The sequence below is a fragment of the Saccharothrix sp. AJ9571 genome (genome assembly GCF_021725495.1).
Lineage (GTDB): Bacteria > Actinomycetota > Actinomycetes > Mycobacteriales > Pseudonocardiaceae > Amycolatopsis > Amycolatopsis magusensis.
The window spans coordinates 7,608,148-7,838,833 of the sequence record NZ_CP091382.1; the positions used below are offsets into that span (position 1 = coordinate 7,608,148).

The 230,686-nt window shown below is 71.7% G+C and carries 182 protein-coding genes and 6 pseudogenes (1 of these 188 cut by a window edge); 77 read left to right on the plus strand and 111 right to left on the minus strand.

Going from position 1 to position 230,686, the window contains the following annotated elements:
* Nucleotides 1-64: 64 nt before the first annotated feature.
* Nucleotides 65-955, plus strand: a complete 891-nt coding sequence (locus L3Q67_RS34340; protein WP_499185564.1) for a helix-turn-helix domain-containing protein — start codon at nt 65-67, stop codon at nt 953-955.
* On the opposite strand, the gene L3Q67_RS34345 is transcribed toward L3Q67_RS34340, so the two are convergent.
* Complete coding sequence (locus tag L3Q67_RS34345) at nt 885-1,508, minus strand: DUF6000 family protein (protein WP_499185565.1); 624 nt, start codon at nt 1,506-1,508, stop codon at nt 885-887. The two genes, L3Q67_RS34340 and L3Q67_RS34345, sit on opposite strands and share 71 nt — an antisense overlap.
* A gap of 24 nt (nt 1,509-1,532) precedes the next feature.
* Entirely contained in the window at nt 1,533-4,760 is a 3,228-nt protein-coding gene (locus tag L3Q67_RS34350; protein ID WP_499185566.1) for an alpha-L-rhamnosidase, read from the minus strand.
* Nucleotides 4,761-4,900: 140 nt separating this feature from the next.
* Here L3Q67_RS34350 and L3Q67_RS34355 point away from each other — a divergent pair, with 140 nt between their 5' ends.
* Complete coding sequence (locus L3Q67_RS34355; RefSeq protein WP_499185567.1) at nt 4,901-5,455, plus strand: GNAT family N-acetyltransferase; 555 nt, start codon at nt 4,901-4,903, stop codon at nt 5,453-5,455.
* A 4-nt stretch (nt 5,456-5,459) separates the two neighbouring features.
* Here the strand turns inward: L3Q67_RS34355 and L3Q67_RS34360 are convergent, their stop codons facing one another.
* A complete protein-coding gene (locus tag L3Q67_RS34360) occupies nt 5,460-6,074 on the minus strand; it encodes a TetR/AcrR family transcriptional regulator (protein WP_499185568.1) in 615 nt (204 codons plus the stop codon).
* A 65-nt stretch (nt 6,075-6,139) separates the two neighbouring features.
* On the opposite strand from L3Q67_RS34360, the gene L3Q67_RS34365 reads away from it, so the two are divergent.
* Nucleotides 6,140-6,898, plus strand: a complete 759-nt coding sequence (locus tag L3Q67_RS34365) for an SDR family NAD(P)-dependent oxidoreductase (protein WP_499185569.1) — start codon at nt 6,140-6,142, stop codon at nt 6,896-6,898.
* Here the strand turns inward: L3Q67_RS34365 and L3Q67_RS34370 are convergent.
* Nucleotides 6,887-7,348 carry a DUF4383 domain-containing protein gene (locus L3Q67_RS34370; protein ID WP_499185570.1) on the minus strand — a complete coding sequence of 154 codons (462 nt, stop codon included), beginning with the start codon at nt 7,346-7,348 and terminating at the stop codon, nt 6,887-6,889. The two genes, L3Q67_RS34365 and L3Q67_RS34370, sit on opposite strands and share 12 nt — an antisense overlap.
* 53 nt (nt 7,349-7,401) lie before the next feature.
* On the opposite strand from L3Q67_RS34370, the gene L3Q67_RS34375 reads away from it, so the two are divergent.
* Genes L3Q67_RS34375 through L3Q67_RS34385 form a run of 3 tightly spaced genes read left to right on the plus strand, consistent with a single transcriptional unit; the run spans nt 7,402 to nt 9,949 of the window.
* On the plus strand, nt 7,402-8,238 hold the full coding sequence (locus L3Q67_RS34375) for an exonuclease/endonuclease/phosphatase family protein (RefSeq protein ID WP_499185571.1): 837 nt from the start codon (nt 7,402-7,404) through the stop codon (nt 8,236-8,238).
* An 11-nt stretch (nt 8,239-8,249) separates the two neighbouring features.
* Nucleotides 8,250-9,146 carry a LysR family transcriptional regulator gene (locus L3Q67_RS34380; RefSeq protein ID WP_499185572.1) on the plus strand — a complete coding sequence of 299 codons (897 nt, stop codon included), beginning with the start codon at nt 8,250-8,252 and terminating at the stop codon, nt 9,144-9,146.
* 32 nt (nt 9,147-9,178) lie between these two features.
* Nucleotides 9,179-9,949, plus strand: a complete 771-nt coding sequence (locus L3Q67_RS34385; RefSeq protein WP_499185573.1) for a DUF899 domain-containing protein — start codon at nt 9,179-9,181, stop codon at nt 9,947-9,949.
* Between the two features lie 67 nt (nt 9,950-10,016).
* Here the strand turns inward: L3Q67_RS34385 and L3Q67_RS34390 are convergent, their stop codons facing one another.
* The 11 genes from L3Q67_RS34390 to L3Q67_RS34440 form a co-directional block, all read right to left on the minus strand.
* Nucleotides 10,017-10,943 carry a helix-turn-helix transcriptional regulator gene (locus L3Q67_RS34390; RefSeq protein ID WP_499185574.1) on the minus strand — a complete coding sequence of 309 codons (927 nt, stop codon included), beginning with the start codon at nt 10,941-10,943 and terminating at the stop codon, nt 10,017-10,019.
* An 18-nt stretch (nt 10,944-10,961) separates the two neighbouring features.
* Nucleotides 10,962-11,255: a DUF1905 domain-containing protein gene (locus L3Q67_RS34395; protein ID WP_499185575.1), complete on the minus strand. Its 294-nt coding sequence runs from the start codon at nt 11,253-11,255 to the stop codon at nt 10,962-10,964.
* Between the two features lie 49 nt (nt 11,256-11,304).
* On the minus strand, nt 11,305-13,158 hold the full coding sequence (locus L3Q67_RS34400; RefSeq protein WP_499185576.1) for a metallophosphoesterase family protein: 1,854 nt from the start codon (nt 13,156-13,158) through the stop codon (nt 11,305-11,307).
* Nucleotides 13,159-13,297: 139 nt separating this feature from the next.
* On the minus strand, nt 13,298-13,675 hold the full coding sequence (locus tag L3Q67_RS34405) for a hypothetical protein (RefSeq protein WP_499185577.1): 378 nt from the start codon (nt 13,673-13,675) through the stop codon (nt 13,298-13,300).
* Entirely contained in the window at nt 13,672-14,835 is a 1,164-nt protein-coding gene (locus tag L3Q67_RS34410) for an AbeC-like domain-containing protein (protein WP_499185578.1), read from the minus strand. Before L3Q67_RS34410 ends, L3Q67_RS34405 begins: the two co-directional genes overlap by 4 nt.
* A gap of 63 nt (nt 14,836-14,898) precedes the next feature.
* Nucleotides 14,899-15,357: a hypothetical protein gene (locus L3Q67_RS34415; RefSeq protein ID WP_499185579.1), complete on the minus strand. Its 459-nt coding sequence runs from the start codon at nt 15,355-15,357 to the stop codon at nt 14,899-14,901.
* A gap of 659 nt (nt 15,358-16,016) precedes the next feature.
* Nucleotides 16,017-16,451, minus strand: a complete 435-nt coding sequence (locus tag L3Q67_RS34420; protein WP_499185580.1) for a MarR family winged helix-turn-helix transcriptional regulator — start codon at nt 16,449-16,451, stop codon at nt 16,017-16,019.
* 47 nt (nt 16,452-16,498) lie between these two features.
* On the minus strand, nt 16,499-17,989 hold the full coding sequence (locus L3Q67_RS34425) for an acyl-CoA synthetase (RefSeq protein ID WP_499185581.1): 1,491 nt from the start codon (nt 17,987-17,989) through the stop codon (nt 16,499-16,501).
* Nucleotides 17,989-18,849: a p-hydroxycinnamoyl CoA hydratase/lyase gene (locus L3Q67_RS34430; protein WP_209667210.1), complete on the minus strand. Its 861-nt coding sequence runs from the start codon at nt 18,847-18,849 to the stop codon at nt 17,989-17,991. The genes L3Q67_RS34425 and L3Q67_RS34430 overlap by 1 nt, the downstream gene beginning before the upstream one ends.
* A gap of 30 nt (nt 18,850-18,879) precedes the next feature.
* Complete coding sequence (locus L3Q67_RS34435; RefSeq protein ID WP_499185582.1) at nt 18,880-20,334, minus strand: benzaldehyde dehydrogenase; 1,455 nt, start codon at nt 20,332-20,334, stop codon at nt 18,880-18,882.
* A 136-nt stretch (nt 20,335-20,470) separates the two neighbouring features.
* Nucleotides 20,471-21,448, minus strand: a complete 978-nt coding sequence (locus tag L3Q67_RS34440) for a PaaX family transcriptional regulator (RefSeq protein WP_499185583.1) — start codon at nt 21,446-21,448, stop codon at nt 20,471-20,473.
* Between the two features lie 201 nt (nt 21,449-21,649).
* Between L3Q67_RS34440 and L3Q67_RS34445 the strand changes: the two genes are divergently transcribed.
* The 10 genes from L3Q67_RS34445 (at nt 21,650) to L3Q67_RS34490 (ending at nt 32,218) form a co-directional block, all read left to right on the plus strand.
* Nucleotides 21,650-22,555, plus strand: coding sequence for a type 2 periplasmic-binding domain-containing protein (locus tag L3Q67_RS34445; RefSeq protein WP_499185584.1), 906 nt, complete (start codon nt 21,650-21,652; stop codon nt 22,553-22,555).
* Nucleotides 22,552-23,418, plus strand: coding sequence for an amino acid ABC transporter permease (locus L3Q67_RS34450; RefSeq protein ID WP_499185585.1), 867 nt, complete (start codon nt 22,552-22,554; stop codon nt 23,416-23,418). Before L3Q67_RS34445 ends, L3Q67_RS34450 begins: the two co-directional genes overlap by 4 nt.
* Nucleotides 23,415-24,191, plus strand: a complete 777-nt coding sequence (locus L3Q67_RS34455; protein WP_499185586.1) for an amino acid ABC transporter ATP-binding protein — start codon at nt 23,415-23,417, stop codon at nt 24,189-24,191. The genes L3Q67_RS34450 and L3Q67_RS34455 overlap by 4 nt, the downstream gene beginning before the upstream one ends.
* Nucleotides 24,188-25,345, plus strand: coding sequence for a CapA family protein (locus L3Q67_RS34460; RefSeq protein ID WP_499185587.1), 1,158 nt, complete (start codon nt 24,188-24,190; stop codon nt 25,343-25,345). Before L3Q67_RS34455 ends, L3Q67_RS34460 begins: the two co-directional genes overlap by 4 nt.
* Nucleotides 25,342-26,580, plus strand: a complete 1,239-nt coding sequence (locus L3Q67_RS34465; protein WP_499185588.1) for a CaiB/BaiF CoA transferase family protein — start codon at nt 25,342-25,344, stop codon at nt 26,578-26,580. The genes L3Q67_RS34460 and L3Q67_RS34465 overlap by 4 nt, the downstream gene beginning before the upstream one ends.
* Before the next feature lie 104 nt (nt 26,581-26,684).
* Complete coding sequence (locus tag L3Q67_RS34470; protein ID WP_499185589.1) at nt 26,685-27,740, plus strand: 2-hydroxyacyl-CoA dehydratase family protein; 1,056 nt, start codon at nt 26,685-26,687, stop codon at nt 27,738-27,740.
* Nucleotides 27,737-28,978 carry a 2-hydroxyacyl-CoA dehydratase family protein gene (locus tag L3Q67_RS34475; protein WP_499185590.1) on the plus strand — a complete coding sequence of 414 codons (1,242 nt, stop codon included), beginning with the start codon at nt 27,737-27,739 and terminating at the stop codon, nt 28,976-28,978. The genes L3Q67_RS34470 and L3Q67_RS34475 overlap by 4 nt, the downstream gene beginning before the upstream one ends.
* Nucleotides 28,971-29,483, plus strand: coding sequence for an MFS transporter (locus tag L3Q67_RS34480; protein ID WP_499185591.1), 513 nt, complete (start codon nt 28,971-28,973; stop codon nt 29,481-29,483). Before L3Q67_RS34475 ends, L3Q67_RS34480 begins: the two co-directional genes overlap by 8 nt.
* The gene (locus tag L3Q67_RS34485; RefSeq protein WP_499185592.1) at nt 29,480-30,472 is read left to right on the plus strand and encodes an MFS transporter; all 993 of its coding nucleotides are present in this window, start codon (nt 29,480-29,482) and stop codon (nt 30,470-30,472) included. Before L3Q67_RS34480 ends, L3Q67_RS34485 begins: the two co-directional genes overlap by 4 nt.
* Before the next feature lie 24 nt (nt 30,473-30,496).
* Nucleotides 30,497-32,218 (plus strand): CocE/NonD family hydrolase, encoded by a 1,722-nt coding sequence (locus L3Q67_RS34490; protein WP_499185593.1) that lies wholly within the window; start codon nt 30,497-30,499, stop codon nt 32,216-32,218.
* Between the two features lie 162 nt (nt 32,219-32,380).
* On the opposite strand, the gene L3Q67_RS34495 is transcribed toward L3Q67_RS34490, so the two are convergent.
* Nucleotides 32,381-32,893: a flavin reductase family protein gene (locus L3Q67_RS34495; RefSeq protein ID WP_499185594.1), complete on the minus strand. Its 513-nt coding sequence runs from the start codon at nt 32,891-32,893 to the stop codon at nt 32,381-32,383.
* A 163-nt stretch (nt 32,894-33,056) separates the two neighbouring features.
* Nucleotides 33,057-33,356 carry a DUF1540 domain-containing protein gene (locus L3Q67_RS34500; protein WP_499185595.1) on the minus strand — a complete coding sequence of 100 codons (300 nt, stop codon included), beginning with the start codon at nt 33,354-33,356 and terminating at the stop codon, nt 33,057-33,059.
* A 328-nt stretch (nt 33,357-33,684) separates the two neighbouring features.
* On the opposite strand from L3Q67_RS34500, the gene L3Q67_RS34505 reads away from it, so the two are divergent.
* Nucleotides 33,685-34,560, plus strand: coding sequence for an LLM class flavin-dependent oxidoreductase (locus L3Q67_RS34505; protein ID WP_499185596.1), 876 nt, complete (start codon nt 33,685-33,687; stop codon nt 34,558-34,560).
* Here the strand turns inward: L3Q67_RS34505 and sbnB are convergent.
* The 10 genes from sbnB to L3Q67_RS34555 form a co-directional block, all read right to left on the minus strand.
* On the minus strand, nt 34,542-35,561 hold the full coding sequence (gene sbnB, locus L3Q67_RS34510; protein ID WP_499185597.1) for a 2,3-diaminopropionate biosynthesis protein SbnB: 1,020 nt from the start codon (nt 35,559-35,561) through the stop codon (nt 34,542-34,544). The genes L3Q67_RS34505 and sbnB overlap by 19 nt on opposite strands.
* A gap of 14 nt (nt 35,562-35,575) precedes the next feature.
* On the minus strand, nt 35,576-36,643 hold the full coding sequence (locus L3Q67_RS34515) for a beta-ketoacyl-[acyl-carrier-protein] synthase family protein (protein WP_499185598.1): 1,068 nt from the start codon (nt 36,641-36,643) through the stop codon (nt 35,576-35,578).
* The gene (locus tag L3Q67_RS34520) at nt 36,640-37,881 is read right to left on the minus strand and encodes a beta-ketoacyl-[acyl-carrier-protein] synthase family protein (RefSeq protein ID WP_499185599.1); all 1,242 of its coding nucleotides are present in this window, start codon (nt 37,879-37,881) and stop codon (nt 36,640-36,642) included. Before L3Q67_RS34520 ends, L3Q67_RS34515 begins: the two co-directional genes overlap by 4 nt.
* A gap of 21 nt (nt 37,882-37,902) precedes the next feature.
* Entirely contained in the window at nt 37,903-38,640 is a 738-nt protein-coding gene (gene fabG / locus L3Q67_RS34525; protein ID WP_499185600.1) for a Rossmann-fold NAD(P)-binding domain-containing protein, read from the minus strand.
* Complete coding sequence (locus L3Q67_RS34530) at nt 38,640-39,656, minus strand: beta-ketoacyl-[acyl-carrier-protein] synthase family protein (protein WP_499185601.1); 1,017 nt, start codon at nt 39,654-39,656, stop codon at nt 38,640-38,642. Before L3Q67_RS34530 ends, fabG begins: the two co-directional genes overlap by 1 nt.
* A complete protein-coding gene (locus tag L3Q67_RS34535) occupies nt 39,653-40,882 on the minus strand; it encodes a beta-ketoacyl-[acyl-carrier-protein] synthase family protein (RefSeq protein WP_499185602.1) in 1,230 nt (409 codons plus the stop codon). The genes L3Q67_RS34530 and L3Q67_RS34535 overlap by 4 nt, the downstream gene beginning before the upstream one ends.
* Nucleotides 40,882-41,193, minus strand: a complete 312-nt coding sequence (locus tag L3Q67_RS34540; RefSeq protein ID WP_499185603.1) for an acyl carrier protein — start codon at nt 41,191-41,193, stop codon at nt 40,882-40,884. The genes L3Q67_RS34535 and L3Q67_RS34540 overlap by 1 nt, the downstream gene beginning before the upstream one ends.
* The gene (gene sbnA, locus L3Q67_RS34545; RefSeq protein ID WP_499185604.1) at nt 41,190-42,143 is read right to left on the minus strand and encodes a PALP domain-containing protein; all 954 of its coding nucleotides are present in this window, start codon (nt 42,141-42,143) and stop codon (nt 41,190-41,192) included. The genes L3Q67_RS34540 and sbnA overlap by 4 nt, the downstream gene beginning before the upstream one ends.
* 112 nt (nt 42,144-42,255) lie before the next feature.
* Entirely contained in the window at nt 42,256-44,943 is a 2,688-nt protein-coding gene (locus L3Q67_RS34550; protein ID WP_499185605.1) for an ATP-binding protein, read from the minus strand.
* 402 nt (nt 44,944-45,345) lie between these two features.
* Complete coding sequence (locus L3Q67_RS34555; RefSeq protein WP_499185606.1) at nt 45,346-46,731, minus strand: condensation domain-containing protein; 1,386 nt, start codon at nt 46,729-46,731, stop codon at nt 45,346-45,348.
* A 96-nt stretch (nt 46,732-46,827) separates the two neighbouring features.
* Between L3Q67_RS34555 and L3Q67_RS34560 the strand changes: the two genes are divergently transcribed.
* Nucleotides 46,828-47,448, plus strand: coding sequence for a response regulator transcription factor (locus tag L3Q67_RS34560; RefSeq protein WP_499185607.1), 621 nt, complete (start codon nt 46,828-46,830; stop codon nt 47,446-47,448).
* A 4-nt stretch (nt 47,449-47,452) separates the two neighbouring features.
* On the opposite strand, the gene L3Q67_RS34565 is transcribed toward L3Q67_RS34560, so the two are convergent.
* Nucleotides 47,453-48,853 (minus strand): LLM class flavin-dependent oxidoreductase, encoded by a 1,401-nt coding sequence (locus L3Q67_RS34565; RefSeq protein ID WP_499185608.1) that lies wholly within the window; start codon nt 48,851-48,853, stop codon nt 47,453-47,455.
* Here L3Q67_RS34565 and L3Q67_RS34570 point away from each other — a divergent pair.
* Together L3Q67_RS34570 and L3Q67_RS34575 are read left to right on the plus strand one after the other, a co-directional pair.
* Nucleotides 48,792-49,067: an acyl carrier protein gene (locus tag L3Q67_RS34570; RefSeq protein WP_499185609.1), complete on the plus strand. Its 276-nt coding sequence runs from the start codon at nt 48,792-48,794 to the stop codon at nt 49,065-49,067. The two genes, L3Q67_RS34565 and L3Q67_RS34570, sit on opposite strands and share 62 nt — an antisense overlap.
* A gap of 10 nt (nt 49,068-49,077) precedes the next feature.
* Complete coding sequence (locus tag L3Q67_RS34575) at nt 49,078-50,085, plus strand: ketoacyl-ACP synthase III family protein (protein ID WP_499185610.1); 1,008 nt, start codon at nt 49,078-49,080, stop codon at nt 50,083-50,085.
* Between the two features lie 270 nt (nt 50,086-50,355).
* Here L3Q67_RS34575 and L3Q67_RS34580 read toward each other — a convergent pair whose 3' ends face one another.
* From L3Q67_RS34580 to L3Q67_RS34640, 13 genes are all read right to left on the minus strand, one after another.
* Complete coding sequence (locus L3Q67_RS34580; RefSeq protein ID WP_499185611.1) at nt 50,356-52,131, minus strand: AMP-binding protein; 1,776 nt, start codon at nt 52,129-52,131, stop codon at nt 50,356-50,358.
* Nucleotides 52,128-53,747 carry an HAL/PAL/TAL family ammonia-lyase gene (locus L3Q67_RS34585; RefSeq protein ID WP_499185612.1) on the minus strand — a complete coding sequence of 540 codons (1,620 nt, stop codon included), beginning with the start codon at nt 53,745-53,747 and terminating at the stop codon, nt 52,128-52,130. The genes L3Q67_RS34580 and L3Q67_RS34585 overlap by 4 nt, the downstream gene beginning before the upstream one ends.
* A gap of 274 nt (nt 53,748-54,021) precedes the next feature.
* Entirely contained in the window at nt 54,022-54,918 is an 897-nt protein-coding gene (locus L3Q67_RS34590; protein ID WP_499185613.1) for a PucR family transcriptional regulator, read from the minus strand.
* Nucleotides 54,919-55,212: 294 nt separating this feature from the next.
* Nucleotides 55,213-58,044 carry an ATP-binding protein gene (locus tag L3Q67_RS34595; protein ID WP_499185614.1) on the minus strand — a complete coding sequence of 944 codons (2,832 nt, stop codon included), beginning with the start codon at nt 58,042-58,044 and terminating at the stop codon, nt 55,213-55,215.
* Nucleotides 58,041-60,344, minus strand: a complete 2,304-nt coding sequence (locus tag L3Q67_RS34600) for an ATP-binding protein (protein ID WP_499185615.1) — start codon at nt 60,342-60,344, stop codon at nt 58,041-58,043. Before L3Q67_RS34600 ends, L3Q67_RS34595 begins: the two co-directional genes overlap by 4 nt.
* On the minus strand, nt 60,341-63,103 hold the full coding sequence (locus L3Q67_RS34605) for a LuxR family transcriptional regulator (protein ID WP_499185616.1): 2,763 nt from the start codon (nt 63,101-63,103) through the stop codon (nt 60,341-60,343). Before L3Q67_RS34605 ends, L3Q67_RS34600 begins: the two co-directional genes overlap by 4 nt.
* Nucleotides 63,104-63,230: 127 nt before the next feature.
* Complete coding sequence (locus L3Q67_RS34610; RefSeq protein WP_499185617.1) at nt 63,231-63,851, minus strand: MMPL family transporter; 621 nt, start codon at nt 63,849-63,851, stop codon at nt 63,231-63,233.
* A gap of 259 nt (nt 63,852-64,110) precedes the next feature.
* Nucleotides 64,111-65,331 carry an MFS transporter gene (locus tag L3Q67_RS34615; protein WP_499185618.1) on the minus strand — a complete coding sequence of 407 codons (1,221 nt, stop codon included), beginning with the start codon at nt 65,329-65,331 and terminating at the stop codon, nt 64,111-64,113.
* Nucleotides 65,328-66,293 (minus strand): ornithine carbamoyltransferase, encoded by a 966-nt coding sequence (locus L3Q67_RS34620; RefSeq protein WP_499185619.1) that lies wholly within the window; start codon nt 66,291-66,293, stop codon nt 65,328-65,330. The genes L3Q67_RS34615 and L3Q67_RS34620 overlap by 4 nt, the downstream gene beginning before the upstream one ends.
* On the minus strand, nt 66,290-73,471 hold the full coding sequence (locus tag L3Q67_RS34625) for a non-ribosomal peptide synthetase (protein ID WP_499185620.1): 7,182 nt from the start codon (nt 73,469-73,471) through the stop codon (nt 66,290-66,292). Before L3Q67_RS34625 ends, L3Q67_RS34620 begins: the two co-directional genes overlap by 4 nt.
* On the minus strand, nt 73,468-78,354 hold the full coding sequence (locus L3Q67_RS34630) for a non-ribosomal peptide synthetase (RefSeq protein WP_499185621.1): 4,887 nt from the start codon (nt 78,352-78,354) through the stop codon (nt 73,468-73,470). Before L3Q67_RS34630 ends, L3Q67_RS34625 begins: the two co-directional genes overlap by 4 nt.
* A complete protein-coding gene (locus L3Q67_RS34635; RefSeq protein WP_209667247.1) occupies nt 78,351-78,560 on the minus strand; it encodes an MbtH family protein in 210 nt (69 codons plus the stop codon). Before L3Q67_RS34635 ends, L3Q67_RS34630 begins: the two co-directional genes overlap by 4 nt.
* Nucleotides 78,557-79,981, minus strand: a complete 1,425-nt coding sequence (locus L3Q67_RS34640; protein ID WP_499185622.1) for a condensation domain-containing protein — start codon at nt 79,979-79,981, stop codon at nt 78,557-78,559. Before L3Q67_RS34640 ends, L3Q67_RS34635 begins: the two co-directional genes overlap by 4 nt.
* A 346-nt stretch (nt 79,982-80,327) precedes the next feature.
* On the opposite strand from L3Q67_RS34640, the gene L3Q67_RS34645 reads away from it, so the two are divergent.
* Nucleotides 80,328-81,314 (plus strand): Fe(II)-2OG oxygenase family protein, encoded by a 987-nt coding sequence (locus tag L3Q67_RS34645; RefSeq protein ID WP_499185623.1) that lies wholly within the window; start codon nt 80,328-80,330, stop codon nt 81,312-81,314.
* A 65-nt stretch (nt 81,315-81,379) separates the two neighbouring features.
* On the opposite strand, the gene L3Q67_RS34650 is transcribed toward L3Q67_RS34645, so the two are convergent.
* From L3Q67_RS34650 to L3Q67_RS34690, 9 genes are read right to left on the minus strand one after another with little or no spacing between them, the layout of a single operon-like run.
* The gene (locus L3Q67_RS34650) at nt 81,380-82,429 is read right to left on the minus strand and encodes a branched-chain amino acid transaminase (protein WP_499185624.1); all 1,050 of its coding nucleotides are present in this window, start codon (nt 82,427-82,429) and stop codon (nt 81,380-81,382) included.
* Between the two features lie 31 nt (nt 82,430-82,460).
* Entirely contained in the window at nt 82,461-82,838 is a 378-nt protein-coding gene (locus tag L3Q67_RS34655; RefSeq protein WP_499185625.1) for a nuclear transport factor 2 family protein, read from the minus strand.
* On the minus strand, nt 82,831-101,190 hold the full coding sequence (locus L3Q67_RS34660; RefSeq protein WP_499185626.1) for a non-ribosomal peptide synthase/polyketide synthase: 18,360 nt from the start codon (nt 101,188-101,190) through the stop codon (nt 82,831-82,833). Before L3Q67_RS34660 ends, L3Q67_RS34655 begins: the two co-directional genes overlap by 8 nt.
* A 55-nt stretch (nt 101,191-101,245) precedes the next feature.
* On the minus strand, nt 101,246-101,449 hold the full coding sequence (locus L3Q67_RS34665; RefSeq protein ID WP_499185627.1) for an MbtH family protein: 204 nt from the start codon (nt 101,447-101,449) through the stop codon (nt 101,246-101,248).
* Between the two features lie 5 nt (nt 101,450-101,454).
* A complete protein-coding gene (locus L3Q67_RS34670) occupies nt 101,455-102,762 on the minus strand; it encodes an MFS transporter (protein WP_499185628.1) in 1,308 nt (435 codons plus the stop codon).
* Nucleotides 102,759-104,024, minus strand: coding sequence for a beta/alpha barrel domain-containing protein (locus tag L3Q67_RS34675; protein WP_499185629.1), 1,266 nt, complete (start codon nt 104,022-104,024; stop codon nt 102,759-102,761). The genes L3Q67_RS34670 and L3Q67_RS34675 overlap by 4 nt, the downstream gene beginning before the upstream one ends.
* Complete coding sequence (locus tag L3Q67_RS34680; protein ID WP_499185630.1) at nt 104,021-105,046, minus strand: asparagine synthetase A; 1,026 nt, start codon at nt 105,044-105,046, stop codon at nt 104,021-104,023. Before L3Q67_RS34680 ends, L3Q67_RS34675 begins: the two co-directional genes overlap by 4 nt.
* Complete coding sequence (locus tag L3Q67_RS34685) at nt 105,043-106,338, minus strand: methylaspartate mutase (RefSeq protein WP_499185631.1); 1,296 nt, start codon at nt 106,336-106,338, stop codon at nt 105,043-105,045. Before L3Q67_RS34685 ends, L3Q67_RS34680 begins: the two co-directional genes overlap by 4 nt.
* Nucleotides 106,332-106,820 carry a cobalamin B12-binding domain-containing protein gene (locus L3Q67_RS34690; protein WP_499185632.1) on the minus strand — a complete coding sequence of 163 codons (489 nt, stop codon included), beginning with the start codon at nt 106,818-106,820 and terminating at the stop codon, nt 106,332-106,334. The genes L3Q67_RS34685 and L3Q67_RS34690 overlap by 7 nt, the downstream gene beginning before the upstream one ends.
* Before the next feature lie 323 nt (nt 106,821-107,143).
* Here L3Q67_RS34690 and L3Q67_RS34695 point away from each other — a divergent pair, with 323 nt between their 5' ends.
* Nucleotides 107,144-109,048, plus strand: a complete 1,905-nt coding sequence (locus tag L3Q67_RS34695; protein ID WP_499185633.1) for an AfsR/SARP family transcriptional regulator — start codon at nt 107,144-107,146, stop codon at nt 109,046-109,048.
* 289 nt (nt 109,049-109,337) lie between these two features.
* Here the strand turns inward: L3Q67_RS34695 and L3Q67_RS34700 are convergent.
* Both L3Q67_RS34700 and L3Q67_RS34705 read right to left on the minus strand, forming a co-directional pair.
* Nucleotides 109,338-109,583 (minus strand): annotated as a pseudogene (locus L3Q67_RS34700) (methyltransferase domain-containing protein); the annotation flags it as partial.
* A gap of 57 nt (nt 109,584-109,640) precedes the next feature.
* Nucleotides 109,641-110,012: a hypothetical protein gene (locus L3Q67_RS34705; RefSeq protein WP_499185634.1), complete on the minus strand. Its 372-nt coding sequence runs from the start codon at nt 110,010-110,012 to the stop codon at nt 109,641-109,643.
* A 344-nt stretch (nt 110,013-110,356) separates the two neighbouring features.
* Here L3Q67_RS34705 and L3Q67_RS34710 point away from each other — a divergent pair, with 344 nt between their 5' ends.
* Nucleotides 110,357-111,328, plus strand: coding sequence for a LysR family transcriptional regulator (locus tag L3Q67_RS34710; protein WP_499185635.1), 972 nt, complete (start codon nt 110,357-110,359; stop codon nt 111,326-111,328).
* A gap of 62 nt (nt 111,329-111,390) precedes the next feature.
* Here L3Q67_RS34710 and L3Q67_RS34715 read toward each other — a convergent pair whose 3' ends face one another.
* From L3Q67_RS34715 to L3Q67_RS34775, 13 genes are all read right to left on the minus strand, one after another.
* The gene (locus L3Q67_RS34715; protein ID WP_499185636.1) at nt 111,391-112,572 is read right to left on the minus strand and encodes a hypothetical protein; all 1,182 of its coding nucleotides are present in this window, start codon (nt 112,570-112,572) and stop codon (nt 111,391-111,393) included.
* 17 nt (nt 112,573-112,589) lie between these two features.
* Nucleotides 112,590-113,828 carry an MFS transporter gene (locus tag L3Q67_RS34720; RefSeq protein ID WP_499185637.1) on the minus strand — a complete coding sequence of 413 codons (1,239 nt, stop codon included), beginning with the start codon at nt 113,826-113,828 and terminating at the stop codon, nt 112,590-112,592.
* 30 nt (nt 113,829-113,858) lie between these two features.
* Nucleotides 113,859-115,097, minus strand: a complete 1,239-nt coding sequence (locus L3Q67_RS34725) for a TfuA-like protein (protein WP_499185638.1) — start codon at nt 115,095-115,097, stop codon at nt 113,859-113,861.
* Complete coding sequence (locus L3Q67_RS34730) at nt 115,094-116,266, minus strand: YcaO-like family protein (RefSeq protein ID WP_499185639.1); 1,173 nt, start codon at nt 116,264-116,266, stop codon at nt 115,094-115,096. Before L3Q67_RS34730 ends, L3Q67_RS34725 begins: the two co-directional genes overlap by 4 nt.
* A 156-nt stretch (nt 116,267-116,422) precedes the next feature.
* Nucleotides 116,423-117,505: a Gfo/Idh/MocA family protein gene (locus L3Q67_RS34735; protein WP_499185640.1), complete on the minus strand. Its 1,083-nt coding sequence runs from the start codon at nt 117,503-117,505 to the stop codon at nt 116,423-116,425.
* Nucleotides 117,502-118,488 carry an aldo-keto reductase family protein gene (locus tag L3Q67_RS34740; protein ID WP_499185641.1) on the minus strand — a complete coding sequence of 329 codons (987 nt, stop codon included), beginning with the start codon at nt 118,486-118,488 and terminating at the stop codon, nt 117,502-117,504. The genes L3Q67_RS34735 and L3Q67_RS34740 overlap by 4 nt, the downstream gene beginning before the upstream one ends.
* A complete protein-coding gene (locus tag L3Q67_RS34745; RefSeq protein WP_499185642.1) occupies nt 118,485-119,282 on the minus strand; it encodes an SDR family NAD(P)-dependent oxidoreductase in 798 nt (265 codons plus the stop codon). Before L3Q67_RS34745 ends, L3Q67_RS34740 begins: the two co-directional genes overlap by 4 nt.
* Nucleotides 119,279-119,968 (minus strand): RraA family protein, encoded by a 690-nt coding sequence (locus L3Q67_RS34750; RefSeq protein ID WP_499185643.1) that lies wholly within the window; start codon nt 119,966-119,968, stop codon nt 119,279-119,281. The genes L3Q67_RS34745 and L3Q67_RS34750 overlap by 4 nt, the downstream gene beginning before the upstream one ends.
* Before the next feature lie 33 nt (nt 119,969-120,001).
* Nucleotides 120,002-121,444: an aldehyde dehydrogenase family protein gene (locus tag L3Q67_RS34755; protein ID WP_499185644.1), complete on the minus strand. Its 1,443-nt coding sequence runs from the start codon at nt 121,442-121,444 to the stop codon at nt 120,002-120,004.
* 16 nt (nt 121,445-121,460) lie between these two features.
* A complete protein-coding gene (locus L3Q67_RS34760; RefSeq protein WP_499185645.1) occupies nt 121,461-122,291 on the minus strand; it encodes a phytanoyl-CoA dioxygenase family protein in 831 nt (276 codons plus the stop codon).
* Between the two features lie 26 nt (nt 122,292-122,317).
* A complete protein-coding gene (locus L3Q67_RS34765) occupies nt 122,318-123,199 on the minus strand; it encodes a hypothetical protein (RefSeq protein WP_499185646.1) in 882 nt (293 codons plus the stop codon).
* Nucleotides 123,192-124,490: an ATP-grasp domain-containing protein gene (locus L3Q67_RS34770; RefSeq protein WP_499185647.1), complete on the minus strand. Its 1,299-nt coding sequence runs from the start codon at nt 124,488-124,490 to the stop codon at nt 123,192-123,194. Before L3Q67_RS34770 ends, L3Q67_RS34765 begins: the two co-directional genes overlap by 8 nt.
* The gene (locus L3Q67_RS34775) at nt 124,487-125,755 is read right to left on the minus strand and encodes a DUF4147 domain-containing protein (protein ID WP_499185648.1); all 1,269 of its coding nucleotides are present in this window, start codon (nt 125,753-125,755) and stop codon (nt 124,487-124,489) included. The genes L3Q67_RS34770 and L3Q67_RS34775 overlap by 4 nt, the downstream gene beginning before the upstream one ends.
* A 239-nt stretch (nt 125,756-125,994) precedes the next feature.
* On the opposite strand from L3Q67_RS34775, the gene L3Q67_RS34780 reads away from it, so the two are divergent.
* From L3Q67_RS34780 to L3Q67_RS34795, 4 genes are all read left to right on the plus strand, one after another.
* Nucleotides 125,995-126,987 (plus strand): SGNH/GDSL hydrolase family protein, encoded by a 993-nt coding sequence (locus L3Q67_RS34780; protein WP_499185649.1) that lies wholly within the window; start codon nt 125,995-125,997, stop codon nt 126,985-126,987.
* A 110-nt stretch (nt 126,988-127,097) separates the two neighbouring features.
* Complete coding sequence (locus L3Q67_RS34785; protein ID WP_499185650.1) at nt 127,098-129,164, plus strand: iron-containing redox enzyme family protein; 2,067 nt, start codon at nt 127,098-127,100, stop codon at nt 129,162-129,164.
* Complete coding sequence (locus L3Q67_RS34790) at nt 129,157-130,956, plus strand: carbamoyltransferase family protein (protein ID WP_499185651.1); 1,800 nt, start codon at nt 129,157-129,159, stop codon at nt 130,954-130,956. The genes L3Q67_RS34785 and L3Q67_RS34790 overlap by 8 nt, the downstream gene beginning before the upstream one ends.
* A gap of 15 nt (nt 130,957-130,971) precedes the next feature.
* The gene (locus L3Q67_RS34795; protein WP_499185652.1) at nt 130,972-131,178 is read left to right on the plus strand and encodes a hypothetical protein; all 207 of its coding nucleotides are present in this window, start codon (nt 130,972-130,974) and stop codon (nt 131,176-131,178) included.
* On the opposite strand, the gene L3Q67_RS34800 is transcribed toward L3Q67_RS34795, so the two are convergent.
* Nucleotides 131,107-131,553: a DUF6640 family protein gene (locus L3Q67_RS34800; RefSeq protein ID WP_499185653.1), complete on the minus strand. Its 447-nt coding sequence runs from the start codon at nt 131,551-131,553 to the stop codon at nt 131,107-131,109. The genes L3Q67_RS34795 and L3Q67_RS34800 overlap by 72 nt on opposite strands.
* 32 nt (nt 131,554-131,585) lie before the next feature.
* Nucleotides 131,586-132,689 carry a flavin-dependent monooxygenase gene (locus tag L3Q67_RS34805; protein WP_499185654.1) on the minus strand — a complete coding sequence of 368 codons (1,104 nt, stop codon included), beginning with the start codon at nt 132,687-132,689 and terminating at the stop codon, nt 131,586-131,588.
* A 126-nt stretch (nt 132,690-132,815) separates the two neighbouring features.
* Here L3Q67_RS34805 and L3Q67_RS34810 point away from each other — a divergent pair, with 126 nt between their 5' ends.
* Nucleotides 132,816-133,532 (plus strand): TetR/AcrR family transcriptional regulator, encoded by a 717-nt coding sequence (locus L3Q67_RS34810; protein WP_499185655.1) that lies wholly within the window; start codon nt 132,816-132,818, stop codon nt 133,530-133,532.
* 169 nt (nt 133,533-133,701) lie between these two features.
* Here L3Q67_RS34810 and L3Q67_RS34815 read toward each other — a convergent pair whose 3' ends face one another.
* The 9 genes from L3Q67_RS34815 to L3Q67_RS34855 form a co-directional block, all read right to left on the minus strand.
* The gene (locus L3Q67_RS34815; RefSeq protein ID WP_499185656.1) at nt 133,702-135,069 is read right to left on the minus strand and encodes an MFS transporter; all 1,368 of its coding nucleotides are present in this window, start codon (nt 135,067-135,069) and stop codon (nt 133,702-133,704) included.
* A gap of 101 nt (nt 135,070-135,170) precedes the next feature.
* The gene (locus tag L3Q67_RS34820; protein WP_499185657.1) at nt 135,171-136,274 is read right to left on the minus strand and encodes an amidohydrolase family protein; all 1,104 of its coding nucleotides are present in this window, start codon (nt 136,272-136,274) and stop codon (nt 135,171-135,173) included.
* 440 nt (nt 136,275-136,714) lie between these two features.
* A complete protein-coding gene (locus tag L3Q67_RS34825; RefSeq protein ID WP_499185658.1) occupies nt 136,715-137,068 on the minus strand; it encodes an SRPBCC family protein in 354 nt (117 codons plus the stop codon).
* Nucleotides 137,069-137,131: 63 nt separating this feature from the next.
* Nucleotides 137,132-138,472 (minus strand): MFS transporter, encoded by a 1,341-nt coding sequence (locus L3Q67_RS34830; protein ID WP_499185659.1) that lies wholly within the window; start codon nt 138,470-138,472, stop codon nt 137,132-137,134.
* A gap of 25 nt (nt 138,473-138,497) precedes the next feature.
* Nucleotides 138,498-139,715, minus strand: coding sequence for a cytochrome P450 family protein (locus L3Q67_RS34835; protein ID WP_499185660.1), 1,218 nt, complete (start codon nt 139,713-139,715; stop codon nt 138,498-138,500).
* A 45-nt stretch (nt 139,716-139,760) separates the two neighbouring features.
* Complete coding sequence (locus L3Q67_RS34840) at nt 139,761-140,741, minus strand: PDR/VanB family oxidoreductase (protein WP_499185661.1); 981 nt, start codon at nt 140,739-140,741, stop codon at nt 139,761-139,763.
* 64 nt (nt 140,742-140,805) lie between these two features.
* The gene (locus L3Q67_RS34845) at nt 140,806-141,564 is read right to left on the minus strand and encodes an IclR family transcriptional regulator (RefSeq protein WP_499185662.1); all 759 of its coding nucleotides are present in this window, start codon (nt 141,562-141,564) and stop codon (nt 140,806-140,808) included.
* 60 nt (nt 141,565-141,624) lie between these two features.
* The gene (locus L3Q67_RS34850) at nt 141,625-142,257 is read right to left on the minus strand and encodes an MBL fold metallo-hydrolase (RefSeq protein ID WP_499185663.1); all 633 of its coding nucleotides are present in this window, start codon (nt 142,255-142,257) and stop codon (nt 141,625-141,627) included.
* Nucleotides 142,254-143,339 (minus strand): S-(hydroxymethyl)mycothiol dehydrogenase, encoded by a 1,086-nt coding sequence (locus L3Q67_RS34855; protein ID WP_499185664.1) that lies wholly within the window; start codon nt 143,337-143,339, stop codon nt 142,254-142,256. The genes L3Q67_RS34850 and L3Q67_RS34855 overlap by 4 nt, the downstream gene beginning before the upstream one ends.
* Before the next feature lie 136 nt (nt 143,340-143,475).
* On the opposite strand from L3Q67_RS34855, the gene L3Q67_RS34860 reads away from it, so the two are divergent.
* The 4 genes from L3Q67_RS34860 to L3Q67_RS34875 all read left to right on the plus strand — a co-directional run bounded on the left by L3Q67_RS34860 (nt 143,476) and on the right by L3Q67_RS34875 (nt 147,446).
* Nucleotides 143,476-144,756, plus strand: a complete 1,281-nt coding sequence (locus L3Q67_RS34860; RefSeq protein ID WP_499185665.1) for a helix-turn-helix transcriptional regulator — start codon at nt 143,476-143,478, stop codon at nt 144,754-144,756.
* A 250-nt stretch (nt 144,757-145,006) separates the two neighbouring features.
* Nucleotides 145,007-146,578: a phospholipid carrier-dependent glycosyltransferase gene (locus L3Q67_RS34865; protein WP_499185666.1), complete on the plus strand. Its 1,572-nt coding sequence runs from the start codon at nt 145,007-145,009 to the stop codon at nt 146,576-146,578.
* Between the two features lie 44 nt (nt 146,579-146,622).
* Nucleotides 146,623-146,877 (plus strand): hypothetical protein, encoded by a 255-nt coding sequence (locus L3Q67_RS34870; protein ID WP_499185667.1) that lies wholly within the window; start codon nt 146,623-146,625, stop codon nt 146,875-146,877.
* Between the two features lie 2 nt (nt 146,878-146,879).
* Nucleotides 146,880-147,446, plus strand: coding sequence for a hypothetical protein (locus L3Q67_RS34875; RefSeq protein ID WP_499185668.1), 567 nt, complete (start codon nt 146,880-146,882; stop codon nt 147,444-147,446).
* A 47-nt stretch (nt 147,447-147,493) separates the two neighbouring features.
* Here the strand turns inward: L3Q67_RS34875 and L3Q67_RS34880 are convergent, their stop codons facing one another.
* The 5 genes from L3Q67_RS34880 to L3Q67_RS34900 form a co-directional block, all read right to left on the minus strand.
* The gene (locus L3Q67_RS34880) at nt 147,494-147,715 is read right to left on the minus strand and encodes a hypothetical protein (protein WP_499185669.1); all 222 of its coding nucleotides are present in this window, start codon (nt 147,713-147,715) and stop codon (nt 147,494-147,496) included.
* Nucleotides 147,716-147,783: 68 nt separating this feature from the next.
* A complete protein-coding gene (locus L3Q67_RS34885; RefSeq protein ID WP_499185670.1) occupies nt 147,784-148,179 on the minus strand; it encodes a hypothetical protein in 396 nt (131 codons plus the stop codon).
* Nucleotides 148,176-148,616 carry a hypothetical protein gene (locus tag L3Q67_RS34890; RefSeq protein WP_499185671.1) on the minus strand — a complete coding sequence of 147 codons (441 nt, stop codon included), beginning with the start codon at nt 148,614-148,616 and terminating at the stop codon, nt 148,176-148,178. The genes L3Q67_RS34885 and L3Q67_RS34890 overlap by 4 nt, the downstream gene beginning before the upstream one ends.
* Nucleotides 148,616-149,113: an RDD family protein gene (locus L3Q67_RS34895; protein ID WP_499185672.1), complete on the minus strand. Its 498-nt coding sequence runs from the start codon at nt 149,111-149,113 to the stop codon at nt 148,616-148,618. Before L3Q67_RS34895 ends, L3Q67_RS34890 begins: the two co-directional genes overlap by 1 nt.
* 102 nt (nt 149,114-149,215) lie before the next feature.
* A complete protein-coding gene (locus L3Q67_RS34900) occupies nt 149,216-150,343 on the minus strand; it encodes a BTAD domain-containing putative transcriptional regulator (RefSeq protein ID WP_499185673.1) in 1,128 nt (375 codons plus the stop codon).
* A gap of 60 nt (nt 150,344-150,403) precedes the next feature.
* Here L3Q67_RS34900 and L3Q67_RS34905 point away from each other — a divergent pair, with 60 nt between their 5' ends.
* On the plus strand, nt 150,404-151,414 hold the full coding sequence (locus L3Q67_RS34905; RefSeq protein ID WP_499185674.1) for a hypothetical protein: 1,011 nt from the start codon (nt 150,404-150,406) through the stop codon (nt 151,412-151,414).
* Nucleotides 151,414-152,652 (plus strand): hypothetical protein, encoded by a 1,239-nt coding sequence (locus L3Q67_RS34910; protein ID WP_499185675.1) that lies wholly within the window; start codon nt 151,414-151,416, stop codon nt 152,650-152,652. The genes L3Q67_RS34905 and L3Q67_RS34910 overlap by 1 nt, the downstream gene beginning before the upstream one ends.
* A gap of 4 nt (nt 152,653-152,656) precedes the next feature.
* Here the strand turns inward: L3Q67_RS34910 and L3Q67_RS34915 are convergent, their stop codons facing one another.
* A complete protein-coding gene (locus L3Q67_RS34915) occupies nt 152,657-154,039 on the minus strand; it encodes a serine/threonine-protein kinase (RefSeq protein ID WP_499185676.1) in 1,383 nt (460 codons plus the stop codon).
* 134 nt (nt 154,040-154,173) lie between these two features.
* Between L3Q67_RS34915 and L3Q67_RS34920 the strand changes: the two genes are divergently transcribed.
* Nucleotides 154,174-155,223 carry a glucose 1-dehydrogenase gene (locus L3Q67_RS34920; protein ID WP_499185677.1) on the plus strand — a complete coding sequence of 350 codons (1,050 nt, stop codon included), beginning with the start codon at nt 154,174-154,176 and terminating at the stop codon, nt 155,221-155,223.
* Between the two features lie 4 nt (nt 155,224-155,227).
* Here the strand turns inward: L3Q67_RS34920 and L3Q67_RS34925 are convergent, their stop codons facing one another.
* Both L3Q67_RS34925 and L3Q67_RS34930 read right to left on the minus strand, forming a co-directional pair.
* Nucleotides 155,228-156,178: an LLM class oxidoreductase gene (locus tag L3Q67_RS34925; RefSeq protein ID WP_499185678.1), complete on the minus strand. Its 951-nt coding sequence runs from the start codon at nt 156,176-156,178 to the stop codon at nt 155,228-155,230.
* A 159-nt stretch (nt 156,179-156,337) separates the two neighbouring features.
* Entirely contained in the window at nt 156,338-156,700 is a 363-nt protein-coding gene (locus L3Q67_RS34930; protein ID WP_499185679.1) for a DUF6223 family protein, read from the minus strand.
* Between the two features lie 188 nt (nt 156,701-156,888).
* Here L3Q67_RS34930 and L3Q67_RS34935 point away from each other — a divergent pair, with 188 nt between their 5' ends.
* From L3Q67_RS34935 to L3Q67_RS34955, 5 genes are all read left to right on the plus strand, one after another.
* Nucleotides 156,889-158,004 (plus strand): sensor histidine kinase, encoded by a 1,116-nt coding sequence (locus L3Q67_RS34935; protein ID WP_499185680.1) that lies wholly within the window; start codon nt 156,889-156,891, stop codon nt 158,002-158,004.
* Nucleotides 158,001-158,663 (plus strand): transcriptional regulator, encoded by a 663-nt coding sequence (locus tag L3Q67_RS34940; RefSeq protein ID WP_499185681.1) that lies wholly within the window; start codon nt 158,001-158,003, stop codon nt 158,661-158,663. The genes L3Q67_RS34935 and L3Q67_RS34940 overlap by 4 nt, the downstream gene beginning before the upstream one ends.
* 177 nt (nt 158,664-158,840) lie before the next feature.
* On the plus strand, nt 158,841-160,247 hold the full coding sequence (locus L3Q67_RS34945) for a BNR repeat-containing protein (protein ID WP_499185682.1): 1,407 nt from the start codon (nt 158,841-158,843) through the stop codon (nt 160,245-160,247).
* Nucleotides 160,248-160,297: 50 nt separating this feature from the next.
* Entirely contained in the window at nt 160,298-161,026 is a 729-nt protein-coding gene (locus tag L3Q67_RS34950; RefSeq protein ID WP_499185683.1) for a phosphotransferase family protein, read from the plus strand.
* A 134-nt stretch (nt 161,027-161,160) separates the two neighbouring features.
* Nucleotides 161,161-162,009 carry an SDR family NAD(P)-dependent oxidoreductase gene (locus L3Q67_RS34955; protein WP_499185684.1) on the plus strand — a complete coding sequence of 283 codons (849 nt, stop codon included), beginning with the start codon at nt 161,161-161,163 and terminating at the stop codon, nt 162,007-162,009.
* Between the two features lie 24 nt (nt 162,010-162,033).
* Here the strand turns inward: L3Q67_RS34955 and L3Q67_RS34960 are convergent, their stop codons facing one another.
* Entirely contained in the window at nt 162,034-162,525 is a 492-nt protein-coding gene (locus tag L3Q67_RS34960; protein ID WP_499185685.1) for a GNAT family protein, read from the minus strand.
* Nucleotides 162,525-163,073 (minus strand): dihydrofolate reductase family protein, encoded by a 549-nt coding sequence (locus tag L3Q67_RS34965; RefSeq protein WP_499185686.1) that lies wholly within the window; start codon nt 163,071-163,073, stop codon nt 162,525-162,527. The genes L3Q67_RS34960 and L3Q67_RS34965 overlap by 1 nt, the downstream gene beginning before the upstream one ends.
* Before the next feature lie 106 nt (nt 163,074-163,179).
* Here L3Q67_RS34965 and L3Q67_RS34970 point away from each other — a divergent pair, with 106 nt between their 5' ends.
* The gene (locus L3Q67_RS34970; RefSeq protein ID WP_499185687.1) at nt 163,180-165,825 is read left to right on the plus strand and encodes an ATP-binding protein; all 2,646 of its coding nucleotides are present in this window, start codon (nt 163,180-163,182) and stop codon (nt 165,823-165,825) included.
* Here L3Q67_RS34970 and L3Q67_RS34975 read toward each other — a convergent pair.
* Together L3Q67_RS34975 and L3Q67_RS34980 are read right to left on the minus strand one after the other, a co-directional pair.
* On the minus strand, nt 165,819-167,132 hold the full coding sequence (locus tag L3Q67_RS34975; protein WP_499185688.1) for a HAMP domain-containing sensor histidine kinase: 1,314 nt from the start codon (nt 167,130-167,132) through the stop codon (nt 165,819-165,821). The genes L3Q67_RS34970 and L3Q67_RS34975 overlap by 7 nt on opposite strands.
* On the minus strand, nt 167,129-167,815 hold the full coding sequence (locus L3Q67_RS34980) for a response regulator transcription factor (RefSeq protein ID WP_499185689.1): 687 nt from the start codon (nt 167,813-167,815) through the stop codon (nt 167,129-167,131). Before L3Q67_RS34980 ends, L3Q67_RS34975 begins: the two co-directional genes overlap by 4 nt.
* Before the next feature lie 169 nt (nt 167,816-167,984).
* On the opposite strand from L3Q67_RS34980, the gene L3Q67_RS34985 reads away from it, so the two are divergent.
* Nucleotides 167,985-169,433, plus strand: coding sequence for an MFS transporter (locus L3Q67_RS34985; RefSeq protein WP_499185690.1), 1,449 nt, complete (start codon nt 167,985-167,987; stop codon nt 169,431-169,433).
* Between the two features lie 2 nt (nt 169,434-169,435).
* Here the strand turns inward: L3Q67_RS34985 and L3Q67_RS34990 are convergent, their stop codons facing one another.
* Nucleotides 169,436-169,858 (minus strand): MarR family winged helix-turn-helix transcriptional regulator, encoded by a 423-nt coding sequence (locus L3Q67_RS34990; protein WP_499185691.1) that lies wholly within the window; start codon nt 169,856-169,858, stop codon nt 169,436-169,438.
* Between the two features lie 121 nt (nt 169,859-169,979).
* Here L3Q67_RS34990 and L3Q67_RS34995 point away from each other — a divergent pair, with 121 nt between their 5' ends.
* Genes L3Q67_RS34995 through L3Q67_RS35005 form a run of 3 tightly spaced genes read left to right on the plus strand, consistent with a single transcriptional unit; the run spans nt 169,980 to nt 172,542 of the window.
* Entirely contained in the window at nt 169,980-170,900 is a 921-nt protein-coding gene (locus tag L3Q67_RS34995; RefSeq protein WP_499185692.1) for a helix-turn-helix transcriptional regulator, read from the plus strand.
* Nucleotides 170,897-171,742, plus strand: a complete 846-nt coding sequence (locus L3Q67_RS35000; protein ID WP_499185693.1) for a Rossmann-fold NAD(P)-binding domain-containing protein — start codon at nt 170,897-170,899, stop codon at nt 171,740-171,742. Before L3Q67_RS34995 ends, L3Q67_RS35000 begins: the two co-directional genes overlap by 4 nt.
* Before the next feature lie 23 nt (nt 171,743-171,765).
* Nucleotides 171,766-172,542 carry an SDR family oxidoreductase gene (locus L3Q67_RS35005; RefSeq protein WP_499185694.1) on the plus strand — a complete coding sequence of 259 codons (777 nt, stop codon included), beginning with the start codon at nt 171,766-171,768 and terminating at the stop codon, nt 172,540-172,542.
* Nucleotides 172,543-172,979: 437 nt separating this feature from the next.
* On the opposite strand, the gene L3Q67_RS35010 is transcribed toward L3Q67_RS35005, so the two are convergent.
* From L3Q67_RS35010 to L3Q67_RS35020, 3 genes are all read right to left on the minus strand, one after another.
* Complete coding sequence (locus L3Q67_RS35010; protein WP_499185695.1) at nt 172,980-173,336, minus strand: beta/gamma crystallin domain-containing protein; 357 nt, start codon at nt 173,334-173,336, stop codon at nt 172,980-172,982.
* A 103-nt stretch (nt 173,337-173,439) separates the two neighbouring features.
* Nucleotides 173,440-174,084 carry a sulfotransferase family protein gene (locus L3Q67_RS35015; protein WP_499185696.1) on the minus strand — a complete coding sequence of 215 codons (645 nt, stop codon included), beginning with the start codon at nt 174,082-174,084 and terminating at the stop codon, nt 173,440-173,442.
* Between the two features lie 83 nt (nt 174,085-174,167).
* Nucleotides 174,168-175,958, minus strand: a complete 1,791-nt coding sequence (locus tag L3Q67_RS35020; protein WP_499185697.1) for a helix-turn-helix domain-containing protein — start codon at nt 175,956-175,958, stop codon at nt 174,168-174,170.
* A 137-nt stretch (nt 175,959-176,095) separates the two neighbouring features.
* On the opposite strand from L3Q67_RS35020, the gene L3Q67_RS35025 reads away from it, so the two are divergent.
* The 4 genes from L3Q67_RS35025 to L3Q67_RS35040 all read left to right on the plus strand — a co-directional run bounded on the left by L3Q67_RS35025 (nt 176,096) and on the right by L3Q67_RS35040 (nt 181,990).
* Nucleotides 176,096-177,484 carry an MFS transporter gene (locus tag L3Q67_RS35025; RefSeq protein WP_499185698.1) on the plus strand — a complete coding sequence of 463 codons (1,389 nt, stop codon included), beginning with the start codon at nt 176,096-176,098 and terminating at the stop codon, nt 177,482-177,484.
* 21 nt (nt 177,485-177,505) lie between these two features.
* Nucleotides 177,506-179,143, plus strand: coding sequence for an alpha/beta hydrolase family protein (locus tag L3Q67_RS35030; RefSeq protein ID WP_499185699.1), 1,638 nt, complete (start codon nt 177,506-177,508; stop codon nt 179,141-179,143).
* Nucleotides 179,144-179,187: 44 nt separating this feature from the next.
* Entirely contained in the window at nt 179,188-180,822 is a 1,635-nt protein-coding gene (locus tag L3Q67_RS35035; RefSeq protein ID WP_499185700.1) for a long-chain fatty acid--CoA ligase, read from the plus strand.
* Nucleotides 180,823-180,976: 154 nt separating this feature from the next.
* A complete protein-coding gene (locus L3Q67_RS35040) occupies nt 180,977-181,990 on the plus strand; it encodes an alpha/beta fold hydrolase (protein WP_499185701.1) in 1,014 nt (337 codons plus the stop codon).
* Nucleotides 181,991-182,098: 108 nt separating this feature from the next.
* Here the strand turns inward: L3Q67_RS35040 and L3Q67_RS35045 are convergent, their stop codons facing one another.
* Entirely contained in the window at nt 182,099-183,262 is a 1,164-nt protein-coding gene (locus L3Q67_RS35045) for a TetR/AcrR family transcriptional regulator (protein ID WP_499185702.1), read from the minus strand.
* A 190-nt stretch (nt 183,263-183,452) separates the two neighbouring features.
* Here L3Q67_RS35045 and L3Q67_RS35050 point away from each other — a divergent pair, with 190 nt between their 5' ends.
* Both L3Q67_RS35050 and L3Q67_RS35055 read left to right on the plus strand, forming a co-directional pair.
* The gene (locus L3Q67_RS35050) at nt 183,453-185,015 is read left to right on the plus strand and encodes a long-chain-fatty-acid--CoA ligase (RefSeq protein ID WP_499185703.1); all 1,563 of its coding nucleotides are present in this window, start codon (nt 183,453-183,455) and stop codon (nt 185,013-185,015) included.
* Nucleotides 185,016-185,214: 199 nt separating this feature from the next.
* Complete coding sequence (locus L3Q67_RS35055) at nt 185,215-186,414, plus strand: oxygenase MpaB family protein (protein WP_499185704.1); 1,200 nt, start codon at nt 185,215-185,217, stop codon at nt 186,412-186,414.
* Between the two features lie 40 nt (nt 186,415-186,454).
* Here L3Q67_RS35055 and L3Q67_RS35060 read toward each other — a convergent pair whose 3' ends face one another.
* Nucleotides 186,455-187,099: a TetR/AcrR family transcriptional regulator gene (locus tag L3Q67_RS35060; protein ID WP_499185705.1), complete on the minus strand. Its 645-nt coding sequence runs from the start codon at nt 187,097-187,099 to the stop codon at nt 186,455-186,457.
* Between the two features lie 144 nt (nt 187,100-187,243).
* Between L3Q67_RS35060 and L3Q67_RS35065 the strand changes: the two genes are divergently transcribed.
* The 3 genes from L3Q67_RS35065 to L3Q67_RS35075 all read left to right on the plus strand — a co-directional run bounded on the left by L3Q67_RS35065 (nt 187,244) and on the right by L3Q67_RS35075 (nt 188,954).
* On the plus strand, nt 187,244-188,023 hold the full coding sequence (locus L3Q67_RS35065) for a Rossmann-fold NAD(P)-binding domain-containing protein (protein WP_499185706.1): 780 nt from the start codon (nt 187,244-187,246) through the stop codon (nt 188,021-188,023).
* Complete coding sequence (locus L3Q67_RS35070) at nt 188,020-188,481, plus strand: PNPOx family protein (protein WP_499185707.1); 462 nt, start codon at nt 188,020-188,022, stop codon at nt 188,479-188,481. Before L3Q67_RS35065 ends, L3Q67_RS35070 begins: the two co-directional genes overlap by 4 nt.
* Before the next feature lie 176 nt (nt 188,482-188,657).
* Nucleotides 188,658-188,954, plus strand: a complete 297-nt coding sequence (locus L3Q67_RS35075) for a hypothetical protein (RefSeq protein ID WP_499185708.1) — start codon at nt 188,658-188,660, stop codon at nt 188,952-188,954.
* Nucleotides 188,955-188,963: 9 nt separating this feature from the next.
* Here the strand turns inward: L3Q67_RS35075 and L3Q67_RS35080 are convergent, their stop codons facing one another.
* Complete coding sequence (locus tag L3Q67_RS35080; protein ID WP_499185709.1) at nt 188,964-189,707, minus strand: AraC family transcriptional regulator; 744 nt, start codon at nt 189,705-189,707, stop codon at nt 188,964-188,966.
* A gap of 54 nt (nt 189,708-189,761) precedes the next feature.
* Between L3Q67_RS35080 and L3Q67_RS35085 the strand changes: the two genes are divergently transcribed.
* Nucleotides 189,762-190,910: an MFS transporter gene (locus L3Q67_RS35085; protein WP_499185710.1), complete on the plus strand. Its 1,149-nt coding sequence runs from the start codon at nt 189,762-189,764 to the stop codon at nt 190,908-190,910.
* 101 nt (nt 190,911-191,011) lie between these two features.
* On the opposite strand, the pseudogene L3Q67_RS35090 reads toward L3Q67_RS35085, so the two are convergent.
* Nucleotides 191,012-191,842 (minus strand): annotated as a pseudogene (locus L3Q67_RS35090) (transposase family protein).
* An 83-nt stretch (nt 191,843-191,925) separates the two neighbouring features.
* Between L3Q67_RS35090 and L3Q67_RS35095 the strand changes: the two are divergent.
* Nucleotides 191,926-192,999, plus strand: a complete 1,074-nt coding sequence (locus tag L3Q67_RS35095) for a glycoside hydrolase family 113 protein (RefSeq protein WP_499185711.1) — start codon at nt 191,926-191,928, stop codon at nt 192,997-192,999.
* A gap of 124 nt (nt 193,000-193,123) precedes the next feature.
* Here L3Q67_RS35095 and L3Q67_RS35100 read toward each other — a convergent pair whose 3' ends face one another.
* Both L3Q67_RS35100 and L3Q67_RS35105 read right to left on the minus strand, forming a co-directional pair.
* Nucleotides 193,124-193,687: a dihydrofolate reductase family protein gene (locus tag L3Q67_RS35100; protein ID WP_499185712.1), complete on the minus strand. Its 564-nt coding sequence runs from the start codon at nt 193,685-193,687 to the stop codon at nt 193,124-193,126.
* A gap of 84 nt (nt 193,688-193,771) precedes the next feature.
* Nucleotides 193,772-194,452 carry a TetR/AcrR family transcriptional regulator gene (locus tag L3Q67_RS35105; protein ID WP_499185713.1) on the minus strand — a complete coding sequence of 227 codons (681 nt, stop codon included), beginning with the start codon at nt 194,450-194,452 and terminating at the stop codon, nt 193,772-193,774.
* A gap of 67 nt (nt 194,453-194,519) precedes the next feature.
* Here L3Q67_RS35105 and L3Q67_RS35110 point away from each other — a divergent pair, with 67 nt between their 5' ends.
* Entirely contained in the window at nt 194,520-195,629 is a 1,110-nt protein-coding gene (locus tag L3Q67_RS35110) for an FAD-dependent oxidoreductase (protein WP_499185714.1), read from the plus strand.
* A gap of 10 nt (nt 195,630-195,639) precedes the next feature.
* On the opposite strand, the gene L3Q67_RS35115 is transcribed toward L3Q67_RS35110, so the two are convergent.
* From L3Q67_RS35115 to L3Q67_RS35130, 4 genes are all read right to left on the minus strand, one after another.
* Nucleotides 195,640-196,077, minus strand: coding sequence for a type II 3-dehydroquinate dehydratase (locus L3Q67_RS35115; protein WP_499185715.1), 438 nt, complete (start codon nt 196,075-196,077; stop codon nt 195,640-195,642).
* Complete coding sequence (locus L3Q67_RS35120) at nt 196,031-196,861, minus strand: citryl-CoA lyase (RefSeq protein WP_499185716.1); 831 nt, start codon at nt 196,859-196,861, stop codon at nt 196,031-196,033. Before L3Q67_RS35120 ends, L3Q67_RS35115 begins: the two co-directional genes overlap by 47 nt.
* Entirely contained in the window at nt 196,858-198,039 is a 1,182-nt protein-coding gene (locus L3Q67_RS35125; RefSeq protein WP_499185717.1) for a CaiB/BaiF CoA transferase family protein, read from the minus strand. The genes L3Q67_RS35120 and L3Q67_RS35125 overlap by 4 nt, the downstream gene beginning before the upstream one ends.
* Nucleotides 198,040-198,100: 61 nt before the next feature.
* The gene (locus L3Q67_RS35130; RefSeq protein ID WP_499185718.1) at nt 198,101-198,916 is read right to left on the minus strand and encodes an IclR family transcriptional regulator; all 816 of its coding nucleotides are present in this window, start codon (nt 198,914-198,916) and stop codon (nt 198,101-198,103) included.
* A 148-nt stretch (nt 198,917-199,064) separates the two neighbouring features.
* On the opposite strand from L3Q67_RS35130, the gene L3Q67_RS35135 reads away from it, so the two are divergent.
* The 6 genes from L3Q67_RS35135 to L3Q67_RS35160 all read left to right on the plus strand — a co-directional run bounded on the left by L3Q67_RS35135 (nt 199,065) and on the right by L3Q67_RS35160 (nt 206,862).
* Nucleotides 199,065-200,543: an aldehyde dehydrogenase family protein gene (locus L3Q67_RS35135; RefSeq protein WP_499185719.1), complete on the plus strand. Its 1,479-nt coding sequence runs from the start codon at nt 199,065-199,067 to the stop codon at nt 200,541-200,543.
* Nucleotides 200,540-202,273: a thiamine pyrophosphate-binding protein gene (locus tag L3Q67_RS35140; RefSeq protein ID WP_499185720.1), complete on the plus strand. Its 1,734-nt coding sequence runs from the start codon at nt 200,540-200,542 to the stop codon at nt 202,271-202,273. The genes L3Q67_RS35135 and L3Q67_RS35140 overlap by 4 nt, the downstream gene beginning before the upstream one ends.
* A 69-nt stretch (nt 202,274-202,342) precedes the next feature.
* The gene (locus L3Q67_RS35145) at nt 202,343-203,479 is read left to right on the plus strand and encodes a type 1 periplasmic-binding domain-containing protein (RefSeq protein ID WP_499185721.1); all 1,137 of its coding nucleotides are present in this window, start codon (nt 202,343-202,345) and stop codon (nt 203,477-203,479) included.
* Nucleotides 203,480-203,483: 4 nt separating this feature from the next.
* On the plus strand, nt 203,484-204,353 hold the full coding sequence (locus L3Q67_RS35150) for a branched-chain amino acid ABC transporter permease (RefSeq protein ID WP_499185722.1): 870 nt from the start codon (nt 203,484-203,486) through the stop codon (nt 204,351-204,353).
* Entirely contained in the window at nt 204,350-206,152 is a 1,803-nt protein-coding gene (locus L3Q67_RS35155) for a branched-chain amino acid ABC transporter ATP-binding protein/permease (protein ID WP_499185723.1), read from the plus strand. Before L3Q67_RS35150 ends, L3Q67_RS35155 begins: the two co-directional genes overlap by 4 nt.
* Nucleotides 206,149-206,862, plus strand: a complete 714-nt coding sequence (locus tag L3Q67_RS35160; RefSeq protein ID WP_499185724.1) for an ABC transporter ATP-binding protein — start codon at nt 206,149-206,151, stop codon at nt 206,860-206,862. Before L3Q67_RS35155 ends, L3Q67_RS35160 begins: the two co-directional genes overlap by 4 nt.
* A 242-nt stretch (nt 206,863-207,104) precedes the next feature.
* Here L3Q67_RS35160 and L3Q67_RS35165 read toward each other — a convergent pair whose 3' ends face one another.
* A complete protein-coding gene (locus tag L3Q67_RS35165; RefSeq protein WP_499185725.1) occupies nt 207,105-208,073 on the minus strand; it encodes a ThuA domain-containing protein in 969 nt (322 codons plus the stop codon).
* Between the two features lie 155 nt (nt 208,074-208,228).
* Here L3Q67_RS35165 and L3Q67_RS35170 point away from each other — a divergent pair, with 155 nt between their 5' ends.
* From L3Q67_RS35170 to L3Q67_RS35225, 12 genes and pseudogenes are all read left to right on the plus strand, one after another.
* Nucleotides 208,229-210,340, plus strand: a complete 2,112-nt coding sequence (locus L3Q67_RS35170; protein WP_499185726.1) for an outer membrane protein assembly factor BamB family protein — start codon at nt 208,229-208,231, stop codon at nt 210,338-210,340.
* A gap of 94 nt (nt 210,341-210,434) precedes the next feature.
* Nucleotides 210,435-212,300: pseudogene (locus tag L3Q67_RS35175) on the plus strand (bifunctional sugar phosphate isomerase/epimerase/4-hydroxyphenylpyruvate dioxygenase family protein); the annotation flags it as partial.
* A gap of 168 nt (nt 212,301-212,468) precedes the next feature.
* A pseudogene (locus L3Q67_RS35180) lies at nt 212,469-213,173 on the plus strand (sugar phosphate isomerase/epimerase family protein); the annotation flags it as partial.
* A gap of 108 nt (nt 213,174-213,281) precedes the next feature.
* The gene (locus L3Q67_RS35185) at nt 213,282-214,055 is read left to right on the plus strand and encodes an ABC transporter ATP-binding protein (RefSeq protein WP_499185727.1); all 774 of its coding nucleotides are present in this window, start codon (nt 213,282-213,284) and stop codon (nt 214,053-214,055) included.
* Between the two features lie 10 nt (nt 214,056-214,065).
* Nucleotides 214,066-214,827: an ABC transporter permease gene (locus tag L3Q67_RS35190; protein ID WP_499185728.1), complete on the plus strand. Its 762-nt coding sequence runs from the start codon at nt 214,066-214,068 to the stop codon at nt 214,825-214,827.
* Between the two features lie 40 nt (nt 214,828-214,867).
* Nucleotides 214,868-215,542 carry a serine hydrolase domain-containing protein gene (locus tag L3Q67_RS35195; RefSeq protein ID WP_499185729.1) on the plus strand — a complete coding sequence of 225 codons (675 nt, stop codon included), beginning with the start codon at nt 214,868-214,870 and terminating at the stop codon, nt 215,540-215,542.
* Nucleotides 215,530-215,856 (plus strand): PadR family transcriptional regulator, encoded by a 327-nt coding sequence (locus L3Q67_RS35200; protein WP_499185730.1) that lies wholly within the window; start codon nt 215,530-215,532, stop codon nt 215,854-215,856. Before L3Q67_RS35195 ends, L3Q67_RS35200 begins: the two co-directional genes overlap by 13 nt.
* The gene (locus tag L3Q67_RS35205) at nt 215,853-216,209 is read left to right on the plus strand and encodes a DUF1048 domain-containing protein (RefSeq protein WP_499185731.1); all 357 of its coding nucleotides are present in this window, start codon (nt 215,853-215,855) and stop codon (nt 216,207-216,209) included. Before L3Q67_RS35200 ends, L3Q67_RS35205 begins: the two co-directional genes overlap by 4 nt.
* Before the next feature lies 1 nt (nt 216,210).
* The gene (locus L3Q67_RS35210) at nt 216,211-216,522 is read left to right on the plus strand and encodes a DUF1048 domain-containing protein (RefSeq protein ID WP_499185732.1); all 312 of its coding nucleotides are present in this window, start codon (nt 216,211-216,213) and stop codon (nt 216,520-216,522) included.
* A gap of 206 nt (nt 216,523-216,728) precedes the next feature.
* A pseudogene (locus L3Q67_RS35215) lies at nt 216,729-217,792 on the plus strand (IS630 family transposase).
* Nucleotides 217,793-217,813: 21 nt separating this feature from the next.
* Nucleotides 217,814-218,293, plus strand: coding sequence for a fumarylacetoacetate hydrolase family protein (locus L3Q67_RS35220; protein ID WP_499185733.1), 480 nt, complete (start codon nt 217,814-217,816; stop codon nt 218,291-218,293).
* 102 nt (nt 218,294-218,395) lie between these two features.
* A pseudogene (locus L3Q67_RS35225) lies at nt 218,396-219,116 on the plus strand (fumarylacetoacetate hydrolase family protein).
* A 28-nt stretch (nt 219,117-219,144) separates the two neighbouring features.
* Here the strand turns inward: L3Q67_RS35225 and L3Q67_RS35230 are convergent.
* Nucleotides 219,145-219,765: a TetR/AcrR family transcriptional regulator gene (locus L3Q67_RS35230; protein ID WP_499185734.1), complete on the minus strand. Its 621-nt coding sequence runs from the start codon at nt 219,763-219,765 to the stop codon at nt 219,145-219,147.
* A gap of 67 nt (nt 219,766-219,832) precedes the next feature.
* On the opposite strand from L3Q67_RS35230, the gene L3Q67_RS35235 reads away from it, so the two are divergent.
* Nucleotides 219,833-221,992, plus strand: a complete 2,160-nt coding sequence (locus tag L3Q67_RS35235; RefSeq protein WP_499185735.1) for a 2Fe-2S iron-sulfur cluster-binding protein — start codon at nt 219,833-219,835, stop codon at nt 221,990-221,992.
* A gap of 22 nt (nt 221,993-222,014) precedes the next feature.
* Here L3Q67_RS35235 and L3Q67_RS35240 read toward each other — a convergent pair whose 3' ends face one another.
* Genes L3Q67_RS35240 through L3Q67_RS35250 form a run of 3 tightly spaced genes read right to left on the minus strand, consistent with a single transcriptional unit; the run spans nt 222,015 to nt 224,595 of the window.
* Nucleotides 222,015-222,200: a hypothetical protein gene (locus L3Q67_RS35240; RefSeq protein ID WP_499185736.1), complete on the minus strand. Its 186-nt coding sequence runs from the start codon at nt 222,198-222,200 to the stop codon at nt 222,015-222,017.
* Between the two features lie 32 nt (nt 222,201-222,232).
* Nucleotides 222,233-223,243 carry a hemolysin family protein gene (locus L3Q67_RS35245; RefSeq protein WP_499185737.1) on the minus strand — a complete coding sequence of 337 codons (1,011 nt, stop codon included), beginning with the start codon at nt 223,241-223,243 and terminating at the stop codon, nt 222,233-222,235.
* A complete protein-coding gene (locus L3Q67_RS35250) occupies nt 223,240-224,595 on the minus strand; it encodes a hemolysin family protein (RefSeq protein WP_499191716.1) in 1,356 nt (451 codons plus the stop codon). Before L3Q67_RS35250 ends, L3Q67_RS35245 begins: the two co-directional genes overlap by 4 nt.
* Nucleotides 224,596-224,983: 388 nt before the next feature.
* On the opposite strand from L3Q67_RS35250, the gene L3Q67_RS35255 reads away from it, so the two are divergent.
* Nucleotides 224,984-225,193: an AMP-binding enzyme gene (locus L3Q67_RS35255; RefSeq protein WP_499185738.1), complete on the plus strand. Its 210-nt coding sequence runs from the start codon at nt 224,984-224,986 to the stop codon at nt 225,191-225,193.
* Between the two features lie 319 nt (nt 225,194-225,512).
* Here L3Q67_RS35255 and L3Q67_RS35260 read toward each other — a convergent pair whose 3' ends face one another.
* The 4 genes from L3Q67_RS35260 to L3Q67_RS35275 form a co-directional block, all read right to left on the minus strand.
* The gene (locus tag L3Q67_RS35260) at nt 225,513-226,136 is read right to left on the minus strand and encodes a DUF1345 domain-containing protein (protein WP_499185739.1); all 624 of its coding nucleotides are present in this window, start codon (nt 226,134-226,136) and stop codon (nt 225,513-225,515) included.
* 204 nt (nt 226,137-226,340) lie between these two features.
* Nucleotides 226,341-227,147, minus strand: a complete 807-nt coding sequence (locus tag L3Q67_RS35265) for an alpha/beta fold hydrolase (RefSeq protein WP_499185740.1) — start codon at nt 227,145-227,147, stop codon at nt 226,341-226,343.
* A 9-nt stretch (nt 227,148-227,156) separates the two neighbouring features.
* Nucleotides 227,157-228,029, minus strand: a complete 873-nt coding sequence (locus L3Q67_RS35270; protein WP_499185741.1) for an alpha/beta fold hydrolase — start codon at nt 228,027-228,029, stop codon at nt 227,157-227,159.
* Nucleotides 228,030-228,068: 39 nt separating this feature from the next.
* On the minus strand, nt 228,069-230,686 hold the 3' portion of the coding sequence (locus L3Q67_RS35275; protein WP_499185742.1) for an ATP-binding protein. 133 nt of this gene lie beyond the right edge of the window; the window shows 2,618 of its 2,751 coding nt (coding positions 134-2,751); the start codon falls outside the window, past its right edge; its stop codon occupies nt 228,069-228,071.

Genomic DNA, 230,686 nt, shown 5'->3' on the forward strand with positions numbered 1-230,686 from the left:
CCGTGCCGTGGGTAGACCCAGCAGGTACACCCACGACACGCGCTCGCCGCCTAGGGTCGGTGTCATGGAGAGCCTCGGAGGATTCCTGAAGGGTCGCCGCGGCCGGGTCACCCCGGCCGAGATCGGCCTGCGCACCTACGGGACCGCCCGCCGGGTCCCCGGGCTCCGCCGCGAAGAACTCGCCCAGCTCGCGGGTGTGAGCGCCGGGTACTACACCCGCCTCGAACAGGGTCAGGCCGAAACCGCGTCCGCGCAGGTGCTCGACGCGCTCGCCCGGGTGCTGCAGCTCGATCCGGTCGAGACCGTCCACCTGCACAACCTCGCGCGCCGATCATCGAATCCCGGCCTCAGCGAACCGTCACCGGAGGTGCTGCACCCGCGTGTTCTCGCGCTCCTGGAAGGTCTCGCGGACGCGATGCCGGCGCTCGTGCTCGGGCGGCGTGGCGATGTTCTCGCGTGGAACCGCACCGGTCACGCGCTCTTCGCCGGGCACCTCCCCTTCGACGCGCCCGAGGACCCCGCGCGCCGGCCGTCCATCCCGCGCCTGTTCTTCCTCGACCCGCTCCTGCGCGACCTGCACCACAACTGGGCCGAACTCGCCCGCATCCACGTCGCCTACCTGCGGCTCACCGCGGGCCGCTTCCCCACGGACGCGCGCCTGGCGGCGTTGATCGGCGAACTCACCATGCGCAGCGACGAGTTCGCGACGCTGTGGGCGACCGGGGACGTCGCCGACTGCACGGTCGGCGCCATGGACCTGCGCCACCCCACCGTCGGCGCGGTCGACGTCACCTACCAGGTCTGGCTCCAGCCCGACAGCCCCGGGCACCGGCTCGAGATCTACACCCCGAACGACCCGGCCTCCGCCGACGCGCTGCGGCTCCTCACCCACCAGAGCCATCAGGGCTCTGCGTCGTCCGCTCGGCCTCGTCGATCAGCGACCACGCGAGGGTGATCAGTTCCCGCGACTGTTCCTTCTCGGCGTGGTTGGCCGCCGCCCACGGGTGCCACAGGCCGCCCGGCCAGGTGAACTGGTCCGCGTACCGCGTCCCCAGCCCGGCATCGACGCGCCGCAGGGCGAGCAGCGCCCACTCCTGGTCGTACCGCGACTTCAGCTGCCGCAGGTAGCGGTCCAGGTAGGTGGCCAGGATCGCCGCGTCCGCGGTGGCGCCGAGCCGGGCCAGCGCGTAGCAGTAACCCTGCCCGGCGTGGACGAGCTTGCTCTCCAGCAGCAGCTCGCCGATCCGCTTGCGGAACACCTCACGGCGGCCCACCCCGACCAGCCAGGCCGCGGTGAGCATCGGCCGCCAGTTCCCCTCTTCGAGCATCAGGCCCAGCTCTTCGTCGGTGACGCGCGCGGCGTCCTCGATCAACTGCCGGACGAACCCGTCCCGCCGTGTCCCCAGCCCGATGAAGTTGCCGTGCAGCAACTGGCTGTACCGCGGGCGCTCACCGTCACCGATCACGTACCGGTCGCTGAGCTGCCTGATGTCCTCCACCCCGGTCATGCCACCGAGTCTGACACGACCGGATCAGCCGGTGGTGGCGATCCGGGGAGCCTGGAACTCGTAGTGCCCCGAGCCCACCGTCACCGTCAGCACCCCGTCGGCGTAGGAGGACGCCAGACCGGCTTCACCCCCGGTGACCGCCGACGCCGACGCGGCCGGGATCTCCACTTCCGCGGTCGTGTTCACCGGCACGTCGACCGACAGCCGGAAACCGGCGGAATCGTTGCTCCAGGACGACTTCACCGGCCCGTAGGCCGAATCGAACGAACCGGCGCCACTGGTCAGCCCGCCACCGGGCCGCGGCGCGATCCGCGACCTGTGATACCCGGGCTCGAGCGCCGAAATGCCGCCGATGTGCTGGTACATCCACTGCCCCACAGCTCCGTAGGCGTAGTGGTTGAACGAGTTCATCGCGGGATCGCCGAAGCTGCCGTCCGGGTTGATCGAGTTCCAGCGCTCCCACATGGTGGTGGCGCCCATCTTCACTTCGTAGCCCCACGACGGGTACTCCTGCCGCATCAGCAGGTCGTACGCCCGGTCGAACCGGCCGCTCCCGCTCAGCGCGGGCAGCAACCACGGCGTACCGAGGAAGCCGGTGGTGAGCGAACCACCGCGGGAGTCGATCTTCTCGACGAACCGGTCCGCGACCTTCGCCCGCAGCTCCGCCGGAACCAGGTTCATACCCAGTGCCAGCGCGTACGCCGTCTGGCTGCCACCGGAGACCAACCCGTCGCCGTTGACGAAGGCCTGGGTGAACGCCGCGCGGATTTCGCCGGACAGGGCGGCGTAGGCGTCCGCGTCGGCCTGCTCCCCCAGCGCCCGCGCCATTTCCGAGAGCATGCGCGCGTTCTCGGCGAAGTACGCCGTGCCGAGCACCCCGCTCGGCGTCGGATCGTCGAGGTTGAGCCAGTCCTCGAACCGGCCGCGCCCGTCGTCGATCAGGTCCGGGCCCGCTCCCCCGCGCACGAACTCGAAGAACCGCTTCATCGACGGGTAGTGCTCGCGCACGGTGGCCGTGTCGCCGAACGCCTGGAACAACGCGTACGGCACGGTGATGCCCGCGTCGCTCCAGCCGACGCCACCGGGACCGGCATTGACCGGATCCGGGGCCACGCACGAGTAGTCGCCGTTCTCGCGCTGGGTGGCGCGCAGATCGCCGAGCCACTTGCGCAGGAACGCGCGGGTGTCCTGGTTGTACGAGGCGGTCGGCGCGAACACGTTGATGTCGCCGGTCCACCCGAGGCGCTCGTCGCGGGCCGGGGTGTCGGTCGGCACGGACAGGAAGTTGCCGCGCTGGCCCCAGGTGATGTTGCTCTGCAACTGGTTCAGCATCGGGTCCGAGGTGCTCAGGCTGCCGGTGTTCCGCAGGTCCGAACCCCAGACCACGCCCTCGACCTCGTCCACCGCCGGCGGGGTGACGCCGGTGATCTCGACGTAGCGGAACCCGTGCTGGGTGAACGTCGGCCGGTAGCCGGCCGGACCGTCGGCGGCGAAGACGTACCGGTCGGTGGCCGCGGCACCACGCAGGTTCTCGGTGTACAGCGTGCCGTCGGGGTTGAGCACCTCACCGTGCCGGATGGTCGCGGTCTGCCCGGCGGTGCCGGTCAACCGTAGCTGGGTCACGCCGACCAGGTTTTGCCCGAGGTCGTAGACGAAGACGCCCGGTTTCGGCTCGGTACGGGCGATCGCCGGTTTCCGCTCGGTCTCGCGCACGGGTTCGTCGGGCTGGGGCACCACGCGGGCGGTGGCCGATTCGGCGGTGTCCGGCGCGGTCCACGCCGACTCGTCGTGGCCGGGATCGTTCCAGCCGGGCCGCGCCAGCCGCGCGTCGTAGGTCTCCCCCGTCTGCAGATCGCCGAGCACGAACGGGCCGGGCGCGGTACGCCACGAGGTGTCCGTGCGGACCCAGTCGTGGCTGCCGTCGGTGTAGTCGATACGCAGTTGCGCCACCACCGCGGGGTTCGAGCCGTAGACGCCCGGCGGGTGGTTGCCGACGCGGCCGGCGTACCAGCCCGGCGCCAGCGCGATGCCGAAGGCGTTGGCGCCCTCGCGTACCTGGGCGGTGACGTCGTAGGTCTGGTGCTGGACACGCGTGCGGTAGTCGGTCCAGCCGGGCGCCAGCTCGTGGTCGCCGACCTTGACCCCGTTGAGGCTCAGCTCGTACACCCCCAGCGCGGCGCCGTACGCCCGCGCCTGCTTCACCTCCTTACCCGCCGGAACGACGAACTCCCTGCGGTACAAGGGAAGGCTGGGCCGGTGGGTGTAGAGCACCTCAGCCGTGGTCGACAGCTCGAGCCCTTCCGGGCCGACGGTGCCGCCGGAGAACGGGTTCCGGCCGTCGGCGAAGTCGACCTCGGTGAGCGTCGTGCCATCGGCGCCGGTGACGGTGGCACGGTGGATGACCGCCTTTTCTTGTCCTTCACTGGCGTTCACCACGCGGTAGCCGAAGGTGCCCGCGGCGAAGTCGGTCACCGCCCGCTGGTCCACCCGGGTGCCGTTGACCGAGGTGGTGACGGTCTCGCCGGTGGCCGCGACCGTGAAGCGCGTGCGCCCGGTGAGCAACTGCTCCTGGGCCACCGCAGCGGAGATGTCGACGATGGCGAGCAGCTTGTAGGTGCCGTCGATCCGGTTGTGCACCCGGAGTTTCGGCAAACCCGTGCCGTCGGCGACGCTGAGCTGCCACAGGTAGCCGTTCTGCCCGTCCGGCGCGCGGAAGAACATCCCGGCGGCCAGTGCTTTCAGGCTCAGTTCGGTGTCCACGGTGTAGTCGGCCCAGCCGAGTGCCTCGTCGTGATCGGTGAGCCAGGCCGCGCCGCCCCAGTCCGCTTCGCCGAACAGGCCGGTTTCGAACCACGCGGGCTCACTCCACCGGCTCTCCCCGCCCCCACCGTCCCAGACCCGCACCTGCCAGAAGTACCGGGTCTGCGACCGCAGCGCCGGGCCTTCGTAGGCGATGTCGAACTGACGCGCGGAAGCGACCCGGCCACTCGTCCAGACCCCGCCCGATTCGGGCGTCTCCCCCACGCGTAGTTCGTAGGCGCTTTGCACGACATTCTGTTCGTCCGAAAAGGACGCCCAGCCGAAGTGCGGTGCCTCCCCGCCGATGCCGAGCGGGCTGATCCGATCGTTCACGGTCAGCGCGCCGACCTGAATACCGTCACCGGCGGCGGCCGGAAGGGGGATGAGCGAGCCGGTCAGCACCACCACCGCCGCGAGCACCGCGCGCACGCCTTTGCCACGAACCGGACTCATCGCACTACCTGCCTTCCGAACGGGGAACGCGGGGCTTTGAAACGATTCACTCCGGCATCCGACGCTATGTGAGCCAGATCACGACAGTCAATACTCGTGGTGCGGCCGGTTCCGGACAGGTGCGGTGGAACGGTCGGGGCATGTACTCGATTCCGCTGGGGGACGCCGAGCTCGGCCCGCTCGAGCCGTGGCACGCTGAAGAGTTCCTCGCCAACATCGACCGCGGCCGGGAGTTCATCGGCCGGTACGTCGGCCTGCCGGACCTGGTCACGGATCTGGCATCCAGCCGCGCCTACCTCCAGTCGTACGCGGACAAGGCCGCGAACGACACCGGCAGGCTCTACGGCATCCGCCGCGGCGGCACGCTCGTCGGCGGTGTGCTCTTCCGGACGATGGACCTCACGCAGGGCATCGCCGAAGCCGGATGCTGGCTCGAGCCCTCGGCGGTGGGCAAGGGGCTGGTGACCAAGGCGGCGCGGGTGCTCATCGACTGGGCCATCGAGCAGCGCGGCATCCACCGCGTCGAATGGCGGGCCGCGTCGGAGAACGAAGCCAGCATCGCGGTCGCCCGCCGGCTCGGCATGCGGCGCGACGGCGTGCTCCGGGAGTACACCCTGCACCGCGGCGAGCGCTTCGACCTCGAAGTCTGGTCTGTGCTGGCGCCGGAATGGTGGACTCAAAGCGCGGCTGAATAGGTCGTTATACACCTGACTCGGTGTCGAAGGCCCGCATCGCGGTCTGCAGCGCCTCCCGGACCACCACGGCGAGATCGCTCCAGTCGGCCCGCCCACCTTCGGCGTAGTGCTCGACGGCCGCGCGAACCGCGCCGTTCACCATCGCGGCCAGCACGCGGGGCCGCAGATCCCCGGGGGGCCTGCCGATCGAGCGCGCGATCGTCTCGGCGAACACCAGCTCCGCGTCGTTGTGCGCGCGCAGCCAGACCGCCCGCAACCCCGCCTCTTCCTGGGCCAGTCGCACGAGCGAGACCATCGTGGGCACCTCGGCGACCGTCGCGCGCGCCGCCTCGTCGAAGGCCGCCGCGATGTCCTCCCCCGGCCGCCACTCGCTCAGCACCCCGGCCAGCAGGTCGATCCCGGCGGTCAGCAGCGGCTGGACGCTGTCCTCCTTGCCGGTGGCGTAGCGCCAGAACGTGCGCACCGAGATACCCGCGTCCGCCGCGACGTCCTCGACCGAAGTGGCCGCGACCCCGCGCGTGGTGAACAACCGCACCGCCGCACGCGCGATCTCCAGGCGCGTCTCCGCCTTGCGCCGCTCGGTGAGCGGCGGCCGCCCCAGCGTGCTCCGGTCCACCACGGGCCCAGCCTACTATCTGGCACACTGTGCCTTAAATGTCACGACGCGCCAGAAAGTAGGTCTCCATGAGCGGACTCGAGCACAGCAGCGTGATCGTCACCGGCGCGGCGGCGGGAATCGGCCGTGCGGCCGCGCTCCGCTTCGCCGCGGAAGGCGCCAGGGTGGTGGTCGCCGACCTCAACACCGAAGGCGCCGAAGCGGTGGTCGCGGAGATCACCGGCTCGGGCGGCACCGCCGTAGCTGCCGTGGGCGACCTGAGCGACCAGGCCGTGGTGGACCGGGTCACCGCGACCGCCGTGGAGTCGTTCGGCGGCATCGACGTGCTGGTGAACAACGCGGGGATCATGGACGCGATGACCGCGGCCGCCGATGTCACCGACGAGGAGTGGGAGCGGGTGCTGCGGATCAACCTGACCGCGCCGTTCCTGCTGAGCCGGGCGGTCCTCCCCCACCTGCTGGAGCGCGGGAAGGGCGCCATCGTCAACACCGCGTCGGAGGCGGCGCTGCGCGGCAGCGCCGCCGGTACCGCCTACACCGTGTCGAAGCACGGCATCGTCGGGCTCACCAAGTCGCTGGCGATCATGTACCGCGACTCCGGCATCCGCACGAACGCCATCGCCCCCGGCGCGACCATGACCGCCATCGCCACCCAGCTGCCCCGCGAAGGCCACGGCCCGTCCGCGCTCGGCCCCTATCTGGGCAACTTCGGCCGGATCTCCGACCCCGCCGAGCAGGCCGAGGTGATCTTCTTCCTCGCCTCCGACGCCGCGAGCAACCTGAACGGCGTGATCCTGCCGGTGGACAACGGGTGGTCAGCGGTCTGAGTCGGCGTCGACCGGGTCGCGCGGGTATTCGCCCTTGGCCCGTTCGAGCACCGTGCCGAGCACGCCGAACGCGATCATCCCCACGCCGAGGCCGAGGTGCAGCCAGTTGTCGGCGTTGTTGAGCGGGATGAAGTTCGCCGGGCTCTCGTCGTCCAGCGCCACCCCGTAGATCCACAGCACCACGTACAGGCCACCGCCGATCATCAGGAACGCGCGAGCCGGGCCGGGCGCGAAGAACGCGGCGATGCCGAGCACGCCGAAGAGCAGGTGCACCAGATTGTGCAGCACCGAGACCTGGAACGCGCCGAACAGCTCCGCTTCGGAGTGCGGGCCGGCGAAGTGGAGGTCACCGCCGGTGATGCCGGGGAGGAACCCCAGCAGTCCCACCACCAGGAAGACGATGCCGACGAGCAGGGCGAGAACCTGGATCGGGCGACGTGAAGTACGCATTTTCGATTGCCTCCAGTTCGGTCCACCCCGCTGTACCCGATACGTTCGCCTTCATGCGGGTAATGACGTTCAACGCGCTGACGCCCGAACTCGCGGACTGGCCGCGCCGCCGCGACGTCATCGCCGAGGGCATCCGCGCGCTGGCACCCGACCTGATCACGCTGCAGGAAGTGGACGACGACATCGTCGAACTGCTCGGGCCGGGATGGCACTTCGCCTGGCATTCCGGCCGGGACGACGGCGTCGGCGCGGTCGCCGCGAGCCGGTGGCCGCTGGGCGCGGTGCACGAACTGGACCAGCGACCGGCGGGCCGGGAAGTCCGCTCCGCCTGGTGCGCCACGGTCGCCGCCGAGGTGCTGGCGCCATCACCGTTCTGGCTGGTGCACCACAAACCGAGCTGGCCCTACGGTTACGAAGCCGAGCGCGAGCGGCAGGCGGTGGCCGCGGCGCGGTTCGTCGAGCGGCTGGCGCCCGACCCGGCCACCACCGTCGTGCTCGCCGGTGACTTCGACGCCGAACCGGACTCCGCGAGCGTCCGCTTCTGGACCGGCAGGCAATCGCTCGACGGCATGAGCACCTGTTATGCCGACGCCTGGCGCGCCCAGCATCCGGACGACGCCGGGCACACCTTCTCCCCGGACAACGTCCTCGTGCGCGACGGGGACATGCCTGCCGAGGCGGGCCGGCGCATCGACTACGTGATGCTGCGCGCCGGGATCCACGGCCCGCCGCTGGCCGTCGCGGACTGCCGCCGCGTATTCACCGAGCCGGTCGGCGGCGTGCAGGCGAGCGACCACTACGGCGTCTTCGCCGAGTTCACCGCCGTACCGCACCGCCCGGGTGACCTGACCGCGTTGAGAAGTCACAAAGCTGGTTCCCCGCAGAGCTAGAATCCTCGCTCATGGAGCTGAGGCAGCTGGAGTACTTCGTCGCGGTCGCCGAGGAGCGGAACTTCACGCGTGCGGCCGAGCGGGTGCACATCAGCCAGTCCGGGGTCAGCGCCCAGATCCGCCAGCTCGAACGGGAGCTGGGCGCCGAGTTGTTCGACCGGTCCGCCCGCACGGCCACGCTCACCGTCGCCGGCAAGGCCGCGCTCGAACACGCCCGTACCGCGCTCGCCGCGGCCGGTTCCCTCAGCCAGGCGGTCGGCGAGGTCACCGACCTGATCCGCGGCAGGCTGACGATCGGCATGGTGATCGGCTGCACCGTCACTCCCCTGTTCGACGCGCTCGCCGCTTTCCACCGCGCCCACCCCGGCGTCGAACTCTCGCTACTGGAGGACAACTCCGACCGGCTCGTCGACGGGGTCCGTGACGGCACCCTCGATCTCGCGCTCGTCGGTACCGCGGTCGCCACCCCGGCCGGGCTCGACGCGCTCACCATCGTCAGCGACCGGCTGGTCGCGGTCGTCCCGGAAGACCACCCGCTCGCGCAGGCCCCGCGAGTCGGGCTGCGGGAACTGGTCGAGCACCCGCTCATCTGCATGCCACCCGGCACCGGTCTGCGCACGGTCTTCGACCGGGCCTGCGCGGCCCAGGACCTCCACCCCGCCATCGGCCTGCAGGCCAGCGCCGCCGACGCGATCGCCGATCTCGCCGCGCGCGGGCTCGGGGTCGCCGTGCTGAGCGAGTCGATGGCCGCGGGCTACCGCGACCGCCTGACCGCCCGCCTCCTCGACGACGTCGACGTCCCGGCGCTGCTGGCGCTGGTCTGGAAGGGCACGAGCAGCCCCGCCCTCCGCGAACTGCTCCGGCACAGCAGGCAGGCGTTCTCCTTCAGCGATGTCGAAACGGCGTGAGTGCGTTCGTTGAGTTCGTGAAGGAGGTCATCATGACAAACGCACCTGGCCGCCCGCCCGTGGTCGATCGGTTCACCTGGCAGACCGCCCGAGACGAGCTGTTGCTCCGCGAAAAGGCCCATACCCGCGAGGGTGACGCCATCGCCGCGGCTCGGCGCCGCCTGCCGATGGTGGAGTTCGACGGAACGGTCGAAATCGTCGGACCCGCCGGGCCGGTCCCGTTCCTGGACCTGTTCCAAGGCCGCGACGAACTCGTGGTCTACAAACACATGTGGCACGACGGTGTACCGCACCACGGGCAGTGCCCCGGCTGCACCACCACCGCCTGGCACGCGAGGGACGCGGTCTACCTCAACGCACGCGGCGTCTCGTTCGCCATCCTGACCACGGGCCCGTGGGACGAAGTGGCGCCCTTCGTCGAATTCATGGGCTACACCGAGCCCTGGTATTCGGTGCGCGGCCTGGACGAGCCGGTCGGCGGCGACATGGGGTACATCACCTGCTTCCTGCGTGACGGCGACCGCGTGTTCCTCACCTACTCCACGACGGCCCGCGGCAACGAGCCGGCCAACGGCTCCCTGGGTCTGCTGGACATGACGCCCTACGGCCGCGGCGAAGCGTGGGAGGACAAGCCCGGCGGCTGGCCGGAGGGCCGTGCGTCGTGCTGGTTCTGGAGTTCGGACGCGGACGGGAACGCCACCTGGGGCGCGACCGGCCGTCCCGTTCCACAATGGACCCGCCCCGGCGCGACGCGGGTGGAATCCCCCGTGCGGCACTTCGGACACCCGGTCAAGGCGGATTGAAAAGTCGGTGGCCGTGCTCCGTAGCGGCCAGGTGCGCTAACGCATCAAAGCGACGCTGAATAGGTCGTTATACACTTGACGTGGCCTGCGCGGCCCGTGCCGCGAGCAGGCGGGTTTGCTCGATCAACTCGGGCGGCCCCTCCACCTCGTACGGCACCCCGACCGCGGCGACGGCCACCGCCAGCCACGCCCAGTCGTCGGTGCCGGTGACGTAACGGCAGGCCCCGTCGTCGAGCGGGGTGAGCGCTCCGGCTTCGGCGCGGAGGTGTTCGGCGACCGTCTCGACCGGGGCCTCGAAGCGGATCGCCGCTCCCCCGGTGCCGCCGGCGAACATCGTCACGCCGTCGGCCGGCAGCTCGCGCGGGCGGAAGGTGGTGCCCGGCACCGCCACCGCCGAGATCCGGTCGAGCCGGAACGTGCGCCAGGCCGAGCGGTCGCGGTCGTGGCCCAGCAGGTACCAGCGGCGGCCGAGCAGCACCTGGCGGTACGGCTCGACGCGGCGCCGCGAACGGGCACCGTCGCGGTCGACGTACTCGAACTCCACGTGCTGGTGCGCGGTCGCGGCGGTGGCCAGGGCCGCGACCACGGCCGAATCGGCTCCCGCCACCGGTCGCGTGCCTTCGGTCGCCGCGGAGATCGCCTCGGTCCGGTGGCGGAGGCGCCGCGGCAACGCCTGTTCCAGCTTGCGAAGCGCGCTCCCGGCTCCCGGATCGCCGGTGGCCAGCGCGGCGAACCGCAGGCCGACCACCGCGGCCACCGCCTCGTCGTCGGTGAACATCAGCGGGGGCAGCGCGCGCCCGGCCACCAGCCGGTAGCTCCCGCCCGGCCCCCGCTCCGACCGCACCGGATACCCGAGTTCCCGCAACCGGTCGAGGTCCCGCCGCAGCGTGCGCGGGGACGCGCCGAGGCGCTCGGCGAGTTCGGCACCCGGCCAGTCGCGGCCGCTCTGCAGCAGCGACAGCAGTTCCAGCATGCGTTCACCCGGCCCGGACATGCCGAGCAGGATAGTGAGTCACCCGCGGCGGAGGACGCGTTCGGTGAGCGTGACGGTGACCTCCTCCCCCGCCTGCTTGCCGATCGCCTTGCGGACCTCCGCGCGGACGGGCAGCTTGTGCCGCCCGTCGCCGAGGGGCATGAAGGCGCTCTCGAAGGGGTGCCCGTCGATGGTGCCGCGGACCTTGACCAGGCCCCGCGTGCCGAAGTGGGCCGCGGAGCCCGGCCAGACCAGGTACGTGTGCCCGCCCTTCGCGGGGCTCTTCTCCAGGGTCGCGGTGAAGCGCTGGTCCAGCTCGCTGGTTTGGTTCATCATGCTGGTTGTACGCGGCCCGCTTCCCGATTTCGACACCGGACGCGGATCAATTTCGCAGGAATTGTTCCGGCCGCAGCGCCCGCGCCACCACGCGCGTGTCCCCCACCCAGCCGTAGAAGCCGTGCCCGTAGGACAGCGCGAACTGCGTCGCGCCGATGACGAACGGCTTGCCGAGCGTGGCGATGCCGCGTGACTCCGCCGAAGCGTTGCGGGCGATCGGCGAGCCGTCGACGTACACCGTGGTGCGGCGGGCGTCGTTCACCACCGCCACGTGCGTCCACCGGCCGGTCGGCAGCGCGTGGCTCCACGAGGTCGGGTCCGCGTCGGTGTGCTTCGGGTAGACCACGAACTGCAGGAACCGCTCGCCCGAAAGGTTCAGGCTGCACGTCGGTTCCTCGGGTGACCACCCGCTCTTCTTGCCCGCGTCCCCGGCGCGGCCTTCCCAGCTGAGGATGCCCATGAACGCGTGGTCGCCGGTGAACGGCTCGGGCAGCTTGATGAAGGTCTCGATGGTGTAGCCGTCCAGGAACGGCATGCCGTTGATCGGCGCGCCCGGCCCGGTTCGCAGCACCGCCCCGCGGTTCGGCGACTTCCCGCCGTCGAAGCGGAGGCTGGCGTGCGCGGGCTGCCCGTCGTGGTGTTCGGCGGACCAGGTGAGCACCTCGGGCGCGCTGCCGTGCAACCGCTCGGCACGCAGGTCGTTGCCCTGCCCGGTGAGGTCGCGCGCGACGGTGCCCGGTGCCACCGGCGAGCCGTCCGGCCCCGGCGAGGTACCCGCCGCGTCGAAGCGCCAGTACGCGACCGTGCCGGGCACCAGCACCGCCGACGGCGGGCGCGGCGGCGGCACCACCGGCGGCGCGAACGCGGCGAACCGCCGGTCGAAGTCGATCTCGACGCTGAACCGCTCGACGTCACCGCTCAGCTCGACGTGCTCGGCCTGCAACGCGCTGCGCTGCTCCGGCCGCTGACCCAGCAGCCACGGCGAGAAGGTCTCGACGTCGATCACGTTGCGCGCCAGGTCGAACCGGTAGTACCGCAGCATCCCGGCGCCGCCGTAGTACCGGTCCTGGTAGTTCGTGATGTGCACGTGGACGGGGTTGCCCGCGTCGTTGGTCAGCGTGGTGCGCCCGCACGGCCAGTAGTGCCCGTTCAGCGTCAGGAAGATCTGGTCGTTGCCGCGGATCAGGCGGTTCCACAGCAGGTCGCCGTAACCCGACAGCGCCGCGCGGCCCTGCTCGTCGGCCGAGGCGATTTCGTGCGTGGTCAGGATCGCGGGCAGCGTGGGGTGCTGATCCAGGACGCCCTGCGCCCACGCGATGCCGCGCTCGGAGATCCGCCAGTCGAGCGCGAGCACCAGCCACTGCCTGCCGCCGCCGGTGAGCACGTGGAAGCTGTGGTAGCCGTCCGGCGACGAGCCGCCGTAGGTGGGCATCCGGCGGAACCGGTCCGGGCCGAAGGTGCGCAGGTACGGGGTGGCGCCGCGCTGGTCGTCCCCGGAGACGTCGTGGTTCCCGGCGAGCACGCTGTAGGGCAGGCGCCCGTCGATCGTGCGGAAGACCTCGTCGGCGGACCGCATCTCCGCCTCCGTGCCGTGCTCGGTGACGTCGCCGAGGTGGGCCATGAAGACGATGTTGTCCTCGCGGCGCTTGCGCAGGAGGAACATCAGCGTCTCGCGCACCGGGCCGGGGTCGGAGCCGCCTTCGTCGAACAGGTACTGCGTGTCCGGCAGCACGGCGAGGGTGAATCGCGGGTCCTGCGGGTCCACCGGCCCGGCCGGTTCCGCCGCCTGCGCGACGCCACCGGGCCACAACGCCGACGAAACCGCTACAGCGGCGGGTGCGCCGACCGCGGCGCGCAACAGCGAGCGGCGCCCAAGGTGACGCGGGGTGGTCTCGTCCACGGTTCCTCCAAGATCGGGTTCGCCGGGACAGCGTTCACCCGTTCGCTGGACTCTTCGTGACGCAGAGTCAAACCACCGACGAACAACCGTGACACGAATGGCTCTCGCAACGAGACCGCGCGAAGCACCGTCACGAGCCTCAGCCGAAGAGCTTCTCGATGTGGCCCGAGATGGCGACCACCAGCGGCGCGAACTGCACAGCGCCGACGAGCAGCGACCGGACCTTCTCCCACCGGCTCTTCGCCACCGCGGCGTTCACCTCGGCCGCGGCTCCCCGGTCACGCAACGCACGGACGTCATCGGTCAGGTCCATGAGACTGTCCTCGACCACCTCTCGTCCGCGCAGGCCGGCCTGGCCGACCCCGACCCGCAGCTGTTCGAGCAAGGCGATCAGTTGATCCGGGACCACCTGGGGGTCACCGCCGACCGCGATCACCCCGTCGATGCGGCCCGCCTGGACGATCGGAGCGGTGCTGTCCCCGCCGATGTCGATCCGGTTGTGGAAGCGCTCGCTCATCGGTTCGCCCCGTTCTTCGATTCCCCGGGCTTTTCGCTGCCGCGCGCCCAGATCGAGCCGTCGTTGCGCCCGCTCTGCACGATCGGCGCGTGGTTCGGCCCGTGGATGTTCACGCCGTTGTTGACCACCACGGACGCCTGCTGCTCGAACGTGGCCGCGGAGTAGCCCGCCGCCCGCAGCATCCGGCTGATCGTCGGCAGGATCCGGCTGTCCAGGATCTTGTCGTAGCGCTCCACGTCGAGGAGCTGGAAGTACTCGGAAAGAGAACCTGCGGCCAGCTCCCGCAGGCTCTTCGACGCACCGTAGCGCTCGGGGTCCAGTACCCCCGCCTCCCGCTTGGGCCGCGGGATCCACGAACAGAGGTTCCAGACGCGCGCGGGCATGGTTGCGGGCAACTTGAGCCAGTCCAGCAGCGCCTGTCTCACCGGGACGAAGGAGCCGGCTCGCATCTGGTCCACCGAGCGGTACTCGGGGCGGAGCGGGGTCAGCACGCACGGCGTCCACTCGAGGTACAGCGTGCTGTCGCAGACCGCGACGTGCAGGTAGAAGGTGAGCACCAGGTCGCGGTCCCAGGTCTCGACCTGGGCGCACAGGTAGTACCGAGCCCACTCCCGTGGCGCCAGCCGCACGCGGTCCAGCTCTTCCCGGTCCAGGAAGCTGTTCGGCGGCGCGTCCGGATCCGGCAGGTAGGGCACCGCCTGCGAGGTGTGGAAGTGGTCGACGAGTTCGGCGGCGGGCACGAAGACCGTTTCGCCGACCCGCAGCTCCCGGAACCGGTTGTCCGGGGACAGTTCCGAGCTTCCGCGGAGCTCCTCGATCGCCCGGCGGATCCCGTCGTACACCGACGCCGTGCTGAGCGGATCGGCACCGTCGCGCTCCTCCTCGGGCAGGCGCTCCAGGGGGATCGCCATCGACCACGGATCCCGCAGCGCTCCTGAACCGACGAACGGGTGATACCCCCGATAGACCACCAGTGGCGCGGCGTCGCCACCAGGCGCCTGCTGGTGGTACCGCCGCATCTGGCCGTCGTAGAAGCCGCCGAACAACTCCGCCCCTGGCGCGCGCCCGGTGTCCCGCGCGCCGCGGCTGAACTTCGCAACGAGCAGGTGCCAGGTCGACCACCGCTGGGCGACCAGTACGCCCAGCCCGGCCAAGGCCATCAGCAGGCCGACGAGGATCTGGACCGTGTCGTCGTCCGCGGCCCGGCTGGTGGATCTCGAAGCCTAAGGCCCGTCGAAAAGTGCCGTCATCAACTCGGTTTCGAGGACGAACGGGACCAAGGCGACGGCCAGCACCCCGACCACCACCCGCGGGGAGATCTTCGGTCCGTCCTGGGCGGCGCGGCGCACGAAGTCGACCGCGGCCACCACCAGCGCGAGCACGATCCACCCGATGAGCAGTACGGTCCCCCAGCTCACCACCAAGAAGATCAGCATCGCCAGGCAGGCGAGCCCGTCGAAGAGCTTGCTCCTGGCCCGTGCTTGCACGGCCTCGCCGAGCACCCTGGCGGCGTCGACCCCCGGCGACGGCGGCACCGCACGCGTCGGCTCGACGAGGTACTCCTTGAGCGCGGCGTTGGCGTACCCGGGGTCGAGGTGGGCCGCGGCGCAGAGGTACCTCGTGGTGTCGTCCGGCGCGGTCCACTGCGGAGCCGGTGGCGCGTATGTCCCGTGGTGGGTCATTATTTCCCTTTCTCGCCGATCACCCATCGACCGCCTCGTGCCCGCGCACATTGGTGCGAATCGATCCGTACAACTGACAATCGGGCCTTTTCGCGATCTTCCGTTCGTAATCCCCGGGGTAGGAGTAGATGTCGCTGGAATCTTTTCCCCGCCCGTTGCCACGGTCGGCGCGCTCGTGCTCGTCGGCACTGGAGTCGTTGCGGTGCTTGAATTCTGCCTTGGTGCCGCAGCGGATCAGACCGGTTCTTCGAACTCCCGTGACGCTGCCGGCTCGTGCATGGTGGGTCGAATACCGGCGGAGGAGCGTTACAAGTGCACGAAGACAGCACGCGGAAAACACCCAGTCGGGAAATGTCCACAGCCGAGCTCGCCGCCAGCCTGCTACTCGCGGTGGTCGTCGTGCGGTATCGGCGGGAACACTGGCGCACACAGGCAGGGCGTCTGCGTCCCACCGTGTGGCGCCAGGGCGTCTGATCACCACTCACCCGGCGGGCGCGGGTGCCGCATCGACTGCACGAGTGTGGAGTTCGGCTGCACGAACGTGGAGTTCGGCTGCCTGAACGTGGAGTTCGGCTGCACGAACGTGGAGTTCGGCTGCACGAACGTGGAGTTCGGCTGCCTGAACGTGGGGGTCGGCTGCGCGAGTGTTCTGGTGGGGGTTACGGCTCGGCGACGTGGTCGCTCAGGGCGGTGTAGCCGAGTTCCAGGCTTTGGCGGAACAGCGGGTGCTGCACGGCGGGGATCGCGGTGAGCAGGTCCTGTTCGATCGACTCGACGAGCGGGTCGCAGTCGTCCAGGAGGGCTTCCCCGGCGGGGGTGAGGCCGATCAGCAGCACCCGCCGGTTGGCCGGGTCGCGGGTGCGTTCGATGTGCCCGCGTTCCTCCAGCCAGCGCACCATCTCGTTCATCGTCTGCGGGGTGACGAACGAGCGGCGCGCCAGCTGCGCCGACGACAGTCCCCGCCGCCGGCGCAGGGCGGTCAGCGCGGTGAACTGCAGCGTGGTCAGCCCCTTCGGGCGCAGTGCCTCGTCCATCCGCGCGCGGATCGCCAGCTCCAGCCGCTTGACCAGGTAGAGGGTGAGCGGTTCCGCCATGGGTTGATCGTGCCCGGGCACCTCCGCCACCCGATCAGGTACCCGGGTCACGCGTACCCCGCCCGCAGTTCGGCCTTGCGGATCTTGCCGGAGCCGGTGCGCGGCAGCTCGTCGCGGAACTCGATGTACTTGGGCACCTTGTACCCGGCGAGCCGCTCGCGGAAGTGCGCGCGCAGCTCGTCAGCGGTCAGCCGCGCTTCCGGCCGCAGCACGACCACCGCGCGCGGCACCTCGCCCCACTTCGGGTCCGGGGCGCCGATCACCGCGCACAGCTCCACGTCCGGGTGGTCGCAGGCCGCGGCCTCCACCTCGGCGGGGTAGATGTTCTCCCCACCCGAGATGATCATGTCCTTGAGCCGGTCGACCACGGTGAAGTAGCCATCACCGTCCACTGTGGCCACATCACCGGAGTGCAGCCAGCCACCGGCCAGCGCCTGGTCGGTGTCCGCCGGGCGGTTCCAGTAGCCGAGCATGACGTTCGGCCCGCGCACCACGATCTCCCCGCGCCCACCGGGCGCCACCGGCTCACCGGCCGGGTCGACCACGCGCACGTCGGTGAAGAACGACGGCACCCCGGCGGACCCGGCTTTGGTGCGCACGGCCTCCGGATCGAGGATCAGCACCCCCGGCGCCGCTTCGGTCATGCCGTAGCCCTGCACGAAGGTGAGCCCGCGGTCCAGGTAGCGCCGGATGGTCGCGGGCGGCACCGGCGCGCCACCGCACAGCAGGGTCCGCACGCTGGACAGGTCGGCCGACGCCCAGCCCGGTTGCGCGGCCATCGCGTCGTACATCGCGGGCACGCCGAACAGCAGCGTGACCCGGTGCCGCTCGATCGCCGCCAGTGCCGCGGCCGGGTCGAACGCCTCCATCAGCACCGCGGTCCCGCCCTTGAGCAGGGTCGGCAGGCAGGTCATGCCCAGTGCGGCGGTGTGGAACAGCGGCGCGGCGATCAACGCCACCTCACCACCGGACAGATCGGACTCGACCAGCACGTTGACGCAGTTCCAGGTGAGGTTGCCGTGCGAGAGCACCGCGCCCTTCGGCTGTCCCGTGCTGCCGGAGGTGTACATGATCAGGCACGGATCGCCCAGCCCCACCGGTTCGTCCGCCGGGGCGGCTGCGCCGCGGGCGAACTCCTCGTAGGCCGCGCCGCCGACGACGAGGCGTTCCCGCAATGCCGGGGTGGCCGCGTCCACCAGCGGACCCGCCGTCTCCGTGTGCACCAGCACGGACACCCCGGCGTCGCCGAGCACGTACGCCAGTTCCGGCGCCGCCAGCCTGCTGTTGACCGGGACGAAGACCGCACCCAGTGATGCGGTGGCGAACAGGGTCTCGAGGTAGGCGGGGTGGTTCGGGCCGAGGTAGGCGACCCGGTCACCCCGCCGCACGCCGAGCGAGCGGAACCCCTGTGCCAGCGCGGCCGTCCGGGCGGCGAGCGCGGCGTAGGACAGCGACCGCTCGTCGTGCACCAGCGCGATCCGGTCCGGCGTCATCCGCGCCCGCCGCACCGGCCACGAGCCGAGGCCTTCGTCGCGCATCAGTCGTTCCGGTAGGCCGAAAGACCGGGCCGGTAGGCCTTTTCGTCGAGGAACTGGGTCATGCCCTTCTGGCGGCCGTGTTCCGGGTCGAGGAACTGCGACTGCTCCAGCTTGGCGTAGAGGTAGTCCTCGGCCTGCTCCCACGGCATGTCCTGGGCGATCTTGTAGCCCACCTTCGCCGCCCGCAGCACCACCGGGTTCATCGCGGCCAGCTTCGCCGCCAGTTCACGGGTGCGCTCGCGCAGCAGCTCGGCCGGCACCGCTTCGTTGACCAGCCGCATTTCCGCGGCCCGGCGGCCGTCGAACGGCTCGCCGGTCATGATGAAGTACAGCGCGTCCCGCTGGCTGACCGTCGCGGCCAGCGCCCGGCTGACCACCCCGCCCGGCGGGATGCCCCAGTTCACTTCGGACAGTCCATATTGGGCGTCCTCGGCGGAAATCGCCAGGTCGCAGGCGACGAGCGGGGTGAACGCGCCGCCGAAGCACCAGCCGTTGACCATCGCGATGGTCGGCTTCGACCAGGTGGACAGCCGCTTCCACTGCCATTCGGCACTGGCCCGGCGGACGCGGATCTGCACCGCCGGGTCACCCGACTCGTCCACCTCGCGGAAGTACTCGCGCAGGTCCATGCCCGCGGAGAAGGCTTCGCCCGCGCCGGTGAGCACCAGCACGCGGCAGCGCGGGTCACCTTCGAGCGCGTCGAGCGTGCGCACCATTTCGTCGTTGAGCGCCGGGTTCATCGCGTTGCGCTTCTCCGGGCGGTTGAGCGTGACCCAGGCGATGCCCTCGTCGAACTCGACGAGCACGTTCCGCCCCCAGGGCGTTTCGGCGGAGTCGCGGTCGGTGGCGGGTGCGGACATTGGTTTTCGGTCCTCTCTGGGAAAGCGTGCTCAGAACGGGTAGCGCGCGGATTCGGCGCGCACGGTGACCCACTGGGTTTCGGTGAAGGCGTCGACGTTCGCGCGGGCTCCCCCGACACGGCCGACACCGGAGGCGCCGACCCCGCCGAACGGCGCGGCCGGGTCGTCGTTCACCGTCTGGTCGTTGATGTGCACCAGCCCGCTGGGGATGCGGTCGGCCAGTGCCAGCCCGGCGGCCGGGTCGGCGGTGAGGATGCCCAGGCTCAGCCCGTATTCGGAGTCGGCGGCGAACTCCGCGGCTTCGTCGAGCGTGTCGAAGGGACGGACGCAGGCGACCGGGCCGAACACCTCTTCGGCGTAGGCCGGGATCGACGGGCCGCAGTCGGCGAGCACGGTCGGGCGGAAGAACGGCCCGTCCGCGGTGCCGCCCTGCACCAGCCGCGCCCCGGCGGCGACACTGCGGTCGACCAGGTCGCGCACCCGCGTCAGCTGGCCTTCGTCGATGATCGGGCCGAGGACGACCTCCTCGGTGAACGGATCACCGACGGGCAGCTGTTCGGCCTTCTTGCCGAGCAGTTCGACATAGCGGTCGTAGAGCGAGCGGTGCACCAGGTGCCTGCCCACGGCCATGCAGATCTGGCCCTGGTGCAGGAAACTGCCGAACGCGCCGCAGGACGCGGCCGCCTCCAGGTCGGCGTCCTCCAGCACCACCAGCGCGCTGTTGCCACCGAGTTCGAGGTGCGCGCGCTTGAGCAGTTCACCGGCACGGGCCCCGATGGCGCGCCCGGCGCGGGTCGACCCGGTGAACGAGAGGACCGGCACGCGCGGGTGCTCGACCAGCGCCTCCCCGGCCTCGGCGTCGCCGGGCAGGACCTGGAGGACCCCGGCGGGCAGCCCGGCCTCCTCGAAGATCCGCGCGATGACCACGCCACCGCAGACCGCGGTGCGCGGATCGGGCTTGACGATCACCGCGTTGCCGAGGGCGAGCGCCGGGGCGACCGAACGCATCGAGAGCAGCAGCGGGAAGTTGAACGGCGAGATGACCGCGACCACCCCGGCGGGCACCCGGCGTTCGAAGCTCATCCGGCCCGCCGAGGGCAGCAGTTCGCCGTAGGGGGCGGACGGCAGCGCGGCCGCCTGAACGCACTCCCCCGCGGAACCCTCGATCTCGATGCCCGCCTTCAGCCGGACCGAGCCCGACTCGCGGACCAGCCATTCGGCGATCGCGCCGGTGTGCTCGGCCAGCAGCCCGGCGGCACGCAGCAGCACCGCCGAACGCTCGGCGTGCGGGCGGGCGGCCCACTCACGCTGCGCGGGGATCGCGCGCTCCACGGCGACCGCGATGTCCGCGGCACCGGCGACACCGACCGAACCGAGGCTCGCCCCCGTGGCCGGTTCGCGCACCTCGCGGGTGCCGGACCCGCCGTCCGCCCACGTGCCGGTGAAGACCTTGCCGGACCACCGCGCGGGATCGAGGAACTCCACCCGAACCTCCTTGATCGGCCTTACTCAACATCATCAGGGTTCCTGATGAATGTCCGCACAGCCTGCGGCTTGGTCAAGGTTTTTGACAAGAGGTGGTGACCTGGGTCACGAAGAAACGCGCAGGATTCCTGATGGATCAGGATCCGCGGCGCAGATCGTCCAGTCGCCGCGCGCGCACGGCCCGCTCGAACGGCGTGTCCCCGTGCTCCTGGTCGCCGCCCAGTTCGGCGTAGAGCTCGGCGATGCGGGCGCTGTCGTGGTGCGAGGCGAGTTCGGCCAGGTCCGGGTCGGTTTCGGCGAGCACCTGCCGGAAGCGCGCCTCGGCGAGCGGGCCGAGCCGGTCGTAGATCTCCAGGAACAGCCGCTGCGCCTCGGCGCGGCACCAGCCGGGCGGCAGCATCACCGCGGGCAGGTCCGGGTCGCGCTCGGGGAACGCCCGCCAGTCCACGCGCAGCTCGGTGCGCGTGCGCAGCGCTTCGGCCGGGCTCACCCGGCCCGCCGTGAGGTGGGCAGGCAGCGACTCGTAGCGCTCGACGAACTCGCGGTACTGCCGGGCGAGCGGTTCGAGGTCGAACGCCGCGGCGGGACCCCCGGCCGCCGGGCCGCCGGGGACCTCGGCCGCACGCAGCACACTGCCGCGTTCGATGCCGAGTTCGGCGAGCAGCGCGATCGCGGGCTCGGCCAGGTCACGCGGGGAAACCCACAGGCCGTCGTAGAGCGCGGCGAGGCCGAGCACCCGCAAGCGGGACCGCAGCGCGGTGCGCACTTCGCGTTCCTGCTCGGGTACCGAGAACGCGACCACGGTCCACTGCCCGTCCCAGTCCGGCGCGGTGGCGCCGAAGGTGAGCATCCGGTGCGTGCGGCTGACGATCACCCCGCTGGTGCGCGGCGGGATGCCGTAGGCGGTGGTGCGCCCGCGGCGTGAGGTGGTCAGCAGGCCCTTCGCGGCCAGCCGCCGCATCGCCGCCCTGGCGTTGTCCGTGCCGATGCCGAACTCCGCGAGCAGCCGCACCAGCGCGGCGGACGGGATGTGCTCGTCGCGCCAGTACCAGTAGTCGCCCAGCAGCGAGGTCAGCAACAGCTGCGGTTCGGCCCGCTGCGGCGTGTCCGGCATCCGCGCTCCCTTTCCCGTTCCTCCGGCCCGGAAGCCTACGGGGGCACCGGGTCTTGCAATTGGCGACACCTCGTGCGACGCTCGTCGCCATCCTAGTCGGCAATGATCGGTTCCCGGATTCCCGGCTGTGCCTGACCGTCCCGACCGCCCGACTGTCCCGACCCACGCCTGGCAAGGCCCAACGCAGGGAGAACCATCGCCATGCGATCAGCCCCCACCGCACGACGGCTCACCGCCGCGGCCGCGGTCCTGCTCGCCCTCACCGGTTGCGGCGCCCAGGTCGGCGACTCCGCGGCCGAACCGGCCCCGGCCGGGGCCGACACGGCCCTGCACGACGCGCTGCCCGAGGCCATCCGGCAGGCCGGGGTCATCCGCTTCGCCGGCGACTCGCACCCGCCCTACCGCACGGTCGGCGCCGACGGCGCCATCACCGGCATCGACAAGGACTTCCAGGACGCACTGGGCGAACTGCTCGGCGTGCGTACCGAGACGATCGTCGTCGACAGCCTGCCCGCCGCGCTGCAGGGCATGCTGTCCAGCCGCTACGACGCCTTCAACGGGCCGGTGAAAGTCACCGCCGAACGCGAGAAGCAGTTCGACACCATCACCTGGATGACCACGCGCACCTCCTACGTGGTGCCCGCCAACGCTCCCGTGCCGATCCCCGCCACGGACGCCCTGTGCGGCAAGCGGGTCGCCGTGGTCACCGCCAGCGTGGTCGAGGAGCAGCTGCGGCAGCTCTCGGCGTTCTGCGAGCGCACCGGGCGCGGTGCCGTGCAGCCGATCGGGCTCGCCGACACCAACGCCACCCTGCTCGCCGCGCAGTCCGGCCGGGCCGAGGCCGCGGGCATGACCCAGGCCGCGGCGATCGACGTGACCACCCAGCAGAAGGGCGTCTACACCTACGTCACCCAGACCGAGGAGCAGGGCGCCACCGCGGACAAGCTCGCGCTCTACGTGCCGAAGTCGGGACAGCTCGGACCGGTGCTGCACCAGGCTTTCGGTGCACTGTTCACCTCCGGGCGCTACCAGCAGATCATGCGGAAGTGGGGCCTGACCGACGTCACCGTGCCGCAGCCCGAGTTCAACGCCGGGACGCCGGCATGACGGTGACCACCGATCCCCCGGCGACGGTGAGCACGCACGACATCGCCACCGCCCGGCCGCGCTTCCGGCCGTGGCGCTGGGTGGCCACCGCCGTGCTGGTGGTGCTGGCCGCGCAGTTGCTCACCTTCCTGATCGGCAACGAGCGGTTCCAGTGGGACGTCGTCGCCGCGCACCTGTTCGCCCCGTCCGTCCTTTCCGGACTCGGCACCACCGTGCTGCTGGCCGTGCTGGCGATGGTCATCGGCTCGGTGGTGGGCGGGCTGCTCGCCGCCGCGCAGCTGTCCGGCTTCGCTCCGGCGCGCTGGGCGGCCACGCTCTACGTCGGGGTCTTCCGCGGCATCCCGCCGCTGGTGCAGCTGATCTTCTGGTTCAACCTGGCCTACCTGCTGCCGAAGATCTCGCTGAGCGTGCCCTTCGGCCCGGCCCTGCTCACCTGGAACGCCAACGACCTGATCACCCCGCTCACCGCGGGCATCATCGGCCTTTCGCTGGTCGAATCGGCGTACCTGGCCGAGATCATCCGTGCCGGGGTGCTCGGCGTGGACCGTGGACAGCGTGAAGCGGCGTCCGCGATGGGCTTCACCCCCGCGCAGACGTTTTTCCGGATCGTGCTGCCGCAGGCGATGCGGGTGATCATCCCGCCCAGCGGCAGCCAGTTCATCAGCGTGCTCAAGGGCACCGCGCTGGTCTCGGTGATCGCGATGAACGACCTGCTGCACGCGGTGCAGGTGATCTACAACCAGAGCTACGAGATCGTGCCGATGCTGATCGTGGCCTGCGTCTGGTACCTGGTCGTGGTCACGCTGCTGACCGTGGCCCAGCGCAGGCTCGAACGGCGCTTCGCGCGTGGAGGTGCCTCGTGACGGCGGTACTGCGGATGAGCGGGGTGCGCAAGGCCTTCGGCACGCACCAGGCGCTCGACGGCGTGGACCTCGAAGTAGCCGAGGGCGAGGTCGTGGTGGTCATCGGGCCGTCCGGCTCGGGGAAGTCCACTTTGGTCCGTTGTGTGCACCAGCTCGAGTCGATCGACGCGGGCGCGATGTACCTCGACGGCGACCTGATCGGCTACGAGGAGCACCGCGGGCGGCTGCGGCCGCTGAGCCCGCGTGGCGCGGCGGCCCAGCGCAGGCGCGTCGGCATGGTGTTCCAGCAGTTCAACCTGTTCCCGCACTTCACCGCGCTGCGCAACGTCACCGAAGCGCCGGTGCGGGTGCACCGGCGTGACCGCGCGGAGACCGAGCGCGACGCGATCGCGTTGCTGGAGCGCGTCGGCCTCGGCGACCGCTTGCACCACTACCCGCGTCAGCTCTCGGGCGGACAGCAGCAGCGCGTGGCGATCGCCAGGGCGCTGGCGGTGCGCCCGCGGATCATGCTGTTCGACGAACCGACCAGCGCGCTCGACCCGGAGCTGGTCGACGAGGTGCTCGGCGTGCTGCGCGGACTGGCCGCCGACGGGCTGACGATGATCGTGGTGACCCACGAGATGGCCTTCGCCCGCGAGGTGGCCGATCGCTGCGTGTTCATGGAGGCCGGCCGGATCGTCGAATCCGGCACCCCGGCCGAGGTCTTCGGCAATCCGCGCAGCCCGCGCCTGCGTGCGTTCCTGTCCCGGCACACGGAAGAAGCAGTCTCTTGATCACCATCACCGCCGTCGGGGACCTCATCCTCGACGAACCGGACCCGGCGAGCTTCCTGGCGCCGTCGGCCCCGCTGTTCCGGCGGGCCGAGGTCGCCATCGGGCACGTCGAGGTCCCGCATTCGACCACCACCACGCAGATCAGCACCGACGTGCCCGCGCCCCCGGCCGACCCGGCCGCGCTCGGCGCGCTCGCCGGGGCCGGTTTCGACGTGGTGACCCTGGCGGGCAACCACATCTTCGACGCCGGTGAGGTCGGGGTGACCGACACCGTGGCACACGCCCGCGCGGCCGGGCTGGTCCCGGTCGGCGCCGGAGCCGACCTCGCCGAGGCCCGCACCCCGGCCGTGGTCGAGCGCGACGGCCTGCGGATCGGCGTGCTGTCGTACAACTGCGTGGGCCCGCGTGAATCCTGGGCGACCTCACGCAAGGCGGGCTGCGCGTACGTCCACGTGCTCACCCACTACGAACTCGACCACGCCAGCCCCGGCGGTCCACCGCGGATCTACACCTTCGCCGACCCGGACAGCCTGGAGGCGATGGCCGCCGACATCTCCGCGTTGCGCGCCGAAGCCGACGTCGTGCTCGTCGCGTTGCACAAGGGTGTCGGGCACACCCCGGCGGCGGTGGCGATGTACGAGAGCCCGGTGGCGCGCGCGGCGGTCGACGCCGGGGCGGACGCGGTGTTCGGCCACCACGCGCACATCATGCGCGGCATCGAGGTCCACCGCGGCAAGCCGATCTTCCACGGCCTCGGCAACTTCGTCACCGTCACCCGCGCGCTCACCCCGTCCGAAGGCGGCGACAGCGCGGAACGGGCGGCGTGGGCGGAGAAACGCAAGGCGCTCTACGGGTTCGCGCCCGATCCGGACCTGCCGTTCTACCCGTTCCACCCGGAGAGCAGGCACACCGTGGTCGCGGTCTGCCGGTTCGACCGCGACGGGCTGGCCGAGGCCGGGGTCGTGCCGTGCCACATCGACGACCACGGCAGGCCCGTGCCGCTCGAACCCGACTCCCCGGAAGGCGAGGCCGTACTCGCCTACCTCCGTGACATCACCGCCCGCGCACGGCTCGGCGGGGAGCTGGTCCGCCGAGGCGACCAGGTCCTGCTCGCCGGAGCCGGGCGCGTCCCAGCCCTGGAGGACCAGCCATGACCGACCAGCCGCTCGCCGGCCGCACCGTGATCGACCTGACCACCGCGCTCGCCGGGCCCTACGCGACCCTGCTGCTCGCCGGGCTCGGGGCCACCGTGATCAAGGTGGAGAACCCCGCGACCGGCGGGGACACCTCGCGCAACAACGCGCCCTACCTCGGCCGTGACGGGCTGGCGCTGGGCCGCAAGCACGACGACGACATGTCGGTGTCGATGCTGGTGCGCGGGCGAGGCAAGCTGAGCGTGACGCTGAACCTCAAGGACCCGCGTGCGAAGGCGGTGTTCACCGACCTGGTGCGGGACGCGGACGTGCTGGTGGAGAACTACTCCCCCGGCGTCACCAGCCGCCTCGGCATCGACTACGCGGCCGTGCGGGAGCTCAACCCCCGGCTCGTCTACACCTCGATCAGCGGGTTCGGCACCCAGGGCGGGCCGGGGTCGGGCAAGGCGATGGACTCGATCATCCAGGCGCTGTCCGGGGTGATGATGACCGCGGGTGAGCCGGACGGCGATCCGGTGCGGTTCGGCCTGCCGATCGGGGACCTGCTGGCGCCGCTGTTCGCCGTGGTCGGCACGGTTTCGGCATTGCTGCAGGCGGAAACCACCGGGCAGGGGCAGCACGTGGACGTGTCCATGCTCGGCGCGCTGACCTCGCTGGTGGCGTGCGAGCCGTTCGACGCCTTCGAAGCCGTCGGGCTGCCGCAGCGCACCGGCTCACTGGTGCCGCGGCTGGCGCCGTTCGGCATCCTGCCCACCGCCGATGGGCACATCGCGTTGTGCGCGCCCACCGATTCGTTCGCCCGCGGGGTGTTGCGGGCGATGGGCCGTGAGGACCTCGTCAACGACGAGCGCTACCGGACCCGGGACGAACGCGTGCGGCGCGCGGACGAACTGCACGCGCTGATCGGTGACTGGTGCCGCACGCTGCCCTCGGCGGACGTGGTGGACCGCCTTTCCGAGCACGGTGTGCCCGCCGCCGAGGTCCGCGAACCCCGTGAGGCGGTCCGCGATCCGCTGGTCCGCGCCCGGCGTGAGGTCGTGCCGATCACCCATCCCCGGCACGGCGCGGTCGCCGACCTCTCCGCCACCGGCATGCCGATCGTGTTCTCCGGCGCGTCGGTCGGCCTGGACGGGCCCGCGCCCGCGCTCGGCGAGCACAACGACCACGTGTACCGCGAACTGCTCGGCTACAGCGAAGACACCGTCGCCGCCCTAGCCGCCGACTCCGTCATCTAACCCCCCCTCGCCTCGCCCTGCTTGTGCCGTGAATGTGGCTTCACGGCGGAATGTGCCGTGAAAGCCACATTCACGGCACCGATCTCACCCCTTCGGAGGACCCATTGCTGCCGGATCGGAATGACGCCGTCGCGCAACGGCGGGCGGACGGCCGCCCGGTGGCCGGATACGTCGGCGCCGACGTGCCGGTCGAACTGCTGACCGCCGCCGGGATGTTGCCGTTGCGCCTGACCGGGTCTCCGGACGAGGACGCGAGCGCGGGCCGCGAACGGCTCGGCGGCGGCCTCGACGCGGTGGCCTGCTCGGTGCTCACCCGGTTGCTCGAAGGCGCCTATGGCCACCTCGATGTCCTTGTGCTGTCCCGGGATTGCGAGGCGTCGCTGCGGTTGTTCTACGTACTGCGGGAAATCCGCCGGGTGGAGCCGTCGATCGCGTTGCCGCCCTTGCACTTGGTCGACGTGCTGCACCTGCCGCACCACACGACCACCCGGTACGTGCTGGCCAAGGTGCGTCAGTTCCGGTCGTGGCTCGAAGCCGTGGCGGGACGGCGGATCGGGGACGACGACCTGGCCGCCGCCATCGCCGCGCACGACCGGGTCCGGGGCCTGCTCCGCGAAGTCGGCACCCACCGCGGCGAGCGGCGGCTCACCGGCACTGAGGCGCTGTCGCTGGTCTCGGTGACCACCGCCATGCCGGTCGACGAAGCGGAAGAACTGGTGCGGGAGGTGCTTTCCACGCTCCCCGGCCGTGAGCCGCGGCCCGGTCGTCCCGTGTACCTGACCGGCAGCGGTCACGACACGCCCGCGGTCTACCAGGCGCTGGAGGACGCGGGCTGGCTGATCGTCGGCGAGGACCACGACTGGGGCGACCTGCTCGCCGTGGCCGATGTCGGAGCACCGACCGAACTGGCGCTCGCCGAGCGATACCAGTTCGCCGGGCCCGCCGCGCCACGGGCGTCCATCGCGGAACGGGCCGCGCACACCGCCGCCGCCTTGCGCGAACGTGGTGCCGGAAGCCTGCTGTCCTACGTCCGCCGCCACGACGACGCGCCGCCGTGGGACTTCCCCGCCCAGCGGGAAGCCGCCGGAGTCCCCGCCACGCTCGTCGACCGCCAGGAGTACGGCCGGATCGACCTGGAACTCGCCGGAGCCGCCCGATGAGCACCCGCCTGCCCAGCGCCGCCGCGGCGACCGCCTACCAGCGCCAGTGGTTCGCCGAGCTCAAGGACCAGGTCGCCGCGGGCACGCCCCTGGCGCTGGTGAACGCCGACGCGCCGCAGGAGATCTTCCGGGCGATGGGCATCCCGTACGTGGTCAACCAGTGGTGGGCCTCGATCGTCGCGGCGAAGCAGCAGACCCAGGAGCAACTGGCCCGGCTGCGGGAACGCGGCTACCCCGACTACACCGAGCAGTACAGCTCGACCTCCCTCGCCAGCGCGTTCGCCCCGGATTCCGGGCCGTGGGGCGGGCTGCCGATGCCGTCGATCGTGCTCGCGGAGACCACCGGCGACGCCTCGCGCAAGATCTTCGAAGTCTGGGCCGGGCAGCCCGGCGTGACCTTCTACCCGCTCGAGAGCGCCGCCGCCGACACGGTGCCGTCGCGCTGGTGGGAGCTGATGCCGCACCGGTGGGAGGAGGCGGTCGGCACCGACCGGCTCGACCTGATGACCGGCGAGCTGCACGGCCTGATCCGGTTCCTCGAAACCACCACCGGGCGGCGGTTCTCCGAGCGCCGGTTCACCGAGGTGATGGACCTGGTCAACGAGCAGGAGGAATGGAACCGGCGCACCCGCGACCTGATCGCGGCGGCCCGGCCGTGCCCGATCGCGGTCACCGACGGCATCCCGGCGGTGATGATCCCGCAGTGGCACCGCGGCACCGAATGGGCGCGCGACGCCGCCAAGGCCCTGCACGACGAGGTGGCCGCGCGGATCGCCGCGGGCGCCGCGGTCTGCGAGGACGAACGGGCGCGGCTGATGTGGATCGGCCGCGGCCTCTGGTTCGACCTCGACTTCTACCGGCGTTTCCAGGACCGCTATGGCGCGGTCTTCGTCTGGTCCATGTACCTGGCGATCGCCGCCGACGGCTATCTCCGCTACGGCGGCGATCCGGTACGCGCGCTGGCGGCCCGGTTCGCGGCGTTCTCCGACCAGCTCTACACCCCGCCGTGGTCGGCCGAGTGGTACGTGCACCAGGCCCGCACGCACGGCGCCGACGGGGTGGTGCACCTGGTCTCCGACGACGCCCGCGGCAGCTGGGCGACCACCAGGGCGCTGCGGGCGGCCGGGGTGCCGGTGCTCGAACTGCACGCGGACAACGTGGACGCCCGCCGGTCCGACCCGGCGTTCCTCGACAGGTCGGTGGGCGACTGGCTCGAGGCCGAGGTCCTCGGTGGCTGAGCGGGCGGCGCCCGTGCTCGCCGGTGCGCTGGTCGCGTTGTTCACCGGCTCGCTGACCAACACCATCATCGGCATCGCGCTGCCCACCATCGCCGGGGAACTCGGCGGGCAGGACCAGGTCGCCTGGGTGGCCGCCGCCGCGCTGCTGACGATGACCGCGGCCACCCCGGTCTGGGGCAAGCTCGCCGACCGGCGCGGCCCGCGCCCGATGCTGCTCGCGGCCACCGCGATGTTCGTCGTGGCTTCGCTGGTCGCCGGGCTGGCGCCGTCGATGGGCTGGCTGGTGGCCGGGCGCGCGCTGCAGGGCGCGGCCGGCGGCGGCATCCTCGCCTGCGCGAACGCACTGGTCGCGGTGCTGGTCCCGGCTCGCGAACGCGGCCGCTACACCGGCTGGTTCGGGTTGTCCTTCGGCACCGCTTCGGTGGCCGGGCCGCTGCTGGGCGGGCTGCTGGTCACGCCGGGTGGTCCTGGCTGGCGCTGGTGCTTCCTCGGGTGGTGCCGGTGACCGTCGTCGCCGCGCTGCTCATCCGGCTCGCCCCCGACCGCAGGCCGCCACGCCCGCACGCGCCGCTGGACCACCTCGGCGCGGCGTTGCTCGCGCTGGCCGCGGGCGGACTGGTGGTGCTGCTCTCCGCCGGTGGGGTCGCGTGGCCGTGGCCGTCACCCGCCACCTTCGGGCTCGGCACGGCCGTGCTGCTGACCGCGGTGCTGGCCGTGTGGCGTGAGCTGCGGGCCGCCGACCCGATCCTGCCGCCGCGGTTGTTCCGCAGCCGCACCTTCACCATCGCCGGCACGACCGGCCTGCTGGTCGGCACGGTGATGTTCGGCGGGATCATCTACCTGCCGCAGTTCCTGCAGGTGGTGCACGGGCACGGCGCGATGGCCGCCGGGCTGCTGATGCTGCCGCAGGTCGGCACCATGATCATCACCTCGGCGGTGACCGGCAGGCTGATCGCGCGGACCGGGCGGTGGAAGCGGTTCCCGGCCGCCGGCTGCGCGCTGCTGGTCGCCGGGCTGGCCGTGCTCGCGCCGCTGAGCACCACGACCCCGGCGTGGCAGGTGGCTGCGGGCATGGCGCTGCTCGGCGCGGGCACCGGGCTGACCCAGCAGGTGCTCGTGCTCGCCGCGCAGGACGCCGTCGACCCCGGTGACGTCGGGGTCGCGAGTTCGTCGGCCACCTTCACCAGGACGCTCGGCGGCGCGGTCGGGGTCGCCGCCTTCGGTGCGCTGATCGCCGCGCGGCTGCGGGCCGACCTCCCCGCCGCGCTCGACGCGGCCGGGCTGCCCGCCACCGACGAAGCCGTCCGCCGCCTGCTCGGTACCCCGGCCCAGGTCGCGGCGCTGCCACCACCACTGGCCGACGCCGTCCGCGAGTCCTACACCCACGGACTCCAGCTGGTCTTCCTCGCCACGCTCCCGATCGCCGTGCTCGCGCTGCTGGCGATCTCCTTCGTCCGGGAGACCGCTCTCGGCGAAGCCGTTCCCGCGCACTGATTCACTGATTCCCGGAGGACATCGATGTCCCGACGTTCACGCCTGATACTGGCCGCCGCGATCACCCTCGTGCTCGCCGGTGTCGCCGCCTTCCTGCTCGTCCCCGACCGCCCCGCGACCGCGGCGGGTTCCTTCGGCTCGTACCGGCCGGAAGCCGGGTTCACCGAGCGGGTGAGCGAATCGTTCTACCTGCCGATGCGCGACGGCACCCGGCTGGCCGTGCGGCTGGACCGGCCCGCCGCGCCGGGCCGGTTCCCGGTGCTGTGGCAGCACAGCCTGTCGATCGACCGCAAACCGGAGGACGGCGCCGGCCCGCGGACCGGTGGCTTCCAGGCGATGCCGGAACTGGCCGCGCACGGGTACGTGGTGGCGCAGGTCGCGCGCCGCGGCAACGGTCAATCCTTCGGCGCCCGCCGCGGCTACAACGACCGGATCGAGGCCACGGACGCCTACGAGGTCACCGAGTGGCTGGCCACGCAACCGTGGTCGACCGGGAACGTCGGCATGTACGGCTGCTCCAACACCGGAGACGCCGCCATGCACGCGATGACCGTGCGGCCGCCGCACCTGAAGGCCGTGCTCGCCGGGTGCTTCTCGTGGGACAAGTACGACGCCTGGCGGGTCGGCGGCATCTCCGCGCAGTGGGGCTTCGGCCCGGCGCGCACGGTCGCGCAGGACATGGAGAACCAGCCGGTGGACGGCGATCCGGACAAGGTCCTGCTCGCCCAGGCCGCGCGGGAACACCAGCAGTCCACCGTGCTCGCCGACCTGTGGCGCGGCATGCCGTTCCGCGACAGCTTCTCCCCGCTGGTGCAGTCCCGGTTCTGGAGCGAGGGCAGCTCGGGCAGCTACGCCGGGGCGATCCGCGACTCGGGCGTGCCGCTGTACGTGATCGGCGGCTGGCGGGACGAACTGCGTGGCCAGGGCATCGCGTCCCTGCTCAACGTGCCGGGCTCGCGGCTGCTCATCGGGCCGTGGAAGCACTGTGAGAACGCGGGTTTCGCGTTGATCGAGGAAGCACACCGGTTCTTCGACCGGCACCTCAAGGGCATCGACACCGGCATCGACGCCGACCCGCCGATCCACTACGCCACCCCGTCCTCGGACCGCGTCGACGCCACCGGGCTGACCTGGAAGCCGGCCACCAGCTGGCCCACCGGCGGCACGCCGGCGCCCCTCGGCGGCGGCGGTGTGCTGGGCTCACCCGCCACCGGACCGCGTGGGTTCACCGTCAGCACCGGCGTGCGGTGCCCGTCCGATCCCGGCAATGGCGCGGTCATCCAGCCGTGCCACATCCCCGGCAGCGGCACCGGGTGGACCGGGCCGGTGCTCGACCGGGACACCGAGATCACCGGCACCCCGGTGGCCGAGCTGTCGATGCGCGTGGACCGGACCGACGCGCATGTGTTCGCCTTCCTCGAAGACGTCGCCCCTGACGGCACCACCACGGTCATCACCGAAGGGCGGCAACAGGTTTCGCTGCGCGCGGAGCACCCCTCGCCGTACGCGCTGCCAGAAGGCGTTCCATGGCACCGCGCCTGGGCGGCGGATGCCGCACCGGTGACCCCCGGCGAGACGGCGCGGGTGCGGTTCGCGCTCCTGCCCACCTCGTACCTCGTCCCGGCCGGGCACCGCGTGCAGCTGACCGTCACCGGCTACGACCCCCGCGAAACCGGCGCTCTACCGGACGCCGACGGCTCCCGCCTCGAATTCGACGGCGACACCTCCACCCTCACCCTCCCCTGAGGAATGTGGAACTCGGCTACCCGAGCGTGGAGTTCGGCTGCCTGAGTGTGGAGTTCGGCTGCGGGAGCGTGGGACTCGCCAGGCGCGCCGCATCTGGCCCGAGGCCGTCGGGACACGAATGTGGCTTTGGGGGCGGATTCGGCCCCCAAAGCCACATTCGTGTCAGGCGCTGGTGATGCCGTAGCGTCCGCGGTGGAACAGTAGTGGCGCGGGGGTGGTTTCGGCGCCCATGGCCTGGACCCGCCCGGTGACGATGGTGTGGTCGCCGCCGTCGTACTCGGCTTCGACGGTGCATTCGATCCACGCGCACACGTCGTGCAGCACCGGCACGCCGGACGAGGTGGGATGCCACGCGACACCTGCGAACTTGTCCGCGCCGGAACGGGCGAACTGGTTGCTCAGGTGTTCGTGGCCCTCGGCGAGGATGTTGACGCCGAAGCGGCCGACCTCGCGGATCCTCGGCCAGGTCCTCGACGTCCGCGCCGGGGAGAACATCACCAGCGGCGGGTCGAGCGAGAGCGAGGCGAAGGTCTGGCAGGTGAATCCGACCGGTCCGCCCAGCCCGTTCGCGGTGATGACCACGACCCCGGTCGCGAAGTGCCCCAGCACGCTCCTCATGCGCGCCGGCGAGATCCCGGCCGGGTCGAGAACGCTGATGCCCAGGGTTTCGGTCATGTACCGACGCTAGGGCCGTCCCGGACGCCTGGCCATCCGCACATCGCGGCTACTTGTCCTGATGCCACCAGGTTTCCGCCGTGTTCAGCACTTCGCGGAAGATCGCACGGCGATCGCGGATGGCGGCCCCGGTCAGCCGGTGCCCGGGCCGCCTTCCACGGCGTCAGCGCGGGGTGTAGGTCAGGCAGTTGGCCGCGTGGTCACCGGTGCCCGGCCCCACACGCACCCCGGGAGCGGTGCACTCGAGGCTGGAGTTGTGCACGCAGTCGGTTCGCGAGCAGGCGCCGACCTGCGCGACGACCTTGTCGAGCCCGCCCTGGGTGTTCAGGGAGACGAACGTGTCGCAATCGGCGGCGCCGTTGCTGCCGCCGACGGTGATGGCGTACGCGTGGCAGCCGTCGTGGTTGTAGGAACACCCGGTGACCGTGCACTCGTGCACGGCGGGCATTTCGGTGGAAGTCATCTCAGCCGCACCTCGCAAAGGTTTCTGTGGCGGGAATTGAGTCAGTGAGCAAACCGTCCCACCGGGAAAGGCCGTCCGCAACCGGGGGAAATTGAAGGCAAGCCTTACCTCCACGCCGTTGTCCAGGGACATCACCGCAGGTCAGTCGCTTCGCCGGCGACGCGCCGAAATGAACTACACCCCAATGAGTGACTATCGCGGGAGCACTGTTCGATTGCGTGCGCCACCGCCGGGAAAAGACATTCATCTCGCCGCATACCCAATCGGGAACCGCGGGGCGGGCGAAATCCGGTTGCCCCCGGCGGGGGCGGTGCCGGACGATGCGCGGGTGCGCTACTCGATCAACATCCCGAACTTCGGCGACTTCGCCGACCCCCGAGCCGTGGCGCGGGTCGCCAAGGCCGCCGAGGACGCCGGCTGGGACGGCCTGTTCGTCTGGGACCACGTCGTGCACGACAAGCGGGAACGCCGCGGCCAGCCGTTCGGCGACCCCTGGATGCTGCTCACCGCGGCCGCGCTGGCGACCTCACGGCTCCACCTCGGCACCCTGGTCACACCGGTGGCGCGGCGGCGGCCGGAGCAGCTCGCCCGCCAGGTGGCCACCCTGGACGCGCTCAGCGGCGGCCGGGTGATCTTCAGCGCGGGCATCGGCGGGCCGATCGAGGACGAGTTCGGCAGCTTCGGCGACACCACCGACGCGGTGGTCCTCGCCCAGCGCCTCGACGAGGGCCTCGACCTGATCAACCGCTACTGGTCGGGTGAACCGGTCACCCACGAAGGCCGTCACTACCGGGTGCACGACGTCGAGTTGCTGCCCGCGACCGTGCAGCAGCCACGCCCGCCCGTCTGGATCGGTGGCTTCTGGCCGCACCGCAAGCCGATGCTCCGCGCGGCGAGGTGGGACGGCGTGGTGCCGCTGTTCAAGAGCGCCACCCACGGGTATCCGCCCGCCGTCGAGGAGGTCCGTGAGCTGGTCGCCTTCGTCCGCGAGCACCGCGAGCGGACCGGCCCGTTCGAGGTGGTGCTCGGCGGGGTCAGCCCGGGTGACCCCGCCGAGGCTCGGGAACTCCTCGAGCCGCTCGCCGAGGCCGGTGCGACCTGGTGGGACGAGCGGCAGCTCCAAAGCAGTGACGACCTGCACCGCCTCGGGCCGGTGCTGCGCCGCGTGGAGCAGGGACCGCCGGGCTACCGGGCCCGCTCGTAGCGCTTCAGCTCGGCAAAGAAGTCCGGGATCTCGGTCAGGTCGCCGGTCGCGGTGACGGTGTCGTAGACGTACTTGCCGACCGCGAGGTCGAGCACGCCGAGACCGAACGGTGAGAACACCACCGGCCGGTCCGCCGGCACGGTGAGCGCGCCGGTGAGCACGTCGTTCAGCGTGCCGTCGAGGAAGTCGCGATTGCCGGTGGCCTGCTCGGCCAGGTGCGGCGAGGTGTCGGCCTTGAGGCAGTGCTCCACGTCGTCGACGATGTTGACCGAGTCCAGGATGATCTCCGGCGACAGGTCCCGCAGCGACACGTGCAGCACCAGCGGGTTGTGCGCGAACCACGCCGGGTCGTGCACGTGCGGCTCGCCCGCGACGGTGGCGAACACGACCAGGTCCGAATCGCGGATGAGCGACTCGGCGCTCCCGTGCACCCGCGCGTCACCGTCCACCCCGGCCACGAACCCGGCCGCGTGCTCGGCGGACAGGTCGAACACGCCGGTCTCGTCGAAGGTCCAGCCGAGCGCGTTCAGGTAGGTGTGCAGGTAGCGGGCGATCAGGCCGACGCCGATGAACCCGACCCGCTTCGGTCGGCCGCGGTCGCGGCTGAGCACGCCGGCCGCCAGCGCGGCCGACGCCGCCGTCCTGGTCGCGCTGATCACCGAGCTTTCCAGGCAGGCGAACGGATATCCGGTGTCGTGGTCGTTCAGGATGAGCACCGCGGACGCGCGCGGCAGGCCGTTCTCCACGTTGCCGGGGAAGCTGGAGATCCACTTCATGCCGTCGACCCGCACGTCGTCGCCGATCGAGGCGGGCAGCGCGATGATCCGGGAGGACGGCCGGTCCGGGAAGCGCAGGAAGTACGACGGCGGGTTGACCGTGTGCCCGGCCGCGTGCGTCCGGTAGGCCGCCTCGACCAGGTCGATCACGTGCTTTTCCTGACCGTGCAGGGCGTCGAGCACCTGCGCACCGGAGATCACGGCGAAGGACGGGACAGTGGGCACTTCGGGCTCCTCGTTCAGCGGTGGGAAAGGATTCGGACGACGCCGCAGCCGACCTGGCCGTCCGGGTCGACGGCGGTGAGCACGGCGATTCCGGCCGTGGGGTCGGACAGCGCGGCGGCGAGCTGGAACGCGCCGGACGCCCCCGCGGTGTCCCCGATCAGGTCGCCGGGGAACACCGCCGGAGTGTCCGCGCCGAGCACGCCGGTGACCGCCGCGTGCTCGGCGTCCCCGTCCACTCCGGACAGCAGGGCGAGGTCGACGCCGGCGGCGTCCACCTCCGCGCTCGCGAGCGCCCGGCGGATGCGGGTGGTCAGGACTTCGGCCGTGCGTGCGGGCTCCAGCGTGGTGCCGAACTCCAGCGCCAGCACCTCGGCCATCGGGGTGCGGCCGTGCTCGGCGGCGGATTCCGCGCTTTCGGTCAGGAAAACGCAGCAGCCTTCGCCGAGCGGGCGCGGCTCCTGCCCGGCCAGCCCGTGCCAGGTGATCCACGACCGGCGCGCGTTCAGGTCCTCCACCGCACCGGCGAGCACCATCGGCGCCCGGCCGGCGCGGTGCAGCCGCCGGGCGTAGTTCAGCACCGACAACCCGGTCACCCGGCCGGAGGTGATGGTCGAGTTCGGGCCCTGGAGGCCGAACCGGACCGCGCACTGCGTGGTCGGGAAGTTCATCGCGGTGCTCGGCAGCTGCTTGGCGTTGACGTGGTACGGCAGCTCCTCGGTGAGCGAGTCGTACATCAGGTCCATCGCGCGGTCGGTGGTGGTCAGATCACCACCGAGCACCAGCGCGCGCTCGGCGGGGGCGTACTCGCCGAGCAGGTCGTGCTCGCGCAGCATCAGGGCCAGCGTGCCGACCGCGAGGCTGGACGGGCGGCCGATGAAGCGCTGCGAACGGCTGTTCAGGTCGCAGTCGTCACGCAGGAGGGCACTGACCGCTTCGCCGTCGACCACACCCGCCTCGACGTAGGGCAGGTCGTCGGACACGTCCACTTTGGACAAGGCGGACCGGCCGGCGGTGAACCCGTCCCCGAAGGCGTCCTTCCCCAGTCCGTACGGGGAGATCACCGACATCGCCGAAATGATCATGAGCCGATCCCCTCCGCCTGGCGGTCGAACCGCTTGAGCACCACGGCCGCGTTGAGCCCGCCGAAGCCGAGCGAGTTGACCAGCGCGATCTCCGGTTCGGCGCGGCGCGCCCGGTTCGGCACGCAGTCCACCGGGCACTCCGGATCGGTGGTGGTGTGGTTGATCGTCGGCGGCAGGAAACCGTGCTCCAGCCCCAGTATCGCGGCGATGCTGGAGTGCGCGGCCGCGCCGCCCATGGTGTGGCCGATCATCGACTTGATCGCCGCGACCGGCGGTACCGGCAGGTCCCCGAACACCTCGGTGAACGCCGCGGCCTCCATCGGGTCGTTGGCCTTGGTGGCGGTGCCGTGCGCGATCACCAGGTCCACCTCGGCGGGGCTGACCCCGGCGTTGTCCAGCGCGCCGCGCAGGCACTGGGTCACCCGCTCCTCCGAGGGCCGCGTGGGGTGCCCGGCGTCGCAGTTGAAGTGGTAGTCCAGCACCTCGGCGTGGATGAGCGCGCCGCGTTCCAGCGCCGTCTCCAGCGGTTCCAGCAGCAGCATCGCCGAGCCTTCGCCGAGCACCACGCCGGTGCGGTCCACCGCGAACGGGCGGCATTCGTCGCGGGCGAGCGCGCCCAGCCGGTAGAAGGCGGCGAAGGACTTGCGGCACGGCGAATCCGCGCCACCGACCAGCGCGTAGGAGACCTCACCGGCGCGCAGCGCGTCCAGGCCGTAGCCGATGGCGTAGTTCCCGGCGGCGCAGACGTCCGGCAGCGTCACCAGTTCCACGTCCTCGAGACCGAGGTCGTCGGCGACCGAGACCGGCATGCGGCCCAGTCGTGCCCGGCGCGCCAGCACCGGATCGAGGTCCGCCAGGCCCTTGTTCACCTCGGTGGTGGTCATCTCGTCGACGTCCCTGGCTTCGCCCTCGGTGGTGCCGACGGCGATCAGGCCGCGCCCGGCCCGCAACCGCGTGAGCGCCACCCCGGCGTCCTCCACCGCCATCAGCGCCGCCGCGGCGATCATCTGCGTCGCCCGGCCGTAGTGCGGGCGCTCCTCGTCCACGGCGAACTCGGGCACCTCGCAGACCTTCCCGTACTCGAACCCGGTCACGTCGAAGGCGGTGACCGGCGCGGCACTGCCGCGTCCGGCCAGCAGCCCGTCCAGGAATCCCGCTCTGCCGATGCCGATGCCCGAGATCACGCCGATCCCGGTCACCACCACCCGGCCCGACCGGCCCGGTGCCCCGTTGCCCATGCCTAGCTCCTTCCGGTGCGCTCAGCCGCCGTAGCCGCCGTGGATTTCCAGCACCGACCCGGTGATGTACCCGGCCCGCTCGGAGGCGAGGAAGCCGACGAGTTCGGCGACCTCTTCCGGGCTGCCGGCGCGGCGCAGCGCGATCGAGTCGATCAGGTGGTTGCGAGCCTTCTCCGGCATGGCGTCGGACATGTCGGTGTCGATCAGGCCGGGCGCCACCACGTTCGCGCGGACGCCGAACCGGCCGGCCTCCCTGGCCAGCGACTTGGTGAAGCCGATGATCCCGGCCTTGGAGGCCGCGTAGTTGGTCTGCCCGGCGTTGCCGTAGATGCCGGTCACCGAGGACACCGTGGTGATGGACCCGGCCCGGCGTTTCATCATCGGGAAGGCCACCGCCCGGCAGACGGTGAACACCCCGTCGAGGTTGGTGCGCAGCACGCTGGTCCACTTGTCGTCGGGCATGGTGGCCAGCGGGGTGTCGGCGGTGATGCCCGCGGCGGTGACCGCGGTGGTGACCGGGCCGAGTTCGCGCTCGGTGCGCGAGACCCACTCCCGCACCGCGGCGCCGTCGGTGACGTCGGCACGCATCGCCAGCACCCGGGTGCCCTCTTCACCCAGTTCCTTCTCCAGTTCCGTGGCCGCGCGCTCGTCGGCGCGGTAGCAGAAGCTCACGTCGTAGCCGTCCTGGGCCAGCTGGCGCACGCACGCCCGGCCGATCCCCCTGGCTCCGCCGCTGATGAGGGCCACCCCTGCAGACATCAATTTCCCTTCACTCGCAACAGAATTCCCGCGGCGCTGCCGGCCGGGTCGCCGGAGAGCACCACCACGAGCCGGCCGGGCGGGCCGGGCGCGCACAGGGCGGCCGCCACGGCGAAGGCCGCGGCCGCCGCGCCGGTGTCGCCGATCGATCCGGTGCCGGGCACCCGGTCCAGCGCGGAATCGCCGAACATCGCCGAGGCCACCGCACGTTCGGCGGCCGATCCGGTGGCCGGGACGGCCGCCCAGATGTCGCCCGGTGCCTGAGCCGTCAGCGCGGAAGCTGTGTCACGCAAGGCTTCCGATACGTCACCGGCCAGCACCACGCGGCTGTGCACCGCGACGATCTCGGCCAGACCGGCGCCGGAGTGCGGTTCGACGCGGAAGACCACGCCGCCTTCGCCGAGCACCCCGCCGCCGTTGTGGTGGTTGACCCAGGCCCGTTCGGTCGAGAACTCCTCCACCGCACCGGCCAGCACGCGGTCGGCGCGCCCGGCGGCGAGCAGGCGGTTCGCGTAGGCCAGCGCGAACAGGCCCGCGCCGGGGCCGCCCGCGATGGTGGTGTTCGGCCCGGTCAGGCCGTAGCGGATGGCGCACTGGGCGGCCGCGTAGTTCATCACCGCGGCGGGCAGCACCTTGGTGTCCACCTGGTGGGGTTTCGCGCTGACCAGCGAGTCGCGGGTGATGCTCATCGTGCTGCGCAGGCTGCCCGAGGTGGTGCCCAGCACCAGGCCGGTGCGGTCGTCGGGCCCGGTTTCCGCCCGCTCCGCCAGGTGCCCGACGGTGGCCAGCGCGAACACCGTGGCCCGGTCGGTCGCCCGGCCGACCTTGCCGCCGACCAGCGCCTTCGGGTCGTAGTCCGGGACCAGGCAGGCGGCCGGTCCGGGCACCGCCCAGTCCTCACCGGGGGGCGCGGCGGTGTCGCGACCGGCGCGCACGCCCTCGGCGAAGGCGGCTTCCCCGGCACCGAACGGCGAGACCGCCGACCAGCCGGTGATCACCGGATGAGCCGCCGTCATGACGGAGTCCTCTCGTAGCGGCCCAGCAGCAGCACGGCGTTGTTGCCGCCGAAGGCGAGACCGTTGTTCTGCACCACTCTCAGTTCGGCTTCGACCGCCCGGTTCGGGACGCAGTCGATGCCGCAGGCGGGGTCGGTTTCCCGGTGGTTGATCGTCGGCGGCACGAACCCCTGCTCCAGCGCGATCGTGCAGGCGATCGTGGCGAGCGCGCTGGACGCGCCCATCGCGTGGCCCAGCATCGACTTGAGCGAGATGGTGCGGGGTGGCCGGTCGCCGTAGACGTCGCGGATCGCGTCGCATTCGGTGATGTCGTTGAGCTTGGTGGCGGTGCCGTGCGCGGAGATCAGGTCGACCTCTTCCGGTTTGACCTGCGCGTCGTCCAGCGCCAGCCGCATGCAGCGCGCGACGCTCGAGCGGTCGGGCGCCACCGGGTTGCTGCCGTCGCAGTTGAGGCCGTAGCCCAGCACTTCCGCGTGGATGGTGGCGCCGCGAGCCAGTGCCGTCTCCAGCGGTTCGAGCAGCACGATCCCCGCGCCCTCGCCGTTGAGGATGCCCGCGCGGCCGGTGTCGAACGGACGGCAGGCGTCCGGCGCGACCAGGCCGAGGCGGTGGAAGCTGGCGAAGTTGCGGCGGCTGACCACGTCGGCACCACCGGCGAGCGCGTACTCCGCCGCGCCGCTGCGCACCGCGTCGAAGGCGTCGCCGACGGCGTAGTTGCCCGCGGAGCAGGCCGTGCCGATGGTGTAGGCGTCCACATCGGACAGTCCGAACGCGCCGGCGACGTCGAGCGCCAGCCGTTGCGCGGACAACCGGGAGGTCAGCGCCGGGTCCAGCGCTTCCGGCCCGTCGGTGACCGTGGTGGCCACCAGGCTGTCCAGGTCCTGGGACTGCCCGTCGGTGGTGCCCACCACGACCATGCCCCGGCGCGGCCGCAGCGCTTCCGCGCCGATCCCGGCGTCGGCCAGCGCCATCGCGGTGGCCGACGCGGCGAACCGGCCGGGCCTGCCCACGTGGCCGAGCGGGCCGGAAAGCCAGTCCTCGGCACGGAAACCGGTGACTTCGCAGACCAGTTCCGAAGGGAAGCCCGTGGTGTCGAAGGCGGTCGCCGGACCGGCCCCGGAGCGGCCCGCCCGCAGTCCCGCGGCGAACTCGGCCAGGCCGATGCCGATGCTGGAGACGGCGCCCATGCCGGTGATCACCACCCGGCGGGCGGACACGGCGGTCATCAGGTCGCGCTCACGACCCCGGAAACCGGCTGCGCGGTGGCGACCCCGGTCTCCCAGCCCAGTTCCCCGGCGACGAACTCGTAGACCGTGGCCAGGCTGGTCAGCTGCGACAGGTCCACCTGGTCGATCTCCACGCCGAACCGCTTCTCCAGCGCGGCCAGCAGGTCGATCGCGTTCAGCGAGTCCACGCCGAGGTCCTCGTCGAACAACGTGTGCTCGGCCAGTTCCTCGGGCTCCACCTCGAACGCGTCACAGGCCAGTTCCTTGATCACGGCCTTGCGCTCGGCGATTTCGGCGCTGTCCATGCTCATCCTCGCGCCCCTTCCGTCTCGTAGTTGCTTGCCAGCCACCCGTCGTCGTAGATCGAGTCGAGGTAGCGCTCTCCCAGGTCCGGCGCGATCAGCACACCGGTACCGGACATCGGGTTCCGCGAAAGCCAGTCCAGCGCCCCGGCCAGCACCGTGCCGGTGGAGCCGCCGAACAGGAAGCCGTGCCCGGCCAGCCTGCGGCACATCGCGATCGAGTCCGGCTCGCTCACGTGCACCACGTCGTCGGCGAAGGAGGCGTCGAAGATCGCCGGCGGCGTGCTGGTGCCCAGTCCGGGGATCAGCCGCCGCGACGGCGGCAGCCCGAAGGTCACCGAACCCACCGCGTCCACCGCGATCACCTTGACCGGCAGCTGCTCGTCGCGGATGTAGCGCGCGCAGCCCATCAGCGTGCCGGTGGTGCCCGCGCCGACGAAGAGCACCTCCACGTCCGGGAACTGCTTGAGGATCTCCGGGCCGGTGGTGCGGTAGTGCGCGCCCCAGTTGTCCGGGTTGGCGTACTGGTTCAGCCAGACGTACCGGTCGTCACGGGCGCACAGGGCCCGCACGTGGTCCAGCCGCGCGGTCAGGAAGCCGCCGTCGGCACCCGGTTCGGTGATCAGGTGGACCACCGCGCCGTAGCTCTCCATCAACCGCACCGCCGCCGGGTTGCAGCGGCTGTCGGTGACGCATTCGAACCGGCGGCCCCGCCCGGCGAGGATCATGCTCAGCGCCACCCCGAGGTTGCCCGAGGAGGACTCCACCAGCACCGAATCCGGCCCGAGCGCCGCCGAGCGCTCGGCGGCGGCCACCATTTCCGCGGCCGCCTTCAGCTTGATCGACCCGGCGAAGTTGAACCCCTCGCACTTGAGGTAGAGCGGCTGCCCGACGATGCCGAGCAGATCGACGTAGAGATCGCCGACGTTGAACTGGTGCGGTTCGGTGATCAGTGGCATGACGGCCGCCTTCGCCGAATTCCGGGACGCTGGTGCATAAATTCATCATCTCCCTGCGGGCCGATGCGGAACAATCCGCGAAAATCTGATAAAGGACACGTGTTCCTGCGCTTCACGCGACCTGGAATCGGAGTCCGGTCAGCTCGACCCGGGAATTCACGTCCAATTTCCGGAAAATGCGCCCGAGGTGGGCGTGCACGGTGTGTGGCGAGACGAACATGCGCGCGGCCACCTGCCGGTTGGTCAGCCCCTGCGCCACCAGTTCGGCGACGTCGCGCTCGGTGTCGGTCAGGCTGCCCCAGCCCGAAACCGGGCGTTCGGCGTAGGTCCAGTGCCGTCGCCGCACCCCCGCCGCGCGCAGTTTGCTGCGCACCCGCGCCACGTCGTGCACGGCGCCTGCGGTTTGGTAGGTCTCCAGTGCGGTGTCGAGTTCGCGCACCACCTCGGCCGCGGGCTTGTTTTCGTCGGCGAGCAGGCCGGCGAGATCCTCGGCGGCGGACGCACGCGCCCAGCCGTGACCGTGCGCGGCCACCGCCTCACGCAGCTTGCCCGCCTTGCCCCGGAACAACCCGGCGGCGTGGGCGGCCGCCGCGGCCAGCGGCGCGCACCCCGGGTTGCCGACGGCGAGGTCCGCCGCTTCGGCCACCACGGAACCGGCCAGCCCGGTGTCACCGGCGGCGAGCGCGGTGCGCACCAGCCACCCGGCCGCCGCCGGGTGCAGCAGCAGCGGCGGGCCCGGGCGCTCGGTGCCGAGCAGGAGGAGGACGTCGGCGGGTTCGAGGCGGGCCGAAGCCAGCTGTAGTTCGAGCCAGGTCCGGGTGACGGCGTCGTGGCCGGTCAGTTCGCGGTAGCGCCGGAGGTGCTCGTCGGCTTCACCGAGTTCACCGCGCCGCAGGGCGACTTCGCCGAGCACGGCCTGCGCGCCGGCCATCCCGTCCGCTCCCCTGGCCGCGTCCACCGCGTCGTCGAGCCGACCGGCCCAGAGCGCGATCCGCGCCCGCGTCACCCGCACGGCGGCACCGAGCGGTACGTGACCGGCCTGCCCGATCCGCGCGGCGATGTCCGTCAGCACGGTCCCGGCCTGCTCGAACTCACCCAGCTGCGCCAGGCGGTCGGCCAGCACCAGCGCCGGGTGCGGCAGCGGAACACCCGCCAGCTCCGGCACCGGGCACGCGGCGGCCAGCCGGCTCAGCCGCAGGCTTTCCGCCACCTGCCCGCCGGACCACTCGCGGTCGGCCAGCAGCTGCCGCGCGACCGCGCCGACCGCACCGGCCTGGTCCGCCGACGTTTCGGCGAGGGTCACTCCGGCTTCGGTGCCGGACAGCGCGGCGAGGCGGACCGCGCGGGTTTCCGCGTCGCCGTCCGCGTCCAGCTCCACCGCGGCTTGTGCGCCACGGCCGGTGAGCACCTGGATCGAGGCCTCGATCGTCCGCAGGCGCGCCGCGGCTTCGGGCGGCGGGGACTGCACGAGGGTCGCGGAGATCAGTTCGGTCGCCTCGTCGAAGCGTCCGGTGCGCAGCAGCGCGGCCGCGCGCGTCACGGCCAGGCCCGGCACCTCGGCGTCACCGGCCGAAGTCAGGGCGAGCGCCTTCTCCGCGATCGACGCCGCCGCGGCCGGTTCGGTGTCGACGACGCGTTCGGCCGCGGTCGCCAGCGCCCGCACGGCCTGGGTATCCCCGGGCAGTGCGCCGCTGAGCAGGTGGTCCACCGCCGATTCGCGGGCGTCGAGGCCCCGGCCGAGCAACAGCAGACCGGCCTGGCGGTGCAGTGCGGTGCGCACCGAAGCCGGGATGGTCTCGCCGATCGCCCGCTGGAACAACGCGCAGCGGAAGGAGAGTTCACCGCCTTCGGCCACCGCGGCGCCACCGGTCAGCACGCCGGAGCAGACCACTTCGCGGACCGCGCTGGCGATGCCGGCGGCGGTCCGGCCCAGCAGCTCGGCGACGTCCGCCGCGTGGAAGGTGCGGCCCAGCACGGCGGCGACCTCGAGCACCCCGACCGTGTCGGCGCTGAAGCCGCTGAGCCGGTCGCGGACCGCTTCGATCAGCCGGGCGGGCAGCCGCTCGGTGACCGGCCGCGCCTGTCCGTCGCGCACCCGGACGGCGTCTTCTTCGCGCCAGCCCTCGGCCAGCGCCACCAGCAGTGCCGGATTCCCGCCCGCTTCGGCGATCAGCGCGGCCAGGTCGTCACCGGGCGGGGCGTCGAGCACCTCACCGGCCAGTGCCGCCGCGGCCTCGTCGGACAGCGGGCCGAGCCGCAGGCGCACGGCACCCGCCTCCGCCAGCCGGTCGAACAGGCGAGCCGCCGCGGCGCCGTTGGGCCCCTGTTCGGTGCCGTCGCGCCGGGCCAGCAGCCAGGTGACCGGGCTGTCGCGCAGGTGCCCGGCGAAGGACTGCAGCGCGGCCAGCATCATCGGATCGGCCCACTGCACGTCGTCCAGCACGATCAGCTGCGGCGCGCGGCGGGCGCGGTCCTCGATCTCGCCCAGCAGCCGGGCGGACAGGCGCATCGGGGTGTCGTCGGGCCGCGCCAGCGCCCACACCGTGGCGCCGAGCGCATCGGCCAGCGGGGCCAGCGGGGTCCACTGGGTCAGCTCGTCGGCCCGCGCCGAGCAGGCCACCACGCCGTGTTCCCCGGCAGCGGCCACGGCCTCGGCCAGCAGGCGGCTGCGGCCGGCTCCCGGCTCACCCTCCACCAGCACCACACCGCCCGCGCCACCGCTCAGCGCGGTGAGCGCGCCGGTCAGCGCCGACCACTCACGGTCACGATCGTGCCAGGCTTTCCCGAACTGTTCAGCCATCCTCGTCACCCATTCCGCGTATCAACGACCGAAACGTAAACGCGGTGCGGACGGACCGGCTATCCGCAGGAATCGGAATCCCTTCCACCGAGGTGAATACTGAGGATTTCCACAGTTTTCTCCCAGTCGACCGAAAAGGCGCGCACGACAATCGCCCCGGCCGCCGGAAAGGCGACCGGGGTGCACAAGAAATGTCAAAAAGAGCGATTGGGCGAGCGGTCCGCACGAGAATCCGGACCCGCTTTCCTCCGCTGTTCCCGAGGTTAGGAACCCACCGTGATCAAGTCAACCCAAACCCACACGCTCGCAGGGAACCGGGCCTAATCTCGTGGTGCCGTACCACCCGCACCCGGTGGCGGTGGGCGGACCACACCACCGGGGTTCGGTGGGTGAATCCCGCACTCAGGCGAGGTTGCTGAACGCCAGCAGCCGGGCCCGCTCGTCCGGGTCCACCAGCGGAAACGCGCTGACCGGCTGGTCGGGGTCGGCGATGGCGGCCCGGATCAACGCCACGAAGTGCCGCCCCAGCCGCTCGATCGTGCCGTGGTCGAACAGGTCGGTGTCGTACTTCAGCACCCCGCGCACCGACGCGGCCGAGCGCGTCAGTTCCAGCGTCAGGTCGAACTGGCCCTCCTGCTGCGGCACCTCGAAGCCGGACACGCGCAGGCCGGCGTAGTCGATCTCGAAGCCGTCCTGGGCCGCGGCCAGCGCGAGCAGCGGCTCGGCCGGATTGATCGACATCAGGCTGACCATCACCTGGAGCAACGGCTGCCCGCCCGGCTCCGGCGACCGGTCCAGCGCGCGGGTCAGCAGCGCGAACGGGTAGTCGACGTGCGCCATGCCCTGCGCGATCCGCGCGTTCGCCTCCACGACCATCGAGCGGAAGGTGGCGTCGGTCCCCGGCTGGGCACGCACCGGGATCGAGTTGACGAACGGGCCGATGGCCTGGCGGGCGGTCCGCGGCCGGGTGTCGGCCACGCAGCCGATCAGGAAGTCCGGCTGGCCGCCGTAGCGGTGCAGCAGCGCCTGGAACAGGCCGAACAGGTACTTCAGCGGCATCACCCCGCAGGCGCGGGCCGCCGGAACCAGTGCCTTCACCACGTCCGGCGGCAGGTGGAACACGTGCGAGGCGCCGATCAGGCGCTGTGCGCCGGTCCGGGGCCGGTCGACGGGCAGGTCCAGGGACACCGGTGCGCCGGCGCAGGTGGCACGCCAGAACTCGGCGAGTTCCGCGGCTCGCGGTGATTCGAGCAGTTCCCGCTCGGCGGCGACGAAATCGGCGTAGGTCCCGGCGACCGGTTCCCACTCCGGCTCACGGCCCGCGAGCAGTGCCGCGTAGCCGTCCAGCAGTTCGCGCAGGATGGTGGCTTCGGAGATGAAGTCCGTCGAAATGTGGTGCGCCACCAGGACGAGAACCGACTCGGCGGGCCCGCGGCGGAACAGGGTGAGGCGCGCGGGCCCGGTCCGCGACAGGTCGAACGGCCGGGCCACCTCCGCGCGCACGAGCCCCGGCAGATCGTCGGCGGGCTCGACTTCCACACTGCGCAACCGGAAAAGTCCGGGGCTGCCGACGATCCGCCGCGGTCCGCGGTCGGTGGCGGCGAACAACGAATGCAGCAGCTCGTGCCGCGTGCCGATCGCCTGGGCGGCACGGGAGAGAACGGCTTCGTCCAGTTTTCCCCGCAGCCGCAGGGCGTAAGCGATGTTGTAGGCCGCGCTGTCCGGCACGATGTGGTGGATGAACCACAACGCTTCCTGAGCGGTGGACAGGGGTTCCGGCTCGGTCATGGGTGAACCTCCGTAGCAGAGTGAGCGATGTGGCCGCACCCGCCCGGCCATAGCTTGGACCGACGGCTTTCCCTAGCTGCCGGAGGAGAAATCGTGATGAGCACATACCTGACCACCGCGCCGGTGCTGGTGGCCGGTACCTGGCCTGCGGGGGTGTTCGGCCGGATCGGCGCGGTCCCCGAACTGGAACTGACCCGCCTCGGCACCCTTCCCGTCGAAGAGGAAGTGGTGCGCCGGTTGATCGGCCGGGCCGAGGAGCCCTGGCTCCTGCTCGGTGCGGGCATGGAGGACGCGGACCGACTTTGCCTGCTGAGAACGGTGCGGGCGATCACGCCGGGAGTGCGGCTCGCGGTACTGGGACCCGCCGAGAACGCCGGGCGGGTGTCCCGCTGGCTCTCGCTCGGCTGCGACGCGTACCTGTTCGAGGACATCACCGGCGAGGCACTGCTGGGCGTCCTGCGGATCGCCGGGCCCGACCTGGTCATCGTCGACCGGCGCTGCCGCCCGCCCGCGGCCCAGCCGGACGCCGCCAGGCTCACCGACCGCGAGCGGGAGATCCTCGACCTGCTGTGCGCCGGGCAGGGCAACAGCGACATGGCCAAGGTGCTTCGGCTGAGCCGCCGCACCGTGGAGTTCCACCTCACCCGGATCTTCGAGAAGCTGAAGGTCACCAGCCGGACCGAAGCCATCGCGCGGGCCTGGCACGGTGCGGTCTGACGGTTCACTTCTTGACCGGCCGCGCGACCGTCGGCGGGATCCGGTACTCCGGGTCGGACGCGGGCACCTCGGCGCGCCGCGCCATGGCCGCCTCGATCGCCGGGCGCAGCCGGGCTTGTTTCTCCCGCTCCAGCGCCTCGTGCCGCTCGTGGAACTCCGGCATCACCTCGCGCGCGAACAGCTCCATCGACTCGCAGATGTGCTCGTGGCTGGTGCGGCCCGACTGGGCGATCAGCAGGATCTGGTCCACGCCCGCTTCCTCGTACATGCGCAGGTTCTGCTTGATCTGCTCCGGCGTGCCGACCCCGCCGTACGCGCCGTCCATGGCGCCCGAGGCCCAGCCGCCGTTGTCCGGGCTGGAAATGTTGAGGCCGAGTTCCTCGGACAGGTCGGTGTGGCCGGGGGCCAGCGAGCCGATGCCGTAGTAGTAGGCCAGCGACCTGGCGAAGAACCGGTGGCTGTCCAGGCTCCGCGACCGCGCCTGCTTCTCGTCCTCGTGGCAGCTCAGGTACAGGGTCATGGCCACCTGCGGGTTCACCGTGTAGCCGATCGGCACGCAGTCCGGCGAGGTGATGGTGTCGTAGTATTCCGACACCCACTTGTGCGCCTCCTCCGGCTTCGGGAAGGAGAAGGTGAGCGCGCCCAGGCCGTTGGCCGCCGCGGCGGGCAGCGACTCGCGCTTGCTGCAGGCGGTCCACAGTGGAGGGTGCGGGCGCTGCATCGGCTTGGGCACGACGTTGCGCTGCGGCACATTCACGTGCTCACCCGAGAACCCGGGGAACGGCTCCTCGGCGAGCATCTGTGTGACCGCGGTCAGCGCCTCCTTCCACTGCGCGCGTTTGGTGTCCCAGTCGACGCCGAAGCCGCCCAGCTCCACCCGCGTGCCGGACTCGCCGCTGCCGAACTCGACCCGGCCGTTGGACAGCAGGTCGAGCATGCCGATCCGCTCGGCGACCCGCGGCGCGGCGTTGACCTGCTGCGGCAGCACCATCACCCCGTGCCCGAGCCGGATCCGGCTGGTGCGCTGGCTGGCCGCGCCGAGCAGCACCTCGGGCGCCGAGCAGTGGCTGTACTCCTCGAGGAAGTGGTGCTCCACCGCCCACGCGTAGTCGAAACCCAGCCGGTCGGCCAGCTCGATCTGCGCCAGCGTTTCGTGCACAATACGATGCTCGGCCCCGTCGTGCCACGGACGTGGGAGCTGAAGTTCGTAGAAGAGCCCGAATCGCATTGTCTGCCCTTTCGCCGAAATCGGGGATGACTGCGAGCATCCGGTATCCCGGCGGCACCGGCAACTGCGGATTTCCGCAGTTTTGCCGCGCGCCCGCGGCGCACAACATGGGACCATGGAGAAAAGCACACTCGCGGACCCGCGGGAAGCAGAGCACCTGGCCGAGATCGCCGACATCGTCGCCGATCTGCTGTCCACCACCCCGGAGCGAGCGGCGGCCGCCGAGGACCTGCTCGCCGACTTCGGCATCGACTCGCTGGTGCTGATCGAGCTGTTCATCCGGCTCGAACGCCGCTACGCCGTCTCGATCTCCGAGGACAACATCACGGCGGTCACCTCGCTGCGGTCGGTCTACCAGATCGTCGCCGAGCGGGCCGGCTGGCTGGCTTAGGCAGCCCGGCGTGCGTCACGACAACGTCTTCCTGAACGGGATCGGGAGCCACGTGCCACCGGTGGTGGCGGTGGAGGAAGCCATTCAGGCCGGGCGACTCCGCGAGGCGGACCGGGTGAAAATCGGCGCCACCGGCGTGCCGATCAGCCAAACCGAGGAAACGCCGCCGGAAATGGCGGTCCAGGCAGCCGAAAAAGCACTGAAGAACGCCGATTCCTCCCCCGGGGAAATCGGCCTGCTGCTGTTCGGCTGCGTGTGGGATCCCGAGCACGTCGCGCCCGCCGCCCACGTGCACCACCACCTCGGGCTGAACCCGGAGGCCATGGCGTTCGAAATCCGCCAGGGCTGCAACGGCGCGCTGGCGGCCATGGCCACCGCGGCCTGGCACCTGGGTTCGCGGCCGGACGCCCCGCCGGTGCTGGTGACGACCGCCGACCGCTTCCGCGCCCCGGCTTGGGACCGGTACAGCGCCCGCGACGGCTACCTCTGGGGTGACGCCGCGTCCGCGGCGGTGCTGTCCACTCGCGAGGGTCCGATCCGGTTGCTCTCCACGGCTTCCCGGTCGATGTCCGAAGCCGAAGAGGTGGGCCGCCGCTCGCCGATCAGCCTGGGCTCCCCCGCCGATCTGCCCGGAGTCCGCCTGCGGCAGGAATTCCACATGTACAAGCGGCTCGGCCCGCAGCGCGTCCGAAGTGGACTGCAGTCGGCCGTGCGCGAGGTGGTCGAGCGGGCCACCGGTGACGCCGGCACCACGCTCGACGGCATCGCGCGGTTCCTCGTGCCGAACATGGGCGCACAGTGGCGCAAGTGGGCGCTGCTCGAACCGCTGGGGATCAGCGAGGACCAGACCACCTGGACCGAGCACGGCAGGCACCTCGGCCACACCGGTCTCGCCGACCAGCTGCTCGCCCTGGAGTACCTACTGGACCAGGGCGCGCTGAACTCGGGTGACCGGGTCGTACTGGCCTCCTACGCCGTCGGCTTCACCTTCACCGCCGCTGTCGTCGAAATCGCCTGACCACCCCAGCCGGGCCCGCCCCACATCCGGGGGCGGGCCCCTTTCCTGTCCGATGGGTGCCACGAGCGTGGAGTTCAGCTGCCTGAGTGCGGAACTCGGGTGCCTGAACGTGGAACTCGGGTGCCTGAGTGTGGGACTCGGGTGCGTGAACGTGGGACTCGCCCGGGAGGGGGTGCCGGGCGAGTCCCACGTTCGTGCAGCCGAACCCCACGTTCAGAAAGCCGAACTCCACACTCGTGCAGCCGAGTTCCACGTTCACGGCACCTGGAGCTACGGGGCGTGGATGACTCGGGTGCGGTTGGAGGGGGTCTCGTAGAGCAGGGTGACGAGGTTTGAGCGGCATTGCAGTACGGCGCGGCGGTTCAGCTGGCCCTTGTCCGTGATTTCGCCGGCGTCGATGTCCGGGGGTGTGTTCGTCACCACCAGCCGCTCGATGCGTGCGGAGGCGCCGAGACCCTTGTTCAGGTCCGCCAGCACAGCCGCCAGGTGGGACAGCACCGCCGGATCGGTCTCCGGATCAGCGGCCTCGCCGACGATCTCGCGCAAGCGTTCGGCGTGCGGCCAGGCGATCGCGGTCACGCAGGAACGGTTGTCCCCCACCAGGACAGCGTCGGAGAGGATGCCAGCGGCGGACAGCAGGCGGTTGCGCAGCCTGCCCGAGACCACCCAGGTCCCGGTGTCCAGCTTGAAGTCCTCGGCGATCCGGCCGTCGAACACCATGCCACGCCGGGGATCGCCACCCTCGTCGACCAGGCGTACGGCGTCGCCCGAGCGGTAGAAGCCGTCCTCGTCGAGCGCGTCGGCGAGGTCCGCGCCCAGGTATCCGGGCGTGACGGAAGCGCCGCGCACGCGGATCTCCAGGCGGCCGGCGACGGGCGCCAGTTTGATCTCGGTGCCCGGCAGCGGTACCCCGATGCCCCGGTCGGCACCGCCGTAGGTGGACGTGGCCGCGGGCCCGGTTTCCGTTGCTCCCCAGGAAGAAACCACGGGCACGTCACGGCCGGTGGCGCGCCGGGCGATCTCGCGCAGCCGCTGCCGCAGTTCGTCCGGCAGGTCCGCGCCCGCGTACAGGATCATGTCGATCCGGGAGAGCACGTGCGCGGCGAGCGCGGGGTCCGCGGTGAAGCGCTGCGCGAGTTGCGCGTATCCCGCGGGCACGTTCACGCAGACCGTCGGCGGCACCGAGCGCAGCGAATCCACCGTGCGGTCGAATTCGCCGGGTTTCGGGGAACCGTCGTCGATGTAGATGCTCCCGCCGTTGGTCAGGGCGAGGTGCAGGTTGTGGTTGGCGCCGAAGGTGTGGTTCCACGGCAGCCAGTCGGTCAGCGTGGGTGGCCCGGCGGCCAGGAACGGCCAGATCTGGCGCAGCATCTGCTGGTTCGCGCTCAGCATGCCGTGCGTGTTGAGCACGCCCTTGGGCATTCCGGTGGAGCCCGAGGTGAACAGGATCTTCGCCACGGTGTCCGGGGTCAGCGCGGCGAAGGCGTCGTCCACCGCGGCGGTGGGCGTGGTGCCGCGCAGTTCCGCGAGGTTCCGGCCCGGCCCCCGCCCGACAACGGCGTGGGCGCCGACCGCGGCCAGCGCCGCGCCGAACTGGGAGCCGTCCTCCGCGTAGACCAGGCCGGGCTCGACCAGCCCCGAAATGGCCCGCAGCCGGGCGTGATCGGTGGCGCGCAGGGAATACGCGACGCTGGTGGGCACGATCGGCACCCCGGTGAGGTAGCAGGCCAGCGTCAGCGCCAGGTGGTTCAGCGAGTTGCCGGACAACACCATCACCGGAGCGCCCGGGCCCAGGCCGAGATCGAGCAGGGCCTGCCCCAGCGCGGTGGCCTCGGCGAGGGCGTCCCCGTAGGTCAGCTCACGCCAGCCGTCGCCCGCGCGTTCGGCGGCCAGTACCGCGGTGGGGGTGGCCGCGGCCCAGTACCGCAGCGAATGCGCCAGGGTCGGCGGGTACTCCCCCAGCGGCTCGGCGCTGCCGATCACCTGGCTCCCGTCCGGCAGCCGGGTTCTGGTGAGGCGGGCGGTGGCCGCGACCGCGCCGGTCATCGGCTGACGCCTTCGGTGTACAGCTCCACCGCGGCGCGCAGTTCCCCACTGCCGATGAGCGAGGCGACGCGCTCGATGTCGGAGTCCATCGCGCGGTCGCGGTCGAGGAAGTCGCACACCTCACGCACGGCACCGTGGGCCGCGGCGGTGGGCGCGCTGAGCACGTCGTGGCCACGCAGGTCCGCGGCCTGGCACAGGGCGATCAGGTGGATCGCGGTGATCCGCTGCACCAGGTGCACCACCGACCGGGCGTCGCGGGCGGCGATGGTGCCCATGCTGACCTTGTCCTGGTTGTGCGCCTCGGTGGACCGCGAGAACGACGCGGCGGGCATGGTCCACTTGAGCGCCTCGGCGGCCAGCGAGGAGGCCACGATCTGCATGCCCTTGAACCCGTGGAACAGGCCGGCCTCGTAGTCGTCGTCCTCCACCCGCGGGATCAGGTTCGGGGTCAGGCCGTTGTTGAACTTCTCGTCCACCACCAGTTCCAGCTGGCGGTCGAGCAGGTCGCCGACGCTGGCGACGGCGGTCTTCAGCGCGTCCATCGCCTGCGCCACGTGGCCGCCGTAGAAGTTGCCCCCGTTGCGCACCGCGCCGGCGGGCACCTCGAACAGCGGGTTGTCGTTGGCGGAGTTGACCTCCACGGTGAGCCAGTGCCGCGCCCAGTCGCCGGTGTCGCGGAGCACGCCGGTGACGTGCGGGGCGCAGCGGACCGAGTAGGCGTCCTGGATCGGCCGCTCCAGCTCGACGAAATCGGTGTCAGGGCGGCGGACGCCGTCGTCGGCGGTGGTGTCGGCGAACAACGCGGCCCGGATCACCGAGGCGCTGCGCAGCACGCCGTCGTGCGGCTTGGCGTCGAACAGGAATGGCGCGAAGTGCCCGGGGTTGCCCAGCAGCACCTGGCTGGTCATCGCGGTGCACAGGTCGGCGGCGAACGCGAGCTCGGCGGCGTCCTGCAGGGCCAGCACGGCGAAGCCGGACATGAACGAGGTGCCGTTGACCATCGCCAGGCCTTCTTTGGCCTCCAGCTCGAACGGGTTCAGCCCGGCGGCGGTCAGCGCCTCCGCGGCGGAGGTTTCCTCACCGCGGTGCAGCACGCGGCCGTGCCCGGTCAGCGCCGCGGCGAGGTAGCTCAGCGGCACCAGGTCACCGCTGGCGCCCACGGTGCCGCGCTCGGGGATCATCGGCAGCACGTCGGCGTTGATCAGGTCGAGCAGGCCGGAGACCAGCTCCGGGCGCACCCCGGAATGCCCGCGTGCCAGGCAGTTCGCCCGCACGACCATGGTGGCCCGCACCACGTCCGGCTCGGCGTAGGGGCCGACGCCCGCGGACAGGAACCGCACCAGGTTGTCCTGGAGGTCGCTGGTCTTGCGCTTGGACACCTGCCGCCGGTTGCTGTCCCCGAACCCGGAGGTGACGCCGTAGATGGGCGTGCCGGAGTCGATGAGCCGGTGCTTGAGCTCGTTGGACTCGCCGATGCGGCGGGCGGCCTTCTCGTCGAGCGCGACCGCGCGCAGTTCCGGCCGGCGCGCGAGACCGACGATGTCGTCCAGCGTGAGCGTGCGCCCGTCCAGCTGCACCACGCGGAGCTGGGGACGGTGGTCGGTGGGGGTGGCCATGTGTGTGTCCTCTCTGCGGATGTGGCGTGGCCTGGGCGGGGATCAAGCGGTGAGCCACCGCGATCGTCATCACCCATTCCGCGTATCACCGCTCGAAAGGTAAACGCGCTGATGACGGAGCGGCTATCCGCAGGAATCGGAATCGCTTCCACCGAGGTGAACACTGAGGATTTTCACAGTTTCTCCTCAGTCAGCCGGAAATGCGCGCACGAGGAGCACCCCGGCCGCCGAAAGGCGACCGGGGCGATTTCCACCCGTGGGGATCGGGCGGGTCTCAGGCCGAATTGCGCGAGGCGTAAACCGTCATCGCCGCGCCGAGCAGCTGGGCGCCGCGGCCGGTCATCGGGTTGTGCCCGGTGATCTTCTCGATCCGCCGCAGGCGGTAGTCCAGCGTGCTGCGGTGGATGTAGAGGTCCTTGGCCGCGCGGCTGCGGTTGTAGTCGGCGCGGATCAGCACGCCGAGGGTCTCCCGGAGCACCGTGCTGGCCATCAGCGGCCGGATGATCTCCACCAGGTTGTCCGCGACCGCCTCGTGCTGGGACACCGCGTACTCGACCAGGAAGTCGTCCCGGCCGTAGACGCCCGGCTCGCTGCCCGCGGCCTTCGCCAGCTTCAGCACGTCGACCGCTTCCCGGTACCCGTCCGGGATCTTCGCCCGCGTGCGGCCGGCCACCGCGCACCACACGCGGCCCCGCAGCCGCCTGCCCAGTTCCTGCACGATCCGCGAAGTGCGCTCACCGTCGTCGTCCGGGATCAGCGCCACCGCGCCCGACGGGCACGGCGCCACCAGCGTCTCCTGGCCGTACCCGGCCAGCGCGTCGGCGAGTTCGCCCTGGTCGCGCGGCCCGGCCTGCAGCACGGTCACCACGTAGAGCTGCGCGAGCAGCGGTTCGAGGTGCGGTGGCGCGGTGCCGTCGGCGATCAGCCGGGCGGCCAGTTCGGCGGGCGGGTGCACCGCCGCCTCGAGCGGCCCGATGGTGTCCGCCTGTTCCGCCTGCTCCCGCGCCGCGTTTTCCAGCAGCACCCGCAATCGCGCCCGTACCCCGGGCGGCGCCGATTCGGCGAGCGCGCCGATCAATTCGGCCAGCTCACCCGTCGGCGATTCCCCGGCGGGCACCAATTGCAGCGGCCACCCGGTCTTCGCGGCTGTAGCGTGCGCTTGGTTCAGCATCGAATTCGCCTGTTCCCCGTCGGCGGTCACCTACCCGGTGACCGATTTCCGGAATCTCTGCCACTGCTGGGAAGAATACGAAAGCATCGACCGCCCCTTGCCTGGGAAAGTCCCGTCGCCGCGGCACGGCGGCATGTTTCGGTTACATTTCCGAGGCTAGGAACGGTCCGTGGCCAAGTCAACCCAAACCCACACACCCGGGTCGAAGCGGGGCTAATCTCGTGGTGCCGTACCACTGACCGCCCGAGCGGTGGGCAGACCACACCGCCGGGGTACGGTTGGTGAAATCCCGTCCTACCAGTTGCGGGCGCGCAGGGCACCGGCCAGCTCGGTGCGCCGCCGCACCCCCAGCTTGCGGTAGGAGTTCGTCAGGTGCTTCTCCACCGCCCGCACGCTGACCTCCAGCGACCGGGCGATCTCCTGGTTGGTGGCCCCGTCCGCGGCCAGCTCCACCACCCGCCGTTCGGCCCTGGTCAGGGTGCCCGCGCCGGCCCGGCGTTCCCCCACCCGGCGGGCCCAGCGTTCGGCCACCGGATCCCCGCAGTCCGCCGCGACCTCGCGCGCCCTGTTCAGGTGCTCCCCGGCCTCGTCCGGTTCGGTCTCCCGCAGCCGCTGCCCCAGCCGGACCAGCGACCTGGCCAGCTCCGAGCGGTTGGCCGAGGTCTCCAGCACGTCCACGGCGTCGCGCAGCAACGCCAGCCCGGCCGCGCCCGGGGTCAGGTCCCCGGCCACCCTGGTGGCCCGGCCGATCGCGGCCGCGGCCCCCCACTCGTGCGCCCGCAACCGCTCCTGCTCGGCCAGCTCCCGCGCCGCCGCGGTGTCGCCGAGGCGTTTCTGCAGCGTGGCCGCGAACAGCCGCCACGAGAACAGGCCCGGATTGCGCCACCCGGCGCGCTCGAGCTGCCAGCCGATGTCCATGGTGAACGCCAGTGCCGACTCACGATCGCCGTGGAGCGCGGCAGCGGTGCCGCGCAGCAGCCCGAGAACGGCGCTGACCAGCACGTTCGTGCCCTCTTCCGGCGGGTCGGCGAGCAGCCGCCGGATCAGTTCGCCGTCACGGGTGGTCACCGCGGTCAGGGACAGCGGCACCAGCATCGTCGTGCCGGTGCGCGCCCAGTCCGGCGGCGGGCCGGCCAGCATCCGGTGGGCGATCTCGCCCGCCTCGCCCAGCCTGCCCCGGTTGAGCGCGACCAGCGCCCGCTCCGCGTCGATCAGGTCGCGTTCGGTGGTGGTGCCGTTGTCCAGGCACTGCTCGAACGCGCTGTCCAGCCAGGGCGCCAGCTCGCCCACCGAATCAGCGGCGCACAGGGTGTCCACCAGCAGCGGGAGCACGCCGTGCACGTGCGCGGGCGTGGCGGGTTCCCGGCGCAGGATGCGGGCGCCGAGCCCGCCCACCTCGGCGGCGGTCGAACCGGCGACCTTGGTGGTGGCGAACAACAGGACGGTCAGCAGCTCACGCTCGGCGGGGGTGGCCACCGCCGGGTCCGGGCCGAAACCGCGCAGCCGCCACGCCGAGGCCATCAGTTCGGCGGGGTCCGCCGAACCGACGTGACGTGCCCTGGCCTCCAGGTGCAGCGCGAGTTCGCGGTCACCGCCGCTCAGCTCACCGGGTGCGCCCAGCTGCGAGACCACCTCATCCAGCTGGTCACGCACATACGGCGGCGCGTCCGCGAAGAGCGCCGGGGAGAGCCGGACCAGCGCGGCGGCGCGGTCCTGTGGCGAACTCAGCAGGGCGGTGGCCTGTGCCACGTGCCGGACCGAGGCGGCGCGGTCGGCCCCGACCTCGGCGGTCGCCAGCGCGACGTAAGCCGCCGCGCGGTCGTTGTCGTCCAGGGTGTCGTCCAGCAGCAACCGGCGCAGGTACCGGACGGCGTCGTCCGGCGCACCCCGCCGCACCGCCGCGTCGGCGGCGCTGCGCAGGGCTTCGGCGGCCCAGGGCAACCGCACCGACAGCACGCCGAGCAGGCGTTCGGCCACCTGCTCCGCCGGACGGCCGCCCAGGTGCAGCTCCTCGGCCGCCCGCACGTGCGCGCGTTCACGGTCCTCGACGGTCATCGACTCGTCAAGCGCGTCCCGGACCAGCGCGTGCGCGAATCGCGGAGTCCCCGCCTCCAGCAGGCCGAACCGGGTGAGCGTGCGGGAAGCCAGCTCGCAGGCCACCTCGTCGAGTCCGGTCAGGCGCCCGATGAGGTCGAGATCGGCGTGCTCGCCGAGCACGGTGATCGCCTTGGCCACCTCCCACACCGGCTTGGGCTGCGTGCGCAGGCAGGTCAGCAGCCAGTCGCGCAACCGGACCGGCCGGGCCGCGTGCACCCGGGCGCGGTTCGCCGCGACCGGCGCGATCTCCTCGACGGCCAGGTCGTCGAGCACGGCGGTCAGGAACATCGGGTTGCCGCCGGTGACCTCGAGGCAGGCGGCCGAGAACTCCTCGTCGGCCTCGGTCCCGCTCCGCCAGTTGACCAGGCCGAGCACCGCGGCGGCGGAGAGCAGGCGCGGCCGCACGGTGGTGGTGGCGGCCTCGGCGAGCTGGCGGACCAGCGGCTCGTCGGCCAGCACGTCACCGTCGCGGACCGAGCACACCAGCAGGACCGGCAGGTGCTGCACGCGCTGCGCCAGGTGCGCCAGCCACCGCAAAGACGGCTCGTCGGCGTAGTGCACGTCGTCGGCGAGCACCAGCAGCGGACCGCGATCGGCGGAGATGTTGGCCAGCAGCGCGTCGAGCCCGGCGAGCAGCTGGCGGTGCGGGATGTCCCGCCGGATCAGGCCGTTGGCGGGCACGCCGTCCCCGTGCCGGGTGCTGATCCTGGCGGCGGGCCCGGTCAGCCAGCTGTCGCGGACCGGTTCGGCCGCGCCGAACAGCACCGGGTTGAGCAACTGGCCGATCACCCCGCAGGTGAAATCGCGTTCCAGCCGGGCGCCGCCCGCCCGCAGCACGGTCATCCCCTCACGCCGGGCGAGCGGGGGCAGGGCCCGCAGCAGCGCCGACTTGCCCGCCCCCGGCGGCCCGCTGACCAGCAGCACCGACCCCGTGCCGTCCCTGGCGCCGCGGGCGGCCGCCTCGGCGACGGCCAGTTCGCCTTCGCGTTCGAGCAACGGCGGGCGCCGCACGGCGGTCGACCCGGTCATGACGGACTCAGCACGATTTCGCCCAACCCCTTCACCCGGGCCACATAACCGGGTTCGCCCCACCTCTCCGCCAGCGAGCGCTCCTCGAGCACCAGCCTCTTCGCCTCCTCCGGACGGCCACAGGCCTGCTGCGCGATCCCGGCGAGCACCCGCCAGGACAGCAGCACCGGGTTCACCCACTGCCTGGCGAGCATCCGGCGCCCGCTCTCCAGGAACAGTTCGAGCGCGTCCGCCGGAGCGCCGTCGGCCAGGCGCACCAGCCCGGAGGCGAACAGCGCCTGCGCGCCACCCATGCTGTGCTCCACCCCCGGCGGCAGCGGCTCGTCCACGCACCGGCGGGCCTCATCGGGACGGCCGCGCTGCAGGTGCAGGGTCACCGTCAGCGCCCTGGCGTGCCCGGCCACCATCGGGTGCCAGCCCGGTTCGGGCAGTTCCTGCGCCATCCAGTCGAAGTACTGGGCGGCTTCGTCCCAGCGCTCCCGCACCAGCGCCACCGAGCCGCGGGTGAGCATGGCCCACACCGCCGCCGCCCGCATCCCGCGGCGGCGGGCTTCGACCAGCAGCGCGTCGAGGCTCCTCTCCGCCTCCTCCGGCGCGCCACCCAGCATCAGCACCGCGCAGGCGAGCAGTCTGGGGCTGACCGGGTGGTCCGACCGGCCGGGCACGTCGAGCGCGGTCCTGGCCAGCGTCAGCGCCTGGTCCCGGTCCTGGCCGCGGACCGCGAGCAACCAGGCCGCCACGCCCGCGCTCGCCGGGGTGCCCGGCGGTTCGCGGGGCGCCGGCGCCGTGCCGAAGGTGTAGTCGTCGAGTTCCGGGATGGTCTCTTCGGCGAGCCGGCACATCGCGGCCAGCATGCCGCGCTCGTCCTCGGAGATGCTCTTCATCCTGGCCGCGGCGGTGAGCGTGCGGCGGGCCACAGCCGGGCGGCCCTGCGAGACCAGCATGTCCGCCGCGCGCAGGCGCACTTCCGGCGGCACCTGGCTGCCGCCGAGCAGGACCCGCACGAGCCGCCGATCGCTCGCCTCCGGCGCGGTGACCGATTCGACCCCGGCCAGTTCGACCATCAGCCGCGCCTTCTCCGCCTCCGACGCGGGCTCCCGCAACGCGCGTTCCAGCAGCCGGGCCGCGTCCTCGTGGGCGCGCCGGGCGTTCAGCCGCCGGGCTTCGCCGTGAAGCAGCCGTTCGACCCCGGGAGAACCGGCGGGCGCGCTGAGCGCGACCCTGGCCAGGAACGCGGGTTCGGCCCCAGCCCGGAGGCCCAGCGCGAGCACCCGGCGGAACAGCTCGGCCCGCTCTTCGGTCGGCATCCCGGCCAGCACCCGTTCGACGACCACCGGTTCGGTGAACCGGACCGGGTTCGCGGGCCCGCCGTCGTCGGCGAGACCGAGCCGCCGCAGCAGCCCGGCCGCCCTGGCCGCGACCGCGGGCGGCAGGCCGGACACCGCGCAGACCAGCTGCCAGTCGAAATCGTCCCCGCAGACCGCCGCGGTCCTGGCCAGCGCGGCCGGTTCGGGCGCGAGCACCCGCATCACCCGGCCCACCCAGTCGCCCCTGGCCTCGACCGCGCCGGTGGTGAGGTCGGGTGAGCCCGCGTGCAGGGCGGCCCGCACCACCGACGGCACGCCGCGGGTCACCAGCCGCACCTCCGCCGCGGTGTCGAGGTCGGCCGGGTGCTCCCGGCCCAGTGCGAGCAGGCGCCGGATCCCTTCGGTGCTCAGCAGGCCGAGCCGCAGCACGTGCCGCGGGGCCTCGTGCACGGTCGCCTCGGCCCCGAATTCGGCGAGCGATTCGGCGGGCATGCCGAGTTCGTTGACCGCGACCACGACCAGCAGCGGACCCCAGTTCAACCGGCGCAGCATGGCCCGCAGCCAGAACCACGACCGGTCGTCCATCCACTGCGCGTCGTCGAGCACCAGCATCAGCGGGCACTGCCTGGCGGCGGCCACGAAGTCCTCGCAGAGCGCGGCCACCGAGGTCGGCGTCCCGCCGGCGAACGCGGCGGGCAGGCCCGAGGCGAAGGCGCCGACCACGTCGTTGCCCGCGCCCGGATCACCCGGCGCGTGCGGGACCCCGGCCGCGTGCAGCACGCGCACGTCCTCACCGGCGGCAGCCGCCATCGCCTGGCGCAGCAACGCGGTGCGCCCCACGCCCGGCGGGCCGCTGACCTGCACGTACGCCGACCGGCCCGCGGCCAGCCCGGTCACCGCCGAGGTCAGCACCTCGAGTTCGGCCTCCCGATCGACCAGCGGCAACTCCCGGGGCACGAGCCCGGGTACCGCACCCGCGGGGGCTCGGCTCACGCGCCCAGCCCCTCGGACCTCGCCCGCAACGCGGCGGGGAGTTCGTCCCGCAGTCCGATCCGCAGCTTCCGGTACACGCTCGACAGGTGGGTCTCCACCGTGCGCAGGGAGACGAAGAGGCGGTCGGCGATCTCGCGGTTGCTCTCCCCCGCCGCCGCCAGCTCGGCCACGCGCAACTCGCTGCCGCTGAGCGCGCCGAGGCGCCGCGCGTCGAGGAGCGTGTGCATCCGGCCGCCCGCCGAGACCAGCAGTTCCCTGGCGACCGAGCCCAGCGCGAGGTACCCGGACTGGGTGGCCACGTCGATGGCGCGGCGCAGGTGCGCCCGGGCGCCCTTGGTGTCGTCGGCGGCCAGCAGCGCGCGGCCGAACAGGAACTCGGCCCTGGCCTGGCTCAGTGGCGCGGGCGCGGCGGCGAGGCGGTCGGCCGCTTCGGCCAGCACGTCCAGCGAACGGCGTCCCCGCGCGGCCACCCCGGCCGCCAGCAACGCCAGCCCGGCGCTCTCGTCGGTCTGCCAGTCACGCGCGGTCTGCTCGCCGTACTCGGCCAGCCCGGCGGCCTCGTCCTGCCTGCCCAGCTCGGCGAGCAGGCAGGCGGCCTCCAGCCACCACGGCACGAAGACCGGATTGCGCACCCCGGCCTCGGCCAGGCGGTTCCCGCAGTCGAAGAGGATGGCCAGCGCGCTCGCGTGGTCGCCGCGCAGCCGGAGCACCTCGGCCGAGACCAGCACGGCCTGCGGGTACATCCAGCCGAAGTGCGGCCAGCGCGTGCGGACCAGCAGCGCCTCCGCCCGATCCGGCTGCCCCATCTTGACCAGCACCGAGGCCAGCCGCACCGAGGGCACCACCGCCTCGGCGACCATGCCCTCCAGTTCGGCGGCGCCGTGCATGGCGGACTGGGCGTCCGCGGCGGCGTCCGGGAGTTCGCCGAGGCCCTCCAGCACGGTGGCCCGTGCCGCCAGCGCTGTCCGGCTCACCGGTCCGCCCGCGGTCTTGAGCAGGCGGTTCAGCGCGCTCAGCGCCTCGCCCGGTTCACCGGCGTAGGTCAGCGCGGTCGCCGCGGCGATGATCGGCGGCGGGTAACGCGAAGGCAGGCCCTGCACGAGGGCGCGGCGGGCCTGGGCGGCGACCGCGGCGGCGTCCCGGCCGCCGAGCATGGTGGTGTAGGCGGCGAGCCCGCCCTGTACGCGGCTGCCGTGGGAGCTGCCGCCGACCCGTCCCGGTTCCGGTAGCCGGGCCAGCACGTCGGCGGTGGTGGCCTCTTCGCTCAGCCCCACGGTGGTCAGCGCGACCTGGATCCGGCCGCGTAACTCGTCATCGCCCTCGTCGGCCCACCCGCCGCGTTTCGCGTCGAACTCGGTGAGCATGCGGTCCAGCACGTCGAAGGCCTCGGGGGCCCGGCGGGCGGCGAGCGCGGCCGCGCCGAACAGGTGCGCGAGCCGGGCACGGACGCGGACGTCGGAGATGCGGTCGAGGGCCCGGCCGAGGAAGGCCATCGCCGCCGCCGGATCGGTGCCGACCACGGTTTCGGCCAGGCGCACCACCGTTTCCGCGTCGTCCGGCGCCCAGTCCAGCACCCGGGACAGGTACCGCACCGCCGCGTCCGGGTCCACCGCCCGCACCGCGGCGGCCGCCTGGCACAGCACGCGGTGCGTCCACGGCTCCGGCAGCTCGGGCAGGGCCATCAGCAGGTGCGCGACCTTCGCCGCGGGCACGCCCTGATCGGTCAGCACCGCCGCGGCGTGCCGGCGGAGCCGGACCACCACGCCGTCGGGCACCTGGGCGAGCGCGGCGCGGCCGAATTCGGGGTGGGCCACCGCCGCCGACTCCGGCCGCAGGTGCCCGTCCTGGCGCAGGAGTTCCAGCGCGCCGGCGACCAGCGGGCCCGGCAGCGCGCAGAGGACCGGCAGTGCCGCGGGCTCGGGGGCGCCTGCCTCGCTCAGCACGGTCAGCGCCCGGAAGACCGCGGCGACCTCCGGTGGCCGCTGGTCCAGGTACTCGCGTGCCACGCTGGCGAGCAGCCGCTCCCCGGCCGCGACCACCCGCGGCACCGCGGCGGCGTCCGGCCGGACACCGCGCGCGGCCAGTTCGTCCAGCAGGCGGCGCAGCAACCGGGGGTTCCCGGCGGACAGCCGTGCGCACGCCCCGGCGAAACCGCCGTCCGGCACCGCACCGAGCGCCCGCACCACGGCTCGCCGCACGTCCGTTTCCGGCAGCGGCTCCAGTCGCAGGGTCACCGTCTCGTGCTCGGCCGCCAGTCCGGTGACCGGCCCGGTGTCCCCAGCCTGCAGCGCCAGCACCACCAGCAGCGGGCGCCCGGCGGACCGGCGCAGGATGAAGTCCAGCCACTGCAAGGAATCCTCGTCCGCCGCGGCGGCCTCGTCGACCAGGACCACCAGCGGGCCCCGGCTGTACGCCCGCATCACCGGGCACATCAGGTCGCTCAGCAGGGTGAACCGGTCGGTCATCGGCTCGCTCAGCGCCTTGAGTTCTTTGTCGTCGAGCGGCTCGACCAGGTCACGGACGAGGTCGTACGCCTCTCCGGTCTCCCTCGCGACGGCCTGCAGCACGGTGCCTTCGGCGGCCAGCGCCCGGTGGACGGCGTCGAGCAGGCTGGTCTTCCCGGTGCCCGCGCCTCCGCGCAGCAGCACCAGCGAGGGGCCGAGCGGGTCGCGGGCGGCGGCGGTGAGGAAGCCGAGTTCGGCCGCGCGTCCGGTCAGCTCGGGCAGCTGGGCCGCAGTACCGGTACCGCGAGTCGCCACGACAGGCCTCCGTCAACCAACACAAACCAACATCCGGTAACGCAAACGACATTACCGAATACGCAGGCGCGCGGGGCACACGGAAACCAAGAGAACAGCTAGAATTTCCGACTTGCGTGAAATCGATTCACATTGCTGCGACGGCGAAGACCGTGGCGAGCAGGACAACCACCGAAAGGAGCATTCCGGCCCGCGGGTCGTGCGGCACGGAGAGCACCCGGGTGCCCGGCCGGGCCCGCAGCGACGGAACCCGCTCGACCACGGCGACCCGGACCTTGGCGAACACCGCGGGTAGCACCGGCAGGCAGGCTACCACCGCGAGCACCGGAATCGTGGGCGAACCGGCCGGAACCGCGGTCACCACGTGGTGCACGGCCAGGTGCAGCGTCGCGGTGGAAACGATCACCGCGGCACCGGCGAGCCGCACGGGCTGACCGGTGGTGGTCATCTGGCGGTTCGCCAGCAGATGCCGGGCGTGGGGCCGCGAAGCCAGTTTCCGCAACCGGCGGCGATCCTGGCGCAGCATGGAAAGCGCCTGGTCCAGTCCAATCGCCCCGCCGATGAGGAAGAGCACCAGGCCAGTCGCCGCACCGGTGTGCGCCACCTGCGAGAGCACCAGAGAAGCGCCGGCCGCGGCGGCCGTCGGCGCCCACAACTGGCGGGGTGTCGCCCCCGCCAGCAGCACGGCGGCGAAGCCGAGCAGCAGGATCAGTGAGGCGGCGGGAAGATCGAACAATTCCGGGGCCATCCGGTGCTCCGTTTCCGCGTTTCCGGTCGCTCGTACCCCATTGATGCTGGTGGAAAGCGGTGCGGGGGTCAGCCCGGGGCACCCCCGGAAGCCGGGTGGGGACAACCCCACCATCGCCTTCCTTGATCCGCGAAACGCGGAAAAGGCCTCCGCGAAACGCCGAAATGGGGCTCTCGCGACGACCGCCGTCGCGAGAGCCCCATTTGGTGACAGTGTTTTATGACGCTGTTTTGTCACGTCGTTCGCTGCGTCGTTTCCACTACCGCGAGAGAGAACGAACTCCCGGACTGGCCGCGGCGAGCACGGTCAGCGCCGCCATCACCCCGGCGACGGTCAGCACGGAACCGGTGACCCCGAGCGTGGACAGGGCGAACCCGCCGAGCAGCGAACCGAAGGCGAGCGGCCCGTAGGCCAGCAGCGTGGCCACACTGGTCACCCGGCCACGCAGGTGGTCCGGCACGATGCGCACCAGGTAGGCGCCCACCGCCACGGTCCACACCGCGCCGATGTAGGACATCACGCCGTACACCGCGCCGAGCGCCACCGGGTTGCTCGCGGCCAGCAGCGTGGTCGGCACCAGCAGCGCCCACAGCGCGTTCGCGCCGATCACCAGTGCGGGCAAGGAGATCCGGCGGATCCAGAAGGTGGCCCCGAGCGCGCCGAGCACCCCGCCGACCCCGCTGACCGCCGACACCACCGCGGCCACGGTCTGCGAACCGCCGTCCTCGCGGACGATCACCAGCACGCTGAGCATCAGCACCTGGAACAACAGGTTGCTGACCGCGATGAGCCCGGCCGCGGCCCGTGCGAAGCGGTGCCCGGCCATCCACCGCAGCCCTTCCATCAACGCCGCCAGCGGCTTCTGCGGTTCCGCCGGTCCCGCGTCGGCCTGCAGCGGCTTCTTGATCATCAGCACCGTGCCGAGCGAGAAGGCGTGCAGCACGGCGGTGGCCAGGAACGGGAACCACTGCGTCACCGCGGTGAGCACGCCGGCGCCGGGCTGGCCGAGCAGCCCGGCCGCCTGTTCCCTGGCTTCGTTGCGCGACATCGCCGTGGTCAGGTGCTGTTCCGGGACCACGCTGGGCAGCGCCGCCCGCTCGGCGATCCGGTACACCACGGTGAACGCGCCTTCGACGAAGGCCACCACCGCCAGGTGCCACAGGTTCAGTCCGACGAAGATCATCGCCACCGGGATGCTGCCGACCGCGACCAGCCGCGCCAGGTCGCAGATGATCATCAGCTTCCGGCGGTCGAAGCGGTCCACCGCGACCCCGGCGGGCAACTGCACCAGCAGGTAGGGCAACTGCGCGGCGAAGGCGACCAGCCCGGCCGAGGCCGCGGATCCGGTGGCCCACAACACGATCAGCGGATAGGCGAAGGCGCTCAGCCGCGAGCCGAGGAAGGACAGCCCGGCGCCGGACCACAGCAGCAGGAAGTCCCGGTTGCCGCGCAGTCCCCGGTCGGGAACGGTGGCGGTCATCGGGCGGGGGTTTCGACGTCGGCGCCGCCGCACCACTCCAGCACCGCCATCGCGCTGTGCAGCTTGTGCTGCGCCTGGCGGAAGGCCAGGCTCATCGGGCCGTCCAGCACCTCGGCGGTCACCTCCTCGCCGCGGTGGGCGGGCAGGTCGTGGAGGAACACCGCGTGCGGATTGGCGTCCCAGAACCCGGCGTGCACGGCGAACGGCGCGAAGGTCTCGCGCCAGCTCTCGTCGGCCTTGGTCGTGCCGGTGGTCTGCCACCGCGTGGTGTAGATGGCGTCGAACCCGCCGGGCAGCACGTCCATGTCGTGCCGTTCGACGATCGACGAGCCGTAGCGGGCCGCCTGCTCGGCCGCGGTGTCCGCGATCGGCTTCGCCAGGCCGTATCCCGGTGGCGTGCGCAGTTCGAGCACGGTGCCGGGGTACCGGGTCAGCCCGAGCGCCAGCGCGGCCGCGCTGTTGTTGCCCTCGCCGACGTAGAGCACACGCAGGCCGCTGATCCGGCCGAAGTGGCAGAACAGCGTGGTCAGGTCGGCGAGCCCCTGGGTCGGGTGCTCCTCGACGTTCATCGCGTTGATCACCGGCATGCCGTGCCCGGCCAGCTGCCCCAGCGACTCGGCGGGCAGCGTGGTCCGCGCGACGAGCAGGTCCAGCATCGAAGCGAGCACGCGGCCGGTGTCGGCGAGCGTCTCACCGGTGTTGGTCTGCAGGTCGCCCGGTCCGTAGGTGAGCAGCCGGGCGCCCAGCCGCAGCGCGCCGCTGGAGAACGCGGTGCGCGTGCGGGTCGAGGTCTTCTCGAAGTAGACGCCCACGACGGCGCCGTCGAGCGGGGCACCCGGTTTCACCCCGGCGGCGTGGGCGGCGCCGCGGCGCACCAGGTACTCCAGGTCCTCTTCGACGAGGTCGTTGAGGGACAGCAGGTTCCTGGCGAGCTTGGCCGGGGTGGCGATCAACTCGGTCATCGGGTCCCTCCATCGGACATCAGCGTCTGGATCAGCGCGGCCAGTTCCCCGGCCCGCCGCGGCCGCAGGGCCTCCTCGTGCTCACCGGCCATCCGGTGCACGGTCAGCCCGCCACCGGCCAGTTCGCGCCAGTGGTTCAGGTATTCGGGGTAGGACAGCCCGCGGACCACGCCGTGACGTTCCTCGGCGCACTCGTCGGTGATCACCAGCCGGATCGGCGTGCCGGCGGCCGGGTAGCGGTAGGTGTACATCGCCTCGGTCAGCGCCCGTGCCCGGTGGACCTGGCGGCGCATGGCTTCCAGATCCGCGGTGTCGGCGGACAGACCGGCCAGCCGCAGCAGCGACTGGACCTCCCCGGAGGGCTCCAGGTCCGGCTGCGCGCACAGTTCGGCGAGCCGGTCGGTGAGCACGTCGCTGGTGACCACCTCGGGGGAGACCGCCGGGTCGCCGATCGGGTCGATCAGGATCAACGCGGACGCCGGGGTACGGGCATCCGCCAGCTGGCGCGCCATCTCCCACGCCAGCGTCGCCCCCGAGGACCAGCCCAGCAGCGCGAACCGGCCTTCGGGTTGCAGCTCGCCCAGGTAGCGGGTGGCGAGCGCGGTCAGGTCGACCGGCTCCTCCCCCACCCCGTCCGGCGCCTCGAAGGCGGCCACCGAACGGCCCATCCGGTCGGCGAGCGGCAGGAACCAGTGCGCGCTGCCGCCCTGCGGGTGCACGCAGTACAGCGGCGGGCTGGTGTCCCTGGTGCGCAGCCAGGCCAGTGCCCGCCCGCTGTCCCCCGCCGAGGATTCCAGCCGCGCGGCCAGCGCCTCGATGGTGCGGGTTTCGAACACATCGCGCACCGAGACGGTGAACCCGGCCGAGCGCAGGCCGGCGACCACGGTCAGCGTGCGGATCGAATCCCCGCCCACGGCGAAGAAATCGTCGGTCACGCCGATCCCGGCCACGCCGAGCACCGAACCCCAGACCTCGGCGATCCGCCGCTCGGTCGCGTTCCGCGGGGCCACCGCGGGTTCCTCCGCCAGGTGCGAGCGGTCCGGGTCCGGCAGCGCCTTGCGGTCGACCTTCCCGTTGGGGGTCAACGGAAGCGCGTCGAGCACGAGCAGCGCCGAGGGCACCAGGTGCTCCGGCACGGTCTTGGCGAGTTCGGCGCGCACGGCCTCCCGGTCGGCCTCGCCGACCAGGTAGCCGATGAGCCGTCCGCCCGCGGCCTTCGCCGCCGCGTCCCGCACCCCGGGCACCGCCCGCAGCGCGGCTTCGACCTCGCCGAGTTCCACCCGCTGCCCGCGGATCTTGACCTGGTTGTCGCGGCGGCCGATGAACTCCAGTTGCCCGTCGGGCCGGTAGCGCACGCGGTCACCGGTCCGGTAGAGCAGGCCCTCGCCGGTGAACGGATCCGGCACGAACGCCTGCGCGGTCCGCTCGGGGTCGCCGAGGTAGCCGTGCCCGACGCCCTCGCCGCCGACGTACAGCTCACCGGGCACGCCGATCGGCGCCGGACGGCGGTTGCCGTCGAGCACGTACAGCCGGGTGTTCCGGATCGCCCGGCCGATCGGCACCAGCGCGGCGCCCTCGGGCAGGGGCTCGGTCAGCACGGCGTGCGTGACGTCGTCCGAGCACTCGGTGGGACCGTAGGCGTTGACCACCGGGATACTCCGGAACCGGGCGAACCAGCGGGTGCACAGCTCCGGTGGCAGCGCCTCACCGGTCACCACCAGCCAGCGCAGCGCGCCCAGCGGCGGCACCGGGGCGCCGGAATCCCAGTCGTCCAGTGCCGCCCGCAGCAGCGAGGGCACCACCTCCAGCACGCTGATCCCCTCGGCCTCGACCGTGCCGAACAACGCGGCGGGATCGGCGGCGCAGGCGGGGGTGACCACCCGCACCCGGCCCCCGGCCAGCAGCGCGGCCAGCATCTGCCAGATCGACACGTCGAAGGTCAGCGGCGCGTTCTGCACCACCGAATCCGTGCCGGTCAGCGTCAGGTCCTCGACCTTGGAGAGCAGGTGGTTGACCATGCCGCGGCGGTGCACCATCGCGCCCTTGGGCGCACCGGTCGAGCCGGAGGTGTAGAGCACGTACGCGAGATCGTGCTCGCCGCCGCGCGGCGGCAGCAGTTCCTGGTGCTCCTCGTCGCCGAGCAGGACGATCCGCGCGCCGGTCTTCGCCGCCGCCCGTTCCGCGTGCCCGGCGTGTTCCGGCGTCACCAGCACGAATCGCGCGCCGCTGTCGGTCAGCAGCCGTTCGGTGCGAGCTTCGGGGGCGGCGGTGTCCAGCGGGATGTACGCCGCGCCGGCCCCCAGCACGCCGAGCACAGCGGTGACGAACCGCGCGCCGGGATCGGCCAGCACGGCGACCAGGCTGCCCGGCCCGGCACCGGTGAGCTGCCCGGAGATCGCGCTCGCCCGGCCGACGAGTTGTTCGTAGGTCAGGGTTTCCCGGTCGTCGCTCACCGCCACGGCGTCCGGCTGCCGCTCGGCCACCGCCCGCACCCGCTCCACGACGCCTTCGCTGTCGAGCGGCTTTTCCGTGTGGTTCCAGGCGTTGAGCACCAGTTCGCGCTCGCCGGCGGGCAGGCAGGTCTCCCGCGCGTCGGCACCCGGGTCGGCGACCATCGCCTCCAGCACCGCGCGGAACATGGCGACGAGCCGGTCGCCGTCGGCGCGGCGCACCACGTCGGTCCGGGCGTGCAGCATCAGCCGGTCGCCCATCACGCCCATGGTCAGCCCGAACTCGTTCGGGCTGTCGTCGATCACCGTCTCCCCGTCGACCAGGCCCAGGTCCATCACGTGGAAGTCCAGGTAGATGAAGAAGGTCTCGATCAGCCGGTCCGCCGAGCCGGCCGCACCCGCGTCGCGGTGCATCTCCGGCAGCGGGAAACGGCGGTGCGGCCACAGCTCCACCTGACCGGCATAAGCCGCCTGGATCAGCTCACGCCAGGTCCCGGCCGAACGGTCGTACGGGAACGGCACGGTGTTGAGGTACATGCCGAACACGCGGTCGGCGCCGAGCAGTTCGGGCCGGGTGTCGCAGACCAGGCCGGTGCTGAACGCCTCCTGGTCGGTGAGCATGCTCATCACCTTGAGGTAGGCCGCGTGCCAGACCGCCTTGATGGACACGCCCAGCGAGGTGGCCAGCCCGCGCAGGCCGTCCACCAGATCCGCGCAGGGCAGGTCGATCCGGTACGGCACGCCAGGTTCCGGGTCCCGCCACGCCTGCGGCAGCTCCAGTTTCGGCTGGCGGGCCACGAGTTCCCGCCAGTACCCGCGGTCTTCGGCCGAGTCGAGCGAGGCCAGTTCCGCGGCGATGAAGTCGGCGTAGCGCACCTCGGGCAGCGCGGCCAGTTCCGGGTTGCGGCCGTCGCGCAGCTTGCCGTAGGCGGTCAGGATCTCCATCAGCAGCGAGTGGAAGCTCCAGCCCTCCAGCACGGCGTGGCATTCGGTGATGGAGATCCACCAGCCCTGTTCGACCACGTGCGCGAACACCCGGATCAGCGGCGGCCGCGCCAGGTCGAACAGGGCGGCGCGCTCGGCCGCGGTGAACTTCCGCAGCGCGATCTGCTGCGCCTGTGCCTCCTGGCCACGGAGATCACGCATGCCGACCGAAAGCGCCGCGTCGGTGTGCACGAGCTGCATCGGCACCGAGAACTCGTTGGCGTGCAGCGAAGTCCGCAGGATCTCGTGCCGCTCGACCACCAGCGAAGCCGCGTCACGCAGGGCGTCGAAGTCGAACGGCTGCTCGTCCTTGACCTGGAACGAGCTGATGTTGTGGTAGATGTTGTCCGAGCCACCGGCCAGCATCTCCACCAGCATGCCGGTCTGCACCTGGGACATCGGGTAGGCGTCGGAGATCCCCGGCCCCACCAGCGCCCGGTCCTCCGCCGAGATCAGCTCGAACGGCTCGACCGGGGTGTCGATCGGCGCCGGCGCGGAGCGCTCGTCGCAGTAGGCGGCCAGCTGGGCGACCGTGCGGTACTCGAAGATGTCCCGCACCGAGACGTCGAATCCGGCCGAGCGCAGCGCGCCGACCAGCGCCACCGCGCGGATCGAGTCACCGCCGACCTCGAAGAACCCGTCGTGCACGCCGAGCGTGCCGGTGTCCAGGGTGTCCCGCCAGATCGAGGCCATCCGCGCCTCGGTCACCGTCCGCGGCGGCGTCACCTCACCGGCCGCGCGCACCGAGCCCGCGTCCGGCTGGGGCAGCGCCCGGCGGTCGAGTTTCCCGTTGGTGGTCAGGGGAATCCGGTCGAGCACCACGTAGGCGGCCGGGATCATGTAGTCCGGCAGCGACTTCGCCACCAGCGCACGCAACTCGCCGGGGTCCGGCGCCTCGGCCTCGTCCGCGACGAGGTAGGCCACCAGCCGCTTGTCGCCCGGGGTGTCCTCACGCAGCACGACGACCGCGTCACGCACGGCCGGGTGCTCGCCCAGCGCGGCGGCGATCTCCCCGAGTTCGATCCGGAAGCCACGCAGCTTGACCTGGTGGTCGATGCGGCCGAGGAACTCCAGGCTGCCGTCGGGCAGGCGGCGGGCCAGGTCGCCACTGCGGTAGAGGCGATCGCCGGGGGCACCGAACGGGTCCGGCACGAACCGCTCGGCGGTCAGCTCCGGCCTGCCGAGGTAACCCCGCGCCACCCCGTGCCCGCCGACGTGCATCTCACCGGCCATACCGGTGGGCACCAGGTTGCCGTGCCGGTCGAGCAGGTGGATCCGCTCGCCGTCGAGCGGGTAGCCGACCGGATTGCCCGCGCCCGGCTCCAGGTCCGCTTCGGTCAGCGCGTAGAAGGTCGAGTGCACGCAGGTTTCGGTGATGCCGTACATGTTGATCAGCGCGGGACGGCTCAGCCCGAAGCGCTTGACCCACGGCGCGAGTTCGCGCTGCTCCAGCTTCTCCCCCGCGAACACCACCGCGCTCAGCGCGAGGTCCGCCAGCCGGGGGTCGTCCGCCTCGGCGGCGGCGATCAGCGCGCGGAACGCCGACGGCGTCTGCGACAGCACGGTGACCCGCTCCCGCACCAGCAGGTCGAGGAACTCCTCCGGCGACCGCGACACGGTGAACGGCACCACCACCAGCTTCCCGCCGTGCAGCAGCGCGCCCCACATCTCCCACACCGACACGTCGAAGGCGTAGGAGTGGAACATCGACCAGCTGTCGTCGGCGCCGAAACCGTAGTGCAGCTGGGCCGCGGTGAGCAGGCCGTGCACGTTGGCGTGGGTGACGCAGACGCCCTTCGGTTTCCCGGTCGAGCCGGAGGTGTAGATGACGTAGGCGAGGTTTTCCGGGCCGCTCGACGGTTCCGGCGTGGTGTCCGGAGCGGCGTCGAGCGCCGTGGCGCCCTCGCCGTCCAGCACCACGATCCGTCCCGTGTGGACTTCCCGCACCAGGTCCAGGTGTGCCGCGGTGGTGACCACCAGCGGCGCGGCGGCGTCTTCGAGCATGAACCGCAGGCGATCGGCCGGGTAGGCCGGGTCGAGCGGCAGGTAACCCGCGCCCGACTTGGTCACGCCCAGCAGCGTGGGCACCAGGTCGACCCCGCGGTCCAGGCAGACACCGACGAGGGTTTCCGGGGCCGCGCCGAGGTCACGCAGGTGGTGGGCGAGCCGGTTCGACCAGCGGTCCAGTTCGGTGTAGCTCAGCTCGGCGTCGTCGCAGGTGACCGCTACCGCGTTCGGGGTGCGGGCGGCCTGCTCGGCGAACACCTCGTGCAGGCAGCGAGAAACGGAGTCGGGTTCGGCCCGCCCGGCCTGGCGCACCAGCAGTGAGCGTTCGTCCGAAGGCAGCACGTCCAGCTCGTGCACGCCGGTGCGCGGGTCCGCCGCGATGCTCTCCAGCAGGCGTGAGTAGTGCTCGGCCAGCCGTCGCGCGGTCGCCTCGTCGAACAGGTCGGTGGCGTACTCGACGTGGCCGCCGATCGAGCCGTCGGGCAGCTCGGCCAGCCGCAGCGCCAGGTCGAACTTGGCCACCTGCCACTCCAGGTCCACGTACTCGGCCCGGACGCCTGCCAGCTCACCGCCGAGCACCGGCAGCGCGTGCAGGGTGAAGGCGATCTGGAACAGCGGGGTGATCGACATGTCCCGCTCGGGCTGCAGTTCGTCGACCAGCCTGCTGAACGGCACGGCCTGGCGGTCCAGCGCCTCCAGCACGGTGACCCGGTTGCGGGCCAGCATGTCCTCGAAGGACGGCTCACCGGCGATGCGCATGCGCAAGGCCAGGCTGTTCATCACGTAGCCGAGCAGGCCCTCCAGCTCGGGATGGTTGCGGCCGGAGACCACGGTGCCGACGGTGACGTCGTCCTGGCCGGTGTAGCGGGCCAGCAGGCACTGGAAAGCGGTCAGCAGCACCATGAACGGCGTCGCGTCACCCGCCCTGGCCAGCTCACGCAGCCGGTCGGCCGTGCCCGCCGGGACGACCAGCGGCACGCTCGCGCCCCGCCAGCCGCGCACCGGCGGCCGCGGGTGGTCGGTCGGCAGTTCCAGGCGCGGCAGGTCGGCGAGCTGGTCGCGCCAGTACCACAGGTGCTGCTCCATGGCCTGGTCCGAGAGGAAGTCCCGTTGCCAGGCCGCGTAGTCGGCGTACTGCACCGCGGGCGGGGGCAGCGGTGACGGCCTGCCCGAGGAGAACGCCACGTACAGCGCGCCGAGTTCGTTCAGCAGCACCTCCTGCGACACCTCGTCCGAGGCGATGTGGTGGAACACCGCCAGCAGCAGGTGATCCGCCGCCCCGATGCGCAGCAGGGTCAGCCGCAGCGGGTGCTCGCGCTCCAGGTCGAACGGGCGCAGCGCCTCCTGCTCGGCGGCGGCCAGCGCGGCGGCCTCGTCCGGCACCTCGATGTCCGTCCACCGTGGAGCGGCGGGCGGGTCGACGAGCTGGGCGGGTTCGTCACCGGCCAGCTCGTACCGCGTGCGCAGGATCTCGTGCCGGGCGACGAGTTCGGCCCACACCCGCTTCAGCGCGCCGGTGTCCAGCGGGCCGCGCAACCGCAGCGCCAGCGGCACCAGGTATTCCGGGCTGCCCGGGTCGAGCCGGTTGAGGAACCACTGCTGCCGCTGCCCGAACGACAACCGCAGCGGGGTGCTGCGGTCGGCGCGGCCGATCGAGAGCCGGTTGCCCGCGGCGCTGCCCGCCATCCGGCGGCGCACCAGTTCCTCGCGGTAGAGCTCGGTCTCCTGCATGGTCATCGCTGACCCTCCTCGCTGCGCGCGAGCACCTCGGCCGCGCTGAGTCCGTCGATCTCGGCCCTGATCAGCTCCGTCACGGCTTCGGCAAGCCCGGCCACGGTCGGCGCGTCGAACAGCGTGCGCATGCCGACCTCCACGTCGAACTCCTGCCGGAGCATGGACACCACCGTGGCGGCCGACATCGAATGCCCGCCGAGGTCGAAGAAGTTGTCGTGCACGCCGATCCGCCGGTCGAGCACCCGCGCCCAGATGGCAGCGATCCGGCGTTCCACCACCGTGCGCGGTGCCTGCCCGGCCTGCTCGCCCTCGGCTTCGGCGTCCGGTTCCGGCAGGGCGCGGCGGTCGACCTTGCCGTTGGCGTTCAGCGGCAGCGACTCCATCGGCACGAACAGGCTGGGGATCTCATGCCGTGGCAGGGTCTGCGCCAGGAACGCGGCCGGCTCGGTGGCACGGCCGACGTGGTAGGCCACCAGCTTCTGTCCTTTGAGGACGACCACGGCTTCGCGCACATCGGGGTGGGCCAGCAGGGCGGCTTCCACCGCGCCGAGTTCGACCCGGTACCCGCGCACCTTCACCTGGTTGTCGGCGCGGCCGCGGAACTCCACGGCTCCGCCGGGCAGCACCCGGCCCAGGTCACCGGTGCGGTACAGCCGCCCGCCGGGCCGACCGTGCGGATCGGTACGGAACTTCTCCGCGGTCAGCTCGGGCTTGCCGACGTAACCCCTGGCCACGCCGATGCCGCCGACGTAGATTTCGCCGACCACCCCGATCGGGACCGGGTCCAGGTTCTCGTCGAGCACGTACATGGTGGTGTTCGGGATCGGGTGCCCGATGGACAGGAACTCGGTCGAGCGCGCACCGGCTTCGGGGAACAGCGCCGAGTTGCCCACGGTGATCTCGGTCGGGCCGTACTCGGCGGCGAACCGCGCGTCCGGACGGCCGGTCACCGCGCGCCAGCGTTCGGCGAGCGTGGCCGGGACCCAGTCGCCCGCGGCGCTGACCAGTTCCGCGAGCGGCACCGGCCCGGCGTCGGCGAGCTGGCCGAGTACCAGTTCCAGTTGCGCGGGCGCCAGCTTGATGAAGCTGAACGGGCCCGCGTCGGCCAGTGCCGGGCCGAGTTTGGTCAGGTCGAAGTCCTGCGGGAACAGGTGCACCGGCTGCCCGGTGAGCAGCGGGGTGTACAGGTTCGGCAGGCCGAGGTCGTAGGCGATCGAGGTGAACAGCGGCGCGCCGCCGGTGCCGTGCGCGGCATACGCCCCGACCGTCCAGTCCAGGTAGTTCGCCAGCCCGCGGTGGGCCACCGCGACACCCTTGGGCGTGCCGGTCGAGCCGGAGGTGTAGATGAGGTAGGCCAGCCGGTCGAGCCCGTCGCCGTCCGGTTCTTCCGGCGCGTCGGCGCGCTGGCTCGCCAGTTCTTCGCGATCGACGTCGGCCAGCAGCCGTCCGCCCCCGAAGCCGGCGGCGTGCTCGGCCAGTTCCGAATCCGAAACCAGCAGCTCGGCACCGGAGTCGGCGAGCATGTGCCGCACGCGGTCCGGTGGGAACGACGGGTCGAGCGGAACGTAGGCACCGCCCGCCTTCCACACCCCGAGCAGCGCGGCCACCAGGTCCGGCCCGCGGTCGAGCAGCACGCCCACCACGGATTCCGCGGTGACCCCGCGCGAGCGCAGCAGGTGCGCGAACCGGTTGGCTTCGCTTTCCAGTTCGCCGTAGGTGACGGTTCCGCCGTCGTGCACCAGCGCCACCGCTTCCGGCGTGCGCGCGGCCTGCTCGGCGATCGCCAGGTGCACCGGCCGCGACGGCTGCTCGGCCGTGGTGTCGTTCCACGTCTTCAGCAGCAGTTCCCGCTCCGGCGCGGCGACCAGTCCGGCGGTGCCGATCGGCTCGTCCGGCGCGGTGGTCAGCGATTCGGCCAGCCGGACGAAGTTCGCGCCGAGCCGCTCGATGGTGGCCTGGTCGAACAACGCGGTCGCGTACTCCAGGATGCCGTCGAGCCTGCCGTCGGCGTGGGTGCGCATGATCAGCGTCAGGTCCGTTTTCGCGGTGCGCCAGATGGACCGCATGACGTCCGAGCCGACGACGTTGGTGTTGGCCTCGGCCAGGTCCGCGTCGTGCAGGTCGAAGATCACCTGGTAGACCGGCGTCCTGGCGAGATCGCGGCCGGGCTGGATCTCCTCGACCAGCCGCTCGAAGGGCAGGTCGGCGTGCCCGAAGGCACCCACGCAGGCCTCCCGCACCCGGCCCAGCGCCTCGGTGAAGCTCAGCTCCGGGGTCAGGTTCGCCCGCAGCGCCAAGGAGTTCAGGAAGAAGCCGACCGCGGTTTCGGCCTCGGGCGCGGTCCGCCCGGCCACCGGCGTGCCGACCACCACGTCCCAGTCACGGCTGTAGCGGGCGAGCAGCACGGTGAACACGGTCAGCAGCGACATGAACGGGGTCGCGCCCGCCTGCCGTCCCTGCTCCAGCAGCGAACCGGCGATCCCCGGCGGCAGGGTGAAGTCCAGTGCCGCGCCATGGGAATCGCGCTCGGCGGCACGCGGGCGGTCCACCGGCAGCTCGATCGGGTGCACGCCGTCCAGCGCGGCCCGCCAGTACGCCAGTTGTTCCTCCAGCAGCGTCCCGGTCAGCGCGCGCCGCTGGCGAATGGCGTGGTCGGCGTACTGCAGCGCGGGCGCGGGCAGGTCGGTCTCCCCGGCGCACAGCCGCTCGAACTCCTCGGCCAGCACCACCAGCGAACGGCCGTCCACCGCGATGTGGTGTGCGGTGAGCAGCAGCAGGCCGTCGAGGCCGGGCCGGTCGAGCAGCAGCGCACGCCAGATCGGGCCCTCGGCCAGGTCGAACCCGCGCGACAGCTCCGCGCGGAACAGCTCGTGCTTGGACGGCGCACCCTGGACGACCCGCAGTTCGACCTCGGCGGGCGGGTCGATCACCTGCCATGGCTCGTTGTCGTGCACCACGTACCGGGTGCGCAGCACCTCGTGGCGTTCGGCGAGGGCGTTCAGCGCCCGCCCGACCACTTCGCGGCCGGTACCGGCGGGCACGCGCAGGAACAGCGGCACCACGTATTCCTGGTGGCCCCGGCGCAGTTGCTCGAGGAACCACAGCCGTCGCTGGCCGAAGGACAGCGGCAGCCTGCCGTCCGGGCGCACCACCGGCTCCGGCGCCGCTTCGACGTCCTTTGTGGACAGAAGGGCGGCCTGGGCGCGAACGGTGGAAGCGGCGAACAGGTGGCGGACCTCGATGCGCCTGCCGGTCTTCGCGCGCAGCCATTCGGCCAGCCGCGTGATCAGCAGGGAATGCCCGCCCAGCTGGAAGAAGTCGTCGTCGGCGCCGACGCGGTCGACCTCGAGCAGTTCCGCCCAGGCTTCGGCCACCACCCGCTCGGCGGGTGTGGCGGGCTCCTGGTAGCCGGGCCGCCCCGGCTGCTCGGTGAGTTCCATGGCACGCAGCGCGGTCCGGTCCACCTTGCCGCTCGTGGTCAGCGGCAGCTCGGCCACCGGGACCACCAGCGTGGGCACCAGGTGCTCGGGCAGCCGTCCGCGCAGGAAGGTGCGCAGCGCCGCGGGCTCGATGTCGCCCACCACGAACGCCGCCAGGCGCAGTTCGCCACCGCCACTGGCGGCGGGGACCGCGAGCACCGCGCCACCACGCACCGCGGGGTGGGCGCGCAACGCGGCTTCGACCTCGCCGGGCTCGATCCGCACGCCGTTGACCTTGACCTGGTCGTCGAGGCGGCCGAGGTACTCGAGCATGCCGTCGGAGTGCCAGCGAGCCCGGTCGCCGGTGCGGTACAGCCGCGCGCCGGGCGCGCCGAGGGGGTCGGGCACGAACCGCTCGGCGGTCAGCTCCGGCTGACCGGCGTACCCGAGGCCGACCCCGGCACCGCCGAGGTACAGCTCCCCGGCCAGGCCGATCGGGGTGAGTTCACCGTGCTCGTCCAGCACCACCACGTGGTCACCGCTGATCGGCGCGCCGATCGGCACCGGGCCGGTCTTCTGCTCGCGCTCGCAGCGGTAGGCGGTGGCGTCGATGGCGCATTCGGTGGGGCCGTAGGTGTTCCACAATTCGACGTCGACCTTGGCCCAGACCTGCTGGCACAGCTCGGCCTGCAACGCCTCCCCCGCGGAGAACAACAGCCGCAGCGAAGTGCAGTCGGCCAGCCGGTCCTGCGCGACCAGCAGCCGCAGCACCGAGGGCACCACCTGCAGCACGGTCACCTCGTCGCGGATGACCGTTTCGATCATGGTCACCGGGTCGCGCTCGGCACCGGCCGGGGCCAGCACCACGGTGCCGCCGCTGACCAGCGGCGCGAAGATCTCCCAGCCCGCCGCGTCGAAGGAGAGCGAGGTCTTCTGCAGCACGCGGTCCCCGGCGGACAGGCCGTGGGTCCGCACGGTCCAGTGCACCCGGTTGGCGATGCCGCCGTGGGTGACCACCACGCCCTTCGGCCGCCCGGTGGAACCCGAGGTGTAGATGACGTAGGCCGGGCTGTCCGGGGCGGTCGCGAGCCGCGGCAGCGCGGGCGCCTCACCCCCGGCGGCGATCAGCTCGGCCACCGACTCGTCGGTCAGCACGATGCGGCAGCCGGTCTCCTCGACGATCCCGGCGATGCGGTCCTCGGGGTGGTCCGGGTCCAGCGGCACGTATGCGCCACCCGCCCGCCACACCGCCACCAGCGCGACCACCAGGTCGATCCCCCGGCGCAGCCGCACACCGACGGCCTCGCCCGGCGCGCACCCCCGCTCGCGCAGCGCCGCCGCCACGTGCCCGGCGCGGCGGTCCAGCTCGGCGTAGGAAACGCTGTCCCAGCCGTCGATCGCGGCGACCGCGCCCGGTGTGCGGGCGACCTGCAGGGCGAACGCGTCGTGCAGCAGCGTGGCGGTCATCGCGACGCCCCGGCTGTGCGCACGCTCAGCGGCCGCAGGTCCTGCCACACCTCGCCGATCCGGGCCAGGCACTCTTCGCGGGACCCCTCGGTGCCCTCGGCGCGCCAGCCGGCGGGCAGCTCACGCCGCACGGGCCACAGGGAGTACTGCTCTTCGCTGTTCACCACGACCCGGTAGCGGGGGCCGTTGTCGCCGGGGTGAGTCATCGTGTTCCTCCGTAGGAAGCGGCGGTGAGGTGGGGTTGGCCGGTGGCGAAGGCGAGGAGCCTGGCGCGCTCGCCGTCGTCGAGCAGCGGCACGCCGGCCACCGGGCGTCCGGGGTCGTCGCGCGCCGCCCGGATCAGCAGGCGGTAGTGCTCGGCCAGCCGCGCGATCGTGCCGGGGTCGAACAGATCGGTGTCGTACTTGAGCGCGCACCGGATGGAGGCGCGGTCGCGGACCAGTTCCAGCGTCACGTCGAACTGGCCCTCCTGCTGCGGCACGTCGAAGCCGGAGAGCCGGAGCCCGGCGTAGTCGGCCGTGGTGCCGTGGCCACCGGCGGCCAGCGCGAACAACGGCGCCTGCCTGCCGACGGTGACCGTGGTGGCCAGCGCCTGGAACAGCCCCGAGGTGCCGGACGCGCGGGGCAGGCCGAGCGCCTGGGGCAGCAGGGCGGACGGGTAGTCCACCCGGTCCATGCCCTCACGCAGCTGCCCGCTGGTCTCGGCGACCACCTCGCGGAACGTCGAACCCGGCCCGCAGCGGGTGCGCAACGGGATCGAGTTCACGAAGTAGCCGGCCACGCCCAGGCGGTTGAGGCCCATGGTGGAGGTGGCCGCGCAGCCGATGAGGAAGTCGCGCTGGCCGGAGTAGCGGTGCAGCAGCGCCTGGAACAGCCCGATCAGGTAGCGCGCGGGCGTGGTGCGGTTCGCGCGGGACGCGGGCACCAGCCCGGCGACGATGTCCTCGGGCATCTGGAACACGTGCGTCGCGCCGCGCAGCCGCTGGTGCCCCGGCCGGGGCCGGTCCGTGGGCAGGTCGAGCACGGTCGGGGCGTCCTCGCACAGCGCACGCCAGTACGCCGCCAGTTCGGCGGCGCGGGGCGAGTCGAGCAGCCGCCGCTCCGCGGTCACGAAGTCGTCGTAGGTGGCTTTGACCGGCGCCCACTCGGGGCTTCCGCCTTCGCGCATCGCCTGGTAGGCGTCGAGCAGGTCCTGGAGCACCAGCACCTGCGACGGGCCGTCCAGTGCGATGTGGTGGCTGACGAACACCAGCAGCGCGTCGTCGGGAGCGCGGCGCAGCAGCACCAGCCGGGCGGGGGCGCCCACGGGCAGCCGGAACGGCCGGGTGACCTCGGCCCGCACCAGCGTGGCCAGCACGTCTTCGCCGACCTCGCCGACGTCCCGCACTTCCAGGCCGAGCAGGCCGCCGTCGCTGACCACCCGCCGCGGCATCCCGTCGATCTCGGTGAAGGTCGAGCGCAGGACGTCGTGCCGGTGCGCGGTCAGCTGGACCGCACGGGCGAGCGCGGGCACGTCCAGCCGGTTGTGCGTCCGGAGGGTGAAGACCACGTTGTAGGCGGAGCTGTCCGGCGCCATGCGGTTGATGAACCACAGCGCCTCCTGCCCCACCGACAAGGCGTGTTCCATCGCTCTTCCCCGTCCTGGTGCGGCGTCCTGGCCGGTGCGCGGCACCGGCCAGGACCCACGGGCGCACCGATCAGTTGTTGTTCGCGTTGTTGTTGTTCAGGTTGTTGAAGTTGTTGTTGTTCATCGGGCTTCACCCCCTCTTCGCTCACGGGTGGGGATTGCCGAAGTGGTGCCGGGAACCGGGGTTCACCCGGCACGACCAACCTTGTCGGCGCCCGGTTCCGGCCACATCACCCATGTTGCTATCGGCTCACCCGCCCGCCCCCGGGGTGACCACATGGGTGATGTGGGCCCCCGGCCCCGGCGCGATGCTCGCCGCAGGTGCTGTCACAGAAGGGATTTCCAGATGACGCTGCTCGACAGTCGCGAACCCGAGGCCGGTGTCCCGATGTCGCACGAGCTGACCGAAGCCGACCGGCGGGCCGTGCGGGGGCTGGCCGTCGAGCTCGCCGACCCGGCGGGCCGGATCGACGACCCGGCGTGGGTCGACCGGGCCAGGGAGGCCGCGAGCCGGCTGCCCGCCGCGCTCGGTGCGGCCGTGCGCCGCTTCCGCCGCGATCCCGGGCGCGAGGGGGTGCTCCAGATCCGCGGGTTGCCGGTCGACGAACGGGACCTGCCGCCCACGCCGACCGTGCCCGGCTCGGTGCAGCACGAGCCCGCGGTGCCCGCGGCCGCGCTGGTGCTGACCAGCATGCAGCTGGGTGAGGTGGTCGCCTTCCGCCAGGAGAAGGGCGGCGCGCTGGTGCAGAACGTGGTGCCGGTGCCGGGCAAGGAGGATTTCCAGGGCAACGCCGGTTCGGTGCGGTTGAAGATGCACACCGAGAACGCGTTCCACCGCAACAGCCCGGACTACGTGATCCTGATGTGCCTGCGCAACGACCACGACAACGTGGCCGGGCTGCTGACCTCGTCGGTGCGGTGCGCGGTGGAGTTGCTGCCGGAGAAGACCCGCGAGGTGCTCGGGCAGCCGCGGTTCATCACCTCGGCGCCGGGTTCGTTCGAGGGCGCCGAAACCCCGCTACCGCGCCCGGTGCTCGACGGCGACCCGGACGACCCCGACATCCGGGTGGACTTCGCCAGCACCGACCCGCTGGACGTGACTGCCGCGAACGCGCTCGACCAGCTGCGCCAGGCGTTCGACTCGGTGCGCCGCACCTTCGTGCTGACCCCCGGCGATCTGGCCATTGTGGACAATCGCATCGCGGTGCACGGGCGCACCTCGTTCCGCCCCCGCTACGACGGCCGGGACCGCTGGCTGCAACGCACCTACGTGACTCTGGACGCGCGCCGCTCACGCCCCGCCCGCCCCGGCAACGGCAACGTCCTCAACTGAACCCCTCTCGTGAGTGCGTGAGGCCGGGTTGACGACCTCACGCACTCACGAATCGGGTGAATGCCTCAGTGGATCGGCACCATCCAGCCGTCCGGGCCGGTGGTGCGGCCCTGGTGCAGGTCGAGCAGAGCGGTGCGCAGGTGTGCGGTGACCGGGCCCGGCGCGCCGGTGCCGACCGTCCATTCCGAGCCGCTGTCGTGCACCTGGCCGACCGGGGTGACCACGGCGGCGGTGCCGCAGGCGAACGTCTCGGTGATGGTGCCGGCGGCGCATTCGGCCCGCCACTGGTCGACGGTGATGGTGGTGACGCCGGTCCGGTAGCCCAGCCGGGCGGCGAGGGTGAGCAGGCTGTCGCGGGTGACGCCCGGCAGCAGCGTGCCGGTCAGCTCGGGCGTGACGACCTCGGCGCCGGGGCCTTCCCCGCGCACGAAGAACAGGTTCATCCCGCCCAGCTCCTCCACCCGGCCGCTGCCGAGCGCGTCGAGCCACACCACCTGCTGGCAACCGGCTTCCTCGGCTCGGCGCTGGGCGAGGAACGCCCCGGCGTAGTTCGCGGCGCACTTGACGTTGCCGGTGCCGCCGGGGAACGCGCGCGCCTGATCGCGGCTGACCCACACCCGCACCGGTTCGACCACCTCGCCGAAGAAACCGCCCGCCACGAACGCCATCATCATGAACGTGTACTCGCGCGCCGGGCGCAGCATGAGGTTCGCCTCGCTGGCGAACAGCAGCGGCCGCAGGTAGAGGCTCAGGGACGGATCGTCGCCGACCAGGTGGCCGTCGGCCGCCGCGATCGTCTGCACCGCGTCCAGGAACATCTCGGCAGGCACCTCCGGCATCGCCAGGCGCGCGGCGGAACGCTGGAAGCGCAGGGCGTTGCGGTCCGGGCGGAACACCGCCAGCGAACCGCCGGGCTGCCGGTGGGCCTTGAGCCCTTCGAAGACGACCTGGCCGTAGTGCAGGCCGATCATGCCGGGGTGCATCGCGAAGTCGGCGAGCGGGCCGAGCCGCGCGGGACCCCAGCCCTCCTCCTGGGTCCAGCGCGCGGTGACCAGGTGGTCGGTGAACAGCGAACCGTGCTCGGCGTGGACGGGGGCGGGCGCTTCGGCGGTCATGAGTGGTCCCTTTCTCGGCTACCGGCCCGGCTCAGGCGAGCGGGGCGAAGAAGTAGGTGTCGCGGCGGGTGATGGCCCCGTCGGCGTCGAACTCGAAGAAGTCGGAGAACCGCAGGTCGATCGGGGCGCCGTCGAAGCCGGTGCCGCGGAAGCCGCCGTGCACGGCGGTGCGGTGCCCGTCGGTGAGCACGGCGTCGAAGCTGTGCCTGCCCGAGCGGATGGTGCGCAGGTCGAGGTAGAAGTGCGCGATCCGCTCGCGGCCGTCGAACGGCGGGTGACCGGGCCTGCGGTAGACGGCGTCCGGGGCGAACAGCGCCACCGAGCCGGCGAGGTCGCCGTCGTCGATGAGCCCGAAGTACCGGCGGACGGTGGCGGCGTGGCCGGTGGTGAGTGAAGCGGTGTCAGGCAAGGGGTCCTCCGGTGTGGTCCAGCCAGGCGGCGAGGACGGGGCCGATGTGGGCGAGGGCGGCCGGTCCGGCGAGGTCGCCGTGCGCGGCCGGGACCGGGTGCACGGTGAGCGCCCCGGTGGTGTGGCGCGGCCAGCGGCTGGCCGCGTCGGAGCCGGTCGCGGTGAACAGCAGGACGTCGGTGTCGTGGCTGGCCGAGGTGGCCGAGCGGGTCAGGTTCACGTGGTCGACGAACGCGCCGAGCACCGCGGACGCGGGCGTGCCGAGGCGGCCGGTGTCCAGGGCGCGGGCGAGGTCACCGGCACCGAGCGGGCCTTCGGGTACCGGGTGGCCGAGTGAGTCGAGCAGCGCGGCGATCGCTTCCCGGTCGCCGGGCGCCAGCCGGGGCGCGGCCGGGTCTTCGGCGAACGGGTAGCCGTCGAGGATCGCCAGCACGGCCACCTCTTCGCCGTCGGCCCGCAGGCGAGCGGTGAGCTCGTGAGCCACGGCGCCGCCGAACGACCAGCCCAGCAGGTGGTACGGCCCGTGCGGCTGGACCGAGCGCACCTGCGCCAGGTACTCGGTGACCAGGGCGTCCAGGTCGGTGACGCGGTGCCCGGGTTCGGCGAGCCCGCGCGCCTGCAGGGCGTACACCGGCCGGTCCGGCAGGTGCCGCAGCAGCCCGGAGTAGAGCCAGCCCAGCCCGGCCGCCGGGTGCACGCAGAACAGCGCCGGTCGGGCACCTTCGGCTCGCAGCGGCAGCAGCGGCGCGAGCGCACCCGGCGTCGCGGCCGCGGCGGGATCCGGTGCCGGGTCGTCGAGCCGGGGCGCCAGCCGGGCCACGGTCGGCGCCTCGAACAGCGTCCGCACGCCGACCTCCGCGCCGAGTTCGGCGGCGATGCGCCCGGCCAGCAGGCTCACCAGCAGCGAATGGCCGCCGAGGGCGAAGAAGTCGTCGTCGACGGTGACCTCGGGCAGCCCCAGCACTTCGGCGAACAGGCGGCACAGCACGGCTTCCCGCTCGTCGCGGGGTGCCCGGCCGTCCCCCGCGATCAGCCGGGGCGCGGGGAGCGCGGCGCGGTCGAGCTTGCCGTTGGGCGTCAGCGGCAGCGCGTCGAGCAGCACGATCGCGGCGGGCACCATGTGGCCGGGCAGCAGACCGGCCACATGGTCGCGCAGCTCGGTTTCGGGCACCGGCCCGCCGGGCAGCACGACGTAGCCGACGAGCCGTCGATCGCCCGGCCGGTCCTCGCGCACGTCCACCGCGGCCCGCTCGACCGCCGGGTGGTCGAGCAGCGCCCGTTCCACCTCGGCGCGTTCGACCCGGAACCCGCGGATCTTGACCTGGTCGTCGGCCCGGCCGGCGAACTCCAGCACCCCGGAGTCGTCCGGCAGCGCCCGCCAGCGGGCGAGGTCACCGGTCCGGTACAGGCGGCCGCCCGGTTCGCCGAAGGGGTCGGCGACGAACCGCGCCGCGGTCGCCGCGGCGCGGTGCACGTAGCCGTGGGCCAAGCCGGCACCGGCGACGTACAGCTCCCCGGTGACTCCCGGCGGCACCGGCCGCAGTTCGGGGTCGAGCACGTAGCACCGCTTGCCCGCCAAGGGGCCGCCGATCGGCGTGGCCGCCGGGACGGAGCCGTCGCGGGGCACCTCGTAGGCGGTCGTCAGGCCGAGGCTCTCGGCGGGGCCGTAGCCGTTGACCACGCGCAGCGCGGGGTGCTCGGCCAGCGCACGGGCCACGTGGGCGGGTGACGCGGTCTCGCCGGCGGTGATCGCCCAGCGCAGCCCGTCGAAGGCGCCCGGCAGCTCGTCGGTCATGAAGTCGAACAGGCTCGCCGACATCTGCAGCATCGTCACGCCGTGCTCGGCGACCAGCCCGGCGATGGCCCGCGGCTCCGGCCGCTGCCCTGGCTGCAGCACGCACACCCCGCCGTGCAGCAGCGCGCCGAACAGCTCAAGCGCGAAGGCGTCCCAGGACACCGGGGCGCACTGGAGGAACACCTCGGCCGGACCGAAGTCCACATAGGACTGACCGAGGAAGGTGGCGGTGAGCGCGCGGTGCGGGGCGGCCACGCCCTTGGGCCGTCCCGTGGAGCCGGAGGTGAACATCACGCACGCGATGTCTCCCGGATCACCGGGGACCGCCGGGTCGTCGCCGGGACAGGCCGCGATCACCGCGGAGTCGGTGTCGACCCGGACCACGGTGTGCTCATCACTGCCGAGCACACCGGCCAGTGCGTCCCGCGTGATCAGCACCGGGGCGCCGGTGTCGGCCAGCGCGTCCCGGAGCCGGGCGGCCGGGAAGTCCGGGTCCAGCAGGGTGTAACCGGCCCCGGTCTTGAGCACGGCCAGCAGCGCGATCACCAGGTCCGGGCCGCGCTCCAGGTGGACCCCGGCCAGCGCGCCGCGACCGAACCCGAGTCCGAGCAGGTGGTGGGCAAGGCGGTTGGCGCGGGTTTCGAGCTCGGCGTAGCTCACCGCGGTCTCACCGAAGGCGATGGCGGTCGCGTCCGGTGTGCGGGCCGCCTGGTGGCTGACGAGCTCGTGCAGGGTGTGCGACGGCGGCTCCGGAGACGCCGTCCCGTTCCACTCGACCAGCAGCTGCCGTCGTTCGGCTTCGTCGAGGAGTTCGACCTCGCCGAGCCGCAGGCCCGGGTCGGCGGCGACGGCGCCGAGCAGCCGCACCAGGCGGGTGGCCAGCCGCTCGACCGTGTCGTGGTCGAACAGGTCGCGGGAGTACTCGACGGCACCGTCGACCCCGGCCGGGGTGCCGTCCTCGGCGTGGTTCTCGGCCAGCGCGAAGGTCAGGTCGAACTTCGCCGAGCCGGTGCCCACCGGTTCGGGGGCCACATCGAGGCCGGGCAGCTCCAACTCGCCGCGAGTGTTGTTCTGCAGCACGAAACTGACCTGGAACAACGGGTGGCGGGCCGCCGACCGGGCGGGCCGGAGCAGGTCGACGAGCCGCTCGAAGGGGACGTCGGCGTGGTCGAAGGCGGTCAGGTCGGTCTCTCGGACGCGGCCCAGCAGATCGGTGAACGTCGGATCGCCTGAGGTGTCGGTGCGCAGCACCACGGTGTTGACGAAGAACCCGACCAGCTCGTCGAGCGCGTCGTCGGCACGCCCGGCGAGGGGCGTGCCGAGCGGCACGTCGGTGCCCGCGCCCAGCCGGGTCAGCAGGGCGGCCAGTCCGGCCTGCAACACCATGAACAGCGTGACGCCGTGGGCGCGGGCGAGAGCCGTCAGCCGGGCGTGCACCCGCGCGTCCAGCCGCAGGTCGACGACGCCGCCGAGGTGGCGGGGTACGAGCGGGCGCGGCCGGTCTGCGGGCAGCGCCAGTTCCTCGGGCAGCTCGGCCAGCGCCCCGGCCCAGTACTGCAGCTGGCGGGTCAGCAGGCTGTCCGGGTCGTCCTCGCTGCCGAGCAGGTCGCGCTGCCAGAGCGTGTAGTCGGCGTACTGCACCGGCAGCGGCGGGCGTTCCGGCACCCGCCCGGCGCTGCGTTCGGTGTAAGCGGCCGAAAGGTCCCGCAGCAGGGGGCCCATCGACCAGCCGTCACCGGCGATGTGGTGCAGGGTCAGCAGCAGCACCGCCTGCCGGTCGCCGAGGTCGAACAGCGTCGCCCGCAGCGGCAGGTCGTGGGCGAGGTCGAACGGCAGGCGGGCGGTCTCCGCCAGCATCCCGGCCAGGTCCTCCTCGTGGCAGGACCGTTCGGCCAGCGGGACGCGCACCGCTTCGGCGGGCAGCACCCGCTGGCGTGGGATACCGGCTTCGGCGGGGAACACCGTGCGCAGGCTCTCGTGCCGGGCCACCAGGTCGGCCAGCGCGGCGGCGAGCGCCGCGCGGTCCAGGTCGCCGGTCAGCCGCAGCGCGAACGGCGCGTTGTAGGTCGAGCCAGTGCCTTCGAGCTGCCCGGTGAACCAGAGCCGCTGCTGGGCGAACGACAGCGGCAGCGGGTCGGGCCGCTCCCCCGGCCGCAGCGGCGGCCGGGTGGTGCCGTCGCCGTCCAGCCGCGCCGCGAGCCCGGCCACGGTGGGCTCTTGGAACAGCGTGCGCACCGCCAGCTCCTTGCCGAGCACGGTGCGGACGCGGCTGATCAAGCGGGCGGCGAGCAGGGAATGCCCGCCCAGTGCGAAGAACCCGTCGTCGATGCCCACGCCGGGTACGTCGAGAACCTCGGCGAACAGTCCACAAAGGATCTCTTCGCGCGGGGTGCGCGGCGGGCGCCCCGCCGCCGCGGCGGCGAAGTCCGGGGCGGGCAGCGCCCGGCGGTCGAGCTTGCCGGTCGGGGTGAGCGGGAACGCGTCCACCGGCACGAACGCCGAGGGCACCAGGTGTTCGGGAAGCAGGTCCGCGACGTGGCGCCGCAGGTCGGCCACGCTCAGCGGGGCGCCCGCCGCCGGAACGACGTAGGCCACCAGTCGCTTGTCCCCCGGTGCGGCCTCGCGCACGGTGACCGCGACGCGGCCTGCCGTCGGGTAGCTGGCCACGGCGGCTTCGACCTCGCGCGGTTCGACCCGGAAGCCGCGGATCTTGACCTGGTCGTCGGTGCGCCCGAGGAACTCCAGCACGGCGGTGCCGTCCGGTTCGGCCAGCCACCGCACGCGGTCGCCGGTGCGGTACACCCGCTCCCCCGGCTCGCCGTGGGGATGCGCGACGAACCGTTCGGCGGTGGCGCCGGGTCGGCGCACGTAACCGTCGGCGAGCCCGACACCGGACATGTACAGCTCGCCGGCGACGCCGGGCGGCACCGGGCGCAGGTGTTCATCGAGCACGTGCAGCCGCTTGTGCCGCAGCGCCCGGCCGACCGGGATCGAGGGGCGCCGGGTGTCTTCGGCGGTCACCACGTGCGCGGCGGTGAAGATCATGCTCTCGGCGGGCGAGTAGCCGTTGACCACGCGGATGCCGGGGTGGGCCCGCAGCAGCGCGGTCAGGTGCGGCACGGAGGCCGCCTCGCCGCCGGTCATCAGCTGCCGCACCGGGGTGAAGGTCTCGGGGTACTCGTCGAGCAGGAAGTTGAGCAGGCTCGCCGAGACGTGCAGCGTGGTGATCCGGTGCTCGGCCACCAGCCGCGCGATGGCCGAGGGCTCCGGCTTCTGCCCTGGTTGCAGCACGCACACCCCGCCGTGCAGCAGCGGGCCGAACAGCTCCAGCGCGAACGCGTCCCAGGACACCGGGGAGCACTGCAGCACCGTCTCGTCCGGTCCGAAGTGGACGTAGTCCTGCCCGCACAGGGTGCCGACCACGGCCCGGTGCGGGGCGGCGATCCCCTTGGGACGGCCGGTGGAACCGGAGGTGAACATCACGCACGCGAGGTCCCCCGGCCGGGCCCGCCCGCTCGGCGCCGGACCCGGTGGCGCGGTGAGCAGTTCCTCCGGGCGCACCCGGGGAACCGGGCCATCGGCGAGGGTGTCGCTTTCGGTGACCAGCAGCGCGGCGTCGGCCTCGGCCAGCACCGCGGCGAGCCGCTCGGCCGGGAAGTCGGTGTCCAGCACCGTGTAGCCCGCGCCCGCCTTGAGCACGCCGAGCAGCGTCGCGACCAGTTCCGGGCCGCGGTCGAGGTGCACGCCGACCAGGTCGCCGCGACCGGCCCCGGCGGCGGCCACCCCGCGGGCGATCCGGTCCGCGCGGGCGTCGAGTTCGCCGTAGGAGATCCGCTCTTCGCCGAACACCAGCGCGGTGGCGTCCGGGGTGCGAGCGGCGTGCGCCCCGACCAGTTCGTGCAGGGTGGCGTGGACCGGGTGCGGCGAAGCGTCGCCTGCCCAGTCGCCCAGCACCCGCCGCCGCTCGGCCGGATCGAGTACGTCGACCGTCCCCAGTGGAGTGTCGGGATCGGCGGCGACCGCCGTCAGCAGTCGCACCAGGCGGTCGGCGAAGCTTCGGGCGGTGGCGCGGTCGAACAGGTCGCGGGCGTACTCCAGCGAACCGGCGAGCCCGGCGGGCGTGCCGTCCGCGCCGAGCCGCTCCTCGAAGGCGAACCCGAGGTCGAACTTGGCCACCCCCGCGCCGACCGGCACCGGTTCGGCTTCCAGGCCGGCGAATCCGGCCTCGGTCGGCGCGTTGTTCTGCAGCACCACGTTGACCTGGAACAGCGGGTGCCGCGCGGGTGAGCGTTCGGGGTTCAGCACCTCCACGAGGCGTTCGAACGGGACGTCGGCGCAGGCGTAGGCGGCGAGGTCGGTTTCGCGGACGCGGCCCAGCAGCTCGGCGAACGTCGGATCGCCCGCGGTGTCGGTGCGCAGCACCAGGGTGTTGACGAAGAACCCGACGAGACCGGTCAGCGCGTCGTCGGTGCGCCCGGCGACCGGGGTGCCGAGCGGGATGTCGGTACCGGCGCCGAGCCGGGTGAGCAGCGCGGCGACCGCGGCCTGCAGCACCATGAACAGGGTGACCCGCTCGCGGCGGGCCACCGCGGTCAGCCGGGCGTGCAGCGCGGGATCCACCGGGACTCCGACGACGTCGCCGAGGTGGCTGGGCACCGCCGGGCGCGGCCGGTCGGCGGGCAGTGTCAGCTCTTCGGGCAGCTCGGCCAGCACCTTCGTCCAGTGGGCGACCTGGCGGGCGGCCAGGCCGTCCGGGTCGTCCTCACCGAGCAGGGCGCGCTGCCAGAGCGTGTAGTCGGCGTACTGGACCGGCAGCGGTGTCCACTCCGGCACGGAGCCCGCGAGGCGGGCCTGGTAGGCGGCGGCCAGATCGGTCAGCAACGGTCCGAGCGACCAGCCGTCGCTGACCACGTGGTGCAGCGAGAGCAGCAGGACGTGCTCGGTGGCTCCGAGGACGAACCGGGTCACCCGCAGCGGCCCGCGGTCCAGCCGCGAGAGGTCGTGTGGTTCGGCGGCGGCCAGAGCGAGCGCGGTGGCCAGCGCTTCGGCCGAATCGGCCGCATCACTGAGATCCACTGTGGACACGGGGAACGGTTCGGCGGACGCGGGCAGGATCCGCTGGCCCGGGCGCCCGTCGGTCACCGGGAAGACGGTGCGCAGCACCTCGTGCCTGCCGACCACGTCGGAAAGCGCGGCGGCGAGCGCGGCCGCGTCCAGCTCGCCTCGCAGCCGCAGGGCGTACGGCGCGTTGTAGGTGGGGCTCGGCCCGTCGAGCCGGTCGAGGAACCACAGGCGCTGCTGGGCGAACGACAGCGGCAGTTCGGCGGGCCGCTCCACCGGGTCCAGCGCGGGACGGCGGTCGGCGGCGACCACGTCGGTGAGCTCCTCGGCCAGCCCGGCCACCGTGGGCCGCCGGAACAGCACCCGGATCGGCAACTCGACCCCGAGCGCGGTGCGCACGCGGCTGATCAGGCGGGTGGCCAGCAGCGAATGCCCGCCCAGGGCGAAGAAGTCGTCGTCGATGCCGGGGCGCGCGTGCGGCGGCAGGTCGAGCACCTCGGCGAACAGTCCACAAAGGATTTCTTCGCGCGGGGTGCGCGGGGCGCGGCCCGCCGGATCCGCGGCGATTTCCGGGGCAGGCAACGCCCGCCGGTCGAGCTTGCCGTTGGGGGTCAGCGGGAGCGCGTCGAGCAGCACGGTCGCGGCCGGCACGAGGTGGGCGGGCAGCCGGTCTTCGACGTAGCGCCGCAGCGACCTCGCCGGGTCGGTTCCCGGCCGCTGGACCACGTAGGCGACCAGCCGCTTGTCCCCCGGCCGGTCTTCGCGCACCACGACCGCGACCTGCGCGACGCCGGGGTGCTGGGCGAGCACGGCCTCGACCTCGCCGGGTTCCACGCGGAAGCCGCGGATCTTGACCTGGTCGTCGGCGCGGCCGGCGAACTCCAGCACCCCGGAGCCGTCGGGCCGCACCCGCCAGCGGGCGAGGTCACCGGTGCGGTACATGCGCTCGCCGGGGGCGCCGTAGGGGTTGGCGACGAACCGCTCCGCGCTGAGCGCCGCCCGGTTCACATACCCCTTGGCCAGCCCGGCGCCCGCGACGTACAGCTCACCCACCACCCCGGGTGGCACCAGCCGGAGTGCTTCGTCGAGCACGTGCACCCGCTTGTTGGCCACCGGCCCGCCGATCGGCACGGTGGTGGCGCCGGCCAGTTCCGTGCTCGCGGTGTACGCGGTGGTCAGGCCCAGGCTCTCCGCCGGGCCGTAGCCGTTGACCACGGCCAGCTGCGGGTATTCCTGGACGGCTCTGCTGACGTGGGTCACGGATGCCGACTCCCCTGCGGTGATCGCCCGGCGCAACCCGGCGAAGACGCCCGGGTACTCGTCGAGCACGAGGTTGAACAGGCTGGCCGAGAGCTGGAGCATCGTGACGCCGTGCGCGGCGGCCAGGTCCGCGAGCACGTCGGGCTCGGTGCGCCCGCCCGGCGGGAGCACGCAGGTGCCGCCGGTGAGCAGGGCGCCGAACAGTTCGAGCGCGAAGGCGTCCCAGGACACCGCGGAGTTCTGGAGGAAGACCTCGCCCGGCCCGAAGTCCGCGTAGGACTGGCCGAGGTAGGTCGCCACCAGCGCCCGGTGCGGGGCGAGGACGCCCTTGGGGGTTCCGGTGGAGCCGGAGGTGAACAGCACGCACGCCGGGGCCTCGGCGTCCGGGTACGGGCCGGGCTCGGGAGCGCCGGGGGCGAGCAGGACATCCGGAGCGAGCACCTGCACGCCGCCGGGGAGTCCGAGTGCGTCGGCGGTCACCACCAGGGGTGCGCCGCCTTCGGCCAGCGCGGCCCGCAGCCGGGCGGCCGGGAACGCCGGGTCGAGCAGGGTGTACGCGCCACCGGCCCGCAGGACGCCGAGCAGCACCGCGACCAGCTCCGGGCCGCGGTCTATGTGCACACCGACCACCACCCCCGGCCGCACGCCCAGCGCGTGCAACCGGCCCGCCACCCGGTGCGCCGCGGCGGTCAGCTCGCGGTAGGGGACCCGCCGCGCACCCGCCACGAGGGCGATCGCGTCCGGTGCGACCGCCGTCCGCCGGTCGACCAGCTCGGGCAGGCTCACCTCGAGCGGCACCGGCACGGCGGTGTCGTTCCAGGCGGCGAAGCGCCTCCGGTCGCCGGGGGTGAGCAGGTCACCCTCGCCGATCCGTGTGGCGGGCTCGGCCAGCACAGCGGCCAGGAACCGGGCCAGCGACCCGGCGATGCGCTCCACTGTGGACCGTTCGAACAGGGCGGTGGCGTAGTCGAGCGCGCCGGTGAGGTCCGCCCCGGCCTCGGCACAGGTGAGCGTGAGGTCGAACTTGCCGACCGCCACCTCCAGCGGCTCGGCGGTGACCTCGGCACCAGCCAACCGCGGCACCGCGCCCTGGTCACCGTCGAGCACCAGCATCACCTGGAACAGCGGGTGCCTGCCCGGGGTGCGGGGCGGGTTGACCGCCTCGACCACCCGCTCGAACGGGACGTCGGCGTGGGCGTAGGCGGCCAGCGCGGTCTCACGGACGCGGGAGAGCAGCTCGGTGAACGCCGGATCGCCGCCGGTGTCGGTGCGCAGCACCAGCGTGTTGACGAAGAACCCGACCAGCTCGTCGAGCGCGGGTTCGTCGCGGCCCGCCACCGGGGTGCCGATCGGGACGTCGGGACCGGCACCGAAGCGGGTCAGCACCGCAGCCAAGGCCGCCTGCAACACCATGAACGGGGTGACGCGGGCGGCACGCGCCAGCGCGGCGAGCCGGGTGCGGGTGCCGGGGGCGAACGGCACGGGCACCACGCCCGCCCCGCGGGGGCCGTCGGTGCGGTCGGTCGGGAGCACCGGCGCTTCGGGGAGCCCGGCGAGCGCCGACTTCCAGTGCGCCAGCTGTTCGTCTTCGGTACCGGCGAGGACTTCGGACTGCCAGGCCGCGTAGTCCGCGTACTGCACCGGCAGCGGCGACCAGTCCGGGGCGCGGCCGGTCACCCGGGCGGCGTAGGCGGTGGCGAGGTCCCGGCCGAGCGGGCCGACCGACGCGCCGTCGCAGGCGATGTGGTGCAGCACGAGCAGGAGCACCCAGTCGTCCGTGCCCAGGTCGAACACGGTGGTGCGCACCGGGACGGCGGCGAGGTCGAACACGTGCCCCAGGGCGCGGTCGCGGGCCGCCGGGTACTCCTCGGCGGTGCAGGTGACCACTTCGACCACCGGGCGCACGGCGTCGAGCACCCGGGCCCTCGGTGCGCCGCCGTCGTCGGCGAACACCGTGCGGAGGGCTTCGTGGCGGGCCAGCACGTCGGCCAGTGCGTGCACGAGCGCGCCCCGGTCGAGCGGGCCGCGCCCGCGGTAGGCCAGCGGCACGTTGTAGGCGCTGCCGCCGTCGACCTCGCGGAGGAACCACATCCGGTGCTGGGCCGCGGAAACCGGCACCACCACCCGGTCGGGGCGGGCCCGCAGCGGCGGCCGGGAGCCGGTGCCCGCGCGGGCCAGGTGCCGCGCCAGTGCCGCGGGGGTCGGCGCGCGGAACACGGTGCGTACGTCCAATTCCGCGCCGAAGACGGTCCGCAGGCGGCCGGCCAGGCGCGCGGCGAGCAGCGAATGGCCGCCGAGGGCGAAGAAGTCGTCGTCCGGGCCGACCACCCCGTCCGGCGGAAGGCCGAGCACCTCGGCGAACAGTCCGCAGACGAGTTCTTCGCGCGGGCCGCCCGGGGCGCGCCCGCCGCCCGCGGTGGCCGCCGGGGCGGGCAGGGCAGCGCGGTCCAGTTTGCCGTTCGCGGTGCGCGGCAACGCATCCAGCACGACGACCGCGGCGGGCACGAGATGCTCGGGCAGGCGATCCGCGATGTGGTCGCGAAGTTCGCCCGGTGCCGGGGCGGTGCCGGGAGCGGCCACGACGTAGGCCACGAGGCGCCGGTCGCCCGGGGTGTCCTCGCGGACGACCACGGCGGCCTGCCGGACCGCCGGGTGGGTGGCGACGGCGGCGCGGACCTCTTCGGGCTCCACCCGGAAGCCGCGGATCTTGACCTGGTCGTCGGCCCGGCCGAGCAGTTCCAGCACCGGAGCTCCGCCGTCGGCGGCCGGACGCCAGCGCGCCAGATCGCCGGTGCGGTAGAGCCGCTCCCCCGGCGCGCCGAACGGGTGCGCGACGAACCGCTCGGCGGTGGCCGCCGGGCGGCCGAGGTAGCCGTGGGCGAGGCCGGTCCCGGCCATGTACAGCTCACCGATGACGCCGTGTGGGGCGAGGCCGAGTCGCTCGTCCAGCACGAACACGTCCTTGCCCGCGAGCGGGCGGCCCACCGGCACCCGGGCCGCCGCGAGGTCGGCGGGCCCGATGCGGTGGCAGAGCGCGAAAATCGTGTTCTCCGCAGGTGAGTACCCGTTGACCAGTCGGAGGTCCGGGCGCCGCGAGAGCAGCCGGGTGACGTGCGGCAGGGACGCCGCCTCCCCGCCGGTGAGCACCTGCCGCACCCCGTCGAACACTTCCGAATGCTCGTCGAGCAGATGGTTGAGCAAACTCGCGGACACGTGCAACGTCGTGACCCGGTGGGCTTTCACCAGCTCCGCGATCACGAACGGATCCGGCCGCCCACCCGGCTGCACCACACAAGTTCCCCCGTGCAGCAACGCACCGAACAACTCCAGCGCGAACGCATCCCACGACACCGGCGAACACTGCAACCACACCTCACCCGGACCTAACTCCACATAGGACTGACCGGTCAACGTCGCCACCACCGCCCGATGCGGCGTCACGATCCCCTTCGGCACCCCCGAAGAACCCGACGTGAACATCACGCACGCCGCGTCGTCCGGGTGGGCCGGGACCGGTTCGGCCTCCGGGCCGTCGCCGTCCACGGGAACCGCGGTGAACCCGGGCAGCGGCTCGCCGACGACGAGCCGGGCGCCGGTGGTGGTGAGCACCTCCACCCGGCGCGCCTCCGGGAAACCGGGGTCGAGCAGCGTGTACGCGGCACCGGCTTCGAGCACCCCGCACAGCCCGGCCACCAGGTCGGCACCGCGCTCGGCGTGCACCCCGACGACCGTGCCCGGCCCGGCGCCCAGGACGGCGAGCCGGCGGCCGAGCCGCCGCGCCCTGGCGGCCAGCGCGGCGTAGGTGACCCGTTCCTCCCCCGCGACGAGGGCGACGGCGTCCGGCCGGGCGGCGGCCACCTCCGCGAGACGGGTGGCGAGGGTGCCGCCGGGCCGGTGCGGCGGGCGGCCGAGGCCGCCGAGTTCCCGCAGCAGCCGGGACCTTTCGGCGTCGTCGAGCAGGTCGTGGGCGGACAGCGGCCGGTCCGGTGCCGCGACGGCCGCGGCGAGCAGGCGGGTGAACCGGTCCGCGAACGCCGCCGCGGTGGCCCGGTCGAACAACGCCGTGGCGTACTCCACGGTGCCGGTCAGCCCGGCCGGGGCGCCGCCGTCGGCGTGCTCCTCGGCGAGGTCGAGCACGAGATCGAACTTCGCGGTGCCGGTGCGCACCGGTTCGGGCCGGGCCGCTTCGCCGCCGAGTTCGAGCACCGCGCCGCTGCCCGGGGCGTTCTGCAACACCAGCAGCACCTGGAACAGCGGGTGCCAGGCGGTGGACCGCGCCGGGTTGACCGCTTCGACGACCTGCTCGAACGGCACGTCCGCATGGGCGTGGGCGGCGAGGTCCGTGGCGCGGACGCGGCCGAGCAGCTCGGTGAACGCCGGGTCCCCCGAAGTGTCGGTGCGTAACACCAGCGTGTTGACGAAGAACCCGACCAGCTCGTCCAGCGCGTCGTCGGCACGCCCGGCGACCGGCGTGCCGAGCGGCACGTCGGTGCCCGCGCCCAGCCGGGTCAGCAGGCCGGCGAGCGCCGCCTGCACCACCATGAACGGCGTGACGCCGTGGGCCCGTGCCAGCCCGGCCAGGCGGGCGTGGGCGGCCGCGGGCACCCGCACCGGCACGGTCGCGCCCACGCCGTCGGGTTCGGCGGGCCGGGCGTGGTCGGTGGGCAGCACCGGCGCCGCGGGCAGCCCGGCGAGCGTGTCCTTCCAGTACGCCACCTGGGTTTCCGCCAGTCCGGAGCCGAGCAGCTCGCGGTGCCAGCGGGCGTAGTCGCGGTAGCGGACCGGAGGCGGTGGCAGCGCCGCGGGTCCCCCGGCGCGGCGGGCGGCGTAGGCGGTGGTGAGGTCTCGGGTCAGCGGGCCGAGCGACCAGCCGTCCGAGGCGCTGTGGTGCAGCACCAGCAGCACCGCCGTTTCCCCCGGCGTCTCGAACACCGCCACCCGCAGGGGCGTCTCGGTGGCGAGGTCGAACGGCTCACGGGCGGCGACCGCCACCGCGTCCGGCAACTCCTCGGCCGCGCACCGGGTCACCGTCCACCGCGGCCGGGCCGCTTCCCCGTCTAGCACCACGGCGGCCGGGCGGCCGTCGACGACGGGTAGCAGCGTGCGCAGCGGTTCGTGCCGGGCCACCACGTCGTCGATCGCGGCACGCAGGGCGCCGGTATCCACCCGGTCCGGAAAGCGGAACAGCTGGGGGGCGTTGTACGCGGCGTCGTCGGAACCTTGGAGGAACCACAGTCGCTCCTGCGCCGACGACACCGTGGGCGGTGCGGCCGGGTCGGGTCGCAGGGCCGGCCGGGTTCCTTCCCCGGCCGCCAGGATCGCGCCGACCTCCTCGGCGAGCGCCGCCACCGTGGGCGAGCGGAACAGCGTGGCGAGCGGCAATTCGGCCCCGAGCGCGGTGCGCACCCGGCTGACCAGGCGGGTGGCGAGCAGGGAATGCCCGCCGAGGGCGAAGAAGTCGTCGTCGGCCGACACCGCGTGGCCCGGCGGCAGGCCGAGCACATCGGCGAACACCCCGCACAGCAGTTCCTCCCGCGGGGTGCGGGGCGGGCGGCCGCCGGTGGCGACCACCTCGGGTTCCGGGAGCGCCGCGGCGTCGAGCTTGCCGTTGGCGGTGCGGGGCAGCTCGGCCAGCGCGACGAACGCCGAGGGGACGAGGTGCTCGGGCAGCCGGTCCACCGCGTGCGCCCGCAGTTCACGAGCGGACGGCGCCGTCTCCCCGCGGGCCACGTAGTAGGCGGCGAGGCGCAGCGGGGCCGGGCCGAACGGCACGACCGCGGCCTGCACCACCCCCGGGTGCGCGGTGAGGGCGGCGACCACCTCCGCCGGTTCGACCCGGAAGCCGCGGATCTTGACCTGGTCGTCGGCGCGGCCGGCGAAGTCGAGCACGCCGCCCGGCCGGCGGCGAGCCAGGTCGCCGGTGCGGTACAGGCGGCTGCCGGGCGGACCGTAGGGGTCGGCGACGAACCGCTCGGCGGTGAGGCCGGGCCTGCCCAGGTAGCCGCGGGCCAGCCCGGCACCGGCGAGGTAGAGCTCCCCCACCACCCCCGATGGCACGGGCCGCAGCCGCTCGTCGAGGACGTGGGCCCGCTTGTTCGCCACTGGCAGGCCGATCGGCACCGTCGAACCGTCCACTTGCGACGGATCGGTGAGCGGGTGCCAGGTGGTGAACCCGAGGCTTTCCGCGGGACCGTAGCCGTTGACCACGGTCAGCCCGGGGAACTCCCGCAGCGCCTTCGCCACGTGCGCGGGCGAGGCGGGCTCGCCGCCGGTGAACACGCGGCGCGGGCCGCGCAGCGCCGCCGGGTGCTCGTCGACGAGGTGGTCGAACAGGCTCGCGGAGGTTTGGAGCATGGTGATGCCGTGCTCGGCGACCAGTTCGGCCAGCCGCGCCGGGTCCGGGCGGTGTCCGGGGTGCAGCACGCAGGTGCCGCCGTGCAGCAGGGCGCCGAACAGTTCGAGCGCGAACGCGTCCCAGGACACCGGCGAGCACTGCAGGAACACCTCGTCCGGGCCGAAGTCCGCGTAGGACTGGCCGAGGTAGGTGGCCACCAGCGCGGCGTGCGGGGTGGCCACGCCCTTGGGCTCACCGGTCGAGCCCGACGTGAACATCACGCACGCCAGCGCATCGGGTCCGACCTGTATGTCTACAGTGGACACCAGTTCGGTCGGCGCGGCGCCCGGGTCGAGCACCGGCGTCCCGGCGAACGGGCCCGCCGCTCCGGCGCGGGTGAGGACCAGCGTGGTCCGCGCGGCCACCGAAGTCAGGCGGGCGGCCGGGAACGCCGGGTCGAGCAAGGTGTACGCGGCGCCGGTCTTGAGCACGGCGAGCACCGCGGCGACCAGTTCGGGGCCGCGGTCGAGGTGGACGCCGACCACGGCGCCTTCGCCCACGCCCGCCGCGAGCAGGAGGTGGGCGAGCCGGTCGGCGTGCTCGTCCAGTTCCCGGTAGGTGACCCGGTGCTCCCCGGCGATCAGCGCGGTCGCGTCCGGGGTGGCGGCGGCCCGCGCGGAGACCAGGGTGTGCACCGGCCGGTCCGGCACCGCGACGGCGGTGGCGTTCGCGGCGGCGAGTGCGGCGTGCTCGCCGGGGTCCAGCAGGTCGACCGTGCCGATCGGCCGGTGCGGGTCGGCGGTGAGCAGCCGGAGCAGCCGCCGGACCAGCGCGGCGGCGGTGCCGGGGTCGAACAGGTCCGCGGCGTACTCCAGCACGCCGGTCACCCCGGCCGCGCCGCCGCCGGGCGCGAACCGTTCGGCGACGTCGAGCATCAGGTCGAACTTGGTGGCGTCCGGGCGCACCGGCTCGACGGTTTCGGCGAGTCCCGGCGCGGCCTCGGCCCCGGCGGTGTTCTGCAGCACCAGCACGACCTGCGCCAGCGGGTGCCGCGCCGGGGAACGCTCCGGGTTGAGCGCCTCGACCACGGCATCGAACGGCACGTCGGCGTGGGCGAACGCGTCGAGGTCGGTTTCACGGACGCGGGCGAGCAGGTCGGCGAAGGTGGGGTCACCGGCGGTGTCGGTGCGCAGCACCAGCGTGTTGACGAAGAACCCGGCCAGTTCGTCGAACGCCGGGTCCGGCCGTCCGGCGACGACGGTGCCCACCGGCAGGTCGGTGCCCGCACCGAGCCGGGTGAGCAGCGCGGCCAGCCCGGCGTGCAGTGCCATGAACACGGTCGCGCGGTGCTCCCTGGCGAGAGCCGCGAGGCGGGCGTGGGCGGCGGCGTCCAGGGTGAACGGCACGGTGCCACCCCGGTGCGTCGGGGCGGCGGGCCGGGGCCGGTCGGCGGGCAGGGCCAGTTCGGCCGGGGCACCGGCGAGCCGCGCGCGCCAGTGCGCCAGTTCGGGCCCGGCCCGTTCGGCGAGCAGATCTCGTTGCCACAGCGTGTAATCGGCGTAGGTGAGCGGCAGCGGGTCCCAGTCGGGGGCGTGCCCGGCGAGCCGGGCGCGGTGGGCCACGGCCAGGTCCCGCAGGACGGCGGGCATCGACCAGCCGTCACCGGCGATGTGGTGCAGCGTGAGCACCAGCAGCGTCCCGGTGTCCGCGGGCAGCACCCCGATCCGCAGCGGCGGATCCTCTGCCAGGTCGAAGGGACGCTCCACTTCGGACCGGATCGTGGTCCCGGCCGGGAGCCACGTCACCGGCGGGGGCAGTTCCCCCGGCTCGGCGATGTGCTGGCGGGGCCGGCCGTCGGTCGCGGGGAAGGTGGTGCGCAGGACCTCGTGCCGGGCGGCGAGGTCGGTGGCCGCGGCGGTCAGGGCCGCCATTTCGGCGGCTCCGAAAGCGCCGGGGATCCGCAGCACCCGGCCCAGGTGGTACTTCTCCGGGGCCTCCTCGAACCGGTCGAGGAACCAGATGCGCTGCTGGGCGGCGGAAAGCGGGAGTTCGGCGGGCCGCTCCCGGCGCACCGGCACCGGGCGCCCGGCCACCGCAGCGCTGTCAAGCAACTCCGCGAGCCCGGCGACGGTGGGCGCGTCGAACAGGGCGCGGAGATCCAGGTGCCGCCCCAGTTCGGCGCGGATCCGGCCGAGCAGGCGGGCCCCGAGCAGTGAGTGCCCGCCCAGGGCGAAGAAGTCGTCGTCCACACCGACCGCCTGGTCGAGCACCGCGGCGAACAATGCACACAGCTCCGCCTCGCGTGGGGTGCGCGGCGGGCGGCCGGACGCCCCGGTCGCGGGGGCGGGCAGTGCGGCGCGATCCAGTTTGCCGTTGGCGGTGCGGGGCAGCGCGTCGAGCGGCACCACCGCCGACGGCACGAGGTGGTCGGGCAGCAGGGACTTCAGGTGCGCACGCAACTCGGTAGAATGAGCATCGGTGCCGGGTTCGGGCACGGCGTAGGCGACGAGCCGCTTGTCCCCCGGGCGGTCCTCGCGCACCACCACCGCGGCCTGCCGGACCGCCGGGTGGCGGGCCAGCGCGGCCTGCACCTCACCCGGTTCGACCCGGAAGCCGCGGATCTTGACCTGGTCGTCGGCGCGGCCGAGGAAGTCGAGCACCCCGTGCCCGTGCCCGTTCCCGACGGCCCGCCACCGCACCAGGTCGCCGGTGCGGTAGAGCCGCTCCCCCGGCGCGAACGGGTTCGCCACGAACCGTTCCGCGGTCGCCGCGGGCTGGCCGGCGTACCCGTCGGCGAGGCCCGCCCCGGCCATGTACAGCTCGCCGGTGACGCCGACCGGCACGGGGGCGAGGCCGGCGTCGAGCACGTGCAGTCGTTTGTGGACCACCGCGCGACCGACCGGGACCGCTGCGTTCCCGGCCACATCGGCCGGTTCGACGACGTGGCAGGCGGTGAAGATCGTGCTCTCCGCAGGTGAATACCCGTTGACCAGGCGCAGGTCCGGATGCCGGGTGAGCAGCCGCTCCAGGTGGGGAACCGACGCGGCCTCCCCGCCGGTGAGCACCTGCCGCACCCCGTCGAACACCTCCGGGTACTCGTCGACCAGGTGATTGAGCAAGCTCGCCGACACGTGCAACGTCGTCACATCGTGCGCCCGCACCAACTCCGCGATCACGAACGGATCGGGACGCCCACCCGGCTGAACCACGCAGGTTCCCCCGTGCAACAACGCACCGAACAACTCCAAGGCGAACGCGTCCCACGACACCGGCGAACACTGCAACCACACCTCGCCGGGCCCGAACTCCACATAGGACTGACCAACCAACGTCGCCACCACCGCCCGATGCGGCGTCACGATCCCCTTCGGCACCCCCGAAGAACCCGACGTGAACATCACGCACGCCGCGTCGCGCGGATCGCCCGGGACCGGCACGAACGGGCCCGCCTCATCCGGGGAAACGGTCTCCCAGCCGGTGTCCGGTCCAGCCGGGTCCGCGACCACGAGCGCGGCCCCGGCGCCATCGAGCACCGCCCGCCGCCGCGCGGCGGGGAACGCCGGGTCGAGCAGGGCGTAGGCCGCCCCGGCCCGCAGCACCGCCAGGACGGCGACCACCAGCCCGGCCCCCCGGTCGAGGCAAATCCCGACCACGGCCCCACGCCCGGCGCCCCGGGCCTGCAACGCCCCGGCGAGCCGCGTGGCGTGCTCGTCGAGCGCCCGGTAGGTCAGCCGCGTCTTCCCGGCCACCACCGCGGTCGCTCCCGGGGTCCGGGCGGCGTGCCCGGCGACCACCTCGTGCAGGAGGTCACCGGGCACCGGACCGGCGGTTCCCGTCCACTCGGCGGGGACCGGGGTTCCGGCCGGTCCGGCCGGGCGCACCTGCTCGGGCGACTGCGTCACGTTGGTTTCACCCCATGGTTCGGCGGAAAAGCGGACGGTCCGAAGTGGACGAAGATCAGGTGCGGGTCAGGCTCGCCGGGCGCAGGTCGGTCCACGAGCGCTCGACGTGGTCCAGGCACGCCTGGCGGGTGTCCTCGCCGAACACCACGCGCCACCCGGCGGGCACGGCGATCCGCGCCGGCCACAGCGAGTGCTGGTTCTCGTCGTTCACCAGCACCAGGTACACGCCGTTCTCGTCTTCGAAGGGGTTCGTCGGCACGGTCGTCACTGCTCCTTGCGGGGTTCGGGGGTGCTTTCAGGGGGTGCGGTCGGCAGGTCCCGGTGCTCGCGGATCGGGCCCACCAGGCGCAGCAGCTTGCCCAGCGCGCCGACCGCGGTGACGATCCACAGCGCCTCTCGCACCCCGAGCGCCGCGCCGAGGACCCCGCCGAGCACCGCGCCGAGCGGGATCACGCCGAACTGGAGGAACCGCGAGCTGGCGTACATCCGGCCGAGCAGCCGCGGCGGGCAGTACGCCTGCCGGAAGCCGGTGACCACGACGTTGCCGATCACCATGCCGATCGAGGGCACGAGGATGCCGACCACGAAGAACGCCAGCCCGAAACCGTTCTGGGTCAACGGGATCAGCAGGGCGAACGGGGCGGTGCCGATCGAGCAGACGAGCAGGGCCCTGGCGGTGCCGAGCCGGGTGGCCACGCGCCGGGCGATCATCGCGCCGAGCAGCCCCCCGGCGAAGTCCGCGGCCAGCACGAACCCGACCACCGCGGCCGGCGCCTCGACCGTGCGCACCAGGAAGACCACGATGAGCGCGTACATCGCGTTGAGCGTGAAGTTGTCCACCGCCGCGCTGAGCGCGAGGATGCGCAGGTAGCGGTCCCGGCCGACGTAGCGCAGGCCCTCGCCGATCTCGTCGCGCAGCCGCGTCGTGCGCTCCTTCTTGGGCGGCAGCGGCTCCTCGACCCGCATCCGCAGCAGGCAGAACGCCGAGACGGCGAAGGTGACCACGTCGGCGAGCAGGCCGTAGACCGCGCCCACCGCCTGCGTGAGGAGCCCGCCCACGCCGGGTCCGGCGAGGTTGGCCACCTGGTCGGTGCCCTGCAGTTTCGCGTTCGCCTCGGCCAAGTGCTCCTTGGCCACCACCGCGGGAAGGAACGCCTGATAGGCGGTGCTGAAGAACATCGACGCGGTACCCGCCACGAACGAGACCACCACCAGCTGCGCCAGGCTCAGCACACCGAGCCACGCCGCCACCGGGACGCTCAGCAGCACCGCGATCGACAGGAAGTCGGCCGCCAGCATGGTGCGGCGGCGGGAGAACCGGTCGATCCAGGCGCCCGCGGGCAGCCCGATCAGCAGCCACGGCAACCACGCCATGGCGTTGAGCAGGCCGGTGGCCACCGTGCCCGCGCCGAGCGTGACCACCGCGACGAGCGGGAACGCCACGCCGGTCACCGCGCTGCCGACCTTGCTGGTGGCCTCGCCCGCCCACAGCAGGCGGAAGTTGCGGTCGCGGGCCGGTGGCGGCGTGGCCGGCGCCGCCCGGCCGTCTGCCGGGTTCACGGTGGTGGTCATGCGAACTCCGCCTCCCGCCGCGGACTCCCGCTCGACCACACGTCTTCGCCGCCGAGGTCGTCGACCGCGTACTTGCCGAGCGCACTGACCAGCAGCCGCAGTTCGAGGGCCAGTGCTTCGGCGAACCGCACCAGGCCGTCGTCGGCGTCGGTGTCCGCGGCCAGCAGCGCGGCCCGGCCGATGCCGACCGCGGTGGCCCCGGACGCCAGCGCCTTGACCACCCGCGTGCCCTCCCACATCCGGCCGCTGACCAGCAGTGAACCCGCTTCGGCCGGGCGGGCGATCCGGCGCAGGCACTCCGCCAGCGGCAGCCCGACGTGGTCGAGGAACGCCGAGGGCGCCCAGCCGGTGCCGCCTTCGGCCCCGTCCACGGTCACCGCGTCGGCCCCGGCCTGCCAGGCCACTTCGGCCGCCTCGCCGACGTCACGCCCGGGTGGCAGCTTCACCCACACCCGTGCCCGCGGGTAGTTGTTGCGCATCAGGTGCACCTGGTGGGCCAGGATCTCCTGGGTGAACGTGCCGGGGGTGCCGCTGCGCAGCACCTGCCCGGCGTCGTCGCCGAACACCGGGTCGAGCAGGTACTGCCCGGCCACCCGACGCGCGGCGGGTTCGGCGAGCACCGTCATCCCGCCCAGCCCCGGCTTCGCGCCCTGGCCCAGTTTCAGCTCGAAGCCGAGCCGCCCGCTGTCCAGCAGCGGCCGCGCGGCCGGGTCGCTGTAGACGAGGTTCCACACCTCGGCGTCGGCGTCCTCGGTGCTCTGCTGGACGACGACGCCGCCCTGCTCGTCGGGCACCGCTTCGGCGTAGGCACGCAGGCGGCCGAGCAGGGCGCTCTCGCCCTCGGTGACGCGGCCGTAGCCGTTGACCGGCACCACGTTCTCGCCGATGACCATCGGCAACCCGAGCCGTCCGGCCTGCCGTGCCACGGCGCGCCCGAGGTCGGCCCCGGCCACCTGGGTGGACCCGAACGCCGAGACGTACACCGGCAGTGTGGCGGCGAACCCGCCGACCGCGGCGGAGGTGTCGACGTCGGCGTAGACCGGTTCGCGGGCGAGGTCGATCAGCTTGCCCAGGCGACGCGGCACGAACACCGGCGGCACCAGGCGGGCCGCGTCCAGCTCGTCGGCGGCCGGTGCGGCACCCGCGCCGTGGAGCGTGTGCCCGTAACCCGCGCGGTCCGGGAAGATCGCCGCGGTGCCGCGGCGGGCCCGGTCCCGCACGGCGTCCTCGGGGAAGCCCGGGGCGGACAGCCCGGCGGTCACGGCGCGACCACCCCCGGCACCTTCGGGAAGGCCGTGGCCTGCCACACCGAGCGCAGCCCGGCGACGTAGCGGGTGAGCCGCTGCACCCCGATCCCGAAGCCGGCGCTGCCGGGCAGTCCTTCGCGCAGCAGGTCCAGGTACCAGCCGTACTTGGCCGGGTTCTCCCCGGTTTCGCGCATCCGCGCGATCACGCGGGCGTAGTCGGCTTCGCGCTGGCTCCCGCTGATCAGTTCACCGAATCCTTCGGGCGCCAGCAGGTCGAAGTTGCACAGGGTGCCGGGCTGGTCCGGGTTCTCGCGGTCGTAGAAGCCGCGCGAGCCCTTGGGGTAGTCGGTGACGAAGAACGGGCGGGTGGCCTCGCGGGACAGGATCGCCTCGCCTTCCCAGTCGATCTCCGCACCCGGGTTCTGGTCGTGGCCCAGCGCCCGCAACCGCGCGACGGCGTCGGCGTGCGTGCGGCGGCCGAACACGCCTTCGCGCAGTTCATCGAACGCACGCGGGTCACGGCCCAGCCGCGCCAGCTCCTCCGGGTAGAGCTCGACCACCCGGCGCACCGCATGGGTGATGAGCCCGGTGGCCAGCTCGACCGCGTCGTCGCGGGTGCCGTGCGCGAGTTCGACGTCGATCTGGTGGAATTCGGCGAGGTGGCGGTCGGTGTTCGCCGTTTCCAGCGGCTCGAGCCGCACGTTCGGCGCGATCGAGTAGATGCGGTCGAACGCCCGCAACGCGGCCTGCTTGTACAGGATCGCGCTGGTCATCAGCTTGTAGCGGTGGCCGTAGTAGTCGACGTCGACCTGCTTGGCGCCGCGGGCGCCGGGGTCGGTGACCGGGCCGATCACCGGGGGCAGCACCTCGGTGAACCCGGCGTCGGCCAGGAATTCGCGGGCACCCGCGAGCAGGCCGTGCTGGATGCGCAGGGCCGCCTGCGTGACGGGTGAGGACAGGTGCTCGCCAGGAGAGCCGGGTAAGGCCGAGACGGGGTCGGGGACGGCGGGTGCCGTGGGGTCGGGGGCTACGGTCATCGGTGGACTCCCAGTCGGTCGGTTCCGAGCGCGGCCCGGTCGAGCCGTCGCTCCACATGCGACAGTGCGGTGAGCAGGCCGGCGGCGGTCATCGGCCTGCTGCTGGTGCGGTCGGCGGCCACCGGCATCGCGCCGGTTTCGGCCCAGCGCAGCCGCCCGCGGTCGTCGAGGTAGCCCCGGCTGCGCCCGGCGTTGTCCGGGTGCAGGCAGTACGGGACGTCGAGGTGGCCGCGGGCGAACGCGGTGAGCAGCGCGCGGCCAGGGTCGTCGGCCAGCTCCAGCACCGCCTCGACGAGTGCGCGCGCCTCGGCGAGGATCCCGAACTGTTCGTCCGATGTGGACGGTTCGGGCGCGGTACGCCGGGCGGCCCGGTCGGCGGCTTCGAGCGCGGCCACGTTCTCCGCGACGGTGGGGATCCGGAACGCCTCGGCGATGGTCTTGACGATCAGCCGTTCGGCGCCGGTGCGCACCGCGAGTTCGGCGGCGAGTTCGAGCAGCCGGGTGGCGCCCTCGGGAGTGCGCGGGTAAACGCCCATGTAGGTGTAGACGACGATGTGGTGCTGCACGCCGGGCAGCAGCTCGGTGGCCAGCGTGCGCAGGGCACGGACGGCTTCGGCGTCCTGTTCCGGGTCGGTTTGCTGGGCGTAGCTGAGCGAAACGCTGCGCAGCCCGTGCGCGGTGAAGAACAGCGCCTCGAGCACGCTGATCGCGACCAGCAGCCCTGGCGGGCACAGCTGGCCCATCAGGCAGCCGCCGAACGTCTCCAGGTGCGGTTCCACCCCCGGTGCGCGCAGCCCCGCGAGCAGCTCGCAGGCCCGGCGCCAGTTGTCCACCGACTCCCGCAGGGGCGTCCGGCCGTAGGGCAGGCAGTACGAGACCGGACCGCCCTCGGTGGCGTGCAGGCCGGACGGGCCGAGTGCGGCGATGATGTCCCCCGGCACGGCCGAGCCGTGGCGGACCTGCACCGGGAAGTCGTCGCCCGCCAGCCCGGCCAGCACCGCGCGGGTGGTCTCCGGGCCGTGCGCCACCAGCGGGTAGCCGTTGAGGTCGGCGCCGACGGTCAGCGCTTCGAGCGCCGCGGTGTGGTCGCCGACGCGGGTGTAGCTGTCCAGGGTCAGGGTGCCGACGGTGACCGCGTCCGCGGCCCGGGTCGCCGCGAGCCCGGCACGCAGCCGGTCCGGGTCGCTGAACCCCATGCGCGGCTGCACCACCAGCCGGCCCGCCACCGCGGCACGTGCCACGAAGTCGCCGAACGACGCGGCCCGCACCGGCTCGAGTCCCGCCGTCAGCACGGCAGGCCTGCGGGCAGCGCCGCCAGGTAGGAGCGGAACAGCCGCGAGCCGTCCGCCGCGGGGAGCGCCCCGGTGCCGGCGAGGTGCACGGTCTCCTCGCCGAACACCGCGTCGAACCCGGCCTCGACCAGTGCGGCGCCCCGTTCCTGGGCACCTTCCTGCCCGTTCACCCCGAGCTTGCCGCCGATGACGACCGGCAACCCGGCCAGCTCGGCGCGGCTACGCAGGCCGGCGATGAGCCGCAGCCCGTCGGCGAACCCGTGGCCGTTGACACTGCTCACCACGACCAGGTCCGGGCGCAGCCGCACGCACTCGGCGGCCAGCAGCGCCTCGGGCACGCACGGGCCGAGGTTGGTCACGCGGTGACCCAGTTCTTCGACGGTGAGCTGGAGGAACACCAGGTTCCAGGTGTGCGCGTCGGACTGCACGCTCGTGACGAGCACGTGCAGCGCGGACGGCACCGGAAGGGGCGGCTGGGGCATGTCTCCCAGTCTCGGAATCCGGCTATCGGCCGCCCATCACGGCCACATCGGCTTTCCACGGCCCGTATCGGCGGCTATCGCCGTCCCGCCGGAATTGCCCACGCCGAACGGGCGCACCCGCCACGCAGCGCGTTCCCCCCGCCGCGCGAAGCCGCCCGGACGGCGGTAGCCGCGGGACGCCGGGTGTGCGGTACCGGCGGGACGCCGCGACGTGAGCCGGAATATGGGGGTCGAGTACCCATGTGGGCGAGCGCCCGAGCGGGCATCGTTTCTCCTCGGGCGGGGCGATCGGCAGCAGGCCGATCCGCCAGAGACGAGGTGCGATGTCCACGCAGGCGACCGGTACGCGGTTCGGCGTCCTCGGCACGCTGGAGGTGCACGGCCCGGCAGGCCCGGTGCCGGTCCCCGCGCCGCGGCAGCGGGTCGTGCTGGCGATGCTGCTGCTCGAGCCCGGCCAGGTGGTGCCGGTCGACCGGCTCATCGACGCCGTGTGGGACGACGCGCCGCCGGCCACCGCGCGGGCCCAGGTGCAGATCTGCGTGTCCGCCCTGCGACGGCGCCTGGCCGACGGCGGCCTGCCCGGCACCATCGTCACCCGGGCGCCCGGCTACTTTGCCCAGGTCGGCACGGCGGCGCACGACCTCGCCGCGTTCGACGACGCGGTGCGGCGCGCCCGGTTCGCGGCCACGCAACGACGCCCCTCGGAAGCGGCCGGGCTGTATGGAACCGCGCTGGCCCTGTGGCGGGACGAGCCGCTGCTCGGCGTACCCAGCAGGCTGGTCCGCTCGGCCGCCGAACGGCTCGCCGAACGCCGCTTCGCCGTGGTGGAGGAGCACGTCGCGGTCCTGCTCGAACTGGGTCAGGCGGCCCGGCTGGCCGGGGAACTCGGCGAACTGGTCGACGCGCACCCCTTCCGCGAGCGCGTCCGGGCGCTGCACATGCTCGCGCTCGCCCAGTCCGGCCGCCGGGCCGAGGCGCTGGCGTCCTACCAGCGGGCCCGGCAGCTGTTCGTGGAGCAGCTCGGCCTGGAACCCGGTGAAGAGCTGCGCCGCGCCGAGCGGGCCGTCCTCGCGGCCGCACCGCGCCGGCCCGCCGAGGCGGGCGCTCCCCCGCCCGCACCCCCGGACGGCGGCCGGGCGGCCCGCCTCCTGCCACTCGCGGCCGCCGACTTCGCCGGTCGTGAAGGGCTCGCCGCGCGGGCCGAGCGGCTGCTCACCGGCCCCGGGATGCCGATCGTCGCGTTGACCGGGATCGCCGGCGCCGGCAAGTCCGCCCTGGCCGTGCACCTGGGCCACCGGCTGGCGCCGATGTTCCCGGACGGCCAGCTCTACGCCGGGCTGGCCGGGACCTCCCCTGAACCCAGGGCCGCGTCGGCGGTGCTCGGCCGGTTCCTGGCCGCACTGGGCGTCCCGGACGCCGAACTCCCGGCCGGTGCGGACGCCAGGGCCGCGCTCTACCGCGACCGGCTGGCCGGGCGGCGGATCCTCGTGGTGCTCGACGACGCCTCGGGCGAAGGACAGCTCCTGCCGCTGTTGCCGGGCGGGCCGTCGGCCGCGGTGCTGGTCACCGCGCGGCAGCGGCTCACCGCGCTGCCCGGCGTCGGCCACCTGCCACTGGCCCCGCTGCCGGTGGCCGACGCGGTGCGCCTGGTCGGCACCGTCCTCGGTGACGAACGACCCCGCACCGAGCCGGACGCCGTCCGCCACCTGGTCGAGCTGTGCGACCGCCTGCCGCTGGCGGTCCGGGCCGCCGCGGCCCGGCTCGCGGCCCGCCCGGACTGGCGGATCGCCACCCTGGTCGCCCAGCTGAAACGTCCCGGCCGCCTGCTGGCCGCGCTCTCCCACGCGCACCTCGACGTCACCGAAGCCTTCGCATCGATGTACCGGCCACTCGGCCCGGCCGCCCAGCACCTCTTCCGGCGGCTGCCCCTGGTCGGCGGCCCGGTGCCCATCGGCCCGATGTGCGCGGCGCTGCTCGGCTCCACCGCGGACGAGGCGGACTCGGCGGTCGCGGAACTGGTGACCGCCGGACTGGTGACCGCCCACTGGGCCGAACCGGCACCGCGGCTGGAGCTGACCGGACTGCTGCGTGCCTACGCCGCGGACCGGCTGGCCGCCGACGATCGCCCGGCCGACCGCCGCGCCACCCTGCTGCGCCTGGAAGCCGCCCGCCAGGCGGCCCGTTCGTGGCACGCCCCGCGCTGGGCGAGCGCCGCCGTCCCCGGCTGACAACCAGCTGGCCGCGGCGCCGGTGATGTCCAGCCGTGCACGCCGGAGCAAGTCGGCGTACGGGACAGCGGCTAGGGGCGGCGGGCGCGGTGCAGCGTGGCGGCGAAATCGAGCGTGATGCCGCCGTCGTCGTGCATTGTCTGGGCGCCTTCGAGGAAACGCGTCTGGAATTCGGCGCGGCGATCCTCGGGGAGCGTGCCGCTGTCGTCGACGGGAGGCGGCCGACGGACTGGGTTTCCAGTGACAACGCGACGATCCCGCCCGGCCTGAGCACGCGGTGGACCTCGCCGAGCACCGCGGCGGGGTCGTCGAGGACCTGCACCACGAAACCGGCGGCGGCGAGGTCGAACGAACCGTCCGCGAAGTCCAGGTGCGCGGCGTCCATCGCGGCACCCACGTCGAGCACCCGCGAACCCGGCGCCGGTGCGGCGAATTCGACCAGCCGCGCCCCCACGGTGCCGACGTAGAAGAAGATCTCTTCGTACCGGTCGACGAGTTGGTCGTACTTCTGGCGCGCCTGCGCGGCGGACACCATGCGCCGACGCTAGTCGGCCCGTTCCGGGGCGGGCACCGCCATTCGGGAAACCCGGAGTCAGGGCACTTCCGGCGGCACGGTTTCGAACCACCGCCCGTGGTCGACCCCGTCCTCCCCCTGCACGCACCGCACGGCTCCCGCTGCCGCGTCGTCGACGACGCACGTCCACAGATCGCTGAGCTTGACCGGGCCGGGAGGAGCGCCGGTCGAAAGGGCGTTGTACTCGGCAATGACGTCGAAAGCCTCTTCACAACCGACAGTTCCACTCGGTCCGGGAATGGCGAACAGCGTGTGCACCTCGGCGCCCACGTCGACCGGGCCACACGGCACGGGCTCGGTCCCCTCGGACGCACCGGCCGGAACCTGCCCCGCTGCCAGGATCATCACCGCGGCGAAACCGGTGGCGACGCCACAACGCAGATACCTCATCGTTTTCCCCTTTCATTCGCTTTCGAAGGTCCAGACGCCTGGCACCACGAGAGGTTCGCCCCTATCCCGTGAACCGACGGCTGGACCACTCGATCGAATGAATCGCCGCCGACAATTCCACTGAGTTGACACAATTCTGTAGTTCCGGGAACCGGCCGCGATTCCGAGTGGGCAAGCGGGCTTAAGCCAGGACTTAAACAGGGCAAACCGGGACATCACCCAGTGTCAGCCGCACTTGCGGCATCGGATGCCCCGCTTGGCGGTATTCTGCCGAGTGTGTTAATCACAAACTGATACCAGTGGGCGGGAACAATCCGCCGCCCACCTACCGACGCTGGGGGGCGATGGTGGAGTTACGCGAGGTCGAAACGTTCCTGGAAGTCTCCCACGAGTTGCACTTCGGCCGGGCGGCCGTCCGGCTCGGTGTCTCCCAGGGCCGGGTGAGCCAGACGATCCGGGGCCTGGAACGCCAGGTCGGCGGTCGGCTGTTCGAGCGGACCAGCAGGCGCGTGCGGCTGACCGGGCTCGGCAGGCTGTTCCAGGCCCGCGTGCAGCACGGGTACGGCGAACTGGTCGAGGCACTGCGCGAATGCCGGGCCTCGGCGCGCGAGGGCGACGAGCGGATCCGGGTGGCCTACCAGGCCACGGTGGGCGGTCCCTGGCTCAGCCGGGTGGCCTCGGCCTTCACCGCGGACCGGCCCGGCTGCGAAGTCGTGTTCAACTCCTTCGTCTCCTTCCTGCCGCAGCGCGACGCCCGGCTGCCCGCGCTGCTCGAAAACCTCGGCGCGGACCTGGGACTGGTGTGGTCGCCGGGCGGAGACGGCACCGCCGTGCGGGATCCGGAGGTGACCGTGGGCCCGGTGCTCGGCGAGGAGGCCAGGGGCGTGCTGGTGCCGAAGGACCACCCGCTGGCCCGTTCACGCGCGGTAGGCCTCGAGGACCTGCGCGGCTACGAACTGCTCCGGCTGCCCGACGCGGTGGACAGCGGCCTGCGCGACCAGTGGACGCCGCGGTTCACCCACGCCGGGAACGAACTGCGCCACACCAGCGCGGACCTCTGCCAGCTGACCGGCCGCGAGGACGTGCCCTACGACGACGTGCTGAGCCTGGTCGCGCTGGGCCGCGGCCTGCACCTGACCATCGCCACCCTGCTCGACCGCCTGCCCTTCTCCGACCTCGTCGTGGTCCCGGTGCACGACCTGCCGCCCGCGGTGGTGGTGCCGGTGTGGCTGAACTCGCGGGAAACGGCGACCACGCGGGAGTTCGCGCGGGTGTCCGAAGCGGTCATGGCAGGCGCGTGGTCGTCCACGTCCTGATGCCGTAGGCGACCCGCGCGGTGCCACCATAAGGGGAAGAACCGCGCCGGTCGCCACCTCCGTCATCGGCGCATCGCGGCCTCGCGGTTCCGGTTGAGCCACAGCGCCAGCAGCAGCAGGGCGGACCGGCCGTCCGGAGCGGGTTTTGCCCATTCTTCGCGCAGGGCCGCCGGATCGACCACCCGATCGTCCAAACCGGACCCGTCCCAGTCCGCCAGAAACCGCCGCGAGTGCACGGACCAGGCGATCTTGGCGAAGGTCTGTGCCTTGGTGCTGCGCCGGACCGTGCGTTCCGGCAGCACGCCGCCGAACACCGCCTCCATGATGGCGGTGCGGGAGCCGTACCCGCGGGCGCCGCCGTCGCGGATGAGCGCGTCGTGCAGTTCGGGCTCGAAGTACGGGTGGAGCACGCCGATCCGCCCGTCGGCGATCCGGTCGAGGCTCCACCTGGCCACGTCCACCCAGCGGCGGCGGCCGAACCAGCGCACCCAGTTCGCCCAGGTGCGGGGCGCCGAGCCCTGATCGGCCGACTGGACCCGGGTGAACTCCGCCCGCGCGTCGGGCCGGAGCCAGTGGGGCGACCAGATCCGGCCCGGTGTGGTGGTTTTCGCCGTGGACCGCCCGGTGAGCAGCCGCCCGAGCGGGCGCAGGTCCGCCTTGACCGGCTTCCTGGTGCCGTGCGCGACGTCGGCCAGGCCGGCCCAGGACCACCGCTCGAACAGGCCGTCCCCGCCGAACCCGGTGATCACCGTGCCGCCGTCCGGGACGGCGTCGAACACCCGGCTGTAGAGCACCACGTTGAACGGCCACAGGATGCCGTGCCGGGACAGCATGCCCAGCGACCGCTCCCCCAGCAGGTCCATCTCCCCCGCTTCGGAGTCGACGGTCAGCTTCTCCCAGTCCCGCACACCGAGGTGGCCGATGACCAGCTCCTGCCAGTCGGCCTCGTCGGCGGACTTGACCGCGGGAAAGCGCATGGTGACCGCCACCGGCGGCGGGGCGCCGTGCTCGCGGGCGACGTGCACGGCGGCGGCGAGCAGGCCCGAGGAGTCCCGCCCGCCGGTGAACGAGACGTAGCAGGGCGGCTTGAGCACCGCCGGGGTGACCAGCTCGCAGATCGCCTGCCACGGCGTGCGCGGCTTCCCGCTGCCGTGGCGTGGCGGGTCTGGCGAGGGGCCCGTCACCAGGCCGCCGGCGATTTCCAGCCAGGTGGGCTGGTGCGGGTCGTAGTAAGGCGTGTACAAGGGAATACTTCCTTTCCTCACACCGGCGCCGAGGTCGCCGAGCGCCGCGCGGCCAGCGGCCACAGCGCCGCGCCCATGCCGCCGACGGCCGCCACCCACAGCGCGGTCCGCAGCCCGAACGCCTCGCCCAGCGCGCCACCGGCGAGCACGCCGAGCGGCACCACGCTCCAGGTGACGAACCGGCAGGAGGCGTTCATCCGGCCCAGCATGCCGTCGTCGCAGACCTGCTGGCGCAGGTTCATCTGCGCCACGTTGTAGACCTGACCGCCGTAGCCGACCCCGAACAGGCCGAGCACCAGCGGCACCATCCGCCAGTCCCGCTCGGCCACCGCCACCAGCGCCATCAGCGGCTGCGTGGTCAGCAGCACCAGCCACATCGTCCGCAGCTCACCCACCCGGCGGAACCACAGCGGCGCGGTCAGCGCGCCCACCGCCCCGCCGATGCCGAACAGCGAGAGCAGCAGCCCGACCCCGAGCGGGGGCAGGCCGAGGGTGCGCGCCAGGAACAGCACCTCCACGGCGGTGGCGATGTTCCGGAAGAAGTTGAAGGTGGCCCCGGCCGCCAGCGTCACCCGCAGCACGCGGTCGCGGTGGACGTACCGGATGCCTTCCCAGACCTCCTTGAGCAGGTGGCGGCCCTCGCGCGGCGGCCGGTCTTCGCGGGTGCGGATCTGCGAGATCACCCCGGACGAGCCGAGGAACGCGCCGATGCTCATCAGCACCGCGTTCGCCGCGCCGACGAACTGGGTGAGCGCCCCGCTCAGCGCCGGGCCCGACGAGCGCGCCAGTGCCTGCACCGAGAAGATCTTCGCGTTGTAGCGGCCGAGTTCGCCGCGGCCCACCAGGGTCGGCAGGTAGGCGGGCGCGGCCACGTCGAAGAAGACCGTCATCGTGCCGCCGGCCGCCGCGATCACCAGCAGGTGCCAGAAGGTGAGCAGGTCGAGCCAGGCCGCGGCGGGAATGCTCACCAGCAGCACGGCGTGCACGAGCCCGGCCCACTGCAGGATCCGGCGCCGCCGGGCCCGGTCCACCCACGCCCCGGCGGGCAGGCCGATGATCAGGAAGGCGATCGTGCCGCTGGCGTAGAGCGCACCGACCTGCATCGGGGTCGCTTCCAGCACGTACACCGCCAGCAGCGGCAGCGCGCCGAGTTCGATGGTCACGCCGGCCTGGTTCAGCGCCGTGCCCGTGAAGAGGAGGCGGAAGTCGCGGCGGACCGCCTGCGGTGTGGGCGGCAGCGACGACGGCGACGGCATGGCTCGGCGATTCCCCCCGGATCAGCGGCTTCAGTGCAGCTCCCGGACGATGCTACTGCCGTCACCGCGCCCACGCAGGGCGCGGGCGATCTTGTCCAGTTCGCCCCATTCGGCGAATCCGCGGGCGAAACCGGCGCGCTGCAATACATCCGCGTCCGGCTCGGTGCCCCACAACCCGGCCAGCCAGGCGCGGACGTCGCCCTCCTCTGGTTCGGGGAGCGCCGCGCCGATCCGGGCGGCGCGTTCGAGCAAACCCCGTGGCAGAGCCGATTCCACCGCGGCGAGTGGGGGCAGTCCCGGCGCCTCGCGGTAACTGGCCACGGCGAGCCGGAGCAGCGCGTCGCCGATTTCCCCCGGGTGCAGCCAGCGGCGAGCGAGGCCGGCGCCGACTTCGGTGATCCCCGTGCGCCGGGTGAATTCCTCCGCCAATGCCGCTTCCCCGCACTGCCAAAGGCAAGTCAGCCGCGCGCGAACCACTTCCTCGTAGAACGCGGGGAAATCCGGCCAGTACAACTGGAGCACCCCGAGCGCTCGCCGTCGCAGCACGTCGCCGAGCGTGGTGAATCGCTCTTCCCAGCGGGTCACGTGATGGGTCTTGACGAATCCGGGCTCTTCGGGCGGCTCGGGCTCGAGCGCCTCGCGCAGCACGAGTTCGGCGTCGCGGCGTTTGACGTCCGGCTCGGTTCCGTCGAGCGCGCGGACGAGCGAGTCCAGGGTGACTTCCGGGATGCCCAGCTCCCGGCCGATTTCGCGGAGCACGAACAACGTGCGTTCCGGGAAGTGGTGGTGCCGCAGCCCGTCCACCAGCAGGCGCCCGGTTCCGCCGGCCAACCGGCCTTCGGCGACCGCCTCCCGCACGACTTCACGCACCGCGACGAGCGCGAGCGACATCGGGCGGTAGCCGTGTTCGGCGGTGGCGTGCGCGAGGGCGACTTCGTCGTCACCGTCGATTTCGCCGTCGCGGTACATCTCGTACACCCGGCCGACGCCGCGCATCCCGTGCCCCCGTAACTCGGCGGCGCGCAGCGCACCCATGCTGGCCCCGCCGACGACCCGCACCCCGCGGTCGGCGACGGCCAGGATCTCCTTGTGGCGCACGGCGGCGTTGAGGTAGAACAACCCGTCCACGATGGCCAGCACGTCGCCTTCGGCCAGGTCGAGGCCGAACACCGCGCCGTGCCCGATGGGCGGGTGGAGGCGGGCGCCGGGCAGCAGTTCGCGAATCCTGGCTTCGGGGATGGACGGCCCGGCGAACACGTGCACGGTCATCGCGCACCGCCCGCCGTGGCCAGGTCCCGCCCGGTGTGCAGGCGCAGGCCGGGCGCGACCACCTTGACCACCGCGATCGGCTCGGCCGGGCCGGTCAGCGTGACCACGATCGGCTCGTGCCCGGTGGTGTCCCGCACCCGCCCGCCGATTTCGGCCAGCGCCGAGGTGAAGTCCGGTACGGGCAGGCTCACGGGCGGCTCGTACCAGGTCTCCGGACGGGGCCGGGGCGGCTGCGGGGAGGCGGCGCGGATCTTGGTGTAGAGGTCGAACGGCAGGTCGTCGCGGGTACCGGCGATGGTGGCCAGCCGCTGCTGCACGGCCTCGGTGATCGCCCTCGCCGTGGCGACCAGTACGTCCGGATGGCAGCCGAACCCGCCGAAGGTCACCGGCACGGTGGCGTCGCGAACGGTGGCGGCCACGCACGGCACGCCGAGCGGTCCGGTGATGTCGTAGAGGGACAGCTCGTTCGCACTGGCTTCGAGCTTGCCGGCGAGTTCGGTGATGGCCGGGTCGCTCAGTCCGGTGAGCGGGATGGGTCGGCCGGTCAGGTCCGCGCTCGCGCGTGCCAGGCAGTCGCGTTCCACGATCTCGCACAACGCGTGCAGCGCCGCTTCCGGTCCGGTGTTGCCGCTGGCCAGTCCGTTGCTGGTGACCGCGAACAGCGGTGGCTGCCAGTCCTCGCGCACGGTGCGGTCGAGGAGCACGTACTCGCTGGGCAGCAGGGCGGCTCGCCCGGTGAGCAGGCCACGCCCGGCCAGCCAGTCGAGCGGGTAGTCGTCGGTGAGCAGCGAAGGGGTGGCCAGATCCAGCTGGCCGAGCCGGTAGCCCACTTCGCCACGCAGGGCCGCGAGCGGTGTTGCGCGCACATCGGGCTCACGCGGCCGTTCGGCGAACCACAGTTCGATCGCCTCCATCACCGCGGACACCGCGGACAGCACCGGTGTCAGCCCCTTGCCCTGGGACACCGCCAGGGTGCGCGACGCCGGGCGCATCGCCGAATGCACCGGAATGCCGACGGCGTCGAGGCGGGTGATGTCCGCGACCCTGGTGACCCCGGCTTCGCGCAGCAGCGGCTGCACGCGGGCCCAGGTCCGCTCCGGCGGGCAGGCACGCACCGTGCCCCGGCGCCACAGCTCCCCGGCCCCGGTCTCCTCGATCGTCTCGGTCATACCCGGCTCCTCGGATGAACGGGCCGTTCCGGCCGCGGTACTCGACCGCGGCCGGAACGACCGGGGCTCAGAACTGCTCCACGTTGGCCGTGACGACGATCTCCTCGCGCTCCATTGCCTCCACCTCCTTCCGCATCGGGGAAATCCGGGTCCTGGTCACGCCACCGCGGTCGCGGCGCGTGAGAGCGGGTGCCCGCGCTCGGCGAGCGGCAGGGGCACCGTGGTGCCCGCCAGCGCCGAGGCGTAGACGGCGTGGACCATTTCCAGCGCGGCGGTGCCGTCCTCGCCGCTGCACGCCGGTTCGCGGCCCTCGTCGATGGCGTCGAGGAAGTCGGCAGCGGCCAGGCGGTGGTAGTCGCCGTACCGGGCGATCGGCTCGGTCGGGATCCGCGTCCACGCCGGTTCGCCGGGCAGTACCACCGGACCGTCGTGGTGCCACAGCGAATGGTCGGCGTAGGGCGCGCGGTGTACCAGGATTCCCTTGGTGCCATGCACTTCCAGCCGGTACGGGTGGCGCGCGCGGTCCTCGATGCCGCACGGCCACGACTCGATGGTGGCGAGCAGTCCGCTTCGAAGTCCGTAGGCGCCCCACATCCGGCGCCCGTCCACCAGCCCGACCTGCTCGTCACCGTCGCGCGGCCCGTCGCCACCGGAGAGGTGACCCGTGCAGGTCACCGCGGCGCCACCGAGTCGCCGGATCAGGTCGGCGAAGTGCACGCCCAGCACGGTGAAGTCCTGCCCGCCCGAGCGGTGGTCCCATTTGCAGAGTCCTTTGAGCTGGAGCACCTCGCCGATCAGCCCGTCGGCGATGAGGGCGCGCAGCCGGGCGAACCGGGGTTCGTGCACGGCCGGGAGCGCGACGCCGAACAGCAGCCCGCGTGCCTTCGCCGCGGCCACCATGGCATCGGCCTGCTCCAGCGTCTGCGCGATCGGCTTCTCGCAGTAGACGTGCGCGCCGGCGTCCAGCGCGGCCAGCACCATGTCGTGGTGGCAGTCGATCCACCGCGGCGCGACCACGACCAGGCCGGGACGCTCCCGCTCCAGCATGGCGCGGAAATCGGCGTAGCCCCGCCGCGCGCCGGTGCGGTCCAGTGCCTCCCGCAGACCCGCTTCCCGCTCGTCGGCGACGGCGACGATCTCCGCCCGCTCGTGCCCGGTGAAGGCGTGGTCGAGCTGGTGGCCGTAGTTCCCGCGCCCGCTGCGGCCGATCACCGCGACCCGCAGCTTCGCCCGGCTCACCAGGCACCCACCGGGATGTCGGTGATCTTGCCCAGTTCGGCGGTGACCTCGGCGGGCAGCGGACCGGTGCCCGCCCACCGCACGTTCTCCGCCAGCTCCGCGACCGATCGCGGGCCCACCACCACCGAGTGCACCCGGCGGTCGTCGAGCAGCCACCGCAGGCCCAGTTCCGGCATGGACAGCCCGGCTCCGCGGGCGATGTCCTGGCAGGCACCGATCCGCTCGATGACCCCCGGCGGCACCGACGAGCGGCGCTCGGCGGTCAACTGGTCCAGCAGCGCCGGATCGGTGCTGGTCAGCAGCCCCTGCCGGTAGGGCGCGCCGATGGCGATGCCGAGGTCGTGCTCGGCCGCGGTCCGGATCGCGCTCTGCCCGGCTTCCTGCCAGACGATGTTGTAGTAGTGCACGAAGAGCATGGCGTCGAACAGTCCACTCCGGATCAGCTGCTCGGCGCGTTCCGGCTTGCGCACCGAAAGCCCGACCCCGCCGACGAGACCGCGCGACCGCAACTGCGCCACCAGGTCGAGCACCGGACCGGAGAGCCCGCCGGGGGTGTCGTCCCACCACTGGTCCCAGTCGCTTTCGTGCAGCAGCAGCACGGGCAGCCGTTCCAGGCCCAGCACCCGCAGCGAATGCTCGAACTGGGCCAGCATGACCGCGGGCTCGCGGTAGCCGCGGTCGCCGAGCCGGGCCACGATGCTCTTCTCGAACCGCCCGATCTTGTCGATCACCACCTGCTCGCCGAGCCGGGTGCCGAGCGCTTCGGCGAGGATGGCCTCCGCCTCCCCGAGCCCGTACATCGGCGCGGTGTCGTACAGGGTGATCCCGGCGTCGGCCGCCGCGCGCACCAGCCGCAGCGCTTCGTCGTGCGGGACCAGCCGGTCGGCGGTGAGGTGGTAGGTGCCGAGCCCGAGCGGGCTGACCCGGACGGGCAGCCTGCCGAACGGCCTCGGTGCGGCGGTGAGCACGGGGTTTCCGGTCAACGGACGGCTCCCTTCAGCGCGGTCTGCGGTGCGGCGAGTGCGGATCCGCCGTCGAGCCGGATCACCTGGCCGGTCAGGTAGGACGACTCGTCCCCGGCCAGGAAGGCGGCGAGACCGGCCACGTCGCCGGGGCGCCCGACGCGGCCGAGCGGCACCAGCCCGGCGGACCGGGCCATCGAGCCGTGGTCGCGCCGCCCGCCCCGGCGTGCTCTGGCGGTGTCGATCTGGCTGGGCGCGATCACGTTCGCGGTGACGCCGCACGGCCCCAGTTCCAGCGCGAGCTGGACGGCCAGCCCGTGCAGGGCCGCCTTGCCCGCGGCGTAGGCGGCGCTGCGGCCGCGCGCCCCGCGGAAGGCCGCGCTGGAGGAGACGAACACGAACCGGCCCCAGCCTGCCGCGGTCATCGCCGGAGCCGCCGCGCGCGCCAGGTGGAACGCGCCGTCGAGGATGGTGCCGAGTTCGGCCCGCCACTGAGCGGTCTCCAGCGCGGACACGGCGACCGGGGCGAGTGAAGGCGCCGCGTTGTGCACGACGATGCCCGGGTGCCCGGTCGTGTCCGCCAGCTCCGCGAACAACGCGGACACCGCCTGCTCGTCGCCGACGTCGGCGATGGCGGGGCGGATGCCGGGATGGCGCGCGGCCAGTTCACCGAGCGCCTCGGCGTGCCAGAGCAGGCCGTTGGCCACCACGGTCGCGCCCCGGTCCGCGAGCCGCAGCGCGATCGCCGATCCGCAGCCGCCACCCGCCGCGCCGGTCACCAGTGCGACCCGGCCGTGAAGTGCGAGTCCGGTCATTCGAACACATACCCCCGCTCGCGCAGTTCCCCGGCGACGTCGAACGGCGGGTACTCCGTCCACGAACCCCGGAGCTGCCGCTCGGCGGTGAGCTTCGGTTCGACGATGCCGGCGACGGCCGCGGCGAGCGCGCGCGGCACGAACACCACGCCGTCGTCGTCGGCGATGACCAGGTCCCCGGGTTCCACCAGCACCCCGCCGACCACCACCGGCACGTTCACGCCGCCGTGGTCACCCGCCGCCGGATAGTGGTAGTTGCGGGCGGTGACCCCGCGGCAGAAGGTCGGGAAGCCGAGTGCGCGCAGCCCGGCGGCGTCGCGCACGCACCCGTCGACCACCGCTCCGGCGAGGTCCTTGGTCAGCATCCTGCTCGCGGTCCCGTCGCCGAAGCACGCGTAGTCACGCACCCCGCCCGCCGCGACCACCAGCACGTCACCGGGCTCGGCGAGGTCGATGGCCATCCGCCGCACGGTGAGGTCCGGTCCCAGCGAGGTCACCGCGGTGCCCACCGCCCGCATGCCGGGGCTCAGCGGGCCCAGCCCGACGTCGGCGGTGTTGTGCTTGCCCATGGCGTCGAGCACGATCGCGCTGTAGAAGCCTTGGAACCGCTTGACCACGTCGCGGTCCACGCGCGGGATCCGGGTCACCACCCGGCGCTGGTGCTGGTGCGCTTCAGCCGTGTCCATCAGCTCTCCTGCCTCCTCTTTCACAACCCGGTTTCACAGCCCGGCCGGGATGTGCACGCCCTTGGTGACCAGGAACTCCGCGACCCCGGCTGGGCCGCCCTCGGCGCCGAACCCGGACCGCCCGCGCCCGGACGAGGCCAGTGGCACGGAGTCGATCCGGTGGTAGGAATTGAGGTAGACGCTGCCGGCTTCCAGCCGGGGCCAGAGCCGTTCGCACCGGGCGAAGTCGGCCGTCCAGACCGCCGCCGCCAGCCCGTACCGGGTGGAGTTCGCCAGCCGGACCGCGTGCTCCTCGTCGTCGAACGGGGTGATCGCGGCGACCGGGCCGAACACCTCCTCCTGCCACAGCTCGTGGTCCACCGGCACCTCGGCGGCGAGCACCGGCCGCAGGTAGGCACCGGACCGCCCCGGCACCGCCACCTCCGGCTCGCCGGTGTGCACGACCGCACCCGCCGCCCGCGCCGAGGAGACCGCCGCGGTGATCCGGCCGGCCAGCTCGGGTGAGCGGATCGCGCCCATCCGCGGGTCGGCGTACGGGTCGCCGACCTCGACCCGGTCCAGTTCGGCGGCCAGCCGGGCGGTGAACTCCGCGTACCGCGCACGCTCGACCAGGATCCGGCTGCCCGCGGTGCACACCGCGCCCTGGTTGCGGACCACGCCGGCCACCGCGCCCTGGATCGCCGCGTCGAAATCGGCGTCGGCGAAGACGATGTTCGCGCTCTTGCCACCGAGTTCCAGCACGCACCGGGTCAGCTGCGCCGAGGCGCGGCGCATCAGCTCCCGCCCGGTCCGCTCGCCGCCGGTCACCGAGAGCACCCCGACCGCCGGGTGCGCGGCCAGCGCGCACGCCGACTCCGCGCCGCCCTGGAGCACGTTGCACACCTCGGGCGGCACTCCGGCGTCGAGCAGGGCCTCCGCCAGCGCCAGCGGGCTGACCGCGGCCAGTGGCGACGGCTTCAGCACGAACGAGCACCCGGCGGCGACGGCCGCGCCCACCTTCTGCGCGGCGATCTGCAGCGGCAGGTTCCAGCTGGTGACCAGCGCGGCGACCCCGGCGGGCTCCCGCAGCTCCAGTCCCCACACCCGGCTGGAGTGCGCGCGCACCACGCGGTCGGACTCGCCGGGCACCGAGGCCGCGAAGTTGTCCAGCACGCGTGCCGCCGAGTGCACTTCCTGTTCCGCGGCCCGCAGCGGTTTCCCGGTCTCCCTGGTGATCTGCGGGGCCAGCTCGGCCGCCCGCGCCCGCAGCTTGCCCGCCGCGCCGGAGAGCGCTTCGGCCCGCTGCCCGGCGGTGGCCCGGCGCCAGGCCGTGAAGCCTTCGGCGGCTGCGGCCATCGCCAGCTCGACATCCGCCTCGGTCGCTTCCGGGCAGTCGTACAGCGGTGCGTCGTCGGGGGCGTCGCGGACGGTTCTCACGCGGTCGCCGGTGTGCTTGCGCTGGGCGATCAGGTGGTAGGGCTCGGTGCTGTGTGCCATGCTCGCCGATTCCGTTTCAGCAGGTGTCGAAGGTCTGGACCACCACGCCCGCCCGCTCGGCGCGCGTGCGGAAGGACTCCGGGAAATCGCGCGGATAGCTCAGCGCCATCTCCTGGGTGTGCCGCTCGTGGCGCACCTGCTCCCCGCGCAGCACGTTGACCCGCTTGGTGGCCAGGTGGGTGATGAACCGGTTGTTCTCGAAGGCGTCGAGCCGCCCGGCGCTGTAGCCGAACCCGTACTTGTCCCTGGCCTTGGCGGCCGATCCGTCGGCGGGCACGGTGCTGCCGTGCAGCAGCCGCGCGTGCTTGATCAGCAGGTCGCCGGGCGCGGGTTCGGTGCGGACGATCCGCTCGGCGTACTCCGGCAGCGCCAGCGCGGTCTTCACCTGGGGCCTGGCCTGCCCGAAGCCGTCGAAGGAGGTCAGGTGCGAGCCGGGGACCACGTCGATGCCGCCGCCCGCCTCCTCGGTGTTCTCCTGCAGGTAGACCGACACCGAGACGTGGCAGTAGTCCGGATCCCACACCAGTTCGCGGCCGGGACCGGTGAACGCCTGGTCCACGTGCCAGCCGGTGAAGAAGTTCTTGCGCATGGCCAGGTTCGGGTAGACCACGTACGGCTCGCCCAGCAGCGCGCGCAGGAACTGCCCGCCCAGCTCGTCGAAGACCAGTGCCGCGATCTCCTCGGCGCCGAGCACGTCCAGCGGGGATGCCTCGCGCGAGTCGCCTTCGAACAGCGTCGCGCTCACCTCCCGCAGGGCGTCCACTTCGGACTCGCCGAGCCCTCGGGGCACGATCGCGTAGCCGTCGCGCCGGAAGTCTTCCAGCGCCGCCTTCACGGTTGCCTCCATCGGCAGCCTCCCCATTCCTCGGTCGTTCACGAATTCCGCTCGTGCTCGGCGAGCACGTGGCAGGCGAGCAGGACCTCGGTCCCGGTCAGCCCGGCCGACAGGTACGCGGTGCCCCGGCCGCGCGCGGGCCCGAGCGTGGACAGTTCGCCCGGCACGCCGTCGAACGCGCATCCACCGGGATAGGCCGCCACCTGCGCGGCCGAATCGGTGTACACCAGCCGATCGCGGTAGGCCGACGGCGGAAGTTCATGGCCGGCAGACGTTTTCGGCCCGATGGTGCTGACGTGGGCGAGCGGGTCGAGCCAGTCCGGCTCGACGACCGGGACCTGGCTGTTCGTCGCGAGCAGGACCACGTCGGCGCCCACCACCGCGGTCTTGGCGTCCGAGGTGGCCTGCGAGCGCCAGCCGAAGCTTTCGGCGACCTCGCGGGCGAATCCGTGCCCGCCACGCCGCGAGAACACCCGCACTTCCGCCGGTTCGACGAGCGCGCTCAGCGCCCACAGCTGAGCCCACGCCTGCCTGCCGCAGCCGAGCACGGCCAGCGGCCCGCAGCGTCCACTCCGGACCGCCGCCACCGCCAGCGCGCCCAGCGCACCGGTCCGGTATTCGCCGAGCAGCCGCCCGGCCACCACGCCGGCGAGCAGGCCGGTGGCCGCCGACCACACCACGGTCAGCTGTTCGACGTCGAAACCCGTTTCGTAACAGCGCAGGCCGTAACCGACGTCCGCCGCGCCACCCGCACTGGCCACCAGGGTGCCGCCGGGTCCGAGCGGGACGCGCGCCCTCGGTGGTGCCGACAGCTCGCCCCGCGCGTGCCGGGCGAGCGCGTCGCGGAGCACGGCGACGGTGGCGGCGGGCGTCAGCAGGCGGGCGACGTCGCTGTCGTCCAGTACGGTCAGCTCAGCCATGACCACCCGCCCTGGACAGCAGGTCGAGGTCGCCCCAGGGCACCAGGCCGAGCGGCTCGGCGGCGATCCGGCCGAGCAGTGCGGGCACCGAGCGCAGGAAGAACCGGTGGTCGGTGACCAGCGACCGGGACACCGAATCCACCGTGCACCGCCGGCGCAGGTAGCTGTCGGCGAACGAGCGGGCGATCAGCCGGGGCGACGGTGCCGGGTTGTCCGGCCGGGCGCCGATCCGCGACGGCGGGCCGAGTGCGCGGTAGAGGGCCATCAGGTCTTCGGGCACCGAAACCCCGACCAGCCCGGCGGGCGGCGCGAACTCCGGCGCCCCGGTGGGCGGCTCGAAGGCACCCAGCAGGATCCGGCCGGGGTCGGCCCCCGCACGCCGCCACAGCTCCAGCACGATCTTGCTGTTCTGCCCCGGCCTGGCGTTGATCTCCACCAGTACGCAGCGCCCCGTCCGGTCGTCGCGCTTGAGCTGGATGCCCGCCATGCCCCGGAAACCGATGCCGGCGAGCAGTTCGCGCAGGCCCTCCACGCCCGGCGGCGGCCCGGTGGTCACCACGCAGCACGAGCGGCTGGCGCTGGCGTAGCGGATCTTGCGGAGCCAGGTCTCGGCCAGCACCCGGCCGTCGCGGCCGAGCACCAGCACCCCGGAGGGCTCGACCGCGCCGGCGACGTACTCGCTGATCGCCACCCGCCTGCCCTTCCCGAGCCAGTCGGCGACGGTGCCGCGCAGTGCCCGCGGGTCCCCGGCGTAGCGAACTCCGCTCGACCCGGCCGAGACGTCCGAGCGCACGATCACCGGATAGCCCAGCGACTCGGCTACGTCCAGCGCCTCACCGGTTTCCCGGACGGTCCGCATGGCGGGCACCCCGACGCCGTGCTCCAGTGCGTGCCGGTGCAGCGCGAACTTGTCGTGGATGGACCGGACGGCTCCCTCCGGCGGCACGCAGAGCGTCAGGCCGCGGTCCTCGAACGCCTTGTGGTGCGCGGACAACGGGAGGACCAGCGTTTCGCGGACGGCCACCACGTGGGTGGCCGACATCGCGGCGGCGGCGTCCAGCAGCTCACCGATCACGCGCGGTTCCTCGTCCGAGCGCGCGGCGGGGGACCACGGCGGGAACCAGCCGCTCACGGTCACCGCGCCGTCCGCCATCGTGGACGCGGCGCATTCGTTCGCCACCCCGGCCGACTCCGCGACGAAGACGGCCTCGGCGTGCGGGCGCAGCGCCTTCAGCACCGCGTAGGACCCGACACCACCGCCGAGCAGCAGGATCCGGCGGGCGCCCGTCACCGCGCCACCGCCGGGTCCGGATCGACACAGCCGACGTAGAGGTCGCAGACGTTGGTGCGCCCGGGCGCGTGGCGGATGATCTGGCCGAGCGCAGCGTGGGCGGGATAGGTGTCGTTCGCGGCCAGCGCGGCTTCGACGGCGATGCCCGCCGCGGTGGCGCGGGCCACCGAACCGCCGTCGACCCAGGCCCCCGACGAGTGCGGGAGGAAGTCCACGCCGTCGCTGGCGACCGCGGCGAACCCGGTCCCGGGCAGCCCGTCCAGCGCGAGCCCGACCCGCCACGCGAGTTCCTGGCAACGACCGCCTTCGCCGTCGCCGCGCAGCTCGACGGTCACCTCTCCCCCGCCGACCACCAGCGTCGGCCTTCTCCGGCGGGTGGTCAGCAGCTGGACGAACCGCTCGGCCACCTCGGTGACCGGGCCCTGCACGCGCCCGCCGAGCGAGACCACGTCGAAGCCCTCGTCCGCGGCGGACCGGACCATCGCCTCGACGGCCGTGTCCCCACCGGTCACGTGGAAGTTCGCCACGCGCGCGCCCTGGCCGCGGGCCTCGGGCACGTTCGCGAGCGCGGCCAGTACCAGGCGGCGGAGACCGGGGTCGCGCAGGTACTTCCCGGCCACCTCGGCGGCTCGGCCGAGACCCGTCGGCCCCGGGAAGGTCAGGCCGGAGGCGACCCCGGCGTCGCCGATCTGCACGTTGTCGGACACGACCAGGCCGACGGCGCGGGCCGGGCCGAAGTGGTCCAGCAGGCCGCCCGCGTGCAGCCGGGACAGCGCCCGGCGCAGGTCGTTCGCCTCGGTCACGTCGATGCCGGAGCCGAGCAACCCGGCGCTGACGGCGTGGAGGTCGTCGTGGTCGAGCGGCGGCACCGGATCGGCGAGCATCGCGGTGGCCCCGCCGGAGACCCCGACCAGCACCAGGTCACCGGCGCCCAGCTCGCGGTCGCCGAGGAACGCGCGCAGTCCCGCCGCCGCGCGGGCGCTTCGGCGTCCGGGAAAGGGGTGGTCGCCGACAGCGGTGAAATCCGCTTCCGGAAGTGGATAACCGGGCGCGCCGACCGCCATGGTTTCGCACACCCGGCCGCCGAGTGTCCCGGTTATCCCGTCCAGCAAAGCGGCACCGGCTTTTCCGACACACAGGACGAAAACGCGTTCCGCGGATTCGAGCAGTTCTCCCCGCACGTGGTCACGCACGGTTTCCCGCACCCGTTCCCCGGCGTCGACCGCTCGCAGCCCGGCCATCGCGATGCGCTGGGCGCACACCACGGGATCAACGGAATTTCTCTTACCTATCAGGAAAGTCGTCGCGCCGAGCATGTCACCCCCCACGGTGGCCGCAGCCGGATCCGGTACCCGTCGAAGCATGCCGCAACGGCTTCGCGACGATCAACACCGGACGGCTAATCGATCCGATTAGCCGCGCTAATCGGTCACCGAACTTGCCCACTCCGGCGAAGCGGCGCTACGGTGTCGAAAGCGAACGAAAAGCACTGGGGGTTCGATCCGTGAAATCCCATCGCGACATCCTCACACCGCAGATGCCGGAATACTCGGAACGGTTGTACGTGCGCGGAACCGTGCGCTGGCTGCCGTACCTGATGTATTTCCAGCCCGCCGGGCACGATTCGCCGGTGGTGCGCACGGACCGGCTGGGATTCCGCCTTTCGCACGGCTCCGGCGCGCACGCCTCCCCGGGCGGCCACGTGCCGGACGGGCCGGTCAACGTGCTGGCGGGCAACTCCGCGGTGTTCGGCACCGGCGCCACCCGGGACGAGGCCACGCTGCCCTCCCGGCTGTGGACGAAGTACGCGCCCTCGCGGCCCTGGCTCAACTTCGGCGGCCGCAGCTACAACGCCACCCAGGAACTGCTGCTGTTCACCCTGCACCGGCACCTGGTGCCCGAGGTCGCCGAGATCGTGGTGTTCTCCGGGTTCAACACGCTGGCACTGGCCCGCCTGCCCGCTTCCCAGCAGGGTGAGAACGGGGCCTTCTTCCGCTGCACCGAGTTCTTCGACAAGACCGCCGAACTGGGCGGGCCGCCCACCCGCGCCGAGCGGCGGGCGGCCCGCGAGGTGGCCGAGCGCGTGCCCGGCCCGGCCGAGCAGATCGCGAACGCCGCCGAACTCACTCTCCGGCAGTTGGCCACCTGGCGGCTGCTCGCCGGCGACGCCCGGCTCACCTTCGTGCTGCAACCCCTCGCGCCGTGGGTGCGGGAGCGCCCGGCCCCCCAGGAACAGCTCCTGTTCGACGAGCTGGACGAGCGATCGGACTTCACCGGCACCTATGCCGGGATCGCCGCTCCCGAGGCGGGCCGCCGGTACGCCGACGCACTGCGCGCCGGCTGTGCGTCGCTCGGCGTGCGGTTCCTCGACTTCAACCCGGTGCTCGCCGCCGCGCTCGAACCGGACGACTGGGTGTTCGTCGACCGGATCCACTTCACCGACGAAGGCCACGACCTCGTCGCCGGACTGCTCGCCACCGAGCTGTCGCTCACCTGAAAGGGGCGCCACCGTGACCGTGTTGCGCAGAATCGTCGCGAAGCTGTTCCGGCGCAAGCGGAAGAAGACCGATGACGCTTCGGTCTACCCGCTGTTCTAGGGAGGGGCGCATGGAACCCACCGCGCGTGCGGTGTACCAGGTGGCCGCCGATCCCGAATGCGCGCTGCCCGGTGGCGCGCTCATCACCGAGATCAGGGCGGAACTGCACCGGTTTCCGGGCTCGCACCACGACCTCCCCGAACGCGAGCACGCGGCGAGGTGCTGGTCGGCTGAGCGAGCCGAGCGGTACCGCGACTTCGCCGGGGACTCCGAGGCGGTGAAACGCGCGGTACTGGGCTGCGCGCCGCTGGCTTCGCTGACCGGTGCGTGGCTGCAGTGGCTCACCAGCCCCGGCAACGCCGAAGACGCGGTGGCGTTGCGCCTGCTCGCGCTCTACGCCGCCGACGTGGGTGTCGGCCGTCCGCACGCCTCGCGGGGCAGCGCCTTCCGCGCGTTGCTGCGCCACCTCGGCCTGTTCGAGCACGCCGTTCCCGCGGCCCGCCTCGCGCTGGACCACCGGATCGGCGACGCGGCGTTCGTGGTGCCCGCGGTACTGCTGGCGATGAGCCGCCGTCCCGGCGACTTCCTGGCGGAGATAACCGGCGCCGATCTGTGCCTGCGCGCGGTCGGCCTGCTGCCCGCGCTCACCTTCGTCCGTGACACGGCTCCGGCCGCGGCGGACTGGACGGCGCTCGATCCCGGCGCGGCACGGCAGGACGGCGCCGACCCGGCCGGGCAGTGCAGGCTGGCTGCCACGCGGTTCGACGGGGAACGGGTCGCGCTCGGTTTCGACTGGGCGCTGGGCGCGCTCACCGCTGCCGACGAAGACCTGCACGCCGAGCTGGACGCGGCCAGGGCACCGGCGTACGAAATGGCCGCGTTGCTCCGGCGCCGGGCCAGGGAGGGGGCGGTCTACCACCGCGACTTCACCCTGGCCGGGCGCCCGCTGGCCGAGTGGCTGGCGCAGGCCCGGTCCGCTCCGGAGCCGCTGCTGGCCGCACTGGCGGGAAGCAGGCTGGTACGGCCCGGCCGCGCCGAGGCCAGCCCACTGGTCACCAGCCTGATCTCGGACCGGGGACCGATGTTCCGCGTGTTCGCCGAGCAGGACGTGGCGGTGATCCGGCGGTGGATCGACTCCCTCCCGGCCGCGTCGGCGGAGGTGCCGGCACCGACGGCACCGACGTCACTTTCCCAGCGCAGCACCACACCGCGGTTGCCGTCCTTCACCTCCGCCGGCGAGGACGGCCGGGAACCGGCGGACCTGCGCGCGGCCTACCACGCCTTGCAGCACCGCACCGGCACTCCGGCCCTGCGCCGCTACAGCACGCGATACGTGCGGCGCTGGCTCGCGCGGGCCGGGACCGACCTCGAATCGGTCGAGATGCCGCTGCCCGGCGAGTGGCCTGCCGAGGGGCTGCGGCCGTGGCTCAGCGACCAGCACGAACGGCACGCCCGCGAGTTCGAGCTGACCGCGGACGCCCCGCTCCCGTCGCGGGAGGCACTGGTCGACTCGACCGTGCAACTGGCCCCGCTGACCCTGATCGACGGCGCCTGGCTGCAGGGCTTCACCGACTACGAACTGGCGGCCACCGACATCGGGCACGCGTTGTTCGACACCTACTGGGACGAACTCGGCAACGGCAGACCGGACCTCAACCACCCGCGCATCTACCGCGAGGTGCTGGCCGAGATGGACGTGCGGCCACCACCGACCGGTTCGCCGGAGTTCGCCGGGTGGCCCGGCTTCCGCGAGGAGTCGTTCGCGCTGCCGGTGTTCTGGCTGTGCATCGGGCGCTTCCCCCGCACCTTCCTGCCCGAGGTGCTCGGGCTGAACCTGGCGATGGAGTTGTCCGGCGTCGGCGGCAGCTACCGCCGGGCCCGGATCGCCTTGCGCCACCACGGGTTCAGCACCCGGTTCGTCGACATCCACAACACCATCGACAACGTGGCCACCGGGCATTCGGCCTGGGCCGCCGACGCGGTCGACACCTACCTGTCCGCACTGCCGCCCTCGGCCGAAGCCGGTGCGCGGACGGCGGCGTGGACCAGGGTGCGCACGGGGTACCGGGCGCTCACCGCGTCGACCGGCTGGCTGGCCAGGGCACGCGGACGGGTCAAGGAGATGATCGATGGCTGAGCGGCCGGTACTCGGGATTTCCGCGTTCTTCCACGACAGCGCGGCGGCACTGGTCGCCGGTGGCGAGATCGTGGCGGCGGCGCAGGAGGAGCGCTTCACCCGGCGCAAGCACGACCCGTCGTTCCCGCACCACGCCGTCGAGTACTGCCTGCGCGAAGCCGGGATCTCCGTCGGAGACCTGGGGGCGGTGGCGTTCTACGAGGACTCGGCGCTGAAGTTCCGCCGGATCGCGGCGACCTACGCCGGGCTCGCACCCCTCGGCTTCTCGTCGTTCCGCGAAAGCCTTCCGCCGTGGCTGGCGTGGAAGCTGCGGATGAAGCGGACCGTGCGGCGCGAACTCGGCCTCGCACCCGGACAACGGGTGGTCACCTTGCGCCACCACGAGTCGCACGCGGCTTCGGCCTTCTACCCCAGCCCGTTCGAGTCGGCGGCCGTGTTGTGCCTCGACGGGGTCGGCGAATGGGCGACCACTTCGTTCTGGCACGGCACACCCGAGGGCCTCCGGCCCCTCGCCGAACTGCGCTTCCCCCATTCACTCGGCCTGCTGTACTCGGCGTTCACCTACTTCTGCGGGTTCAAGGTGGACTCGGGCGAGTACAAGCTGATGGGTCTCGCGCCGTACGGGAAGCCGCGGTACGCGGAGCTGATCCGCCGGGAACTGCTCGACCTGAAGCCGGACGGATCGTTCCGGCTGAACCTGCGGTACTTCGAATTCCTGCACGGCCGGGTGATGACCGGTGCCGCCTTCGAACGCCTCTTCGGCGGGCCACGACGTACTCCGGAAGGCTCGCTGACCGAGCGGGAGTTCGACCTCGCGGCGTCCGTGCAGGAGGTCACCGAAGAGGTGGTGCTGCGGCTGGCTCGCACCGCCCGTGCGCTGACCGGCGAGTCGCGGCTGTGCCTGGCGGGCGGGGTGGCGCTCAACTGCGTCGCCAACGGGAAACTGGCGCGGGCGCAGATCTTCGACCACCTGTGGGTGCAACCGGCCGCCGGGGACGCCGGCGGCGCGCTCGGCGCGGCACTGGCCACCGCAGGCGCCCGCCCCGCCACCATGCGCGGCGCCCGGCTCGGACCCTCCTATTCGGACGCCGAGATCAGCGCTTTCCTCGACCACCACGGCCTTCCGCACCAGCGCCTCGATGAACGGGCGTTGCTGGACCGCGTCGCCGGCGCGCTGGAGGACGGCAAGGTCGTCGGCTGGTTCCAAGGCCGGCTGGAATTCGGGCCTCGAGCACTGGGAGCCCGCTCCATCCTCGGCGACGCGCGGAACGAGCACATGCAGTCGACGATGAACCTGAAGATCAAGTTCCGGGAGTCGTTCCGCCCGTTCGCGCCCGCCGTGCTCGCCGAGGACGCGAAGGACTGGTTCGAACTGGACCAGGAGAGCCCGTACATGCTGCTGGTCGCGGACGTCTCGCCGGGGCAGCGCGTGCCACCCGCGGAACCGGAGACCGCGACCGGGCTGGCACTGCTGCACCAGCGCCGCTCCACCATCCCGGCGGTGACGCACGTGGACTCGTCGGCGCGGATCCAGACGGTGGGCGCCGAAGCCGAGCCGCGCTACCGGCGCCTGCTCGAGGTGTTCAAGGAGCGGACCGGCTGCCCGGTGCTGGTGAACACCTCGTTCAACGTCCGCGGGGAACCCATCGTCAACACCCCGGCCGAGGCGTACACGTGCTTCATGCGCACCGACATCGACCTGCTCGCCCTCGGCGGTTTCCTGCTGGACAAGGCGGAGCAGCCCGCCTTCACCGAAGAAACCGACTGGCGGGACCACATCCCCCTCGACTGAGCACCGGGAGCAGCCGTGCGCACCGTCCTCCTCGCGGTCTTCTACTACCTCGTCCTCACCCCGGCGAGCCTGCTGATCCGCCTGTTCCGCGACCCCCTGCGGCGCCGCGCCGACCCGGGTCGCACCACCTACCTGATCAGCAGCGGCGGCTCACAGCCGATGGTCGGGATCCGCGGGGACGCGCAGTGTCGCCACCGTCGCGCCGCCCAGGGCGAGGAGTAGGACAACGGCGAGGAAGACCTGCCCGTGCAGGCCGAGCACGAACAGGGTCTGACCGGCGAATTCCGGGTCGTGGGTGGCGGTGCCGGGGAACAGCCTCGCGCCGACCATGCCGAGCCAGGGAGTGGCCAGGATGGCGGCGGCGCACAGCAGCCGGCCTCGCGGGTTCCGGGCTCGCCGCGCGACCAGGAGCAGACTGAGGGTGCCGAGGAGCACCGTCATCACGATGTACTGGGCGTCGTGGAACTTGGCGTGGGGAGGCCACGCGGGGTTGAAGGCGTGCTGCGCGGCCAGGTCGGGGATGACCAGGTCGGCGAGTACGGCACCGACCGTGGTGATCACTCCGACGAGGGCGATCACGATTCGGGGGAAGAGCATCCGACCGGCCTTTCGAAGTGTGCTGGGCGGTTTCAGAGCGTCCAGGTGTAGGCGGACGTGACCGAACTGGCGAAAAGCGAGTTCGGCAGGCGGGGAAGCGCCACGTCCCGCAGAGCGGTCAGGGGCGGGGACGTCCAGTGCGCGGGAGCACCCGCCTGGCGGGAGCGGCGGGCGATCAGCTGGGTGCGCGGCCGGCGAACGCGGTCGTATTCCTCCAGTCCCGCGCGCACGCCGAGGGTGTCCACCGCCGCGGCGAGCGTGACCGCGTCCTCCAGTGCCTGGCAGGCGCCCTGCCCCAGGTTGGGGGTCATCGCGTGCGCGGCGTCCCCGAGCAGCGCGACGTTCCCGGAGACGTAGGTGTCCAGTTCGGACAGTTCGTAGGTGTCGTGCTGCGACACCGCGTCCTCGCGCGCACTGGTCAACAAGGCCGGGATGGGCTCGTGCCAGCGCGCGAACCGCTCTCGCAGCCGGTCCAGGCCCGTGCGGGAGCCGGCCGGGGCATTGGCCATCAGGTAGCAGTAGATGCGGCCGTCGGGCATCGGCACGTGCCCGAACCGTTCGCCCCTCCCCCAGGTCTCCGCGCTCACCGCGATGGGGTGAGGTGTCGTGATGAGGCGCCAGGTGGTGTAGCCGACGTAGTGCGCGCCCGGCACGTGTGGCCAGACCGACCGGCGCGTCACGCTGTGCACGCCGTCCGCGCCCACCACGAGATCCGCCGTCGAGGTCCCGCCGCTGTGCACGACCGTGCCGTCAGGGCGGACCGAGTGCACCTCGGTGCCCGGCCGCAGAGCCGGTGCGGCCACGGCCGCGCGCAGCAGGTCGATCAGGGCGGCCCGGTGCACGGTCACCCACTGGCCGAAGCGGCGTTTCAGGTCGTCGACGTCGTTGCGGATCAGCCACCTCCCGTCCGTGCGGCGGACGCCGGCGAGCGGATCGGCCAGGCCGCCGGAGCGCAGGGAATCGCCCAGGCCCAGTGCGTCCAGCGCGCGAAGGCCGTTGGGCTGGATCGACACCCCCGCACCGATTTCGGTGAACTCGGGAGCGCGTTCGAGGACCTCCACCTGCCAGCCGCGCTGCCCGAAGGCGACGGCCGCCGCCAGCCCGCCGATACCGCCTCCCACGATGACCACCTTCATCTCCGGTCTCCCTGCCACTCGGACTTCACGAGCACTCCTTAATGCTTCTAAGTTATCTTAGAGGCATTAAGGAACCATAGATGATCTAGGGTGTCAACGGTGCTACCCGAGCGACAGAGGAGTGGGATGTCCGCACAGACCGGCAACCGGCGCGACAGGCTGCGCAAGACCGCCTTGGCGGAGATCCACGCGGCGGTGCGCAAGCTCCTGGTCGACCAGGGACCGGCGGCGGTCACCATCAACGCGGTCGCCAGGGAAGTGGGCATGAGCGGGCCCGCGCTGTACCACTACTACTCCGGCCACGACGCGCTGATCGGGGCGGTGACCGCGGACTTCTTCCGCGAACTGGCCACCACCATGGAACAGGCCCGCGACGCCCACGCCGGCGCACCGGCCGGCGAGCGCATACTCGCGGCCTGCCGGGCCATGCGCGCCTGGGCCATCGCCCACCCGGCCGAGTTCGGCTGGATCTTCGCCAGCCCCATCACCCCGGCGAACCGGCAACCGGACTCGGAACGCCACCAGGCAGGGCAACGGTTCGAGCAGGTCCTGCTGGACCTCACCGTCGAACTGTGGGAGACGAACCCGTTCCCCGTACCCGACCCGGCCGACCTACCCGCATCGCTGCGCGAGCAGCTGACCACCTACTCCGCCACCATCGGCGGACGGCTCCCACCCGAAGCCGCGCACGTCTTCCTGTCCTGCTGGACCCGGCTGTACGGCCTGCTGTGCATGGAAGTCCTGCACCAACTGGACTTCGCCTACTCCGATCTGGAACCCGTCTTCGAAGAATGCCTGCGCGACCTGACCCGCATCCTCGGCCTCGACCGATCGGCCGCCTGACGCGCACCAGGAATCCTCGGCCCACACCATCGTCGAGCGCTCAGGCCGAACCGTGCAGTAGTCGGCGTCTGAGAGTGAGACCGCGGTGGTCACCGAGGTGACGCGGCAGGCACGGTGATCGGTGGCAGCATCGCCGTCGGCGACGAGTCTGCGCTGAGTCGGCCGCCGTTCAGGTCTTTTGCAGCGCTCGCGTCGTGGGCCAGGTGCGGTGGCGGGCGTCGATGGTGAAGGCGTGCGTGTGCCGCCAGCCGCCGGTGGGGACCGGTTCCGCGTCGGCGAGGTGGTCATCGTCGGCGGGCACGTCGAAGTGCACGTGGGTGAGGATTTCGGGGTCGCGCCTCGGCCACAACACCACTGCGGCGACGGTCCCACCGAAGGCGAGCACGCCCAGCGCGATCCAGCCCGCGGTGAACCCGAACGTCGTCACGCCCCAGCCCGCGATCGGGTAGCTGAGCAACCAGCACGCGTGCGAGAGCGAGAACTGCGCGGCGAAGATCGCCGGACGATCCGCCGGGGCGCTCGAGCGCCGCAACACCCGGCCCACCGGGGTCAGCACCAGCGCCACACCGGCCCCGAACACCGCCCACACCACCAGCGCGACCGGCCACCGCCACTCCCCACCGTCCACAGCGGACAAACCGAGCGCACCGGCCATCCCGGCGCACGACACCGCCGCACCGGTGGTCATCACCGTGCGCTCGGCGAGCCGGTCCAGCACCTTCGGCAGCGCCAGTGCCACCACGATCGTGCCCGCGCCATGGGCCGCCAGCAGGAGCGCGACCTCCGCGTCGGCCAGCCCGAGTGCGTCGTGGACGTAGTTCACCGTGTTGACCATGACCACCGCACCGGCACCCGCCACCGCCAGGTCCAGGGCCAGTACCGCCCGCAACCGTGGCGTGGCAACGAAAATCTTCGTTCCCGCCGCGATGCGATCGAGGACTTCCGCCCGAGGACTCGGCTTGGCCCGCGGAATGCACGAGCTCATCACCAGCAGCGCCGAAGCCAGGAATCCCGCTGTGGTGCCGCTGAACAACCAGTGGAAGCTCACCACGCTGAGCAGTGCCGCGGCCAGCACCGGGCTCAGCAACGTTTCCATGCTCGATGCCAGCGACGACGCCGACAACGCCCGCGTGTACTGCTTCTCCTCGGGCAGGATGTCCGGCAGCACCGCCTGGAACGTCGGCGTGAACGCCGCCGACGCCGACTGCAGCACGAAGATCAGCACGTAGACCTGCCAGATCTCGGCGACGAACGGCAACGCCAGCACCACCGCCGCCCGCACCAGGTCCAGCCCCACCAGGAACGCGCGCCGCGGCAACCGGTCCGCGTACGCGCCCGCTATCGGCGCGATCGTCACGTAGGCCACCATCTTGATCGCCAGCGCAGTCCCGAGCACCGCGCCCGCCCGTTCCCCCGCCAGCTCGTAGGCGAGCAACCCCAGCGCGACCGTGGCCAGCCCGGTGCCGGACAACGCCACGACCTGCGCGGCGAACAGATACCGATAATCCCGGTTCGCGAACAACGACGACGCCCGCACACTGCCCTCCCGCGCCCCGGCCCACCTGCCTCCAGCACCGTAACACACATATGAAGAGGTCTTCATTCGTGCTTTCGTGACACCAGAGCAGGTGCCGTACATCAGGGAAGGGGCGGTCCGGGGGTGCGGGCCACCATCGCGGCCGCGGTGATGAGGTCCCAGCCGGGCGCGTAGGGCGTGCTTGACGTGAGTTCGTGGTCGGCATAGCGGTCGAGCAGTTGTTCGACGGACGCGAACACCTCGACGTGGGGGTGATCGGCGGGCACGCGGCAGCAGTGCTTGGCCAGGTCGAGCATCTGTTCCGGCCCCTCACCGCGCTTGGTGGCTTCGACACCGGCGGCCAGGTAGACGTAGAGCCGTTCCAGCAGCAGGTCCAGCGGGGGCGGCGGACCGGGCGCCGGTCCCTGGTCGAGCACGTCGGCCCGCTCGACCAGCCGCCGCGCCTGCCCACCCATCACCGACCGGATCTGCGCCGGGTCCAAGCCCGCGTACCGGGCGCAGCGCAGCGCGGCGTGCGCACCCCACAAGGGGGTCGAGTAGGGCAGGTCGCTGCCGAAGAGCACCTGTCCGGGTGGCACCGTGCCCAGCAGCAACACCAGGTCGGTCGGGCTCCACCACGAGGTGTCGAAGAACAGGTTCGGGAAGTCGGCCGCACGACCGGCCAGGCACGACAGGTCGGTGAGCCCGGCGTGCGCGACGATGAAGCGGAGTTCGGGGCGATCGGTCAGCAGGTCCGTCAGGCTGTCCCCGAACGGCTTGTTCTCCGGCCCCGCGTGCGCCAGGACCGGCAGGCGCCGAGCTTCGGCCAGGTCGAACACCCCGGTGAGCCGCTCGTCGTCGATGGTGAACTCGTCGCTGGCCGGGTGCAACTTGATCCCCGCGGCACCGCGTTCGACGCAGCGATCCGCCTCCCGGACCGGGTGGTCGTGGGGCGAAATCCGGCAGAACGGGACGAGGGCCGGGTCGTCGGCCGCCACGTCGATCACCTTGTCGTTGGCCGCGGAGTAGCCCTCCGGCTCGCTCAACGGGAACACCGCGGCGCGGGCGCCGACGCGGGCCAGTGCCTCGCGCAGTTCGGGCAGCTCGGCGTGGAAGCCACTCGGGTCGTTCTGCCCGATGTGGGTGTGGATGTCGAACAGGTCGATCCCGGGGGTTTCCCGGAGCAGGATCTCCAGCCACGGCTGGACGAGCGCGTCGGCGTACATCGGCTTCAGGTACCCAGGCCGAGGCCGTTCAGTCCACCCGGCGCAGGGAACACTTGTTTTCCGGAGGCCGTCCCGGGTACGCGGAGTGCACTGTGGACGGGAGGGCGCGTGAAAATCGCCAATGGACGCCTGGCCACCGGCCTGCGCCCGCATCGGACTCAACGTGGGCTGCACCACCGAAATGGTGGACCGCATCGAACAGCGCGCGGAGCACCACGCACGGGCCACCGGCGGTCCGATCGTCCTGTTGGGACAGAGCCGCGGTGGCTGGCTCGCCCGCCTCCTCGCGAGCCGACGGCCTGATCTGACGCGAGCGCTGGTGACGGCGGGCAGTCCGGTGCTCGATCCCCTCAGCGCGAATCCGCGGGTGATCCGCCATGCCCGGATGCTCACCAAGCTCTCCGCGATCGGCCTACCCGGTTTGCTGGACGACGAATGCTTCAGCGGCCATTGCTACGAGAAGCATGTCCGGGCACTGGCCGCGCCCCTGCGGCCCCACCGTCGGACACCCGCAGTTCCCCCGGCCAGCCACCGGGGTCCGCGGGAGTCCAGGACAGCACTTGGCGCGCCGGGTCGAGAACAACCTCGTAAGCCGACTCGCCACCATCACCAGCCGCGACGTGGACCGTGCCGCTCCCGACGCACACGTCGATCTGCCCGGAGTCCACCAGCCGCACCGAGCCGGGCAGCCAGGCAGGCACGTGGGTCACGTCCGCGGCGGTGTTGAGCACCAGGTCGGCCGGCGCGGCGATCGACCGCTGCCGGGTGAGGAGGTTGTCCTTTCGTTCAGCCATGCCCCTGGCATACCCGGTGTACGGCCTCGGCGAACGTCAACGTCACCGCGAGGTGCCGCGGTTCTACGCCTGGACGGGGTCGGCTTCCCTGCGCGCGAGCTGTTTCGGCTCGGCGCGCAGCAGGATCAGCGACGCGGCGGTGAGGACGAAGACAACGGCGAAGGCCAGGTACAAGCTCCGCGGCGTCCACCCGGCGTCAAGCAGGGCACCGGCGACCGTGGGCGACAGGATGGCGCCGATCCGGCCGATGCTGATCGCCGTGCCGACGCCGGTCGCGCGTACTCCGCTGTCGTAGACGACGGGGGTCAGGGCGTAGAGGCCCGCGACGCAGCCGTTGACGAACAGCCCGATCAGCGCGCCGGCGGCGAAGGCGCTGGTCAGCGAGCCGAGCGCGGCCAGGAACAGCGCCAGCATGGCGGCGGTGGCGAGGAGGTAGACGATGAGGACGGTGCGCAGTGGCCAGCGGGCGGCGAGCGCGCCCAGCGCGGTGGCGCCGAAGATGCCGCCGAGGTTGAGCAGGGTGCCGCCGGTCAGGCCCTGGGTGGCGGACAGGCCCGCTTCGACCAGCAGGGTCGGGGTCCAGCTGGTGACGAAGTAGAAGCCGGCCATGACGAGGAAAAAGGCCGTCCACAGGACCAGGGTGGCGCGGCGCAGCCGTGGTGCGAGCAGCGTCCGGAAGCCCGCGGCGACCCCGGCCGGCGCGGTGGTGACCGTGGGCAGCGCGTCCAGTGGCGGGCGCCCGAAGCGGCGGGCGACGGCGTTGACCTTGTCCAGTGCCCGGTTCGGGCGGCGGGTGAGCAGGAAGTCGAGCGACTCGGGCATTCCGGCGAGCACGAGCGGGATCGCGAGCAGGGTCGCGACACCACCGAAGAGGAACACCGAGCGCCAGCCGAACGCGCCGATCAGCACGACGGCGATCAGCCCGCCGAGGGTGGCGCCGAGGGCGTAGCCGGTGGAGTTGAGGCTCACCGCGAGGCCGCGCCAGCGATGGGAGGCGTATTCGGCGGCGATGGTGTTGCTGCAGGCGAGGATTCCGCCGATGCCGATCCCGGTGAACACGCGCAGCAGCCCGAGCTGGGTCGCCGAGCCGCTCAGCGAGGAGAGCAGCATGCCGGCGCTGACGATCGCGAGGCAGCCGAGGATCAGCGGCCGCCTGCCGACGCGGTCGGCGAACGGCGCGAGGAACAGCGATCCGGCGGCCATGCCGACCAGGCCCGCCGAGAGCAGCAACCCGAGCTGGGCGCCGTTGAGGCCGAATTCGGCGGAGACCGCCTTGCCGGTGAACGCCATGACGAGCACGTCGAAGCCGTCGAGCATGTTGAGCAGTACGCAGACGGCGACGGCCACCCATTGCGAGCGGTGCATGGGGCCTTCGTCGAGGTCGGCGCGCAGGTCCTGGGACATCGTTGTCCTTCCAGTACGTCGAGTGTCAGGCGATCCGGATGCGCAGCGGCAGTGACTCCCACGACCGCAGCGTGTTGTTGAGGTGCCGGCGCGGTGGCGCGGCGGGTTCGAGGTGCTCGACGCGGCGCGCGAGCGCGGTGAGCAGCGCCTCGGCCTCCAGCCGGGCGACGTGCTGGCCGACGCACTGGTGGATGCCCATCCCGAAGCCGACGTGGCCCGAGGGATCACGGCCGAGGTCGAACCGGTCGGCGTCGGCGCCCCAGCGGCGTTCGTCGCGGTTGGCCGCGCCGAGGAACATCAGGATCTTGTGCCCGTCGGGGACGGTCCGGCCGCCGATTTCGATGTCCCTGGTGGCGGTGCGGAAGAAGACCTGGACCGGCGACTCCCAGCGGACGGCTTCGTCGAAGGCCACCCGGGCCAGCGCCGGGTCGGCGCGCAGGCGCGCCCATTGACCGGCGTGGGTGGCGAAAGCGTGCAGGAGCGCGGAAAGGCCGTGCACGGTGGTGTCGACCCCGGCCGAGAGCAGCGATCGCACGATCAGCGGCGCCTGCTCGGGCAGGATGTCGCCGCGGTCGGCGGCGGCCCAGATGTCGGCGCCGAATCCTTCGGGGGCGAGTACCTCGCGGCGGCACTGCGCGGTCGTCCATGCCAGCAATTCGCCCGCGCGGGGCTCGCCCGCTTCGATGAGGTGGTTGTGCGGGCCGAAGCTGTTGAACAGGTGGTCGCCGTAGGGCAGCAGGTTTTCCCGTCCCTGCGCGGGAATGCCGACGGCGTCGGGGAAGACCCGCAGCGGGAAGGACTCGGTCAGCTCGGGCACGGCGTCGATTTCGACGGTGCCGGACCGATCGCCGAGCACTTCGTCGACCAGGGCTTCGGCTTCAGAACTCCACTTCTCACGGAGCGCGCGCAGGGCCCGGGGCGAAAGGATCTTCTGCAGGACCCGTCGCGGGGCGTCGTGGCGCGGCGGGTCGGCTTCGAGGAGCAGGCTGGGCGGGCGCCACGGCGGCTCCTTGCGGAAGTTCGCCAGCCCGACCCCGGCACCGGACTGGAACCCCTGCCAGTCCACGAGTGCGGCGTGCACCTGCTCGTAGCGGGCGAAGGCGAGGATGTCGTAGGTGCTCAGGTGGACGACGGGTCCGGCGTCGCGCAGGGCGCGCTGCAGCGGGATCGGGTCGGCGAGCACCTCGTCGCAGAACGGGTCGGCGTCGGTGGCGGGCGCGGTGGCGGACAGCTGGGTGGTCACCGTGATCACTCCATTGTGGATGGTGAAAGTGCGGGCGGGCCGGGGTCAGAGGTCGAGGACGAGCCGCTCGCCGAGGGCGCGGGACACGCACGGGAACATGCAGTCCCCCGCCTGCTGCTCGTCGTCGTCGAGGATCGAGTCGCGGTGGTCGGGCCGGCCGGCCAGCACGGTGGTCTCGCAGGTGCCGCAGGTGCCCTGCCGGCAGGAAGACAGCACGTCGACGCCCGTCGACGCGACGGCCTCCAGCACCGTCTGGTCCGGGCCGACGACGACCGTCCGGCCGGATCGGGCGAGGGTCAGCTCGAACGAGGTGTCGTGGCCGCCCGCGGCGCGGTCGCGGGCCGTGAAGCGCTCGGTCCGCACCGCCTGCCTTGGCCAGCCGCTGGTCGCCACGGCGATCGCGTCGAGCAGCGGCCCCGGACCGCAGGCGTAGACCTTGGTGTCCTCCCGCGGCTCCCCGAGGAATCGCGGCAGGTCCAGCAGCCCGACCTCGTCCTGGGGCGCGATCCGCACCCGCTCGCCGTAGCGGACCAGCTCGTCGAGGAACGCCATCGACTTCCGCGTGCGGCCGCCGTAGAGCAGGCTCCAGTCGGCTTCGAGCAGGTCCGCCTGCGCGATCATCGGCAGCAGCGGCGTGAGGCCGATGCCGCCCGCGACGAAGAGGTAGCGCCGGGCCGGCACGAGCGGGAAGTTGTTGCGTGGCCCGCCGAGCCCGATCAGCTCACCCTCGCGCAGGGTCTCGTGGACGTAGGCCGACCCGCCGCGGCTCGCCGGTTCGCGCAGGACTCCTACGCGGTAGGAGCGGGCGTCCCACCGATCGCCGCACAGGGAGTACTGGCGAGTGCACCCGTTGGGCAACACCAGGTCGATGTGGGCGCCCGGCGCCCAGTCCGGCAGCCGCCCGCCCGCGGGGTCGGTGAGCACGAGGCTCACGACGCCGTCGGCTTCGGCGTGGATGGCCGCGACGCGCGCGGTGCCCGCGTTCGCCCGCTCCCGGCTTTGCTTGACGTGAACGACTTCGGTCACCTGGCTACCTCCCGTGGGTATTACGGAAGGATGCGAACCAGCGTCACCCTTGAGAAGGGCATTCTCAATGAATGGATGACCGGGCGAGCGCGCGGGAGATGGCACGGGCCGCCGTGCGCAGCACGGGGACCAGCGCGAACGCGTCGGTTTCCCGCGGCACGATGACCGACAGGGCCGCCGCGACCGTGTCCTCGCTCCCCCGGATCGGCACGGCGACGCCGGTGGCCTCGGCGTGGATGTGCCCTTCGGCGATCACGTGCCCGGTCCGGCGCGCCGCGGCCAGTACCCGGCGCAACGCGTCGGGGTCCGCGATCGTGTGCTCGGTGTAGCGGCGCAGGGGACGGCCGAGGATCCGCTGCCGCACCGCGGGCGGCGAGTGCGCGAGCAGCACGAGCCCGGACGAGGACGCGTGCAGGGGCAACCGGCCGGCGATGTCGGTGTAGTTGATCACCGCGCCGGGCGCGGACAGCCGCTCCACGAAGAGCACTTCGTCCCCGTCCAGGACGCTCAATTGCACGTGCTGGCCCACCACGTGGTGCACGTCTTCGAGGAACGGCATCGCCGCTTCCCGCAGCGACAACGCGGGTGAGGCGCGCTGGGCCAGCTCCCACAACCGCATCCCGACGCTGACCCGGCCGTCCGGTTCCCGCGCGAGGAGACCGTGCCCGACGAGTTCGGCGACCAGCCGCGACGTGGTCGCGATCGGCAGGTCCGCCGCGCGGGCGATCTCGGTGATCGTCCACGAACGACGGGACGCGGTGAAGACCTCGATGATCCGGACCACGCGAGTGAGGACGGACTCCCCTGTGGCTACCCTGGGCATGTCGAGCAGTCTGCCGCACGGCGGCGCTCCACGCCGGGCCCTGTCATCACCGAGACCCCGTCAGTACCCGCGCGCGATCCAGTCGGACAGGTGCGGTGCCTCGGTGCCGACCGTGGTGGCGTCCCCGTGTCCGGTGTGGACACGGGTCTCCTCGGGCAGCTTGAGCACCCGGTCCCGGATCGAGCCGATGATGGTCGGGAAGTCGGAGAACGACCGGCCGGTGGCGCCGGGACCGCCGGAGAACAACGTGTCGCCGGAGAACAACGCCTTCGCCTCCGGCAGGTGCAGGCAGATCGAGCCGGGCGAGTGCCCCGGGGTGTGGATCACCTCGAGTTCGGTGCCCGCCACCGCGATCCGCTCGCCGTCGCCGGTCTTCCAGAAGGCCTGCCCGGGGTGGGTCATCTCCCATAGTTCCTGGTCACCGGGGTGCAGCAGCACGGGCGCGTCCAGGTCCTTGCCGAGTCGGGGCGCGACGGTAACGTGGTCGTTGTGGCCGTGCGTGCACACCACCGCGACCACGGTGCGCCCGCCGACCGCGCCGGTGATCGCGGCGTCGTCGTGGGCGGCGTCGATGATCACCACCTCGTCGTCGTCACCGACGAGCCAGACGTTGTTGTCCACGTCCCAGGTGCCACCGTCGAGGGCGAACACTCCGGTGGTGACGACGCGCTCGATCCTCAGCTCGCCGCTCACCAGACCACCACCGAGCGCAGCACTTCACCGGCGTGCATCGTGTGGAAAGCCTTCTCCACATCGTCGAGGCCGATGCGCTCGGTGACGAACTTGTCCAGCGGCAACCGGCCCTGCAGGTGCAGGTCGACCAGCACCGGGAAGTCGCGCTCGGGGAGGCAGTCGCCGTACCAGGACGACTTCAGCGCGCCGCCGCGGGAGAAGAAGTCGAGCAGCGGCATCTCCAGCCGCATGTCCGGGGTCGGCACGCCGACGAGCACGACCGTGCCCGCGAGGTCGCGTGCGTAGAACGCCTGTTTCCAGGTCTCGGGGCGGCCGACCGCGTCGATGACCACGTCGGCGCCGAAGCCGCCGGTCAGCCCGGCCACCGCCTCGACGACATCGGCGCCGGTCGCGTCCACCGTGTGCGTGGCGCCCAGTTCGACGGCCCATTCGAGCTTCTTGGCGTCGCGGTCCACCGCGATGATCGTCGACGCGCCGGCCAGGCGCGCACCGGCGATGGCGGCGTCACCGACCCCGCCGCAGCCGATGACCGCCACCGAGTCGCCACGCCCCACCGCGCCGGTGTTGACCGCCGCGCCCAGCCCGGCCATCACGCCGCAGCCGAGGAGTCCCGCGACCGCCGGGTCGACGGCCGGATCCACCTTGGTGCACTGCCCGGCGTGCACGAGGGTCTTGTCGGCGAAGGCGCCGATGCCCAGTGCCGGGGTCAGCTCGGTGCCGTCGAGCAGGGTCATCTTCTGACCGGCGTTGAAGGTGTCGAAGCAGTACTGCGGGCGGCCACGCTTGCAGGCTCGGCACTGCCCGCACACCGCGCGCCAGTTCAGGACGACGAAGTCGCCCGGCGCCACCGACTCGACACCCTCGCCGACGCTTTCGACCGTGCCCGCGGCCTCGTGGCCCAGCAGGAACGGGAATTCGTCGTTGATGCCGCCCTCGCGGTAGGTCAGATCGGTGTGGCACACCCCGCACGCGGCGACCGCGACGACGACCTCGCCCGGTCCGGGATCGGGCACCACGATGTCGGTGAGCTCGACCGGAGCGCCCTTCGACCGCGCGATCACACCGCGGACCTGCTGTGGCATGGGGTTCATCCTTCGTTCGGCGGAGAAGCATGCACGTCGATGCATGCCGTCCGTGACGGTAACCCGCCGGACCGTGCTCGCGGCCTGGTCGTCAGGCCAGTAAAACCTCGACCTCCGGCCAGTTAAGCTGCCTGGGATGCCCACCTCCCCCGAAGTCGAGCTCACCTCGCTGCGAGAGGTCATCGACGGCCCGCTGCACGAGATCGCCCGCCGCCTGTCGCGGTTCCTGGCCGAGCGCTGGCCGCACACCGCTCTGGTCATCTTCACCCGGGAGTGCACCGGGCGCCCGCGCAAGGTCGCCGGCGCCACGCAGATGCTCAACAAGGTCACCATCGCCGAACTCGAGGCGCTCAAGGCCACCGTCGGCCCGGGGCACCCGCTCAGCACGACCGCCTCGATCGCCGGCGCGTCCCGCACGGTCTGGGTGGTGCGCGATGCCGCCGACCTGCTGCTGGTCCTGGTCCCGCGCACCGCAGGCCGTCGCTTCCCCGAGCCCGCACTGCTGTCCGCGATCTTCGGACTGGTCGCGACGTCCATCCGGCAGCAGGTGGCACAGGCCAGCCCGGACTACCTCGCCGAATCCCGCGCGGCCTCGAGCGAACGAGAGCGCACGATCGCTGAACTGGCGGCCGCCCACGAAGCCGCGCTCGTCGCGATCCTGACCCCGCTGCGCTCGACCGGCCTCGACGACAGCCGCGCCCGCCTCGCCGCGGCCGACTCGGCGTCCGCCGCACTGCTCGATCTGCGGACCGCGCAGAAGTCCGATCAGGCTTTGTCCGAAGAGGCCCCACGAGCCGCGTTCACCCGCCTGCGCAAGGACATCGGGCCGATGCTGCGCCACCACGACGCGCACATCGAATTCGTGGCCCCCTCCGGAACCGGGCGTCCGCTGCCCGGCGAGGTGGCCCACGCCGCGCGCGCGATGACGCGGACCGCTGTTCTGGCGTTCACCGCCCAGACCACGTTGGCACGCCTGCGGATCGCCTGGACGAGCGACCACGCGTCCCTGCTCGTCGACGTCCGCGACCAGGGCTCCGGCGACGTCGACATGACGACGCTCCGGCGGCAGCTGCAGGGCCGGGCCCACACCCTGGGCGCGACCCTCGACCTCGACGCCGCACCCGGCTGGGGCAGCCGGGTCACCATCTCGCTGCCGCTCGATCCCCCGGCCGACCCCTCCAGCGAATCGCGGCTGACCACTTTGAACCGCCGGGAACACGAAGTCCTCGCCCTGCTCGCGCAAGGAATGCGCAACAAAGCCATCGCCGCAGAACTCGGTATCACCGAAAGCACCGTGAAATTCCACGTCACCGGCGTACTGCAGAAACTCGACGTCACCTCTCGCGGCGAAGCAGCCGCTCTCGCCCTCACCGCGGGCATCGGAACACCGGCCAGCAAGTCCAGCGTGAGCCCGTGACCGCGTAGTGCACCGAATCCGCCGAGGAGGTCCGGACAGAGGTCGGCGAGCGGCCGTCCGGATCTGCTCGGCAGTCGGGTGGAGACGCTGAACCGGACCACCGGTCAAGCCGTAGACAGTGGCAGACTTCGTTCCCGCACGAGGAAGGGAATCCGGTTTGCCGCTCCCCTTGAGCCGGTCGCCGAGCACGGGAGAGGCCGTCCCGGAGGATCTTGCGCCGACAGCGAGTGCACGACGGCGGTGGTGGCTCGTGCTCGTCGTGGTCGTGCTCCTCGTCCAGATGGCGGTCGCGATGATCACGGCCGCCGTGGAGCAGACGCCGACCATCGACGAGCCGGTCTACGCGGGCACGGCCGTGGTCTACCTGGAGCAGCACAGCCTGCGGTACAACCCGGAGCACCCCCCGCTGGGCAAGCTGATCATCGCGGCCGGTCTGGCCTTCTCCGACGCGCGCCTCGATCCCGCCTTCGACGGTGACCAGACACAGCTCGGCAGGCACGTGCTCTACGAAGCGGGCAACGATCCAGGACGGCTGTTGCTCCTGGCGCGGCTGCCGGTGGTCGTGCTGACGCTGCTCTTCGGCCTGGTCGTCTTCGCCTTCGCCCGGGAGCTGAGCGGCCCGGTCGGCGGGCTGGTGGCACTCGCCTTGTACACGTTCTCCCCCGACCTCATCGCGCACGGATCGCTGGCCACGCTCGACGTGCCGGCCGCCGGTTTCCTGCTGACGTCGGTCTGGCTGCTGTGGCGGGCCCGGCGCCGTCCCGCCTTGTGCCTGCCTCTCGCCGGGCTTGCCCTCGGTGCGGCCCTGGCCACGAAGATGAGCACCCTGGCCGCCGTTCCGGTGCTGTTGCTCCTGGCCGCACTGTCCATCTGGGACAACCGCCGCACACACGACCTCCCATCGGGCCGGCTCTTCGGGCTCGTCGCCGTCATGTCGGTGATCGCCGTCGCCGTGGTGTGGGCCGCCTATTTCGCCGTGGATCCGCGGCTGCACTGGGAAGCCCCGGCGGACCTGCCAGCCGCCCACGGCCTTCGCGCGCTCGTCGACTGGCTGCCCTTGCCCGAGCCGTACCGGGACGGCATGCGCGTCCAGTTCCGGTTCGAGGACCAGGTCTGGGGCGGGTTCCTGTTCGGCACGCACTACCTCGGTTCGCTTTGGTACTACCTGCCCGCCGCGCTGCTGGTGAAGACACCGCTGGGCATGCTGGCGCTCTGGCTGGCCGGTGCCGTCGTGCTGGTGTCCGTTCCCCGGCTTCGCCCGGCGTCGCCCTATGTGCTCGTTCCCACGGCCGTCCTGCTGACCGCGGCGATGACCGGTGCCCGCGACCTCGGCGTGCGGTACGCGATCTTCGTCCCGATGTTCCTGGCCGTCGCGGCGGCCGGAGTGGTCGCCGTCCGCCGGCGGTGGGCACACGTCGCGACCGCGCTCCTGCTCGTCTTCGCCGCGTCCAGTTCACTGTGGACGTTCCCGTACTACCTGCCCTACTCCAACGAAGCCTTCGGCGGTCCGTCGAAAACCCATCTGCGCCTGCACGACTCGAACGCCGACTGGGGCCAGGACCTCGGCAGGCTCGCGGATCGCCTGGAGCAGCGCTATCCCGGCGAGCGGATCTGGCTCGTCTACAAGGGCAGCGGCCTGCCCGCCCACTACGGCATCGACGCCGCCGACCCGCTCACCACGCCCCCGGGCGAGGTGCGGGGCCTGCTCGTCGTGTCCCATTCCGCCGCCGCCAAGGCGAATGACCGACTGGCCGCGCTGCTCGGCACCAGCACACCGATCGACGAAGTCGGCCACTCCATCGCGATCTACCGGCGATCATGACCGAAGACCACCCGTGGCGTCCGCGGGTCGTCTAGCATCCGGACATGGACAGGTCCGAAGAGGACGAACTCGTCATCGAGTTCTCACCCGCCTTGGTCGCGGTGCTGCTGGCCGCGGAACGCTCGAAGGGCGCTCCTCTCACGGAAGAAGAGGTCCTCGGCATCCGTGACGGGGCGACCTGCATCCGCGTGCCGGTGTCGCTGGCCGGGGCGATGGCGGAACAGCGCGGATACCCCGACCTCGACCCCGAACAGTGCTGGGAGCAGTGGCAGGCCGTGCGCACCGAGCTGACGGACTGACCGTGAATGCCGACCCCGATCCGGGCCCCGCGCTCTCTGTCCAGGCTCGCGCACTGGCACGCACGGATTTCGCGGCGAAGTGGTACCGCTGGTGCGATGCCCGGCGCGACTGGTCCGCGGAAGCGGCGGGCACCTACGAGGACGACTCACTGCTGACCGCGAGTGGCGCGTTCGCCCCGCTTCCCACGAGCGAGTTCCTCCATGCCTACCGGTCGGCCGGGGCCGAAGTCTCGCGGGGATCCCGATTTCCGGGCCCGCGCCACCGATCATTCACCGTGGAGGTCGCCGCGGGGCAGACCGTGTGCAGCTTGGCGATCCGGCTCGGGCGGGGGATCAACTCCCTGGAGTGCGACCTGGTGGTGCTCGTGAACGGCGAGCCGCAGGGCACGCCCGAGATGCTGCACGCGATCGCGCGGGACATCCTCCGGTCCCGCGGCGAGCCCGACCCGGATCCGAGCGCTCCTTACCCCAGGCCGATCATCGGCAGCCGCAGCCAGCTGGAGGTCGTCTCCCGCGAGGTCGTCGACGTCCTGGACCAGGTCGCCCACCACCGTCGGCTGGAGATATAGGGCTACCCGGGCAGGCACCACGCCCCGGCGGGGGTGAGTGGGGCCGTTCAGCGGCCTTCGCTTTCCCTGCGAGCCTTGGCTCCCCGGCGGCGCAGTTGAAGCCGCTCGGTCCAGTTGTAGAGCACGTCGTAGCCTGCGACGCCGATCCCGATCAGCCCCAGGATGCCGGTGATCACCGAGGCCGGGATCAGGTCCAGCACCGAGCACAGCACGGCCACGCCCAGCAGGACGGCGCCGATACCCAGGTTCCACTTGCCAATGCCACTCATACCGCCTGCTCTCCGGGCAGCGCACGCCGCCCGCTCGTTTCGTTTTACCGTGCTTCGTGGATCACCGGTCAGCCGGGGGTGATGCCGTAGTGCTCGCGCACCTCACGGAGATTGGGCGGACCGTTGAACCCCAGATCGCCCGCGCTGACGATGATCGACGGGTCCCCCGTTTTGAACTTCTGCGGCACCGACCAGCGGTCCTCGAGGTCCGGCGACGCGGCGTAGGCCCTCAGGATCGCGTCCATCACCTCGATGGCCTTGCCTTCGCTGTCCGCCTCGATCACCACGTCACCGCGTTGCCAGCCACCACCGAACTGGTCACTGCAGTCCCACGTCGCGGAGGCCACGCCGTCGACCGACATCGTCACCGCGGTGAACGCCTCCTCGCACCGGTCGGCCGAACACCCCGAGACGGGCACCACCAATCCCACCACCACGGCGGGCAGCCACCACGTTCGCCTCACCGAGGCCGGTCCTTCCCGTAGCGGTCGCGCAGTTCACGAATGTTCGGCACGCCAGAGAACCCGGCGGCCCCCGCGCCCACCACGATCGACCCGTCCTCGCTCCGGTACTGCTGCGGCGTCGACCACCGGGGTTCCAGGCGCGGCTCGGCGGCGAACGCCGGCAACAGCGCGTTCACGATGCGAATCGCCTCCTCGCGCGACGAAGCCCGCAGGACCACCTTGCCCCGTTGCCAGCCACCGCCGAACATGTCGCTGCAGGCGAACTCGGCCGACACCACCCCGTCGACGGCGAGCGCTGTCTCGGCGAACGCGTCCTCGCAGTCCGAGTTCCGCGCCTTTCCCAAGCTGAGCAGTACGGCGAGCGCGCCGCCGACCGGTCCTGCTTCGGACAACCGGTGCACGAGCCGGCGCCTGCGGCGTTCCCAGCGCTTGCCCATCAGCGGAGCCGGGCGGTGGCGCGGACGTCCACGCTGACCCGGATCGTCGAACCGCCCGGCGCGCCACCGCTGCCACCGAACACGGCCGCGATCAGGGCGAACACGAGCAGCGGCAGCAAGATCGTCCGGATCAGCATGGCCCACGGGGCCTTGGCGCCGAGCCGGCCACCGTCCGCGACGCGCACGAGCCGGGTCCCGGCGAGCACCGCGCCGAGCGCGCGGCCGCCGCGGTAGCACAAACCGCCGTACAGCAACGGAACCAGCACCAGGATCGCCACCATGCACAGCACCAGCACCCCGCCGCCGAGGTTCGCCGTGCGGTCCACAAGGGCCAGTACGACGACGCCGACCCCGGCGCAGAGCAGGGACACCGCGATGTCGACCAGCCAGGCCAGGAATGTCCGCCAGAATCCGGCCTCGACGTAAGGGGTCCCGTCGCCGAACGTTTTCAGCCGCTTGGGCACGGCCCGCGGCACCTGCTCCGCTTGCACGGTCATGGTCCTGCTCCCCCATCAGAAAACTTTTTGCCGAACGTATCGGAGGTGGCTCGCGGACGGTGTGGTCCGATCGACCCCTTGACACCCTCCCGGGATCCGGGGTCAGGAACGGGTGGTTCCGTCGATGGCGCTGACCGACACGCCGGTCGTCACCGCGAGCACGGTGTTGCCGCAGCGCACGAGGTCGCCGACCACCAGCGCGGCCGGTTCCCCGACCCGTTCGCCGTTGTGGAAGGTTCCGTTGCGAGAGCCCAGGTCCGTCAACACCAGCCCGCCCGTTCCTGGGGTGATTGCGGCGTGGCTGCGGGACACGGCGCCGTCGTGCCGCAGGGCGATGTCGGCGCTCTCGTCCCGGCCGATGACCAGGCGGCCCGTCACGGGCAACTCCCGCTGCCGCGCCCGGCCCGTGCCATCGACCCAGGTCAGCAGCGGTCTGCCGGAGGGCTCCGCGCCGGGTGCGGCCACGCGCAGCAGGGTGGCCGTTCCGGCGTGGGCGAGCACGGCGCGTTCCAGTTCGCGCAACGCCGGTCCCGGATCGACGCCCGCCTCCTCGGCCAGCACCTGCCGCGCCTGCCGGTACCGCTCCAGCGCTTCGGCTTGGCGCCCTTCCCGGTACAACGCCACCATCAGCTGACCCCAGAACCGCTCGCGCAACGGCTGTTCCGCGACCAGGCCCTCCAGCTCCCGCACCAGCCCGGGAGCACCGTCCGCGCGCAGGTCGGCGGCGATCCGCGCTTCCAGCGCCTCCCAGCGCATTTCGGCGTAGAGGCGGCGCGCGGGATCGAGCGCGGCGTGATCGGGCAGATCGGCGCAGAACGGCCCGCGCCACAGCTCGAGCGCCCGCCGGTAACCGGCCGCGGCGGCCGTGACGTCTCGTGCCTGGTCGGCGGCCCGCGCCCGGCCGATCGCGTCCTCGACCGCCCGGACGTCGGCACGGACCCCGGTCAGCTGGTACCCACCCGGTCCGTGCCGCAGCGCGCTCCCGTACGCGCCCAGGGTTTGCCGCAGGTGGTGCACGTGGACCTGAACGGTGGCGCGGGCGGCGGGACGGCCGGTGTCGGAGTACACCGCTTCGGCCAGCCGATCGGCGCTCACCGGGGCTCCGCCGGAGGCGGCCAGCACCGCGAGCACCGCGCGCGGCCGCGGTCCGCCCGGCGTCGCGGGTACGCCGTCGACGACCAGCTCGACCGGCCCGAGCAAGCGCACCTCCACCACCACGGCGACGATCATTCCAGGTCCCCGGCCACGGGTTGAAGCGAACTTGAAGCGCGGTGCGATCTACTGTCCGCCATGAGCACCTTGACCGCACTCGAAGAGGTAGCCGACCGGCATGGCCGTGCCGCGCTCTCCGACCCGCTCGTTCTCACCGGCGCGCTGCGCAGCCTTCCCGTTCCACCGGAGGAGGCCGAAATCGGCGCACTCGCCGCCGCGGCGGCCGCCGGTGCGCCCGACCGGATGCGCGCCGTACTGGAGAACGCGGGAAGCCCGGCCGACGCGCTACGGGAAGCGGTAGCGGCCTGCGGTGGTGGCAGTGGCGCGGAATGGGCGTGCGGCCAACTCGGTGCGGCGCTGGGTTATCTCCCCCGTGAAACGCCGGCCGCCGAAGCGCCGACCACCGTGCTGACCAGCGAGAAACCACGGCGCGGCAAGCGGATCGCCGTGGTGGCCGGGGTCGCCGTGGTGGTGGCGGCGCTCGCCACCACCGGCGTGACGCTCGCCCTCAGCGGCGACGGGGAGAACAACGCCGACGGGCCACCGGTCGCGCCGTCCACCACCGTCCCGCTGTCCACCGCTGCGGTGCCGACGTCCGAATCCCCAGCCCCGCCGGAACTTCCCGATCCGAGCGCCGCCTTCACCGATCCACAGTTGCTCGCCGCGGCCAAGCCGTACCTCGGTAACGCCGGCGTTCGCTGCGAGACCGCCGAAGCGGGCGTCGGTGTCCAGGAGAGCGTCACCTGCGAACTGGGCTCGGGCATCATCGCCAGCTTCCGCAAGCTGCTCGACCCCGGTCAGCTCGACGCCCTGCGCCAAGTGCTGCTGACCGACAACGACGGCGCGCGTCCCGGCTCGATCCGCTCCTTGCGGTGGGAGTACGTGCCCGGTCAGCCCGGGATGCGCGCGGGCATCCCGGTGGGCACGCCGCGCGACGGCGACGGCACGCGGATCCGTTTCCTGGAGCCGGAAGAGGGCCTCGCCCGGCTCTACTTCGACGAAGACGCCACGGGGGTGGCCGTGTACATGCAGGCGAGCACCAGCGAGCAACAGGCGCTGCGGGCGTTCTGGGCCGATCCGGACGCGTGATGGACCAGTACAGCGATCCCCGCCTCGCCGAAGTCGTGCGCCGCTTCGGGCGGCACGCGCTCACCGATCCCGTCGCCCTGCGTTCCGCGCTGAACCAGTCGGCGACTGCCCTGACACCGGCCGAAATCGACGCGCTCGTCGCCGCGGTCGGCGATCCAAGCCGCACACGAGAACTGGGCAACACCCAGGACACGCGGACCGCGGCGCCTTCGCTGGATCCGACGGCCTCGGAAAGGCGGCTGACCTGGAGCGGTCCGCAGCAGCGGCCGCCGACCCGCGAGCTGCCCTCGCGCCGCCGCCGAACGTGGCTGATCACCGGGGCCGTGGTCCTGGTGGTGGCCGCGGTCGCGGCGGGTGTGGTGGTATTCGTCCAGAACCAGGCTCAGCCCGCCGCGCCGCCACCCGACCGGTACGCGCTCGACCAGGTGGAAAGCCGCTATCGTGCGCTCGGCGCCCGCCTGCTCGACGGCGCGGTCCGCTGCGCGCAGCAGCCCGCGGAACCCGGTGAGCTGGAACGGGTCGGCTGCGACGCCGGACTGCATTCGCTCACCTTGGTCACCTACGACGTGGCGGGACGACTCGCCGAGTCCCGCAAGCTCGCCGAAGACCCCACCGCGGTGCGCTCGGCCGCGAGTTCCGGGCCGAACGCGGCCTTCGCGATGCGGGAACTGCCTTCGGGCGAATCCACGGTCTACTGGGACGTCGACAGCCCGCGCCCGGTCAGCGCCACGCTCGTCGCGCCGAAGACCGGGCTCCCGGCGCTGGCGGAGTTCTACGACACCCGGCAGTTCGGGGTGCTGAAGCGCCCGGACGTGCCGGGTGCCGCGTTCGCCTCCGGCGCGTTGTGGGACTTCGCGCAGTCGCACGTGATCAACGAGCCGTCCGCGAAGTGCGTCACGGTGCCCGCCACCACCGGCACCGCGGAGACGGTCAAGTGCCCGACGGCCGACGGCGCGATGCTGGTGTTCAGCACCGCCGCGGACCGCGCGGCCCTGACCAGCCTGCGCGCGGAGAACGCCGCGGACGGCGGGGTGGTCCCCGGCAGTGTCGAAGTGCGCACCTGGAACCGGCTGGGCGGGCCGACCGTCGGCCAGTTCATCCGGTTCGTCACCGCCGACGACTTCAGCCCGACGATCTACTTCGACGACGACGCCCGGCTGGTCTACGGCCTGTTCTTCGGCGCGCCCGGATCCTCCCCGGACGCGCTGGCCCAGCGCTGGGAACGAGGGGCGACCTGACGCGTCAGCCGAACCGGAGCCCGGCGAAGAAGTCTTCCACCGCACGGAGATCGGCCGGGTAAGGCGTGCCGACCCGGCCGTCGAGCACGGAAACCGTCGCCTGCCGCTCGTCGGTCCAGGCGAAGCGCGTGGTCGTGCCCAGCACCGTGCAGACGAGCAGACCCCCGCGGCCGTCCCGCGACCAGGACTGCTTGGCGGGCAGGTCGTCCGGGCACCGGCCATCGGTGAGCCCTGCCGGGTCCGCGCCCGCGGCGGTGCGCAGGTAGCCGGTGGCCGCGTCGGTGTCGTCGAGCGCGGCGATGCGGAGTTCACCGACCTCGCCACCGGGCCGGCAGACGACCTGCGCGCGCACGTCCTCGTCCGCCGGGGAGACCGGCTCGCAGCTGAGCCCGGCCGGCGTGCTGAGGGCGACGCGGTCGGTGGCCGACGCGCCCGAGGAGAGCAGGATCGTCGCGGTGACACCGATGGCGGCCACCAAGGCCACGCCCGCCACCGCGGCGGGCCACCAGCGGCGACGCCGGACCGGCCGCTCGGGGGCGGCGTCGGCACGCGAAGGAGCATCGGCGCGGATCGCGCGGATACGGTCGCGCGCTTCACGCACGCTCGGCCGGTCGGCCGGATCCTTCGCCAGCAACGCCCGGAGCAGGGCGTTGACCGACGCGGTCCGCTGGTCCTCGACCAGCAGCTGCGGGATCGGCGCCCGGTCGTGCGCGACGATCACCTCCGGCTGGCTACCCCGGTAGGGCAGGTCGCCGGTCAGCATCACCCAGAGCAGGCAGCCGACGGCGTAGACGTCCGAAGCCGCGGTGGCGGGCGCTCCGTGCAGGCGTTCGGGCGCCATGTAACCCACGGTGCCGATCACCCCGCTGGTCTCCGAGGTGCGGTCGACCCCGGCCGACCGGGCGATGCCGAAGTCGCACAGGTACGCGAAGTCCTCGTCGTGGTGCTCGGCGCGAGGTCGCAGCAGTACGTTGCCCGCCTTGACATCCCGGTGCACCACGCCGATCGCGTGCGCGTCACCGAGCGCGGAGACCACCTGGTCCACCACCGCCAGCGCGCGGGCCGGGTCCATCGGCCCGGCTTCGAGCACGCGGGTCAGATCCGGCCCGTCGACCAGCTGCATGGCCAGGTACAGGCAGCCGTCCACCTCGCCGTGGTCGTGGATGGCCACCACGTGCGGGGAGTCGAGCATGGCCAGCGCGGCCGCCTCGCGGCCGAACCGCTCGCGGTAGACCGGGTCCTCGGCGTACTCGGGCGGCAGCACCTTCAGCGCCACCGGCCGCCGCATGCGGTGCTGCCAGGCGCGGTAGACCACCCCCATGCCGCCGCGGCCGAGCACCCCGTCGATGCGGAACCCACCGAAGTCTTCCCCCACCCGCGGCGACATCCATCCCCCGTTCACGCGACCAGTCCGCAGGCCACTCTAGCCCGGAAGATCAAGCGAAACGGTCCGAACGAGCACGGACGCGGACCCCTGTTCGGTCGCGGTGTGCCGATGGGCCGAGCGGGTAATCACCGGGCATGGATGCGCTGACCGTGTGCCCCGGCCAGAAGAACAGCCTGGCCCTGTCCGACCTCCCCGAACCCGAGCCGGGTCCCGGCGAGTTGCTGGTCGAGGGCCTGGAGGTCGGGGTGTGCGGCACGGACAAGGAGATCGCCGGCGGTGAGTACGGCTGGGCTCCGCCCGGCCGGGAGCGGCTGGTGCTCGGGCACGAGTCCCTTGGCCGGGTGCGCCACGCGCCGCGGGACAGCGATTTCTCCGAAGGTGACCTGGTGGCCGCGGTCGTCCGGCGCCCGGACCCGGTGCCCTGCGGCGCCTGCGCACGCGGTGAGTTCGACATGTGCCGCAACGGCCGCTACACCGAACGAGGGATCAAGGAACTCGACGGCTTCGCCAGCCGGCTGTGGTGCGTGGAGGCCGACTACGCCGTCCGGCTCGATCCCGGGCTGCGTGAGGTCGGTGTGCTGACCGAACCCACCACGGTGGTCGCCAAGGCCTGGGAACAGATCCGGCTGGTCGGGCAACGCAGCTGGTTCGAGCCGCGGCGGGTACTGGTGACCGGCGCGGGACCGATCGGGCTGCTCGCGGCGCTGCTCGGCACGCAGCAGGGGCTCGAGGTCCACGTGCTCGACCAGGTCGCCACCGGCGCCAAACCCGATGCGGTGAAGGCCCTGGGCGCCGAATACCACCACGGGTCCGCCAGCGACGTCGCGGCGCGGATCAACCCGGAGGTGGTCATCGAAGCCACCGGCGCCCCGTCGGTGGTGTTCGACGCGATGTCCGGCACCGCCGCCTACGGCATCGTCTGCCTCACCGGCGTCTCCCCCGCCGGACGCGGCCTTTCAGTGGACGCCGGTGCCCTCAACCGCGACCTCGTCCTGGAGAACGACGTGGTCATCGGCTCGGTCAACGCCAACCTGCGCCACTACCGGCAGGCCGCCGGCGCACTGGCCGAGGCCGACACCACCTGGCTCCGGCAACTGATCACCAGGCGGGTCCCCCTCGACCGGTTCGGCGACGCCTTCACCACCGAACCGGACGACATCAAGGTCACCATCACGCTGGACTGAGCTGTCACAGGTGCGGGAGGACGTCGGTCTTCCAGGCGTCGAAGAAGCCCTCCTGGTCGGGGCCGATCTGCTGGACGTACACCTCGTCGAACCCGGCGTCGCCGAAGGCACGCACCTTCTCCAGGTGTGCCTGCGGATCCGGGCCGCAGGCGAACTGGCCACGCACCATGTCCTCGGTCACCAGCTCGGCCGCGTCGGTGAAGTCGTCCGGGTTCGGCAACGTCGAGGGGAGCTTGCCCGGGAGCAGTTCGTTGCGCCACAAGCGGTGTGCCGTGCGGACACCGTCCGCTTCGGACGGTGCCCAGCAGACCTTCATCCCGCCCTGCACCGGCCGGTCGCCGCCGCCTTCCCGGCGGTACAGCGCCACCGCGTCGGCGTCCGGGGCCACCGTGCAGAAGCCGTCCCCCACCCGGGCGGCGAGCTTGGTGGCGATCGGGCCGAAGGCCGAGACGTAGATCGGCACCGGCTGCTCGGGGCGGGTGTAGATACGGGCGTTCTCGACCGTGTAGTGCTTGCCCCGGTGGCTGGTCAGCTTGCCCGTGTGCAGCGCGCGGATCACCTCGATCGCCTCTTCGAGCATCTCCAGCCGGACGGGCGGCGTGGGCCACGGCTGGCCGGTGACGTGCTCGTTGAGCGCCTCACCGGTGCCCACGCCCAGGGTGAAGCCACCGCGGCACTGGACAGCCGCGGTCGCGGCCGCCTGCGCGACCACCGCGGGGTGCAGCCGCACCAGCGGGCAGGTGACGGCCGTGGTGATCGGCAGCGACGTCACCTGGCTCAGCGCGCCGATCACCGACCAGACGAACGGGCTCTGGCCCTGCTCGTCCAGCCAGGGGTGGAAGTGATCGGAGATCCACAGCCGCTCGAACCCGGCCGCTTCGGCCCGCTGGGCCTGCTCGACCAGCTCCCGCGGACCGAACTCCTCGCACGACAGGAAGTACCCGATGCTCACCATGCCCACGGGCTTCCCGCACCGGCCCCGGCCAAACCGGCACAGTCACCTGGCGCTCCCCGACCGGGTGACAGACCTCCTCAGGCGGGGCTGTCCGCCGGTCACCGAGCGGGGAACGCCGGACATCCGAGTGCTGAACGCTCGCCGCCGCATACCCGCTCCTCAGCTCGACGACCCGCGCTCCGCGATGACGGTGGTTGCGGCCAGCGCCAGCCCGCCGAGGACGAGCGCGAGCAACCCCAGTCCCACGGCCAAGGCGCCACCGACCACACCGTTGCCGGTGCCGGGACCACCGTCCGCAGTGGCCAGGTTCAGCACGCCGCCGGTCAGGGCGATCAGGCCCGTGGCCGAGGCCACCCAGGCTGACTTCCGCGCGACTCGGGCCCGTGCCAGCCCGCCGATGATCACACCGGCCAGCCCCAGCAACGCGGCCGAGGTGGCCCAGAACCGCCCGGCGGTCAGGGTGTAGGCGTCGACGGCGGCCGGTTCGGCCAGTCCGAAGAGGACAGCTGAGTGGATGGACATGGGTGCTCCTTCTCGACTGGATGTCGGCCGAGCATGTCCGCCGGACCCGCCGCGGGGCATCCAGCGGAGGAAGGCAATCCGCACTGCCGCGCACGTCGCACCAACCGCGGGAGTACCGCGTCCGCGGTAGTTCGCTGATCCTTCGTGCGCAGGACTCGCCCGGGCGCGCGTCCGGCTACGGTGCACCCATGCGCAGGCGACCGGACGGGCTCGGACACGGGGCGATCGCCGTCGCGGTCTCGGCGACCCTGCTCGCCGCCGGGCTGTACGGGCAGCACCCCGCCTCGAGCCTCGCCCCGCTGGGCTACGCACTGGTGGTGCTCAGTGGTCTGGCGCTGGCCGCCTCGCGCCGGGCTCCGGTTCCCGTCCTGGCCGTCACCGCATCGTGCGCACTGGGGTACCAGGCCGTCGGTGTCGACGTACCCGCGCTCGCCTACCTCGTCGCGGTGTACGCCGCGGTCCGGGCGGGACACCGCGTCGCCACGGTGGCCAGCGCGGTGCTCATGCTGTTGGCCCTCCCGCTCGCGATCCTGGCCGCGCCAGGTGATCTGGCCGTGGGCGAAGCGTTCACGCACTCCCGTGACGTACTCCAGCTGGCATGGCTGGTCGCCGCCGGTGCGGCGGGTGAAGCACTGCGGCAGGCCGAGCGCCGAGCGGAAGAGGCCGAGCGCACCCGCGCGGAAGCCGCGCGCCGCAGTGCCGACGAGGAACGGCTGCACATCGCCCGGGAACTGCACGACTCACTCACCCACCAGATCTCCGTCATCAAGCTGCAAGCCGAAGTCGCCGTCCACCTGGCAGGCAAACGCGGTGAACCGGTGCCTGAGGCGTTACTGGCGATCCGGGACGCGGGCCGGGAAGCGGCACGAGAACTGCGGGCGACCCTGGAAGCGTTGCGCGACGACGAAAAGAATCTGCCGCACGGGCTGGACGACATCCACGATCTGGTGCGGCGCGCCACAGCAGCCGGACTGGACGCGACGCTGACCATCGAAGGACAACGCGGCGGCGTGCCTGCGGCGACCGAGCGGACCGGCTACCGGATCGTCCAGGAAGCACTGACCAACATCGCCCGGCACGCCGGTGCCACCACCGCCTCGGTCCGCATCGACCACCAGCCCGGCACGCTCGTCATCCGGGTCGACGACAACGGCACCGCCACCCCGGACAGCGACCCGGTGCCGGGCGTCGGGCTGCTCGGCATGCGCGAACGGGTCACCGCGCTCGGCGGGCGGCTGCGGGCCGCACCCCGCGGCGAAGGCGGCTTCACCGTCCACGCCGAACTCCCCGTGGACCGCACGTGATCCGGGTCCTGCTGGCCGACGACCAGCCACTCATCCGCAGCGGCTTCCGCGCCCTGCTCGACATCGAAGACGACATCGACGTGGTGGCCGAGGCCGCCGACGGCGGTCAGGCCGTGGCGCTGGCCGAGCAGCACCTGCCCGACATCGCGCTCGTCGACATCCAGATGCCGGTCGTCGACGGCATCGAAGCCACCCGCCGCATCACTGCCGACCCGGCCCTGACCGGCGTGCGCGTGGTCATCCTGACCAACTACGGCCTGGACGAGTACGTCTTCGACGCGCTGCGCGCCGGCGCCACAGGCTTTCTCGTCAAGGACATCCAGCCCGAGGACTTCCTGCACGCCGTCCGCGTCGCCGCCCGCGGCGACGCGCTGCTCGCACCATCGATCACCCGCAAACTGATCGACCGGTACGTCACGCAGCCACCTCGTGCCCCCATCGGGCTCGATCACCTGACCAACCGCGAACGCGAGGCCGTCGCACTGGTCGCGCAGGGCCTGACCACCGACCAGATCGCCGCCCGCATGGTGATCAGCCCGCTGACCGCCAAAACCCACATCAACCGGGCCATGACCAAACTCCACGCCCGCGACCGCGCGCAGCTGGTCATCCTCGCCTACGAATCCGGCCTGGTGGCCCCGGGTTCGTCCGGCACCTGACACCGAGCCGTGAAAGCCCCGCCGGGTGGCTGGGCTCATGTCACGAATGTGGCTTTGGGGGCGGATTTCGCCCCGAAAGCCACATTCGTGACATCGAGCCCCCATTTCGCTAGTCTGCTGGGAAAGCGCTTTCCCGGCGCAAGCGAAGAAGCGTAGGCCGCGCGAAGGGGTCCGCTCATGCTCCGCACGTTGATCCTGTTGATCACCTGCCTCGCACTGGTTTCCCCGGTGGCTGCCGAGGCCGAACGCGGGGGCCCAGGCGTGACACTGCTGCGGGACACCCAGCTCGACCCGGCGGCGCTGTACTTCGTGTCCTACGACGGGCTGGTGAACAACCAGTCCTACCAGTCGGAGGCGATCCTCACCCACGCCGGCTACCAGTACACCGCCTGGTACACCGAGAACCGCGGCGCCGTGGTCGCCCGGCGCCAGTTGCCTGCCGGGGCGTGGGAGAAGGCGGTCCTGCCGCACGCGCTGACCGTCAACGACTCGCACAACGTCATCTCGCTCGGCATCTCCCCCGCCGACGGGCGCCTGCACGTGGCCATGGACGTCCACGACACTCCGGTGTTCTACGTCAAGTCCGAAGCCGGCCTGGTGTCGGCGCCCGCGTCGCGTGCCTGGTCCCCCGCCCGGTTCGGTCCGGTGCAGCGCACGCTGGACGGAGTGGACCTCGGCGGGATCAGCTACCCGCAGTTCGTCGTCACGCCGGAAAAGCGGCTGCAACTGAGCTACCGCACCGGGCGCTCCGGCAACGGCACCAACGAACTCGCCGAGTACGACGGCACGACGTGGCGCAAGCTCGGCAGGTGGTCATCGGCCACCGGCTCGTGGACCGCGCCGAACGGCGTGAGCAGTACGACCCGCAACATGTACCTGCACGGTCTGACCTACGGCCAGGACGGGCGGCTGCACGCCACGTTCACCTGGCGCGAGGGCAGTTCCGGGGTGCTGTGCAATCCGGGCGGGCTGACCAACCACGACACCGGCTACGTCTACAGCGACGACCGGGGCCGCACCTGGCGCCGCAACACCGGTCAGATCGCCGGCACCACCGGCGGCTCGCCCGTCGCGGTGTCGCCGGACCTCGTGGTCGACCCGCTCGACCCCAACCACGGCTTGATGAACCAGGAAAGCCAGGCCGTCGACAGCGCAGGCGCACCGCACGCGGTGATCAGCTACGTTCCCGGCCGGTTCACCCAGTGCGTCACCGGCTACGCCGCCGACCGCACCCGCTGGGGCCGCGCGTTCCACGTGTTCCGCACCCCGGACGGGTCGTGGACCAAGCGCGAGGTTCCGATCCAGCCCAACGCCACGGGCCGCACCCGCATCGTCTTCGACCGCGATGACAACCTCTACCTGATCATGCCGTTCGCCCGGATCGTCACCGCCTCCAAGGCCAGCGGCTGGACCGACTGGACCCTCGTCTTCGACCGCCCCGGCATGAACGTCTTCGGCGAGGTCAACGTCGACCACACCCGCGTGGCAAGCGAAGGCGTACTTTCCGTGCTCTACCAGCAACGCTCCACCGGAACCACCCCATCTCCCATCCGAGTCGCGGACTTCCAGCTGGGTCAGCAGTAGACCGGACTCCTCAGGCCGAATCGCTTTCCCTCTCCGTGATAATCACCGATATGGAGGAAGTCGAGGTCGTCGTCGCCCATCACGAGCGCGCGACTCTGCGTGCCGGCGAAGTGTTCCTGAAGATCGACGGCGATCAGGCGCGCACCGACCTCGAGGTCGAGGCGATGGCCCTGGCGCCGGTCCCGACTCCGGAAGTGCTGTGGCGCAAGCCGCCCGTGCTCGCGCTCGCCGCCCTCCCGGGCACGGCGCTCGGCCGCCTCGGGGAGCCGTCGACCGCACCGCCGGCGGCGTGGGCCGCGGCGGGTGCCGCCGCACGGAGCCTGCACGACGCACCGCTGCCACCCTGGCCCGGCAAGAGCCCCGACGAGATCGCCTCACACCTCGACGGCGAATGCGAATGGCTCATCGGCAACGGCGTCCTGCCCGCCGACCTGGTCACGCGCAACCGGGAGGTCGCAGAGGCCGCGATCCGGGCGTGGACACCGGCGTTCACCCACGGCGACCTGCAACTCACCCACGTGTTCGTCGACGGTGACGAGGTCACCGGCGTGCTCGACTGGTCAGAGGCAGCCCCGGGCGACGCCCTGTACGACCTCGCCACCTTGACGCTCGGACACGAAGAACGCCTCGACGACGTCATCACCGGCTACGGCACCGACGTCGACCTCGACGTGATCCGCGCGTGGTGGTCGCTGCGAAGCCTGCGGGGAGTCCGCTGGCTGACCGAACACGGCTTCGACCCGTGGCCCGAGATCGCCGTCCTGAAATCCCGGCTGTAAGGCACCAGCTGAGCTACCGCCCATGCCTGGAACGCATGGCCACGGGTATTGGCCAGCGGTGAGGTGACGCTGCTTGGCTTGGCGGGGCCGAGCGGAAGAACGCTTCTCGGCCAGGGGCGAGTGAAGGAGCAGGAATGCCGACGCGCAGACAGATGCTGACCACCGGTGCGGGCGCGGTTGCCGCGACCGCGCTGACCGCCGGAACCGCCGGCGCCGCCCCGCGGGGGCGCTTCGCCGGTCAGGTCGTGCTCATCACCGGCGCCACCTCGGGGATCGGGGAGGCGACCGCGCGGGCGTTCGCGGGAGAAGGGGCCAAGGTGTTCTTCTGCGGACGCAGGGAACAACTCGGCGGCCAGGTCGCCGCCGGTATCCGCGCGGCCGGAGGTGACGCGACCTACCGGCGAGCCGACGTGCGGGACGAATCGCAGGTACGAGACCTCATCGACGCGTGTGTGCGGCGGTACGGGCGGCTCGACATCGCCGTCAACAACGCCGGGATCGAGAGCCCGCGCGCGGCCCGGCTGCACGAGCAGACGCTCGCCGACATGGCGGCCGTGTGGCAGACGAACGTGGCCGGAGTGTTCCTCGCGATGAAGTACGAGCTACCCCGGATGCTCGCGCAGGGCGGTGGCGTCATCGTGAACACGGCGTCGCTGTCGTCCGAGGTCGGATTCACCACCATCGCGCCCTACAACGCCAGCAAGCATTCCGTCGCCTCGCTCACGAAGGTCGCGGGGCTCGAGTACGCGGCCGACAACATCCGGGTGAACGCGTTCGCGCCCGGTGCGGTCGACACGCCGATGCTGCGCAGAGCGGCCGAAGCGTTCGGCCTGACGTACGAGCAGATCGCCCAGGACTACCCGATCAAGCGAATCGTGCGGGCCGAGGAGATGGCCGCCGTCGTCATGTTCCTCGCCTCGGCCGACTCCAGCGCCCTCGTCGGCCAGGACCTCGATGCCACGGGCGGTTACCTGGCCGGCTGAAGAGCCTGCCGATGCTGACACCGATCACCCGGGGAGTTGCTTGTTGGAGAAGTACGGCTCGCGGAACGGGAAGTCGTGGGCCAGCCAGTGTTTCAGCGCCGAGTGGGTCTTCGTGTAGTACCCGCGCTCGTACGCGCTCGGCGTCACCCACCAGCTCACGTCCACGTCGTGGTCCAGCAGGGCTTCCGTGAGCTTCGTGCGGCCTCCCATCGGATACAGGTAGCAGCAGCCCAGGTAGCCGCCCGCGGGATCGCGCAGGACGTAGGTGTACGAGCCGCCGTCGCGGAATTCGGCTTCGTGCCACACCAGGTCGACGTAGTTGTATTCCTCGGTGACCGCCTCCGCCGGCCAGGCGCCGCCCCGGGTTCGCCGGATGAGGGCCAGGCTCGCGTTGATGCCCGTCACGTCGTCGGCCAGGTCGGCACGGGTGATGGCCCGGGCGACCAGGTCGCCGTGACGCAACTCCGTCGGGGCGGTGAAAGCGTCGAGTCTTCTGACGAACCGGCGGTAGTCCATCAGCGGACCTGGTAGCCCAGGATGACGATGCCCGAGTCGAGCTTGGTCACGGTGTCCAGTTCGAGCTGGGTCAGGGTGCCTTCGCGGAACAGCAGGTCCTGCGGGCCGCCCCGGCGGACGAGCAGCGGGTGGAACCACAGGTGGATCTCGTCGAGCAGGCCGTGTTCCAGCAGCGCGTGCGTGAGCTGCCCGAAGCCGTACTGGACGATGTTCTTCCCCGGCTCGTTCTTGAGCTTCTCGATCGCGGCCACCGGGTCCGCGTCGATGACGGTCGTGTTGTTCCACTCCGGGTCGGTGAGGGTCGAGGACACCACGTACTTGGCCATGGCGTTGATGTGGTCGCTCGCCGGGTCGCCCGACCGGGTCGGCCACACGGGGGCGAAGCCGTCGTAGGTGTGCCTGCCCATGACGAGCGCGTCGCACGAGAGCAGCAGTTCGGTCTGTACAGCCTCACCTTTGCCGCCGTCGGGGCCGCTGGAGGGCCAGTGGTGCGGGGTCTCGATCACGCCGTCGAGCGAGATGTAGGTCGAGTTGATGATGCGTCGCATGGTGTTCCTCCTGGTGGGCGACTTGTCCGCTGGGACAGAGCCTGCGCCACGCGACCACCCGCGGGCATCCGTACCCACCACGGATCGGGTACGGAATCATGTGCGGATGGGTGCGCTGCCATGGGGAGAGATCTCGGCCAGGGAGGCCGAGGTGCTCGCGGCCGTCGGCGAGCACCTGACGAACGCGCAGATCGCCGGCCGGCTGCACATCTCGGCCCGCACGGTGGAAAGCCACGTGTCGGCGCTGCTGCGCAAGTGCGGCGCGAGCGACCGCCGCCGGCTGGCCGCGCTCGCCGCCGAGGCGGCCGAAGTCGGTGCACGGGCCGAGGACGCGGTGCTGCCGGAGGCCCGGACCAGTTTCGTCGGCCGAACCGGGGAACTTGAGGCCGTGCGGACGGCGTTGGACGGCAGCCGGTTGGTGACCCTGACCGGGCCGGGCGGGGTGGGCAAGACCCGGCTCGCCGTGACGGCGGCCGCCGCGGTCGCCCCGCGGTTCCCGGCCGGTGTGGTGTACCTCGACCTCGTGCCGGTGCCGCCCGGGCAGGTGGTGGCCGCCGCGGCCACCGCGCTCGGCGTCACCGAACGCCCGCCACGGCCCCTGCTCGACAGCGTGGCCGACCGGGTGCGCAGCCGGGCGATGCTGCTGGTGCTGGACAACTGCGAGCACGTGCTCGACGACGTCGGCGGTCTTGTCGAGGCCCTGTTGCGCGTGGGCGGGCAGGTCCGGATCCTGGCGACCAGCCGGGAGCGTCTCGGCGTCATGGGCGAGGAAGCGCACGCGGTGCCGCCGCTGCCGCTCGGCTCGGCCGCCGAAACCCTGTTCCTCGACCGTGCTCGTGGTGTCGACCGCACGTTCGCCGCCGCTCCCGCACTGGTCACCGAAGCGTGTGCACGGCTCGACGGGCTGCCGCTGGCCATCGAGCTGGCCGCAGCGCGAGCCGCCGCCATCGGCGTCGACGGGCTGCTCACCGCACTCGGCGACCGGCTGCGGGCGGTGGTCGGCGCCCGCGGCGGCGAGGCACGGCACCACTCGCTGAGCGACGTGCTCGGGTGGAGCTACGACCTGCTGGAACCCGCGGAACGCGCGTTGTTCCGGCGGCTCGCGGTGTTCGCCGCGGGCTTCGACCTCGACGCCGCGGCAGCCGTCTCGCCGCGCGAGCAGCCGAGCACGGTGGCGCACCTGCTCGGCCGGTTGGTGGAGAAGAGCCTGGTGGTGCGGCGCGGCACCGACCGCACGCGGTACCGGCTGCTGGAGACGGTCCGGGCGTTCGCGCTGGAGCACTTCGCCGATGACGAGGAACGCGACGAGGTGCTGCGCGCGCACCTGGAGTGGGCGAGCCGGGTCGCCGTGGAGCTGGAAACCCGGCTCGACGAGGACGACCGCTACGACGAAGTGGTCGACGATCTGCGGGCGGCGCTCGCCAGGACCGGCGAGCAGCCGGATCCCGTGGCGCACCGGCTGGGCCGGGCACTCGCCCACCTCACGTTCGCCCGAGGCTCGTTCGTCGAGTCCCGCGCGCACTACCGCGCCGCGGCCGAGCGGGCCACCGCGCCCGCCGACGCCGTGCGGGATCTGCGCAGCGCCTCGGAGGCCGCGCAGTCGCTGGCCGACGGCGACGACGCGTTCGAGCTGCTGCTCTCCGGCGCCGGCAGCGCGGGCAACGAACGCGACCGGGCCGTGATGCTGGCGTTGGCGGTGACCCTCGCGACCCGCTTCGTCGGGGACTTCCGCCACAAAGTGTCCTCGGCCCGCCGCGCGGAACTGCTGGCGCGTGCCGAACGGATTCCGGTCGAGGACCGTGAGCACGCGGCGGTACTCGCCACCGCACGGGCCTGGCAGGCCGGGGCCGACCCGGCTGCGGCCATCGAGGCCGCGCACGACGCGGGCGATCCGGCGCTGCTGCAAGGGGCCCTGGACAGCGCGAACTCGGCCGCCGCGCGCCAGGGCCGCCTGCGCGAGGCCTACCGCATCGCCCGTGAGCGGCTGGACCTGCTGCCCGTGCTCATCCGGCACCGACCGGCCGACGGCATCGAGATGTTCGACCTGTTCCACTCCGCTTCGGTGTGCGCGGTGGCGGTGGGCGACCTGCCGGGAGCACTGACCATCGCCGATCGCGCCACCGAACAGGACCCGGTCAACGGCGACTACCCGTTCGTGTCGCTGCTCAAGTACCTGGCGCCGCTCACGCTGTCCGGCCGGTTCGACGAGGCCGTCGAACTCGGCGAGCGGGCGTTCGCCGAGTGGCGTGCCGCGGGGGCCCCGCTCCTGGCGTGGCTCGCGCCGTCGGTGCAGGTGCTGGAGCTGGCGACCGGCCTGCGTGGCGACCACGGGCTCTGGCGGGCACGCACGCTGGAGTTCGCCGGCCACACCGACCCGCGCTCGAGGAGTCTCGCGGCCACCACAGCGTTCGTGGAAGCCCGGCTGGCCGTCCACACCGGACATTCGACCGACGCGGACCGGCTGGTGCGCAACGCTTTTCAGGAGTTCGCGCAACCTTGGTACCGCGCGTACGCGAACGCGGCAGGTGCGGAGCTGGCGGTGCTGGCGCAGCTGCCCGACGCGGAGAAGTGGCTGGAGCAGGCGGAACGCACGGCCGAGGAGAACGACTGGGCGGCCGCGTGCGTCGCTCGGGCGCGGGGCAGGTTCAGCGGTGAGGCTGCCGCTTTCCGCCGGTCGCTGGACATCTGGGATCGCATCGGCGCGCGGTTCGAGTCGGAGGTGACCGAGCGCGCGGCCGGCGGGCGTCAGTAAGCGGGCAGGAGGCGGGCCGGGCCGATGGTGAACCCGATCGTCGCGCCTCCCCCAGGCCGGTTTCTGGCGAAAGGCGCGCCGTCGTGGGCTTCGGCGACGCCCGCGACGATGGCCAGGCCGAGACCCGAACCAGGTAGTGCGCGTGAGGTGTCCGCGCGGTAGAAGCGGTCGAAGATCCGGCCGAGGTCGTCGGCGCGAAGACCGGGGCCGCGGTCCGACACCGCGATCGTGCCCGCGCGGACTTCGACCTCGATCGGCGCGCTCCCGTCGGCGTCGAATTTCGCCGCGTTCTCCAGCAGGTTGCCGACAGCGCGTTCCAGGGCGAGTCGCTGTCCGCGTACTCGCATCTGGTCGATCTCGACGCTGATCTCTCGTTCGGTCCGTCGCCGTGCCCGGGTGACCGCAGCGTGGACGACGTCGGCGAGTTCGACGTCGGTCTCCTCCTCGTCACTCCCCCGCGCGAGCGCCAGGGCGATCAGCTCGTCGACCAGATGGGACAGTTCCCGCGTCTCGCCATCGACGTCGGCGAGCAGCCGCTCGCGCGATTCCGGCCCGAGTCGATCCAGGCGGCGAAGCACGCTCGCGTTGGTGCGCAAGCTCGTGAGAGGGGTGCGCAGTTCGTGCGCGACGTCCTGGATCAGGCTTTCCTGTGCTTCCCGGGTCTCCGCCAGCCTGCGCAGCATGGTGTTGAACGACGACGACAGCCGTGCCACCTCGTCCCGTCCTTCCACCGGGACCTGGCCGGTGCCGATCGCGGTGGCGCTGACGTCCTCGGCGATCGCGGTCAGCCGCACCAGCCGTCGCGTGATCCGGCGTGCCAGCGCCCAGCCGAGACCCGCGGCGATCGCGCTCACGAGCAGGGCGAGCACGGTGATCTCCTTGGCCAGGCCGCTCAGCACCTCCCGCGACTGGTTGATGTCGATGCCCACCTGCACCGCGCCGCGCCCGGCTCCCAGTGACGTGGTCAGCACCCGGTAGCTGTCGAACCCCACGTTCACCTCGGTGGTGCTCGTGGCACCGCGTTCGGCCCCGGCGGCGAGTGCGCGGTCGGCGTCGCTGACGGGGAAGGTGCGCCCGCCCAGCGGCGTGACACCGCCGCCGGGTTCGATCCGCTGCGCGCTCAGCGGCAGCAACAACTGTTCCCCATTTTCACTACCGATGACCGCGGCGGCGGCTGTCCGCAGACCGCGGTCCACCTCGCCGGTGACGCGCTCGACCGCGGAACGGAAACCGAGCACGCCGACCATTCCCGCGACGACCGCGGCGACGACGGCGAAAGCGAGGGTGAGCCGGGTTCCGAGGTTCACGGGTGCCGCACCGCGTAGCCGACGCCGCGCACCGTGTGGATCACGGACACGGCGCCCGCCGCGGCCAGTTTGCGCCGCAGGTAGCCGACGTAGACGGCCAGGTTCTTCGAATCCCCGCCGAAATCGAAACCCCAGATCCGTTCGTAGACCGTCGAATGGTCGAGCACGACACCTTCGTTGCGCATGAGCAGTTCCAGTAGGTCGAATTCGGTCTTCGTCAGATTCAATTCGGTCGCCGCCCACCACGCGCGCCGTCCGGCCGGATCGAGCCGGAGCGACCCGACGGACACCGCGCGCTCGCCGGTGTCGCCCGGCGGCGCGGCCCGGCGGAGCAGCGCACGCAGGCGGGCCAGGAGCTCGTCGAGTTCGAAGGGTTTCGGCAGGTAGTCGTCCGCGCCCGCGTCGAGACCCGCGACCCGGTCGGAGGTCTCGACCCTCGCCGTGAGCATCAGCACCGGCACCCGGTCCCCCTCCGCACGCAGGAGCCGGACCACCCCGAGCCCGTCGAGACCGGGCATCAGCACGTCCAGGATGAGGACGTCGAACTTCTGCCTGCGCACGCGGGTCACCGCTTGCACCCCGTCGTCGACATCGACGACGGAATAGCCTTCGAGTTCCAGCGCGCGAGCGAGCGACTCGCGAATCGCGCGGTCGTCCTCGGCGATCAGCACGGTGCAGGTCATTCAGTTCCTTCCGCATTCCGACGTGATGATTCTCGCTGAACGGGTCGCCGCGCTACACGGGAATCGGGACAGGAAAAGGTAGGAACTCGGTGAGAACCCGCCGGCACAGCCTTTTCCGTCATTACCTTCGCCCGTAGGCACTATTCAGGCACCCCACCGAAGGAGTTTCGTGGACACCACCCTGAGCACCCAAGCCCCGCCGGGCAAGCCACCGCACACGCGGTGGAACCGGCGCCTCATCGGTCAGATCGCGGCACTGCTCCTCGCGAACCTCACCGCGGACACGGTGATCGTCACGCCGTTGTTCGTCCTGCCCCAGATGCTCGACCACTTCGACACCGGCCAGGCGGCGTGGATCAGTTCCACCGCGATGCTGGCGGGGGCGATGTGGGCTCCGCTGTTCGGCAAGTGCGCGGACATCCACGGCAAGCGCCGGATGCTGCTGGTGGCGTTGCTCGTGGCCTGCGGTGGTGCGCTGCTCTGCCTGGTCGCCCCCACCCTCTGGGTCTTCGTACTCGGGCGCGTGGTGCAGGGCACCGCCGTGGCGGGGGTCTTCCTGACCGTCGCGATCGTCCGCGACCTCTGCGCGCCGCGGATCGCGATGCCCGCGGTGGGCGCGGTGACCACGGGCGCGGGCGTGGTGGGGATCTCGCTGGCCGTCTTCATCGAGCCGCTGGCCGCGGAGTTCGGCTACCGGGTCGTGTTCGCGGGATCGGCGTTGTTCGCGATCGTCGCGGTGATCAGCATCCGGGCCTTCGTTCCCGAGTCCCCGTTCCGGACGCCGGGGCGCCTCGACATCGCCGGGACCGTGCTGCTGGGCGGCGGCCTGGTCGCGGTGCTCGGCTACATCAGCCTCGGCGCGGACATCGGCTGGTTCAGCGTGGGGGCGCTCGCCCTGCTCGGTGGCGGGGCGGCGGCGCTGGCCCGGTGGTACCTCGTCGCGAGCCGGGTGCCCGAGCCGGTGGTCGACATCCGGAACCTCGGCAGGCCACTGATCCTCACGCTGTTCGTGGTCGTGCTGGCCACCGGCGCGGTGCAGAGCATGGACCAGCTCCTCAGCCTCATCGCCCAGGTCTCCTCGGACCAGCGACTCGGCTACGGGCTCGACGCCCAGGGCTCGCTCGTCCTGCTGTTCGGCCTGCCCGCCGTCGGGATCGTCGCCGGAGGGCTGATTTCGGGCTGGGTCGCGGCCCGCACCGATCCGGCGGTGGCCCTGGCCGCGGGTGTGCTGCTGGGCACGGTGGGGACCCTCGGCATGTTCTTCGGCGTGACCTCGTTGCCCGTCGCCATTTCCTTCGCCGTGCTGCTCAACCTGTGTGTGGGCTCCCTGCTGGCTTCCGGGTTCAACATGGCGGCGACCCTCGCGCCACCGGAACGCCAGGGGGTGATCGCCAGCATGGTCACCGTCGTCAGCGCGATCGGCTCGGTGGGCATGAGCTTCATCGGCGCGGCGGTCCTCTCCGCCACGACCGTGGTCGCCGACGGGGCCGTGGTGAACTCCGCCACGGGCGTGTTCAGCTACATCGCCATCGCGGCCGGGGTGTTCGTGGTCGCCTCGGTGCTCGCCTGCCTGCTGCTCGCGCGGCGGCGTGCCGAACTGCGCCGGCCGGTTTCCTGACCTCATGACGCCGGTGGCCTGCCGGACATGACGTCGAGCAGTCGCGTGAGCAGCTGCCGGTCGTCCGGCTCCAGGCGGTCCGTGAACGGCGCGAGGGCCGAGCGGACCTCCTCTTGCAGCCGTTCCGCGAGTTCGCTGCCCGCCGGGGTGATGAACACGTCGGTCGCACGGCGGTCCTCCGGCGACTTGTCCCGTCCCACGAGACCCCGGCGCTCGGCGCGTTCGACGAGGCCGGACATCGTGGACTTGTCCAGCCCCAGGAACGCGGCCAGGTCGGTCATGCGGGGCCGGCGGTCACGCAGGATGCCGAGCAGCCGCAGCTGGGTGAGGGACAGGTCGTGCTCGGCGCCGATGCGGGTGAGCACGGCCATCACCCGGAAGGACGCCCGGACGAGCGCGTCCTCGAGCGCGTCATCGGGTCCCATGCCGAGATCTTACTGGACATAGTTTGTAATACCAATCATCTCGGTGGCCGTGCGGATTACGGATGCCGCCGGTCGGGCAATCAGGGTCACGTGGTGATCCGAGGTGGAAGGGACGACGGTGATGAGCGGTACGCCTCTGGGCGAGTTCCTGCGGGCCCGGCGCGAAGCGGTGCGGCCGCGCGACGTCGGGTTGCCCGAGCACGGCCGGCGCCGGGTCAAGGGCCTGCGTCGCGAGGAGGTCGCGATCCTGGCCGGGGTGAGCAGCGACTACTACATGCGCCTGGAGCAGGGTCGTGAATCCAGCCCTTCGCCGCAGGTCGTCGACGCGGTGGCGCGGGCGCTGCGGCTCGACGACGCCGCCACGGAACACCTGTGGCTCCTGGTCCAGCCACCCGAGGCGAGGGCCGGGCGCCGCACGGACGGCCTGCCGGTGAGCCCTCAGCTGCTGCAGCTCATGGACGGGTGGACGGGCTCGCCCGCTTTCGTGCTCGGCCCGGCGCTGGACATCCTGGCGTGCAACACGATGGCCGCCGCGCTGCACCAAGGCTTCACGACGGCGGAGAACCTGGCCCGCATGGTGTTCCTGGACCCGGCCGGGCGCGGGTTCTACCAGGAGTGGGAGCGCGCGGCGCACTCGTGCGTGGCCGAACTCCGCGCCGCCTACGGGCACGATCCCGACAGCACGCGCATCGCCGAGGTGGTCGCCGAACTGTCCGGCGGCAGCCCGGAATTCGCCGAGCTGTGGGCCCGGCACGAGGTGAAACCCAAGACCCAGGAAGGCAAGCACCTGCACCACCCGCACGTCGGCGACCTGCACATCCTCTTCTCCGCCTTCACCGTCAACGGGGCGCCGCACCAGCAACTCGTCGTCTACCAGGCCGAACCGGCGTCGCCGACCGCGGAGGCGTTCGACCGGCTGCGTGACCACGCCGTTCCTGGGTGCGTCACTCCCAGGAAACCCGCGACCTTCATCCGGCCCGCTCACCTCGGCAAACTCGAATCCGTCAGCAAGGAGGACCCGGAAGGAGCGAGACAGTCATGACCACTTGGTTCATTACCGGAGCATCCCGCGGCCTGGGCGCCGAGATCGCCCGCGCCGCCCTGCACGGCGGTGATGACCTGGTCGTCGCGGTGCGGAACCCGGACCGCGTGCCGGAGGACCTGAGGACGGCGCCCCACGCGCTGGTCGTCGAACTCGACGTCACCGACGCCGAAGCCATCCCCGCGGCCGTCGAGGCGGCCACCGCGCGGTTCGGCGGGATCGACGTCCTGGTCAACAACGCGGGCCGGGGCCTGCTCGGGGCGCTGGAGGAGGTCACCGACACCGAGGCGCGGTCGCTGTTCGACCTGAACGTCTTCGGCCTGATCGCCATGACCCGGGCGGTGCTGCCGGTCATGCGCCGCCGGCGCTCGGGCAAGCTCGTCCACATCGGTTCCCGGTCGGGTTTCGAGGGCGAGCCGGGCGTGAGCATGTACAGCGCGTCGAAGTTCGCCGTGGCCGGGATCAGCGAGGCCCTCTCCGCGGAGATGAAGCCGTTCGGCATCCAGTCCATGGTGGTGGAGCCGGGCGTGCTGCGCACCGATTTCCTCGACGCCAGCTCACTTTCGCTCGCGGGCCGGCGCATCGCCGACTACGACGGCACACCGGCGCACGAGACCCTCGACTGGGTCGACACGGCCAACCACACGCAACTCGGCGACCCGGTCAAGGCCGCCGCCCTGATCCACGAGGTCACCGGCGGGGACGAGCTGCCCACCCACCTGTACCTCGGTCCCGACACCCTCGAACGGCTGGAGGTCAAGCTGGCGCGGATCGAACAGGACGTGGCGCCGTGGCGTGAGAAGTCCGCCGCCACCGCCCACCAGGACGCCGTCACGGTCTGACCTGCTCGAAGGAGGAATGGATCATGTCCGCTCTGCTCACCGGCACGCCCCTGGCGGGCCGCGTGGCCGTGGTGTCCGGCGCCTCCAGCGGCATCGGCGCCGCCACCGCCACGCGGCTGGCCGGACTCGGCGCGAAGGTCGCCGTGCTGGCCCGGCGCAAGGACAAGCTCGACACCCTGGTGGCCGCCGTCAACGGTGACGGCGGCACCGCCGTCGCCATCCCGGTCGACGTCACCAGCCGGGACGCGGTACACGCTGCCGCGCGAGAGGTCGAGGATCGGCTCGGCTCGGCCGACCTGGTCTTCAACAACGCCGGCGTCCAGCTCATCTCCCCCATCACCGACCTGCGCCAGGACGAGTGGCAACGCCAGATCGACCTGAACGTCACCGGGGTGATGAACGTGATCGGCGCTTTCGTGCCACACCTGACGGCCGCCGCGGAGGCGGGGAAACCGGCCGACCTGATCAGCACTTCGTCGATCGCGGCCACCCGGATCCTGGAAAAGTTCTCGGTCTACTCCGGCACAAAGGCCTACCTCAGCCACCTCACCCGGCTGCTGCGCGTGGAACTCGGGCCGAAGAACGTGCGCGTGGCCACCATCGAACCCGGCATGGTCGACACCGAGCTACCGGACCACGTCACCGACCCCGACGCCAGCCAGCTCATGGCCGACCTCATCGAGCAGATCGACGTACTGCAGTCCGCCGATGTCGCCGAAACCGTCGCCTTCATGGCCGCCGCCCCACGCCACGTCAACCTCACCGAAATCACCATCCTGCCCACCGCCCAACCCATCTAACCCCTCCCGCATCCGAACCCCACACTCACGCACCCGAACTCAACGTTCGCGCCACCGAGTCCCACGCTCAAGCACGCGAGTTCCACGTTCAGGCAGCCGAGTTCCACGTTCAGGCAGCCGAGTCCCGCACTCGGGCAGCCGAGTTCCACGTTCGCGAGTCGCGGATGAGCGGGAAGCCTCCGGCGCACGCGTGGTGAACATCGCCCCGAGGCGAAACGCGACGTCGAACTCACGATCCCGGATGCAGGTCTCGACTGCACGAACGCGGAGTTCGCCTGCCTGAGCGCGGAGTTCGCCTGCCCGAGTGGGGGGTTCGCCTGCCCGAGTGGGGGGTTCGGCTGCCCGAACGTGGGACTCGGGTGCTGAGTGTGGGACTCGCCTGCCTGAACGTGGGGTTCGGGTGCCTGGGTGTGGGGGTTCGGGTGCCGCAGCGTGGGTTAGTTGATGTGGAGGTGGGCGACGAAGCCGTATCGCTTGGTGATTTGTTCGCCTTTGGGGAAGTGGTGCCGGTAGCGGTAGCCGTCACCTGGCTCGTATTCGAAGTAGCCTGCGTTGTTCCCGCTTTTGAAGCTGGTGACGCGCTCCAGGCCGACCGACAGGTCTCCCGCGTCGGCGTAGCATCGGCGGGTGCCGAGGCCGTTGCCTGCCGTCTGCCCGAAGACCAGGAAATCGGCGGTGCCGAACGTGCAGTCGAAGAGGTTGACTTCGAAGGTCGCCCACGCCGGGGTGGTCGTCGCCATCGTGAGGCCCAGGGTCGCCATCAACACCACGGCCATCGATCGCATTCGCTTCATCGTGCGTTCCTTCCAGTAGCAGCCTGGAGGAACGCTAGGGGCCCGGCGCCCCGCGATCGTCACCCCACAGTGGACACTTGGGCCTAGCTCGCGCGGGGGACAGCTACCAGCCGATGGAGCCGTCGCTGAGGAAGCGGTCGACGTTCTCCGCGAAATCGGCCGAGTCGTTGACACGCGGGAACGGCTCCTGCGGTACCTCGGCGCCGAGGAATTCGCACAGCGGCTCCCAGCCGTCGCTCACCCGGTACACCAGCAGCTTGTCCTCCGGGACCGTGGCCATGACTTCCTTGTTGTGCTGGACGAACCAGGCGATCGTCTCGTCCTTGCCGTGGTCGCCGAAGCCGTGCTCCGCCATGGCGGTCATCATTTCGGTGGTCACCGCGTCGTCGCTGGCGGCCAGTCGCGCGGCGACCTCTTCCATCACCGGGTTGAAGATCGTCGCGGCGGCGCTGTGGTACCAGCTTTCCGGGTCACGGACACTGAGCAGCACCTTGGCGTCGGGGAACAACTCGGTCATTTCGCGCCACAGCAAGCAACTCGGGAAGTCCAGGGTGACCCGGTAGCCGTCCACGGCGGTGCGCAGCGCTTCGCGGTCACCGCGCAGGGCCTCGGCCCACGCCGTGGTGGAACCCAGGTTCCCGAGGACTTCCTTCATGTGGTGGCACGGCGCGTACCCCAAGGTGTCCAGCGCACTGTGCAACGACATGGTCCCGGTCCGGCCGAAACCGGCACCGATGACTTCCACCACTGGTCTGCTCCTCCGCTCGGTTCTTCCCGCCGCTCCCAGTGTCCAGCACGTCGCCCGGCCGCACCCACCCGGACGCCGGCCGGTCAATCCGCCTGGGCGGCCGGGATCGCTCGGAGCTGGTGCAGCCGGAGTCCCAGTTGCAGTTCCAGGTCGTTGCCGTGGCGCCAATCGACGCCGAGCACGCTGCCGACGCGGTCCAGTCGCTTGAGCAGCGTGTTGACGTGCACGTGCAACGCACGGGCGGTCGCCGCGACGTTGGTGTGCTCGGCGTAGTAGGCGCTGAGGGTCTCGACGAGATTGCTCCCGCGCCGCTGGTCGTAGTCGAGCAGCGGACCGATGGAGCCGGCGATGAACCGGTCGAGTTCCCGGACCCGTTCGGAGTCGAAAACCATGGCGTAGAGGGCGTATCGGCCCGTGGTGGCGCCCAGGTCGGTGTGCCCGATCGCGCGGATCACCGCGCTGCAGCGGCCGGCCAGTGAGAAGGCCCGTGACCAGTCCTGGTCGGCCGCTCGTTCTCCGACGACCACGACGGCGCCACCGAGCGCGCGGCGCAGCCGGTGGTGGACCTCCTCGACGGTCTGGTCGTCGTCGACGCTGTGCAGGATCATCGTGGCCCGGCCCAGGTGTTCCCCGGCCAGTCCCGCGCGGTCCCGGGCGATGCCTTGCAGGTGCCGCGAAAGATCGGTGGACGACAGCGCCGGAGAGTCCGCGACGAGGACGAGGTTCAGGCGGTCGGCGTCGATGTTGCGGGCGCTGGTGCGGGCGCGCTGGGCCGGGCTGATCCCGGGGCTGCCGACCATCAACTCGGTCAGCAGCTCCCCGCTCAGCCGTTCACCGGCATCGGCGACCGCCCGTTCCTTGAGGATGAGCAGCCCCAGGATGTGGGTGGCGCGCTCGACGGTTCGCAGGTCCATGTCGTCCGGGGCACCGCGATCGGCGACCGCTTCCCGGCTCCACGCCAGTGCGCCGAGGTAGCTGTCCCCCGCTTGGATCGAAGCCACGCTGCGGGCGACTCCGGCCGTGTCGACCGAGGTCGTGCAGCGGCCCGAGCGGTGGGCGTTCCCGACGGCCTCCGCCAGGCCGGAATCCGAGGGTGCCCGGCACGGGCTCGACGCCGAGTCCCGGCGGGCGAGAGTGGCGCCGGTCCCGTCGAGGATCGTGACGCTCCCGCCCAGCTGGTCGGCGAGGAGCTGCGCGACATCACCCGGGGTCCCGCCCTCCAGCACGACACCGGTCAGGGCTTCGTGGATCGCCTGCGCCCGCTCCATGACCGCCATGTGCTCTTCGATCTTCCGGTACGCGATCCGCAGCTCCTGCAAGGAATTCCGGCTCGCCTCGTAGAGACGCGCGTTGTCGAGGGCGACCGCGGCGTGATCGGCGAAGGCGCTCAGCAGCGCGATTTCCTCGGCTTGGAACGAGCGCTCGGAACGGTCCGCCACGAACAAGGCGCCCACCGCTTCGCCCCGGATGACCAGTGGCACCCCGAGCAGGGCGACGAGTGCCTCGGTCGCGGCCAGCCGGTCGAAGTTCGGGTCGTGGTCGAACAGGGTCGCGGCGCCGTAGTTGCGCACCCAGTGCGGGCTCCGGGAGGCCAGCACCTCGCCACCGAGTCCCACGGTGGCCGGTATGCCCGCCGCGAGGAAGGACGCGGAAATCGTGCCCTCCGAAGCTCTGGCCGACAGCCTGCCGTCCGCGCCGACCAGCGAGAGGTAGGTGAAGTCCGTGCCGACCAGTTCGTGGGCGTGGTGCACGATCGACTGCAGTACCTCGTCGAGTTCGCCCAGCGCGGTGAGCGACTTCGCGGTCGCGTACAACGACGCCAGTTCACGTTGCCTGCGCGCGAGCGAGTACGACTCCGCCTCGCCATCGGCCACCGTGCCTCCTCGAAATCAGGTGGAGGAAAATTCCACCGGACCGACTCCAGGTGTGGGTGATCCACACCTCAACCGCAGCGTAACCGCGCCATACTATGACCGCCATCACTCGCCGGCTATCGACGAAGGCGGCACGTATGGCCACCCCGCTCGCGCACCCCGAAGGACAGTCCGGCTCCCCGGACGCCGATCCGCCCGCCACTCGACGACGATCGTTCCGCAAGCTGCTGGCCGCGGGGCTCATCGGCAGCTCGATCGAGTGGTACGACTTCTTCCTCTACGGCACCGCGGCCGCACTGGTCTTCCCCAAGGTGTTCTTCCCGGAATCCTCGGCGCTGACGGGCACGCTGCTCGCCTTCAGCACGTTCTGGGCCGGGTTCGTGGCGCGCCCGATCGGCGGGGTGCTCGCCGGGCACTTCGGGGACAAGTACGGGCGCAAGCCGGTCGTGGTCGCCTGCCTGGCGCTCATGGGGGCCGCGACCTTCCTGATCGGCTGCCTGCCCAGCGCGGGATCGGTCGGCGCGCTGGCCCCGATCCTGCTGGTCACGCTGCGCTTCCTGCAGGGACTCGCGGCAGGCGGTCAGTGGGGCGGCATCATGCTCCTGCTCACCGAGTCCGCCGGGCCCAAGCGGCGGGGCTTCGCCGGCACCTTCGGGCAGACCAGTGTTCCCGTCGCCGTGATCATCTCGAACCTGATCTTCGTGGCGGCCAGCGGCCTGATGCCGGACGAGGCCTTCCTCAGCTGGGGCTGGCGCATCCCCTTCCTGCTCAGCGTGGTGATGTTCGCGGTGGTGCTCTACATCCAGGCCAAAGTGGAGGACACCCCGGAATTCCGGGAGCTGCACAAGGAAGCGCCGCGGCCGGAGAGCGCGGTGGTCCGGGCTCCGCTGGCGCAGGTCATCCGGAGCAAGTGGGGCACCATCCTCCTCGGCTGCGGGCTCCTTTCCGCCACCAACAGCCTGTTCTACGTCAGCATTTCCGGACTCCTGAGCTACGGCACCGGCACGCTCGAACTCGAGCGCGACGCCCTGCTCGCGGTCGTGCTGGCCAGTTCGGTGGCGATGCTGGTGGTCATCCCCTGGTCCGGGCACCTTTCGGACAGGGTGGGCCGCCGTCCGCTGATCCTGGTCGGTGGCCTGGGTGTCGCCGCCTGGGCCTTTCCCTACTTCGGGCTCGTCGACACCGCGTCGCTGCCGCTGATCTTCGTCGCCGTGGTGGTCGGGTTCATCTTCCAGACGCTGACCTACGGCCCGATCGCCAGCTTCCTCGGCGAACTCTTCGCGCCCAACGTCCGCTATTCGGGCGCGTCGCTGGCCTACCAGCTGTCCGCGATCATCGTCAGCGGCGGCACCCCGTTCCTGATGACCGCGCTCATCGCGAACACCGGCAGCACCGTGCCGGTCGCCGCCTACATCATGGCCATGGGGCTGATCACCTTCGTCAGCGCGTGGTTCCTGCCGGAGACGAATCCCGCGGAGGTCCGCAAGGATCCGCACGCCGTCCCGGGCGCGCAGCTCTACCCCTGACGACACCGAGAGGCGAACGGCGTGCGTAGAACACTTTCTCGACTTCCCGTGCTGCTGACCCTGGTGCTGACAGGCGCGATCGCGGGCGCCGGCCCCGCGACCGGGCACCCGGCGAGGGTGCCGGAATGCGCCGGGCTGGAGCAGCTGAGCATCCCGGCCTCGGTGATCAGCCTGCCGACCACCGGCGGCCGCGTCACCTCGACCTCGGTCAAGACCACTGTCCTCAGTGGCGTGACGATCACCTACTGCCAGGTCGACGCCTCGATCTCCCCCGTCGATCCGTCGGCGCCCGAGATCAAGCTGCGCGTCGGCCTGCCGCACGGCTGGAACCGCCAGGCGATGATGTTCGGTGGCGGCGGCTACAACGGCACCATCCCCGACCTGACGGCGAATGTGCCGTTCGGGCCCGCGGACCAGCCGGTGCCGCTGGCCCGGCGATACGCGGTGTTCGCCAGCGACTCCGGCCACCAGCAGGATCCGGCTGCACCACCATCATTGGACGGCTCGTTCGGCGCGAACGACGAAGCCCTGCACAACTTCGCCGCCGGTGACGCGCTCAAGAAGACGCGCGATGCGAGCCTGTTCCTCATCCGGCACGCCTACCGCACGAAACCGGCCGAGGTCTACTTCGCGGGCGGCTCGACGGGCGGCCGCGAAGCCCTCGTCGTCGCCCAGCGGTGGCCGGAAGCCTTCGACGGTGTGATTTCCGCCTATCCGGCCTGGAACAACCTCAGTGAGGCCCTGTACCTCGGGTACCTGACGCAGGTTTTGGCCCAGCCTGGCGCCTTTCCCGGAGTGGAGAAGCAAAAGCTGCTCTACGACAGCGTGATCAACGCGTGTGACGGTCTGGACGGCCTGCGGGACAACGTCGTCTCGAACGAGCGCGGCTGTCACTTCAATCCGGAGGTACTTCGCTGCCCCGGTGGTGTCGACGCCGGTCCGGAGTGTCTGTCGGATGCTCAGCTCACGGCCGTGACCGCCATGTCCTCCTCGTTCGAGTGGCCGTACCGGGTCGCCAGTGGCGAGACCGGCTACCCGGGCTTCCCATTCCTTTCGGGAGCGGACATGAGGACCCCGTTCCTCGGCTTCGGTACCACCCCGCCGGCCGATCCCATGCCGGTGACCAGCGGGTACGGGATGCAGTACTGGAACCAATGGGTCAAGTACTTCCTGACCCGCGACCCCGGCCACAGTCCCCTCGCCGTGGATCCCCGCGACCCCGGGAAGTGGCGCGACCGGATCAGCTACCTCTCCACGATCCAAGACCGCAACAACGTGGACCTCCGCCCGTTCGCCCGCGCCGGCGGCAAGCTCATCCTGCTCCACGGCGCCGCGGACGAGCTGGTGTCGCATCGCTCGACGAGCGACTATTACCAGCGGGTGCAGGAAAAACTGGGCGCGCACTCGACCGCCACGTTCCTGCGGTACTACCTCGTGCCCGGTGCGAACCACGCGAACGTCGGCGCACCCGCGTTCACCGCGGGCTGGGACTCGCTGTCCGCGCTCGAACGATGGGTCCGAAATGGACAAGCGCCCTCGCGTCCGATCGTGACCGACGCGAACCACGAGCGCACTCGTCCCCTGTGTGAATTCCCGTACTGGCCCCACTATCGCGCAGGCGATCCGGCCACCGCCTCGAGCTTCGCCTGCACACGCTGACTCTCCCGCGATCGAAAGGAAGTACCCCGCGGATGCACGGGTTGATGCAAGATCGTCCGCTGTCCCTGCCCCACCTCTTCCGGCGGGCCGAACGCTACTTCGGGCACAAGACCGTGGTGTCCGGCCGGATCGACGGGGAGACGACGATGACCTGGGCCGAGGTGTGCGCGCGGGTGCGGCGCCTGGCCGACGCGCTCGACGAACTCGGCGTACCGGCCGGCGCCCGGGTGGGCACCTTCGCGTGGAACAGCCACCGCCACGCCGAGTTGTACCTGGCGGTGCCCTGCACCGGGCGGGTGCTGCACACCATCAACCACCGGCTCTTCGGGGAGCAGATCACCTACATCGTCAACGACGCCGCCGACGACGTGCTGTTCGTCGACCGTTCGATCCTGCCTGGCATCTGGCCCCTGATCGACACCTTCACCACCGTGCGCGCGGTGGTGGTGATGGACGACGGCGGTGACGACGAAATCCCCGACGACGATCGCATCGTCGACTACGAAGAGCTTCTCTGGTCCACTAAGGACAGCGGGCGGAAGTTCGCCGTCGACGACGAGGACACCGCAGCCGCCCTGTGCTACACCTCGGGCACCACCGGAAATCCCAAAGGCGTGCTGTACAGCCATCGTTCCGTGGTCCTGCACGCCGGTTTGCTCCTGATGGCCGACACCTTCGGCATCAGTGAACGCGACGTGGTGATGCCGATCGTGCCGATGTTCCACGTCAACGCCTGGGGCCTGCCCTACAGCGCCATGCTGTGCGGCGCCGATTTAGTCCTCCCCGGGCCCGCGACGAGCCCGCCGGAACTGGCGGGCATGCTGGCCCGCCACAAGGTCACCTTCGGCGCCGCGGTCGCCACCGTCTGGCGCGGCCTGCTGCCGTTGCTCGACCAGCACGACCTCTCGTCGGTGCGCCAGATCGTGAGCGGCGGCGGCGCGGTCGACGAGGCGCTCAGCCGCGCCTACCGCGACACCATCGGCGTGCCGCTGACCAATGCCTGGGGCATGACCGAAACCAGCCCGGTGGTCACCACCTCGCGCATCGGCACCGCGCACGACCACTACACCCACGAGGAAAAACGCGCGCTGCTGGGCACTCCGGGTCCGGCCATCCCGCTCACCGAGGTCCGCATCGTCGGCGACGACGGGCAAGAAGCGCCTTGGGACGGCCGCACACCCGGTGAACTGCAGGCCAGCGGCCCCACCATCGCCGCCAGCTACTTCGGCCCGGACGGCGGCACCGCCGCGTTCACCGAAGACGGGTGGCTGCGCACCGGTGACGTGGCCACCATCGACGGTCACGGCTACGTGCGCATCGTGGACCGCACCAAAGACCTGGTGAAATCGGGCGGTGAATGGATTTCCTCGGTCGAACTGGAAAACGCCATCATGGACCACCCCGATGTCGCCGAAGCGGCGGTCATCGGTGTCGCCGACGCCAAATGGGGCGAGCGGCCGGTGGCCTGCGTGGTCGCCTACCCCGGGACCACGCCGACCGCCGAGTCCGTGCGCGAGCACCTTCGTGACCGCGTGGCCTCGTGGTGGTTGCCGGACCAGGTGTTCTTCCTCGACGAAATACCCAAGACAGCCACCGGGAAATTTTCCAAGCAACAGCTCCGTTCCCTTTACCGCTCGGGCGCCTCGACCGTCCCCCACCCGGCGGAGCACGCCAAGTAGCACGATCCGCGACATTCCCCCTTCTCCTCGATTGCGTTCTTCGGTTCGCGCTCAAGGGTTGTTGGCCCCCAGCGGGATGGACTACGTTGACGTCGACTTCCAGTTGATCATCCCGATGAGAGATCAATTTCCGTTGTAGCGCAAGGAGAACCAAGTGATCCGAAGAGACAGGCCCCTTCGGCGCGCGGGCCGCGGCCTGTATGCCGCCCTGGCCGCGGTCGTGCTGCTCCTGGCCGGGTCGGCGGCCAGCGCCGACCCGGTCGCCGCCCCGGCCGCCGACCAGCAGGCGTCCGGCAACCTGCCGGGGTTCAGTCACGGAACCGTTGCCGTGCAAGGCACCACGCTGCACTACGTCCGCGGCGGGTCCGGACCGCCGCTGGTGCTGCTGCACGGCTGGCCGCAGACCTGGTGGGAGTGGTCGAAGGTGATGCCCTCGCTCGCCGAGCACCACACCGTGATCGCGTTCGACCTGCCGGGCGCGGGTGAATCGAGCATCCCGACCGGCGGCTACGACAAGGCGACCACCGCGAAGCGCATCCGTGAGGGCGTCCGCAAACTGGGCTACACCCAGGTTTCCCTGCTCGGCCACGACACCGGCGCGCTCGTCGCCTACCCCTACGCCAGGGACTTCCCGGCCGAGGTCGTCCGGATGGCCGTGCTCGAAACCCCGCTGTCCGGCTTCGGCCTCGAGGACGTCAACGGCATCAGCTTCCACCTCGGCTTGAACCAGACCGCCGCGCCGGTCCCGGAGAAGCTGATCGACAACGACGACGTGCCGACCTACCTCGGCTGGCTGTTCAGCGGCGCCCGCTACCCCGAGCGCATCGACCAGGCGGCCTTCTTCCAGGCCTACGCGAGCCCGGCCCGCCGGACCGCGGGCTACGAGTACTACCGGGCCTTCGCCGCCGACGCCACGAACAACAAGGCCAACGCGCACCAGCGCCTGCAGATGCCGGTACTGGCGATGGGCGCGGAAGGCGCCTTCGGCCCGCTCGTGGCCAACTCGTTCAGCCAGGTCGGCGACGACGTCCGCGGTGTCGTCGCGCCGGACAGCGGGCACTGGATCGCCGAGGAGAACACGGCGTTCCTGAGCGCCTGCGCCAAGTTGTTCTTCGGGCCGGCGGGAGTTCCCGCGCCCAACGCCACACTGGCGAACTGCGTCGCCTGACGCCTCGCCAACGACCTAGCTCCTCCGGCGAGTGCTATGAGTGGGGCATTACTTGCGTTCAACGCTAGTAATGCCCCACTCATAGCGTTTTCGGCGCAGCCTGCCGGGTCAGACGCCCAGCGCACCCACGAGCAGTGCGGCGACGGCATCGCGGTGGCCGGGGCTGTCCTGCCACCGCAGCCGGCGCCCGGCCTCGACGACCACGCCGAAGCTGGCGTGCACCAGCACCCTGGCCTGGCGGGAGTCGAGCTCCGGCCGGGCCGATCGCAGCAACTGCTCCCAGACGGCGATGTGCTCGCGCTGCGCGGTGACCAGTGGCCGCCGCAGGTTCGACGGCAAGCCGACCAGTTCGGCGTTCGCGACGCTGGTCAGTGCGGTGTGCTCGAAGCTGTAGGCCACGTAGGTCGCGGTGAGCGCGGCCACGGCCTCGTGCGGGTCGGTGACCCCGTGAAGGTTCTGTTCCACCGCCTGGGCCAGCAGTCCCGCGGCCTGGAGGCAGGCCGCCGCCAGGATGTCGGCCTTGCCGGGGAAGTAGCGGTAGAGGGCGGACGGGACCAGCCCGACGGCCTCGGCGATCTTGGCGTTCGTGACGTTGGCGAAACCGTCCTTTTCGAACAAGGCGATCGCGGCCTCGAGGATCTCCGAACGCCGCGTGCGGGCCACGGGCCGGCTGGGCAGTTCGACGAGGTACGCGCCGCCGGTCGCCGCCGCGGGGTCGGTCGCGACCACCCGCGTGGCGGACGCCACCAGCAGTTCCTCGAGCCGCCGCTGCGCGATCGAGACGCGGTGCATCGTGATGGACCCGATCGCGCCGAGGGCCGCCGCCGCCCGCAGGTGTTCCTCGGGCAGCGGGTGCTCGGTTCGCGCCACCTCGGTCACCCGCTCGACGATGTGCCCGAACTTCGCCGCGAGCACGTGGCGGTCCTCCTTGTCGAGGAACCGGGCTTCCCACCGGTACAGCCCACCCGACGCGCGGTGGGTGACCGCGAGCTGGGTGGCGGCGGTGAGCACGTCCGCCAGGGTTCCCTCGGGCGGCACGCCGTCGATCGCGGCGACGAGCCGGTCCACCATGTGGTTCGCGCACTCGGCGAACAACGCGTACTTGTTCGGGAAGTGCCGGTACAGCGCCGCCGCGGTGATGCCCACCCCCGCGGCGATCTCCTCCATGGACGCCGCGTGGTAGCCGCGTTCGCTGAACACCCGGCCTGCCGCCTCGACGATGAGCTGCTTGCGGTTGCGTGGTCGAACGGCCGCCGGAGATCCGGCGGTCACCGCGGCACCCCGGCTAACGGGCGCGAGTACGAGGCCATGAGCGTCAGTCAACCACGGAACGGCCGGGTACCGGCACCGGCGGGCCGCGCGCGTCGCCCGCGTGACTCGCCATTAACTTTTTCTTCCCGAACCACGGCCTGACCGCGCATAATGACGCCGCTCGACGTTCAGCTCACCGAGGAGTGGCCCCATGTCGAACGATGCGGTTCCCGCCTGGTCCTTCCGCCACCACTGGATGGCGCACACCGCGACGCACGCGATGATGCGGCCGGACAAGCCCGCACTGCGGTACCTCGGGGACACCACCACCTGGGCGCAGCTGTCGCGGCGGTCCCTGCGGCTCGCCGCCGCGCTCGCGGGCCGGGGCGTCACCGAGGGCGAACGCGTGGCGCTGCTGACCCTGAACCACCCGTGGTTCGTCGAGAGCGTGTTCGCGGCCAACAGCCTGGGCGCCATGGCCGTCCCGCTCAGCTTCCGGCTCGCGCCGCTGGAGCTCGACTACATCCTGGCCGACTGCACGCCGTCGGCGGTCGTCGTCGACGCGCGGCTACTCCCCCTGCTCAAAGCCGCCCCGTCCGCCGCGTCGATCGGCACGGTGATCGTCATCGGCGAGCCGGAGACGGACGGCCAGGTCGCGTACGAGGAGTTCCTGGCGGCCCACGAGCCGATCGAGCTGCCTGACGTCAGCGAGGAGTCGATCGCGCTGATCATGTACACCTCGGGCACCACCGGCCGCCCGAAAGGGGTGCTGCTCTCCCACCGCAACATGCAGCTTCAGGCCCTCACCTGTATCCGGGCGATGAAGATGTCCGACGACTCCGACGTCGGTTTCCTGACCGCGCCCTTCTTCCACATCGCCGGCCTCGGCTCGATCGTGGCGAACATCCTGGTCGGCGGCACGGTGGTGATCCACCCGCTGGGTGCGTTCGACCCGAAGGCCGTGCTCGACGCGTACGAGCGCGAGGGGGCCACCGTGGTGTTCAACGTGCCGCAGCAGTGGGACCTGCTCTGCGCCCAGCCGGACATAGACCGGCGTGAGCTGAAGCTGCGGGTCATCAGCTGGGGGGCCGCGCCCGCGAGCGACTCGACCCTGCGTGCCATGGCCGAGAAGTTCCCGGGCGCGCTGAACGTCGCGGTGTTCGGCCAGACCGAGACCTCGCCGATCACCTGCGTGCTCAGCGGCGAGGACTCGCTGCGCAAGCTCGGCTCCGTCGGCAAGCCGATCCCGACCCTCCAGTACCGCGTCGTGGACGACGCCATGAACGACGTCGCCACCGGCGAAGTGGGCGAGATCGTCTACCGGGGCCCCACCGTGACCCAGGGGTACTGGAAGAAGCCGCGGGAGACCGAGGAGGCGTTCGCCGGTGGCTGGTTCCACTCCGGCGACCTGGTCCGGCAGGACGAGGAAGGCTTCGTCTGGGTGGTCGACCGCAAGAAGGACATGATCATCAGCGGTGGCGAGAACATCTACTGCGCCGAGGTCGAGAACGCCGTGGCCGCGCACCCGGCGGTGCGGGAGGTCGCCGTGCTCGGCCGGGCCGACGAGCGCTGGGGGCAGGTGCCGGTCGCGTTCGTCTCCGTCACCCCCCATGCCACCCTCTCGCTGCCGGAGCTGACCGCGTTCCTCGACGGACGGCTCGCTTCCTTCAAGCGGCCCAAGGATCTCGTGGTCGTCGCCGAGTTGCCGCGCAACGCGGGCGGGAAGGTGGTCAAGGGCGAACTGCGGGCGATGGACGAGAAGCCGGCGCGGTGAGCCACCGGGGCGGCTGGAGTACCGGTTCCAATACCGAACCGTCCATCACGCCCATCAGGGTCGCGGACCGATTCAGCTTCGAGAGGCCCTTGCCGACGGGCGACTCGCGTCGCTATGTTAACGACGAGTCTCGCACCGGAGCACGCCGCGACAGCTTGTGGAATCGCACTTCTACCTACCGAGGAAGCTAGGTAAGTAAATGAGCAATCTCAGCAGAAGGAACGTACTGTCGCTCGGCGTCGCGCTGGGCCTGGTGGGTGCGGCGGGGGTTGTCCCGGGCCTGGCTTCGGCAAGCGCCGCGAGCGCCGGCACCGACCCGTGGTGGGCGTGGGACGACGAGATCGACGGCATCATGGCCCGGATCCTCGACAACGGCGGGGTTCCGGCGGTCAACACCGCGATCAAGCCGTGGGTGAACAACAACCACGCGCTGCCGGGCGGGTTGCCGGGCGACCTCTCCGCCTACCTCGCGAAGACCAACCAGCTCCCCACCTGGGCCGACCGGGACAAGCTGCGTCTCGCCGCCGACTTCAACCGGCGCAAGGACACCTACCTGTTCATGCTGTACGGCCTCGGCAGCGGCATCATGAGCACGGTCATCCCGCGCGAGGCCAAGTCCGTGTACTGGTCCGCGGGCGGCGCCGACATGAAGGACCGCGCGGCCAAGACGTTCACCTTCGGCTACGACCTGAGCGACCTGAACGCCTTCGAACCGAGTGGGCAGTTCGTGGTCACCGCCAACAAGACGCGCCTGGTGCACGCCGCGGTGCGGCACCTGCTGCCGCAGTCGCCGCACTGGATGGCGGTGGCGGACGAGCCGGACCGGATCCCGATCAGCAACGGCGACATCCTGGTCACCTTCCACAGCCTCGGCACCTTCGTGCACAAGAAGATGAAGGACTGGCGCGTCCCGATGACGGCCGCCGAGGAGACCGCCTTCCTGCACTCGTGGCAGGTCGCCCTTTACCTGCTCGGTGTGCGGCAGGAGTTCATCCCGCAGACCTGGTCCGCCGCGTACGCGCAGTCGGAGCAGGTGCTCACGCCGATCCTCGCGCCGTCGTTCGAAGGCAGGGAACTGGCCGAGGACCTGCTCGGCCTGACCGCGCAGATCGACCTGGGCGTCACCAGGGGGTTCCTCAACGAGTTCGTCCGCTACGTCCTCAGCGACGCGATCGGCGATTGGCTCAACCTGCGCCGCGACTACGCCGCGGCCGCCCTCATCCGCACCGGGTGGCCGGCCTACATCGCTTTCCGCGAAGGCCTGATCCCGGTGATGCCGGTCGGTTTCTACATGTTCGACCAGCTGATCCGCTCGATCGCCATGCTGTTCCTCAACAACGCGGGCTCACCGACGACCACGCCCATCACCATCCCGACCGGGAACCGGCCGGGCGCCTGAGACGAAGGGGCTCTTCACAGATGACGGTGTAGCCGCGAACTCAGTCGCTGGCCGACGGCCCTGGTCCGGTCGTGGCGTACCGGGCGGCGATGGTGCGGACGGCCTCGTCGACCACCTGAGCGACGCGTTCGGCGCTCACCTCCCAGCCCGGCACCAGGAGTGCCGGCCAGAAGACGTAGTTGGAGATCATGCCCAGGAACTGGGTGGCCGCGAGGTCCACGTCTTCGATCCGCACCGTTCCCGCCTCGTGTTCGGCCAGGAGGTAGCCGCGTACGGACTCGAAGTAGGGCATCTTCCCGTGCGCGAACTGCGCATTGGCGAGTTCGGGGAATCGCGGCAGCTCGGCGATGACGATGCGGAACAGGTCGGTCATCTGGGCGCGGCCCAACAGCTCGGCGTAGCGGCGACCGATGGTGCTGAGCCCGTCGACGATGTTGCCCGCCGGCGGAGGGTCCTCTTCGTCAGCGGTCGACCACGACTCGGTGACCATGGCGTCGAACAGGGCAGCCTTGCTCGGAAACTGCTTGAACAAGGTGGCCCGCGAAACGCCAGAGCGCTCCGCGATCCGCGCCAGCGACGTCCGGTCGTAGCCCAACTCGAGGAACAGGGCGGTCGCGGCCGTCAGGATCAGCGCGCGCTTCTCCTGGGCGATGCGCTGGTGATACGTCGTCACGCCCTTGCTCATGGGCCGAGCATACGAGGTGAGTGGCTTGACTCGCCACTACCGCCGACCTAGTGTCAGGGGAATGGTGAGTCGCTTGGCTCACCACTGACCGCCGTTCCTCACTGGTGAGCCCGGTCAGTCACTCCCGTACTGAAGGAACATCCGATGCGCCGCTTCGACGACCAGACCGTGCTCGTGACCGGTGGGACCGGTGGCCAGGGATCGAGCCACGTACGCGCCTTTCACGCGGAGGGAGCGAACGTGGTGATCGGCGGCATCGACGCCGAACGCGGCGCCGCTCTCGCCGACGAGCTCGGGACCCGCGCTCGCTTCACCCACCTCGACGTCACCGACGAGAACTCGTGGTCCGCCGCCGTGCTGGCCGCCGAGAGCGCCTTCGGCGCCCTGAACGTGCTCGTCAACAACGCGGGCGTCCAGAACCCGCCGGCGCCGATCGAGAAGACGGACCAGGCCACGTGGGCGCGCATCCTCGACATCAACCTCACCGGGACCTTCCTCGGCATCAAGGTCGCCGCTCCCGTTCTGCGCCGCGCGGCGGGGGGAGCCATCGTCAACATCGCCTCGACCATGAGCCTGGGCGGCACGGCGCACTACGCGCCGTACGTCGCCAGCAAGTGGGCCGTGCGAGGTCTCACCCGAACGGCAGCGCTCGAACTCGGCCGGGACCACATCCGCGTGAACACCATCCACCCCGGCGTGATCGCGACCTCCTTCATCCACGAACCAGCAGCCGGCGCCACCACGGCAATCGCCGACTTCTACTCACCCGAGCCGTTCGCCATCCCCCGGCTCGGCGAGCCGGCCGACGTCACCCGGCTTCTCCTGTTCCTCACCTCATCGGACGCGTCGTTCATCACGGGGTCGGAGTACGTCATCGACGGCGGACTCCTCCTCGGGCCCGCCCTGCAGGCCGAGATCGCATGAGCAGTCCAGACACGACCGGATGGAACGACGCTGGAACACGGGACCTGCCCGATCACCTCCGGCGAGCCATCGAGATCACCCCCGCCGCGGGCACCAGCGAACGGATCATCGACATCACGACACTGGGGCGCCGCACCGGCAGGCCACGCCGCATCGAGATCTTTTTCTACCGGGCTGCGGGCGCCACCTACCTGTGCAGCGGCGCCGGCGGGGCTGCGACCGACTGGCATGCGAACCTTCTCGCCCATTCCAGCTTCACCTTCCACCTCAAGAAAGAGATCCGGGCGGATCTGCCCGCACGGGCCACGCCGGTCACCGACCCCGCTGAACGTCAGGCCGTGCTGGCGGAGATCGTCGCGGATCTCAATCAGCCCCACGACCCCGGCACCATCCGGCCGACCCGGCTCGAAGACTGGGCCGACAGCCGGCTGATGCGCATCAGCTTCCGCCGGCCGTGATCGCGGCCCCCTCGACCTCACCGTCGCCCGGGTCACCGAAGGATTCAGGGCGCGCTGTCATGAGATCAAGTGAAAGATTCCGGCCCGATTCCCCTTTCGATCATCGAACGTCATCGGCCTCGGTTCGCACCCGGTTGGTGGCTGGCCTCGGACGTCCGGCGAGGCAACGTGGTGGGATGCCCCGACGATCGACCACCTCGCTGGTCACCCTTTCGCTCGCCCTCGGCAGCCTGCTCGTGCCCGCCACCGCCCAGGCGAGCGCGCCCACCTACCGCTGCCAAATCGCCACCCTCCATACGATCCTGGTCAACCAGCCGGTGATCGGCTCCCCGTGCACGGGCCCGGTCGGCGCGCAGCCGCCCGGTTCGGTGCTCGACGAGTCGATGAACCGGCTCTACAGCTGCTACTACCTGCAAGGAAACGCCACCCCCACCGGCATGTACGTCTTCGGGAGCATTTGCGAAGAGGTATAGGACCCGGACTCACCGGTGGTGGTGGGTTCCCGGCGTGTGGCCGAAAGCCCGGCGGAAGACGTCGATGAACGCGCTGGTGGACGACCAGCCGCAGGTGTGCGCCACGGTGGTGACCGGTGTGCGGTCGGCCAGCAGGACGAGGGCGTGGTAGAGCCGCAGCTGGGTGCGCCACTGCGGAAAACTCATGCCCAGCTCGGCTTTGCACAGCCGGGTCAGGGTGCGGTCGCTCGCGCCGACCTGGGCGCCGAGGGTCGCGAGGGTGCGGTTGTCGGCCGGATCGGCGTGCAGGATCGCGCAGACCGCCTTCAGCCGCGGATCGGCGGGCGCCGGTAGGTGGACGGGTTGCTGCGGCGCGGCACGGAGCTGGTCGAGCAGGACGGCCCGCAACCGTTGCCGCTCGGGGGAATCCTCGTGTGGCGCGCCGGTGTAGGCGAGGACCAGTTCCCGCAGCAACGGGGCGACGGTCAGCACGCTCGGCTCGGTCAGGCCCAGCGGGTTGTCCGTCGCGGGCAGGCCCACCAGATGCAGTTCGAGCTCGCCGTGCGCGTGGTGGGCGTGGACGGTCCCGGCCGGTACCCAGATGGCGCGGGTGGCCGGCGCGATCCACGAGCCGCGGTCGGTCGTGATGGCCAGCACGCCCTTCGCGGCGTAGACGATCTGGTGGTCGTCGTGCCGGTGCGCGCCGATGCCCGAACCGGCGATCAGCGTCTGAACCCGGGTCGGCGCACGCGGGAGGTGGCGGATTTCCGTCATCAGGCGTCAGTTTATCGGAAGCGCGACACAGCACCGACCGGCGAGCATGGCGGGGTGTGGCGGAACAAGTCGATCATCCTGCTGTCGGCCGGGCACGCCTGCGTCGACGTCTACCAGGGCGCGGTGGCCTCGCTCGTGCCGTTCTTCATCGCCGAGCGCGCCTACGGCTATGCCGCGGCTTCGGGCATCGTGCTCGCGGCGTCCCTGCTGTCCTCGGTGGTGCAACCACTGTTCGGCGCGCTGACCGACCGGTGGGCCATGCCGTGGCTGCTGCCGGTGAGCACGGTCCTGGGCGGACTCGGCATCGCGCTCAGCGGGATCAGCGGTTCCTACGCGCTGACGCTGGCGTTCGTGGCGGTGTCCGGTATCGGCGTCGCCGCCTACCACCCCGAAGCCGCCCGCGTCGCCCGGATCGTCAGCCGCGGCAGCCACACCGCCATGGGCTGGTTCTCCCTCGGCGGCAACCTCGGTTTCGCCGCCGCACCCATTCTCGTCGCCGTCGTGCTCGTCGCCGGTGGGTTGCAACTGTCGCCGCTGCTCGTCGTCCCGGCCCTGGCCGGGAGCGTGCTGTGCCTGCCCGTGCTGCGCGCACTGGCCACACCCGCACGCCCCACCACCGCCGCGGCGAAACCGCACCGACGTGACGACGACCGGGCTTCGTTCCTGAGGCTGTCCCTGGCCGTGGTCTTCCGTTCGGTGGTGTTCGTGGGCCTCAGCGCGTTCATCGCGCTCTACGCCCAGCAACGCACCGAAGGCGGTACCGCGGCGGGCACCGCCGCCCTGTTCCTCCTTTATCTCGGCGGGGCCGTCGGCACCATCCTCGGCAGCAGGCTCGCCAACCGCTGGGACCGGATCACCGTCGTGCGCTGGTCGTACCTGGGCACCATCGGCGCCATCGCCGGGGTCGTGTTCGTTCCCGGCCCGGCCATCTACCTGTTCGTCGCACTGGCCTCCGCCGGGCTCTACACCCCGTTCTCCCTGCAGATCACGCTCGCCCAGGACTACCTGCCCACCCGGGTCGGCACCGCCAGCGGCGTCACCCTCGGCCTGACCGTCAGCATCGGCGGGATCGCCAGCCCGCTCATCGGCACCATCGCCGACCACAGTTCGCTGCAACTCGCGCTCGCCCCGCTGGCCGTCCTGCCCGCGTTGAGCTGGCTCGTCATCCGCACCCTGCCCGAACCCAGCGCCAGGTACGGCTAGGCCACTGTCCTGTGAGGACGCCGCCGCCCTCGACGCCCGCCGCGAGTAGCCCTTCCCACTCACGGAAGCCCCTGAACGCTATGAAGTAATCTCAACGACTTTCAGGTGAGCCGGCCGTGTTCGAAGTGGGTGAGTACGAGTGCGGCTTTGACGATGTCGCCGATCTTGCGTGGGCTGGTGGTGATGTGGCGCAGCGCGCGCCAGCGGCCGACCAGCAGGGCGAAGCCGCGTTCGCCCAGGCAGCGCAGCCCACGCAGCAGGGCGCTGTAGGTGCGGGTGTTCACGTCGAGTTCGCGGCCGTGGGAGGGCTGTTTGACCGGGGTGTGAACGCCGATCCCGGCGCCGTCGTAGCCGCCGTCGGCCAGGGTGGGCAGGTTGAGCTGGGAGGCTGCCCAGCACAGGGCGGTGAGCACGTGGGCGCGGGCGGCGGTCAGGTCGCGGGTCGAGCCGGGTTCGACGTCGGCGACCCACAGCGGGAAACCGTCCGGGGCGCAGAGGGCTTGGATGTTGCCGCCGGGCTCGTGGGCCTTACCGGAGTACCAGGCGTCGATCAGCTTGCCTTTTGACGCTGATGGTCTGTTCTGCGAGCCGGTCGCTGGCGAACAGCTTGCCATCCAGAATGACGTGGGTAACGCCGTCGGCGTGGGCCTGCTGCAGGGCTTCGTGCAGGTCCGGGCCTGCGCGGCGAGGACCGTGATGATCTCGTCCAGGTAGCGGTAGCCGGTGGCGCGGGAGATGCCGTGGTCACGGGCCAGCGCGGCGACATCGCGGTTGTCACGGAACCACCGCAGCGCGAACACCGCCTGGTAGAAGCAGGTCAGCGTCCTGCTGCCCTGACGGGTGCCGCGCTCGCGGCGTTCGGCGCGCAGCAGCCGGCCGACGTACTGGGCGAGTTCGCGGGGGACGTCGAGCATGGCACGATACGGAATCAAAGGGGGAGTACGTCCTGGCAATCGTCGGCGGCGCGCTGGTCGCCAGGGCCACCCTGGCGTTCCTGGTCGAGCCGCTCGGCGAGGTGGACGAGGGCACGAAAGTACGCGATGAACGCCGTAATCCTCCTCGGCACCATCGCGCTGTTGACCGGCGCCGCCACCCGCGTCCGCCGCGCCGAAAGGGGTGTGATCGCATGCTGACCCTTCGGGGCATGACCTACCTGGTGGACGACGCTCCAAAGTATGTCGTTCGGCGGGATCTCCAGGCGATCCACGACGAACTGCACTGCACGACCGTGTCGGTAATCGGTCCTGACGGTGACCAGCTCGTCGCGGCAGCCGAGTACGCACTGGAAGTCGGGCTGGACGTGTGGATCCGACCGAACCTGGTGGACCACCGCGAGCCTGAGGTCCTGGCACACCTGGAGAGAATCGGCGTGGCGGCCGAAGAACTGCGCGCACGCCATCCGGGCCGGGTGACGTTGTTCGTCGGCAGCGAGTTCTCCCATACCGTTCGCGGGATCGTGCCCGGCCGGTGGTCCTTCCTTCGGCTGCGGGTCATCTTCAAGGCACGCCTGCTCGTGCGACGGCGGATGAACCGGCGGCTCGACTTCCTGCTCGGCCGGGCCGCCGAGACGGCGCGGCGGGTGTTCCGCGGCTCGGTCGGCTACGGGGCGGCGAGCTGGGAGGAGGTCGACTGGTCCCGGTTCGACTCGGTGGCCATCAGCCTCTACCGGACGGGAACCGACCATGCCGCTTACGCCCGCCGCGTGACAGATCTGGTGCGGGACAACGACAAGCCGGTGATCATCAACGAGTTCGGCTGCGGCGCCTACGAGGGCGCCGAACTCAGGGGACCGGCCTCGTTCCGGATCGTCAACTGGTTCGCCGAGGAACCCACGATCAAGGGTGATCACCCGAGGAACGAACAAACCCAGGCCCGCTATCTGGGCGAGCTGATCGATCTCTACAACGAGACCGGCGTGCACGGCTGCTTCGTCTTCACCTTCGCCATGCCCGACTACCCCCACCACGACGACCCGCGCCGCGACCTGGACAAGGCCGGGTTCGGCATCGTAAAGGTCACGGTCGGCGACCCGACCACCTGGACCCCAAAGGCAGCCTTCCACGAGGTGGCCAAGCGCTACGGCGGCTAGCGGGCCGCCATCCGATCGAGCGCCAAACTCACTGAGATCACCTCTATGAGTGGGGCATTACTGGCGTTCAACGCAAGTAATGCCCCACTCCCAGCATTCGCAACGTGGCTGGCTGGGGGAGCGGCTAGCGCAGCACGCGGTGGCGGAGGTGGACGGCACCCGATTCGAAGGTGCGGGTTTCGACCAGTTCGAGATCCACCCGGCGCTCGTGCTGGGGGAAGAACGGCCGGCCGCCGCCGAGCAGCACCGGGAAGACCCGGACCAGGTACTCGTCGATCAGGTCCAGCGCGGCCGCCTCGGCGGCGAGGGTCGCGCCGCCGAGGGCGATGGAGCCCTCCCCAGGCTCGGCTCGCAACCGCTCGATCTCCTCCGCCAGGCTGCCGGAAGCCAGGCGGGCTCGGCCCTGCACCGACGACAACGTGGAGGAGAACACCACCTTGGGCAGCGGGTTCCAGAGCGCGACCCACTCGAGCCTCAAGTCGTCGAGGGTGTCGTTCTGCTCGGCGGTCTCCCAGTACAGCATCGTCTCGTACAGCCGCCGCCCCAGGAGGTGGACGCCGACCTCCTTGATCTCCTTGATGGAGTGGCGGAAAACCTCATCGCTGGGCGTGGTCCAGTTGAAGCCGCCGTCCGGCCCGACGATGTAGCCGTCCAGTGAAACGCCCATCGAATAGGTCACGCTGCGCATCAGAAGTCCTCCTTGATCACGGGGTCGACAACTACGACCACCGAAGGCCGCGAAACTCATCGCGGATCGCCGGATTTTTCCGCGTTATCGCCGCAGACGGCCTTCGATGCCGTCGAGGATGAGGTCGAGGCCCAGCCGGAAGGTCTCGTCGGCGTCCAGGTGGACGGCATCGCGCACCACCGTGGCCAGTGCGGGGAGTTCACCGGTGGCGAGCTTCCGCTTCAGGTAGGGCCCGAGCTCGGCCTGCCAGCGCCTTTCGTCCATCCCGGTGGCCCGCTCGGCGCGCCGCTCGGCGATCTCGCGGCGCACCGCGCCGATCACGTACGAGTCGACCGCGGTGACCAGCGGCATGGCGAGGTCCACGTCGACGCCGTCCAGCGCGGACAGCACGGCTTCTCCCCTGGCCAGCGCGTGCGGCCCGAGCTGGGGCCGCCCGCCGATCAGGTCGGCGAGCCATTCGTGGTGGTGAACCGCCTGCCGGGTGGTTTCGGCGAGGGAGCGCAGCACCGCTCGCCAGTCGTTCCCCTCCGGCCGGATCTCCGCGTAGACCGCGTCGACCATCAGGTCGAGCAACTCGTCCTTGGTGGCGATGTAGCCGTACAGCCGCATCGGCCCGACCTCCAGCGCCGCGGCGACCTTGCGCAGGGACACCGCCTCGAGGCCGTCCGCGTCGGCCAGCTGGATCGCCGTTCGCACGATCCGCTCCCGGCTCAACGGGGCCAGCACCGGTCGCGCCGGCGGCTCCGGCCGCTCCCACACCAACATGCCGCAGACCATACAACGCCTGCCGCGATACACTGTATCGAGAGATACGCCGTATCAAAGGAGAGCCATGACCATCGCCATCGTCGGAGCCGGCCTCGGCGGCCTGACCCTCGCCCGGATGCTGCACCTGAACGGCATCGACGCCGTCGTCTACGAGCGTGAACCCTCGCGCGACGCACGCGGCCAGGGCGGCATGCTCGACATCCACTCCGGCCAGCGTGCGCTGCGCGAGGCCGGGCTGATCGACCAGTTCCACGAAATCGCCCGTGGTGAAGGCCAGGACATGCGTCTTCTCGAGTCGGACGGCACTCTGCTGCTCCAGGAGGACACGCCCGACGACGCCCCGCTCGATCGCCCCGAGGTCGACCGCGCCGATCTGCGTGACCTGCTGCTCGACTCCCTCCCCGAGGACGCGGTGCGCTGGGGGTACGCGTTCGAGTCCGCCGGCGACGGCGTGCTGCGTTTCGCCGACGGCAGCAGTGCGGCCTATGACCTGCTGGTCGGCGCCGACGGCGCGAACTCGCGGGTCCGTGCGCTGCTCACCGATGCCCGACCGGCGCACATCGGCCAGAACTGCGTCGAGATCGGCATCCCCGACATCGACCGCACCCACCCCGGCCTCGCGGCGATGGTCGGGCGCGGCAACTACTGGGTGCTCGGCGACGGGAAATCACTGGCGGCACAGCGCAATGGCGACGGCCGCGTGCGCATCGGCCTCAACTTCTACCGCACCGGCGAAGACTTCTTCGCCACCAGCGGGATCCCGTTCGACGACCCGGCCGCCGCCCGGGCGCGGCTGATGGACCTGTTCGACGGCTGGGACGCACGGATCACCGCACTGATCGCGGCCTGCGACGACACGGTCGTGCCCCGGGCGCTCACCACGCTCCCGATCGGCCTGACCTGGCCGTCGACCCCGGGCGTCACGCTGGTCGGCGATGCCGCGCACCTGATGCCGCCGGTGGGAGAAGGCGCCAACATGGCCCTGCTCGACGGTGCCGTGCTCGGCCTCGCGCTGGCCGCGCACCCGGACGACTTCGCCGCCGCCGTCACCGAATACGAACAGGAGATGTTCGACCGCACCAGCGCCGCCGCCCGGGACTCCGCGAGAATCCAGGAGCTGCTGGAAGCGCCGGACGCCAGCCGGCGCTTGCTCGCGTTCTTCCAGCCGAACTGAAAGCCGGTGATCACGGCTCTCGGAGGCGGTGGACCAGTGCGTCCAGCGCCAGCGAGTAGCCACGCCATCCCGCGCCCGCCAGGTACACGGCCGCGTGGGCGGCGAAGACGTCGGTCCGGTCCTTGCCGTCGTGCGCGTGCCACTGCGAGATGTGCACGACGGCGAACGGGCGGCCGGTGTCGGACAGCGCGTCGAGCCACGCGTAGCCGTAGGAAGCCAGGCCCGCGGGGTTCACCACGTACCCGTCGATGGCGGGCTGCCGGTCCTGGACCCATTCGGTGAGCGCGCCTTCGTGGTTCGACTGGAAGTGCAGCGCGGTCACGTCCAGCCTGGCCGCGGTCGCGTCGACGTCGCGGGTGATGTCGTCGAGGGTCGCGACCCCGTACTTGGCCGGGTCGCGCTCACCGAGGCGGTTGAGGTTCGGCCCGTGCAGGATCGCCAGGTGCATCGGTGGTGCCTCCTCGGTAGGTCGGCAGGATCGACCGCGGGATCGGCCCCTTGTTGCGCCGGCCCTGCGTGGTCTCTTCCCACGCGTGCGCCAGGATTCCCACGCTCCTGCTGAGCACGAACAGGCCGCGGGCCAGCGGCGGCGGGAAACCCAGTTCGGCGTAGATCACCGCGGTGGCGCCGTCGATGTTCATCGGCACCGGTTTGCCGCGGCCGTGGTTCAGCCGTGCCTCGACAGCCCGCGCGGCACGCACGTGCCGTCCCGCGACGACGCCGTCCTCGACGGCACGGTCGACGAGGGCGAGCAGCGGGGCGCGGCGTGGATCGACCGGGTGGAACCGGTGCCCGAACCCCGGCACGTAGCGGTGCTCGCTGATCGCCCGGACGGTGGCGGCGTCGAGAGACTGCCCCGCGTCCTCCAGGCTGACGATTTCGGTGAGCAGCTCGACGCACTGCTGCCCCGCTCCCCCGTGGGCGTCACCGAGCGCGTTCACCCCGGAGGCCATGGCGTTGTTGATCCCGACCCCGCAGGTCGCGGTCATCCGGGCGATGGCGATGGACGGGGCCTGCGGTCCGTGGTCGACGGAGGCCACCATCGCCGCCTCCAGCAACTCCGCCTCCCCCGGTGCGGGCGGGCCGCCGCGGGTCATCAGCCAGATCGTCGCGACCAGCCCGGCGGAGCCGATAAGGTCCTGGATCGGCGTGCCCCGCAGTTCCAGCACCCCCGGCGCCATCCGGGTGATGCCGGTCGCCCACCAGTCGGCGACCTCGGCGTCCGTGGTCATCGGCGGCCTTCACCCCAGCGGTCGGCGAACGCCCCGGTCTGCGCGTTGTGCTCCCCCAGCAGGGGTGGCGCGCCCGTCGGCCGCAGTGGCGCGCCGTTGATCAGGACCCCGTTCCCGCTGGTGCGCACGACCCGGCCGGTGTCGCCGGGGAAGGGCACGTCGGTGAAGAAACCCCGGTGCGCCAACTGTTCGGACTCCACTGCCTGCGGCACGGTCAGGATGCGCGCCGCGGGGACACCGACGGCGGGCAGGAGCCGTTCCCATTCGACGGCCGTGCGCTTGCGCAGTTCGCGGGTCAGTTCGGTGTTCAGCGCGTCCCGGTGCTCTTTGCGTGCTTCGCGGTCGGCGAACCTCGGATCGATCATCAGGTCGGCCCGGTCGAGCAGCCCGCACAGCTTTTCGAACTGGACCTGCCGGTTGGCGGCGATGTTGAGCAGCCCGTCCGCGGTTTCGAAGGTGCCGGACGGCGCCGCGGTCGCGTTCTGCTGTCCGGTCGGACCGGGTCGGACGCCGCTGATCACGTAGTGCGAAACGGCCCAGCCCATCGCCGAAATCGACGCCTCGAGCATCGACAGGTCGAGGAAGCAGCCCTCGCCGGTGCGCGCCCGGCCGACCAGCGCCGCTGAGATCGACAGCGCGGCCATCAGCCCGCCAACGGTGTCGCAGACCGGGAACCCGACCCGCAGCGGCGCGGTGTCCTCGGTGCCGGTGATGCTCATCATCCCGGAGAGCCCCTGGATGATCTGGTCGTAGGCGGGCGCCTGGCTCATCGGGCCGGTCTGCCCGAAGCCGGTGATCGCGCAGTAGACGAGTCCCGGATTTATTTCCCGCAACCGGTCCCAGCCGAAACCCAACCGGGCGAGTACCCCGGCACGGAAATTTTCGATCAGCACGTCCGCGCCGCGCACCAGGTGTTCGAATTCCGCGCGTTGCGCGTCGTTCTTCAGATCCAGTTCGATCGATTTCTTGCCCGCGTTCTGCGCGAGGAAGGAGGCGCCGACACCGGCCCGGTTCAGCTCGGCGTCCGGGCCGAGATGCCGGGCCAGGTCCCCGGATCCGGGCACTTCGACCTTGACCACCTCGGCACCGAAGAGCGTCAGCTGATAACTGCAGTAGGGGCCGGCCAGCACGTTGGTGAGATCGAGTACCCGGATTCCGTGCAACGGTGGTTTTTCCATGCGTCTGCTCCTTCTGCGAATGACGCGCAGAACTGAAAGGACACCGCACCGGCCGGGGGACCTACATGCGGAATGGGTGGTCGAAACCGCGCTCGGTCAGGTGCCCGGAGACCTCGATCAGCGTGGCGACGAATTCGGTGACGCGGTCGTCGGGGAACCGCACCGTCGGCCCGGACAGCGACAGTGCGGCGATCGCTGTGCCCGAGCGGCCGAAGACGGGCACGGCGACGGCGGACAGTCCCGTCTCGCGTTCACCGTGGCTGAAGGCGTAGCCGCGCTCGGTGGCCTCGTCGATCTGCGCCCGCAGGGAATCGAGGTGGTCCGGTCCGTACGGCGAACTGCGGGCCACCCGGGAGAGGTGCGCGGAGTCGGAGTTCCGCAACAGGATCTTCGACGAGGCGCCCGCCCACAGCGGCAGCTCGTCACCGACGTGCACGACGTGACGCAGGGGCTGCGGGCTTTCCTGCTGGGCGACGCAGACCCGGTAGATGTCGCGGACGACGTAGAGGTTGACGGTCTCCCGCTGCCGCTGCGCGAGGCCGCGCATCAGTTCCTTGGTCTCGGGCGGGAGTTCCCAGCTGCTGCGGGCGAGGTGCGCCCAGCGCCACAGGCTCGGCCCGGCCAGGTAGCCCTTCGCCGTGGACCACAGCAGACCGTTCTGCTCCAGGGTCTGCACGAGCCGGATCACCGTGGTCTTGGCCAGCCCGGTGGCCCGCACGATCTCACCGATGGAGATCGCGGGCGTGGACTCGGTCAGCAGTCCCAGGATGTCGAAGGCGCGCTGCACGCTGCGCACGCCGCCGGACTCGCCGACGTCGCCCGTATCAGGGACCTGCTCGGTACCCGCCGATTTGACCACGGTTTCCCCTCTTGCCACGACGATCCACCATCCTCACCGCTTCGCCTCCGCTCCGTCCAGTTTCTTCGATCCGAGACTTGCCAGCGAAAGGGGGCGAGCCGTACGTTACACCCAGTCCGTACAGCGGTCCAGTTGTACCGCTTGATGGTTCACGAGGAGAACTGTGGTGCTGACCGACGTTCTCGACCAAGCCAGAGCCGACTCGATCACCGAAGCACCGGCGTACGTCGCCGGGCAGTGGGCCACGGAGGGCTCCCCCGTGGAGCGGGTCGGTCCGTACCTCCGCGAAGCCGTCTCCCGCTCCTACCCCGCCTCTCCCGCACAGGTCGCGGCCGCAAGGGAATTCACCCGTACGGGAGCCCGGGCGGTCGCCGAGCTGGCACCGGCCACGAGAGCCGCGGTGCTCGACCGGGCCTCCGCGCTGGCGACCACGCACCGCGCCGAGGTCGCCAGGCTCATCGCCCGCGAACTGGGGAAGCCGGTGAAGGACGGGCTGGGCGAAATGGACCGCGTGGCGGACACCTTCGCGGTGTGCGCCGCCGAGGCCCGGCAACTCGGCGGCGAGACGTTGCCGGTCGCCGGATGGGCTCGCGGCGTCGGGAACACCGCCTTCACCTACCGGGCGCCCGCCGGGGTGGCGCTGGCCATCACCCCGTTCAACGCACCGGCGAACCTGCTCGCGCACAAGCTCGGCGCCTCGTTCGCGGCGGGGAACACCACGCTGGTCAAGGCGCCACCACAGGCGCCCGCCACCACCACCGCGATGGTCGCGCTGGTGCTCGAAGCGGGCATGCCGCCCGAAGCGGTGCAGCTGCTGCACGGTGATGGCGGCGTCGGCGCCGCGTTGTGCGCTGCCCCGGAGGTCAGCGTCATCAGTTTCACCGGCAGCCCCGAGACCGGTGCCGCCGTCGCTCGCGCCGCCGGGGCGAAGCGGCTGGTGCTGGAACTGGGCGGGAACGCGGCCACGATCGTCTGCGCGGACGCGGACCTCCCGCACGCGGCCAGGATCTGCGCCCGCACCGGCTACAGCAACTCCGGGCAGAGCTGCATCTCCGTGCAACGCGTCTACGTCCAGCGGTCCAGGTTCGCGGAGTTCGTCGAGCTGTTCCGCGCCGAGGTCGCCGGGCTCACCGTCGGCGACCCGCTCGACCCGGCCACCGACGTCGGCTCCATGGTGGACGACGAGGCAGCCGCCCGGGTGGAGAAGTGGATCACGCAGGCCACCACGTCCGGTGCCCGGCTCGTCGTCGGCGGCGAGCGCGACGGCGCGACCCTGCGGCCCGCGGTGGTCGCCGATCCACCCGCCGACGCCACGCTCGTGACCGACGAGGTCTTCGGCGCGCTGGTCGCCGTGCTCCCCTACGACGACCTCACCGACGTCATCGAGACCTGCAACAGCAGCAGGTACGGACTGCAGGCCGGCCTGTTCACCCAGGACCTCACCACGGTGTTCCGGGCGTGGCGGGATCTGCAGGTGGGCGGCCTGATCGTGAACGGGTCGTCGAACTACCGGCTCGACCACGTCCCGTTCGGCGGCGTGAAGGACTCCGGCTTCGGACGGGAGGCACCGGCGCAGATGATCGACGACTACACCGTGGTCAAGACCCTGATCCTGCGTGAGCTGTCCATCTGGGGGCGGGGATGAGCGTCACCGCCGCGGAGGCACTGGCCGCCCAGCTCGAGTCCTACGGCGTCGAGTACGTCTTCGGCACCTGCGGGCACACCAACATCGCCTTCCTGGACGCACTGGGCCGCAGCGGCATCCGGTTCGTCATCGCCAGGCACGAACAGGCCGCCGCCCACGCCGCCGACGGGTACGCGCGCATGACGGGGAAACCCGGCGTGCTGCTGGTCCACGTGGGACCGGGCATGATGAACGCCGTCACCGGCGTCGCGACGGCGGCGCTGGACTCGGTACCGCTGATCACCATCGCCGGGGACATCCCGTCCTACTACCACGGCCGTCACCCGCACCAGGAGGTCAACCTCCACGCCGACGCCGATCAGACCGCCATCTACGCGCCCTTCGTGAAGCGGGCGTGGCGCGCGCACCGGGCGGAGGACATCGCGCGGTTCACCGAGCGGGCGTTCTGGACGGCGACCTCCGGCAGGCCGGGCGCGGTCCTGCTGAACATCCCCATGGACCTGTTCTCGCGCCAGGTTCCGGCGGGGCCGGCTTTCCCGCTCGTCAAGCACAGTCCCGCACCGGCCCTGTCCACAGAGGACGCGGACCGGATAGCGGAGCTGCTCGTCGACGCCGAGAAGCCACTGATCTACCTCGGCGGCGGCCTTCGTGACGAGAAAGGCCGGGCGGCCCTCCTGCGGCTCGCCGAGCACCTGGACATCCCGATCGCCCACTCCCTGATGGCGAAGGGCGTCGTCGACGACCGGCACCCGCTGGTCATGGGCATGACCGGGTTCTGGGGCCTGGAGCTGACCAACAAGTACACGCGGGACGCCGACGTGGTCCTCGCGCTCGCGACCCGGTTCGCCGAGACCGACGCCAGCTCCTGGAATCCCGACTATACCTGGCAGTTCCCGCCCGCGCGGCTCATCCAGATCGACATCGACCCCGCGGAGATCGGCCGCAACTACCCGGTCGAGATCGGGGCCGTCGCGGACGCCGCACTCGCGGTCGACGCCATCGCCTCCGCCGTCACCGCGCGGAGTCCACAAGGGACGGATCGCCCGGCGATGCGCGAGAAGATCGCGGCCGAGCGGCGGGAACTGTTCGGCGCGAGCCGGGAACGCGGCCGCAGCGAGGACTTCCCGCTCCGGCCGGAACGCATCCTCGCCGACCTGCGCGACGCGCTGCCCGCCGACGCGGTGCTCGTCACCGACGTCGGCTGGAACAAGAACGGTGTCGCGCAGTGCTACGAACTGCCGCCGGAAGGCCGGTTCGTCACCCCCGGCGGACTTTCCACCATGGGCTTCGGCCCGGCCGCCGCGGTCGGGGTGCAGCTCGCCGAGCCGGACCGCGTGGTGGTCGCGCTGGTCGGTGACGGCGGGCTGAGCGCCCAGTTGCCTGCCGTGCCGATGGCGGTCGAGCAGGGGTTGCCGGTCATCTTCCTGGTGATGAACAACCGGGCGCACGGCACGATCGCCGATCTTCAGGCCGCGAGCTTCGGCGCCAGTTACGGCTGCGAGTTCACCGACGCCGACGGCAACCCCTACTCCCCCGACTTCGCCGCCTACGGCCGGGCGTGCGGCGCCGACGGTCACCTCATCGGGAAACCGGCGGACCTGGCCGAGGCACTGCGGACCGCGATCGAGAGCCGCAGGACCTCGGTGCTCGACGTGCCGATGGTGAACGAGCCCGTGCCCACCCCCGGGCATTGGAACATCAAGGACATCTACCGCGGCGCCTTCGACTGAGTCCCCCTGCTGATCTCACAACTTGAATCCACAACGAGGTGACGATTCATGCACAGATCACGAACCACGATGCCAGTGCTCGTATCCGCCGTGCTCGCCCTCGCGGCGAGCACCGCGTGCAGCGCGCCGGGGAGCACTTCGTCCTCAGGCGGTGACGACAACGGCCCGCTCAAGATCGCGGTGGTCAACGCGCAGAGCGGGCAGCTCAGCTCGCTCGGCCAATGGGAGTGGAAGGGCGCGAAGCTCGCCGCCGACGAGTGGAACGCCAGGGGCGGCATCAACGGCCGTCAGATCGAGCTGGGCTTGTTCGACGACCAGGGCGACCCCACGGTGGGCACGAACCTGGCACGCAAGATCTCCAGCGAGGGTTTCGTGGCGATGATCGGGACCGCGGAGAGCGCGGTGACCGTCGCGATGATCCCGATCCTGCAGCAGTCGAAGATCCCGAACATCACCTCCGGGCAGTCGCCCGCGATCGCGGCCGCGAAGAGCCCGTTCGCCTTCTACAACGGCCCGACGAGCGACACCTACGATGAAACGCTCGCCCAATACCTCGTGGACCGCAAGGGCGCCAAGAACATCGCGCTGATCTCCAACAACGGTTCGTACGGCAAGGGTGAGAAGGAAGCGTTCACCAAGGCGCTGGCCGACCGCGGCATCACGCCGGTGGACGACCAGGTGGTCACCACCGACCAGAAGGACTTCAGCGCCGCGCTGACCGCCATCCGGCAGAAGGCCCCCGACGCGTTGTTCGTCGGCGCCGAAGAGGTGGCGGCCGGCCTGATCGTCAAGCAGGCCAGGGAGTTGGGCATCACGGCGACGATCGCGGGCGCGGCACCGATGGGCACCCCGGTGTACCTGGAGACCGCGGGCGCGGCGAACGCCGAAGGCACCGTGGTCAGCTCGCCGTACCTGAGCAACGAAACCGACGACGCGTCCCGCGCGTTCGCCAAGGCCTACCAGGGCGCACACGGTGAAGAGGCCGAACTGCACGGCGCGAAGGCCTACGACGGGGCCAACATCGTGTTCACGGCGCTGAAGAAAAGCAACGGGGCCACCGGTCAGGCACTCGCCGACGCGATCCGCGGGACCAAGCACGACGGGCTGCTCGGGAACTTCGAGTTCGACGAAAGCGGTGTGGGCATCCACACCACCTCGATCGGCGTCATCACCGCCGGCAAGCTCGTCGCCGAATCCGCCGGCTGAGGCGATGGAAGTCTTCTTCCAGACCCTGGTCGGCGGACTCGGGTTCGGCGCGGTCTACGCACTGGTGGCCATGGGCTTCTCGATCGTCTACCGGACGATGGGGCTGGTCAACTTCGCCCACGGCCAGGTGGTGATGATCGGCGCCTACGCCGCCTCGACGTTCTACATGTCCGCGCGCCTGCCGTTCTTCATCGCGATCCCGGTGGCCATGCTGGTCACCGGGACGATCGGGCTGGTCATCGAGCGGGTGCTGCGGCCCTTGGAGAACAAGGACTTCGACCTCATGCTGATCGGCACGATCGGCTTCGGCATGGTGCTCGAAGCGGTGGCCACGATCATCTGGGGCGCCACCGGGCACGCGGTGCCGTCCCCGGTGGACACCGAGCCGCTCGACGTGTTCGGCATCCGCATCCGGACCTACAGCCTCGTCGTGCTGGCCATCGCCGCGCTCGCGACGGTCGCGCTGGTGCTGTTCCTGCAGCGCACCAAGCGGGGCGCGGCCATGCAGGCGGTGGCGATGGACCACGAGGCGGCGACCGCGGTCGGCATCCACGTGGGCCGCAGCAACGCCGTCGCGTTCGCCATCGGCGCCGGGCTCGCCGCGCTGGCGGGCGCGCTGGTCGCGCCGATGCTCTACGTCAACCCGACGCTCGGCGGCTCACTGGGCATCAAGGGGTTCGCCGCGGCCATCCTCGGCGGCTTCGGGAACATCCAGGGCGCGATCGTCGGCGGCCTCGCGATCGGCGTGCTCGATTCGTACATGGCCGGGCGGTTCCAGGCGTACTCCGAGCTGGTGGTGTTCCTGGTGTTCACCGTGGTCATCATGATCAAACCGACCGGGCTGTTCGGCGAGCGGACGGTGAACCGCGCATGAGGCTCCGCATCGCCGGTTTCGGCGTGGTCGCCGTGGCCGCCTGGTTCCTCCCGTACCAGCTCGGCCCGTACGGCATCCACGTGATGGACATCGCCATCGTCTTCGCGCTGCTGGCCATCGGCCTCGGCCTGGCGATGGGCCTCGGTGGCCAGATCAACCTCGCGCAGGTCGCGTTCTTCGGGGTGAGCGCCTACGCCGTCGCGATCCTCACCACCGGGGCGGGCTTCGGGTTCTGGACCTCGGCGGTGCTCGCGGTGCTGGCGACCGTGCTGGTCGGGCTGTTCGTGGGCACACCCGCGCTGCGGATGCAGTCCCACTACCTCGGCATCGTCACCCTCGGCCTGGCGCTGGCGTTCACCAACTGGGTCACCAACAGCACCCTGACCGGCGGCGCCGACGGCATCTCCGGCATCCCGGTACCGCCGCTGTTCGGCATCGACCTGTCCAACGAGTACCTGTACTACTACTTCGAGCTGATCGTGTTCGGCCTGGCGCTGGGGTTCGCCGGGTTCATCGCCTACACCGGGCTGGGCCGCCGGATGCGGGCGATGCGCGACGACTCGCTCGCGGCGGGAGCCGTCGGCGCTCCGGTGCCGATCCTGCGGATGACCGCCTTCGTGCTCGCGAGCCTGTACGGCGGCCTCGCCGGGGTGCTCTACGCCGGGCTCATCCGCTACGTGGCGCCGGAGACGTTCAGCATCGCCAACATGTTCCTGCTGCTCGCGATGGTGATCATCGGGGGCAGGCAGAGCATCCTCGGGTGCGTGGTCGGTGCCATCGCCCTGTCACTGGTGCGGGAGGTGCTGGTCGACTTCTCCGTCTACGCCCAACTCGGGTTCGGCGCCGTGGTGGTGCTGATGGTGGTGTTCGCCCCGACCGGCCTGGCCGGTATCCCTTCGCGGCTGTACAAGGTGGCGCGGCGGCGGAAGGCCACCGGCGAACGGACCGCGCTGGGCCCCTTCGACCCGGCCCCGGACACGGAGCACGGGCCGGGGTCGAGCCTGGAGATTTCCGGGATCAGCAAGCACTTCCGCGGCTTGAAGGCGCTCACCGGCGTGTCCATGTCGGTGAGCCCCGGCGAGATCCGCGGGGTGGTCGGGCCGAACGGCTCCGGCAAGACCACGCTGTTCAACATCGTCAGCGGCATCTACAGCGTGTCTTCGGGGTCGGCGTCGGTCGACGGCCGGGTGGTGACCGGGCGGCGCCCGCACCAGCTCTCCCGGCTGGGCCTGGCGAGGACGTTCCAGAACCTGCGGCTCTTCGACCGGATGACCGTGCGGGACAACATCCTGGTGGCGCTGGACCGGTCGTCGATGGTGGCGGTGTGGCGGTACGCGCTGTGGCCGGTCGGCGTCCTGCGCGAGGAACGCGAGCTGCGTGCGCGGGCCGACGAGCTGCTGGCGAGGTTCGGGCTCACCGACTTCGCCGGCGCGGCACCCGGATCGCTGCCCTACGGTATCCAGCGCAGGCTGGAAATCGCCAGGGCCATGGCGAGCGGGCCGACGCTGCTGCTGCTCGACGAACCGGCCGCCGGGCTCAACGGCCAGGAGGTCGGGCAGCTGAGCGAGATCGTGCGGTCCATCCGGGACAGTGGGGTGACCGTGGTGCTGATCGAGCACAACATGGGGCTGGTCATGTCGCTGTGCGACCGGGTGACGGTCCTCGCCAGCGGCGGGGTGATCGCCGACGGCACCCCGGCTGAGGTGGCGGTGCGCCCGGAGGTGATCGAGGCCTACCTGGGTGACTCGATGAACACCGCCGAGATCGTCGCCGAAGTCGGATCGGAGGTGGGGAGGTGAACGGCGAACTGGTGGTGTCGGGCCTGTCCGTGCATTACGGCGGGGTGCGGGCGGTCAACTCGGTGAGCTTCACCGTCGGCGCGGGCGAGTGCGTCGGCATCATCGGCGCCAACGGGGCGGGCAAGTCGTCCACGCTCAAGGCGCTGATGGGGCTGGTGCCGAGGACCGCGGAGACCATCCGGTTCGGTGACAGCGACCTCACGAAGGTCAAAGCCCGCGACATCGTGCGGCACGGCATCGGGTACGTACCGGAAGGGCGGCACGTCTTCCCCGGCCTGACGGTCGAGAAGAACCTGCTGCTCGGCGCGTACGTGCGGAAGTGGAAGGGTCCGACGCTCACCACTCTCGGCGAGGTGTTCGAGCTGTTCCCGGTACTCGGTGAGATGCGGGACCGGCTCGCGGGCGCGCTGTCGGGCGGACAGCAGCAGATGCTGGCGGTCGGCCGGGCGCTGATGACCAACCCGCGGCTCATTCTGCTCGATGAGCCTTCCATGGGGCTGTCGCCGAAGCTGATCGAGGACATCCTCGCGGTGCTGCAACGCTTGCGCGCCGCCGGGCATGCGCTGTTGCTCGTGGAGCAGAACGCGAAGCTCACCTTCGAGGCGACCAAGACCTGCCTGGTGATGGAAAACGGCGAGGTAGCCATGACCGGCGCCTCAGCACAACTGAGCCGCGACCCACGAGTACGACAAATCTACCTAGGCCTCTGACCGCCCCGGGCACCTGTCACGAATGTGGCTTTCGGCTGCCTGAGTGTGGAGTTCAGCTGCCTGAGTGTGGGGTTCGGCTGCACGAACGTGGGACTCGCCCGGCTCCCGCACATCCCGGGCGAGTCCCACACTCAGGCACCCGAACCCCACGTTCAGACACCCGAACCCCACACTCAAGCAGCTGAACCCCACACTCAGGCAGCCGAAAGCCACATTCGTGACAGTGCTCGGACCGATGAGTGCTATCGGCAGAAGGGGTCGGCGCCTGCGGCGGAGCGGATGCCGCCGGCGAGCAGCTTCCGGAAGTACCAAGATCCGTCCACAGTGGACGTGCCGGTGAACGCGCTGCCGTCGTGGCCGAGGGTGGTCACCCATGATCGGCCACCGTCGTAGTACTGGCACCAGGCCACCGGGTGGTGGTCGCCGTGGCCGGGGTGGCCACTGCCGCCGCGTGCGCCCTGGGCCAGCGAAGACTCTTCGACCTCGGCCAGCACCCGCACCTCGCTCGGGAAGGGGACCAGGTTGTACCACTCGTCGGCGAACTGCCACCGGCCCGGAAGATTCTTCGTGGACACGTCCTTGCGGCTGGTGGTCCGCACCGTCCCCGGCTGGTACGGACCGTGGTCGTAGTAGTTCGCGTTCCCCAGCAGGCCTTCGTACCACTGCCAGTTGTACTCGGTGCCGAACGCGTTGTGGATGCCGACGAACCCGCCACCCCCGCGGATGTACTGCCGCAGCGCGGTCTGCGCGGCGTCGTCGAGCGTGTCCCGCGTGGTGCTCAGGAAGACCACCGCGTTGTAGGGGAAGAGGCGACCGGCCGACGAGAGCTGTGTGACGTCCTCGGTCCAGTCGACGGCGAATCCGTTCTCCTGGCCCAGCCGGACCAACCCCTGCTGCGCCACGTTGCCGTCGACCAGCGGCGGGTTGAGGCCGGGCGCGAGCGCCGGGCCCAGGTTCGCGTGCCGGGGACCCGCCGTCCGCGAGTAGACCAGCACCCGGATCCCTTGCGACAGGTCGAAATTGCCCCAGTCGTGGTAACACTGCGGCCGCACTCCCCGGCACACGCCGTAGTCCGGCTCCCCCAGTTCCCTCGCCCCCGGCCGGTCCCCGTTGTTCGCCGCCGCCGGTCCGCCGACGGCCAGCACGGTGGCTGCCATCGCCACCGCGGCGCTCACCATCGCGGTCACCGTCATCGCTACTCGTCTGCGCACGTCCTGACCTTTCGCCGGGTCCGCGAAGCGGACCGAAGAAACCATGCTGGTCTTGTGAAGCACGACGTGCCGAGCTTACGCTGAACCGTCCAACAGTCCACATGGTCCGCTAGGTGGACCACGGCGCTCAGCTTTCCCCACGGAGGTAGCGCGGCATGGCGGAGATCCAGCGCAGGAAGTTCTTCAAGGGCGCGGCCGCCGCCGCGGTCGGCATGGGCGCGCTGTCCGGCGCACCCGCGTCGGCGGACCCCCGGACGGCGGGCCACCGGCCGCCCATCGCCACCACCCCCGGCGGCCGCGACTTCCCGAAGGTCGGCGGCAACCTGGGCAACCAGAACTACTCCGCGCTCGACGACCTCCACCGCGGCAACGTGCGCAAGCTCGGCGCCGCCTGGGTCAACCGGATCGAAGGCGGCCTCACCACCGGCACGAACCAGAGCACCGCGGTCGCCGTCGACGGCGTGCTCTACCTCGAATCCGCACCGGGCAACGTGTTCGCCGTGGACGGCCGGACCGGCGTGACCAAGTGGGTCTACCGGCAGACCCGGGGCACGCTGACCCGGCGCGGCGTCGCGGTCGGTGACGGCAAGGTCTTCACGCACGCCAACGGCAGCTGGATCATCGCACTGGACCAGGAAACCGGCGCGGTCGTGTGGGAGAAGCAGATCACCGAGTACGGCGCGCTGGAGAAGGTGGCCATCGTCCACCACGACGGCCGCCTCTACCTCAGCACCGCCGACGGCGACCGCGGCGCCGGGCTCGCGGTCGACGCGCACACCGGGGAACTCCTGTGGCACTTCTGGGGCATCCCGGGACCGGGCGAGTTCGGCAACGACACCTGGGAAGGCGAGTCCTGGGCCGAAGGCGGTGCCACCCCGTGGATTCACCCCGCGATCGACCCCGACCTCGGACTGGCGTACTGGACCTTCGGCAACGCGCGCGGCAGCCGCTCGTCCCAGGACGGCTCGGAACGCGGCGGGACGAACCTGTTCGCCAACTCCCTGGTCGCCATCGACCTGGCCACCGGCGAATACCGCTGGCACTTCCAGTCCGTCCACCACGACATCTGGGACATGGACAACGTGATGGCGCCCGTGCTCGCGGACGTGCGGATCCACGGCCGCCCCCGCAAGGTGGTGATCTACGGCAGCAAGACCGGGATGTACTACATCCTCGACCGGGAGAACGGCTCGGCGCCGCTGGGCATCGACGAACGGCCGGTCCCCCAGGAGCCGCGCCAGAAGACCTGGCCGACGCAGCCGTTCCCCCGCCAGGGCCCGTGGACCGAGACGACGGTCGTCGACCAGCCGCTGGGCACCGCGATCCCCGGCGACCCCAACCGCGCGGTCCCCCACTACGTCCGCGGCTCGCTGTTCACCCCGCACTGGGACGTTCCCATCCTGTCGATCCCCGGGCACGGCGGCGGCGCCGACTGGAGCCACCAGTCGTTCAGCCACCGCACCGGCTGCGTCTACACCGGGTTCGGTTACGTGGCCGCCGCCCACTCGCTCACCGAGTCGAGCAACGGGCTCCGCCCGCCCGGCGAGTACCAGACCGGCGGGATCGTCGCCGTCGACGTGCGCACCAACCAGGTGCGGTGGAAGAAGCGGATGCCGTACTCCCTCGCGCACGGCAACGGGATCCTCACCAGCGCGGGCGGCCTGCTGTTCATCGGGCAGCCCGACGGTTACCTGCTCTGCCTCGACGCGGACAGCGGCCGCGAGCTGTGGCGGTTCCAGTGCGGTGCCGCGATCAGCAGCAGCCCCGTCCTGTACGAAGTGGACGGTGAGCAGTACGTGGCCGTCTACGCCGGCGGCACCGGCATCCCGTACGGCAACTCGGCCCCACGCGGCGACTTCCTCTGGGCGTTCAAGCTCGGCGGCCGGGTCGCCCCCGCGCCGGTCCCGCCGCCCCCGGTCGTCCGCAGGCCGGTGTCCGGCGCCCCGGTGGACGGCAGCGCGGTGCGGGACACGGTGATCATCGGGCGCACCTACGACCCGGCGACCGGCGGGATCGGCGCCACCGAGTCGACCGCGGTCAACGCCATGGCCCCGACCCACCTGCGGGTCCCGGTGGGCACGGCCGTCACGTTCACCAACCACGCGGGCAACGCGGGCACCCGGGGCGCGACCCAGTTCTTCGAAGGGCTCTTCGACGTGCGCCTCGCTCCTGGCGAGTCGTACACCCACACGTTCACCGCGAAGGGCGAGTACTTCTTCAACGACCCGGCGAGTCCCCGCTCGACCGGCAAGATCGAAGTCCTCTGACCGAAACCGGGGGTGTCCGGCGCCGGGTCGTCGGCGTATAAGTAACTATCTAGTTCGTTCGCACCACATCGTTGCCCTCACCGAGGAGTGCGACATGGCACCGCGTGACGACACCGGCCGCTCCCCCGAAACCGCCCCGGCACTGAGCATCGCCACGGTGTGCCTGTCCGGCACGCTCGAGGACAAGCTGATCGCCGCCGCCGCAGCCGGGTTCGACGGCGTCGAGATCGTCGAGGCGGACCTGCTCGCGGCACCGTGGTCACCGCGCGAGGTGCGGCGGCGTTGCGCCGACCTCGGCCTCAGCATCGACCTCTACCAGCCGTTCCACGACTTCGAAGCCGTCCCACCGGACGTGCTCGCCGCGAACCTGCGGCGCGCGGAACGCAAGTTCGACGTGCTCGAGCAGCTCGGCACCGAAACCCTGCTGCTCTGCTCGTCGCTGTCCCCCGACGCGGTGGACGACGACGACCTCGCGGCCGAACAGCTCCACCTGCTGGCGAGCCGGGCCGCCGCCCGCGGCCTCCGCATCGCCTACGAAGCCGTCGCCTGGGCCCGGTTCGTCCGCACCTACGCCCACGCGTGGCGGATCGTGCGCCGCGCCGGCCACCCGGCGCTCGGCCTGTGCCTGGACAGCTTCCACGTTCTCGCCGGGGACGCCGACCTGACCGCGGTCCGGGTCATCCCGGGCGCGAAGGTGTTCGCGGTGCAGCTGGCCGACGCGCCACGGCTGTCCATGGACACCGCGCAGTGGAGCCACCACCACCGGCTCTTCCCCGGTCAGGGCTCGTTCGCCCTCGCGGAGTTCGTCCGGGCGGTGCTCGCCACCGGATACCGGGGCCCGCTCGCCCTCGAAGTGTCCAACGACGTGTTCCGCCAGGCCGACCCGCGCCGGTCCGCGACGGACGCCATGCGCTCGCTCGTCGCGCTGCGGGAGTCGCTCGGCGACCGGTTCGTCCCGCCGGACCTGCCCGCCGCGCCCGCGCTGGCCGGGCACGTGTTCACCGAACTGGCGGTGGACGAGGTGTCGGGCCCGGTGTTCGAACGCACGCTGACGGCCTTCGGGTTCACGCACGTCGGGCAACACCGGTCGAAGCCGGTGCAGCTGTGGCAGCAGGGCGCCGCGCGCGTGCTCCTCAACGGCACACCCCGTGTGGCGGCCGCACCCGGCACCGCGGAACTGTCGGCGCTGGCCGTGGAAAGCGCCGATCCGGCCGCGTCCGCGACACGGGCCGAACGCCTGCTCGCGCCCGTCCTGACCCGCCGCAGGCAACCCCAGGAGGCGGAGCTGTACTCGGTCGCCGCACCCGACGGGACCACGGTCTTCTTCTGCCGCACCGGCGATCCGGGCAACGACTGGCTCGCCGACTTCGCCCCGACCGGTGCCGAGCCCGGCACCGCCGGGCTGCTGGCGGGCATCGACCACGTCTCGCTCACCGAGCCGTTCGACGACTTCGACCAGGCGGCGCTGTTCTACCGGGCGGTGCTCGGCCTGCGGACCCAGCCCGCGATGGAGCTGGCGGCCCCCTTCGGCCTCATCCGCAGCCGAGCCGCGACCGACCCCGGCCACCGGGTACGCCTGACGCTGAACGCGGCCCTCTTCCGCCGCGGCGAATGGGCACCCGCGGTGCCGGAACCCCAGCACATCGCGTTCACCTCGACCGACGTCATCGCGAGCGCACGGGCCCTCCGCGCGATGGGCGCGCCGTTGCTGGACCTACCCGGCAACTACTACGACGACCTCGACGCCCGCCTCGAGCTACCACCGGAGCTGAGCGCCACCCTGCGCGAACTGTCAATCCTGTACGACCGCGACGAACACGGCGAGTACCTCCACATCTGCACCGAAGTCCTCGGGTCCCGGGTGTTTTTCGAGGTGGTGCAACGGATCGACGGCTACGCGGGTTACGGCGCCGCGGCCACCGCGCCGATCCGCATGGCCGCGCAACGCCGACGCCGCCTGGTCACGAAGACGGTGATCCCCCAGCCCGCGTCGGTGCACGAGGACTTCTCCGCCCACGACTACTCGGTAGCGCACCTGTCGGCCCTCACGTTGTCCCCGCCCGAACTCATCGAGGCCGCGGCCGAGGCCGGTTACCGTTACGTCGGACTCCGGCTCACCAGGGTCACCCCGGACGAGCCGCACTACCCGATCGCGACTGACCCGGCGCTGCTGAAGCGGACCAAGAGCGCGCTGGCCGCCACCGGCATCGAGGTACTGGACGTGGAACTCGCCAGGATCGGCCCCCACGACGATCCGAAGCGCTTCCTCCGGCTCCTGGAAACCGGCGCCGAACTGGGTGCCCGGCACGTCATCACCCAGCTCCCCGACAGTGATCGCGACCGCAAGACCGAGCACTTCGCCCAGCTCTGCGACCTGGCGGCCCCACTGGGCCTGTCGGCGGACCTCGAGTTCCCGTCGTGGACCGAGACCCCGGACCTCACCGAAGCGGCCCACGTCCTGCACGCGGCCGACCGGCCGAACGCCGGGATGCTGATCGACCTGCTGCACTTCGCCCGCTCCCGATCGAGCATCGGCGAACTCACCCGGCTGCCCCGCGAGTGGTTCCACTTCGCCCACGTCTGCGACGCCCCGGCTCGTATACCGTCCACTGTGGAGGGTTTGATCCACACGGCCCGCTACGAGCGCCTGTTCCCCGGCGAGGGCGGCATCGACGTGACCGGCATCCTCGCCGCCCTGCCATCCGGCATTCCCTACGCGCTGGAGATCCCCCGCGCGAGCTTGACGGCCCAGGTGGGCGAGAAGGAAAGCCTCCGCCGGGCGATCACCGCGACCCGGCGGCACCTCGGCACGGCACTGCGCCCAGCGCGATAACCCGTCCGCGACTGTTGACGCCCCGCCGCTAGCTAGTGTTACTATCTACCGGTACCTAGTGACACCGCATAGCTCGGCTAGGGCACCGGAAGAAACAGGGGCGTCCTGATGTCCACACGACTCGTCCAGGCGATCCAGGTGCGGGACCTGGAGAAGTCCTACGGGGATCTGCAGGTGTTGCGCGGGGTCGAGTTCGACGTGGCGCGGGGCAGCATCTTCGCTTTGCTCGGCTCCAATGGGGCTGGCAAGACCACCGTCGTGAGAATTCTGTCCACTTTGCTCAAAGCCGACGCGGGAACGGCCAGCGTCGGCGGTTTCGACGTCGCCACGCACGCGGCGAACGTGCGGGAGGCCATCAGCCTCACCGGCCAGTTCGCCGCGGTCGACGAAATCCTCAGCGGGCGGGAGAACCTGGTGCTCATCGCCCGGTTGCGGCACCAGGAACGCCCGGGCGAGATCGCCGACGCGCTGCTGGAACGCTTCTCACTGACCGACGCGGCCGCGCGGCGGGTCGCTACCTACTCCGGCGGGATGCGCCGCCGCCTGGACATCGCGATGAGCCTCATCGGCGATCCGCCGGTGATCTTCCTGGACGAGCCGACCACCGGGCTCGACCCCCAGGCCCGCGCCGAGGTGTGGCAGGCGGTCAGGGAACTCGCCGGGCAGGGCACGACGGTGCTGCTCACCACCCAGTACCTGGAGGAGGCCGAGCAGCTCGCCGACCGGATCGCGATCCTCCACGAAGGACGGATCATCGTGGACGGCACCCTCGCCGAACTCAAACAATTGCTCCCGGCCGCCAAGGTCGAATACGTCGAGAAGCAGCCGACCCTCGAGGACGTCTTCTTCTCCATCGTCGGTGACAGCCGCACGGGAAAGTAGGACAACGACGATGAGCACACACGTTTTCGGCGACACCACCGTCCTGCTCGGACGGTCCCTGCGGCACATCACCCGCAGCCCGGACACCATCATCACCACCGTCGTCACGCCGATCGCCATGATGCTGATGTTCGTCTACGTCTTCGGCGGCGCGATCGCCACGGACTCGGCATCGTATGTGAACTACATGCTCCCCGGCATCCTGCTGATCACCGTCGCGTCGGGCGTGGCCTACACCGCGCTCCGGCTCTTCACCGACCTGAAAAGCGGGATCTTCGAACGTTTCCAGTCCCTGCCGATCGCCCGGTCGGGCGTGCTGTGGGCACACGTGGTGACCTCGGTGGTCGCCAACCTGGTCTCCCTCGTCATCGTGGTGGGCGTCGCCCTGCTGATGGGGTTCCGCTCGGGCGCCGGGCTGCCTGCCTGGCTCGCGGTCACCGGCATCCTGCTGCTGTTCACCCTGGCGCTGACGTGGATCGCCGTCGTCGCCGGTCTCGGCGCGAAGTCGGCGGAAGGCGGGAGCGCGTTCTCCTACCCGCTCATCTTCCTGCCGTTCCTCAGCTCGGCGTTCGTCCCCACCGCCACCATGCCCGGCCCGGTACGGGCCTTCGCCGAGCACCAGCCGGTGACCTCCATCGTCAACGCCATCCGCGACCTGTTCGCGCAGCGACCGGTCGGCACCGGCATCTGGATCGCGCTGGCCTGGTGCGCCGGCATCCTCGTCGTCGCCTACGCCTTCGCCGTGCTCAGCTACCGCCGCAAGATCTCCTAGTCGCTTGCGACTGGCCTCAACTGTCCAGAAGGACCTCAGCGTGACCGACGAAACGGCACAGCGCCGCAACGGTGTCGAGCAAGGGTGGGGGAAGGTCGCCGACGCCTTCCGCGCGAACTTCGACGGGGACCCCGGCGAGATCGGCGCGGCGTGCAGCGTCTACGTCGGCGGCCGTCCAGTGGTCGACCTGTGGGACGGCCTCGCGGATCGCGAGACCCACCAGCCGTGGCGCGAGAACACCATCGTCCAGGTCGCCTCCACGACCAAGGGCGCCACCGCCATTTGCGCTCACCTGCTGGTGCAACGCGGTGAACTGGACCTCGACGCGCCCGTGGCCCGGTACTGGCCGGAATTCGGCGCGGCGGGCAAAGAAGAAATCCTGGTGCGGTGGCTACTGTCCCACCAGGCCGGGCTGCCGATCGTCGACGGACCGCTCACCTTCGAGCAGGCGTGCGACTGGGATCCGGTCATCCGCGCGGTTCTGGCGAGCCTGCCCTCCGGGGCCGATGGCCGGGCCCGGATCGTTCGGCCACCCGGGTTCCGGCGGCTCGATCGCCTTCGCCGATCCCGACGCCGAGCTCGGTTTCGGCTACGTCACCAACCTCTGGAACTACCGGCCCGACGACCCGCGTGCGGCGAACCTCGCCGACGCCGTCCGGGCCTGCCTCGGCTGAGGAAAGCCGATACCGGGAGGATCGCAGGATGGATGATCTGACGGAGATGCTGAAGGGCACGCTCGAGGGCTGCGTGCTGCACATCATCGGCAGCGAGGAGACCTACGGGTACGCCATCACCCGCCGGCTGAACGAACTCGGTTTCGCCGACGTCGTCGAGGGGACGGTCTACACCATCCTGCTGCGACTGGAGCGGAACGGGCTCGTCCAGGTGACGAAACGACCGTCCGGGGTGGGCCCGCCGCGCAAGTTCTACGCGCTCAACGACGCGGGACGCGAACAACTCGCGACGTTCTGGGCGAAATGGGAATACATCACTTCACGCATCGACAAGCTCAGGGAGGGCGGGAGATGAACTTCTGGGAGACCATCACCGGCAACGATCTCACCAGGGAGTGGAACGAGTTCGAAGTCCGGGCGCAGGCATTGCCCGCCGACCACCGAGCGGCGTGGGAACAGATCAAGGCGCACCTTCTCCCCTACGGCGATTTCACCGGCCGGAACCTGATGCCGATCATGGACGGCGCTTTGGGACTGCTCGAACAGACAGCGGCCGACGGGCAAAGCATCGACGAGGTGCTGGGTGACGACATCAAGGGCTTCTGCGCCGCACTGGCCGGAGGCGAAGGCGCCCGGACCTATCGCGATCGGTGGCGACGGCAGCTGAACCGGAACGTCGCCAGGAAACTGAACCGGCTGGGAGGCTGACATGGGCATCCAGGACATCATCGAGGGCAAGAAGCAGTGGCGGGCGCACCTGGCGCGGGTCAAGGCGCTCCCGCCGGACTACCAGATCGTCTACAAGGAGAGCCAGAAGTACTTCTTCAAGGTCGGGCCGGTGGACCTGGTCGAGGGAACCCTGCTCTCGGGAATCGTCGATTTCTTCGAAGAGGGCGCCGCGTCCGGCAAGGGCGTACTGGAACTCATCGGCGAAGACGTCGCCGCCTTCTGCGACGACCTGATCAAGGACTCACGCACCTACGCGGATATCTACCAGGAATCCCAATCCCAGCCTTCATGACCCACGCCCCCACCCGGGCGAGTCCCACGTTCAGGAAGCCGAACCCACATCCGGACAGCCGAGGCGGAGAAGGCGAATGCTATGAGTGGGGCATTACTCGCATTCAACGCTGGTAATGCCCCACTCATAGCGTTCGGAGCGCGGGGCGGGGACTAGTGTCGCGCGTCGTTAATTAGTTTACGGCCGTGGGTTTGCGACAATAAGCCATGGCTTCCTCGGATGTGGTTGTCAGTGACGAGGACCGGGCGATCTTGGAGTCCTGGACACGGTCACGAGCGATCCGGGCCAGTCATGTCGAGCGGGCCCGGATCGTGCTCGCGGTCGCGGACGGACACGGAACCGCAGGCACCGCCCGACTGGTCGGGGTTTCTCGTCCGACAGTGATCAAGTGGCGTGACCGGTTCACCGCGCACAGTTTGGCAGGCCTGGATGACGAACCCCGACCCGGGCGCCCGAAAACTGTGGACGATGCCGGGATCATCGCGGCCACCCTCGAGCCACCGCCGGAAGCGCTGGCGGTCACGCATTGGTCCAGCCGGCTGCTGGGCCGGCACCTCGGGATCGGGGACGCGACCGTGGCCAGAGCCTGGCGCAAGTACCACCTGCAGCCGTGGCGGCAGGAGACGTTCACGTTCTCCACCGACCCGGAACTGGAGGCCAAGGTCCGGGACGTGGCCGGGCTTTACCTGAACCCGCCGGAGAAGGCGCTCGTTTTGTGCGTGGACGAGAAGTCCCAGATCCAGGCACTCAACCGCACAGCGCCGATGCTGCCACTACGCCCCGGACTACCGGAGAAAGCCACCCACGACTACCAGCGCAACGGGACCACGACCTTGTTCGCGGCATTGGAGATCGCGACCGGGAAGGTCACCGACCAGTGCTACGACCGGCACGGCAAAGCGGAATTCCTCGACTTCCTCAAGAAGGTGGCCAAGGCATACCCGCGCCGCGAACTGCACGTCGTGCTGGACAACTACCACACCCACAAGCACGCTGAGGTCAAGAACTGGCTGGCCAGGAACCCGAGGATCACGCTGCATTTCACGCCCACCTCGGGGTCCTGGCTGAACCTGGTTGAAGTGTTCTTCGGCATCATCACCCGCCAGGCCATCCGCCGCGGATCCTTCGACAAGTCACAGAACTCGTCACCACGATCCGCGCCTTCATCGACGGCTGGAACACCCGCTGCCACCCGTTCGCCTGGACCAAGACCGCCGACGAGATCCTGCCCCACACCACCCGTCAACGAACATCAGACGCGCGACACTAGGCGACGGTGTGGATCGGCACGATGAGGGCGGCGCCTGCGAGTCCGGCGAGTGCGCCGACCAGAAACGACATCACCGCGCGGGACATCCAGCGCCGCGAGATGGAGTCGGGCGTGTTCTCCTTCTCCAAGGCCATCGACACCTTCTGCCCGCTGGGGCCGTACATCCTCACCGCCGACGAGGTGCCCGACCCGCACGACCTGGACATGGAACTGCGGGTCAACGGCCAGGTCCGGCAGAAGTCGAACACCAGCCGGATGTCGGTGTCCATCCCGCAACTGGTGGCCTACCACTCGCCGCAGTGCTACAGCGCCGGTGACCTGATCACCACGGGCACCATCGCCGGGGTCGCCGCGAGCACCGAGGACCCCTTCGCCCACTACCTCAAGCCCGGTGACGTCGTGGAGGCCGAGATCGAGAAGCTGGGCGTGCTGCGCAACCCGGTGGTGTCGTGGGAAGACGCGCACGGCACTCCCCCGCCCGCCGCCGAACAGTGGCGGTGACCGGTGCGCCTGGCGAATCTCGGCGGCCGTGCCGCCCTCATCACCGGATCCCGGGCACTGGACGTGTCGGCGGCCAGCGGCGGCCGCTTCGGCCCGGAGCCGATGTCGGTCCTGCGGCAGGGGGCGAGTTTTGCCGAATGGGCGGAATCCGTGCCCCCGGCCACGGAACCGTATGACCCCGGCCTGCTCGGGCCACCCGTGCCGGAGCCGCGGCAGGTGTTCGCGGTGGCGCTGAACTACCCGCCGCACGCGGCGGAAGCCGGGTACTCCCCGCCGGAGGAACCCCTGGTCTTCACCAAGTTCCCCACCTGCCTGACCGGTCCACAAGCGACAGTCGAGCTGCCGGGCGGCCGCGTCGACTGGGAGGTGGAACTGGTCGCGGTGATCGGCACCGGCGGGCACCGCATCCCGGTCGGCGAAGCCGCGGCCCACCTCGCCGGGTTCATGGTGGGCCAGGACCTTTCCGAGCGCGGAGTGCAGTCGCGCGGCACACCCCCGCAGTTCTCGCTCGGCAAGTCCTTCCCCGGCTTCGGCCCCACCGGACCGCACCTGGTGACCCCGGACGAATGGAGCGGGAGCGGCGGCATCACCTGCCTGCTCAACGGAGAGGTCGTCCAGCAGGCGTCGACGGACGAGATGATCTTCGACGTGGCGGACCTCGTGGGGCGGATTTCCGCGATCTGCCCGCTCCTGCCCGGCGCTGTTCACCGGCACCCCGGCCGGGGTGGGCAACCGGATGACCCCGCCGCGCTACCTCACGCCGGAAGACGAACTGATCAGCCGGATCGACGGCCTCGGAGAACTACGCACCCGGTTCCGCTGAGGCCCTTCACCGCTCGGAGGCGGCGCGGCTACCGGTCCCCGCGCAGGTACCGGGTCACCATGGCGACCAGCTCCTCCTCGAACGTCTCGACCGGGAAGTTCCGCGGGGTGGCCATGAACTTGTGCGTGTTCATCTCCACGGTGAACAGGATGAGCTCCGCGGCGGCGCCGAGGTCGCCCACGTGGACGTCGGGGTGCCGGGCGAGGACGTCGCGGACCTGGGCCGTTCGCAGCTTCTGGTGCCGGTCGATCGTGTCGAGCAGGTCCTGGGAGACCGGCGCCTCCTCGATCATCACCCGGAGCAGCCGGGGGTCGTCGCTGTGGTTGTCGATGGCGTCGCGGATGATCGCGCGGACCGCCGCCTCCAGCGTCCCGGGTGCGAGGTCCAGCTCGTCGGCCCCGGTCCAGGTGCCGCGGTCGATGTGCTGGACCAGCAGTTCGGCGAGGATGGCGTCCTTGTTCGGGAAGTACTGGTACAGCGAGCCGATGGAGATCCGGGCGCGCTCGGCGATGCGGTTGGTGGTGCCCGCGGCGTAGCCGTGCTCGGCGAAAACGTGAGCAGCCGCGGTGAGGATGCGCTCGCGCGTGAGTTCGGCACGCACCTGCCGGGGCTTGCGACGTGGCTCCAAGCGACGGTCTGCCGGGGCCATGCTGGTCCTCCTCGAAGGCGGCAAAAGCGAGTAGCCAGATACCTGAGCTAATGCTCACAATAGTGTCATGAACTGCGGAAACGAAACGCCGGGCGCGGTGCGGGCGAGCACGGTCCGCTGCCTGACGACGGCCGGCGAGATCGAGGCGGCCCTGGGGCGGCCACCGTCGATGATCATGCTGAAGCAGATCAGCGCCCTCGACGAGGGGTGCCGGACCGTCCTGGCGCACTGCCCGCTCGCGGGCTTCGGCTACCGCGACGCCGAGGGCACCAGCCGCACGACGTTCGTCGGCGGCACACCGGGATTCGTGCGCGTCCACTCGCCGACGCGGATCTCGTTCACCGTGCCCGATGGCGAAGCGCATGGTCCGGTGTCGTTCGTCTTCCTTCTGCCGGGCGTGGGGGAAACGTTGCGGCTCAACGGTTCGGTGGCCAAGCGGAAAGGCGCCGAGACGTTCGTCGACGTCCAGGAAGCGTACGTGCACTGCGCGCAGGCGGTGATCCGCTCGCGCCTGTGGCAGCCACCGGTTCCCGCCGAGCCGCCACCCGTGATCGAGGGCGAAGGCCCGCTGCACGGACCCGGCGTCGCGGAATTCCTCGCCACCGCACCGTTCCTCGCTCTATCCACTTGGGACGAATCGGGCGGCTGTGACACCAGCCCGCGCGGAGACCGTCCGGCCGTCGCGCGGATCCTGGACGGCCGGACGCTCGCCATCCCCGACCGCAAGGGCAACAAGCGCGCGGACAGCCTCCACAACCTGCTCCAGGACGACCGGCTCTCCTTCGCCGCCCTCGTCCCCGGCCGGACCGGGGTGCTCCACGGCCGCGGGCGCGGCACGATCACCGACGACCCGGCGCTGCTGGAGACGATGGCGTTGCGCGGGACTCCCCCGCACGCGGCGCTGCTCATCGACGTCGAACACGCCGAGGTCACCGCGAACGACGCCGTCACGCGCTCACGGGTGTGGACCGCGCACCTCGAGCGCGGCACGGTACCGGACCTGATGGCACTGGCCGGGGACCACCTCGCCGCGAACCTGGCCGACGCCGAGGGAGGCCTGCTCACCCGCGTGCTCAAGGTGGTCGCGGGCGTCCCCGGGATCGGCCGGCTACTCCGGGTGGCGATCAACCGCGCCTACCGGTCCGGGCTGCGGAAAGAGGGCTACGAGGAGGTCGAGGTCGGCTCACGGCGAGCCGGGCGGCCTGTCGCCGTGGAGAACCCGTTGCGGGAGGTGCGGGTCGCCGAGGTGCGCCGGGAAACACCCAGTGCGGTCACCCTCGTTCTCGAAGACGTCGGAAACCCGCGTTCCTTCGACTTCCGGCCCGGGCAGTTCTTCACCCTGGTCGCGGACATCGACGGCCGGCCGGTGCGGCGCGCGTACTCCGCGTCGTCGGCACCCGGGGCACCACGGCTGGAGGTCACGGTCAAGCAGGTCGACGGCGGCCGGTTCTCGGCCCACATCCACCGCGAGGTGCGCGCCGGGGTCCGGCTGTCGGTCCGTGGCCCCTCCGGGTCCTTCCACGCCGACCCGGCAGCGGCGCACGAGGTCGTCCTGGTCGCCGCGGGCAGCGGGGTCACCCCGATGATGAGCGTGATCCGCACCCTGCTCGCGGCACCGGCGCCCGCCCGGATCTCCCTGCTCTACAGCAACCGCAGCGCGGAGGAGATCATCTTCGCGGATGAGCTTTCCCTGCTGGAGAAGGAAAAACCCGAGCGGCTGTCGGTCACGCACGTCCTGACGCGGGAACACGGACGGCTCGACGCCGCGGGTGTGCGCGGCTGGCTCTCCGAACTGCGGCCGCCGGAAGACGCCCGGTACTACCTGTGCGGACCCGAGGCGCTGATGGACACGGTCCAGGGCGTCCTGACCGAACTCGGGGTGCCGGAGGACCGCGTGCACCACGAGCGCTACACCAGCGGGGTGAGCACGACCACCACGGCGACCACGCCGCAGGAAATGGTCGTCGAGGACGGAACGCGCGTGGTCGGCTCCGTGGTGGTCGAGCCCGGCCAGACGCTGCTCGACGCCGGGCTCGCGGCGGGTCTGGAGATGCCGTACTCGTGCACGGTCGGCAACTGCGGGGACTGCCGGGTGAAACTACGCCGCGGGGAGGTCGCGATGACCGAGCCGAACTGCCTGACTCCCCGGCAGAAGGCCGACGGGTACGTACTGGCCTGCGTGGGCTGCCCACTGTCCAAGGTCACCCTGGACATCGCCGATCCGTGACGGTGACGAGCCGCTCACGTACCTACCAGCCCGAACTCATGGTTGGGGTCCAGTCGTCGGCGTCGTTCACCGTCTCGTCCACACATGCCTGCACCCGGCGGCCATCGCCAGGTGCCCGGCCGCTGCTGGCCTGGCCGGCAGTGATGATCGTCGAGGCCGGCGCTTCGGGGGCGTGGTAGCGCTCGTCGTCGAGGCCGGCCTCGTGCACGATTGCGGCGATGCCGTCTCACCCCAGCGTGATCAGGTCGCGGCCTGGGTGACCAGCAGGCGGTCGAGCAGGTCCCGCAGGGTGACCAGGCCGACCAGCTCGCCGCCGGATTCGACCAGGGCGAGGTGGTTGCGGCTGTCGCGCATGGTGTTCAGCGCCCGGTAGATCGCGGTGTCGGCATCGAAGGTGAGCACCGGGCGCATCAGCTCGCCCGCCGTGCCGCCCGGTGTGAGCGCGTCGCGCACGTGGACGACCCCGATCGGGGTGCTGCCGTCCAGCACGACGAGCCGCAGGTGCCCGCTGGTGCGTGCCGCTTCCCGGATGGCCTCCACCGACGCGTCCGCCGGTACGCCGACGAGTTCGTTCCGGGGCCGGGTGATGTCGCGCAACGGCCGGGAGTTGAGTTCCAGCGCGGTGGCGAGCTGGTCGCGCCGGTCGGCGTCCAGTGCGCCCGCCTTCGCCGAGTGGTCGACCAGCTGACGCAGGTCCTCCGGGGTGCGGCCGGCACTCATTTCGTCGACCGGCGCCACGCCGACGCGGCGCAGGCACCAGTTCGCCATGTTGTTCAACGCCACCAGCAACGGCCGTGTCACGCGCATGAAGCCGCGCATCGGGATGGCCAGCATGGTCGCGGACTTCTCCGGGTGGGCGATGGCCCACGACTTGGGTGCCATCTCCCCGACCACCAGGTGCAGGAAGGTGACCACGACCAGCGACAGCACGAACGCGACGATGTCGGCGGTGGCCGCGGGCAGGCCCCAGCCCTCCATCACCGGGGTCATCATGTCGTGCACGGCCGGTTTCGCGATGGCACCCAGCGCGAGGGTGCACAGCGTGATCCCCAGCTGTGACCCGGCGAGCAGCAGCGACAGTTCACGGGCGCTCTTGAGGGCCGCGCGGGCCGACGCGCTGGTCTCCGCGGCCTCTTCCAGGCGGTACCGGCGAGCGGCCATCAAGGCGAACTCGATGGCGACGAAGAACGCGCTCAGCGCGATGATCGCCGCCGAGATCAGTGAGGCCATCAAGGGACTCAGGCCGCTCATCGCGCCACCTCCGCGCCGGTGTCCATGCCGACCCACAGCAACGCGGGCACGTGCCGTTCCACTTCCCGCACCACCACGGTGACCCGCCGTTCCTCCGGGTACTCGTCGGCCTGCGAAGCGGCGAGCGTGACCTGCACGGTGTCGCCGGGCTCGGGCAACCGTTCCAGTTCGGCGATCACCAGGCCGCTGATGGTCTGGTAGTCCCCTTCGGGCAGGTCCTGGCCGAGCAACCGCTCGACTTCGTCGACGTGGGCGCTGCCGGGGAGGACCCAGCCGCCGTCCTCGGCGACCACCCGGTCCTCGTTCGCCGCGTCGTGCTCGTCGGTGATCTCCCCGACCACCTCTTCGGCGATGTCCTCCAGCGTGATCACCCCGGCCAGGCCGCCGTATTCGTCCATCACGCAGGCGAACTCGTCATCGGCCTCGCGCAGCTGGGCCAGCACGCCGGGCAGTGGCAACGACGCGGGCACGACGACCGCGTCGCGAGTCAACTCGCGCACGGTGAGCGTGCCGAACTCGGCTTCGTCGCGGTCGAGCACATCGCGCAGCCAGAGCACGCCGAGCACGTCGTCGACGCTCTCGCCGAGCACGGGCAGCCGGGAATGCCCGCCCGCCATCAGCTCGATCGCTTCGCCCACGGTCGCCTCACCGGAGATCGCGGTGACCTGCGGCCGGGGGATCATGGCGTGCTCGGCGGTCCGGTCGTTCAGTTCGAGCACCCGGTCGAGCAGGATCGACAGGTCGCGCGAAAGGTCGCCGGTCTCGCGGGATTCGGCCAAGATGTGCTCGAGGTCGCGCGGGGTCGCGGCGTGCTCGACGTCGTGCACCGGTTCGATCCGCAGCACCTTGAGCAGCAGGTTCGACGCCTTGTCGAACAGGTGGATCAGCCAGCCGAACGCGGCCAGGTAGCCCCGGGTGGAGAACGCCAGCCTGCGGGCGACCGGTTCCGGCTTGGCGATCGCCAGGTTCTTCGGGAACAACTCGCCGAAGAGCATCTGCACCAGTGTCGAGAACAGCAGGGCGAGCACCGTGCCCACCGCGACGCCCACCGCCTGCGGCACACCGACTCCGCCGAGCAGGGTGCCGATGCCCGCGCCGATCATCGGCTCGGCGACGTAGCCGACCAGCAGGCCGGTCACGGTGATGCCCAGCTGGGCACCCGAAAGCATGAACGACGTGCGGCGGGTGATGTCGAGCGCGCGTTCGGCGCCGCGGTCACCCTCGGCCGCGCGGGCCTTGAGCCGGGACCGGTCCACGGCCATGTAGCCGAACTCCTGGGCCACGAAATAGCCGGTCGCGGCGGTCAGCAGGAGCACGACGACCACGCCGATGAGGATGTTCACCACCACCATCACCACGGCGGCGTCACCCCCTTCCGCCGGGCAGGTGCGGGATCTGGGGTGTCACCGGACGTGGTGCCGGTACTTCGGGACGGGTCCATGGTCCTCTCGCGGTCGATCAGCCGGAAATGTCCGTTGTCAGTACTACGCACGACGGCTCATCCGAGTTCCTGATCACCGGCGCTGGTCGGCGAAATCACCCTCACCGGCGGTGCCGGTCCGCTGCCCGAGGAGATCGCTGGCGATGCCCAGCAGCGCTGCTCGGTCAGGTGACCGAGAAACACGCACTCAGGACGCGGATCAGTCGCCAGTGGACCAGCTGTGCAGGAGCGACTGGCGTTCCGCGTCGGTGAGCACGTCCAGCGCGGACTGGACCTCGCCCACTTCGATGCGCGCGCCGTTGATCTTCACCTGCTTCGTGGTCGGCCGGACCCGGCTCGACCACGCGCGCTTGCGGCACCGCCTGACCCGCGTCCTGCCCGACTACATGGTGCCCGACCGCCTGCACCAGCTCGACGCACTCCCCCTCACACCGAACGGCAAGATCGACAAGCGGGCGCTGGCCACACTCGCCACCACCATGCGCAAGCCGGTCGTCTGGACCCGCTGAGCCTCACCCCCGGATCGGCAGCCACAGCTCCACCTGGTCGTAGCGGCGGTAGAACTCGACGAACGGTCTCGCCGGATCCAGCGGCGCGCCTGCTATGAGTTGGATGAGGTCACTCCTCCGGAGCGGATTTCTTGTTATTGAGTAGCGATGCTATTAATACAAAGCAGTGCCGAATAGGACGTTATACAGCAGGTAACGCTGGGCGCGTCGCGACGTAGTGGTCCGCGATCACGACACGCACCCGCTCACAGAACGAGGCGCAATCTGGCCTCGAAGCCTTCGAATCCTCCCACCCCGCCAGCAAGCGCCACTCGGGTTGTCAGCCGCTGAGCACACCGATGGCGATGCCGAGCATCGCGGTGTTGTAGATGAACGAGAGCACGCCGTGCGCGAGGATCCGCAGCCGCATTCCGGAGGTGCGTGACTCGACGTCGGAGACCGCGAACGTGGTGCCGACGGTGAACGAGAAGTACGCGAAGTCGACGAACGTCGGGTGCTCGGTTCCGGGGAACACCAACAGCTTCTCGGGCAGGGCGCGGTAGTAGGCCTGCGCGTAGCGGTCGGCGTACCCGAAGTGCAGGATCGCCCACGCCAGCAGCACGGCGAGCACACCCATGGCCTTGCCGAGCACCGCCGCTTGGGTGCCTTCCTCGATGAGCACGATGGTCAGGCCGGACGTGATCCCGACGAGGCTGGTGAACAGGGTGAACAGGGTGCCGCTGCGGCGGCCCAGCGCGCTCTTGACCCACGCGCCCCGGTCGTCGCCCGCCCGCTTGCCGCGACTGAGGCGGATGACGCGGATCGCGAGGTAGACGACGGCGATGAGGTCCCACAACGCGATCCATCTGGTGTCGTCCAGGTCCGCGAAGAAGATGGGGACGCCGAGCAGGGCGAGCGTGCTCTCGATGATCCGGGACAGCACGGTCGAAGGGCTGAAGCGCATGACTTTCCTTCATCGGAACGGCAGGGGCGTCGCTCACCTCGTCCGGATGACGGCGGTCATTCCGCGGGAGCGACGTGGGGAGGGATTGTGGGCGCGCGGAGCCGTTGGCCGCGGTCGGCAGTCGAGCGATCACCGCTGGCCCAGAAGCGGCTCGGCAACCGCCCCGGCCCCGCGAGCCTCCTGCTCGCGGGGCCAGGGAAGCCGTCAGCGCGCGGCGCGGAGGATGAGTTCGGCGACCGCGTTCGGACGCGAGACCGCCACGGCGTGCGAGGCTCCCTCGACGGTCACGGTGGCGCGTGAGCCGGCCCGGTCGGCCATGAACTTCTGCGCCCGCAGGGGAATGTTCTTGTCGGCGCCGGCCAGCAGGAACCACGAGGGGATGCTCGCCCAGGCGGGTGCGCCGGACGCCTCGTTCAGGGCAGCATCCCTGATGGGGCGCTGGGTGCTGGCCATGAGAGCGGCCTGTCGCGCCGGGACGTCGGCGGCGAACTGCTGCCGGAAGAGCGAGGGCTTGATGTAGAGGTCGTTCGAGCCGTCGGGCAGCGGGACCGGTGCCAGCGTCTCCCCCAGCGTGCTGCCGGGGTACTTCGCGGCGAGCTGTGCCGCGGCCTCACCCTCGGCGGGAGCGAAGGCGGCGACGTACACCAGCGCCTTCACCTTCGGGGATCGCGCCTTGACGTTGGTGATGACGGCACCGCCGTAGGAGTGGCCGACCAGCACCACGGGCCCGTCGATGGCGGCGAGGCGTGTGTCGAGGGCTTCGGCGTCGGAGGCGACTCCGCGCAGGGGGTTGGCCACGGCGACGGCGGTGAAGCCTCGTCGCTGCAGCCGCTCGATGACGGGGTTCCAGCTCGCACCGTCGGCGAAGGCGCCGTGGACGAGGACGATCGTGGGCTTCTGCCCGGCTGCCGGGTGGGAAGCCACCGCGTTCGACACGCCGAACAGGGCGAGCCCGGCGGCAGCGGCGAGCACGGCCAGCAGAGCGGTGACGCGGTGCGTGAATCTGTGCATGTCCGGTTCTCAGTCTGTGAGGAAGGCGATCAGGGCGGCGTTGACCTCGGCCGCGTGCGTGAGCAGCAGGCCGTGCGGTGCACCGTCGATCTCGACGTAGCGGGCGCCGGGCAGGCGGCGGCGGAACTCGCGGGCGGTGGCGTCGATCGGCAGGATGCGGTCGGCGGTGCCGTGCAGGATCAGCGACGGCACGTCGATGCGTTCCACGTCGGCCCGGAAGTCCGTGAGCCACGCCGGGACGCACGCGTAGGCCGCCACCGGCGCCGAGGCGATGGCGGTGACCCAGTTGGCCCGGAGCGCGGCATCGCTGAGGCGGGACCCGAGCGTCTCGTCGGTGTTGAAGAAGTCGACGAAGAAGTTCTCGTACCAGGCGTAGCGGTCGGCCTCGGCCTGCTCGGCGATGCCGTCGAACACCGACTGCGGCACGCCGGCGGGGTTGTCCTCCGTCTGCAGCAGGAACGGCTGGAGCGCGCCGAGGAAGGCCGCCTTCGCCACCCGCTGCGAGCCGTAGGTGCCGAGGTAGCGGGCGACTTCACCCGAGCCCATGGAGAAGCCGACGAGGACGACGTCATTCAGGTCGAGCTGGGTCAGGACCTTGTCCAGGTCGCCGGCGAAGGTGTCGTAGTCGTAGCCCGTCATGGTCTTGCTCGACCGGCCGAAGCCGCGGCGGTCGTAGGTGATGACGCGGTAGCCGGCCTTGACCAGCGCGTCGGTCTGCTTCTCCCACGACTGCCCGTCCAGCGGGTAGCCGTGGATCAGGACGACCGGCTGGCCGGAGCCGTGGTCCTCGTAGTACAGCTCGATGCCGGTCGAGCCCTCGGTGCCGACGGTGATGGTTCCCATGGTGCCTTCCCGCCCGTCCGCCGTGTGCGGACCGGGCATGGCACGAACCTAGGGAGCGAGCCGGGCCGGCCGCGTCCGTCAGACAACGTCTTCGGCGTACGTCATCGTGCCGCGCAGCACCGCGGCGAGCTCCCCGCGGGACGTCACGCCCAGCTTGGGGAACATCCGCTGCAGGTGGGTGCTCACCGTCCTGGGCGAGACGTACAGCCGCTCGCCGATCTCCCGGTTGGTCAGTCCCTGCGCGGCGAGCTGGGCGACGTGCAGCTCGGTCGAGGTGAGCCGGTCGACGGCGGCCGGGTCCTGGCGGGGGGAGGACGTACCCGCGGCGCGCAGCTCCTGGCGCGCCCGCTCCGCCCAGGCCGATGCGCCGAGCGCGTCGAAGACCTCGCGCGCGGCCTGCAGGACGGCGCGGGACTCCGCGGGCCGCCGGTGCCGCCGCAGCCACGCGCCCAGGGCGAGGTGCACACGTGCCCGCTCGAACGGCCAGTCGACGGGGACGGCGCTGAGGGCCGCCTGGTAGAGCTGCTCGGCGGCGTCCGGCGGGCTGAGCAACGCGCGGGCGAGGCGCAGCCCGCAGAGCAGGGCGGGTGAAGGGGTCAGCTCCTCCAGCGGGGTCAGCTCCCGCAGGACCTCCCGTGCCGCTTCGGCGGACTCGCTGCGCACGGCCGCCTCGACCAGTTCGGCGACCCCGTAGAAACGCAGCCAGGGGTGGAAAGCGGGGTCGGCGGGCTCGAAGACGCGGCGCAGGTGCCCGAAGGCGTCGCCGTAGCGCCCCTGGCAGAGCGCCGCCTGCCCGCGGGCCATCTGCACGATGGCCAGCGCCGGGCGCGCGCCACCGGGAAGCGCGGTGCGCTCCGCCTCCGCTGCCCACGCCTCCGCCCGCGGGTCGCCGCAGACGGCGGCGACCTGTGCCCGAATGGCGTGCACCATCGCGTGCACGAGGGACTGGCCGGTCTCGCGCGCCAGCTCGGCGGCCTCCTCGGCGGCGAGGTGAGCAGCGCGCACGTCACCGAGCCGTGCGGCGCCGCCCGCCTGCACACAGAGTGCCCTGGCGAGCATCGACAGCCGGCCCTGTGCCCGCAGGGCGTCCAGCGACCTCGTGGCCAGCCGGCTCGCCAGGGCGGGAGCACCCACCGTCACCGCGGCAGCACCCAGGAGCTGGTCCCCCTCGGCGTCCTCGGACGACCGGTCCAGCTGACCGGTCAGGGCCTCGAGAACGGCTCGTCCGCGTTCGACCGGCGCGCAGTACGCCCGCAGGGCCACCAGGTCGGCGTTGTCCGCGTCCACGGGCATCCGGTCGGCGGCGGCGGCGACCCGCCGGCGGGCGGCCGGCCCCGGCTCGCCCCAGAAGCAGTGCAGGACCGCGCCCCACAGCATGCGCAGTCCCAGCACGGGCTCACCACCGGCGGCGATCTCGACGGCCAGCTCGGCCAGCTCGGCGGTCGCGGTGCCCTGGCCCTGCGCCGCCCCTTCGACCAGGGCGATGCCGACCCAGGCCGCACGGCCCTGGTCCCTGGCCGAGAGGTCCAGCGAGCGCGCCTGGTCCAGCAGGTGCGCCGCGGCGTCGCACTGGCCCGACTCCAGGGCGAGCTCGGCCGCGCGCAGCAGCCGGTCCGCACGAGCGGAGGGGTCCGCGGTCAGCTCCGCCGCTCGCCGCAGCGCGGCCGCGGCCGCGGCGACACCGCCGCGCCGCAAGGCCCTGCCGGCGGTGAGGTCCAGGTCCCGCGCCGCGTGCTCGTCGGGACCGGCGGTGGCGGCCGCGCGGTGCCACGCCTGCCGATCGGGCTGCCCCTGGAGCTGGGAGGCGAGCGCGGCGTGCGCGGCCTGTCGTTCCGCGGCGGTCGCCGCGTGGTGCATCGCCGAGCGGACGAGCGGGTGCCGGAAGACCATCCCCCAGGACTCCAGCAGGCCGGCGCCGACCGCCGGCCCGAGGGCGGCGACGCCGACCGCCGTCCCGAGCATCCTGGCAGCGGCGGCGAGGCACTCGTCCATCGTGCCGTCGCCGTTGACCGCTGCGAGGAGGAGGACCGCCCGCGTGTCGGCGGGAAGACGGGAGACGCGTGCCGTGAAGGTCCGCTCCAGCCGCTCGGTCAACGGCAGCGGACCCGGCGTGAGCGCGTACGCACCACCGACCGACCGCAGCGCGACCGGCAGCTCGGTCAACGCCAGCGGGTTTCCCGCCGCCTCCACCAGCAGTCGCCGCCGGACCTGCTGCCCCAGACCGGGAGCCACCGCGTCCAGCAGCTCACCCGACACCTCGTCCGTCAGCGGGTCCAGGGGCAGCACAGGCAGCCCGGCGCCGCCGAGCCGGTCGTCGAGGGAGCGGGTGACGGCGACCAGGGCGAGGGGGTCGGACTCGATCCGCCGCGCGACGAACCCGAGCACGTCGAGGCTGGCCCGGTCCATCCAGTGGGCGTCCTCGACGACCACCAGCAGCGGTGCCTTCACCGCCGCGTCCGACAACAGGGTCAGCGCGGCCAGGCCGACGAGGTAGAGGTCGGGCACGGACTCGTCGGCGAGCCCGACGGCCGCGCGCAGCGCAGCGCGTTGCGGCCCCGGCAAGTCGTCGATCCCGTCTCGCAACTGGTGGACCAGCTGGTGCAGGCCGGCGTAGGGCAGGTCCTCCTCCGACTCCACCCCCACCGCCGTGATCACCCTGGTGCCACGATCCGCGGCTCGCGCCGCCGCCTCGGTGA

Excerpts from the sequence above, each read along its gene's own strand:
- L3Q67_RS34340 (WP_499185564.1), top strand. The coding sequence starts at position 65 with ATGGAGAGCCTCGGAGGATTCCTGAAGGGTCGCCGCGGCCGGGTCACC.
- L3Q67_RS34345 (WP_499185565.1), bottom strand. The coding sequence starts at position 1,508 with ATGACCGGGGTGGAGGACATCAGGCAGCTCAGCGACCGGTACGTGATC.
- L3Q67_RS34350 (WP_499185566.1), bottom strand. The coding sequence starts at position 4,760 with ATGAGTCCGGTTCGTGGCAAAGGCGTGCGCGCGGTGCTCGCGGCGGTG.
- L3Q67_RS34355 (WP_499185567.1), top strand. The coding sequence starts at position 4,901 with ATGTACTCGATTCCGCTGGGGGACGCCGAGCTCGGCCCGCTCGAGCCG.
- L3Q67_RS34365 (WP_499185569.1), top strand. The coding sequence starts at position 6,140 with ATGAGCGGACTCGAGCACAGCAGCGTGATCGTCACCGGCGCGGCGGCG.
- L3Q67_RS34370 (WP_499185570.1), bottom strand. The coding sequence starts at position 7,348 with ATGCGTACTTCACGTCGCCCGATCCAGGTTCTCGCCCTGCTCGTCGGC.
- L3Q67_RS34375 (WP_499185571.1), top strand. The coding sequence starts at position 7,402 with ATGCGGGTAATGACGTTCAACGCGCTGACGCCCGAACTCGCGGACTGG.
- L3Q67_RS34380 (WP_499185572.1), top strand. The coding sequence starts at position 8,250 with ATGGAGCTGAGGCAGCTGGAGTACTTCGTCGCGGTCGCCGAGGAGCGG.
- L3Q67_RS34385 (WP_499185573.1), top strand. The coding sequence starts at position 9,179 with ATGACAAACGCACCTGGCCGCCCGCCCGTGGTCGATCGGTTCACCTGG.
- L3Q67_RS34390 (WP_499185574.1), bottom strand. The coding sequence starts at position 10,943 with ATGTCCGGGCCGGGTGAACGCATGCTGGAACTGCTGTCGCTGCTGCAG.
- L3Q67_RS34395 (WP_499185575.1), bottom strand. The coding sequence starts at position 11,255 with ATGAACCAAACCAGCGAGCTGGACCAGCGCTTCACCGCGACCCTGGAG.
- L3Q67_RS34405 (WP_499185577.1), bottom strand. The coding sequence starts at position 13,675 with ATGAGCGAGCGCTTCCACAACCGGATCGACATCGGCGGGGACAGCACC.
- L3Q67_RS34410 (WP_499185578.1), bottom strand. The coding sequence starts at position 14,835 with ATGGCCTTGGCCGGGCTGGGCGTACTGGTCGCCCAGCGGTGGTCGACC.
- L3Q67_RS34415 (WP_499185579.1), bottom strand. The coding sequence starts at position 15,357 with ATGACCCACCACGGGACATACGCGCCACCGGCTCCGCAGTGGACCGCG.
- L3Q67_RS34420 (WP_499185580.1), bottom strand. The coding sequence starts at position 16,451 with ATGGCGGAACCGCTCACCCTCTACCTGGTCAAGCGGCTGGAGCTGGCG.
- L3Q67_RS34425 (WP_499185581.1), bottom strand. The coding sequence starts at position 17,989 with ATGCGCGACGAAGGCCTCGGCTCGTGGCCGGTGCGGCGGGCGCGGATG.
- L3Q67_RS34430 (WP_209667210.1), bottom strand. The coding sequence starts at position 18,849 with ATGTCCGCACCCGCCACCGACCGCGACTCCGCCGAAACGCCCTGGGGG.
- L3Q67_RS34440 (WP_499185583.1), bottom strand. The coding sequence starts at position 21,448 with ATGCCGGACACGCCGCAGCGGGCCGAACCGCAGCTGTTGCTGACCTCG.
- L3Q67_RS34445 (WP_499185584.1), top strand. The coding sequence starts at position 21,650 with ATGCGATCAGCCCCCACCGCACGACGGCTCACCGCCGCGGCCGCGGTC.
- L3Q67_RS34450 (WP_499185585.1), top strand. The coding sequence starts at position 22,552 with ATGACGGTGACCACCGATCCCCCGGCGACGGTGAGCACGCACGACATC.
- L3Q67_RS34465 (WP_499185588.1), top strand. The coding sequence starts at position 25,342 with ATGACCGACCAGCCGCTCGCCGGCCGCACCGTGATCGACCTGACCACC.
- L3Q67_RS34475 (WP_499185590.1), top strand. The coding sequence starts at position 27,737 with ATGAGCACCCGCCTGCCCAGCGCCGCCGCGGCGACCGCCTACCAGCGC.
- L3Q67_RS34490 (WP_499185593.1), top strand. The coding sequence starts at position 30,497 with ATGTCCCGACGTTCACGCCTGATACTGGCCGCCGCGATCACCCTCGTG.
- L3Q67_RS34495 (WP_499185594.1), bottom strand. The coding sequence starts at position 32,893 with ATGACCGAAACCCTGGGCATCAGCGTTCTCGACCCGGCCGGGATCTCG.
- L3Q67_RS34500 (WP_499185595.1), bottom strand. The coding sequence starts at position 33,356 with ATGACTTCCACCGAAATGCCCGCCGTGCACGAGTGCACGGTCACCGGG.
- L3Q67_RS34515 (WP_499185598.1), bottom strand. The coding sequence starts at position 36,643 with ATGATCATTTCGGCGATGTCGGTGATCTCCCCGTACGGACTGGGGAAG.
- L3Q67_RS34520 (WP_499185599.1), bottom strand. The coding sequence starts at position 37,881 with ATGGGCAACGGGGCACCGGGCCGGTCGGGCCGGGTGGTGGTGACCGGG.
- fabG (WP_499185600.1), bottom strand. The coding sequence starts at position 38,640 with ATGTCTGCAGGGGTGGCCCTCATCAGCGGCGGAGCCAGGGGGATCGGC.
- L3Q67_RS34530 (WP_499185601.1), bottom strand. The coding sequence starts at position 39,656 with ATGACGGCGGCTCATCCGGTGATCACCGGCTGGTCGGCGGTCTCGCCG.
- L3Q67_RS34535 (WP_499185602.1), bottom strand. The coding sequence starts at position 40,882 with ATGACCGCCGTGTCCGCCCGCCGGGTGGTGATCACCGGCATGGGCGCC.
- L3Q67_RS34540 (WP_499185603.1), bottom strand. The coding sequence starts at position 41,193 with ATGAGCATGGACAGCGCCGAAATCGCCGAGCGCAAGGCCGTGATCAAG.
- sbnA (WP_499185604.1), bottom strand. The coding sequence starts at position 42,143 with ATGCCACTGATCACCGAACCGCACCAGTTCAACGTCGGCGATCTCTAC.
- L3Q67_RS34550 (WP_499185605.1), bottom strand. The coding sequence starts at position 44,943 with ATGGCTGAACAGTTCGGGAAAGCCTGGCACGATCGTGACCGTGAGTGG.
- L3Q67_RS34555 (WP_499185606.1), bottom strand. The coding sequence starts at position 46,731 with ATGACCGAGCCGGAACCCCTGTCCACCGCTCAGGAAGCGTTGTGGTTC.
- L3Q67_RS34560 (WP_499185607.1), top strand. The coding sequence starts at position 46,828 with ATGAGCACATACCTGACCACCGCGCCGGTGCTGGTGGCCGGTACCTGG.
- L3Q67_RS34570 (WP_499185609.1), top strand. The coding sequence starts at position 48,792 with ATGGAGAAAAGCACACTCGCGGACCCGCGGGAAGCAGAGCACCTGGCC.
- L3Q67_RS34565 (WP_499185608.1), bottom strand. The coding sequence starts at position 48,853 with ATGTCGGCGATCTCGGCCAGGTGCTCTGCTTCCCGCGGGTCCGCGAGT.
- L3Q67_RS34580 (WP_499185611.1), bottom strand. The coding sequence starts at position 52,131 with ATGACCGGCGCGGTCGCGGCCACCGCCCGCCTCACCAGAACCCGGCTG.
- L3Q67_RS34585 (WP_499185612.1), bottom strand. The coding sequence starts at position 53,747 with ATGGCCACCCCCACCGACCACCGTCCCCAGCTCCGCGTGGTGCAGCTG.
- L3Q67_RS34590 (WP_499185613.1), bottom strand. The coding sequence starts at position 54,918 with ATGCTGAACCAAGCGCACGCTACAGCCGCGAAGACCGGGTGGCCGCTG.
- L3Q67_RS34595 (WP_499185614.1), bottom strand. The coding sequence starts at position 58,044 with ATGACCGGGTCGACCGCCGTGCGGCGCCCGCCGTTGCTCGAACGCGAA.
- L3Q67_RS34610 (WP_499185617.1), bottom strand. The coding sequence starts at position 63,851 with ATGGCCCCGGAATTGTTCGATCTTCCCGCCGCCTCACTGATCCTGCTG.
- L3Q67_RS34615 (WP_499185618.1), bottom strand. The coding sequence starts at position 65,331 with ATGACCGCCACCGTTCCCGACCGGGGACTGCGCGGCAACCGGGACTTC.
- L3Q67_RS34620 (WP_499185619.1), bottom strand. The coding sequence starts at position 66,293 with ATGACCGAGTTGATCGCCACCCCGGCCAAGCTCGCCAGGAACCTGCTG.
- L3Q67_RS34625 (WP_499185620.1), bottom strand. The coding sequence starts at position 73,471 with ATGACCATGCAGGAGACCGAGCTCTACCGCGAGGAACTGGTGCGCCGC.
- L3Q67_RS34630 (WP_499185621.1), bottom strand. The coding sequence starts at position 78,354 with ATGACCGCCACGCTGCTGCACGACGCGTTCGCCCTGCAGGTCGCCCGC.
- L3Q67_RS34635 (WP_209667247.1), bottom strand. The coding sequence starts at position 78,560 with ATGACTCACCCCGGCGACAACGGCCCCCGCTACCGGGTCGTGGTGAAC.
- L3Q67_RS34640 (WP_499185622.1), bottom strand. The coding sequence starts at position 79,981 with ATGGAACACGCCTTGTCGGTGGGGCAGGAGGCGCTGTGGTTCATCAAC.
- L3Q67_RS34645 (WP_499185623.1), top strand. The coding sequence starts at position 80,328 with ATGACGCTGCTCGACAGTCGCGAACCCGAGGCCGGTGTCCCGATGTCG.
- L3Q67_RS34650 (WP_499185624.1), bottom strand. The coding sequence starts at position 82,429 with ATGACCGCCGAAGCGCCCGCCCCCGTCCACGCCGAGCACGGTTCGCTG.
- L3Q67_RS34670 (WP_499185628.1), bottom strand. The coding sequence starts at position 102,762 with ATGACCACCACCGTGAACCCGGCAGACGGCCGGGCGGCGCCGGCCACG.
- L3Q67_RS34680 (WP_499185630.1), bottom strand. The coding sequence starts at position 105,046 with ATGACCGTAGCCCCCGACCCCACGGCACCCGCCGTCCCCGACCCCGTC.
- L3Q67_RS34690 (WP_499185632.1), bottom strand. The coding sequence starts at position 106,820 with ATGCCCCAGCCGCCCCTTCCGGTGCCGTCCGCGCTGCACGTGCTCGTC.
- L3Q67_RS34695 (WP_499185633.1), top strand. The coding sequence starts at position 107,144 with ATGTCCACGCAGGCGACCGGTACGCGGTTCGGCGTCCTCGGCACGCTG.
- L3Q67_RS34705 (WP_499185634.1), bottom strand. The coding sequence starts at position 110,012 with ATGAGGTATCTGCGTTGTGGCGTCGCCACCGGTTTCGCCGCGGTGATG.
- L3Q67_RS34710 (WP_499185635.1), top strand. The coding sequence starts at position 110,357 with ATGGTGGAGTTACGCGAGGTCGAAACGTTCCTGGAAGTCTCCCACGAG.
- L3Q67_RS34720 (WP_499185637.1), bottom strand. The coding sequence starts at position 113,828 with ATGCCGTCGCCGTCGTCGCTGCCGCCCACACCGCAGGCGGTCCGCCGC.
- L3Q67_RS34725 (WP_499185638.1), bottom strand. The coding sequence starts at position 115,097 with ATGACCGTGCACGTGTTCGCCGGGCCGTCCATCCCCGAAGCCAGGATT.
- L3Q67_RS34730 (WP_499185639.1), bottom strand. The coding sequence starts at position 116,266 with ATGACCGAGACGATCGAGGAGACCGGGGCCGGGGAGCTGTGGCGCCGG.
- L3Q67_RS34745 (WP_499185642.1), bottom strand. The coding sequence starts at position 119,282 with ATGACCGGACTCGCACTTCACGGCCGGGTCGCACTGGTGACCGGCGCG.
- L3Q67_RS34750 (WP_499185643.1), bottom strand. The coding sequence starts at position 119,968 with ATGGACACGGCTGAAGCGCACCAGCACCAGCGCCGGGTGGTGACCCGG.
- L3Q67_RS34755 (WP_499185644.1), bottom strand. The coding sequence starts at position 121,444 with ATGGCACACAGCACCGAGCCCTACCACCTGATCGCCCAGCGCAAGCAC.
- L3Q67_RS34760 (WP_499185645.1), bottom strand. The coding sequence starts at position 122,291 with ATGGAGGCAACCGTGAAGGCGGCGCTGGAAGACTTCCGGCGCGACGGC.
- L3Q67_RS34765 (WP_499185646.1), bottom strand. The coding sequence starts at position 123,199 with ATGGCTGAGCTGACCGTACTGGACGACAGCGACGTCGCCCGCCTGCTG.
- L3Q67_RS34785 (WP_499185650.1), top strand. The coding sequence starts at position 127,098 with ATGGAACCCACCGCGCGTGCGGTGTACCAGGTGGCCGCCGATCCCGAA.
- L3Q67_RS34790 (WP_499185651.1), top strand. The coding sequence starts at position 129,157 with ATGGCTGAGCGGCCGGTACTCGGGATTTCCGCGTTCTTCCACGACAGC.
- L3Q67_RS34800 (WP_499185653.1), bottom strand. The coding sequence starts at position 131,553 with ATGCTCTTCCCCCGAATCGTGATCGCCCTCGTCGGAGTGATCACCACG.
- L3Q67_RS34805 (WP_499185654.1), bottom strand. The coding sequence starts at position 132,689 with ATGAAGGTGGTCATCGTGGGAGGCGGTATCGGCGGGCTGGCGGCGGCC.
- L3Q67_RS34810 (WP_499185655.1), top strand. The coding sequence starts at position 132,816 with ATGTCCGCACAGACCGGCAACCGGCGCGACAGGCTGCGCAAGACCGCC.
- L3Q67_RS34820 (WP_499185657.1), bottom strand. The coding sequence starts at position 136,274 with ATGTACGCCGACGCGCTCGTCCAGCCGTGGCTGGAGATCCTGCTCCGG.
- L3Q67_RS34825 (WP_499185658.1), bottom strand. The coding sequence starts at position 137,068 with ATGGCTGAACGAAAGGACAACCTCCTCACCCGGCAGCGGTCGATCGCC.
- L3Q67_RS34830 (WP_499185659.1), bottom strand. The coding sequence starts at position 138,472 with ATGTCCCAGGACCTGCGCGCCGACCTCGACGAAGGCCCCATGCACCGC.
- L3Q67_RS34845 (WP_499185662.1), bottom strand. The coding sequence starts at position 141,564 with ATGCCCAGGGTAGCCACAGGGGAGTCCGTCCTCACTCGCGTGGTCCGG.
- L3Q67_RS34855 (WP_499185664.1), bottom strand. The coding sequence starts at position 143,339 with ATGCCACAGCAGGTCCGCGGTGTGATCGCGCGGTCGAAGGGCGCTCCG.
- L3Q67_RS34860 (WP_499185665.1), top strand. The coding sequence starts at position 143,476 with ATGCCCACCTCCCCCGAAGTCGAGCTCACCTCGCTGCGAGAGGTCATC.
- L3Q67_RS34870 (WP_499185667.1), top strand. The coding sequence starts at position 146,623 with ATGGACAGGTCCGAAGAGGACGAACTCGTCATCGAGTTCTCACCCGCC.
- L3Q67_RS34880 (WP_499185669.1), bottom strand. The coding sequence starts at position 147,715 with ATGAGTGGCATTGGCAAGTGGAACCTGGGTATCGGCGCCGTCCTGCTG.
- L3Q67_RS34890 (WP_499185671.1), bottom strand. The coding sequence starts at position 148,616 with ATGGGCAAGCGCTGGGAACGCCGCAGGCGCCGGCTCGTGCACCGGTTG.
- L3Q67_RS34895 (WP_499185672.1), bottom strand. The coding sequence starts at position 149,113 with ATGACCGTGCAAGCGGAGCAGGTGCCGCGGGCCGTGCCCAAGCGGCTG.
- L3Q67_RS34900 (WP_499185673.1), bottom strand. The coding sequence starts at position 150,343 with ATGATCGTCGCCGTGGTGGTGGAGGTGCGCTTGCTCGGGCCGGTCGAG.
- L3Q67_RS34905 (WP_499185674.1), top strand. The coding sequence starts at position 150,404 with ATGAGCACCTTGACCGCACTCGAAGAGGTAGCCGACCGGCATGGCCGT.
- L3Q67_RS34910 (WP_499185675.1), top strand. The coding sequence starts at position 151,414 with ATGGACCAGTACAGCGATCCCCGCCTCGCCGAAGTCGTGCGCCGCTTC.
- L3Q67_RS34915 (WP_499185676.1), bottom strand. The coding sequence starts at position 154,039 with ATGTCGCCGCGGGTGGGGGAAGACTTCGGTGGGTTCCGCATCGACGGG.
- L3Q67_RS34920 (WP_499185677.1), top strand. The coding sequence starts at position 154,174 with ATGGATGCGCTGACCGTGTGCCCCGGCCAGAAGAACAGCCTGGCCCTG.
- L3Q67_RS34925 (WP_499185678.1), bottom strand. The coding sequence starts at position 156,178 with ATGGTGAGCATCGGGTACTTCCTGTCGTGCGAGGAGTTCGGTCCGCGG.
- L3Q67_RS34930 (WP_499185679.1), bottom strand. The coding sequence starts at position 156,700 with ATGTCCATCCACTCAGCTGTCCTCTTCGGACTGGCCGAACCGGCCGCC.
- L3Q67_RS34935 (WP_499185680.1), top strand. The coding sequence starts at position 156,889 with ATGCGCAGGCGACCGGACGGGCTCGGACACGGGGCGATCGCCGTCGCG.
- L3Q67_RS34945 (WP_499185682.1), top strand. The coding sequence starts at position 158,841 with ATGCTCCGCACGTTGATCCTGTTGATCACCTGCCTCGCACTGGTTTCC.
- L3Q67_RS34950 (WP_499185683.1), top strand. The coding sequence starts at position 160,298 with ATGGAGGAAGTCGAGGTCGTCGTCGCCCATCACGAGCGCGCGACTCTG.
- L3Q67_RS34955 (WP_499185684.1), top strand. The coding sequence starts at position 161,161 with ATGCCGACGCGCAGACAGATGCTGACCACCGGTGCGGGCGCGGTTGCC.
- L3Q67_RS34960 (WP_499185685.1), bottom strand. The coding sequence starts at position 162,525 with ATGGACTACCGCCGGTTCGTCAGAAGACTCGACGCTTTCACCGCCCCG.
- L3Q67_RS34965 (WP_499185686.1), bottom strand. The coding sequence starts at position 163,073 with ATGCGACGCATCATCAACTCGACCTACATCTCGCTCGACGGCGTGATC.
- L3Q67_RS34970 (WP_499185687.1), top strand. The coding sequence starts at position 163,180 with ATGGGTGCGCTGCCATGGGGAGAGATCTCGGCCAGGGAGGCCGAGGTG.
- L3Q67_RS34980 (WP_499185689.1), bottom strand. The coding sequence starts at position 167,815 with ATGACCTGCACCGTGCTGATCGCCGAGGACGACCGCGCGATTCGCGAG.
- L3Q67_RS34990 (WP_499185691.1), bottom strand. The coding sequence starts at position 169,858 with ATGGGACCCGATGACGCGCTCGAGGACGCGCTCGTCCGGGCGTCCTTC.
- L3Q67_RS34995 (WP_499185692.1), top strand. The coding sequence starts at position 169,980 with ATGAGCGGTACGCCTCTGGGCGAGTTCCTGCGGGCCCGGCGCGAAGCG.
- L3Q67_RS35000 (WP_499185693.1), top strand. The coding sequence starts at position 170,897 with ATGACCACTTGGTTCATTACCGGAGCATCCCGCGGCCTGGGCGCCGAG.
- L3Q67_RS35005 (WP_499185694.1), top strand. The coding sequence starts at position 171,766 with ATGTCCGCTCTGCTCACCGGCACGCCCCTGGCGGGCCGCGTGGCCGTG.
- L3Q67_RS35010 (WP_499185695.1), bottom strand. The coding sequence starts at position 173,336 with ATGAAGCGAATGCGATCGATGGCCGTGGTGTTGATGGCGACCCTGGGC.
- L3Q67_RS35025 (WP_499185698.1), top strand. The coding sequence starts at position 176,096 with ATGGCCACCCCGCTCGCGCACCCCGAAGGACAGTCCGGCTCCCCGGAC.
- L3Q67_RS35035 (WP_499185700.1), top strand. The coding sequence starts at position 179,188 with ATGCAAGATCGTCCGCTGTCCCTGCCCCACCTCTTCCGGCGGGCCGAA.
- L3Q67_RS35050 (WP_499185703.1), top strand. The coding sequence starts at position 183,453 with ATGTCGAACGATGCGGTTCCCGCCTGGTCCTTCCGCCACCACTGGATG.
- L3Q67_RS35055 (WP_499185704.1), top strand. The coding sequence starts at position 185,215 with ATGAGCAATCTCAGCAGAAGGAACGTACTGTCGCTCGGCGTCGCGCTG.
- L3Q67_RS35060 (WP_499185705.1), bottom strand. The coding sequence starts at position 187,099 with ATGAGCAAGGGCGTGACGACGTATCACCAGCGCATCGCCCAGGAGAAG.
- L3Q67_RS35065 (WP_499185706.1), top strand. The coding sequence starts at position 187,244 with ATGCGCCGCTTCGACGACCAGACCGTGCTCGTGACCGGTGGGACCGGT.
- L3Q67_RS35070 (WP_499185707.1), top strand. The coding sequence starts at position 188,020 with ATGAGCAGTCCAGACACGACCGGATGGAACGACGCTGGAACACGGGAC.
- L3Q67_RS35075 (WP_499185708.1), top strand. The coding sequence starts at position 188,658 with ATGCCCCGACGATCGACCACCTCGCTGGTCACCCTTTCGCTCGCCCTC.
- L3Q67_RS35080 (WP_499185709.1), bottom strand. The coding sequence starts at position 189,707 with ATGACGGAAATCCGCCACCTCCCGCGTGCGCCGACCCGGGTTCAGACG.
- L3Q67_RS35100 (WP_499185712.1), bottom strand. The coding sequence starts at position 193,687 with ATGCGCAGCGTGACCTATTCGATGGGCGTTTCACTGGACGGCTACATC.
- L3Q67_RS35105 (WP_499185713.1), bottom strand. The coding sequence starts at position 194,452 with ATGTTGGTGTGGGAGCGGCCGGAGCCGCCGGCGCGACCGGTGCTGGCC.
- L3Q67_RS35110 (WP_499185714.1), top strand. The coding sequence starts at position 194,520 with ATGACCATCGCCATCGTCGGAGCCGGCCTCGGCGGCCTGACCCTCGCC.
- L3Q67_RS35115 (WP_499185715.1), bottom strand. The coding sequence starts at position 196,077 with ATGCACCTGGCGATCCTGCACGGGCCGAACCTCAACCGCCTCGGTGAG.
- L3Q67_RS35120 (WP_499185716.1), bottom strand. The coding sequence starts at position 196,861 with ATGACCACGGACGCCGAGGTCGCCGACTGGTGGGCGACCGGCATCACC.
- L3Q67_RS35125 (WP_499185717.1), bottom strand. The coding sequence starts at position 198,039 with ATGGAAAAACCACCGTTGCACGGAATCCGGGTACTCGATCTCACCAAC.
- L3Q67_RS35140 (WP_499185720.1), top strand. The coding sequence starts at position 200,540 with ATGAGCGTCACCGCCGCGGAGGCACTGGCCGCCCAGCTCGAGTCCTAC.
- L3Q67_RS35145 (WP_499185721.1), top strand. The coding sequence starts at position 202,343 with ATGCCAGTGCTCGTATCCGCCGTGCTCGCCCTCGCGGCGAGCACCGCG.
- L3Q67_RS35150 (WP_499185722.1), top strand. The coding sequence starts at position 203,484 with ATGGAAGTCTTCTTCCAGACCCTGGTCGGCGGACTCGGGTTCGGCGCG.
- L3Q67_RS35155 (WP_499185723.1), top strand. The coding sequence starts at position 204,350 with ATGAGGCTCCGCATCGCCGGTTTCGGCGTGGTCGCCGTGGCCGCCTGG.
- L3Q67_RS35170 (WP_499185726.1), top strand. The coding sequence starts at position 208,229 with ATGGCGGAGATCCAGCGCAGGAAGTTCTTCAAGGGCGCGGCCGCCGCC.
- L3Q67_RS35185 (WP_499185727.1), top strand. The coding sequence starts at position 213,282 with ATGTCCACACGACTCGTCCAGGCGATCCAGGTGCGGGACCTGGAGAAG.
- L3Q67_RS35190 (WP_499185728.1), top strand. The coding sequence starts at position 214,066 with ATGAGCACACACGTTTTCGGCGACACCACCGTCCTGCTCGGACGGTCC.
- L3Q67_RS35200 (WP_499185730.1), top strand. The coding sequence starts at position 215,530 with ATGGATGATCTGACGGAGATGCTGAAGGGCACGCTCGAGGGCTGCGTG.
- L3Q67_RS35205 (WP_499185731.1), top strand. The coding sequence starts at position 215,853 with ATGAACTTCTGGGAGACCATCACCGGCAACGATCTCACCAGGGAGTGG.
- L3Q67_RS35210 (WP_499185732.1), top strand. The coding sequence starts at position 216,211 with ATGGGCATCCAGGACATCATCGAGGGCAAGAAGCAGTGGCGGGCGCAC.
- L3Q67_RS35220 (WP_499185733.1), top strand. The coding sequence starts at position 217,814 with ATGAGGGCGGCGCCTGCGAGTCCGGCGAGTGCGCCGACCAGAAACGAC.
- L3Q67_RS35230 (WP_499185734.1), bottom strand. The coding sequence starts at position 219,765 with ATGGCCCCGGCAGACCGTCGCTTGGAGCCACGTCGCAAGCCCCGGCAG.
- L3Q67_RS35235 (WP_499185735.1), top strand. The coding sequence starts at position 219,833 with ATGAACTGCGGAAACGAAACGCCGGGCGCGGTGCGGGCGAGCACGGTC.
- L3Q67_RS35245 (WP_499185737.1), bottom strand. The coding sequence starts at position 223,243 with ATGAGCGGCCTGAGTCCCTTGATGGCCTCACTGATCTCGGCGGCGATC.
- L3Q67_RS35250 (WP_499191716.1), bottom strand. The coding sequence starts at position 224,595 with ATGGTGGTGGTGAACATCCTCATCGGCGTGGTCGTCGTGCTCCTGCTG.
- L3Q67_RS35260 (WP_499185739.1), bottom strand. The coding sequence starts at position 226,136 with ATGCGCTTCAGCCCTTCGACCGTGCTGTCCCGGATCATCGAGAGCACG.
- L3Q67_RS35265 (WP_499185740.1), bottom strand. The coding sequence starts at position 227,147 with ATGCACAGATTCACGCACCGCGTCACCGCTCTGCTGGCCGTGCTCGCC.
- L3Q67_RS35270 (WP_499185741.1), bottom strand. The coding sequence starts at position 228,029 with ATGCCCGGTCCGCACACGGCGGACGGGCGGGAAGGCACCATGGGAACC.